The sequence below is a fragment of the Paenalcaligenes suwonensis genome, from assembly GCF_011290505.1.
Lineage (GTDB): Bacteria > Pseudomonadota > Gammaproteobacteria > Burkholderiales > Burkholderiaceae_B > Paenalcaligenes > Paenalcaligenes suwonensis.
Genome location: NZ_JAANPV010000007.1, coordinates 1 through 201,244 on the forward strand (window position 1 = coordinate 1; position 201,244 = coordinate 201,244).

At 49.6% G+C, this 201,244-nt stretch carries 203 protein-coding genes and 1 riboswitch; of the genes, 79 read left to right on the top strand and 124 right to left on the bottom strand.

What is annotated here, in order from left to right; all coding sequences use genetic code 11:
* The 3 genes from GY634_RS11525 to GY634_RS11535 form a co-directional block, all read right to left on the bottom strand.
* Positions 1-247 (bottom strand): 2Fe-2S iron-sulfur cluster-binding protein (locus GY634_RS11525; RefSeq protein WP_341352827.1); only part of this gene is annotated, 247 nt, incomplete at its 3' end.
* Positions 244-3,159, bottom strand: coding sequence for a xanthine dehydrogenase family protein molybdopterin-binding subunit (locus GY634_RS11530; protein WP_166408693.1), 2,916 nt, complete (start codon positions 3,157-3,159; stop codon positions 244-246). The genes GY634_RS11530 and GY634_RS11525, both read right to left, overlap by 4 nt.
* 76 nt (positions 3,160-3,235) lie before the next feature.
* A complete protein-coding gene (locus GY634_RS11535; protein ID WP_166408694.1) occupies positions 3,236-4,318 on the bottom strand; it encodes a porin in 1,083 nt (360 codons plus the stop codon).
* A 311-nt stretch (positions 4,319-4,629) separates the two neighbouring features.
* Here GY634_RS11535 and GY634_RS11540 point away from each other — a divergent pair, with 311 nt between their 5' ends.
* A complete protein-coding gene (locus GY634_RS11540) occupies positions 4,630-5,688 on the top strand; it encodes a DUF1176 domain-containing protein (protein WP_166408695.1) in 1,059 nt (352 codons plus the stop codon).
* An 84-nt stretch (positions 5,689-5,772) separates the two neighbouring features.
* Here GY634_RS11540 and GY634_RS11545 read toward each other — a convergent pair whose 3' ends face one another.
* Together GY634_RS11545 and GY634_RS11550 are read right to left on the bottom strand one after the other, a co-directional pair.
* Entirely contained in the window at positions 5,773-6,726 is a 954-nt protein-coding gene (locus GY634_RS11545; protein ID WP_166408696.1) for an NAD(P)-dependent oxidoreductase, read from the bottom strand.
* 324 nt (positions 6,727-7,050) lie between these two features.
* Positions 7,051-7,974, bottom strand: coding sequence for a YicC/YloC family endoribonuclease (locus GY634_RS11550; RefSeq protein ID WP_166408697.1), 924 nt, complete (start codon positions 7,972-7,974; stop codon positions 7,051-7,053).
* 90 nt (positions 7,975-8,064) lie between these two features.
* On the opposite strand from GY634_RS11550, the gene rph reads away from it, so the two are divergent.
* The 5 genes from rph to GY634_RS11575 all read left to right on the top strand — a co-directional run bounded on the left by rph (position 8,065) and on the right by GY634_RS11575 (position 13,153).
* Positions 8,065-8,796, top strand: a complete 732-nt coding sequence (gene rph, locus GY634_RS11555) for a ribonuclease PH (protein ID WP_423227303.1) — start codon at positions 8,065-8,067, stop codon at positions 8,794-8,796.
* A gap of 21 nt (positions 8,797-8,817) precedes the next feature.
* Positions 8,818-9,426, top strand: a complete 609-nt coding sequence (gene rdgB / locus GY634_RS11560) for an RdgB/HAM1 family non-canonical purine NTP pyrophosphatase (RefSeq protein WP_166408987.1) — start codon at positions 8,818-8,820, stop codon at positions 9,424-9,426.
* Positions 9,426-10,634, top strand: a complete 1,209-nt coding sequence (gene hemW, locus GY634_RS11565) for a radical SAM family heme chaperone HemW (protein WP_166408699.1) — start codon at positions 9,426-9,428, stop codon at positions 10,632-10,634. The genes rdgB and hemW overlap by 1 nt, the downstream gene beginning before the upstream one ends.
* A gap of 136 nt (positions 10,635-10,770) precedes the next feature.
* Positions 10,771-12,183, top strand: a complete 1,413-nt coding sequence (gene glnA / locus GY634_RS11570; protein ID WP_166408700.1) for a type I glutamate--ammonia ligase — start codon at positions 10,771-10,773, stop codon at positions 12,181-12,183.
* Positions 12,184-12,253: 70 nt separating this feature from the next.
* Entirely contained in the window at positions 12,254-13,153 is a 900-nt protein-coding gene (locus tag GY634_RS11575) for a dihydrodipicolinate synthase family protein (RefSeq protein WP_166408701.1), read from the top strand.
* 13 nt (positions 13,154-13,166) lie between these two features.
* Here the strand turns inward: GY634_RS11575 and GY634_RS11580 are convergent, their stop codons facing one another.
* The 3 genes from GY634_RS11580 to GY634_RS11590 form a co-directional block, all read right to left on the bottom strand.
* Complete coding sequence (locus GY634_RS11580; RefSeq protein ID WP_166408702.1) at positions 13,167-13,955, bottom strand: ABC transporter ATP-binding protein; 789 nt, start codon at positions 13,953-13,955, stop codon at positions 13,167-13,169.
* A 6-nt stretch (positions 13,956-13,961) separates the two neighbouring features.
* Positions 13,962-15,602 (bottom strand): ABC transporter permease, encoded by a 1,641-nt coding sequence (locus tag GY634_RS11585; protein WP_242683701.1) that lies wholly within the window; start codon positions 15,600-15,602, stop codon positions 13,962-13,964.
* Positions 15,603-15,681: 79 nt separating this feature from the next.
* On the bottom strand, positions 15,682-16,719 hold the full coding sequence (locus GY634_RS11590; protein ID WP_166408703.1) for a Fe(3+) ABC transporter substrate-binding protein: 1,038 nt from the start codon (positions 16,717-16,719) through the stop codon (positions 15,682-15,684).
* A gap of 341 nt (positions 16,720-17,060) precedes the next feature.
* On the opposite strand from GY634_RS11590, the gene GY634_RS11595 reads away from it, so the two are divergent.
* The 14 genes from GY634_RS11595 to GY634_RS11660 all read left to right on the top strand — a co-directional run bounded on the left by GY634_RS11595 (position 17,061) and on the right by GY634_RS11660 (position 30,974).
* The gene (locus GY634_RS11595) at positions 17,061-17,837 is read left to right on the top strand and encodes a ferredoxin--NADP reductase (RefSeq protein WP_166408704.1); all 777 of its coding nucleotides are present in this window, start codon (positions 17,061-17,063) and stop codon (positions 17,835-17,837) included.
* 87 nt (positions 17,838-17,924) lie between these two features.
* Positions 17,925-18,311, top strand: a complete 387-nt coding sequence (locus tag GY634_RS11600) for a Rid family detoxifying hydrolase (RefSeq protein ID WP_166408705.1) — start codon at positions 17,925-17,927, stop codon at positions 18,309-18,311.
* Between the two features lie 5 nt (positions 18,312-18,316).
* Positions 18,317-20,395, top strand: a complete 2,079-nt coding sequence (gene recG, locus GY634_RS11605; protein ID WP_166408706.1) for an ATP-dependent DNA helicase RecG — start codon at positions 18,317-18,319, stop codon at positions 20,393-20,395.
* Between the two features lie 34 nt (positions 20,396-20,429).
* The gene (locus GY634_RS11610) at positions 20,430-21,395 is read left to right on the top strand and encodes a LysR substrate-binding domain-containing protein (protein WP_166408707.1); all 966 of its coding nucleotides are present in this window, start codon (positions 20,430-20,432) and stop codon (positions 21,393-21,395) included.
* 62 nt (positions 21,396-21,457) lie between these two features.
* The gene (locus GY634_RS11615; protein WP_166408708.1) at positions 21,458-22,036 is read left to right on the top strand and encodes a Dps family protein; all 579 of its coding nucleotides are present in this window, start codon (positions 21,458-21,460) and stop codon (positions 22,034-22,036) included.
* A gap of 103 nt (positions 22,037-22,139) precedes the next feature.
* A complete protein-coding gene (locus tag GY634_RS11620) occupies positions 22,140-23,264 on the top strand; it encodes a high-affinity branched-chain amino acid ABC transporter substrate-binding protein (protein ID WP_166408709.1) in 1,125 nt (374 codons plus the stop codon).
* A 133-nt stretch (positions 23,265-23,397) separates the two neighbouring features.
* The gene (proC, locus tag GY634_RS11625; RefSeq protein WP_166408710.1) at positions 23,398-24,234 is read left to right on the top strand and encodes a pyrroline-5-carboxylate reductase; all 837 of its coding nucleotides are present in this window, start codon (positions 23,398-23,400) and stop codon (positions 24,232-24,234) included.
* A gap of 68 nt (positions 24,235-24,302) precedes the next feature.
* Entirely contained in the window at positions 24,303-24,791 is a 489-nt protein-coding gene (locus GY634_RS11630) for a VUT family protein (RefSeq protein ID WP_423227304.1), read from the top strand.
* A gap of 158 nt (positions 24,792-24,949) precedes the next feature.
* Positions 24,950-26,065 carry a high-affinity branched-chain amino acid ABC transporter substrate-binding protein gene (locus GY634_RS11635; protein ID WP_166408712.1) on the top strand — a complete coding sequence of 372 codons (1,116 nt, stop codon included), beginning with the start codon at positions 24,950-24,952 and terminating at the stop codon, positions 26,063-26,065.
* 106 nt (positions 26,066-26,171) lie between these two features.
* Complete coding sequence (livH, locus tag GY634_RS11640) at positions 26,172-27,098, top strand: high-affinity branched-chain amino acid ABC transporter permease LivH (protein WP_135861610.1); 927 nt, start codon at positions 26,172-26,174, stop codon at positions 27,096-27,098.
* Positions 27,098-28,324: a high-affinity branched-chain amino acid ABC transporter permease LivM gene (gene livM / locus GY634_RS11645; protein WP_166408713.1), complete on the top strand. Its 1,227-nt coding sequence runs from the start codon at positions 27,098-27,100 to the stop codon at positions 28,322-28,324. Before livH ends, livM begins: the two co-directional genes overlap by 1 nt.
* Complete coding sequence (livG, locus tag GY634_RS11650) at positions 28,321-29,094, top strand: high-affinity branched-chain amino acid ABC transporter ATP-binding protein LivG (protein ID WP_166408714.1); 774 nt, start codon at positions 28,321-28,323, stop codon at positions 29,092-29,094. The genes livM and livG overlap by 4 nt, the downstream gene beginning before the upstream one ends.
* A gap of 1 nt (position 29,095) precedes the next feature.
* The gene (locus GY634_RS11655; protein ID WP_166408715.1) at positions 29,096-29,797 is read left to right on the top strand and encodes an ABC transporter ATP-binding protein; all 702 of its coding nucleotides are present in this window, start codon (positions 29,096-29,098) and stop codon (positions 29,795-29,797) included.
* A 118-nt stretch (positions 29,798-29,915) separates the two neighbouring features.
* The gene (locus tag GY634_RS11660; protein ID WP_166408716.1) at positions 29,916-30,974 is read left to right on the top strand and encodes a site-specific integrase; all 1,059 of its coding nucleotides are present in this window, start codon (positions 29,916-29,918) and stop codon (positions 30,972-30,974) included.
* A 1-nt stretch (position 30,975) separates the two neighbouring features.
* On the opposite strand, the gene GY634_RS11665 is transcribed toward GY634_RS11660, so the two are convergent.
* Positions 30,976-31,584 (bottom strand): glutathione S-transferase family protein, encoded by a 609-nt coding sequence (locus GY634_RS11665; protein WP_166408717.1) that lies wholly within the window; start codon positions 31,582-31,584, stop codon positions 30,976-30,978.
* A gap of 172 nt (positions 31,585-31,756) precedes the next feature.
* Between GY634_RS11665 and GY634_RS11670 the strand changes: the two genes are divergently transcribed.
* Genes GY634_RS11670 through fumC form a run of 4 tightly spaced genes read left to right on the top strand, consistent with a single transcriptional unit; the run spans position 31,757 to position 36,008 of the window.
* Entirely contained in the window at positions 31,757-32,728 is a 972-nt protein-coding gene (locus GY634_RS11670; protein WP_166408718.1) for a D-2-hydroxyacid dehydrogenase, read from the top strand.
* 9 nt (positions 32,729-32,737) lie between these two features.
* Positions 32,738-33,511, top strand: a complete 774-nt coding sequence (locus tag GY634_RS11675) for an SDR family oxidoreductase (RefSeq protein WP_166408719.1) — start codon at positions 32,738-32,740, stop codon at positions 33,509-33,511.
* Positions 33,512-33,535: 24 nt separating this feature from the next.
* Positions 33,536-34,585: a type I glyceraldehyde-3-phosphate dehydrogenase gene (locus tag GY634_RS11680; RefSeq protein WP_242683695.1), complete on the top strand. Its 1,050-nt coding sequence runs from the start codon at positions 33,536-33,538 to the stop codon at positions 34,583-34,585.
* Positions 34,586-34,607: 22 nt separating this feature from the next.
* Positions 34,608-36,008, top strand: a complete 1,401-nt coding sequence (fumC, locus tag GY634_RS11685) for a class II fumarate hydratase (protein WP_166408721.1) — start codon at positions 34,608-34,610, stop codon at positions 36,006-36,008.
* Positions 36,009-36,052: 44 nt separating this feature from the next.
* On the opposite strand, the gene GY634_RS11690 is transcribed toward fumC, so the two are convergent.
* Entirely contained in the window at positions 36,053-36,478 is a 426-nt protein-coding gene (locus GY634_RS11690) for a universal stress protein (protein ID WP_166408722.1), read from the bottom strand.
* Positions 36,479-36,537: 59 nt separating this feature from the next.
* On the opposite strand from GY634_RS11690, the gene GY634_RS11695 reads away from it, so the two are divergent.
* Positions 36,538-36,876 (top strand): c-type cytochrome, encoded by a 339-nt coding sequence (locus tag GY634_RS11695; RefSeq protein WP_166408723.1) that lies wholly within the window; start codon positions 36,538-36,540, stop codon positions 36,874-36,876.
* A gap of 3 nt (positions 36,877-36,879) precedes the next feature.
* Here the strand turns inward: GY634_RS11695 and nadA are convergent, their stop codons facing one another.
* The gene (gene nadA / locus GY634_RS11700) at positions 36,880-37,989 is read right to left on the bottom strand and encodes a quinolinate synthase NadA (RefSeq protein WP_166408724.1); all 1,110 of its coding nucleotides are present in this window, start codon (positions 37,987-37,989) and stop codon (positions 36,880-36,882) included.
* A gap of 215 nt (positions 37,990-38,204) precedes the next feature.
* On the opposite strand from nadA, the gene purT reads away from it, so the two are divergent.
* A complete protein-coding gene (gene purT, locus GY634_RS11705) occupies positions 38,205-39,410 on the top strand; it encodes a formate-dependent phosphoribosylglycinamide formyltransferase (protein WP_166408725.1) in 1,206 nt (401 codons plus the stop codon).
* Between the two features lie 74 nt (positions 39,411-39,484).
* Here purT and GY634_RS11710 read toward each other — a convergent pair whose 3' ends face one another.
* The 3 genes from GY634_RS11710 to GY634_RS11720 all read right to left on the bottom strand — a co-directional run bounded on the left by GY634_RS11710 (position 39,485) and on the right by GY634_RS11720 (position 43,341).
* On the bottom strand, positions 39,485-40,396 hold the full coding sequence (locus GY634_RS11710; protein WP_166408726.1) for a c-type cytochrome: 912 nt from the start codon (positions 40,394-40,396) through the stop codon (positions 39,485-39,487).
* The gene (locus GY634_RS11715) at positions 40,389-41,747 is read right to left on the bottom strand and encodes a cytochrome c (protein ID WP_166408727.1); all 1,359 of its coding nucleotides are present in this window, start codon (positions 41,745-41,747) and stop codon (positions 40,389-40,391) included. The genes GY634_RS11710 and GY634_RS11715 overlap by 8 nt, the downstream gene beginning before the upstream one ends.
* A 403-nt stretch (positions 41,748-42,150) precedes the next feature.
* Positions 42,151-43,341: a tyrosine-type recombinase/integrase gene (locus GY634_RS11720; RefSeq protein ID WP_166408729.1), complete on the bottom strand. Its 1,191-nt coding sequence runs from the start codon at positions 43,339-43,341 to the stop codon at positions 42,151-42,153.
* A gap of 120 nt (positions 43,342-43,461) precedes the next feature.
* Between GY634_RS11720 and GY634_RS11725 the strand changes: the two genes are divergently transcribed.
* Positions 43,462-44,502 (top strand): DNA-binding protein, encoded by a 1,041-nt coding sequence (locus GY634_RS11725; protein WP_166408731.1) that lies wholly within the window; start codon positions 43,462-43,464, stop codon positions 44,500-44,502.
* A 50-nt stretch (positions 44,503-44,552) separates the two neighbouring features.
* A complete protein-coding gene (locus GY634_RS11730) occupies positions 44,553-45,149 on the top strand; it encodes a hypothetical protein (protein ID WP_166408733.1) in 597 nt (198 codons plus the stop codon).
* Between the two features lie 65 nt (positions 45,150-45,214).
* Here GY634_RS11730 and GY634_RS11735 read toward each other — a convergent pair whose 3' ends face one another.
* The 4 genes from GY634_RS11735 to GY634_RS11750 form a co-directional block, all read right to left on the bottom strand.
* Positions 45,215-46,321, bottom strand: a complete 1,107-nt coding sequence (locus tag GY634_RS11735; RefSeq protein WP_166408735.1) for a DUF4272 domain-containing protein — start codon at positions 46,319-46,321, stop codon at positions 45,215-45,217.
* Positions 46,322-46,506: 185 nt separating this feature from the next.
* The gene (locus GY634_RS11740) at positions 46,507-46,947 is read right to left on the bottom strand and encodes a YtoQ family protein (RefSeq protein ID WP_166408737.1); all 441 of its coding nucleotides are present in this window, start codon (positions 46,945-46,947) and stop codon (positions 46,507-46,509) included.
* A 114-nt stretch (positions 46,948-47,061) separates the two neighbouring features.
* Positions 47,062-47,568, bottom strand: coding sequence for a nucleoside deaminase (locus tag GY634_RS11745; protein ID WP_166408739.1), 507 nt, complete (start codon positions 47,566-47,568; stop codon positions 47,062-47,064).
* The gene (locus tag GY634_RS11750; protein ID WP_166408741.1) at positions 47,561-48,922 is read right to left on the bottom strand and encodes a nucleobase:cation symporter-2 family protein; all 1,362 of its coding nucleotides are present in this window, start codon (positions 48,920-48,922) and stop codon (positions 47,561-47,563) included. Before GY634_RS11750 ends, GY634_RS11745 begins: the two co-directional genes overlap by 8 nt.
* A gap of 124 nt (positions 48,923-49,046) precedes the next feature.
* Here GY634_RS11750 and GY634_RS11755 point away from each other — a divergent pair, with 124 nt between their 5' ends.
* The gene (locus GY634_RS11755; protein ID WP_166408743.1) at positions 49,047-49,961 is read left to right on the top strand and encodes a LysR family transcriptional regulator; all 915 of its coding nucleotides are present in this window, start codon (positions 49,047-49,049) and stop codon (positions 49,959-49,961) included.
* 101 nt (positions 49,962-50,062) lie between these two features.
* Here GY634_RS11755 and dbpA read toward each other — a convergent pair whose 3' ends face one another.
* A complete protein-coding gene (gene dbpA, locus GY634_RS11760) occupies positions 50,063-51,451 on the bottom strand; it encodes an ATP-dependent RNA helicase DbpA (RefSeq protein WP_166408745.1) in 1,389 nt (462 codons plus the stop codon).
* 495 nt (positions 51,452-51,946) lie between these two features.
* On the opposite strand from dbpA, the gene GY634_RS11765 reads away from it, so the two are divergent.
* From GY634_RS11765 to GY634_RS11785, 5 genes are all read left to right on the top strand, one after another.
* On the top strand, positions 51,947-53,284 hold the full coding sequence (locus tag GY634_RS11765) for a purine-cytosine permease family protein (RefSeq protein WP_207625593.1): 1,338 nt from the start codon (positions 51,947-51,949) through the stop codon (positions 53,282-53,284).
* A 46-nt stretch (positions 53,285-53,330) separates the two neighbouring features.
* Positions 53,331-53,801 (top strand): tetratricopeptide repeat protein, encoded by a 471-nt coding sequence (locus GY634_RS11770; protein WP_166408749.1) that lies wholly within the window; start codon positions 53,331-53,333, stop codon positions 53,799-53,801.
* Between the two features lie 411 nt (positions 53,802-54,212).
* A complete protein-coding gene (locus GY634_RS17165; protein ID WP_207625594.1) occupies positions 54,213-54,506 on the top strand; it encodes a hypothetical protein in 294 nt (97 codons plus the stop codon).
* 146 nt (positions 54,507-54,652) lie between these two features.
* Entirely contained in the window at positions 54,653-55,435 is a 783-nt protein-coding gene (locus GY634_RS11780) for a hypothetical protein (protein WP_166408751.1), read from the top strand.
* 234 nt (positions 55,436-55,669) lie between these two features.
* The gene (locus GY634_RS11785) at positions 55,670-55,996 is read left to right on the top strand and encodes a hypothetical protein (protein ID WP_207625595.1); all 327 of its coding nucleotides are present in this window, start codon (positions 55,670-55,672) and stop codon (positions 55,994-55,996) included.
* 16 nt (positions 55,997-56,012) lie between these two features.
* Here GY634_RS11785 and GY634_RS11790 read toward each other — a convergent pair whose 3' ends face one another.
* Complete coding sequence (locus GY634_RS11790) at positions 56,013-56,915, bottom strand: LysR family transcriptional regulator (RefSeq protein WP_166408753.1); 903 nt, start codon at positions 56,913-56,915, stop codon at positions 56,013-56,015.
* A gap of 97 nt (positions 56,916-57,012) precedes the next feature.
* Here GY634_RS11790 and GY634_RS11795 point away from each other — a divergent pair, with 97 nt between their 5' ends.
* Genes GY634_RS11795 through GY634_RS11805 form a run of 3 tightly spaced genes read left to right on the top strand, consistent with a single transcriptional unit; the run spans position 57,013 to position 58,714 of the window.
* Positions 57,013-57,555 carry a cytochrome b gene (locus tag GY634_RS11795; protein WP_166408755.1) on the top strand — a complete coding sequence of 181 codons (543 nt, stop codon included), beginning with the start codon at positions 57,013-57,015 and terminating at the stop codon, positions 57,553-57,555.
* Positions 57,556-57,559: 4 nt separating this feature from the next.
* The gene (locus tag GY634_RS11800; RefSeq protein WP_166408757.1) at positions 57,560-58,111 is read left to right on the top strand and encodes a YceI family protein; all 552 of its coding nucleotides are present in this window, start codon (positions 57,560-57,562) and stop codon (positions 58,109-58,111) included.
* Positions 58,112-58,132: 21 nt separating this feature from the next.
* Positions 58,133-58,714 (top strand): YceI family protein, encoded by a 582-nt coding sequence (locus tag GY634_RS11805; RefSeq protein ID WP_166408759.1) that lies wholly within the window; start codon positions 58,133-58,135, stop codon positions 58,712-58,714.
* Positions 58,715-58,779: 65 nt separating this feature from the next.
* Here GY634_RS11805 and arsC read toward each other — a convergent pair whose 3' ends face one another.
* Complete coding sequence (arsC, locus tag GY634_RS11810; RefSeq protein ID WP_166408761.1) at positions 58,780-59,118, bottom strand: arsenate reductase (glutaredoxin); 339 nt, start codon at positions 59,116-59,118, stop codon at positions 58,780-58,782.
* An 88-nt stretch (positions 59,119-59,206) separates the two neighbouring features.
* On the opposite strand from arsC, the gene GY634_RS11815 reads away from it, so the two are divergent.
* The 3 genes from GY634_RS11815 to GY634_RS11825 all read left to right on the top strand — a co-directional run bounded on the left by GY634_RS11815 (position 59,207) and on the right by GY634_RS11825 (position 62,169).
* Positions 59,207-59,851: a glutathione binding-like protein gene (locus tag GY634_RS11815; protein WP_166408763.1), complete on the top strand. Its 645-nt coding sequence runs from the start codon at positions 59,207-59,209 to the stop codon at positions 59,849-59,851.
* 48 nt (positions 59,852-59,899) lie between these two features.
* Positions 59,900-60,679 (top strand): RsiV family protein, encoded by a 780-nt coding sequence (locus tag GY634_RS11820; RefSeq protein WP_166408765.1) that lies wholly within the window; start codon positions 59,900-59,902, stop codon positions 60,677-60,679.
* Positions 60,680-60,954: 275 nt separating this feature from the next.
* Positions 60,955-62,169 carry a GGDEF domain-containing protein gene (locus GY634_RS11825; protein WP_207625596.1) on the top strand — a complete coding sequence of 405 codons (1,215 nt, stop codon included), beginning with the start codon at positions 60,955-60,957 and terminating at the stop codon, positions 62,167-62,169.
* Positions 62,170-62,192: 23 nt separating this feature from the next.
* Here GY634_RS11825 and GY634_RS11830 read toward each other — a convergent pair whose 3' ends face one another.
* Genes GY634_RS11830 through mltG form a run of 6 tightly spaced genes read right to left on the bottom strand, consistent with a single transcriptional unit; the run spans position 62,193 to position 67,737 of the window.
* Positions 62,193-63,491 (bottom strand): DUF4303 domain-containing protein, encoded by a 1,299-nt coding sequence (locus GY634_RS11830; RefSeq protein WP_166408767.1) that lies wholly within the window; start codon positions 63,489-63,491, stop codon positions 62,193-62,195.
* Positions 63,491-64,270, bottom strand: a complete 780-nt coding sequence (locus GY634_RS11835; RefSeq protein ID WP_242683696.1) for an ankyrin repeat domain-containing protein — start codon at positions 64,268-64,270, stop codon at positions 63,491-63,493. Before GY634_RS11835 ends, GY634_RS11830 begins: the two co-directional genes overlap by 1 nt.
* Before the next feature lie 16 nt (positions 64,271-64,286).
* Positions 64,287-65,066 (bottom strand): TatD family hydrolase, encoded by a 780-nt coding sequence (locus GY634_RS11840; protein WP_166408769.1) that lies wholly within the window; start codon positions 65,064-65,066, stop codon positions 64,287-64,289.
* A 10-nt stretch (positions 65,067-65,076) separates the two neighbouring features.
* Positions 65,077-66,096 (bottom strand): DNA polymerase III subunit delta', encoded by a 1,020-nt coding sequence (holB, locus tag GY634_RS11845; RefSeq protein WP_166408771.1) that lies wholly within the window; start codon positions 66,094-66,096, stop codon positions 65,077-65,079.
* Positions 66,093-66,725 carry a dTMP kinase gene (gene tmk / locus GY634_RS11850; protein WP_166408773.1) on the bottom strand — a complete coding sequence of 211 codons (633 nt, stop codon included), beginning with the start codon at positions 66,723-66,725 and terminating at the stop codon, positions 66,093-66,095. Before tmk ends, holB begins: the two co-directional genes overlap by 4 nt.
* A gap of 1 nt (position 66,726) precedes the next feature.
* Positions 66,727-67,737 (bottom strand): endolytic transglycosylase MltG, encoded by a 1,011-nt coding sequence (mltG, locus tag GY634_RS11855; protein ID WP_166408994.1) that lies wholly within the window; start codon positions 67,735-67,737, stop codon positions 66,727-66,729.
* A gap of 131 nt (positions 67,738-67,868) precedes the next feature.
* Here mltG and ygfZ point away from each other — a divergent pair, with 131 nt between their 5' ends.
* Positions 67,869-68,816 (top strand): CAF17-like 4Fe-4S cluster assembly/insertion protein YgfZ, encoded by a 948-nt coding sequence (ygfZ, locus tag GY634_RS11860; protein ID WP_166408775.1) that lies wholly within the window; start codon positions 67,869-67,871, stop codon positions 68,814-68,816.
* Positions 68,817-68,884: 68 nt separating this feature from the next.
* On the opposite strand, the gene GY634_RS11865 is transcribed toward ygfZ, so the two are convergent.
* From GY634_RS11865 to GY634_RS11875, 3 genes are read right to left on the bottom strand one after another with little or no spacing between them, the layout of a single operon-like run.
* Positions 68,885-69,991, bottom strand: a complete 1,107-nt coding sequence (locus GY634_RS11865; RefSeq protein WP_166408776.1) for an enoyl-CoA hydratase/isomerase family protein — start codon at positions 69,989-69,991, stop codon at positions 68,885-68,887.
* A gap of 1 nt (position 69,992) precedes the next feature.
* Positions 69,993-70,364, bottom strand: coding sequence for an RnfH family protein (locus GY634_RS11870; protein WP_166408778.1), 372 nt, complete (start codon positions 70,362-70,364; stop codon positions 69,993-69,995).
* On the bottom strand, positions 70,357-70,788 hold the full coding sequence (locus GY634_RS11875) for a type II toxin-antitoxin system RatA family toxin (protein WP_166408780.1): 432 nt from the start codon (positions 70,786-70,788) through the stop codon (positions 70,357-70,359). The genes GY634_RS11870 and GY634_RS11875 overlap by 8 nt, the downstream gene beginning before the upstream one ends.
* Before the next feature lie 61 nt (positions 70,789-70,849).
* Here GY634_RS11875 and smpB point away from each other — a divergent pair, with 61 nt between their 5' ends.
* Positions 70,850-71,320: an SsrA-binding protein SmpB gene (gene smpB / locus GY634_RS11880; RefSeq protein ID WP_166408782.1), complete on the top strand. Its 471-nt coding sequence runs from the start codon at positions 70,850-70,852 to the stop codon at positions 71,318-71,320.
* Positions 71,321-71,349: 29 nt separating this feature from the next.
* Here the strand turns inward: smpB and GY634_RS11885 are convergent, their stop codons facing one another.
* Positions 71,350-72,660: an NAD(P)/FAD-dependent oxidoreductase gene (locus GY634_RS11885; RefSeq protein WP_166408784.1), complete on the bottom strand. Its 1,311-nt coding sequence runs from the start codon at positions 72,658-72,660 to the stop codon at positions 71,350-71,352.
* A gap of 262 nt (positions 72,661-72,922) precedes the next feature.
* Positions 72,923-75,286 carry a phosphoenolpyruvate synthase gene (ppsA, locus tag GY634_RS11890; protein ID WP_166408786.1) on the bottom strand — a complete coding sequence of 788 codons (2,364 nt, stop codon included), beginning with the start codon at positions 75,284-75,286 and terminating at the stop codon, positions 72,923-72,925.
* A gap of 147 nt (positions 75,287-75,433) precedes the next feature.
* On the opposite strand from ppsA, the gene ppsR reads away from it, so the two are divergent.
* Positions 75,434-76,270 (top strand): posphoenolpyruvate synthetase regulatory kinase/phosphorylase PpsR, encoded by an 837-nt coding sequence (gene ppsR / locus GY634_RS11895; RefSeq protein ID WP_166408788.1) that lies wholly within the window; start codon positions 75,434-75,436, stop codon positions 76,268-76,270.
* A 3-nt stretch (positions 76,271-76,273) separates the two neighbouring features.
* Here ppsR and GY634_RS11900 read toward each other — a convergent pair whose 3' ends face one another.
* From GY634_RS11900 to rpsB, 16 genes are all read right to left on the bottom strand, one after another.
* A complete protein-coding gene (locus GY634_RS11900) occupies positions 76,274-77,062 on the bottom strand; it encodes a TrmH family RNA methyltransferase (RefSeq protein ID WP_166408790.1) in 789 nt (262 codons plus the stop codon).
* Entirely contained in the window at positions 77,059-77,673 is a 615-nt protein-coding gene (rnhB, locus tag GY634_RS11905) for a ribonuclease HII (protein ID WP_166408792.1), read from the bottom strand. Before rnhB ends, GY634_RS11900 begins: the two co-directional genes overlap by 4 nt.
* Positions 77,663-78,865 (bottom strand): lipid-A-disaccharide synthase, encoded by a 1,203-nt coding sequence (lpxB, locus tag GY634_RS11910; RefSeq protein ID WP_242683697.1) that lies wholly within the window; start codon positions 78,863-78,865, stop codon positions 77,663-77,665. Before lpxB ends, rnhB begins: the two co-directional genes overlap by 11 nt.
* Positions 78,862-79,638 carry an acyl-ACP--UDP-N-acetylglucosamine O-acyltransferase gene (gene lpxA, locus GY634_RS11915; protein WP_166408794.1) on the bottom strand — a complete coding sequence of 259 codons (777 nt, stop codon included), beginning with the start codon at positions 79,636-79,638 and terminating at the stop codon, positions 78,862-78,864. Before lpxA ends, lpxB begins: the two co-directional genes overlap by 4 nt.
* Entirely contained in the window at positions 79,635-80,096 is a 462-nt protein-coding gene (fabZ, locus tag GY634_RS11920) for a 3-hydroxyacyl-ACP dehydratase FabZ (RefSeq protein WP_135862957.1), read from the bottom strand. Before fabZ ends, lpxA begins: the two co-directional genes overlap by 4 nt.
* Positions 80,097-80,114: 18 nt before the next feature.
* Positions 80,115-81,206, bottom strand: a complete 1,092-nt coding sequence (gene lpxD / locus GY634_RS11925; RefSeq protein WP_166408796.1) for a UDP-3-O-(3-hydroxymyristoyl)glucosamine N-acyltransferase — start codon at positions 81,204-81,206, stop codon at positions 80,115-80,117.
* A gap of 6 nt (positions 81,207-81,212) precedes the next feature.
* Positions 81,213-81,767, bottom strand: coding sequence for an OmpH/Skp family outer membrane protein (locus GY634_RS11930; RefSeq protein ID WP_166408798.1), 555 nt, complete (start codon positions 81,765-81,767; stop codon positions 81,213-81,215).
* 60 nt (positions 81,768-81,827) lie between these two features.
* Positions 81,828-84,173, bottom strand: a complete 2,346-nt coding sequence (bamA, locus tag GY634_RS11935) for an outer membrane protein assembly factor BamA (RefSeq protein ID WP_166408800.1) — start codon at positions 84,171-84,173, stop codon at positions 81,828-81,830.
* 51 nt (positions 84,174-84,224) lie between these two features.
* Positions 84,225-85,553 (bottom strand): RIP metalloprotease RseP, encoded by a 1,329-nt coding sequence (gene rseP / locus GY634_RS11940; protein ID WP_166408802.1) that lies wholly within the window; start codon positions 85,551-85,553, stop codon positions 84,225-84,227.
* 28 nt (positions 85,554-85,581) lie between these two features.
* On the bottom strand, positions 85,582-86,787 hold the full coding sequence (ispC, locus tag GY634_RS11945) for a 1-deoxy-D-xylulose-5-phosphate reductoisomerase (RefSeq protein WP_166408804.1): 1,206 nt from the start codon (positions 86,785-86,787) through the stop codon (positions 85,582-85,584).
* Entirely contained in the window at positions 86,787-87,668 is an 882-nt protein-coding gene (locus tag GY634_RS11950; RefSeq protein WP_166408806.1) for a phosphatidate cytidylyltransferase, read from the bottom strand. The genes ispC and GY634_RS11950 overlap by 1 nt, the downstream gene beginning before the upstream one ends.
* Positions 87,669-87,689: 21 nt before the next feature.
* A complete protein-coding gene (uppS, locus tag GY634_RS11955) occupies positions 87,690-88,445 on the bottom strand; it encodes a polyprenyl diphosphate synthase (protein ID WP_166408808.1) in 756 nt (251 codons plus the stop codon).
* Between the two features lie 22 nt (positions 88,446-88,467).
* The gene (gene frr / locus GY634_RS11960) at positions 88,468-89,028 is read right to left on the bottom strand and encodes a ribosome recycling factor (protein WP_166408810.1); all 561 of its coding nucleotides are present in this window, start codon (positions 89,026-89,028) and stop codon (positions 88,468-88,470) included.
* Positions 89,029-89,043: 15 nt separating this feature from the next.
* Positions 89,044-89,760, bottom strand: coding sequence for a UMP kinase (gene pyrH, locus GY634_RS11965; protein ID WP_135865564.1), 717 nt, complete (start codon positions 89,758-89,760; stop codon positions 89,044-89,046).
* Positions 89,761-89,881: 121 nt separating this feature from the next.
* Entirely contained in the window at positions 89,882-90,757 is an 876-nt protein-coding gene (gene tsf, locus GY634_RS11970; protein WP_166408812.1) for a translation elongation factor Ts, read from the bottom strand.
* Between the two features lie 126 nt (positions 90,758-90,883).
* Positions 90,884-91,654: a 30S ribosomal protein S2 gene (gene rpsB, locus GY634_RS11975; protein WP_166408814.1), complete on the bottom strand. Its 771-nt coding sequence runs from the start codon at positions 91,652-91,654 to the stop codon at positions 90,884-90,886.
* Between the two features lie 239 nt (positions 91,655-91,893).
* Here rpsB and map point away from each other — a divergent pair, with 239 nt between their 5' ends.
* From map to GY634_RS12000, 5 genes are all read left to right on the top strand, one after another.
* Positions 91,894-92,706: a type I methionyl aminopeptidase gene (map, locus tag GY634_RS11980; protein WP_166408816.1), complete on the top strand. Its 813-nt coding sequence runs from the start codon at positions 91,894-91,896 to the stop codon at positions 92,704-92,706.
* A 7-nt stretch (positions 92,707-92,713) separates the two neighbouring features.
* Positions 92,714-95,272 carry a [protein-PII] uridylyltransferase gene (locus GY634_RS11985; protein ID WP_166408818.1) on the top strand — a complete coding sequence of 853 codons (2,559 nt, stop codon included), beginning with the start codon at positions 92,714-92,716 and terminating at the stop codon, positions 95,270-95,272.
* A gap of 16 nt (positions 95,273-95,288) precedes the next feature.
* On the top strand, positions 95,289-95,993 hold the full coding sequence (locus GY634_RS11990) for a MarC family protein (RefSeq protein WP_166408820.1): 705 nt from the start codon (positions 95,289-95,291) through the stop codon (positions 95,991-95,993).
* A 28-nt stretch (positions 95,994-96,021) separates the two neighbouring features.
* Positions 96,022-96,519, top strand: a complete 498-nt coding sequence (locus tag GY634_RS11995; RefSeq protein ID WP_166408822.1) for a disulfide bond formation protein B — start codon at positions 96,022-96,024, stop codon at positions 96,517-96,519.
* Between the two features lie 80 nt (positions 96,520-96,599).
* Complete coding sequence (locus GY634_RS12000; protein WP_278249036.1) at positions 96,600-97,289, top strand: MarC family NAAT transporter; 690 nt, start codon at positions 96,600-96,602, stop codon at positions 97,287-97,289.
* 265 nt (positions 97,290-97,554) lie between these two features.
* Here GY634_RS12000 and GY634_RS12005 read toward each other — a convergent pair whose 3' ends face one another.
* Positions 97,555-97,929: a hypothetical protein gene (locus tag GY634_RS12005; RefSeq protein WP_166408824.1), complete on the bottom strand. Its 375-nt coding sequence runs from the start codon at positions 97,927-97,929 to the stop codon at positions 97,555-97,557.
* A 171-nt stretch (positions 97,930-98,100) separates the two neighbouring features.
* Positions 98,101-98,730 carry a tetracycline resistance transcriptional repressor TetR gene (tetR, locus tag GY634_RS12010; RefSeq protein ID WP_166408827.1) on the bottom strand — a complete coding sequence of 210 codons (630 nt, stop codon included), beginning with the start codon at positions 98,728-98,730 and terminating at the stop codon, positions 98,101-98,103.
* A gap of 69 nt (positions 98,731-98,799) precedes the next feature.
* On the opposite strand from tetR, the gene tet reads away from it, so the two are divergent.
* On the top strand, positions 98,800-99,948 hold the full coding sequence (gene tet, locus GY634_RS12015) for a Tet(A)/Tet(B)/Tet(C) family tetracycline efflux MFS transporter (RefSeq protein ID WP_423227305.1): 1,149 nt from the start codon (positions 98,800-98,802) through the stop codon (positions 99,946-99,948).
* Between the two features lie 41 nt (positions 99,949-99,989).
* On the opposite strand, the gene GY634_RS12020 is transcribed toward tet, so the two are convergent.
* Positions 99,990-100,970, bottom strand: coding sequence for an MFS transporter (locus tag GY634_RS12020; RefSeq protein WP_166408831.1), 981 nt, complete (start codon positions 100,968-100,970; stop codon positions 99,990-99,992).
* Positions 100,971-101,135: 165 nt separating this feature from the next.
* Between GY634_RS12020 and GY634_RS12025 the strand changes: the two genes are divergently transcribed.
* On the top strand, positions 101,136-102,101 hold the full coding sequence (locus tag GY634_RS12025; protein ID WP_207625604.1) for a LysR family transcriptional regulator: 966 nt from the start codon (positions 101,136-101,138) through the stop codon (positions 102,099-102,101).
* Here GY634_RS12025 and GY634_RS12030 read toward each other — a convergent pair.
* Positions 102,033-102,659 carry a LysE family translocator gene (locus GY634_RS12030; RefSeq protein ID WP_166408835.1) on the bottom strand — a complete coding sequence of 209 codons (627 nt, stop codon included), beginning with the start codon at positions 102,657-102,659 and terminating at the stop codon, positions 102,033-102,035. The two genes, GY634_RS12025 and GY634_RS12030, sit on opposite strands and share 69 nt — an antisense overlap.
* Positions 102,660-102,775: 116 nt before the next feature.
* On the opposite strand from GY634_RS12030, the gene GY634_RS12035 reads away from it, so the two are divergent.
* On the top strand, positions 102,776-103,228 hold the full coding sequence (locus tag GY634_RS12035) for an Lrp/AsnC family transcriptional regulator (protein WP_135863419.1): 453 nt from the start codon (positions 102,776-102,778) through the stop codon (positions 103,226-103,228).
* 56 nt (positions 103,229-103,284) lie between these two features.
* Here GY634_RS12035 and GY634_RS12040 read toward each other — a convergent pair whose 3' ends face one another.
* From GY634_RS12040 to GY634_RS12105, 14 genes are read right to left on the bottom strand one after another with little or no spacing between them, the layout of a single operon-like run.
* Complete coding sequence (locus GY634_RS12040) at positions 103,285-104,037, bottom strand: aspartate/glutamate racemase family protein (RefSeq protein WP_166408837.1); 753 nt, start codon at positions 104,035-104,037, stop codon at positions 103,285-103,287.
* Between the two features lie 14 nt (positions 104,038-104,051).
* Complete coding sequence (locus GY634_RS12045) at positions 104,052-104,801, bottom strand: aspartate/glutamate racemase family protein (protein WP_166408839.1); 750 nt, start codon at positions 104,799-104,801, stop codon at positions 104,052-104,054.
* A 38-nt stretch (positions 104,802-104,839) separates the two neighbouring features.
* Complete coding sequence (locus GY634_RS12050) at positions 104,840-105,706, bottom strand: isocitrate lyase/PEP mutase family protein (RefSeq protein WP_166408841.1); 867 nt, start codon at positions 105,704-105,706, stop codon at positions 104,840-104,842.
* Between the two features lie 21 nt (positions 105,707-105,727).
* A complete protein-coding gene (locus tag GY634_RS12055; RefSeq protein ID WP_166408843.1) occupies positions 105,728-106,426 on the bottom strand; it encodes an ABC transporter ATP-binding protein in 699 nt (232 codons plus the stop codon).
* Positions 106,419-107,168, bottom strand: a complete 750-nt coding sequence (locus tag GY634_RS12060) for an ABC transporter ATP-binding protein (RefSeq protein WP_207625597.1) — start codon at positions 107,166-107,168, stop codon at positions 106,419-106,421. Before GY634_RS12060 ends, GY634_RS12055 begins: the two co-directional genes overlap by 8 nt.
* On the bottom strand, positions 107,165-108,142 hold the full coding sequence (locus GY634_RS12065; RefSeq protein ID WP_166408845.1) for a branched-chain amino acid ABC transporter permease: 978 nt from the start codon (positions 108,140-108,142) through the stop codon (positions 107,165-107,167). The genes GY634_RS12060 and GY634_RS12065 overlap by 4 nt, the downstream gene beginning before the upstream one ends.
* Positions 108,139-109,011, bottom strand: coding sequence for a branched-chain amino acid ABC transporter permease (locus GY634_RS12070; protein WP_166408847.1), 873 nt, complete (start codon positions 109,009-109,011; stop codon positions 108,139-108,141). The genes GY634_RS12065 and GY634_RS12070 overlap by 4 nt, the downstream gene beginning before the upstream one ends.
* Positions 109,012-109,062: 51 nt before the next feature.
* Complete coding sequence (locus GY634_RS12075; RefSeq protein WP_166408848.1) at positions 109,063-110,274, bottom strand: ABC transporter substrate-binding protein; 1,212 nt, start codon at positions 110,272-110,274, stop codon at positions 109,063-109,065.
* 46 nt (positions 110,275-110,320) lie between these two features.
* Positions 110,321-111,730, bottom strand: coding sequence for an FAD-dependent oxidoreductase (locus tag GY634_RS12080; RefSeq protein WP_166408849.1), 1,410 nt, complete (start codon positions 111,728-111,730; stop codon positions 110,321-110,323).
* A 59-nt stretch (positions 111,731-111,789) separates the two neighbouring features.
* Positions 111,790-112,401: a 3-isopropylmalate dehydratase small subunit gene (gene leuD, locus GY634_RS12085; RefSeq protein ID WP_166408850.1), complete on the bottom strand. Its 612-nt coding sequence runs from the start codon at positions 112,399-112,401 to the stop codon at positions 111,790-111,792.
* Entirely contained in the window at positions 112,398-113,831 is a 1,434-nt protein-coding gene (gene leuC / locus GY634_RS12090) for a 3-isopropylmalate dehydratase large subunit (RefSeq protein ID WP_166408851.1), read from the bottom strand. Before leuC ends, leuD begins: the two co-directional genes overlap by 4 nt.
* The gene (locus GY634_RS12095) at positions 113,831-114,772 is read right to left on the bottom strand and encodes a polysaccharide deacetylase family protein (RefSeq protein ID WP_166408853.1); all 942 of its coding nucleotides are present in this window, start codon (positions 114,770-114,772) and stop codon (positions 113,831-113,833) included. Before GY634_RS12095 ends, leuC begins: the two co-directional genes overlap by 1 nt.
* Positions 114,769-115,707: a polysaccharide deacetylase family protein gene (locus GY634_RS12100; protein WP_166408855.1), complete on the bottom strand. Its 939-nt coding sequence runs from the start codon at positions 115,705-115,707 to the stop codon at positions 114,769-114,771. Before GY634_RS12100 ends, GY634_RS12095 begins: the two co-directional genes overlap by 4 nt.
* Positions 115,708-115,710: 3 nt before the next feature.
* Entirely contained in the window at positions 115,711-116,379 is a 669-nt protein-coding gene (locus tag GY634_RS12105; RefSeq protein WP_166408857.1) for an isochorismatase family protein, read from the bottom strand.
* A 148-nt stretch (positions 116,380-116,527) separates the two neighbouring features.
* Between GY634_RS12105 and GY634_RS12110 the strand changes: the two genes are divergently transcribed.
* Complete coding sequence (locus GY634_RS12110) at positions 116,528-117,358, top strand: GntR family transcriptional regulator (RefSeq protein WP_166408859.1); 831 nt, start codon at positions 116,528-116,530, stop codon at positions 117,356-117,358.
* A gap of 66 nt (positions 117,359-117,424) precedes the next feature.
* Here the strand turns inward: GY634_RS12110 and GY634_RS12115 are convergent, their stop codons facing one another.
* A complete protein-coding gene (locus tag GY634_RS12115; RefSeq protein WP_166408861.1) occupies positions 117,425-118,426 on the bottom strand; it encodes a sodium:calcium antiporter in 1,002 nt (333 codons plus the stop codon).
* Between the two features lie 12 nt (positions 118,427-118,438).
* A riboswitch (yybP-ykoY riboswitch) is annotated at positions 118,439-118,629 on the bottom strand.
* Positions 118,630-118,784: 155 nt separating this feature from the next.
* Between GY634_RS12115 and GY634_RS12120 the strand changes: the two genes are divergently transcribed.
* The 3 genes from GY634_RS12120 to GY634_RS12130 all read left to right on the top strand — a co-directional run bounded on the left by GY634_RS12120 (position 118,785) and on the right by GY634_RS12130 (position 122,558).
* Positions 118,785-119,879, top strand: coding sequence for an acyltransferase family protein (locus GY634_RS12120; protein ID WP_166408863.1), 1,095 nt, complete (start codon positions 118,785-118,787; stop codon positions 119,877-119,879).
* A 167-nt stretch (positions 119,880-120,046) separates the two neighbouring features.
* Positions 120,047-121,609: a phospholipase D family protein gene (locus GY634_RS12125; protein WP_166408865.1), complete on the top strand. Its 1,563-nt coding sequence runs from the start codon at positions 120,047-120,049 to the stop codon at positions 121,607-121,609.
* Between the two features lie 286 nt (positions 121,610-121,895).
* Entirely contained in the window at positions 121,896-122,558 is a 663-nt protein-coding gene (locus tag GY634_RS12130) for an SDR family oxidoreductase (RefSeq protein ID WP_341352828.1), read from the top strand.
* Positions 122,559-122,629: 71 nt separating this feature from the next.
* On the opposite strand, the gene GY634_RS12135 is transcribed toward GY634_RS12130, so the two are convergent.
* The 7 genes from GY634_RS12135 to GY634_RS12165 all read right to left on the bottom strand — a co-directional run bounded on the left by GY634_RS12135 (position 122,630) and on the right by GY634_RS12165 (position 129,849).
* Positions 122,630-124,156, bottom strand: coding sequence for a tripartite tricarboxylate transporter permease (locus GY634_RS12135; protein ID WP_166408867.1), 1,527 nt, complete (start codon positions 124,154-124,156; stop codon positions 122,630-122,632).
* On the bottom strand, positions 124,153-124,599 hold the full coding sequence (locus tag GY634_RS12140; RefSeq protein WP_166408869.1) for a tripartite tricarboxylate transporter TctB family protein: 447 nt from the start codon (positions 124,597-124,599) through the stop codon (positions 124,153-124,155). The genes GY634_RS12135 and GY634_RS12140 overlap by 4 nt, the downstream gene beginning before the upstream one ends.
* 84 nt (positions 124,600-124,683) lie before the next feature.
* Positions 124,684-125,637 carry a Bug family tripartite tricarboxylate transporter substrate binding protein gene (locus GY634_RS12145; protein WP_242683702.1) on the bottom strand — a complete coding sequence of 318 codons (954 nt, stop codon included), beginning with the start codon at positions 125,635-125,637 and terminating at the stop codon, positions 124,684-124,686.
* A 153-nt stretch (positions 125,638-125,790) separates the two neighbouring features.
* The gene (locus GY634_RS12150; protein ID WP_166408873.1) at positions 125,791-127,203 is read right to left on the bottom strand and encodes a sensor histidine kinase; all 1,413 of its coding nucleotides are present in this window, start codon (positions 127,201-127,203) and stop codon (positions 125,791-125,793) included.
* 32 nt (positions 127,204-127,235) lie between these two features.
* Entirely contained in the window at positions 127,236-127,919 is a 684-nt protein-coding gene (locus tag GY634_RS12155) for a response regulator (RefSeq protein ID WP_166408875.1), read from the bottom strand.
* 224 nt (positions 127,920-128,143) lie between these two features.
* Positions 128,144-128,473, bottom strand: coding sequence for a DUF4387 domain-containing protein (locus GY634_RS12160; RefSeq protein ID WP_166408877.1), 330 nt, complete (start codon positions 128,471-128,473; stop codon positions 128,144-128,146).
* A 14-nt stretch (positions 128,474-128,487) separates the two neighbouring features.
* Entirely contained in the window at positions 128,488-129,849 is a 1,362-nt protein-coding gene (locus GY634_RS12165) for an acyclic terpene utilization AtuA family protein (protein WP_166408879.1), read from the bottom strand.
* A gap of 330 nt (positions 129,850-130,179) precedes the next feature.
* Here GY634_RS12165 and GY634_RS12170 point away from each other — a divergent pair, with 330 nt between their 5' ends.
* Positions 130,180-131,544, top strand: coding sequence for a TRAP transporter large permease subunit (locus tag GY634_RS12170; protein ID WP_166408880.1), 1,365 nt, complete (start codon positions 130,180-130,182; stop codon positions 131,542-131,544).
* 9 nt (positions 131,545-131,553) lie between these two features.
* Positions 131,554-131,814 carry a hypothetical protein gene (locus GY634_RS12175; protein ID WP_166408881.1) on the top strand — a complete coding sequence of 87 codons (261 nt, stop codon included), beginning with the start codon at positions 131,554-131,556 and terminating at the stop codon, positions 131,812-131,814.
* Positions 131,815-131,868: 54 nt separating this feature from the next.
* Here GY634_RS12175 and GY634_RS12180 read toward each other — a convergent pair whose 3' ends face one another.
* The gene (locus tag GY634_RS12180) at positions 131,869-132,624 is read right to left on the bottom strand and encodes a GntR family transcriptional regulator (protein ID WP_166408883.1); all 756 of its coding nucleotides are present in this window, start codon (positions 132,622-132,624) and stop codon (positions 131,869-131,871) included.
* 269 nt (positions 132,625-132,893) lie between these two features.
* On the opposite strand from GY634_RS12180, the gene GY634_RS12185 reads away from it, so the two are divergent.
* The 4 genes from GY634_RS12185 to GY634_RS12200 all read left to right on the top strand — a co-directional run bounded on the left by GY634_RS12185 (position 132,894) and on the right by GY634_RS12200 (position 139,933).
* Positions 132,894-134,612 (top strand): thiamine pyrophosphate-dependent enzyme, encoded by a 1,719-nt coding sequence (locus GY634_RS12185; RefSeq protein WP_166408884.1) that lies wholly within the window; start codon positions 132,894-132,896, stop codon positions 134,610-134,612.
* A 282-nt stretch (positions 134,613-134,894) separates the two neighbouring features.
* A complete protein-coding gene (locus GY634_RS12190) occupies positions 134,895-135,221 on the top strand; it encodes a hypothetical protein (RefSeq protein ID WP_166408886.1) in 327 nt (108 codons plus the stop codon).
* 42 nt (positions 135,222-135,263) lie between these two features.
* Positions 135,264-137,294: a TonB-dependent copper receptor gene (locus tag GY634_RS12195; protein ID WP_166408887.1), complete on the top strand. Its 2,031-nt coding sequence runs from the start codon at positions 135,264-135,266 to the stop codon at positions 137,292-137,294.
* A 143-nt stretch (positions 137,295-137,437) separates the two neighbouring features.
* Entirely contained in the window at positions 137,438-139,933 is a 2,496-nt protein-coding gene (locus GY634_RS12200) for a heavy metal translocating P-type ATPase (protein WP_166408888.1), read from the top strand.
* A gap of 164 nt (positions 139,934-140,097) precedes the next feature.
* On the opposite strand, the gene GY634_RS12205 is transcribed toward GY634_RS12200, so the two are convergent.
* The 5 genes from GY634_RS12205 to GY634_RS12225 all read right to left on the bottom strand — a co-directional run bounded on the left by GY634_RS12205 (position 140,098) and on the right by GY634_RS12225 (position 144,580).
* Positions 140,098-140,547 carry a GNAT family N-acetyltransferase gene (locus GY634_RS12205; protein ID WP_166408890.1) on the bottom strand — a complete coding sequence of 150 codons (450 nt, stop codon included), beginning with the start codon at positions 140,545-140,547 and terminating at the stop codon, positions 140,098-140,100.
* A gap of 99 nt (positions 140,548-140,646) precedes the next feature.
* Positions 140,647-140,841, bottom strand: a complete 195-nt coding sequence (locus tag GY634_RS12210; RefSeq protein ID WP_166408891.1) for a heavy-metal-associated domain-containing protein — start codon at positions 140,839-140,841, stop codon at positions 140,647-140,649.
* Positions 140,842-140,919: 78 nt separating this feature from the next.
* Positions 140,920-141,426, bottom strand: coding sequence for a DUF934 domain-containing protein (locus GY634_RS12215; RefSeq protein WP_166408892.1), 507 nt, complete (start codon positions 141,424-141,426; stop codon positions 140,920-140,922).
* Complete coding sequence (locus GY634_RS12220; protein ID WP_166408894.1) at positions 141,416-143,428, bottom strand: DUF2849 domain-containing protein; 2,013 nt, start codon at positions 143,426-143,428, stop codon at positions 141,416-141,418. The genes GY634_RS12215 and GY634_RS12220 overlap by 11 nt, the downstream gene beginning before the upstream one ends.
* A gap of 210 nt (positions 143,429-143,638) precedes the next feature.
* Positions 143,639-144,580, bottom strand: a complete 942-nt coding sequence (locus tag GY634_RS12225; protein ID WP_166408895.1) for a rhodanese-like domain-containing protein — start codon at positions 144,578-144,580, stop codon at positions 143,639-143,641.
* Positions 144,581-144,741: 161 nt separating this feature from the next.
* Here GY634_RS12225 and GY634_RS12230 point away from each other — a divergent pair, with 161 nt between their 5' ends.
* From GY634_RS12230 to GY634_RS12240, 3 genes are read left to right on the top strand one after another with little or no spacing between them, the layout of a single operon-like run.
* Complete coding sequence (locus tag GY634_RS12230) at positions 144,742-145,587, top strand: DMT family transporter (protein WP_166408897.1); 846 nt, start codon at positions 144,742-144,744, stop codon at positions 145,585-145,587.
* Positions 145,588-145,596: 9 nt separating this feature from the next.
* Positions 145,597-146,244 carry a TetR/AcrR family transcriptional regulator gene (locus tag GY634_RS12235; RefSeq protein ID WP_166408898.1) on the top strand — a complete coding sequence of 216 codons (648 nt, stop codon included), beginning with the start codon at positions 145,597-145,599 and terminating at the stop codon, positions 146,242-146,244.
* 26 nt (positions 146,245-146,270) lie between these two features.
* On the top strand, positions 146,271-147,074 hold the full coding sequence (locus GY634_RS12240) for an APH(3') family aminoglycoside O-phosphotransferase (protein WP_166408899.1): 804 nt from the start codon (positions 146,271-146,273) through the stop codon (positions 147,072-147,074).
* A gap of 14 nt (positions 147,075-147,088) precedes the next feature.
* Here the strand turns inward: GY634_RS12240 and GY634_RS17450 are convergent, their stop codons facing one another.
* Complete coding sequence (locus tag GY634_RS17450) at positions 147,089-147,385, bottom strand: helix-turn-helix transcriptional regulator (RefSeq protein WP_423227301.1); 297 nt, start codon at positions 147,383-147,385, stop codon at positions 147,089-147,091.
* Positions 147,292-147,756: a hypothetical protein gene (locus tag GY634_RS12250; RefSeq protein WP_166408902.1), complete on the bottom strand. Its 465-nt coding sequence runs from the start codon at positions 147,754-147,756 to the stop codon at positions 147,292-147,294. The genes GY634_RS17450 and GY634_RS12250 overlap by 94 nt, the downstream gene beginning before the upstream one ends.
* Positions 147,757-147,902: 146 nt before the next feature.
* On the opposite strand from GY634_RS12250, the gene GY634_RS12255 reads away from it, so the two are divergent.
* Positions 147,903-148,445, top strand: a complete 543-nt coding sequence (locus tag GY634_RS12255; protein WP_166408904.1) for a GNAT family N-acetyltransferase — start codon at positions 147,903-147,905, stop codon at positions 148,443-148,445.
* Here GY634_RS12255 and GY634_RS12260 read toward each other — a convergent pair.
* Positions 148,442-149,782, bottom strand: a complete 1,341-nt coding sequence (locus GY634_RS12260) for a sensor domain-containing diguanylate cyclase (RefSeq protein WP_242683698.1) — start codon at positions 149,780-149,782, stop codon at positions 148,442-148,444. The two genes, GY634_RS12255 and GY634_RS12260, sit on opposite strands and share 4 nt — an antisense overlap.
* A gap of 460 nt (positions 149,783-150,242) precedes the next feature.
* Here GY634_RS12260 and GY634_RS12265 point away from each other — a divergent pair, with 460 nt between their 5' ends.
* Complete coding sequence (locus tag GY634_RS12265) at positions 150,243-151,448, top strand: MFS transporter (protein ID WP_166408905.1); 1,206 nt, start codon at positions 150,243-150,245, stop codon at positions 151,446-151,448.
* Positions 151,445-151,567, top strand: a complete 123-nt coding sequence (locus GY634_RS17345; protein WP_278249037.1) for a hypothetical protein — start codon at positions 151,445-151,447, stop codon at positions 151,565-151,567. The genes GY634_RS12265 and GY634_RS17345 overlap by 4 nt, the downstream gene beginning before the upstream one ends.
* 12 nt (positions 151,568-151,579) lie before the next feature.
* On the opposite strand, the gene GY634_RS12270 is transcribed toward GY634_RS17345, so the two are convergent.
* The 3 genes from GY634_RS12270 to GY634_RS12280 all read right to left on the bottom strand — a co-directional run bounded on the left by GY634_RS12270 (position 151,580) and on the right by GY634_RS12280 (position 153,399).
* Positions 151,580-152,167: a TetR/AcrR family transcriptional regulator gene (locus tag GY634_RS12270; protein ID WP_166408906.1), complete on the bottom strand. Its 588-nt coding sequence runs from the start codon at positions 152,165-152,167 to the stop codon at positions 151,580-151,582.
* 48 nt (positions 152,168-152,215) lie between these two features.
* Positions 152,216-152,560 (bottom strand): hypothetical protein, encoded by a 345-nt coding sequence (locus GY634_RS12275; RefSeq protein WP_166408908.1) that lies wholly within the window; start codon positions 152,558-152,560, stop codon positions 152,216-152,218.
* 104 nt (positions 152,561-152,664) lie between these two features.
* Positions 152,665-153,399, bottom strand: a complete 735-nt coding sequence (locus GY634_RS12280) for a siderophore-interacting protein (protein WP_166408909.1) — start codon at positions 153,397-153,399, stop codon at positions 152,665-152,667.
* 97 nt (positions 153,400-153,496) lie between these two features.
* On the opposite strand from GY634_RS12280, the gene GY634_RS12285 reads away from it, so the two are divergent.
* On the top strand, positions 153,497-154,126 hold the full coding sequence (locus GY634_RS12285; RefSeq protein ID WP_166408911.1) for a TetR/AcrR family transcriptional regulator: 630 nt from the start codon (positions 153,497-153,499) through the stop codon (positions 154,124-154,126).
* A gap of 36 nt (positions 154,127-154,162) precedes the next feature.
* On the opposite strand, the gene GY634_RS12290 is transcribed toward GY634_RS12285, so the two are convergent.
* The 3 genes from GY634_RS12290 to GY634_RS12300 are packed head-to-tail and all read right to left on the bottom strand — an operon-like array spanning position 154,163 to position 158,022.
* Positions 154,163-155,059: a CobW family GTP-binding protein gene (locus GY634_RS12290; RefSeq protein ID WP_166408913.1), complete on the bottom strand. Its 897-nt coding sequence runs from the start codon at positions 155,057-155,059 to the stop codon at positions 154,163-154,165.
* Positions 155,040-156,671 (bottom strand): amidohydrolase, encoded by a 1,632-nt coding sequence (locus tag GY634_RS12295; protein ID WP_166408915.1) that lies wholly within the window; start codon positions 156,669-156,671, stop codon positions 155,040-155,042. The genes GY634_RS12290 and GY634_RS12295 overlap by 20 nt, the downstream gene beginning before the upstream one ends.
* A 7-nt stretch (positions 156,672-156,678) precedes the next feature.
* A complete protein-coding gene (locus GY634_RS12300) occupies positions 156,679-158,022 on the bottom strand; it encodes a sodium/glutamate symporter (RefSeq protein WP_207625598.1) in 1,344 nt (447 codons plus the stop codon).
* Positions 158,023-158,472: 450 nt separating this feature from the next.
* Here GY634_RS12300 and GY634_RS12305 point away from each other — a divergent pair, with 450 nt between their 5' ends.
* Positions 158,473-159,159 (top strand): O-methyltransferase, encoded by a 687-nt coding sequence (locus tag GY634_RS12305; protein ID WP_166408917.1) that lies wholly within the window; start codon positions 158,473-158,475, stop codon positions 159,157-159,159.
* 25 nt (positions 159,160-159,184) lie between these two features.
* Here GY634_RS12305 and GY634_RS12310 read toward each other — a convergent pair whose 3' ends face one another.
* Positions 159,185-160,360, bottom strand: coding sequence for a benzoate/H(+) symporter BenE family transporter (locus GY634_RS12310; RefSeq protein WP_166408919.1), 1,176 nt, complete (start codon positions 160,358-160,360; stop codon positions 159,185-159,187).
* Between the two features lie 104 nt (positions 160,361-160,464).
* On the opposite strand from GY634_RS12310, the gene GY634_RS12315 reads away from it, so the two are divergent.
* Complete coding sequence (locus tag GY634_RS12315) at positions 160,465-161,040, top strand: helix-turn-helix domain-containing protein (protein WP_166408921.1); 576 nt, start codon at positions 160,465-160,467, stop codon at positions 161,038-161,040.
* A 4-nt stretch (positions 161,041-161,044) separates the two neighbouring features.
* On the opposite strand, the gene GY634_RS12320 is transcribed toward GY634_RS12315, so the two are convergent.
* Complete coding sequence (locus GY634_RS12320) at positions 161,045-161,857, bottom strand: class I SAM-dependent methyltransferase (RefSeq protein ID WP_207625599.1); 813 nt, start codon at positions 161,855-161,857, stop codon at positions 161,045-161,047.
* A 229-nt stretch (positions 161,858-162,086) separates the two neighbouring features.
* Between GY634_RS12320 and GY634_RS12325 the strand changes: the two genes are divergently transcribed.
* Entirely contained in the window at positions 162,087-162,707 is a 621-nt protein-coding gene (locus GY634_RS12325; RefSeq protein WP_166408922.1) for an alpha-ketoglutarate-dependent dioxygenase AlkB family protein, read from the top strand.
* On the opposite strand, the gene GY634_RS12330 is transcribed toward GY634_RS12325, so the two are convergent.
* The 6 genes from GY634_RS12330 to GY634_RS12355 form a co-directional block, all read right to left on the bottom strand.
* Complete coding sequence (locus tag GY634_RS12330; RefSeq protein WP_207625600.1) at positions 162,699-163,883, bottom strand: multidrug effflux MFS transporter; 1,185 nt, start codon at positions 163,881-163,883, stop codon at positions 162,699-162,701. The two genes, GY634_RS12325 and GY634_RS12330, sit on opposite strands and share 9 nt — an antisense overlap.
* A gap of 16 nt (positions 163,884-163,899) precedes the next feature.
* Positions 163,900-164,334, bottom strand: coding sequence for a MarR family winged helix-turn-helix transcriptional regulator (locus GY634_RS12335; RefSeq protein WP_166408923.1), 435 nt, complete (start codon positions 164,332-164,334; stop codon positions 163,900-163,902).
* Positions 164,335-164,467: 133 nt separating this feature from the next.
* Positions 164,468-165,124 (bottom strand): hypothetical protein, encoded by a 657-nt coding sequence (locus GY634_RS12340; RefSeq protein ID WP_166408924.1) that lies wholly within the window; start codon positions 165,122-165,124, stop codon positions 164,468-164,470.
* A gap of 24 nt (positions 165,125-165,148) precedes the next feature.
* Positions 165,149-166,294, bottom strand: coding sequence for an MFS transporter (locus tag GY634_RS12345; protein ID WP_166408926.1), 1,146 nt, complete (start codon positions 166,292-166,294; stop codon positions 165,149-165,151).
* Positions 166,295-166,360: 66 nt separating this feature from the next.
* Positions 166,361-166,762, bottom strand: a complete 402-nt coding sequence (locus GY634_RS12350; protein WP_207625601.1) for a MerR family transcriptional regulator — start codon at positions 166,760-166,762, stop codon at positions 166,361-166,363.
* A 92-nt stretch (positions 166,763-166,854) separates the two neighbouring features.
* On the bottom strand, positions 166,855-167,319 hold the full coding sequence (locus GY634_RS12355) for a DMT family transporter (protein WP_166408928.1): 465 nt from the start codon (positions 167,317-167,319) through the stop codon (positions 166,855-166,857).
* 101 nt (positions 167,320-167,420) lie between these two features.
* Between GY634_RS12355 and GY634_RS12360 the strand changes: the two genes are divergently transcribed.
* Entirely contained in the window at positions 167,421-168,362 is a 942-nt protein-coding gene (locus GY634_RS12360) for a LysR family transcriptional regulator (protein ID WP_166408930.1), read from the top strand.
* Here the strand turns inward: GY634_RS12360 and GY634_RS12365 are convergent.
* Together GY634_RS12365 and GY634_RS12370 are read right to left on the bottom strand one after the other, a co-directional pair.
* Positions 168,333-169,265, bottom strand: a complete 933-nt coding sequence (locus GY634_RS12365; protein WP_166408932.1) for a bile acid:sodium symporter family protein — start codon at positions 169,263-169,265, stop codon at positions 168,333-168,335. The genes GY634_RS12360 and GY634_RS12365 overlap by 30 nt on opposite strands.
* A 41-nt stretch (positions 169,266-169,306) precedes the next feature.
* Positions 169,307-169,495 (bottom strand): hypothetical protein, encoded by a 189-nt coding sequence (locus GY634_RS12370; RefSeq protein WP_166408934.1) that lies wholly within the window; start codon positions 169,493-169,495, stop codon positions 169,307-169,309.
* Positions 169,496-169,662: 167 nt separating this feature from the next.
* On the opposite strand from GY634_RS12370, the gene GY634_RS12375 reads away from it, so the two are divergent.
* On the top strand, positions 169,663-169,956 hold the full coding sequence (locus tag GY634_RS12375; protein WP_166408936.1) for a hypothetical protein: 294 nt from the start codon (positions 169,663-169,665) through the stop codon (positions 169,954-169,956).
* 16 nt (positions 169,957-169,972) lie between these two features.
* On the opposite strand, the gene GY634_RS12380 is transcribed toward GY634_RS12375, so the two are convergent.
* Complete coding sequence (locus GY634_RS12380; protein WP_166408938.1) at positions 169,973-170,542, bottom strand: GNAT family N-acetyltransferase; 570 nt, start codon at positions 170,540-170,542, stop codon at positions 169,973-169,975.
* A gap of 174 nt (positions 170,543-170,716) precedes the next feature.
* On the opposite strand from GY634_RS12380, the gene GY634_RS12385 reads away from it, so the two are divergent.
* The 3 genes from GY634_RS12385 to GY634_RS12395 all read left to right on the top strand — a co-directional run bounded on the left by GY634_RS12385 (position 170,717) and on the right by GY634_RS12395 (position 174,258).
* On the top strand, positions 170,717-171,310 hold the full coding sequence (locus tag GY634_RS12385; protein ID WP_166408940.1) for a GNAT family N-acetyltransferase: 594 nt from the start codon (positions 170,717-170,719) through the stop codon (positions 171,308-171,310).
* A gap of 39 nt (positions 171,311-171,349) precedes the next feature.
* The gene (locus GY634_RS12390; RefSeq protein WP_166408942.1) at positions 171,350-172,138 is read left to right on the top strand and encodes a bestrophin-like domain; all 789 of its coding nucleotides are present in this window, start codon (positions 171,350-171,352) and stop codon (positions 172,136-172,138) included.
* A gap of 143 nt (positions 172,139-172,281) precedes the next feature.
* Positions 172,282-174,258 carry an FUSC family protein gene (locus GY634_RS12395; protein ID WP_166408944.1) on the top strand — a complete coding sequence of 659 codons (1,977 nt, stop codon included), beginning with the start codon at positions 172,282-172,284 and terminating at the stop codon, positions 174,256-174,258.
* Between the two features lie 19 nt (positions 174,259-174,277).
* Here the strand turns inward: GY634_RS12395 and GY634_RS12400 are convergent, their stop codons facing one another.
* From GY634_RS12400 to GY634_RS12435, 8 genes are all read right to left on the bottom strand, one after another.
* Positions 174,278-174,805, bottom strand: coding sequence for a GNAT family N-acetyltransferase (locus tag GY634_RS12400; RefSeq protein WP_166408946.1), 528 nt, complete (start codon positions 174,803-174,805; stop codon positions 174,278-174,280).
* A gap of 119 nt (positions 174,806-174,924) precedes the next feature.
* Positions 174,925-175,482: a putative Fe-S cluster assembly protein SufT gene (sufT, locus tag GY634_RS12405; protein WP_166408948.1), complete on the bottom strand. Its 558-nt coding sequence runs from the start codon at positions 175,480-175,482 to the stop codon at positions 174,925-174,927.
* Positions 175,483-175,491: 9 nt separating this feature from the next.
* The gene (sufU, locus tag GY634_RS12410; protein WP_166408950.1) at positions 175,492-175,947 is read right to left on the bottom strand and encodes a Fe-S cluster assembly sulfur transfer protein SufU; all 456 of its coding nucleotides are present in this window, start codon (positions 175,945-175,947) and stop codon (positions 175,492-175,494) included.
* Positions 175,940-177,190 carry a cysteine desulfurase gene (locus GY634_RS12415; protein ID WP_423227302.1) on the bottom strand — a complete coding sequence of 417 codons (1,251 nt, stop codon included), beginning with the start codon at positions 177,188-177,190 and terminating at the stop codon, positions 175,940-175,942. Before GY634_RS12415 ends, sufU begins: the two co-directional genes overlap by 8 nt.
* Positions 177,191-178,480 (bottom strand): Fe-S cluster assembly protein SufD, encoded by a 1,290-nt coding sequence (gene sufD, locus GY634_RS12420; RefSeq protein ID WP_166408952.1) that lies wholly within the window; start codon positions 178,478-178,480, stop codon positions 177,191-177,193.
* Entirely contained in the window at positions 178,477-179,253 is a 777-nt protein-coding gene (gene sufC, locus GY634_RS12425; RefSeq protein ID WP_166408954.1) for a Fe-S cluster assembly ATPase SufC, read from the bottom strand. Before sufC ends, sufD begins: the two co-directional genes overlap by 4 nt.
* A gap of 13 nt (positions 179,254-179,266) precedes the next feature.
* Complete coding sequence (gene sufB, locus GY634_RS12430; RefSeq protein ID WP_166408956.1) at positions 179,267-180,715, bottom strand: Fe-S cluster assembly protein SufB; 1,449 nt, start codon at positions 180,713-180,715, stop codon at positions 179,267-179,269.
* On the bottom strand, positions 180,716-181,153 hold the full coding sequence (locus tag GY634_RS12435; protein WP_242683699.1) for an SUF system Fe-S cluster assembly regulator: 438 nt from the start codon (positions 181,151-181,153) through the stop codon (positions 180,716-180,718). It abuts the gene before it with no gap.
* Positions 181,154-181,384: 231 nt separating this feature from the next.
* Here GY634_RS12435 and GY634_RS12440 point away from each other — a divergent pair, with 231 nt between their 5' ends.
* On the top strand, positions 181,385-182,974 hold the full coding sequence (locus GY634_RS12440) for an anti-sigma factor domain-containing protein (RefSeq protein ID WP_166408960.1): 1,590 nt from the start codon (positions 181,385-181,387) through the stop codon (positions 182,972-182,974).
* A 9-nt stretch (positions 182,975-182,983) separates the two neighbouring features.
* Here the strand turns inward: GY634_RS12440 and GY634_RS12445 are convergent, their stop codons facing one another.
* From GY634_RS12445 to thrS, 16 genes are all read right to left on the bottom strand, one after another.
* Positions 182,984-183,799 (bottom strand): ferritin-like domain-containing protein, encoded by an 816-nt coding sequence (locus tag GY634_RS12445; RefSeq protein ID WP_166408962.1) that lies wholly within the window; start codon positions 183,797-183,799, stop codon positions 182,984-182,986.
* 53 nt (positions 183,800-183,852) lie between these two features.
* Positions 183,853-184,251: a MerR family transcriptional regulator gene (locus GY634_RS12450; RefSeq protein ID WP_166408964.1), complete on the bottom strand. Its 399-nt coding sequence runs from the start codon at positions 184,249-184,251 to the stop codon at positions 183,853-183,855.
* A 46-nt stretch (positions 184,252-184,297) separates the two neighbouring features.
* Positions 184,298-184,612, bottom strand: coding sequence for an integration host factor subunit alpha (locus GY634_RS12455; protein ID WP_135866268.1), 315 nt, complete (start codon positions 184,610-184,612; stop codon positions 184,298-184,300).
* Between the two features lie 18 nt (positions 184,613-184,630).
* Positions 184,631-187,036: a phenylalanine--tRNA ligase subunit beta gene (pheT, locus tag GY634_RS12460; protein WP_166408966.1), complete on the bottom strand. Its 2,406-nt coding sequence runs from the start codon at positions 187,034-187,036 to the stop codon at positions 184,631-184,633.
* Between the two features lie 64 nt (positions 187,037-187,100).
* On the bottom strand, positions 187,101-188,120 hold the full coding sequence (gene pheS / locus GY634_RS12465; protein ID WP_166408968.1) for a phenylalanine--tRNA ligase subunit alpha: 1,020 nt from the start codon (positions 188,118-188,120) through the stop codon (positions 187,101-187,103).
* Between the two features lie 81 nt (positions 188,121-188,201).
* Entirely contained in the window at positions 188,202-188,561 is a 360-nt protein-coding gene (rplT, locus tag GY634_RS12470) for a 50S ribosomal protein L20 (protein ID WP_135864434.1), read from the bottom strand.
* An 18-nt stretch (positions 188,562-188,579) separates the two neighbouring features.
* The gene (rpmI, locus tag GY634_RS12475; protein WP_135864436.1) at positions 188,580-188,777 is read right to left on the bottom strand and encodes a 50S ribosomal protein L35; all 198 of its coding nucleotides are present in this window, start codon (positions 188,775-188,777) and stop codon (positions 188,580-188,582) included.
* Between the two features lie 179 nt (positions 188,778-188,956).
* Positions 188,957-190,471, bottom strand: a complete 1,515-nt coding sequence (locus tag GY634_RS12480) for a YifB family Mg chelatase-like AAA ATPase (protein ID WP_166408970.1) — start codon at positions 190,469-190,471, stop codon at positions 188,957-188,959.
* 102 nt (positions 190,472-190,573) lie between these two features.
* Complete coding sequence (locus tag GY634_RS12485) at positions 190,574-190,816, bottom strand: accessory factor UbiK family protein (RefSeq protein WP_166408972.1); 243 nt, start codon at positions 190,814-190,816, stop codon at positions 190,574-190,576.
* 92 nt (positions 190,817-190,908) lie between these two features.
* A complete protein-coding gene (locus tag GY634_RS12490) occupies positions 190,909-191,346 on the bottom strand; it encodes a hypothetical protein (RefSeq protein WP_166408974.1) in 438 nt (145 codons plus the stop codon).
* Positions 191,347-191,578: 232 nt separating this feature from the next.
* On the bottom strand, positions 191,579-193,333 hold the full coding sequence (ptsP, locus tag GY634_RS12495) for a phosphoenolpyruvate--protein phosphotransferase (protein ID WP_166408976.1): 1,755 nt from the start codon (positions 193,331-193,333) through the stop codon (positions 191,579-191,581).
* A gap of 19 nt (positions 193,334-193,352) precedes the next feature.
* Positions 193,353-193,622 carry an HPr family phosphocarrier protein gene (locus GY634_RS12500; protein WP_166408978.1) on the bottom strand — a complete coding sequence of 90 codons (270 nt, stop codon included), beginning with the start codon at positions 193,620-193,622 and terminating at the stop codon, positions 193,353-193,355.
* A gap of 19 nt (positions 193,623-193,641) precedes the next feature.
* Positions 193,642-194,070: a PTS sugar transporter subunit IIA gene (locus GY634_RS12505; RefSeq protein ID WP_166408980.1), complete on the bottom strand. Its 429-nt coding sequence runs from the start codon at positions 194,068-194,070 to the stop codon at positions 193,642-193,644.
* Positions 194,063-195,022, bottom strand: coding sequence for a glutathione synthase (gene gshB / locus GY634_RS12510; protein ID WP_166408982.1), 960 nt, complete (start codon positions 195,020-195,022; stop codon positions 194,063-194,065). The genes GY634_RS12505 and gshB overlap by 8 nt, the downstream gene beginning before the upstream one ends.
* 110 nt (positions 195,023-195,132) lie before the next feature.
* Positions 195,133-195,672 (bottom strand): translation initiation factor IF-3, encoded by a 540-nt coding sequence (gene infC, locus GY634_RS12515; protein ID WP_207625602.1) that lies wholly within the window; start codon positions 195,670-195,672, stop codon positions 195,133-195,135.
* 30 nt (positions 195,673-195,702) lie between these two features.
* On the bottom strand, positions 195,703-197,625 hold the full coding sequence (gene thrS, locus GY634_RS12520; protein ID WP_166408983.1) for a threonine--tRNA ligase: 1,923 nt from the start codon (positions 197,623-197,625) through the stop codon (positions 195,703-195,705).
* Positions 197,626-198,067: 442 nt separating this feature from the next.
* Here thrS and GY634_RS12525 point away from each other — a divergent pair, with 442 nt between their 5' ends.
* Both GY634_RS12525 and GY634_RS12530 read left to right on the top strand, forming a co-directional pair.
* A complete protein-coding gene (locus GY634_RS12525; RefSeq protein ID WP_166408985.1) occupies positions 198,068-201,001 on the top strand; it encodes a xanthine dehydrogenase family protein molybdopterin-binding subunit in 2,934 nt (977 codons plus the stop codon).
* Positions 200,998-201,244, top strand: a 247-nt coding sequence (locus GY634_RS12530) for a 2Fe-2S iron-sulfur cluster-binding protein (protein WP_341352827.1), incomplete at its 3' end; no start/stop codon positions are given. The genes GY634_RS12525 and GY634_RS12530, both read left to right, overlap by 4 nt.

A 201,244-nucleotide genomic window follows, 5' to 3' on the forward strand; every position in this document is an offset into this window, starting at 1 on the left:
TAATGGACTTGTTGTTGAAGTAGTGCGCGCTAAACACACAGGTACGGCTCTCAGTAGTAGAGCCGTCTGGGTGATTTTCTACGATGGTACAGGCGTGGCAAATACCTTGGCCGCAGCCAAAGCGGGTGCCTGTCAGGTTTAGGTGCTCATGCAGGAAGTCGATCATGGGCATATCGAGTGGCACGTCTACTGGGCCGATTTTGTTGCCGTTGATCGTGAGCGTCAGGGGTTGTTTTTCTAAGCTCATGCCAGCGCTTCCTTGATTTTTTTAGGGGTAATAGGGAACTCGTAAAAGCGTTTGTTTACGGCATGTGTAATGGCATTGCTGATGGCAGCTACTACAGGAATCATGCCAAGCTCTGCCATGCCTTTAGGTGGCGAGGTCTCGGATAAGGGGGGAAGGTAGTCGGCGGTTTGCTTCCATACGGCTACATCCTTAGCGCGGGGTAGGGTGTAACGGTTGAAGTTCCATGTACCGTTACCGGGGCCATCCTCGTAAAGCGGGAGCTCTTCCATCAGTGCATGGCCTATGCCCATAGCGGCGCCACCCTGTAATTGGCCAGATACCAATTCAGGAACAATCATGGTGCCTGGATCCATCAGTGAGTGATGGTTCATCACTTCTACTTGGCCTGTAAAGGTGTTCACGTTCAGCTCTACGATGTAGGCGGCAGGCGTATAAGTAGTTGGGCCTGCGCTACTGCGCTGGGTTGGTGGGTAGGTGGCGCTATTACGCTTGATAAAGTCGTATCCCGCCGTGGTCATGCGTTGCTTCAGCGTTTCTGGTGCGCCATCACCATAGCGTACCGCCAAGGCATCTATAGGTAGAGTACGCAGACCAACGCCAGGAATGTCAAACTCTGCGCGAGCCCATTCCCAACGACTGAAGGTATGTAGCGCCACACCCGTAATCAAGCCCATTTCATGTGCTTTCTTAGCAAGCTCTTCAAAAGGAATGGGTTTCATGCCACCACCACCCAAGCCATCAGGGCCTATGCGAAGGTCTGAAAATTGCACATTCAAACTGGAAATAGGGCCACCGCCTGCGCCTTGGCTCCAGATAGCACGTGCAGCAGGCCACAGCGTGAACTCGAGTAAAAAACGGGCGGCTTGGCGAGTCGCAAAACCAATGTAATACACACTGGAAGACGAGCTCATGTCTGGGATAATAGACGGTACCCAATACGGATCTTTTTTGGAGTATTCGTCCTGCAACTTTTGATCAGCCCAATTGCTGGTCAACGGTAGTTCAGGGAACTCCGTTACCCCAAATTCTACGTGGTCGGGTGCTTTGCCTAAGGCCTGCCACACCATCACTTGCTGTGCAGTGGTTGCGCCAGTACCGATCTCTTGGGCGCAATGCCGCATATTCAACGAGCCGTTACTGTCAAATTCCAGTACCAGAAGACTAGGGTCACCGCTAGAGCCATAAACCTGCTGAACTTGTGCAAAGCCCACGCCATAACGTTTGCCGGGGTTAGCAGCGTCAAATTCGGCTTTGGCTTTTTCACGATTAGCCCATAAGGGGTGTTTGGCGGCCAGATCCAGCATTTCCTCAATGCGAGGGTCGCCAGCTTGCACGCCGCCTTGGGTGTTTTGTGCGCCTTCACGTAGCGCGTTACGACGGCGTAGCTCTATGGGATCAATGCCTAATTCGTTGGCAAGTTCGTCCACCATCACTTCGGTGATGGACATGGATTGCAATGAACCAAAACCACGCATAGAACCCGCTTCTACCGCTTGGGTTGCCATAGCGACGGTGGCAAGGTCTGATTTGGGGAAGTAGTAAACCGACTGCGCACCACGAGCGGCAACGTGTGAAACCGCCACCGACAGGTTTTCTCTACCGCCGCCGTTACAGTTATAAAAGCCTTTTAGAATCTCAAACTTGCCAGTATTGCGATCAGCCGTAATGGTGACGTCCATGGCAATAGAGTGGCGCTTCATGCCCAACTGGAATTGCTCATAGCGATCGTTGGCCACCCGAACCGGTACGCCGCCGCTGTACAAACAGGCGACAATCGCATAGTACGGGAACACAGAATAGTCTTTAGAGCCGTAGCCTACTGTAGAGCCTGTGAGCAGAATGATGCGCTCAACAGGCACTTGTGTATTGTCTTTCACCATGGCAGCGGCGGCACTGGCGACACCGGCAGGCGACTGCGTTGCCGTCATAATATGCAGGCTACGCGTTTCTGCATCGTACCAAGCGGTACAGTTATCAGGTTCCATCGCACAGGGGTCAATAGACTGCGAAAACCCATGGCGCTCAAGCACGATTTTGTCTGGGTTGTTGCGGGCCTGTTCTATGTCCTCGGCAATGATCATAGCGGCATCCATGGCCTGTTCAGGCACGGTAGGATCCACTACATGTAAGGAGTCCTCAAACCCGCTACCACGCTTACGTTTAATGACCTCAGGAATGAATAGGTCTTGATCGGCTTGGAAGGGAGGCCAGACGACCTCGTTGCCATGAAAGCCACCTTTAAGGGAGCCGTTCTGGAAAGGTGCGAATGCAGGTGGGTCATACGGGGTTTCACCGCCTATGCGCACAAAGCGGCCCGCACCGTAGTTGGCTGGTGGTTTAGGGCCCGTGAATTCGCCGTATTTAACGACATTGGTGTCAAAACGCAATAACCGCTTAGCGGCTTGGAACCTGTCAAAGTCGTTGTAGAACAGTATAGCGACCGGATGCCCTAAAAGAGGGGCAGTTTCGCCTATGGGCAGCAGAATGTGCTCACCGTAAAAGCCTTTACCCATGCTTTTAGGTGCTTCCAAACCATGTTCAGCTAAGTCTTTTTGTAGCAGCAGTCTATCGGGTTGCAGGGCATCGCCCAGTATAGAAATGTCTACGCCTTCAAAGCGATGTTCTGCATCGGTGGCCTTCAACATAAAGGCATAGCCTTGTTGCTTAGGCCAACCGGGTAGGTCCAGTGCGCGGAAATCAAAAGAGAAGTTCTTTTGGCCCGTTACCTTGCGGATCGCATCCCAACGAAACTTGGCTTTACCGTCGCGGCCAATCCAGTCGGTAGAGCTAACGCCTGAGTTCACCTCTAGCGCATGTGCTGTAGGTAAACGCCCCAGAAGCAGGGTGATGCCGCCTACCGTACCTAATTTGATGAAGTCCCTACGGGAAAATCCAGTGTGATGTGTACTCATTACCGCCTACTCCTGAGCGTGAGGTAGGGCTACTTTGTTATGCATGTCAGCCCCTAAATACATGAAGTCATGACAATCAGAAGTTATGATCTAATCCCACGATGACTTGTTGACCTCTAACGTTTTGGAAAGCAAACCCGGTGGCGTAACCTGCTAAGGCATACAAGGTTGTGCGTTTGGATAAGTTGTAGGAATAGCCCGCGCTATAAATGTTCTGCTGTCGTTTATCTAAGTCGTAGGCGTTGTTGAAAGCGCTGCTGGCACGAGAAACGCTCCAACCAACCATGGCGCTTGAGGCAGGCGTAATGGGCACGGTGGCGTTAATGGTGAAGCTGGTGGTTTTGAAATCTTTGGTGTAGCCGGAATTCCAAAAAGTGAAGTCAGAAGAGGGGGCATAGGAGCCAAACCCAGACTGCCTACCATTAATATCCTGACCCACTGCTAGGCCAAGTTGCAAAGCACTAAAGTCATATCCAGCGATGGCGACCCATGAATGTACTTTTTTGGCCCAGTCTTTGGATTGCAAACGGTCATAGCCTACGGATAGGCTTAATGGGCCATTGGAATAGGCGATGGCAGAGGTGATGAGTTTGGTGTTCTCGCTGCTATTCCAGCTTTGTTGACCTTTAGTATTAAAGGAGTAACCAATAGAAAAGTCGACTCCACCAAAGGTAGGCGATTTATAGACAACAGTATTGTCCGCTTTATTAGAACCTGCAGCACTAAAGGTATTAGTAATATCAGACAGATTTTCTTCATCGTCTGGGCCAGCAATATAACTGGCGTAGTCTTGAATAGCGTTGCCAACACGACCGAAATTTAGGCTACCCCAATCATCACTGCTAAGCCCTAGTGTGGTGGTTTTAAATAAACGATCACTAGAAGATTCGCCGGTTAGCACATTGAAACCACTTTCTAGTTTGAAAATGGCACGTAAGCCATTACCCAGATTTTCACTGCCTTTTAATCCCCAGGAACTACTGGACCATACGCCATTAAAGAGGCCTGTTTGCGAGGCTTTGACGCCAGTGTCGCGGTTTTTAAAGGATTGGTAGCCTATACCAGTATCTATAGTGCCGTATAGCGTGACAGAGGTTTCTGCTTGTGCAACAGCCGAGGCACCCATGAGTAGTGTCATGGTGAGTAGTGTTTTTTTCACGAGTTTGTCCCTTTGTGTTTTGCTGAGTTTTAGTTGTAGTGTTTCATCTTTGGGTAATGAATGCGCTATTACACAGAATGAAAATAGTAGACGGAATACGATATCTTATGAGTCTGCCACTACTGAAATGTTTTAGAATCCTTTTTACACATTTTAATTATTGTGTTGATATTTGGCGACGCAAGATACAAGCACTGAATCGCAGTGTTTTCGTCGTATTCAGTCATGTCACGAAACTACATGGTTTTACGAATTTGGATAGAATGTTGCCCAACAGATTGAATAATGCTTAATCGTAGGGATAGTGGGAAATGAATTCACAGAAACAACATAGCCGCGCATTGTTTGCCATTCCAGCAGCCGTGATGGTGCTGGCACTTTCTGGTGGAGCGGTCGCAGCAGAGAGTGTCGCTGGGGGCTTTTCTCACAAAGACTGGGACCTCACGTGCGACAACACGCTAACCTGTAGAGCAGTAGGCTATGGTGCGATTGCTGAAGAAGAAGGGGCATCTGTGTTGCTCACTCGCAAGGCGGGTAGCAATGAACCCGTGACAAATAGGGTCATGTTGGCTCATTACGGTGATGATGAATGGCAAGAGGGTTCTACTCCCGAACTCATCATTGCTGGCCGTGCAGCCGGGGCGTTAAGCTTTGCCGGAGACGAATCTTGGCAGATGAGCGAGGCCCAGCTAGCTCAGTTCCTTACCGCGTTAAAACAAGATAAGCCTATTTCTTTTAGAGAAAATGACGACGACTACTCATTGTCTGGTGCAGGATCTAGCGCTGTGCTACTCAAGATGGACGATGTACAGGGACGAGTAAATACCCCTGGAGCCATTCTTCGCAAAGGTAAGAACAGCGAGTCCACTGTTAAAGCGCCCATAGCGATCCTTGTGATTGCTAAAGCACCAGTAATAGATAAATATCTACGTCAAATGAACACACAGGAAGAGGCTGTTTTTAGACCAGTAATTTTGCAGGCGCTTGGTGCCGATGCAGAGACCTTTTGTAGTGAAGAGAGATTGGCAGAGCCTTTGGAAATAGCGCGCTTAGACGAACAACGCTCGCTAGTGGTTGTGTCATGTTGGCTAGCCGCTTACAACAGTGGCGATGCCTATTTTGAAATCAACAACGATATGCAGTCAGCCCCAGTCTTGGTAAGCGATAGTGCAAACGGCTACGACAACGGCGTCATCTCATCCGGTATGAAAGGACGTGGCTTGGGCGACTGTTGGAGCTATGACGAATGGGTGTGGAATGGTACAGAGTTTGTGTCGAGCAAGAGGGGTGACACAGGCCGCTGCATGATGATGCGTGTGGGAGGGGCTTGGGATATCCCCTTGCATGTTACTGAGGTGGTAGAACAGTAACTTAAAAAGCACAGGCCATCATAGATGGCCTGTATTCATTTGGGTGCTGTATGGCACACTAGCACCGCTTGGTGTTGGCGTGCTTTAAAGAACGATATTTTCCTGCTCACCTTGTTCCCACTTACGAATGTTATTAACCGTAATTTGGGCTCTTCTGGTCATAGCCTCTTCGGTGGCAAAGCCAATATGGGGGACAAGAACCGTGTTGGGGGCAGAGAGGATAGGGTAGTCGGCGGGAACAGGAGGTTCCATATCGACTCTATCTAAACCAGCACCTGCAATGGTGCCGTTGTGCAGCGCTTCAGCCAATGCGGCATTATCAACAATAGGGCCTACAGCGGTGTTGATTAAAAAAGCGCTGTTCTTCATCAAGGCCAGCTTGCTTTGATCAATTAAGCCTTTGGTATCAGCAGTTAACGGCATGTGGATGGTCACAATGTCGCTCGCCTGTAGCACCTCATCTAAGGATTGATACGCTACGCCTTTGTTGATCAGCGCTGATTTTTCACTACGGTTGTACGCAATGACTTTACAGCCAAAAGCTAAGGCTAACTCAGCTACGGCACTACCAATATCGCCAGTACCTAGGATGCCTACTGTTTTACCTTTTAGGTCTATTTGTCTGTAGCCCTGCTTTGTGCCGCCTTCTCTGAGTTTTTTCTCCAGAGCCACAACATTACGCAGTAGTGCGATGATTAACCCAAACGTTAGTTCGGCAACAGAGTTAGTGCTGTAACCGGCAGCATTAGAGACTTGAATGCCTTTTTCTTTACATTTATCTAGATCAATATGATCGTAGCCAGTAAAGGCGACAGAAATATATTTTAATTTCTCTGCTGCATCAATGACCTCTGCACTAAGCGGCATATTAGCCAGCACGAGAATTTCTGCATCTTTCACTCTTGATTTCAGAGTTGCAATATCAGAATTTCCGTCTTTATAGACAGTTAAATCGTGGCCGCTATCTTTTAAAGGCTGTGATATAGCACTAAATTCGCTGTCACTAATTCCTAGAGATTCTAAGATTACAATTTTCATTTTTCCTCCATGTTTATGACTGCATTCATTGGCCTCTTTAATTAGAGACACGAACCGTCAATAATTGGAGTGCCAAGATGAGCTAAGCTAAAGGTAGCTGCAAGCTGTAAGTTAGGATACTAGGGCAGGATTGTACACCACGGCCGAAAAGGCTTCGGCTTGCAGTGGTGCGTACAAAAAGTACTTACTGTGGGTACTGTAAGGGCTAGACCTCAAAGATAAATATACCCACCTAAATAAAAATATTAGTGGTGGGTATATTTAAATATGTGAGGTCTCTAAGAATTTAAAAATCAGAGTATTGAGTTTTATTGTTAATGTAGTTCATTCAATATTCTGCGCCTGCTCACGCATCTGCTCAATAAGCAGTTTCAAATCAATCGCCGCTTCCGTCACGCTCAACGCACCGGCTTTAGAGCCCAGTGTATTGGCTTCGCGATTCATTTCTTGGAACAGGAAGTCCAAGCGCTTACCGCTACTGCCTTTACGCTGGCGTTTATTGCCTGTGTCTTTGCCTTGCAGAATGTGTTGCAGTTCTTTTAGATGTGAGCGCAGTCTAGTGAGTTCTTCTGCCACATCGGCGCGCAAGGAAAACAATGAGGCTTCTTGAGCGATACGGGCTGACAGTTCTTCACCAGAAATATGGCTAAAGCCTTCTGGGTGGGCTGCGCTAATGCTTTCTCGTAGGCGCTCGCTGATTTTGTTTTGCTGGTCTTGCAGCATTTGTGGAATGTGCTGCTCAACCTCTTCAACGATGCGTTGTATGTCTTCCGAGATGCTCAGCATGTCTTTAGCCAAGCGTTCGCCTTCACGCAAACGGGCTGCTTGGAAGTCTTGCAGGGCTTGCCCCAAGGCTTCTAAACAAGTCGCTTGCCACTGTTCGGCTTTTTCTTGGGTTTGTTCTTGCTGCTGCGACTGCATCAATTCTTGCAGTTTAGGGGCAGGAGTGTCGGGGATGAAGCTGCGGGCTAGAGCTAGTTCAGCGGCTAGTTTTTCTAGGTAGGCTGGGTCTAGGCGACTTTTTTGTATAAGCAGGTTCTTTTGGAAAGATAGGCGCAGTTCAATCTTTCCGCGCTGTAGGGATTCATTTAGGCGCTCACGTACCTGTGATTCCAGAAAGCGTAATTCTTCAGGAATACGTAGATTCAGGTCTAGGTAGCGGTTGTTGACGCTGCGCAGATCAATGGTGATACTGCCTAGTTCCGACTCGGCGCGCGCGCTGCCAAAAGCGGTCATACTGCTGATCATAGGATAAGGTACCGTGTGTGAGCTTGAATTAGGGTATTGTAGCCTGTTCTAATAGCGTCTTCGGGCGAAGTCGTCTAAATCAGTAGGAGAATCAAGTTGTCAGGTTTGCAGAATTACGAACGTCATGCCGCGCGGGCGCATGATGCATTGCGCAGCATAGAGTTTGAGGTGAATTTCAGCAAACACGCTGAGGGCTCGGTACTGATTAAAGCCGGCGATACGCATGTGTTGTGTACGGCCAGTTTAGTAGACAAAGTGCCCGGCTTTTTGAAAGGCAAAGAACAAGGCTGGGTAACGGCTGAATACGGCATGTTGCCTCGTTCTACGCATACTCGTATGGATAGAGAAGCGGCGCGGGGCAAACAAAGTGGCCGTACGCAAGAAATTCAACGTTTAATTGGTCGCAGTTTGCGCGCTGTGGTGGATTTGAAGGCGTTGGGCGAGCGCTCAGTGCATTTGGATTGCGATGTGTTGCAAGCAGATGGCGGTACGCGCTGTGCCAGTATTACTGGTGCGTGGGTGGCGTTGGCGATTGCATTAAAACGCGCGGGTCTAGAGCAGGCGCTAACAGGCCAAGTGGCAGCGGTCTCAGTAGGTAAGCTGGGCAGCAGTTTGCTGCTGGACCTAGACTACGAAGAAGACTCTGGTTGTGATGCAGACGTGAACGTGGTTATGACCGATGCGGATCAGTTGGTAGAGATTCAGGGTACAGCAGAAGGTAATACCTTTAGCCGCCAAGAGTTAAATGCGTTGATAGACAGTGCGCAAGCAGGTATTCAACAATTACACCGTGCACAACGTGCAGCGGTAGAGCGTGCATAAACGAGTAGGGTAAACATGGCACTGCATAAAGTGGTTTTGGCATCGAATAATGCCGGTAAATTGCGTGAGTTCTCAGCGATGCTGGAACCCGTTGGCTTGCAGATGATTGCTCAAGGTGAACTGGGTGTTCCTGAGGCAGATGAGCCTTTTCATACCTTCGTGGAAAATGCGCTGGCTAAGGCTAGGCATGCAAGTAAGTTAACGGGGCTACCAGCGTTGGCGGATGACTCGGGGTTATCGGTGCAGGCCTTAAACGGCGCGCCGGGAGTGTACTCGGCACGTTTTGCAAAAATGGCGGGTGGCGAGAAGTCGGATGCGGCGAATAATGCTCATCTAGTCTCTATGCTGCAAGGTGTGTCGCAGCGTGATGCCCGCTATGTGGCGTTGCTGGTGTTTGTACGTCATGCGGAAGATCCCTGTCCTATCATTTGTGAAGGTTTCTGGGAAGGCGAGATCGTGGATCAACCTCAAGGCGAAAACGGCTTTGGATACGACCCACACTTCTTTTTGCCAGATTTAGGCAAGACAGCCGCCCAACTCAGTGCAACTGAAAAAAACAGTGTGAGCCACCGTGCCATTGCGCTGAAGCAATTGCTGCAACGCCTACAGCATGAAGGGTGGACGAAGTAATGATCTCCATTCAGCCTTTGCAGCGCGTTCAACCACGCAAAGCGGATGAGTTCAGATTTAGCACGTTGCCACCGCTTGCGCTGTACGTGCATGTGCCGTGGTGCGTGCGTAAATGCCCGTACTGTGATTTCAATTCGCACAAAGCACCCCAGACGCTGCCTGAAGAACAGTATTTATCGGCATTGCGCGCAGATTTAGAGCAGGCGTTGCCTTTAATCTGGGGACGTCAGTTGATTTCTGTGTTTATCGGTGGTGGAACCCCTAGTTTGCTGTCCGAGCAAACGGTAGATGCCATGCTGTCGATGATTAGGGCGTATTTACCATTGTTGCCCGACGCAGAAATTACTTTGGAAGCCAACCCCGGCACGGCAGAGGCCTCACGCTTTAAAGCCTATGCGCAAAGCGGTGTGAACCGTATCTCGCTAGGTATACAAAGTTTTGATGATGCGGCGTTGAAGGCATTAGGCCGTATTCACGATGGTCAGCAAGCACGGCAAGCGATAGAGATGGCGCAGCAGGCCGTAGAGCGTGTCAACTTGGATGTGATGTTTGCTTTACCCGGGCAAACGCCCGAGCTAGCCATTAAGGATGTACAGCAAGCCCTTAGTTTCGGCACAGAGCATTTATCGCTGTACCACCTGACGCTAGAACCCAATACCGTCTTTGCAAAGTATCCGCCAACGCTGCCAGACGAAGATCAAAGTGCGGCAATGCAAGATGCGATGATCCAAACGGTGCAAGAGCACGGTTTTGAGCAATACGAAATCTCTGCCTATAGCAAACCTGGTCGTCGTAGCCGACACAATATGAACTATTGGGAGTTCGGGGATTATCTAGGCATAGGCCCTGGGGCGCACAGCAAACTGTCGTTTCCCGATAGGATTGTGCGTCGTGCCGTGTTACGTAACCCGCAGTCGTGGATGGAAGCGGCCGAAAAACGCGATGGTAGTCACTTAGCCGAAGATGTGAGCGTGGCTTTTCAGGACGTGCCGTTTGAGTTCATGTTGAATGCGTTACGTTTAAAACAAGGCGTGCCCGTTGGGCTCTACGAAGAGCATACTGGATTGCCACTAAACTCTGTGTTGCCGGCGTTGCGTCGCTGTCGCGATAAGGGCTTACTGGCAGACGATCCACTGCGTATTCGTGCCTCAGAAATGGGGTGGCGTTTCCTAAATGATCTGCAAGCGGAATTTTTACACGATCAGTAGTTGTTTTCCTGTTGTTGTTGCAGGTTTTTTTAACGGCTGCCTAGCCCTTGAATTACAATAAAACAGGCCCTTTGCAGCACGGGCGTGCTGTAAGGTGGTCTTTATCTCTGCTTTTTAGCCTTATTCTGGAGTCATAATGTCTACCCCCGAAGAGCTGGTCAAACTCATTGCTGAACGTAATGTTGCCTTCGTCGACTGCCGTTTCACGGATACGCTGGGCCGTGAACACCACCTGACTGTGCCAGCGCACAGCTTTGATGAAGAGCGCATAGAAGGGGGGGTAGCGTTCGATGCATCGTCTTTGCCTGGATGGAAAGGAGTGGAATGCTCCGACATGCTGTTGCTGCCAGACGCAAGTTCTGCCCGCTTAGATCCATTCCGCGAAGAAAGCACGCTGATTATCACGTGTGATGTAGCAGAACCTACCGATTTGAATGGTTACGATCGTGATCCACGTTCGTTGGCCAAACGCGCTGAAATTTACCTGCAAGCCAGTGGCTTGGGTGATACGGCTTACTTTGGCCCTGAACCAGAATTCTTCGTTTTCGACAACATTCGTTGGGACGATCAAATGAACGGCTGCATGGTGGAAATTGGTGCCGAACACGCACCATGGTCTACCTCGGCTGCATTGAATGGTCATAACTTAGGCCACCGCCTGCGCGTAAAAGGCGGCTATGCGCCAGTACCTCCTGTTGATAGTTTCCACGATCTGCGCTCTGAAATGTGCGTGTTGATGGAGCAGCAGGGTGTGCCAGTTGAAGTGCACCACCACGAAGTGGGCGGCGGCGGCCAGTTGGAAATTGGTACCCGTTTCTCTACTCTGGTGCAGCGTGCCGACTGGAACCAGATCATGAAGTACACCATCATGAACGTGGCACATGTGTACGGTAAAACAGCAACCTTTATGCCTAAGCCTATTTTGGGCGACAACGGTTCGGGTATGCACGTACACCAATCCATCTGGAAAGATGGCCAAAACCTGTTCGCAGGTAATGGTTACGGTGGTTTGTCTGATATGGCGTTGTTCTACATCGGCGGTATCATCAAGCATGCACGTGCACTGAACGCGATTACTAACCCAACGACTAACTCTTACAAACGCTTAGTACCTCACTACGAAGCCCCTGTGAAGTTGGCCTATTCGGCACGTAACCGTTCGGCATCTATTCGTATTCCTTACGTAAGCAGCCCTAAAGCTCGCCGCGTAGAAGTGCGTTTCCCAGACCCAATGGCTAACCCATATTTGGCATTCTCTGCCATGTTGATGGCTGGCTTAGACGGTATTCAGAACCGCATTCACCCAGGCGATGCTGCCGACAAAAACTTGTACGACTTGCCACCGGAAGAGGATGCAAAAATCCCAACCGTATGTAGTTCGTTGGAACAAGCGTTGGAAGCACTAGATAACGATCGCGAGTTCCTGACTCGTGGTGGCGTGTTCAGCAATGACATGCTGGATGCCTACATCGAGTTGAAACAAGCTGAAGTGAACCGCCTGCGCATGACACCTCACCCTGTTGAATTCGATATGTACTACAGCCTATAAGCTTCACTATGGCTACATAGCCCCTGTCTGCATGGCAGGGGCTTTTTTTCTTTGTGGGCAGGAGACTTTTATGTTTGACGGGCTGATTTCTTTTCCCTTAACACCGTTACTGAATGACAGTGCTATTGATGTTCTTGCTTTTGAGCGTTTGATTCAACGTCAGGTGCAGGCCAAGGTGAGCATGATTGCGGTGCTGGGCTCCACGGGCAGTTATGCCTACTTAAACAGGGAAGAACGAGCGCAGGTGGTCAAGCATGCGGTGGCGCAGGCAGCCTCGGTGCCCGTGATGGGTGGAATAGGTGCTGTACGCAGCCGTGATGTATTACGTCTTTCCGAAGACGCGCAACACGCTGGTGCGAAAGCGGTGTTGCTGGCACCAGTGTCGTATCAAAAACTGCAGCCCGATGAAGTGTATGGCTTGTTTGAACGGGTGACGCGAGAGCTGTCTGTGCCGTTGTGCGTGTACGATAATCCCGGTACAACGCAGTTTCACTTTAGTGATGAGTTATTAGTCGCCTTGTCTGCCTTGCCACATGTAGCTTCCATTAAAATCCCTGCCTTAACCGGTACGGTAGAAGAGGCTAGCGCACGTGTGGCCGCACTGAAAGCGCGTTTACCTGTTGGGTGCAGTTTAGGTGTGAGCGGGGATCATGCGGCAACCTTAGGGTTGCAAGCTGGCTGCGATGGTTGGTATTCGGTCTTGGGTGGGTTGCTGCCGCAGTTGTGTAAACGTTTGTTGGTAGAAAGTCAGCAGCCTAGCGATCAGGCAACTGTACTGTTTGCGGCGATGGAGCCCTTGTGGGCGCTGTTCAAACAGCATGGTAGTGTGCGAGTGGTTGCGGCCGTGGCTGAACTGCTGGGGCTAGCGCAAAGTCCGTGTTTGCCGTTGCCCTTGCATAGCTTACAAGGTGAAGAGCGAGCAAAAGTAGCGGCGTGGTTGGCCTCGCTACCTGAGGGGTGGGCTAGCTGATCGTGGTACGCAATTAATCGTCCGAAGGGCTGCCACGCAAGAAGGCTTGGGCTCGCTGATGCAGCAGCGCTTCGCGACGAATAAACTCCGACACAAAGTTGTTGGCAGGGTTATGGTGCAGGTTGTAAGCGGTATCCCATTGGGCGATACGGCCTTCGTGCATGACGCCAATACGGTCCGCAATCGCAAAGGCTTCGGCTTGGTTATGCGTCACTAACAACGCTGTTAAGCCAGCGGTTTTCAGAATATCGCGCACCTCAAAAGCTAAGCGTTCGCGCGTATCAATATCCAGATTAGAAAACGGCTCATCCAATAGCAATAAAGAAGGCTCTGGCGCTAAGGCCCTCGCCAATGCAACGCGCTGCTGTTGGCCGCCAGATAATTCGTGCGGGTAGCGTTTAGCGTGGGCGGGTAAATCCACCAGTTGCAGCATCTCCTCTACGCGCTGACGACGGTGGTTTTTCTCGGCTTTACGTAGGCCAAAAGCAATATTTTGCGCCACGGTTAAGTGGGGAAATAGGGCGTAGTCTTGAAACATCATGCCTACATTGCGATGCTCAGGGAGCACGATTTGCTCAGGCGTAGAGAGGCAGGTGTTACCCAAGTGTATGCTGCCCGTCTGCAAAGGCTCAAAGCCGGCTATGCTGCGTAATACCGTGGTTTTACCGCAGCCGGATGAGCCTAATAAACACCCTATATGTCCTTGGTTTAACGACAAGCTTAAGTCATCAACTACCGTTTTTCTCCCTTCGGGTGCGGGATAGCTAATGGACAGGTGTTCTAAACGCAGAAAAGCAGTCATGAGGAATTAATGGTTTTTGAATTGAGTGCGAGCAAGCAAAATCACGGGTAGCAAGCCTGCCACCACAATGGCTAATGCCGCAATAGCACCTTCTTCGTATGTGCCGCGGGCTGCTTCAGCATAAAGCCAAGTTGCCAGCGTATCAAAGTTCATGGGACGTAACAGCAAGGTAGCTGGTAGCTCTTTCATGGCATCCACAAACACCAATAACGCGGCCGCACCAATGGCTGGGCGAAGAAGGGGTAAGTGCACACGTCGCAAGGTACCGCTGGCGCTTTCGCCTAGCAGTCTAGAGGCTTGCTCTAGCGAAGGCGGAATGCGCGATAGACCTGCTTGCAAGCTTCCTGATGATATGGCCAGAAAACGAATGCTATAGGCAATGATAAGCGCTCCCATTGAGCCCATCAAAATTAATTGTTGTGGAGCACCCCACAGTTGCCCTATGCGGTTTAAGAGGCCATCTACAAAGACTAAGGGGCCTAGCAGACCAATGGCGAGTACCGTACCGGGGATGGCATAGCCTATAGACGCCACACCAGCCAAAATATTAGGCAATGCACGATGTCCGTGTTGATGGTGATTACCTCGTGCTGACCACGCTAGAATCAGCCCAGCAACAAGGGTGACGGCAGTAGCGATAAGCGCCAAACTTAAGGTGTTCCACGCGCTGTTTAACAACTGAGCCGATACTGTCCCATTCAGGTTTAGGTATTTAATACTGGCGTTGATTAGGTAGAGGGCGGGGGCAACAAAGCCTATGACAATAGGTGCCCAGCCCAGCGCACAGGCAATCACCGCTGACAGTCCCTTAAGGGCTTGCGGACGCACAGGGTGCGAGCGTTGGTTGCTGCTGTAGCGTTGATGGCGGCGTCCCATACGCTCAATCCAAATCAGGCTAACCACCATAACCAGCATGGTCAGTGCTATTTGTGCGGCACCAGCCAGATTGGAGCGAGTCACCCATGTGGAGTAGATGGAAACCGTTAGGGTTTGAATACCAAGGAATTCCGATGCGCCAATGTCGTTGAGTGTTTCCAGCAGTGTGAGGCTTAAGCCTACCGCAATAGCAGGTCTGGCCATGGGCAATGCCACGCGGAAAAACACCGATCGTCGGCTTTCGCCCAAAATACGCGCAGCCTCGATAAGGCTAGCTGCTTGGGTGGCAAACATGGCTCGGGTGCTCAAATACACGTAGGGGTAGAGCACAAAGCCTAATAAGAAGATAGCGCCTGGTAAGGAGCGCAAATCAGGTAAGCGGAACTGCCTAGGGCTGGTATAGCCCAATATGTCACGTATAAAGCCTTGTATAGGCCCTATAGGGTGAAGCAAATCCAGATAGGCAAACGCGACTATATAGGTGGGTACGGCCAGTGGCAGTAGTAGGGCCCACGACACCACGCGGCGGCCCGGAAATTCGTAGGCGGTAATTAACCATGCCGCCCCTACACCAAGGCAGCCAGCTAAGACGGCAACCCCCGCCAACAACAATACAGTGTTCAGAAATGCGCCGGGTAACACATAGTCGATCAGGTGTACCCAGTGGTCTACAGCGCCGAATGATTCCCAGAACAACATGCCTACGGGGGCAATCACGATGGCGGCGATAACTAGTGATACCAGTAACCAACCATTTTTCTGGAAAAACAGGCGTAGCGGGGAGCGCGACGCAACAACAGGCCATTGCTCTGCAGCAATGGCCTGTTGTGTGTGCTTGAGCTTTGTTGTTTTAGTTGTTGAATCCAACTTTATCTACCAGTTCACTTGCCTCTTTACGGTGCTTAGCGATTTCAGTTAATGGCAGTGGGTCAATGACCAGTTCGCCAAAGCTGGCTACTACTGGATCAAGTTCTACACCGGCTTTAACGGGGTATTCGTAATTCGCTTTTGCGTAAAGACTTTGTGCAGCATCAGACACCAAGTATTCCAGCAATTTCACAGCGTTGTCTTTATTGGGAGCATGCTTGGCTACTGCTGCGCCAGAGATATTAACATGAGTACCTTGGCTCTCCGAGTTTGCGAAAGTAGGGCGTATGACTTTAATGGCTTCACCCCATGCGTAATCATCGGTGCCAGGTGCTGCGTTTTTCATGCGACCTACATAGTAGGCGTTCGCAATACCTACATCACAAATACCACCCAAGATGTCGCGTGCTACGTCGCGGTCACCGCCAGCGGCTTTACGAGCCAAGTTGTCTTTGACGCCTTGCAACCATGTTTCAGTGGCTTCTAAACCATCGTGCGCAATTTTGGCGGCGATCAAAGCGGTGTTGTAAGGGTGTTGGCCGGAACGAATACACACTTTGCCTTTGAACTCTGGGTTAGCAAAGTCTTCATAGGTCAGCGAGGTGATGTTTTCCATGTCTTTGGCTACATAAGCCACGCGGTCGCGCAATGACAAGGTGAACCATTGATTGTCAGTGCCACGCAAATTGGCAGGAATAGCAGCTTGCAGCGTGCTGGACTCTACTGGCTGAGTAACGCCAGCCTCTACCAAGTCCAGCAGGTTACCGATGTCTACCGTCATCAACAAGTCAGCAGGGGATTTATCGCCCTCGGTACGTACTCGCTCAATTAGGCCGTCTTTAACAAAGACAGTATTGACCTTGATGTTGCTGTCATTCGTGAAGGCCTCGAGGATTGGGAGTATCAGTTGTGGCTCACGCGTGGTGTAAAGATTTACTTCTTCAGCCGCATAGGCATTCACTGCCATTGTGCCAAACACCAGACCAGCCAAAATGGAGAGGCGATTACGTGCAAAACTCATAGTGAGGCTCCTACTAGTTAGGAATTTTCATCAGAATGACAATCATTATTGATAGTCGCGAGAGCACCTTAGCAGACTACGGGCTGCCTAACAATAGTGTGGAGACGGAGGCTTACAGAATTGACGAAAACTTGACGAACTGGACATGTTTTGAAGGACAAATGTCATCGTCTTGATACAGATCAGGGAGAGATAAGCTTATATAAGAGATGATAAGTAAACCCAGTTTTGCATAAGGATATCAGGATTTACACTATAAAACGCGCTAAACTGGTGCCGTAAATACCATTTTCCTGTCCTGCTTAGGCTGGCAGATTCCTTACATACACTGAAACTGATACATGGCTGCTTTTAATACTGAAAAAGTCCTAAGCGTGCATCATTGGAATGACACGCTTTTTTCATTCACTACGACGCGCGACCAGGCACTACGCTTTACCAATGGACACTTTGTCATGATTGGTTTGGAAGTAGAAGGTAAGCCACTGATGCGTGCTTACAGTATCGCAAGTGCAAACTATGAGGAAAATCTGGAGTTTCTGAGCATTAAAGTGCCAGATGGTCCATTGACTTCGCGCTTGCAGCATTTGAAAGTGGGTGATTCCGTTCTGGTTAGTCGCAAACCAGTAGGTACGTTGGTGGTTGATGATTTGCGTGATGGTCGTAACTTGTACTTGTTGGGTACAGGTACCGGTTTAGCGCCGTTCATGAGCATTATCAAAGACCCTGACACCTACGAACGCTTTGAAAAAGTGATTCTGGTGCATGGTGTACGTTTTGTTAGCGAACTGGCTTACGCTGACTTTATCGAAAAAGAACTACCAGATAACGAGTTCTTCGGCGAGTTGGTGCGCGACAAACTGCTGTACTACCCAACGGTTACACGTGAACCTTATCGCAACGAAGGGCGTATCACCTCGGTCATCGAATCAGGCAAGATTTTTGCTGATTTGGGCATAGATGCCTTAGACCCAGAAAAAGATAGAGTCATGCTGTGCGGTAGTCCAGCGATGCTGGAAGACTTGAGCAACATGCTTGATGCACGTGGTTTCAAAGTATCTCCCGGCGTAGGTCAGCCCGGTGATTATGTGATTGAACGAGCGTTTGTAGAGAAGTAATACACCGTCTTCGTACGCAAAGGGCTTGTGCAGCCTTTTGCGGCACGATTAGAATGGTGCGGTTTTCGGCATTTATATAACGTTCTCATGATTAAAGATATTATCCAGACAAGTGCTGCGCCTGCAGCGGTAGGTCCTTATTCCCAAGCGGTAGCGGTGCAAGGCAGCAAAACTGTGTACCTGTCCGGTCAGATTGGCTTGAGCCCAACCACCGGTGAATTGGTGTCTGACAATTTTGAAGCGCAAGCTCGTCAGTGTTTTGCCAATATGGAAGCTGTGATTACCGAAGCGGGAGGCACTCTGGAGAATATTGCCAAACTGACTCTGTACCTGACAGATTTAAGTAAGTTTGCAACCGTGAATGCCATTATGGCTGATGTGATTCCTCAGCCGTTCCCAGCGCGTTCTACGTTGGGCGTAGCGAGCTTGCCTAAAGGCGCTCAGGTTGAAGTAGAGGCCATTCTGGTTCTCTAATCGCTATGGCATCTGCTTCATCAAAACGGCCCACCAAGGGCCGCGCAGATGCCGCGGCAAACACTCTGGCACGAAAATTCAGCCAATTAGGCTTAGAAACCGATGCCGACTTCGTCGTACATTTACCCTTACGCTACGAAGATGAAACCGCTGTTCACGCTATAGGCGATGCCAGATCTGGCTTGTCACAACAGTTTGAAGGCGAGGTGGTTGAGCAAATCATCACCCAGCGCCCCAGAAAGCAATTACAAGTTATCTTGCAAGACCATAGCGGCAGAATTACGCTGCGTTGGTTGCACTTTTACCCCTCGCAATTAAAACAGTTGGCAGAAGGCCAACGAGTACGCGTGCGCGGTGAGGTGCGACGAGGGTTTCATGGCCTAGAGCTGGTGCACCCCAAAGTGACGAAGCCGGATCAAGGCTTGTCGGATACGCTTACACCGGTGTATCCAGCAAGCGATGGTTTACGCCAACAGCAAATACAAAACCGTATCAACGAAGCTTTAGAGCGCTTGCCCTTGCAAGACACGCTGCCTGAAGCGCTGCGTGAACAGTTTGAATTACCAAATTTTGCCGAGTCGCTGAAACTACTGCATCACCCCCCACGGGATGTGGATGCTGAAGCCTTGATGCAGAAAACGCATCCAGCATGGCAGCGCATTAAGTTTGACGAGCTACTCGCACAACAACTGAGTTTAGCGGCCGCTAGGGCTTCACGTCGTAAGCAAAAATCATGGCCATTGATACAGAAGCACGGCGACTTAGAACAACAGCTGCGCAAGCGCTTGGGCTTCACACTGACGGCAGCGCAAGAGCGTGTGGTGGCTGAAATTGCCGAAGACCTAAGCTTATCGCATCCTATGCACCGTTTGCTGCAGGGTGATGTGGGCAGCGGTAAAACCGTAGTAGCAGCTATGGCTGCTGCGCAAGCTATAGATAGCGGTTTTCAAGTGGCGTTGATGGCACCTACAGAACTGCTCGCCGAGCAACACTATCAAAAGATGGTGCTGTGGTTTGAGCCGCTAGGTATTACGGTAGGCTGGTTAAGTGGTAGTCAAACAGCCAAACAACGAGCACCAGTATTAGAGGGAGTGCAAAACGGTCATTGTGCTCTTGTTGTAGGTACGCAGGCGCTTATTCAAGATGGCGTAGAGTTTCACCAACTGGGTTTGGTTATTCTCGATGAACAGCACCGTTTTGGCGTGGGGCAGCGTTTGAGCCTGAGCCGTAAAGGTGAACAAGGCGAGAAGCAAAAACGTACCATTCCTCACCAGTTAAACATGAGTGCTACGCCTATACCGCGTACATTAGCCATGAGCTTCTTGGCGGATCTAGACGTGTCGGTTATTGATGAGCTGCCAGCAGGCCGTACACCGGTGATTACTAAGCTGTTATCTGAGCACAGGCGCGAGGAAGTCATCGCCCATATTTATGCGCAGATACAAGAGGGTAGGCAGGTGTATTGGGTATGCCCTTTGGTAGAGGAAAGTGAGGCACTGCAATTACAAACAGCCGTAGACACCTATCATCATTTAGCTGAGCAGTTGGCGGGGGTGAAAGTAGGGTTGTTGCATGGCAAACTACCTACCCAAGAAAAAGCGCAAATCATGGAGGCGTTTAGGTCTGGCGAGGTACAGGTGCTGGTAGCCACTACCGTTATCGAGGTAGGGGTAGACGTACCTAATGCGAATTTAATGGTGATAGAACACGCTGAGCGTTTTGGATTGGCGCAGTTGCACCAGTTGCGGGGTCGAGTGGGGCGTGGTGCGCATCAGGCAGTGTGTGTATTGCTATATTCGCAACCCTTATCGGCGATTGCTCGCGAACGCCTAAAAGCCATGTATGAAACCACGGATGGTTTCGATATTGCTAGGCGTGATCTGGCATTACGCGGCCCAGGAGAGTTCTTGGGTGTGCGGCAATCTGGGCAGGCATTGCTGCGTTTTGCCAGTTTAGATAGCGATGAGTATATGATTGAACAAGCACAAGAGTGTGCTGTCCTGCTGCGTGAGCAGTATCCAGAGCATGCGCATGCGCATGTACAGCGCTGGCTTAAAGGACGTGAAGAATTTCTGCGTACCTGATATAACGGTATCGTACGCAAACTAAGGGCTGAACATGACACTGACTGAGTTGAAATACATAGTGGCGGTTGCGCGAGAACGCCACTTTGGCCGGGCGGCGGAAGCTTGTTTTGTAAGCCAGCCTACCTTGTCGGTAGCGATCAAAAAGCTAGAAGAAGAACTGGGCATAGTAATCTTCGAGCGTGGTGGTCCAGAAATAGGGATCACACCAATTGGATTGCGTATTATCGAGCAAGCACAACGCGTACTAGAGGAAGGCGCCAAAGTACAGGAAATTGCCCGCCAAGGTAATGACCCATTAGCGGGGCCATTACGGGTAGGCATTATCTATACCGTAGCGCCGTACTTATTGCCCAAACTGGTGCCCGAGCAAATACGCCAAACGCCGCAAATGCCGTTGCTGCTACAAGAAAATTTCACAGTGAAACTCATTGAGTTGTTGAAGCAGGGCGAGGTGGATTGTGCGATTGTGGCCTTACCCATTCCCGACTCTGGTTTCATGGTGCGTGAACTCTACGACGAGCCATTTGTGGTGGCAGTGCCCAGTACGCACGCGTGGGCGGATCGCGATGCTATAGACCCTGAAGCCTTAAAAAGTGAAACCATGCTGCTTTTAGGGGCTGGTCATTGTTTTAGAGATCAGGTGTTAGGTGTGTGCCCCGAACTTTCTAGATTTTCAGCTAGCAGCGAAGGCATTCAACGTACCTTCGAAGGTTCTTCATTGGAAACCATTAGGCACATGGTAGCCACCGGTATAGGGGTGACGGTGTTGCCGTCAAGCTCGTTAGCAGCGCCAGGCCAAGAAGGAGCCTTGCTGCGTTATATACCGTTTACTAAACCCGCTCCAGATAGACGCGTTGCGTTAATCTGGCGTAAAAGCTTTCCTCGTATTGAGGCGATTAATGCATTAACCAAGGCCATCATGAATTGTGGATTGGAAAATGTTAATTTTTTGTTAGATAAAAGTGTTATTTACAGTAATCTTGATGGATTACAGTAAACTATTTAACGTGAAATACAAGGTTCGTAGGTTTTATTTAGTCCAACCTCTAGGAGCGATGTATGGCTAAAGCGGTAAAAGCTGTGAAAAAAGTGGCAAGCAAAAAAGTTGCAACTAAAAAGGCTGCACCTAAAACGGTAGCACCAAAAACAGTCAAGGCAGCGCCAGGCATTTTGGCGGTAAATATCGGTATTAGTGATGCTGACCGTGCACGTATTGCCGAAGAGCTATCTAAGGTATTGGCTGATTCCTACACGGTGTACCTGATGACACACAATTTCCATTGGAACGTCACAGGCCCTATGTTCAATACATTACATGAGATGTTCATGGGGCAGTACACCGAAACATGGCAAGCGCTGGATGCCATTGCTGAGCGTATGCGTGCATTGGGGCATTATGCTCCAGGTACTTATGCACAATTTGCGGCACTAAGCTCTATTCAAGAGCCTAAAGGTGTGCCAGATGCACAGCAAATGATTGCTATGTTATTGTCTGCTAACGAGGCGTTGTCTCGCACTGCTAGACAAGCATTTGATTGTGCCGATGCGGCAGACGATCAGCCTACCGCTGATTTGCTGACACAGCGTTTGGATGTGCACGAGAAAAATGCGTGGATGCTGCGTAGCCTCTTACAATAAATACTATGAATAAAAGTTCAGATTATTGAGCTTTTATCTATGTGGATGACTGCCTGTGCCGGGTGGAACAGGCAGTCATGTCATTTATCAGGAGATCACATTTATGAAAATTCGTTTTACCCCTATTGCCGGTGCGCTGGCGTTGGCTACTGGCTTGATGATGGCTACTGCTGCCCAAGCTGAAACCATCAAAATCGCTGTGGCAGGCCCAACTACCGGCCCCGTGACACAATACGGTGATATGGTTCGTGAAGGTGTGTTTACCGCTATCGAACAAATCAATGCAGGCGGTGGTGTATTGGGTAAACAGTTGGAGCTAGTGGTCATTGATGATGGCTGTGAACCTAAACAAGGTCCTGTAGTTGCTAACCGTGTGATCAACGATGGTATTAACTACGTAGTAGGTCACGTGTGTTCAGGCGCAACGATCGCAGCAACAGACATCTACAACAGCGAAGGTATCGTGATGGTTAGCCCATCGGCGACAGCACCAGCTGTGACGGATGGCAAAGGCTACGACAGCATTTTCCGTACTATTGGTAGAGATGATCAGCAAGGCCCAGCGGCCGCTGCCTTTATCGCTGCCAACATTAAGCCTACTAAAGTGGCTGTGTTGCACGACAAACAGTCTTACGGCCAAGGTATTGCTACCGCTGTACGCGATAACTTGAAAGATGCAGGGTACGAAATCGTGATGTTTGAGGGTATCAATGCTGGCGATACCGATTACTCTGCTGTGATCACCAAACTGAAATCCTCTGGTACAGACTTCATTTACTACGGCGGCTACCACCCAGAAATGGGCTTGTTGCTGCGCCAAGGTGCAGAGCAAGGTCTGAACGTAACCATGATGGGCCCAGAAGGCTCCGGCAACCCAGACATTAACGCGATTGCAGGTGACGCCGTAGAAGGTATGTTGCTGACATTGCCAGCTGACTTTACTCAAGATGCTGAAAACGCTGAAATCGTTAAAGCCTTCCAAGCCAAAGGTCGCGATGCAGCGGGTGCTTTCCAAATGACGTCTTACTCGGCAACTAAAGCGATTGCTGATGGTATCGCTGGTGCTGGCGTAGATGACCCTGTGAAAGTTGCTGAATACTTGCACGCTAACGAAGTGAAAACACCTATTGGTGTGATCTCTTGGAACGAGCAAGGCGACTTGAACGAGTTTAAGTTCGACGTGTACGTTTGGCACAAAGACGGTTCCAAAACACTGTACGGCAAGTAATTCCGTATAGCAGTTTACGAAAAGAGGGCGGCTTTAAGCCGCCTTCTTTTATGTGTACGTAGGCTCTGCTACAGTGTGAAGTGCACGTCTATGAGCGTAGCAATAAAAATAGAAACTCTAGGAGTAAAAATAGATGGTGAACGAGGCTTACCAAATGACGCTGGCATTTATTGGTGGGGGCAATATGGCTTCTGCATTGTCGGCTGGCTTGATCGGTAAACGGTGCGCAGCATCCGACGTATTAGTGGTAGAACCTAATGCTGAGCTGCGCGATAAATGGTCAGAGCAAGGTGCTCTCACTCGCCCGCAAGCCGAAGAACAATTACGTCACCATCGTGTGTGGGTGTTTGCCGTAAAACCGCAAGTCATGAAAGAAGTAGTGCAACAATGCAAACCCTTCTTGCAACCAGATACGTTGATTATTAGTGTGGCTGCAGGTATTGCCGCTACAGACATTGCGCGTTGGCTGGGCGACGATACACCGTATGACCGTGTGATTCGCTGTATGCCTAACACGCCAGCCTTTATAGGTTGTGGCGCAACGGGTCTATTAGCATTGCCTGCAGTGCCTGAGCGCGATAAAAACATTGCCAATCAATTGCTGGGTACGGTGGGTGAAGTGGTATGGGTAGAAAGCGATGATCAACTGGATGCCGTCACAGCATTATCAGGTAGCGGTCCAGCGTATGTGTTTTTGTTCTTAGAAGCCTTAATTGCTGGCGGCACCGAATTAGGCTTAACGCCAGAGCAGTCACGTAAGCTGGCCTTGGCTACCTTGAACGGCGCTACGCAACTGGCTGCGTTATCACCTGAAACGCCTGAAACACTGCGCAAACGTGTGACATCACAAGGTGGCACGACGGCAGCTGCATTAGATGTTTTGTTTGCTGAAAACTTCGAGAAAACCGTAAAAAGTGCGATGGCGGCAGCAAAACGCCGAGCGGCTGAGTTGTCTGTGGAATTTGCATGAAAGTAGTAGGTGATACGGGCCGTCTCGATACGGTCCGGCCTATACATTATGCGGTGGCCATCGCGGCGATGATTATCATCGTGGTGGCCTCTAATGTATTGGTGCAGTACCCTATTAACCCGTGGTTAACATGGGGGGCATTAACGTACCCAGTTTCCTTTCTGGTCTCTGATCTCTTAAATAGGCGTTTTGGCCCTCTCACGGCCCGTAAAGTGGCCTTGTGGGGCTTTGTGTCTGCTTTAGTGGTATCGGCATGGCTAGCAACGCCTAGAATCGCTGTAGCCTCTGGTTTAGCGTTTTTGATTGCGCAATTGGCGGATATTTACGTATTTGATCGGTTACGACACGGCAAATGGTGGACAGCCCCGTTTGTAGGGGGGATAGCAGGTGCTGCGGTAGATACTTTCATTTTCTTCTGCATTGCCTTTGTGGGCACCGATATGCCATGGCAAACCTTAATGCTAGGTGATTTTACGATAAAAATTTTGTTGAACACCTTTATGCTGGCACCTTTCAGAGCATTAATGTGGAACCTTGCTAGACCAAAGGATAAGTAAAAAAACGAAAATTTCAGCTTCCGCTAGGGCTTTCACGTAGTGACAGCGCATGGGCACAAATAGACAATACATGAACTTTGTTCACTTTATTTCTACAAACATGTCCGTGGCAATCAAAGGCATTATCTGAAAGCTCGGCTCTTTTTGGGGTGGTAGCAATGAAATTAAAAGTTTTGGGTATTAGTCTGGCTGTGGCGATGGGGGCTGGTTTTGGGACTGCTTATGCGGCAGAAGAAACCATCAAAATTGGTATTGTTCAACCCATGACAGGGCCTTCCACGCAGTATGGCGACCAGATTCAAGCCGGAGCGCTAACCGCTATTGATGCCATCAACGCTAAGGGCGGGGTGAACAATCGTAAGTTAGAGGCAGTGCTGATTGATGATGCTTGCGAACCTAAGCAAGCCGTTGCATCGGCCAACCGAGTGATGACTGCCGGTGCTAACTATGCTGTTGCCCACGCATGTTCGGGCACCGCAGTACCTGCCGTGAACATTTATGAGCAAGAAGGAATAGTGGCCATTACTCCTGGGGCAACCTCACCAGCGGTAACGGATACTATCAAACCGCATTACTTCTTCCGCACCATTGGTAGGGATGACCAGCAAGGGCCTTTCGCCGCTACCTATATTCTGGAGCAGCTAAAGCCTGCTAGTATCGCCATTTTGCATGACAAACAAACCTATGGCTCTGGTGTGGCAAACCAAGTGCGAGATGCCTTAACCAAAGGTGGTGCCAATATTGTGTTTTATGAAGGTATCAACGTAGGGGATACCGATTACTCGGCAGTGATCACTAAATTACGCAGCATCAACCCTGATCTGATTTATTTCGGTGGTTATCACGCCGAATTGGGTTTGTTGTTGCGCCAAGCGCGTGAGCAGGGGGTAACGACCCAGTTTATGGGGCCTGAAGGTGTGGCTAACCAAGACTTGGTAGCAATTGGCGGTGATGCAGTAGAGGGCTTACTGGTTACGTTGCCGGCTGATTTCACCAAAATGGACAGCAACAAAGGCGTCATGGAAAACTTTAAAACCTATGGTCGCAGCCCTGATGGAGCCTTTACCTTCCCAGCCTATGCTGCAGTTCAAATCATTGCAGACACCTTAGGCGCAGTGGGTGACGACGCTAGCAAAGGAGCCGATCACATGCATGGCAATAGCTTCGACACAGCTATAGGAAATGTGTCTTACGACGATAAGGGCGACCTTAAACATTTCGAGTTTTCGGTCTACAAATGGGACAAAGAGAACGGTTTCTCTGAGGTCAAGTAAGCTTTAATCAGGTCTGGCGTTATTAAATTTAGTGACGCCAGACAGAATAAGCATCTAGCTACGGGTTACAATCCCTGCCAAAGCTTTATTCGGAATCCCAAATTCAATGTCTGATTTATTACCACAATTAATTCAGCAGCTGTTTAACGGGCTGTCGCTGGGTGCTATTTATGCGTTGATTGCCATTGGCTATACCATGGTTTATGGCATCATCGGAATGATCAACTTTGCGCATGGCGAGATCTATATGATCGGTGCTTATGCCGGGTTGGTAACGTTATCTATTATTGGTATGAACTCTGGGCTACCCGTTTTATTGATCGTGTTAATCATGATCTTGGTAGCAGTAGCCATTACGGCTGCATATGGGTTTGCTGTAGAAAAAGTGGCGTACGCGCCATTACGAGGAAGTCCACGTTTGGTGCCTTTGATTTCTGCGATTGGTATGTCCATCTTCTTGCAGAACTGGGTAGCCTTGGGTCAAGGCGCACGCGATATGGCTGTACCTGCGCTGGTAACAGGTGCTGTGCAAATTCCTATGGGCGATGATTTCACTGTTACGGCAGCGTATTCACGCATTTTGATTATTGTCGTGACGGTAGTGTTGATGGTGGCGCTAAGCTTCTACATCAAGTATTCCCGAATGGGGCGTGCCTCTCGCGCATGTTCACAAGACTTGCGCATGGCAAACTTGCTGGGCATTGACACGAACAAAGTCATTTCCTTTACCTTCGTTATTGGTGCAATGCTGGCTGCCGTAGGCGGTGTGTTAATTGCATTAGCCATCGGTAAATTGAACCCCTACATTGGGTTTATCGCGGGTATCAAGGCGTTTACGGCAGCTGTTCTGGGTGGTATCGGTAGCATTCCTGGTGCAATGCTAGGAGGGGTTCTGTTAGGTCTTGCAGAAACGTTTGCGGCCGCTTATATCTCATCGCAGTACAAGGACATCGTGGCATTCAGCTTGCTTGTGCTGATTTTGCTTTTCCGTCCTACAGGCCTGCTTGGTAAACCAGAAGTGGAAAAAGTTTAATGGCAAGTCGAATTAAACCCGCATTATTCGCCGCTTTTATTGCTGGCGTGATTGTTGCCCCTGTCTTTGGTTTTCAGATTTTGCGTTCCGGTATGAACACCACTGTTCAACCTGAATGGCCTCTGATTTTTTATGGCATGGCGGCTGTTTTTATCGTGCAGTTATTGCGTCCTGCATTGGCTGGTAAATTCGCTCAAAAAGGGGTGTCATTTAAGATTCCTCCCATGGGGGACCGCACTAGACAAGTGTTAATTGGCGCCTTAATTCTTTTGGCGCTAGTGTGGCCTTTTTTCTCGGGTAGATCACAAATTGATATTGCTACCTTGGTGCTCATCTATGTGATGTTAGCGTTAGGTTTGAATATCGTGGTGGGCTATGCTGGTCTGCTTGATCTGGGCTTTGTGGGTTTCTACGCGGTGGGTGCTTATACCTATGCGCTGATGTACCACTGGCTAGGCCTAGGCTTTTGGTGGGCACTGCCGTTCTCGGGCATCATGGCGGGTATTTTCGGTTACTTGCTAGGCTTCCCTGTATTGCGGCTGCGCGGCGACTACCTGGCGATCGTAACCTTAGGGTTTGGGGAAATTATTCGTTTGTTGCTGATCAACCTGTACGACTTTACAGGCGGTCCAGACGGTATTTCTGGTATTCCTAAGCCTACTGTATTCGGTTATCCCATGATGCGTCGTGCACCGGAAGGGGAAACCACTTTCCACGACTTGATGGGGTGGGCCTTTAATAACCAAGATATGACCACGTACTTGTATATCTTGGCGTTGGTGCTCGCCTTAATTACGTTCTTTGTGTCTAACCGTTTGCTACGTATGCCTATAGGTAGAGCGTGGGAAGCCTTACGTGAAGACGAAATTGCATGTCGTTCATTGGGTTTGAACCCTACAGGTATTAAGCTTTCTGCCTTTACTATTGGTGCTACGTTTGCAGGCTTTGGTGGTGCGTTTTTTGCCGCTAGACAAGGTATTGTGAACCCAGAGTCCTTTACCTTTATTGAGTCAGCTCTGATTTTAGCTATCGTGGTATTGGGTGGTATGGGCTCACAGATAGGGGTGATTTTGGCGGCGATACTATTGACTGTACTGCCTGAGTTCGCACGTCAATTTGCTGAGTACAGGATGTTAGTGTTTGGTTTGGTGATGGTGTTAATGATGATTTGGCGTCCACAAGGATTGTTGCCAGCTAAACGCCCGCATGTGGAGCTTAAACCATGACACAGACCAAAAAAATACTGGATGTAGATGGGCTGTGCATGCGTTTTGGCGGTTTGCTAGCCGTTGATAACGTTAAGTTCGATCTAGAACCCAAAGAAGTATTTGCGATCATTGGGCCTAACGGCGCAGGTAAAACCACTGTATTTAACTGCATTAGTGGCTTCTACAAACCCAGCGATGGCAATATCCGCTTAGACGGTGAATCCATTCAAGGCTTACCTAGCCACATGGTGGCGCGTAAAGGCATTGTGCGTACGTTCCAAAACGTACGGTTATTTAAAAACCTGACCGTGCTAGAAAACTTGATGGTTGCTCAGCACACGCGTATCCACACAGGCTTATTAGGTGGCTTGTTTAAGTTGCCCGTGCATAAGCGTTCTGAAGAGAAAGCCTTAGAACGTGCGGCTCACTGGTTAGATTACTTAGACTTACGTGAGTTTGCGAACCGCGAAGCGGGTAACTTAGCCTACGGCTTACAACGCCGTTTAGAAATTGCGAGGTGCATGATTACCGAACCGCGTATTTTGCTACTGGATGAGCCTGCTGCGGGTCTAAATCCTCAAGAAAAGCGTGACTTGCAGGTACTGATTAATGATTTGCGCGATAAACATAATGTCGCTGTCTTGTTAATCGAGCACGATATGAGCTTAGTAATGGGCATTTCTGATCGCGTGATGGTAATGGAATACGGTAGACCTATTGCTTCGGGCCTACCTACCGAAGTACAGAATGATCCGCGTGTAATCAAAGCGTATCTGGGGGAAGAATAGCGTGCTTAAGCTTGAGAATGTCAGTACATATTACGGTGCTATTCAGGCTCTGGATGACGTCACACTAGACGTAAACAAAGGGGAAATCGTCACCTTAATTGGTGCGAACGGTGCAGGTAAAACCACCACGCTAATGACAGTATGTGGTTCTCCACGGGCTAAAAGTGGTCGTATTACCTTTGAAGGCGAAGACATTAGCAATCTTCCTACGCATGAAATCATGCAACGTGGTATTGCTATATCGCCAGAAGGGCGTCGCGTTTTCCCGGACCTAACCGTGTCTGAAAACCTAAAAATGGGTGGTTTCTTTTTAAGTAAATCGCAAATAGCAGAAGGGGAGGAGCATGTGTACGAGCTGTTCCCTCGATTGCGTGAGCGGTCAGTACAGCGTGCAGGGACGATGTCAGGCGGTGAGCAGCAGATGCTGGCGATTGGCCGTGCGCTGATGAGTAAACCTAGGCTATTGCTGCTAGACGAGCCTACGCTAGGTTTGGCGCCACTGATCATTGCGCAAATCTTCGATATTATTCGTACTATTAGAGAAGAGGGTGTTACGGTCTTCCTGGTAGAGCAGAATGCGAATAAGGCCTTGCAGGTGGCTGATAGAGGCTATGTAATCGAAACAGGCAAGGTAGTCATGCAAGATACAGGTGCTAATCTGTTGGCCAACCCAGATGTACGTAAAGCCTATCTAGGTGTGTAAGCAATAAAAGAAACAAAAAGAATGCCGGTGCAATACCGGCTTCTTTAGTTATAATTAATGCAACTAACGGAAGATACAAATTTTTAGTTAAGCTAAGTTTCCAGCAAAGAGGGTGCAAATGGGACAATCCAAAGCATTACGACAAAAAGAGGCCATCATCCTGTTTGAAAAATGGATGGATAGCCAACATCCGCCCTTTAGATTGTCCAGCAAACGTATATACCAAGTATTGTGGCGCAGATTTTTAGAGTGGCTACCTACACAACGGCTTAACATCAACACCGTTAACGAAGTACATATCGCCAATTTTCTGAGCAGCTTAGAAGATACCAATAGGCAGCAACGCGAGCGCTATCAGTTAGTCATACTTCGTGCTTATGAAGCTCTTCAAGCACAAATTCCTGCACTGATTAATCCCACCGCCTCACAACAATTACAGGACATGCACGCCACGTCGTGGCGCGACTCTAGTAGTAATCAAAGCAAACAGTTTCTTACGCCAGAGCAGTGCCAAGAAATCATAGAAATGCTGGAAGCAGAGCAGCAAAGGCTAGCTTTGGAACACCATAGTCTTACTGCTGCGGCATTGTGGAAGGCACATAGAAATGCAGCAGTCATCGCCTTGTTATTGGGTTGTGGGCTTAAAGCCTTAGAAGTGCTTTCTTTACGCATTGATTCGCTGCATAACAATGAGGATGGCGAATACTGTTTGGATACGGGCTGTTTTATCAGTTTTACGCTGCAAGAACAGCTAGCGCTCAACCGTAGTGACCCTCAGGACTCTACCATCCATGCGTATATACAAGATTATGGTGGTAAACACCGCGTGCTCACTTTGCCTGAATGGGCTATACCAGTAGTGTTGAGCTGGAAACAGCGACTAGAACACGCCAGTGGCCACCAGCTTTTATTTCCTTCTAACCGAGTACCTTCTGAATTTCGCTCAAAAGAAACGATGAACCCAGCTACTTTGGCTAGAATCGTTGCAGGTTGGGGCAGTGAACATGGTGTTCCTGGTTTAACAGCGCAGAAACTACGTAATAGTTATGGCGGGCTATTACTAGAAGAGGGGGCAAGTTTGTCTGACTTAGACAGTCATATGGGATTCGTGGCGGCGGCCGCCGGAAGTTCCAGACTAGCCGCCGAGTGGCGTTCTTTCAAAAGCCACAATTGCTAGCTTAGGCTAGACCTTCACCTTTTAGTGCCGCTTGTACGCCTGCGTCTGCTTCCATGTTTTTGAAGAAACGCTGCAAATTAGATAGATCACTAAGGTCAATTTTTTGCAGTGGTGCCCAACGCATCACCACATACAGGTAAGGATCAGCAATGGAACGTGTGCAGGTGAGCCAATCTTTACCTTCTAATTGTTTGTCTAGCAGTTCAAAGTAGCCACGTAGTCGTTTGGCTGTGTTTTCTTTCACTTCTTGCTGTGCAGCTTCGTTTTGCGTGTAGCCTTGGATACCGAACATTACACCAAAGTTTTTGTGCACGTCTGAATTTAAAAATGACAAAGCACGACGAGTTTCAGCACGTTGTTGTGGTGTAGCACCCAATAGATTCTTTTCTGGCGCACTTTCAGCCAAATATTCCAAAATAGCGACGCTTTGCGTCAGCAGCATGTCGCCATCCATAAATGCAGGAACTGAACCCAATGGGTTAAGTGCTAGAAAAGCAGGCTCTTTAAGCTCTTTGCGGCTAACTGCTTGAGTTTGGAAAGGTTTACCAATCCACTCCAGCACGATATGCGATACCAAAGCGCAAGAACCAGCCATGTAATACAGTTTCATAAGAGCTCCTTCACAAGAAAAACAAAAAAACCTAGGCCTTTTATCACCTGCAATAACCCCGTTTTTAGTGCAGGGAACTGCAGTCTTATACATTACTACGGTAGACTATCCGACTATGATACGCGCAGTTATTCGCGTCATGTGCCATGTTTGATCTTACCTTGAGTGTCATATGTTAAATCAGCCTCTACGTATTGTTTTTCTCGATAGCGAAACATTAGGCCCGCATACACAATTGCAGGCATTTTCTTTTCCTCATGAACTGGTTTGCTATACGAAAAGCACCGAAGCCGAAGCCATAGAGCGCTGTAAAACGGCCGACATCATCATCAGTAATAAAGCGCCCGTTAGCGCTGCTGTTATTGCAGCCGCACCAAAGTTGCGCTTAGTTGCGGTCGCCGCTACGGGCTACAACAACGTTGATTTACACGCCTGTAAAACACGCGATATTGCTGTCTGCAATGTACGTAATTACGCTGAGCACACCGTACCAGAACATACGTTGGCGCTTATTTTTGCGTTACGCCGCAGTATCTTTGCCTATCACCAATCGGTAGCACGTGGCCGTTGGCAAGAAGCCCAGCAATTCTGCTATTTTGATTACCCCATACGCGACTTAGCTGGCAGTACATTAGGTATTGTGGGCTCTGGAGCACTAGGTCAATCGGTAGCCAAACTCGCTCGCGGCTTAGGAATGAAGGTGCAATTTGCTGCTCGTAAAGGTAGCAATGCCGCTGACGAGGGCAAAGTCAGCTTTGAAACCATGCTACGCACGTCAGACATTATCAGCTTGCATTGTCCATTAACGCCAGAAACCACCAACTTATTGACGGCTACCGAGTTTTCCATGATGGATAAACGTCCGTTGGTCATTAATACCGCCAGGGGCGGCTTAATTTGCGAAAATGACTTAGCTGATGCACTACGCAGTGGCCAAATTAGCGGTGCTGGTGTAGATGTAACGACCCCAGAGCCTCCACGCGACGACAACGTGCTGTTTAGCTTAATGGATCTGCCTAATTTTATCTTTACGCCTCATGTAGCGTGGGCGAGTCAAGAAGCTGTGCAGGCCTTGGCCGATCAAGTTGTAGGCAATGTAGACGCTTTTGTAGCGGGTAATGCTAGGAATTTGGTCACGGTGTAAGCAGCAATCATGCAGACTATAGAATCTTTTATCCCGTCTTTTGATTTACAGGGCAAAACAGCGCTAATCACGGGTTCCGCACAAGGGTTAGGCTGGGCAATTGCGGCGGCCTATGCAGGGCTAGGTGCGCACGTTATTTTAAATGGTAGAACGGCAGCACCTTTATTACAGGCTCAGCAACGCTTACAAGCGGCGGGCTACTCAGCGTCTGTCTGGTGCCAAGATATTTCTGATCTTGCTACGCTTGAAGCCGCTTATGCTGCATTACCCGTTAAACCCGATATTTTGGTGAATACCGTAGGCTCACGTTTACGTAGTCCGCTTAGCGAACTAAACGTGACGCAAATTACCCAGCATATTCAGGATAATTTAACGGCCACAGTGGTGTTATCAAAGCTAGCCGCCATGAGCATGGCCGCCAAAGGCTATGGTCGAATTATCACGCTAAGTTCTATTGCTGGTCGCATAGCCAGAGCAGGGGATGCAGTGTATCCTGTAGCTAAACAGGGCCTAGAAGCCATGGTGCGTTCCTTGGCAGTAGAGTTCGGCGCGCAAGGCGTTACCAGCAATGGCATAGCCCCGGGCACATTCGCGACCGAATCTAATCAAGTTTTGGCTAATGATCCCGTTAAAGGTGCTCATGTAATTGGCAGAAACCCACTTGCACGGTGGGCTCAATCTGCAGAAATTACACCTGCTGCCGTGTTTTTAGCGTCAACCTCTGCCAGTTATGTGAATGGCCACATCATTGTGGTGGATGGCGGTTTTTCTATTACTTTTTAATCAAGGATGGGCATGGAAACGCCTGTGACACGCATAGCAATCAATGGATACGGTCGCATAGGGCGATGTGTTTTACGTGCTATTTATGAACGTAAGCTGCAACACGTTTTGCAGGTAGTCGCTATCAATGAGCCAGCAGATATGGAAAGCATGGCGTATTTGACGCGGTTTGACTCCACACATGGGCCGTTTCCAGCAACTAGCATCAGTCATGATGAGCAATCATTGGTGATTGATGGGCAAACTATTGCTGTCACACATGCACAAAACCCTGAAGATGTAGACTGGAAAAGTCTACATCTAGATTTAGTGATTGAGTGTTCAGGTGTGTATGGCAAGCGCGAACAACTGCAACGCTTTATAGACAGTGGTTGCCCACGCGTTTTGGTGTCGCATCCCGCAGATGGTGCAGCGGATGTAGACTACACCGCCGTGCTGGATATTAATGATGATGGTTTAGCAGCCGAACACCGCATTGTCTCTAATGCGTCGTGTACCACTAATGCCATTATTCCCGTGCTGGCCGAACTTGATAAAGCTTTCGGCATTGAGCACTGTTTCTTAACCACCTTGCACTCGGTGATGAATGATCAGCCCATGATTGATGGCTACCATCACAAAGACTTGCGCCGCACTCGTTCCGCCATGCAGTCTATCGTGCCGGTAGCCACGGGTTTGGCACAAGGGGTAGAGCGTTTATTGCCACAATTGCAGGGTAAAGTACAAGCTAAAGCCATACGTGTACCTATTTTGAACGTATCCGCTATTGATTTGATGGTTAATTTACGTACAAGCACCCAGCCAGAGGCGATTAACCAGTTGTTTAAAGACGCCGCGACAAAATCCTGTACTACCATTGCGTTCACGAATCAGCCGCATGCTTCCGTGGATTTTAACCACGACCCGCATTCCGTCATCGTGGACGGTAGTCAAACACGTACTAATGATGAAGGCTTTGCCAACCTTTTTGTCTGGTTTGACAACGAGTGGGGCTTTGCCAATAGGTTGGTAGATATTGCACAAGTTTGGGTGCGCCGTTTGGCAGAAGCCAATGCGTTAGCCTGTACTAAATAATTTTTCTCTGTAGGAGCAAAGCATGTCTGATACACGTATAGAACAAGATTCGATGGGTGACATTGCTGTCCCGGCTAAACACTACTGGGGAGCACAAACACAGCGCTCCATTATCAATTTCCCTATTGGGGTAGAGCGCTTCGTCTGGCAAGCGCCCATGATCCAGGCATTGGGCTACCTGAAAAAAGCCGCTGCTATGGCCAACAAAGAGCTAGGCGAGTTGCCAGCCACTGTGGCTGATCCCATTGTGGCCGCTGCCCAGTTGGTAGTAGAAAATAAATTGGACGCGGAATTCCCGCTGGTGGTGTTCCAGACTGGTTCTGGCACACAAAGCAACATGAACGCTAACGAAGTCATTGCCAACAAAGCGATTGAGCTGGTGGGCGGTGTGATTGGTAGCAAAAGCCCCATCCACCCTAATGATCACGTGAATCGTGGGCAGTCGTCTAACGACACCTTCCCAACAGCTATGCATATCGCTGTGGCCCTGCAAGTGAAACATCGCTTGCTGCCTAGCGTTGCACAACTGCGTGACACCTTTAAAAGCTTGGCTTCACGCTACGAAACACTGGTAAAAACAGGTCGTACCCACCTGCAAGATGCAACGCCAGTCACCTTGGGCCAAGAAATTGGCAGCTGGGCGGCACAGTTAGACTTCGCTCTAGAACATGTAGAGGCTCAACTGCCAGGTATTTATGATTTGGCGATTGGCGGCACAGCAGTAGGTACAGGGCTAAATGCCCACCCTAAATTTGGCGACACTGTTGCGCGTCATTTAACAGAACTTACTGGCTTGCCATTCCGTAGTGCTGAAAACAAATTCTTTGCACTGTCTGCGCACGATGCGTTGGTCAACATGTCGGCCTCATTGCGTACCTTGGCGGGTGCGTTGATGAAAATTGCTAACGACGTGCGTTGGTTGGCCAGTGGCCCTCGTTGCGGTATTGGTGAGATCCAAATTCCAGAAAACGAACCAGGCTCTTCCATTATGCCCGGCAAAGTAAACCCCACACAGTGTGAGGCCATGACCATGGTATGTGTGCAGGTGTTTGGTAACGACGCCGCCGTTGCCTTTGCTGGTTCGCAAGGTAATTTCCAATTAAACGTCTACAAACCCGTTATGGTGCATAACGTGATGGAAAGTATTGCCTTGGTTAGCGATGCGTGTTTGTCCTTTGACGAGCATTGTGCTGTAGGCATTACACCGCACGAAGAGCGTATTCGTGAAAATCTGGATAAAAACCTGATGTTGGTAACCGCATTGAACAAGCATATTGGCTACGATAAAGCTGCCACTATTGCTAAAACGGCCCATAAAAAAGGACAAAGCCTGAAAGAAGCAGCGCTTGAATCAGGCTTTGTGACAGAAGCGCAATACGACAGTTGGATTGACCCATTGGCCATGACAAAACCGTCGCTATAACGCTCTAGCGGCGGGCAAGCAGCGTAAGTTGCTTGCCCGTTATTTTATTTGATCAGCGTTACTGGTACGCTAACCAAGCTTAGTACTTTGGTGGTTACAGAACCCAAGATCAAGCCTGGTACTGCCCCCAAACCACGGCTACCCATAATGATGTGATCACAATGATGTAGTTGCACGTACTCTTCAATGGTTTCTGCAACCGAACCTGTGAGTACACTGTGCTGAAATTTAACGCCAGACTGTGTAGCCAGCTCCATGGCAGGTGCTAGTGCAGCTTTACCTTCATCCTGATAATATTCGTTCAGTACCTCAGGCGCAAAAAAGCGCGATACATTGCGCGACACGATAGGAGCTTGCACAGTCACTATGTGCAGTTCGCCATCGGGAATAGATTTCAGGATCGAAATTGCCATTTGCACCGCACGACTAGACGCGTCGGAACCATCAACTGGTACTAAAATTTTGCGCATAACATATCCTCAGTGTAGGGGGAACATAATGACTATTGTAATGTGAGAGCACCTGCATAATGACACGACGATGCAGCTTTATTGCTATTTGTTTGATCCTTGCCCCTGTACACACCGTTTTGGCGGAACCCTCTACCCAAGACGTGCTAGATACGCTCAAACAGAACACATGTTTAGCCTGTCACCGCGTTGATAAAAAACTTTTAGGGCCTTCCTTTCAAAGCATTTACGATGCTGCGCCAGCTAGCCCTGAACGTGCTGAACTGCTGAAAACTCATATACGAGGCGGCAGCCAAGGGGTGTGGGGACCCGTTGCTATGCCCCCCAACAATAAAGTCAGTGATGCCGATATAGAGGCTATAGTGCGCTGGATTTTATCGGGTGCCCCTGCAGAATAATATTTATGCCGGTTGAAGTTGCTCTCGCAACTGCGCACGCAATACTGTATTTGCTGAAAAATCTAGCATGCGCTGCAAGCCCCTATGGGCCGCTATACGTATAGCATCATCTACTTGAATCTCGGGTGTGTTTCCACGCAAGCTGTTTAGTAGGGCAGGTAAGCTATTTAGGCTCATCCATGGGCAAAATGCACAGCTTTTGCAGGTGGCTCCTACACCCGCTGTGGGCGCTGGCATAAAACGCTTATGTGGCAATTGCTGCTTGAGTTTATGCTGCAAACGCTGGTCTGTAGCCACAATAAACATCTCCTGCGGAAACTGCGCAGCTGCAGTCAGTATTTGCGATGTGGAACCTATAAAATCAGCATGGGCCAATACATTGGCAGGAGCCTCAGGGTGCGCCAACACACAGGCTTCAGGATAACGTTTTTTCATTACTAGCAGCTCGTCGGCTTGGAATTCATCGTGCACTAAACATGAACCCTGCCACAGCACCATATCAGCGCTGGTAGTGTGCTGTATGTAGCCACCCAAATGTCTGTCAGGAGCCCACAGAATTTTTTTGCCTTGCTGGTGCAAGTGCATCACAATTTCTTGACCTACGGCAGAGGTTACTACCCAATCCGCTCTGGCTTTCACTGCCGCACTGGTATTGGCATAGACTACGACTTCACGATCGGGGTGTTGATCACAAAATGCCTCAAAAGCCACAATGTCACAGCCCAAGTCTAGGGAGCAGGTGGCTTCCATGTCTGCCATTAATACACGCTTTTCAGGGCTAAGAATCTTTGCGCTTTCCCCCATAAAGCGTACCCCTGCGACGAGTAGGGTAGAGCTATCGCAATCCCGGCCAAACCTTGCCATTTCTAAGGAATCGGCCACACAGCCACCCGTTTCTTCGGCCAAGTCCTGAATCACAGGGTCTACGTAATAGTGCGCAACCAAAGTGGCATCTTGTGCCTGCAATTGCTCACGTATAGCAGCTTTGTAAGACGCTATTTCACTATCTGCCACTGGTTCCGGTACATTGGCCCACGCGGTGGCTAAATGAATAGTCCCTGAGTGTGCATTGGGCTGATCAAAATAGATTGGTTGTAGGCTCTCCACCTTCATTTCTCCTTATATGCTCAAATTGAGCCTAATTAATGTAGAGCATGGGAGGTAAAAAAACAAGTAGGCTGAAGTTTCTACGAGCAGTTGAGCGCTTTTGCAGGCACTTATGCGACAAAAAAATGGCTAACCGGAATATTGTCTACTCCGCATAAGGTTGCGATTACAATGCTTATTTGTGAATTTATCGTATAGATCCTGTTATACCGGAGTCACTCATGAAGTCATTAGGTACACCGCTTAGTCCTGCTGCAACCCGCGTCATGCTCTTAGGCGCAGGGGAACTGGGTAAGGAAGTGATTATTGCCTTGCAACGTCTGGGCGTAGAAACCATTGCGGTTGATCGCTATGAAAATGCTCCTGGTCATCAGGTCGCACACCACGCTTTTGTTATTGACATGCGTGATGCCAAAGCGCTAACAGCTCTGATTGAGCAAGTTAAGCCGCACTTCATCGTGCCAGAAATTGAAGCCATTGCAACCGATGCGTTAGCGGCTGTTGAAGCGGCTGGCACAGCGCGTGTAGTTCCTATGGCGCGCGCCACACAATTGACGATGGACCGTGAAGGTATACGTAGATTAGCGGCTGAAACACTGGGTTTGCCCACTAGCCCTTATAAATTCTGCAACACTTTAGACGAGCTGAAAGCCGCCATCCAAGACCATATTGGCTACCCCTGCGTGATCAAACCCTTGATGAGCAGCTCGGGTAAAGGCCAAAGCAAAATCAGTGGCTCTGACGACATAGAAAAAGCGTGGCATTACGCTATGGAAGGTGGTCGTGTGAGCCAGCAGCGCGTCATTGTTGAAGGCTTTATTGATTTTGATTACGAAATTACTTTATTGACCGTCCGCAGTCTGGATGCAGAAGGTAAAGTACAAACCAGTTTCTGCGCACCCATTGGCCATAAACAAGTAGATGGCGATTACGTAGAAAGCTGGCAGCCACACCCCATGAGCCAAGCAGCGCTTGAATCAGCCCAACACATTGCAGCATCTATTACCCAAGATTTGGGTGGTCAAGGCATCTTTGGTGTTGAACTGTTCGTGAAAGGCGACCAAGTATGGTTCAGCGAAGTCAGCCCGCGCCCACACGATACCGGTATGGTCACTATGGTGACACAGCGTCAAAATGAATTTGAGCTGCATGCACGTGCTATTTTAGGTTTGCCTGTTTCCACAGCATTGTTGGCTCCTGGCGCTAGCGCTGTAATTTACGGTGGCGTAGATAGCAAAAACGTAAACTTTGATGGCGTAGCGGAAGCCTTAAGCATTCCTCAATCCGATCTGCGTTTGTTCGGCAAACCAGAAAGCTTCACTAAACGTCGCATGGGTGTAGCGCTGGCCTACGATGACACTGTTGAGGCTGCTCGTGAACGTGCTAAGAAAATCGCGGCAACAGTACGTGTAAGCGCTGCTGAATAAGCTGGATAAAAAAAAGGCTGCCTAGGGGAGGGCAGCCTTAAATCTGGCTTGAAAGGAGATTAATTTCTTATACGTTAGTAACGAGCATCCTTAGGTTTTTTACCATTAGGCCAATCGTTTACTTTTCCAGCAAAATCAGGTCTAGGCATATGTGTGAAGTATTCCGCAATGTCTACCGCGTCCTGATCATCCAGCACACCACCTTGACCCCACGCACCGTGATCTTCAACGCTCATGGGCATGTTGTACTTGATAAAAGCAGCAGCCTTGTAAGTACGTGCCATCCCCGCACCAATGTTGAAGGACTCATCGCCCCACAATGGTGGGAATACAATGTTGCCACGCTCATCTTTCAGGCCCTCACCATCAGCGCCGTGACAGGTTGCACATTGTGCCGCGTACAAGCTGCGACCACGCTCAGTATTAGGGACTAAGCTTTCATCCAACGGACCAGCAATAGGAATCTGTACTTTTTGACCTGGTTCCACACCTTGTGCCAACCATTTCATGTAGTCCAACATACCTACCATTTCAGCGGAATCCACGGGCAGAGGCTTACCGTTCATTGAGCGCATAAAACACCCGTTAATACGGCCTGCTAAGTCCACCATCTTGCCGGACCTAGGCATCACTTTAGGGTAGCTCACAAAACTGTTGATGTAGTGTGCGCCTAGTGGAGCTTTACCTTCCGCAATGTGACAGCTATTACAGTTCATCATTGCACCCACGTTATCGGGTAATAGACGACGGGTTTCATTCAACAAACGTTTGCCGTACAAAATAGACTCGGCATTAGGTTCGTCTTGAATCAGCAAATCAGACGGTACTTGGTACTGACCAACCACTTGCTTGGTTTCTACATCAATAATGGGGTAGCTTTTTTCAGTTGGGCCTGTAAGGGTAGGGCTAGCTAAGCTATACCACGACGCACCAGCAATACCAGCAATGGCCAAGGCTGCGACTGAAAGAATTTTGGCTTTACTCATGGCTGGCTCCTTCAGGAAGGATGTTAGGCGATTTTTTAGCGACGAACTGACGAATATGGGCTACGTCTTCGGCTTGAATCGTAGGCGCTTCGTTGGTCCAGCTGGTACGAATGTAGTTCACCACATCAGCCACCTCTTGATCACCTAAGTGACGGAATGCAGGCATAGTGAAGGTCATTTCATCCACATGGTTTTCAGGCATACGGCCACCTTCTAAGGTCACCTGAATAACTGATTGTGCGTTATTCGCAAACACCGCCGAGTTACCTGCGAGCGCGGGGAATATACGCGGTACACCTTTACCATCAGCACGGTGACACGTTACACAATGCTCCGCGTACAACCACGCACCGGGAGTGGTGTATTGGCCATCTAACTGCGCCTGTGTGGTGGTGTCTGTTTGATGCGGAATTTCTGGGTTACGGCCTTTTACTGGAGGCAAGGCCTTCAGGTATTGCGCCATGGCACGTTGGTCTTCAGGGGTCATGTATTGTGTGCTGTGTTCTACCACATCCGCCATGGCACCAAAAGCAGCAACTTTGTCGGTTCTGCCGGTTGCAAAGAAATCAACCAATTCGTCTTCAGTCCAGCTTGCTAAGCCACGGCCTTCGCCACGTAAGCTTTTAGCACGCCAACCGTCAATGACCGCACCTGACAAGAAGTCGTCGCCTTCATTGAGGCTCATGGCTAACTCTTGGTAAGCCAAGCCACGTGGGGTATGACAGGCGCCACAGTGGCCAGGGCCTTGAACTAGGTAAGCGCCACGGTTCTTAATGCTGTCAGTGGCATCATCAGCGATAAATTGCTGGTCTTTAGGTGCAAATAACCATTGCCACCATGCCACTGTCCAACGCATTTGGAACAATTTTGGCAAAGTAGGATCGGCGTTTTCTTGTTTAACAGCCGGCACGCCACGCATGAAGTACGCGTACAGCGCGTTCATATCGTCATCGCTCATGATGGCGTAAGAAGGGTAAGGCATAGCAGGGTACAAGGCCGCACCGTCTTTGCGTACACCGTGTTGTACTGCTGTTTTAAATTCGTCTAGTGTGTAGCTACCAATACCAGTGTCTACGTCAGGCGTAATGTTGGTGGAATAAATCGCCCCCAGCGGTGTTTGCATGGCCAAGCCGCCAGCATACTCTTTACCCCCCGGTACGGTATGACAGGCTACACAGTCGCCAGTGCGGGACACATAGGCTCCTTGCTTGATGAGTTTTTCATCATCCAGGTTCAAATTGCTGGCAGACGAGGAGGTTATGCTACGTTGCGAAAGAATAAGCTGTGATCCGCCATAACCGACCCCCAGCGCAACCAGTGCAACGATCAGGGTTTTAGACAAGGCTTTCATAAACGCTACCCATAATTAATAAAGAAATGCGGCAATAACGGTAATGTCACATTCAATACTCATGGTATAGAGAGCCCATATGGGTAGAAACCCTTATCGGATTCATGTTTGATCTAGCGCAAGACCTATATAGATAAGGATATAACGGCTCGAAAATCGTACGCTCAGGGCAACAAATACACTAAATCATCTATTGATTTAACACTTTGCTAGACTAAAGCGTGTAACGAAAAATTTACTGCAAAATACATACTAAGCAATTGATTATAAAGACAATAATTTACTTTAAGCTTAGATTATTCCGTGTAAATGTATGGAAATACACATCATAAAGCAGCGTGAGAATGACTGCTTTTCAAATCAAAAAGGTAATAAATTGCTGCACGACCACAATGATGCGTACTTACCACTGGATTTTATGATGTAGCTCGGTTTCAGTGTGTCTGGCATCATCAGCCGAATGCAGGTAAATATTCGTGGTACTTAATGACTCATGGCCCAAGTTATCGCGTACATGGCGTAAGTCCACCTGTTTATTCGCCATATGTGAACCCGCGGTGTGTCGCAGCCAATGCGCAGACGCTTGTTCTAGCTGTTGTGCCTGCCATGCATTCTCTGAATCCGTTGCCCGTAGTCGGTCGGCGGTAGCTGTAAACACCGATTTCACGATCGCATGCACCCCAGCACGTGTTAAACTACGCTGCTGATGGCCTATAGGTAGCAACAAAGGCGTAGTTTCAGTAGAAGTAGGGTAGGGAGACAAGCCTTTTTCTTTTCTATAACGCTGTAGTTCAGCCATTAACTCGCTAGTCGCCGGCACAATTCGGGTTTTATTCCCTTTGCCCGTAATTTCTAGCCACCAACGCTCAGTGCCATCATTTCCGCGGCGGCAAAAGAAACCTGCCATCGTATTGTCTATGACCTCAGAAATACGCAGCCCGCACACATATAACAGTGAAAACAACCAACGCAGCCTGGCGTAGTGTTCTCGTTCACGTTCAGATGCTTGCGGTAATTCCGTGATGGTGCGTTTTACTTCCAGCCAAATCTCATCGTCTAAGTAACGGCTCACCCTAGGTGCAGCCTGACGCGCGCGTTGTTTAGACAGCGATAACGGGTTACCGGCCAAATACCCCGCCGACACCAACCACGAAAACAGTGAGTTCAGAATAATTAATGCCTGACGCTGACTGGCTTGGGATAGCGGCCCAGCAAAGGGGCACCAACGCGGGTGAGACCTTGCTACCTTGCGACCAGCCGGCATTACCCACTGTGCTGCGGGTTGTGGGTCATTTAAAAAATACTGATAGAGCAGCAAGTCTTCGTGCGTGAGCGACGACACAGGCTTACGCATAGCGATAGTGGCCCATAACAACAGCCGTTCAGCTTCTTTGCGGTAATTAGCAAAGGTATTGGGCGAATCAATAAAACGCGCTAGCCACGCTTGTATCGCAGCGATGTCAGTAGTGGCAGAAATCTGTGTGCGGCCGCCTAGTACCCGGTTTGTGCCATTACTACCGTCCAACTGCGCAGAATGCAGCAGGTGTTCTAGTGGAGGGAAGCGCACAAGCGCCGTGGAATCGCTTTCCGACATAACTCATTCACTAAATTAGCAGAAATTTGACATTATAAGAGTAATGTCAAATTTCAATCAACAACGATTGTATTCTTAACGTATTACGTTGTATTATTAATTACCAACTAAGGAATAATAATGAATACAGACCATATCAACGAAATAAGCCTAAATGCCGAAGTTGAGGCGCTTAAAGAGCGTTTCTCAAACACTCAAGAGCTTTATAGGGAAGTCTGCGCGTTGTTATTCTTTAGATATGGCACTACACCCACGGCCAACAAGCTGTACCAACTGGTACGCAAAGGCAGCATGAGTGCACCATCACAAGCGTTAGCCACATTTTGGGAAGAGTTACGCGAAAAAAGCCGTACACGCATCGAGCATCCAGATTTGCCCGAAACACTTAGCTCGGCAGCAGGTGAGCTTATCGCCACGCTGTGGCGCCATGCCCAAGAGGCAGCGCACGAGTCATTGCGCAGTGTTGAGGCTGAAACCCAAGCCATTGCAGCAAAAGCTAGAGCAGATGTGGCGGCTTTTGAGCTGGAACGCGACCAGGCACTACAGCGAGAACAAGGCACACAACATGCTTTATCAGTAGCCCAACAAGAAATCATGAGCTACAGAGAAACGCTGGCTGCGGCTAAAGAGGCGAAACACGCCTTAAATACCCAATTAGCACAAGCTCAAGACGACATACTGTCGCTACAGCAACAACTGCATGACAGCCGCAAGGAATTCAGCGTAGAGCTAGAAAAACTGCACCTTTCTGCCCAATTAGCCGAGTCACGTTCACGTGATATGGAAAAACGCTTAATGGTAGATTTAGACCGGGAACGCCTAGCAGCCGCTAAAGCGATAAAAGAAGCCGACGCCATACGCAGCGCCGCACATACTGAAGCCCAACAGCAGCAAGTTGCTGCGCAGCAATTACAGCAACAACTGCAAGAAGCACTGCATGAAAACAGCAAGCTGGAAGGCGCTCTTAGCACGTTGAACCTAAACCTAGAACGCTCTGATGGCGAGCTTAGAACGTTGTATCAGCAAATAGCACAAACCAATGCCGAGATGGCGCTGTTGAAACAACAGCATAGTTCTGCCAATACACCAAAAACTACTAAACGCAAAAGTATGAAAGTGCTTGAGGGTAGGGCGCGTCGCATCACGCCTTCTGAATCATAAAATAGCGTTACTTCCCCATTTCTCCTACCTCTGCAACGGCATAGCCCCTTATGTTTACCGCTGACACTCTTCGCACATTACTCGCGCCTTTTGGGCAATTACGCTCTCAACCAGCATCTGACTGGACGGGCCAACAGGCGTTACCTACAGCACTACACGAGTTCTATCAGCAGGTGGGACCGTGGGGAAATACGTATCACGAAAAAGTTGGCCCCGTTGGTTGTACATTGACTGTGGGCGGTAACCCTGTGTGCATTCCACCCCTACACAAACTTGAATCGCTACACGCAGGTTATGCATGGTCAGCCAACCCCGACGACAAACTTGGCGACTGGAATCCTAATTGGTTGGTAATTGCAGAGCAAGGCGGCGACCCCTTTATCTATGACCGTGCTACAGGGCATGTACTTTTTGCTTTCCATGGCGCAGGCCTATGGGAGCCTGTGCTATTTGCTGAAGACCTTTACTCTGCTATTGGTGCTATTGCCTGCGTTGCCACCAGCTATTGCGAATTGGATGAAGATCAGTTTGAGGATGAGGCGTTAACGGAAACCGGCTATCAAACCATACGTACAGACTTAGCTACAGCATTGGGTAGCATAGAGGCGGCACAACACATGCTAGACGCCTGGGAATATAACCAATAAAGCCCCGACCATGGCATCCTAGGGTGATGTAAAAATGGCTACTGTATAACGCAGTAGCCATTTGTTTAGGTGGGTGTATCGATGCCGTCCCAGTCTGTATCGATGTCGTTCTGGAAATTGGTTAACCAATTCAATGCATAATGCCTTTCCATCACCACACCTGGGATTAAGCCCTCAACCGACTCATCAGCTTGTGCCGCTTGGCGAATTGCCCAGTGCTGACGCCACGTTAAATCGAGCAGATCTAAAATCTCGGCCGTTGGGCGCAATGCAAAATCATGCCCACTGTTGTTAAGCTCAATTACACGCATTGTTTTGTCAAATATGGTTTGAGCATCCACCACATCTGAGGCGGAAGACAGTGGTTCTGGATTTTTAGACAACGCCCACAGCAGTACATTCAGCGCCTCATGTCGCCAGCTCATCTGTATGGCAGTGTGTTCATCTGGCTCTTCGGCTGCAATAAAGGCTTTTTCTTGCTCGCTAAGCATCGCCAATCCCACAGCATTGTGTTCTTGCATAAACGGCAAGCTGCTGTCTGCCTTATCCAAAATCACGATTCCCTCTGACGCCACACAAAATAAGCTCAACACACGGTGCACAACGTCGGGCACCGAACGCAGATGAACTTCTGCCTCGGCTAGCACCGGCGGCATGGAAGCGGGTGGAGCAGGGCGCAGTTGTGCTAATTGGCTCAGGCTTTTTGCACGCCTAGCCAAGGCATCCGGCAGATAAGGTAAAGCCTCATGCTCAAAAAACTCACCCTCAGCCGTCATCAGTGTGGCAAGCGCTTGCGTGCGCACAGAACCATCAGGCAAAAAAAACACTGCATTGGCTCTAGCTGCCCACTCACTCATCGCGGGCAAGTCTTGTTGCTGAACTTCCAAGCTAATGTGATTTTGTACGCGCTGCAGATGGCGCCATAAGTGGTAACGCATCGCCGTCATTTGGCCATCGCCACGGCTCATCACATAACCGATGAATCCATCTAGATGTTCTGCTAAATCTGTATTAGAAATGTTGCGCTGGCCTAGTAGCTCATGAGGAAAATCCAATTCAGGAATCGCCGTAACCGTCGCATAAGCGTTGATTAATACCGGCTCATCATTAGTCTCTACATCGGCTTTTGCCACAGGTTCTCGTTTACCCAAAATCCGTTTTAGTAAGCTCACATGCTTCTCCCGTAGTGATGCAAAACTATACTACAGAGCATGTACATCTATTTGGTATTTGGGCAGAGGCATCACAAACGATTGTCAGGCGTATAGTGTGCAGCTATAGCGGATAAAAAAGCACTCTCAGCACTGTCAATATAGGCCATAAAAATGCCGCCCTACAAAGGCGGCATTTTTACAATCTAGGCTTTAAGCGTATAGCGCAGTATCTCTACGACTTGCTCAGGCGTGGTTGCCCAGGCTTGGGCATTAGCATCTACCTCTTTAAGCGGATGAATAATATCTTCCGCGTGTAGCGTAATGTAAGGTTTGCCTAAGGCTGCACAGAAACCTGCATCAAATGCCGCGTTCCATTGCTTATATTTATCACCGAAACGCACTACCACCAAATCCGCTTTTTCGATTAGCGTACGCGTACGAATAGCATTGACCTTGGATGATTTGTGGTCACGCCAGAACGATTCACTTTCAGGACCCAAATGGTCGCCAGCAGCATCGCTAGCATCGTGATCGGTTACGGGCGCGGTAAAAAGAATGTCCAATCCGGCTGCACGCGCACCATTAGCGATTTGCTCACGCCAATCTGTGTGAATCTCACCCGATAAATAGACGGTAAAGCTCATGTAAGTCTCCATAATAAAAGTCGGGCTAACTCTGTAAAGAGCCGCCCGACCTATTCAAGCAGACTACACCATAGCATGCTGCGCTATTTAGGTGTTTATGCCTCCCGTGATGCCTTAGGTCCAAAAACCATGGTGCGGTTTTGAGGCTTCATCTTCAATCAATGGGCCTATTACGGTAACTTTACGCTGGCCGCGTGCAAAAACCTCTCTACATGGAAGTGAGAAAGTAGGATTTTCTGGATGATCTCCAGTAAGTTCTAACAGTTTCTCTTCGGCTAGTGCATACACCACACGGCCAATACCACACCAATAAATCGCACCAGAACACATGCAACACGGCTCGGCGCTGGTGTACAGCGTGCACAATGCCAGTTCTTCAGGTGTTAGCAATTTGGCTGCTTCGGCCGCGGCGCGTAACTCGGCATGCTGCGTAGGGTCGCCCTCTGGGGGCATGGAGTTATTACCCGCCATGCAGACGATTTTTCCATTTGCATCCGCTACCAAGGCAGCAAAAGGGTGCCTGCCATCGTCTTTAGATTGCTCTGAGAGCACAATGGTTTGGCGCAGCAGCTTCATATCTCGAGGACTCAGCTCGGTATTGGTAATGGGTGAATTACTCATGACGGTCTCCTTGTTCGGATGTAAGGGTAGGGGACGCAGGCGTAGCAGGTGCCAGCGTCTCTTTGGAATTCAGTAAGATATTCAGTAGGATGGCGGTAATAGCCGCTAGGAAAATACCGCTCTCTACAAACAGTTTCAGAGGGCCTTCGACTCGCTGGAACAGCGCCGGGAATGACATAGGCAATACGCCCACACTGATGGAAACCGCCACAATCAAGCCATTTCGTGTGCCTTCAAACTTCACACGACTTAATTCTTGGATACCGGCAACGGTAGTCATGCCAAACATCACAATGGCACACCCACCCAATACCGGACGTGGAATAGTGGCAATTAGTGCACCAAGCTTAGGAAACAGCCCCATTAAGATCATGATCACGCCAGCAGCAGCCACTACATAACGGCTACGCACATTCGACATGGCGATCAAACCCGTGTTTTGAGTGAAAGCGTTATAGGGGAAGCTATTGAACACACCACCTAACATGGTAGACAAGCCGTCTGCACGGAATGCATCACCTAAGGTTGTTTGATTGGCAGGCTTGCCGGTGATTTTCCCGATGGCAAGTACGTTCCCGGTGGTTTCTGCCATGATGACCAGCATCGCCATCATCATGACTAAGGTAGGAGCTAAGGCAAACTCTGGCATTCCAAATGCAAAAGGAGGACTTAACTCAAACCATGCCGCTTCACCTACTCGGGTGAAATCCGTATAGCCCATTGCCATCGCCAATGCGGTACCAAACAGCAAACCTATTAATACCGATAAGTTGCCTACAAAACCTAAAGATTTGGCATGAATAAACAGAATAATGGCAATGGTCGCTAGGCATAATAGCAGATTACCTGGTGCGCCAAAGTCTGCAGCGTCAGGGTTTCCGCCTCCTAACCAAATAGCCGCGGCAGGCATCAATGAGATCCCAATCACACTAATTAAGCTACCAATCACTACCGGTGGGAAAAATTTAAGTAGCCGGCTAAATAACGGTGCAATCACGATGGTTAATGCACCAGCTGTAATCACAGCACCAAACACGGTGGTTAACCCATATTGCTGGCCAATCATAATCATGGGCGCGATAGCAATAAACGAGCACCCTTGGATTAACGGTAAACGCGCACCAAAGCGCCAAAACCCCAAGGTTTGAATTAAGGTAGCAACCCCGGATGTAAGCCAGTTGGCATTAATTAGGGTAATCATTTGCTCGGTAGTCAGCCCAAGTGCACTGCCTAGTATCAACGGCACAGCAACGGCACCGGCATACATCACCAATACGTGCTGTAGCCCAAAACTGGCTAATTGTCGTACTGGCAAAACCTCATCTACAGGGTGTACTGAAACGCTGTTTTTCATACTTGTCTCCTTTGCAGTGGATACCACATCATGCTCTTTGTCCTAGAGCTTGCTGCTATCATCAATCAGCTTTGCAATTGAACATAATTAATATTCATCGGAAAACCCGATAGATGAGCGAGACATGCAATTTTCAATAGACCAACTAGAAATGTTCAGCGCGGTCGCCAGACAAGGCTCTTTTTCAGCTGCTGCACGCACAATCAATAAAAGCCAATCGACGGTGAGTGCGGCCGTAGCCAACCTGGAAGTAGATTTGGGCGTAGAACTCTTTGATAGACAAGCCAAGCTACCCGTTCTAACTCCTGCTGGCGTACAACTGTTACGTCAAGCAGAGTTAGTCTTGGACAGATGCTCTACGCTGGAAATGCATGCGCGTCAGCTCATGGATACACCGCAATCCGAACTCTTGCTCGCCATCGAGATTCCCTATCCTGTACTGGTGCATCCCTTACAGGAGCTATCGCGACAATTTCCTTACCTTGATGTGACCATCCGGCACCCCATGGATGGCGATGTAGCGGTGTTAGTGCAAAAAGGAGAAGTAGATTTAGGTATTACGTTTTCGCAACCTGCCTACACGCGAGATATAGCATTTAGGCAAATGGGGAAGTTGATTTTGACGCATGTGGTGCACCGAGATCACCCTTTGGCGCACTACAACTCTATTAGCTTTGCTGAACTGCGAGAACATCGGAGGTTAGCGTTTTCCGCCTATGCACATAGGTTGCCATCTACCGAATACCTTACGGCCGGCAATAGCTGGCAAGCAGAAAGTTACTCAGCCCTACTAGAGATGACACGCGCAGGGTTAGGGTGGACTACCTTGCCCAGACAGTCCATTTTGCGTGAAATAGAATCTGGCGAATTAGTAGAACTGCCACTACAGGCCTACCCACATACCGATTGGGTAGTAGGTGTGGATTTGCTCTGGTCACACCAGGCACAGCTAGGCAAGGCTTCGGCATGGTTGCGCCAGTACCTGCAAGCATTCAAAGTGTTTGAGCTGGACAGAAATGGCAATAGAACCATTTTGTGATGGCTCTTCGCATGGCGCTTACCAGAAGAGCAGAGTGACACACATGAAAAAGAGCCCATGTCAGGGCTCTTTTTGTTTAGCGTATCTAGCACGTAGGCACGTTATCTATCTTCCAAAAAACGCATACGGAAGCGTCTACCTTTGATATTGCTGTTGGCGATTTTATCGAAGTAACGGCGTGCAACGCTGCGATCTAAAGCAACGTAGCTGCTGAATTCGGTAATCGCAATTTTACCTACCTGATCGCCAGTCAAACCCACGTCACGGGTTAGGGCACCTAACAAATCGCCTGGACGTAATTTATCTTTTTTGCCACCTTGAATTTGCAAGGTGATCATTGGCGCCAGCAAAGGCTCTTGGGATTTCGCACGCAAACCTTTTAAATGCCCCCATTTCACAGGGCTGCCTTGGTATTCTTCGATCAGCTTCACCCAGCGCATTTCACTGCCAGACACCAAGTTCAATGCCAAACCTTTTTGGTCGCCTCTACCACTACGGCCTATGCGGTGCACATGAACTTCGGCATCTTTGGTGACATCTACGTTGATTACCACTTCCAGATTTTGAATATCCAAGCCGCGCGAGGCCACATCAGTAGCCACTAACACGGCACAGCTTTTATTCGCAAACTGGATCAAGATTTCGTCTCTATCGCGCTGATCTAAATCGCCAGTTAAGGACTCAGCACTGATACCTTCAGAGCGCAGCTCTTCAACCACCTCTTGGCAACGCATTTTAGTATTGCAGAAAATCAGAGTAGAAGTAGGGCGGTAGTGTTTCAGCAAGGAAACCACTGCCCCTAAACGCTGCTCAAAGCTCACCTCGTAGAAGATTTGTTCAATCTGCTTGGCATTGTGCAGGGCTTCAACTTTGACCTCAACGGGGTTCTTTAAGAAGCGCGCACTAATCTTACGAATATTGTCGGGATAAGTAGCCGAAAACAGCAGCGTTTGGCGACGGGTAGGGCAGTGTGACGCAATAGCAATCATGTCGTCTTTAAAGCCCATGTCTACCATGCGATCAGCTTCGTCCAGCACCAAGGTTTTTAACGCCGTTAAATCCAGATTGCCTCTATCTAAGTGGTCTTGAATACGACCTGGCGTACCCACCACCACGTGCGCACCGTTGCGCAGTGCTTCTGTTTGCGGGCGCGAAGGTACGCCACCACATAAGGTCAGCATACGTACGTTAGGGATTTGACGTGCCAAACGACGCAGCTCTGTCGTTACTTGATCCGCCAACTCACGCGTGGGGCACACCACCAATGCTTGAGGCTCTAGCTTGCTGGGGTCTAGCGTTTGTAGCAGCCCTAAACCAAAAGCGGCGGTTTTACCGCTACCAGTTTTAGCTTGGGCGATTAAGTCCTTACCGTCCAGAATCAAAGGCAAGCTTTGCTCCTGAATAGCAGTCATGTTTTCAAAACCCAAACCTTGCAGGGTTTCAAGCAAAACAGGCAATAAAGGAAGCGTATTAAAAGAGGTAGTGGACATAAAAGCCGGATCAAAATAACTGCAAAATGAAAAGATACCTACAGTTTACCTTTAGCTGGCTGATCGCAGGGAATTAGCGTACGTAATTGCACTTTATTGAAGTTACCTCAACAACATAAAACACCACTAAAAGCCTGCGTTCCCTAGACATCAACACAGTTTTCTCCAGCTTAATAAGCTACCTCACAGAACCCAAAACAGCCTTTTAACTACTTGATTTCCCTAGTATTGCGCATGCCTTAAAGCTTTTGTGCGCTAGCTGAAAAGCTGGTGCTTGTAGAGCATTACCCTCGCTTTCTAGAATGAGGGAAATTTATAAGTACAACGAGTTCAGAGACAAAAACCTTCCTCTTAGAGTCGCTCATAAGCCTTCACCTATCCCTCCTGCAGAGCGTACAGGAAATAAGTATCAATTGTTAGCAGCATAGTAGTTCTTGCATTACGCATCGCCCATCATGGGCGCAACGTGTTTATAAAAAGACCAAGGAGACAATGATGACGCAACAAACTGGATCGAATTCACCATCTATGGCTGAAATGCTCGTCCCGGAGAGCGCTCGATTATCAAAAAATAACTTGATGATGGCATGGTGGGGCGTTTGTAGTGCCATGTTTTATTTAGTGGTTGCCGCAAGCCTAGCGTTGAGCTTTGGTGCCATCAACGCCATTATCGGTATGGCTTTGTCGGTGGTGGTGTATGGCTTGATTAATGCTGTCATTACTCGTTATGCCATTCAAACAGGCTTATCGGTAGCCTTATTTTCACAGATACTATTAGGTAGAACAGGGTCTGTCATCGCGACCTTAATCTTTTTTGCTACGGCGATGTATTACGCCATTTTCGAAGGATCGGTTATCGCTGTAGGTATCAATACAGTTTTTCCTAGTATTAGTTATCCCTTAGCCGCCTTCATTGTTGTCTTACTTAGCGTGCCGTTGATGTTCGGCAATGCCATGCGGTGGTTGGACAGGCTGAATGCCATCTTACTGCCCATTTACATTATTGGATTAGTCACTGCTATTGTCTTAGCCATCAGTTTGTACGGATATAACGAGCAGTGGCTAGCCTTAGGTCCCAAAGAGCCTAGCCGCTATGGTTGGTGGCACACCTTTGTGTATTACATGGGTATTTGGGTGTTGATGATGTATACCTTTGATTATGCGCGTTATGGCAGAAAAGCAGACAGTCGTTTTCATGCCCGCGTGAACTTCGGTATGCCGTTTTACTTCATTGCATTTTTCCTGAGCGGCTTAGCCGGTATCTTTTTAGTAGCCAGTGTGCCCTTGGATGGCGGACTAAGCGAAGTATCGGTTTTACTGGCACTACTTAAAATGATGGGCGTGTTTGGGCTGCTCTTTGTGTGGGCCACCCAAACACGTATTAATACAGCTAACTTCTATTTGGCTGCCACTAATATGCAGGCGTGTATGACTCAGCTTATTGGTGTAAGAGGGCACTATCTAGTGTGGGCTGTAGTGGTAGCTGCAATAGTCTACGTATTAATGCTCGCTGATGTATTTAGCTACTTGCTACAAGCCTTGGCTTATCAGGGTATCTTTGTGGTCGCATGGGTGGCCTTGGCGTTGACTCACATTGCGTTAACGCGCAAAAACACCTCGCAAGCCTACATAGAACAGCAGTTGGCGCAGGTGACCTTTCTGCGAGTTGGGGCTGTAATGGCGTGGTTACTTGCCGCCTTAGCCGGTATTACGATCATGCATTTGGGTGGTACCTACAGCAGTTTTTCTGCGCCAGTTACCATCGTGATAGCCTCAATGGTATATGCCATTTTCGCACGTGCCCCGATTGCTGTACCAGCCGTCACAGCTTGACCGCGTTACTATAGTGAGTCTCCAAAATAATCACCAAGGAGCTCACATGAAACTGCTTCACGGCTTAGCAATGCTGACTTTACCTGCCAGTGTCTTGGCTAATGACTGTATAAGCACCCAAGCTCCATTGGCCGTTTGTCAGGCAGAAGCCAAGGCCGGGCACGCCTTGGCCCAAGTCGCATTGGCCACAAAATATATGTATGGCGAAGAGATTGAGCGCAATGAAGAGCAAGCCTTTGCCTGGTATTTACAAGCAGCAGAGCAGGGTGTTGCACCAGGGTCGGTAGCCTATATGTACGCCACTGGCACAGGCGTGCAGCAAAATGATAATGAGGCGGCTAAATGGTACGCAGAAGGAGCTAAACAAGGCGATGCCGTGTCTCAAGTGAATCTAGGTAGGTACTACGAGCAGGGCACAGGTGTAGCAAAAGACATAGAAAAGGCAAAAACACTGTATAAAGCGGCGTGTGAGGGCGGTAATTACTCAGGCTGTGACGAGTATAAAAGGCTGCAATAGTGCTGCATTACGATTGCACACCGAAACATATAGGTAGCACGGTTCGTCGTCGCTTTCACTATAATTTCAGCGGTTAGGGCACTTCTCAGCCTACTTAATGCCATTTACTCACTAAGGAACCCCCATGTTCAAAAAGCTTTTCGGTAAGAAAAAAGCCAAAGCTACCCATTTTGTCACTGTCACCTTAAATGCACGCCTATAACCACAGCACCGCGGTGATCTTGAAGATGCACTGAGCAAAGTCTTAAAACGCTCTGATATAGCGTAGTCAGCGGTGGCGGCTCGCTGCTTACCGATGGGGGCGAGATTTCAGAATGCGATATAGAAATCGACGCTACCGACATCAGCGATGAAGCCATCAACAATATTCTGGGTTTTCTAAGCAAAGCGTTAGCGCCAAAAGGGTCTCGCTTGCGTGTTGAAGATCGTGTGATTCCTTTTGGCCATCAAGAAGGTTTGGCGCTATACCTAAACGGTACAGACTTGCCTGATGAGGTTTATCAAAACTGCGACGTGAATGTGGTGTGGAGCGAAGTCGATAAAGCGCTGGGCGACGAAGGCTCCATCCATAGTCACTATCAAGGCATGACAGAAACAGCGTTCTATATGTACGGCAATAGTTACGAGACCATGCGCGAACGCATACAGCCGTTCTTGGATGAATATCCATTGTGCCAACGTTGCAGAATCGTTCAAATTGCCTAATCGATTAGCCTAGTGGCGATTATTATAAACATCGCATAATGTATATTATGTAAAGTCGACAAGCAACCCACACATGTAGATACCCCTTTCCCAGACTGCTGCCAGTACACTGACGTGCAAAGCAGCACTTTGGGATTCTTATAGGCATGATTTCTTACTTAACAACCGGCAGTATCTACAGCCTCCAACAATTGGGCATTACCGCAGCCGCGGGCGGTATTTTCCTTGCCTATTACATGATGATGCTACTGGCCATCATACTGGGTGGAGGCCTTCTAATCTGGTGGTTGTGGCGCTATATCTGCGCTAAACAAGGTAAGCCTCGCAAACCTTTAGCAACTTGGGCACGTGTAGTTACTGCACTGGTCTCTATCTATCCCATTTGGTTTGGCGTAGGAACTCTGTCCATATGGTACTCAGGCTACCAAATCGATAAAGCGCGTGTCGCTGAAAATGTGCGTCGTTATGGGCCTTTAGAGCAAACAACGCAATTTGGCGAAATGCAGTTGGTCGCTGGCACGCTTATTAATAGAGGCGATCCCTGGCGCTTTAAAGATCGTCCACAACAAGACCCTTTGCTAGATTTAGAAGCTGTACGCTTTATTGAGCCAACTCCTGTAGCAGGTGTACTCGCGTATGCCATGTCTGTAGAAGGCTCTAGCCTTACCATTGAACTGGCACAAGAATATCAACTAGACACAGCAGAGCTGTCTAGGCATTGTCCCGTTGGCTACATTTTGATGTACACATTTCCTGATCGTAGGATTCTAGAGGAAAAACGTCTAGAACCACCCTATACATGGTTCACGCCTAGTCAATGGGAACCCACCAGCTGTTTTGACTCAACCACTGGCGTGATGGTGATGGATATGAATCAACACGGCATTTATTTTCCTAAAAAAGCGTCGCCGTATACGCCTAAAAAATAAGCACTGCTAACGGACGCCAACAGTATTGATCTACAGATGACTAACAGAAAGAACGTGCGCACCCCGTAATATGCCCTCTTCTTTCTGTGAACTTTTCTGTTTGTTGTTCTTTATTTCTTCCGTTAGTTGCATTATTTAGAACCTGTAAAACTATCAATCTATCTTTTTTACTCGTTCTTAGGCTATCTTTTATGCTTACTCAGTACGTTTAACTAAGCTTTTTACGTTAGCCTTATGGCGCTAGATCAACAACAAGATCCACCCGTAGCTGTGTGGGTGCATTGGAAATCCATCGCTGAAGGCGGTAAGAAAACGCTGCCTCTGGGTGGCCTGTACTACGTAGTGACTGAGGCGCTCCCCTCTTCTGCAACAGAAGACCTCTGCTCTTGGTCGTTGGTGCTGCATATCAACCAAAATGACAGCAACGAAGATGGCACACGTCTAGGGCTTGGTGAGGCCCATTTTTTAATGGATCATGCGCCTAGTGAACTACTCACGTCTGGCTTTACGGTTGCTATCTATGAAGGGCCAACCTGTGTAGGTCAGGTAAGCGTCCTGTAGCGGCACTGCCCTATTTCTATTGCCATCCACTTTTACGCTGAAAAGCCACTGGTAGGTTCTCTATCAGGTATTCCAGCAAAATACGTACACGCTGCGGAATGTAGTGATTGGTAGGCAAAACGGCATAAATACCTAAATTGCTTTGACAGTAGTCATCTAGCACCGGCAAAAGCGTGCCGTTTTCTAGGTATTCCCACGCAATAAAATCGGGCAACATGGTTAAACCCAAGCCGTGTACGGCCGCTTGCGCCAAGGCATCTCCATTATTTGCCTGTACCCGTCCAGACGTATTAATGCTGATGGTCTTACCTTCGACCTCAAATAACCATCTGCTATTTTGTCGGTACTGCAAACAGATGTGCTCACTTAACTCGGCTGGGTGCTTGGGCATTCCATATTGCTTTAGGTAGTCGGCTGACCCCACCATCATTAACCGGCACTCACCCAAACGCCGCACAATGTCATTAGGCGCAGGTTCTTGCGTAACGCGAATGGCAAGATCTAAACCCTGTTCGCTGGTATTCACCAAGTTATCGTCATACTCTAACTGCAAGTTTACTTCTGGATATTGCGCCACAAAACGCGCGAGCACCGGCGCTAAATGCCTGACACCAAAGCTCAATGGCAGACTGATGCGAATCATCCCTTTGGGCAATAAACGTTCTTCTTGTATCTCGCTTTCGGCGCTTTCCACTAGATCAACAATGGCTTTTGCACGCTCTAAATACAGTCTGCCAGCCGAAGTTAACGATTGTTTACGTGTGCTGCGAATAATAAGCTGCACCCCCAACTGCTTTTCTAACGCGGCAATTTGACGCGTCACCACAGAGCGGTCTACCCCTAGCTGCTCTGCCACCGCAGCAAAACTGCCTTGTTCCGCTACCTGTATAAAGAGAGTGATAAAGTCCAGTCGGCTCATTGTTGTAATAAATGCAATTGATAATTGTTGAACTAAACTGTTTTACATCAATCAAACAGGCTAAAGTAGATGTTTCACTAAATTTTACGAGGTTTACATGGTTCAACGCTATGCGTGGTCGTTGCGGCTATTGCATTGGCTCATGGCTGTATTGCTGATAGGCATGCTAGCACTGGGCTTGTATATGAAAGCATTACCGTTTTCCCCCACTAAGCTGCAACTGTACTCCTGGCACAAATGGATTGGTATCACTCTGATGGCTCTGGTAGTACTACGCTTAAGCGTACGCTTTCTTTCAGCAAAACCTCGTTACCCTTCCCACATGGGGCCTACCTCTAAAATGATGGCTCACTTGGGACACTGGCTATTGTACGTACTGATGCTCTGCATCCCGCTGTCCGGCTGGTTAATGAGTTCTGCCAAAGGCTTCCAAACCGTTTGGTTTGGTGTGTTGCCCTTGCCTGATCTTATTCAAAAAAACCTGCCACTTGGCGAACAGTTAGTGGTTGTACATGGCTGGTTGAACTGGTTGTTTATCGCTGTGCTAGCTGGGCATATTCTGGCCGCGCTTAAACACCAATTTATGGATCGTGATGCGATCTTCCACAGAATTTCCCTTACTCCCACTAAAAAGGACTAAAGCCATGAATAAAAAAATGCTTGGTGCCTGCTTGTTGGCTCTGACCCCGTTATGGGCCCACGCTGCCACCTTCGATAAATTCGTACCAGCAGACAGCAAAATCGGCTTCACCTACGAACAAATGGGTGTCAGCCTAGATGGTGAATTTAAAAAATTTGATGGCACATTGTCATTTGATCCCGCTAATGCCGAAGCCGCTAAAGTCACGTTGTCTGTACCGCTAGCCGACATAGATACCGGCAGTGCTGAAGGTAATGATGAAGTCGCTAATGCGGAATGGTTCAATACTGGTGCACACCCTACAGCAAGTTTTGAAAGTACCGCCATTCGAGTAGAAGGTGACGGCTATCAGGTTGATGGCTTGTTAACCATCAAAGGCATCAGCAAGCCTATTAGCTTCCCTGCCACCTTTGTAGAAAAAGGGGCTACAGGTACTTTTGAAGGCAGTTTTGTTGTACAGCGTGGCGACTTTAACGTTGGTGAAGGCGCCTGGTCTACCTTTGATATCGTGGCAAACGATGTCAACGTTAACTTTTCTATTGTGGCAGCACAGTAATCTCTCTTAGGAGTTCATTTCATGTTGAAAAAAACACTGCGTACTACCGCCCTCACTACTCTGGCTGCTTTGTTAAGCAGCGCAGCAATGGCTGCCCCAGTAACGTTTGGCATTGATGATTCCCATACTTTTTCTCGTATTTCTTACGACCACATGGGTTTCAGCACACAGTTAAACCGCTTTGACAAAACCAGCGGCACCGTTGTGCTGGATCAAGAAGCAAAAGATGGCCAAGTTGATATCACCATCGACACCCGTAGCATCAGCACAGGTCACGATGGCTTTAACCAACACATCCAAGGCCCTGATTTCTTGGATACAGCCAACTTCCCTACCGCTACATTCAAATCCACCAAAATCAACTTTGACGGCGACAAACCCGTATCCGTTGATGGTGATTTGACCATCAAAGGCGTGACCAAACCCGTCACACTGAACATCAAACGTTTCGTGCGCAAAGAGCACCCAATGATGAAAAAAGACACTATCGGTGCCGATGCTGAAGTGGTCATCAAACGCTCTGACTTTAACGCCGGCAAGTTTGCACCTGGCGTGGGCGACGAAGTCACTATCGGTGTTGCGCTGGAAGCGCTGGCTAAATAAAAGCTACGCATTACACACAAAAATGGGCCCTGTGAGGCCCATTTTTTATCGCTACGCTAAACGCGCTATAAAATTTCTTCCACCACTTCTTTAGGGCGACACAAGCGTGTCCCTTTTTCTGTGATCACAAAAGGTCGGTTCATCAAAATAGGATGAGCGGCCATCGCATCCAACAGTTGCTCGTCGCTCGCTGATTCAAGGTTTAATTCTGTAAACAGGCTTTCCTTGCTACGCACCGCCTCTTTTACCGATAAATTGGCATTCGTAATCAGTTGTCGTAGCCCTTCTTTATCTAGCGGATGCTTCAAATACTCGATGACCTCAACGGTATGCCCGGCTTCCTCTAGTCTAGCCAGTGTGTTACGCGACGTACCGCAACGCGGGTTATGGTAAATTGTGCTCATGTTCTGGTTATGTGTAGTGGTCTATGGATTAGCCATTGTAGCCAAATCCCCCACCACTGACCCCTGCATCTTTTTTTGAAGGTACATAATGATTGATCTGTATTATTGGACTACACCCAATGGCCATAAAATCACTCTTTTCTTAGAAGAGTGCGGTCTAGAGTATCAAATCAAGCCCATCAATATAGGTAAAGGCGATCAATTCGAACCTGACTTCCTAAAAATTGCCCCTAACAACCGTATTCCTGCCATTGTGGACCATCAACCTAGCGATGGTGGCGAAGCAATTTCCGTGTTTGAGTCCGGCGCTATTTTGCAATATTTGGCAGAAAAAACAGGCAAATTCATGCCTAGCGATTTGCGCAAGCGCACCCAAGTGATGGAGTGGTTGTTTTGGCAAATGGGTGGCCTAGGCCCTATGGCAGGTCAAAATCACCATTTCAACGTTTACGCCCCCGTTAAGTTGGAATACGCGATGGACCGATACGTGCGTGAAACGGCTCGTCTCTACAGTGTGCTAAACACCCGCCTTGAAGGCCGCGAGTTTATTGTAGATGAGTACTCTATTGCTGATATGGCTTGTTACCCTTGGGTGATCTACCATGCTCAACAGCAACAAGACCTAAACGACTTCCCACATCTTAAGGCATGGTTCGAACGCATTAGCCAACGCCCAGCAACGCAACGAGCCTTAGCGGTTGCTGATCGTATTAATCCCAGCAAACCTGCCTAATTCTGCGTAGCCATCGCGGTACGCCCCCATACCAAACGGATACCCTGCATGAGACTTTCCTCTACATCCCTGTTCAGCGTTCTGCTATTTAGCGCCGCCCTCGCGGGTTGTGCCAGCACCGATCAGCAAAGCCGTATACCGTCATTTACCGATGAGGTTACCAGCGCAGACGGCGTATTTAGTCAACCCGTTAAATGGTCTAAAAAACAACCTGACTGCAAAGGCCAATGCGCAAGCTTAAGCGTAGACAGCTTGGTATTCCCGGGTAACCGTGACCTAACAGAGCTTGTAGATACCGCCTTGGCAACCATGACTGGTATGGGAGACGGCCCCGTGCACCCATCTATTGATGACTTTGCTGACTACTACTGGAAGACGGCCGGCCCGCGCGATGAAGTATTGCTCGCCGCCAAGACACGCTACCGTAATAAGGACATCACAACGCTGGAGTTAGGTTCTTGGCAGTATTTCACAGGAGCCGCACATGGCATGTCAGCCACTCAATTCATTAACTGGGACAACCAACGCAAAGCCACTATTACGTTAGATCAGATGCTGCAACGCGGGGCCAAAGACGCATTTATTAGCGCCTTAAAGCAAGCCCATGCACAATGGCTCACCACTCAAGAAGATGCCATCGAGAACCCAGAGCGCTACCGACGCTTATGGCCTTTCCAACCTAGCGACAATGCCGGTATTACCGATAAAGGTATTGTCGTGAAGTACGACGCTTACGACATTGCCCCCTACTCGTCTGGTCAGCCTGAACTATTGATTCCCTACTCTGCATTGCGCGGTATTCTTCAGCCTGCTTACTTACCTGAATAAGCCACTCATTACCAACACCACATATAGCCACTAAGCGCAGTGATACAGACATAGTGGCTATATGCTCTGGTAAATTCCCTACAAATTAAGACGCTTCGTTGCTTAAGATCAATGTTTCATCAAGAAACATCATACTTCCAAGCGTAACCAAACTAGAATAGATCTCTATAATGTCCTACGTGGCCAATAGAGATTACTCGTAGATGGTGCCATACCAGTAAGCTCCCATAAAAAATGTAAAAAGAGCCTACTGCCTTTCCTCTTCTCTATACCCTATGGTTGCCTCCATTCTTGTTGCCATGCTCTGCGCGCACCTGTTGTGCTTCTCAGTCATGTTCTTGCTAATTAGTAGACGCCTACCTGGCAACAGAATGGGTATGGATTATTTCGCTGTCGGTAATCTCTTGCTGGCATCGGCGTATATTTTGCAGTTGGTAGAAGGTGGTCCCGCATGGAGCGTGATGAGTGTCATCAACCATAACCTTACTCTTGCCGCGCCTCTTACTTACTGGCTGGGCGCAATGCGTTTTTTTGGGCAACAAGTTAGCTTATGGCGTCCGCTATTAATCTTTTGCCTCGCTTACGGACTGCTGCAAGCTCTGGTGCAATGGTATATGGGTGCCACGGCCCGTTATGCAATGTTGGCTGCCATGGCTGCCCTACTTTTTTTCATCATGGTCCTCACAGTAGTCTATGGTGTACGCACTTTTGCCAAAGACCTCTATGGTGAAATGATCTTTTTCGCGATATTGATCACAGGAATCTGTGTGCTCAATGCGCTGAAGTTTATGAAAATTATTGACGGCGGTCTGGATGCGCTACACATGGATAGCAACTTCCAGATGGTGTTCTATATTTATATGTCCACCTTAGCGACCATCGTTCCGCCCTCTATTGTCTGGCTGGTATTACGACGGTTAACCGATGACTTGCGCAATATGGCCGCACGTGACCCCATGACAAGCTTATTAAATCGTAGGGGCTTACTAGAAGCAGTGCAGCGTTATTTCTCGACCAGAAACGCCAGCCCTACCTACGTATTGCTGATGGACATAGACCACTTTAAGCTCATCAATGATACGTATGGCCATCACGCAGGTGACGACGTCATACGGCATGTGGCAAAGGTATTACGCGCCACCATGCGACATCACGATCTCACTGGGCGTATAGGAGGGGAAGAGTTTGTGGCCATCTGCACCGATGCCAATGCCAGCGGAGTGATGCAACTGGCTGAACGTTTACGCTCTACCATAGCTAGCCAAAGCATTGCTGTGAGCAACATGGATCAACCACTGCATTGCACCGTCACTATTGGTGTGTCATTAGCTTTCTATAGCACACACGAATTAGAAGATGCCCTACGTGATGCGGATGCTGCCCTCTATACTGGTAAAGCTGGTGGGCGTAATCAGGTTGTACTTTCCGGCCAGTCTTTCACTACGCCACACAACTCCCTAGCCACTATCGCCGAGCACGTAGAAGTCTAATTAGACCGCCAACGTACTCCGTATTACCGCAAACGCCATTTTTTCATGGAAGATAGCGTAAGCCCTGCCAAGTAACGCACACTTTCATCTTCGTCGTTTTTTGCCAGCAAGGCCAACGTATCCCGTATAGGCGCTACAGCAGATAAGCCCATCGCTTCACCTACTGCCCTATCATCCAGTACACAAACAGCGTGACGACGGACCACAGCATGAATAGAGGCTAAGCCTCGCACCGCCTCGGGCACGTCTGACACCCCAATTTGGCAGTAACTAGAACCCGGCTCTAGAGTTTCTTCTGCTTCGCTGCGGCTATGGGGATAAGCCGTCAGCAACCGCTCTACTGGCGCATAATCTAATTTCACAGGCTTCGCGCTACGGTTTCTAAACGCCCGCAATGCCGCGCAACAACCGTCTACCGCATACTCAGTAAATTTAGGCGACTCAGCTAACGCCAACAGCCAGTCCACATCACCTAAATACCCTAGCGCTGATGCACTCCAACTGACGGCACTGGCTTCTTTAGCCGTCATCAGCACCTGACGTAATGCTGTAATCACTTCGGGCTCCGGCTCGCCAATCAGCCCTAGAATCATGGCTGCTTTCCATGCTAGCTGCCGCTGTGTTAACACCCCTAGCAACGCTGGTATGGCAGGTGCTCCGCAGGCAATCAGCCACCGCTCAGCTTCCTCACAACTGATGCCTTCGTAATAACTAAGCCGCTGGGTATAGCAAAGAGCTTGCTCTGCTATAGGCAAGGTAGCAATACGCCTGCGTTCTTGCTCGGTAGCATCTAGTTCAGGAAAAAGCTGTAGGAATAAGCGTTTAGGTATGCTTTTACTGGCCAGCTCATCGCCACCGTACTCGTCATGGAAAAACACCACAAAATCTTTAGCCACGCGTGGGTCTTTAGCAAAACGCTTACGTACGTCAGCAGCCACCTGTGCTACTACCGTCATAAATCGTTTTTCAGCATTGTCCCACATGGCTACGCTACCGCGATTGGCGTAGCGTTCTACTTCGATTTCATAGTCGGCTAACGGCTGACCACCGTATTCATCTACATCCCATGTCCAATGCCAATCTACGGGATTCCATTTCAGGCCATAGAAACACTCATCACCAGCCTTACGTTTGGGGTGATCTTCATCTAGGGCTGCTAGGCTATTCGCCGCGAAGGACGGCATACTAATGACGCTTTCTTGTTCACGATAGCTCGCGAAAAAAGCGGCCGCATAAAGCGGCTCCACCCCTGACGACAGCAAAGCCTCTAACTGTGCCGTCGCCGCATCAAACAGACACGCTTTAAGAGCATTCCAATCCATTACTCGTCAAAACGCCCTAAGTCGAAGTACTGGCTATTGCTGCTACCACCACTACTGCTACTTTGTGCGGCCGACGATGCTGGTGCGGTGCTACTTGCACTGCTAGACCCAGCCGCTTGAGCTGCCGTACTCGTTGCGCCCGCATTAGCACCCTGCTCTAAATAACTGGCTAACGCAGTATGGCCATTGCCACGAGCCCAATCAGCAGCGTTTAACTGCTGTAAATTGACGGCTTTAGGATCAGCACCGGCCTCTATCAAGATATTCACCATATCGCGGCTGCCTGAGCGTGCAGCCATCATCAAGGGGCTGGTACCATCAGACGAAGGCGAGTTAGGCATTGCGCCGGCTGCCAACAGCATTCTGGCCGTATCAGTTTGTCCAGTAGAGGCTGCATAATGCAGTGGTGTCCAGCCAAGTCGATTCACCTTGGCACCACGCTTAATAAGGTCTTCAGCACGCGCCGTTTCGCCCAACAACGCTAAGTACATCAAGGGTGTTTCATCGTACGCATTCGTACTATTCACATCTATTGCTCTGTGAGCACTTAACACGTCGTAGACATTCCAAGACTTGTTCTGGATGGCCAGCATAATCGTAGGCTGGCCTTGCTCGGTTTTTTGGTTTGGATCCGCCCCAGTAGCCAGCTCTTGCAGCACATCGCTATTACGGTTGTTCACCACATCATTCCACCACCCTTCACCTGCCCATACAGGTGACACCAGAGCGGAGCTTAATGCCATACCAGCCAGCAATGTGGACCACAACGATTTCTTCATCCTTATTTCCTTTTATTTAGGCTTGCACCCTAGGTGCTTTCTTAAACAAAGCATAAAAATTTTCACGCGTTGCTTCGGCAATCTCTGCACTACTGCACTGGCGTAACTCGGCCAGTTTTTCGGCTACATGCACCACCAGCGATGGATCGTTTTGCTTCCCACGATATGGCACAGGTGCCAAATAAGGGGAATCTGTTTCGATCAATAGTCTGTCTAACGGTACTTTAGCCGCTACCTCTTGGATATCTTTAGCGCTCTTAAACGTCACAATACCGGAAATAGAAATATAAAAACCCATTTCCATCGCGGCTTGCGCCATTTCCCAGGACTCGGTAAAACAATGCATCACACCGCCTACTTGATCCGCCCCCTCTTCTTGCATGAGTCGAATGGTATCGGCTGAAGCATTACGAGTATGGATAATCAGGGGCAAACCGCTTTCGCGCGCCGCACGTATATGTATGCGGAAACGTTCACGTTGCCAATCCAACGGTTCAGACTGGTAGTAATAATCCAACCCTGTTTCACCAATTGCGATCACTTTAGGATGTGCGGCACGTTCGCACAAATCTGCGACGGTGGGCTGCACAATATTATCGTAACCGGGGTGCACGCCTACTGACGCTTGCAAGTGTGGGTATTGCTCTACCAACGCCATCAGTCTGGGCCAGTCGTCTAGCGTTACGCTTACCACCAAGGCTTGCCCAACCTGATTTTGCTTCATGCGCGCCAAAATGCTCTCTAGGTTGACAGAGAGGTCAGGGAAGTCCAAGTGGCAATGTGAATCTATAAACATGGTAATGACATCAATTAAAACAGAGTGTGAGACGGTCTAGCAGGTGCTGCACAAACAACTTTGCATTCAACGGGTGCTGTGCCCAGCGCGACTGCTCGTTTAGCCATTTTAACAACTGTGCTAAGACTACGTGCTGCGCTCTAGCCGCCAGTTGCTCGTAAACCGCCTGTAAGCCAGGGTAGTAGCAAACAGGCTGTGCATGTTGCACCAGTTGTATATCTAGACAACTGCGCTGCAACATAGGCACCCAATGCGCCGCCCCTAACTTCTCTAAGTCATCCATCACGGCTAAGCACGCCTCAGGGTTGCGCGCTGATACGGACTGCCACAGCGTTCCCAACCAATCGGGGTATGGCGTGCGTTGCTGCTGCGACAACGCTAACGCGGCCACCGGACCACCACCCGCAGCGGCTAACCACTCTTGTGCATCACCCTCAACTTGGCTGCCTAGCCAGTCTAGAGCCACCTGTGTATCAGGCTTAGGCAATACTAAACGCCTGCAACGCGACACAATCGTCGGCAACAGCCTATCCGGAGCATCCGCCACCAGAATAAAAATGGTGGAGGCCGGAGGCTCTTCTAGTACTTTCAGTAAGGCATTCGCTGAAATCTGATTCAGACTTTCTGCTGGGTATAGCACCGCCACACGGTAGCCACCACGGTGAGTGGCCGTATTAAACCATGAGTGCAATTGGCGTAATTGCTCTACCCGTATTTCTTTGGATGGTGTCTGTTTGCTTTCTGACACCGTGCCATCTTCTTGCTGCGCAACCGCTTCAGGGCGTATCACACGTAAATCAGGATGGTTTCCATGCTGGCACCACAAGCAGGCATCACAGGTACCGCACGCGCGCGACTGTACGGGCTGTGTGCACAGCAACGATGCTGCCGCTGCCCTGGCAAACTGCGTTTTCCCTATACCTGGTACACCATGCAATAACCACGCATGCGCAAAGCGCTCTCGTTGGCTCAGCCATTCACTGGCACGTTCTTCCTGCCAAGGGTAAAAAGCCGTTATAGGTAAACTCATACCGTTTCCCTAAATGCGTGATGCAATTGCAGCAAGTCTGCCTCAAGTTCCAGACGAATTTCCGCAATGGTTTGACTGCTATCAATCACACAAAAACGCTGTGGATCCGCTTTAGCACGATGTAGATAGGCTGCGCGAGTACGCTCAAAGAAATCGCCCTGCTCTTGTTCAAATCGGTCTAAGTCGCGAGTACGCTCTAAGCGCTCTCGAGCAACTTCCAGTGGTAAATCAAACAACCAGGTTCTAGTAGGTTGCACGTTTGGATGCACCCAGCTTTCCAACTGCTCTATAGCTGCCCCACCCAATTGACGACCACCACCTTGGTACGCATACGAAGCATCGCTAAACCTATCGCACAGTACCCACTTGCCGGCCGATAACGCCGGCAGTATGACTTGTTCCAGATGCTCATTACGCGCGGCAAACATCAGCAAGGCTTCTGTTTTCAAGTGCATAGGCTCATGCAACAACAGTTCACGCAATCGCTCACCCAAAACGGTACCGCCAGGTTCGCGTGTCACCACCACCTCGTGGCCTAATTGCTCTACAGCGTCTTGCAACCACTCAATGTGACTGCTTTTACCAGCACCATCTACACCTTCTACCGTTAAAAACAGACCTTTTTGCATGTTAATTCCTGCGCAATATGTATTTTGATACGGCTCGGTTATGTTCGGCCAAGTTGCGGGAGAACTCACTGGTTCCATCCCCACGCGATACAAAATAGTAAAAATTATGTTGTTCGGGATGTAGCACCGCCTCTAACGAGGCCTTGCCTGCATTCGCAATAGGGGTTGGGGGCAAGCCACCACGTGTATAGGTATTCCAAGGGGTGTCAGTTTGCAGATCACGTTTACGAATTTTGCCATCGTACTTGTCACCCATACCGTAGATAACAGTAGGGTCAGTCTGCAGCAACATGCCTACTTTTAATCTATTAATAAACACCCCTGCCACTCTAAATCTATCGGCTCCGTGACCGGTTTCTTTTTCTACTATAGAAGCTAAAATCAATGCTTCATACGGAGTTTTCAACGGTAAATTCGGGTCGCGGTTATCCCACATTTCTTGCAATAAACTTTGCTGCGCCTGATACGCGCGTCGCAAAATATCAATATCGCTAGTCCCACGTGTAAACACATAGGTATCTGGATAAAAAAGCCCTTCAGGATGCGCGCTATCGCTACCTAGCAAGGCCAACAACTCGGCGTCACTCATATCACCCAAAGTTTGCTTAACGTTAGGATCGGCACGCAATGTGTCACGCAAACGCTTATAGGCCCACCCCTCTACAAAGGTAAGGCGTGTTTGTGTCATGTCGCCATTGGCCATGCGCTGTAGTATGCGCCATAAGGTATCGCCTTCATGCGCCTCATACGCCCCTGCTTGCAGCAATTTATCTTGCTTGCTAAAGCGGCTCACCGCCACAAACACATCGGGGTTGACCTCAATACCTGCTTCTCGCATGGTCAAAGCGATCTGTCTAGGGCCACTGCCTTGCTCGATAATGTAGTCCACCGTCGGCGCACTTAACACCACAGGGCGTTTCATCACCCACCACCACGCACCCGCTGCGGCCGCACCACCCACAATTATGAGCAGCACCAATAACCAAATAAGAAGAGAAAAGGCTTTTTTCATAGAGTCAGAGTGTAAACCGGAAGCTGTACTCACTGCTACGATTAGGATGAGCAGTGCGCGAATGGTCAAGGCTCGTTATCATAGTGTTATTCACTCTTATTTTGCAGAAATTCGTTGTTTCATTACGTACCATGAGTCTTCCTCCCTTTCGTAGCGTAGTTACGCTTCCCCACTATGTCGTGCTGGACGCCACCGGCCCTGATGCCTTGTCTTTTTTACAAGGCCAGTTCAGCAATGACCTACCCTCGTTGGGAACCACACACGCCAGCTTTGGTGTGTACTGTGCCGCTAATGGCCGTATGCTAGCCTCAGCCCTACTATGGCAACACGACTCTCAAACCGTTAGCCTATTAGTACACCATAGTGTGGCTGAGTTCCTACTGAAGCGCTTACGCATGTTTGTGCTACGCGCCAACGTCACCCTTAGCCAACGCGATGCTACCGTCTACGGTGCTTATGTGGAGGCGGGAAAAGCGGCCTCTGGCCGTTATGAGGTACTGCACCCCGATGAACAGGTAGAACTTATACAAGCCCCTTCTGCGGGTAACCCTGAGCGCTGGTGGATGATTAGCACCACCACACCATCGCTGGCCCCAGACGACTCTCTCTCTGCCGCAGAGCGCTGGGACGCCGAAACGCTACAACAAGGTATTGCCCATATAGAAAAAGCCACACAAGATGTTTTTATTCCGCAAACATTGAACATGGAACTGATTGATGCCATCAGTTTTAGCAAAGGCTGCTTCCCCGGCCAAGAAGTAGTGGCACGTAGCCATTACCGCGGCACCATACGTCGCCGCAGTGCACTATTTAGCATTGCTACGGACACTATTGATGCCAGTTTGCTGGCTCCCGGCAATGACCTGTATGGCACAGATCAGGAAAACCAACCTATAGGCCGCATTGTGAATAGCGCTAACCTAAACGGTCGCAGCTATGTACTGGTAGAAGTGTTGCTCGACGAGTGGAGCGCTGAACAATCGTATCATCTACAACAGAGCAATGGCCCTCAGCTTCAGCGTGAAGCATTGCCCTATGACATCACCCAACAGCGTGATAATAAGCGCCCTAAGCTATAACTCACCCTCACACTCAAAAAAACAGGCTGCTCAAGTATGGCAGCCTATTTTTTTACTCTATCGCGTTATTAGTCTGGCAGACTTAACGCCAACGCTGGCGACTCCCAGGCAGGCTGCCAATACTGACGTACATCCTGCTCTAAAGGCTGCCACTGCGGGTTCTTGTCTTTATCAATCAGCAGTGCACGCACCCCTTCTTTAAAGTCGCCATGCGCGCAGCACTGTATGGCCACCCACAAATCGCGCCCTAAGGTCTGGGCAATATTCTTGCTGCGGTTTTGCTGTACCAACGCCAAGCTAATGGTACGTGACAACATAGAACCTTTGCTGCCCAGCCCTAACCCTTGTTCAAACCACGGCGTTTTTTGCTGGGAAACCAAGTCTTCGGCTTGCTGAAAGAAACTCTCTACCGAAACAGGGTTCGCTAATTTACGTAGTACCTCGTAGTTTTGCCATACCGCAGACTCTTCAAATTGATACGGTGTACTCAAACTGCGTAATGCCGCGTTCAACGCTAAGGTTGGATTACCCAAATCAGCCGGCAGCAAACTAGGCAACATTTCTACGATGGTTTTGGCGTCTAGATCTTGTATATACCAATCTGCTAAGCCTAAGAAGCCACAGTCTTGCGCGTTGATGCTACTACCTGTCAGGGTTAAGAACTCGCCCACACCGCCAGCTAAGCGTCCCAACAAATACGTACCTGCCACATCAGGGAATAAGCCTATGCCCACTTCAGGCATGGCATAGCGTGTAGTAGGAAACACCACTCGGTGACTAGCCCCCATAAATAGCCCTACACCACCGCCCATCACTACACCCTGCCCTAAGGCTACGACCGGTTTAGTGTAGTAATGCAGCAAATGGTTCACACTGTATTCAGCACGGAAAAACTGATAAGCGTAGTGATCGCCATTTTGCGCCACATCAGGCTGTTCCGTTAACGAGCGGTAAATAGAAACAATATCGCCACCCGCACAAAATGCCCGCTCACCCTCGCCGCGCATCACGACAAATGCAATACGGTCATCGTGCTGCCAAGCCAATAACTGCTTGCTTAACAACTCGGCCATTTCTAGATTGGTACTGTTTAAAGCCTGTGGTCTGTTTAAAACCAACTCACCAAAAGCATGCTTGCCATCACCCAAGTCATGCGTAAACGTTAATAACGGCATATCAATTCTTTCTGGAACTATGCAGCAGCATGCTCGCTGCGGCACTCAATGATTTTTTACCTTGTTTCTCGGCCAAGCTACGCGCTTTATGTTCGGCGCGGCGGCGGCGAGAATCCGTGGGATCAAAACTAAGCTCGCGGTAGAACTCAACCCTATCGCCATCCTGCAACACTTGTGAGCTGGTAACCAGCTCGCCAAATACACCATACGGCAGGCCTTCTAACTGCGGGCATTCTTGTTGCCACGCCACCGTAGCTAATACGTCTGCAACCGTAGCACCTTGGGCTACCTGCACTGTTTTTTGCCAGCGTTGATCCGGTGCTAAATACAGCAGCTCTACGGTGATCAACGCAGAAGTGTTCGCCTCAGTCATACAACTCATGCGCCCTGCGAGTAAAGGAGTCAATAAAACTGTTGGCGACACGACTAAAAATTGGACCCACTACCATTTCCAGCGTACGACTGGAAAACGCGTAGTCCATCACAAAATTCACCTTACAGCCCTCATCGCCCAAGGCGATAAATTCCCACACACCCGTTAGATCGGAAAATGGTCCGTCTACTAAACTGAGTTGAATACGCTGCGGATAATCATGCGTGTTACGTGTGCTGAATGTATGCTTTAGCCCCGCAATGCTGATAGTGACCGAGGCCTCCATCCCTTGTTCATCTTGGTGTTTAACCGCTGAACCACCGCACCAGGGCATGAACTCTGGATAGCGTGCGACATCGGCCACCAAATCAAACATTTGCGAACAAGTGAAGGGAACCAAGACAGAACGTTTTACTGTATGCATCGAACAAGGGATAATAAGAGAATAATACTGATTAAATCATTCAAGGTTGGACCATAACTACATGAGCATCGTCGACAATCGTAAAGCAAGACACGATTACTTCATCGAAGAAACCTATGAAGCCGGACTCGTACTGCAGGGCTGGGAAGTCAAAGCCATTCGCGCCGGCCATATTCAGCTTGCAGAAAGCTACATTATCATCCGCAACGCAGAACTTTGGGTAATCGGCATGCATATTAGCCCCTTACCTACAGTGTCGACCCATATTGTCCCTGACGCTACCCGTACACGCAAACTTTTATTAAAAGCGGAAGAAATCAGCAAACTTATTGGGCGCGTTGAGCAGCGAGGCTATGCCTTAATTCCGCTGAATTTACACTTTTCACGTGGGCGCATCAAAATGGATTTGGGCCTAGGTAAAGGGAAAAAGCACCACGATAAACGTGATGCTTCGCGTGACAGAGACTGGGCACGAGAACAAGAGCGCTTAATGAAACACGACACCCGTCGTAGTAAACGCTCAGAGGACTGATAGCATCAGTCCTGCCCGCTTGAGTGACTTTAGTGCAGTTTGACGCGCGGCGCAGAGCGTTTTAACAACAAACGTCCTAACGCCATAGACGCCGTGCGTAGCACACCCAAAATCGCCATGTGATGCATCAAGTGCAAGCTCATATACATGGTTCGTGCCACTAAACCTTCGACGAACCAACTGCGGCCTTGCAACACCCCCATCAAGCTACCTACGCCCTTGCTGTGCCCGACGGACACCAGTGAGCCGTAATCCTTGTATTCAAATGCCTCTATGTGTGTTGGCAACCCTTTTAATTTTTTCGCCAATACGTTGACCAAGTAATTAGCTTGTTGGTGTGCCACCTGTGCCCGCGCAGGCAAATACTGCCCCTGCTCACCGCCCCACGGTGCTTGCGCGCAATCGCCCAACGCATAAATATGAGGGTCTGCGGTTTGTAGGTGATCATTCACCACCAGTTGGTTAATGCGGTTTACCTCTAATCCTAACTCAGTCAAAAAAGCTGGCGCTTTAATACCGGCTGCCCATACGCACAAATCGGCGGGATACTGCGCACCATTGGTGTCTTTTAATACCCCTTTGCTCACTTCACTTACCCGAACACCCGCATGCACCGTTACACCGCGCTTTTGCAGCAGCTGTGTGGCACGCAACGACACTTTAGAGGGTAACGCTGCCAAAATACGATCCGCGCCTTCTATCAGCGTAATATGCAGCGATCTGGCTTGGTCTAAGGTGTTGGTACCATACGCTTGCAGACTGGCATCGGCTTCCATTAATTCGGCGGCTAACTCCACACCAGTTGCCCCACCACCCACAATGGCAATTTCCAACGGGCCTACATCGCCCTCGGCACTTTTCACTCGTGATGAACGGGTAAGCTCGTACAACAAGCGCATACGAAAACGTTCAGCTTGATGTGTGGAATCCAAGGCAATCGCATGCTCTTCGGCCCCTGGCGTATTAAAGAAGTTAGATTTACTGCCTACCGCCAACACCAGCACGCCATACTCTAAGGTACGCGCAGGCAACACCTCTTCACCTTCAGCATTACAAACCGCTTCTAAAGACAGAGTTTTATGTTCTCTGTCTAAGGCATGTAAACGCCCTGGCACAAAGGTAAAGCCGTTATCACGCGCCAGCATGAAATACGATAAGCCTTCGCGGTGAATATCTAGCGTACCTGCCGCAACCTCGTGTAACGAGGGCTTCCAAATATGCTCATCCATCTTATCGATTAAGTACACTTTTTCTGGACCAAAGCGACGGCCTAGTTTTGCTGCCAACTCCAGACCACCTGCTCCACCACCTACAACCACTACTGGCGCGACCTTATTCATCGTTCACCCTTTAAAAGTACACCACATCTATCGTATTTCACTGCCTAAACACTAGCATAATCTATCTTGTCTACCCAGCGATGACAGGCAAACACAATATCACTCATATGTTTTCTTCTTATTGCTATGTGCAGCGTTTTGTCTTTCTGTCTTCACCCTACTGCGCTAGCCCCCGCTTTTTGGCACAAGAGCAGGTATAAAAAAAGAGCCTCACTAAGAGGCTCTTTTTAATGGGATCGACACCCAGCAACCGCTGTGCTAATTACTTAGCCAAACGCTGCCATGTATCGATCACTGTGTCTGGGTTCAAGGACAAGGATTGGATACCTTCGTCACGTAACCACTCAGCCAAATCTGGGTGATCGCTAGGACCTTGACCACAAATACCTACGTATTTGCCTGCTTTGTTACACGCTTGGATAGCGCGGCTCAGCATGAATTTCACAGCAGCATCACGCTCGTCAAAATCAGCAGCCAACAATTCCATACCAGAGTCACGATCCAGACCCAGAGTCAACTGAGTCATGTCGTTAGAACCGATGGAGAAACCGTCGAAGTATTGCAGGAACTCATCAGCCAAAATCGCGTTGGAAGGCACTTCACACATCATGATGACGCGCAAACCGTTCTTACCACGCTCTAGACCATTCGCTGCCAGCAAGTCGATAACACGGGAGGCTTGAGACAAGGTACGCACGAATGGCACCATGATCTCAACGTTAGTCAGACCCATTTCATCACGTACTTTCTTCAGCGCTTCGCACTCCATGCGGAAACATTCTTCGAAGTCTTCAGACACGTAACGTGCAGCACCACGGAAGCCCAACATTGGGTTCTCTTCCTCGGGCTCGTAACGGGAACCACCAACCAATTTACGGTATTCGTTGGATTTAAAGTCGGACAAACGTACGATCACAGGTTTTGGATAGAAGGCCGCACCCAATGTTGCCACGCCTTCAGCCAGTTTTTCCACGAAGAAAGCACGTGGGCTAGCGTAACCGCGCGCTGCAGATTCAACGGCTTTTTTCAGCTCGCTGTCTACATTGGGGTAGTCCAATACCGCTTTAGGGTGGATCGCGATGTTGTTATTGATGATGAACTCTAGACGAGCCAGACCAATACCGGCATTAGGGATCTGAGCGAAGTCGAAAGCCAACTGTGGGTTACCCACGTTCATCATGACTTTCAAGCCCACTTCAGGCATTTCGCCCCAGCGTACTTCTTCAATGTGAGTTTCCAGCAAACCGTCGTAAATACGGCCTTCATCGCCTTCTGCACACGATACAGTCACTTCTTGACCTGCTTTCAGCACGTCAGTAGCGTTACCACAACCCACTACCGCAGGAATACCCAACTCACGCGCAATAATCGCTGCGTGACATGTACGGCCACCACGGTTAGTAACGATAGCAGAAGCCAATTTCATCACAGGTTCCCAGTTAGGGTCTGTCATGTCAGTAACCAAGATATCGCCGGCTTTAACTTGATCCATTTCGCTGGCATCGCCAACCAAACGTACGGTACCTGAACCAATTTTCTGACCAATAGCACGGCCTGTAACCAGCACATCGCCAGTAGCTTTCAGGCTGTAGCGTTCTTGTACGTCGTTTGCGCTTTGCTGAGATTTAACGGTTTCAGGACGCGCTTGCAGAATGTAGATTTTGCCGTCTATACCATCACGACCCCACTCAACGTCCATTGGGCGTTGGTAGTGTTTTTCAATGATGGTGGCGTATTTTGCCAACTCGATCACTTCGTCGTCGCTCAGCGAGTAACGATTGCGCTCGTTAACAGGCACATCTACGGTACGTACAGACTCACCGCTTTCACGCAGTGGATCGAATTCCATTTTCAACAGTTTGGAACCGATACGACGGCTGATGATGGGGTAATGACCAGCGGCCAAGGAGGGTTTGAATACGTAGAATTCGTCAGGGTTCACCGCACCCTGTACCACGGTTTCGCCCAAGCCGTAGGATGAAGTGATGAACACTACATCTTGGAAGCCCGATTCGGTATCAATGGTAAACATCACACCGGCGCTGCCCTTGTCAGAGCGCACCATGCGTTGAATACCGGCAGACAATGCCACTTCAGCGTGAGCAAAGCCTTTGTGTACACGGTAAGAAATCGCACGGTCGTTGTACAAGGAAGCAAATACCAAATGGATTTTTTCCAGTACATCGTCCATACCAACCACGTTCAGGTAGCTTTCTTGCTGACCAGCGAACGAAGCATCTGGCAAATCTTCAGCCGTAGCAGAAGAACGCACCGCAAAAGAACCTTTACCGTCGGCATCCAATTTCGCGAATGCTTCACGGATTTGTTGCTCCAGTTCTGCTGGGAACGGTGTTTCGATAATCCATTTACGGATTTCTGCACCAGCCACAGCCAACTCACGTACGTCATCGGCATCCAGCTTGCTTAGACGATCAGCAATACGCTGATCCAAGCCGTCGGCTTTCAGGAACACACGGAAAGCTTCCGCTGTCGTTGCAAAACCACCAGGCACGCGCACACCGGCACCGGCCAACTGGCTAATCATTTCCCCTAGGGAGGCGTTTTTGCCCCCTACGGTGTCCACGTCCGTCATGCGGAGCGTTTCAAATGGCAAAACATAAGACATAAAAGTCACCTTAATAGTAAAAAAGCGTGTTTGCTTAATGTGCTGCAGCGCAGCGCGCACTAAGCAAACTTGCCTTGCTCGGATTTCGGGCCACTGTTAATCTCTGGAATTGTACCTTTTAATAGGCTTTTGTGTGCCCTTTTAGTTATGACTTCCACACTGATTAAACGTACCGTTTTTATAGTTTCAGATAGCACTGGAATTACTGCCGAAACCTTCGGACATTCCGTCCTTTCCCAGTTCGAGCAGTTCAACTTCGAGGCGGTGCGCATGCCTTTCATCGACACCATCGAAAAAGCGCAGGATGTCGCTGAACGCATTAATCGCTGTGCCGAAGAGAAGAACGCAAAGCCATTGGTTTTCAGCACGCTGGTAGACCCCAAAATGGCCAAAATCGTAGGTGCAGCCAACTGCACTTTCTTGGATTTATTCGGCTCATTTTTGCGTCATATAGAGCGTGCTCTAGGGGTGAAATCCAGCCGTTCAGTAGGCCGCTCACACAGCAACGGACTGTCTAAACAATACAACAACCGCATCGAAGCCATTAATTTCACCTTGGCCCACGACGATGGTCAATACGTACAAGGTTTAGAGCAGGCTGATGTGATTTTGGTTGGTGTGTCGCGTTGCGGTAAAACCCCTACCAGCCTGTATTTAGCCATGCAATATGCGGTGAAAGCTGCCAACTACCCGTTAATCCCTGAGGATTTTGAACGCGGTACATTGCCTGCCACCTTAGCGCCCTACCGACACAAGCTGTTTGGCCTGTCCATTCAACCAGAACGTCTTTCAGAAGTGCGAAACGAGCGTAGACCTGACAGTAAATATGCCTCATTACAGCAATGTATTAATGAAGTGGCCGACGCTGAACGCATGATGCGTATGGAAGCCATTCCTTGGCTCTCTACCACCAGCCGTTCTATTGAAGAGATTTCCAGCAAAATTCTGGAAGAAATAGGCTTAAATCGCCGCCTGTTGTACTAAGGCCTAGCCTACTAGGTGCTGGCGGCGTTGTTCAAATAAACAAATTGCCGCCGCCACTGCTACATTCAGCGACTCCACAGCGGCTTCTTGTGGGATAAACACTTGATGGCGCGACTGTTCTAACAAGTCTGGATGTACTCCCCGCCCTTCATTGCCAAACAACCACGCTCCATCTTTGGCAATTTCCAATGCAAATAACGACTGCGCTCTATCACTTAAGGTAGTGGTGTACACCGGCACTTCTGCCTGTTGCAACAACGCCTGTAAGTCTTGGTTCTCGTGTATTGCTAAGGCAAAGTGTGCACCTTGCCCACTACGTAAGCTTTTTTGTGACCACGCATCGGCACAACCCACAGACAAAAATACCTCGGTGATACCTGCTGCGGCTGCTGTACGTAACAACGTACCCAAATTACCAGGGTCTTGAACCCTATCTAGCAACAAGGCCGCTTTTTTCAAGACAGGTTGAGCCGGAATCACTGGCCGCTGCACCACAAATGCTACGCCCTGCCCTTGTTCTACACTAGACAGTGCCTTCATGAGATTGCCGCCCAGCATCACCTGCTGTCTGGCTGGAACCGTGTCTAATAGCTGCTGCACGACCTCAGGCAATGGCTCGCGGTCAGCATCCACCACCACCAACTCAGGCGCGCCATAGTGCTGCAACCAACTCTGGCACAGGTTAGGCCCTTCTAACCATAGAGCGGGCTGATCCCCCTCTATGGAGCGCTTACCTTCCACGATACGTTGTAAACGTTTATAGGTTGTGTTTTGACGCGAGGCAATAATCATTGTGAGGCTTTGTCCTGTAAGGCACGCTGTACGGGTGCGAAACTGCGTCTGTGCTCAGGACATGGCCCGAATTCGCGCAAACGCTCGCTATGCAATGCTGTACCATAACCTTTGTGCTGATCAAACGCATACTCAGGGTATAACTCATGCATCTGCAGGCATGCCGCATCACGTGCCGTTTTGGCCAAAATAGATGCAGCTGAAATGGCTTGAACTTGGCTATCGCCTTTCACTACCGCACGCGCAGGAGAGCACAAGCCCTCTGGCACCCGATTACCATCAATCAGTATCAGCTCAGGCTTGGCCGGGAGCGCTTCGCACGCACGCCGCATTGCCAGCATGGTGGCCTGAAGAATATTGATGTCATCAATTTCTTCGCGACTGGCACTGCTAATGCTCCACGCCAAGGCTTGCGCTCGAATCAGTTCTGCTAATTGATCGCGCTTTTTAGGCGTTAACTTTTTGGAGTCTGTTAAGCCTTCAATGGGGCGATTGGGGTCTAGAATAACGGCCGCAGCAAATACAGGGCCTGCTAAAGGCCCCCTTCCCGCTTCATCCACACCTGCCACCAAATCACTAGACTGCAACAGCTGTGATAAATCAGCGTTCACGTGCCACCTGCATAATTACTTCTGCCGCTAACTTGGGCGTGTCTAAACGCAATACTTCGTGCAACTGCTGAAAGCGTTGCTCTACACCTTGACGCCATGAATTGTCATGTAGAGCTTTCTCACACGCTTTAGCCAGTTTCTCTGGCTCAGCATCGTCTTGCAGCAGCTCGGGCACCACAAAGTCTTGACTGAGAATATTGGGCAACCCTATCCAATCCAACAAGGGTTTTTCTTGGCCAGACTGCCACGCCATGAACTTTTTCATCATGGGAGTCAGTACATAGGAAATCACCATAGGCTTTTTGTACAACGCTGCCTCTAAGGTGGCCGTGCCGCTGGCTACCAATAATGCATCACTGGCTTCCATCACATCCCACGCCACCGGCTTTTTACCACCATCTTCCAAGAACACAGGTGCCTGCGTGTCGTTGGTGATGATACGTAAATTTTCTACCGGGTTGTCGCGTAAGATCTCCAAGAACTGCTGGTGGCGAGCCTCGTTGACCACCGGTACGACCACATGCAGTGCAGGATCGTCCTTTTGCAGTCGTTGCACCGTTTGTAGAAAGCGCGGTGCTAACTGCATAATTTCTGATTTTCTACTTCCAGGCAATACGCCCAGAATTTTTACATCCTCAGGAATATTCAAGCGCAGGCGAGCCGCTTTTTGATCGGGCACCAACGGAATATTTTGCGCTAAAGGATGACCCACATAAGTAACCGGTATGCCTTCTTTTTGGTAGATGTCCACTTCAAAGGGGAACAACACCAACATATGGGATACCGCTTTGCGGATAGTATGGATACGTTCGTAGCGCCATGCCCAAATCGATGGGCTCACAAATTGCACCGTCGCAATACCAGACTTGCGTAAATCGGCTTCCATGCGCAGATTAAAATCTGGTGCATCTATCCCAACAAACACATCTGGACGCTGCTTCAACCAACGTCGTCGCGCACCATAATAGGTGTTTAACAAACGGGGAAGACTTTTCAATGCATCCACATAGCCAAACACAGACAAAGCATCCATGGGATACCATGCATTAAAGCCAGCAGATGTCATTTCTGGGCCGCCAATGCCATTAAATACGGCGTTGGGGTCTTGTTGTTGCAATCCACGTTGAATACGCGAGGCCAGCAGGTCGCCCGAAGGCTCACCTGCCACCATACCTATATTCAAGCCACTCATGGGCGAACAATACCTCGGTGCGACTGCTCCAGAAACTCAACCATAATGGCTTTTTCTGGTGTATCAGGCAGTGCTTTCATTTGCTCTAACGCTTCTTCTACCTTCAGCTCACGACGGTAGAGCAGCTTGTAGAGATTTTTAACGTTAGAAACCGCTTCGGCATCAAAACCACGGCGGCTTAACCCTTCCGAGTTCACACCTACTGGGCGGAATGGATCACCCGCACCAATCACAAAAGGAGGCACATCTTGACGAATAGAACTGGTGCCACCAATCATACAGTGCGCACCAATACGCACGAACTGGTGCATGGCTGTTAAGCCACCAATAATGGCCCAATCACCCACATGGATATGACCAGCAAACTGTACACCGTTGGCAATCACCGTGTGGCTACCCACTTGGCAATCGTGCGCAATGTGCACGTAGGCCATAATCCAGTTATCATCCCCTACGCGCGTTACACCTACGTCTTGTGTGGTACCGGTGTTGATCGTCACGTACTCGCGCACGGTATTCCCATCACCAATTTCCAGACGCGTAGGTTCACCCGCGTATTTTTTGTCTTGAGGCATCCCACCAATGGAGCAAAAACGGTAAAAATTATTATTTTTACCGATAGTGGTATGACCGTCGATAACGCAGTGCGAGCCCACAACGGTGCCGGCACCAATTTCTACGTGTTCACCAATAATGCTGTATGCACCTACTTGCACGTCATCAGCTAGACGAGCGCCGGGTGCAATGATTGCGGTAGGATGTAATAGACTCATTGATCGTCTTTTTCCAAAATACGGATAGCACACATCAGCTTAGCTTCAGCCACAACTTGGCCTTCTACTAAGGTTCTTGCTGTGTATTTACACATGGTGCGGCTGATACGATCAGCAGTCACTTCCAAGCGCAACTGGTCACCTGGTACTACAGGTTTGCGGAAACGTGCACCGTCTACACCCACCAAGTAGTAAGCAATTTTCTGGCTAGCAGGGTTAATTTCAGGATGTCCTTCAAAGGAGAACAACGCTGCTGCTTGTGCCATTGCTTCGATAATCAACACGCCGGGCATCACTGGATGATGGGGGAAATGGCCAGTAAAGAAAGGCTCGTTCAAAGTGACGTTTTTGATGGCCACAATGCTCTTACCAGGCACCATTTCCAAGACACGGTCTACCAACAACATCGGGTAACGATGCGGTAGACGTTCCATAATTTGTTTAATATCCAGTTCCATGACTTATCCTATTATTTGCTATTCGTTATTGTTTTCACGTTCCAACGCACGTAAGCGGCGGCGTAATGTCGCAAGTTGCGTCAGTACGGCGGCATTGCGTTGCCAGTGTTGGTGGTCCGCAAATGGGAACACACCCGTGTAATGACCAGGTTCTTTGATATCAGCCGTAATAGCCGTACCGCCTGAAATCTGTACCTCGTCGGTAATATGTAAGTGGCCAGAGAACATGGCCGCGCCACCAATAATGCAGCGCTCACCTATATGCGTAGAACCGGCAATGCCTGTACATGCAGCAATAGCAGTATGCTCACCAATGTGCACGTTATGACCCACCATAATCTGGTTGTCTAACTTCACACCATTGGCAATAACGGTGTTATCCAACGCACCACGGTCTACCGTCGTGTTGGCACCAATCTCTACATCATTACCCAGTTGCACCGCACCTATTTGCGAGATTTTTGCCCATGCACCTGCCTGTCTAGGATCAGGCGCAAAACCAAAACCATCAGCACCTAGCACGGCACCAGAATGAAGTATGCAACGATCACCCATGCTGACTTGGTGGTACAACACCACGCGCGCATGCAACAAACAATACTCGCCAATAACGCTGTCAGCACCAATGCTGCAACCCGCGCCAATACGAGAGCCTTTACCTATTTGCACACCGGCTTCCACCACGGTATACGCACCAATGGTGACCTGTTCGCCTATGACCGCAGAAGGATCAACAATGGCGGTTGGATGAATACCTGTGGGGAGATTGCTCAATCTATGCTCATCAAACCATTGCGCTAATAGCGCATACATAGCATAAGGCTGCTCACAGAGCACCACAGCAAATGTTGGTTCAAAATCTAAAGACTGGTAATCCGCTTCGCTCAAAATCACCGCGGCCGCTTCAGTGCTAGTCAGTTGCGCTTTCAACTTCTGGTTAGACAAGAAGCTTAATTCGCTAGACCCTGCATGAAGCAAAGAGCCCAATCCCTGTATACGTGGAACGGGCTCTTTGCGGGGAGCCAAACTACAAGGTAGTCCGGCTTTTTGTACAATGCCCAGTAGCTGATCCAATGAAGGCGCCCTATCGGGCGCTAACAATACTGGCATTATGTATTAGTTACCCAATGCGGTCAGCACTTCTTCAGTGATGTCTACACGTGGGTTCACTGTCACAGCGTCCTGAATGATCAGGTCGTAGCCTTGAGTTTCAGCAATGCGTTGAATAGCAGCATCTGCTTTTTCAACGATAGCGGAGAACTCTTCGTTACGACGACGATTGAAATCTTCTTGGAATTCACGACGTTTGCGCTGCAGATCAGCATCCATGTCGGTCAGCTGACGCTCACGACGGATACGGTCTGTTTCGGACATAACGGGTGCATCCTTGTCGAACTTCACAGCGTCATCACGCAGTTGGTTCGCCAAGCGCTGCAACTCGTCGTCGCGACGTTTGAATTCAGATTCGATTTTCTGTTGGGCAGCCAAGGCTGGCTTGGAGTCACGCAGAATACGCTCTGTGCTCACAAAACCAATTTTGGTTTGCGCTTGCACTACAGGTGTAGCGACTACAGCTGACACGCCCAATACAGCAGCCATAAGCGCAGTACGATTGCGGCGAACCAATTGGCTGCCAACTGCTGAAAGTTTAAACGCGAATTTAGACGACATGTAAATCTACCTTGCTAATAACGCTGCTAAAAAGTTAATTGTGCCATTAATTACAGGAATTTAAAACGCGGTACCAATCTGGAACTGGAACGACTGTTTATCATCACCTGGTTTAGAGTTCAGAGCCCTACCATAGGACAGTTGCAATGGGCCCATTGGAGACTGCCACGACAAACCAATACCGGCTGAGTATTTCCAACCGCATGGATCTTCTGCTCTATGATCCGTAGGCCCTTTCATGCATGAACCGTCGGAGTTGTCTACCCTACCCACGTCACCGAAGATAAACCAACGCAATGTACGATCGCGTGACGCACCGGGGAATGGCAGATACAACTGTACGTTACCGATAATACGACGTGAACCACCTAGGTAGTCATTAGTCAGACTATCGCGTGGACCCAACGATGCCCCTTCGTAACCACGCACCGATCCAATACCACCACCGTACATGGATTTAATAATTGGGAAGGCTTTGCTACCGTAGGACCTACCGTAATCCACAATACCATTAAAGGCCAGTGTAGTAGAACGACTTAATGGCAGGAAGTACTGTTGCTGTGCACTTAACAAATAATAACGCAAGTCCAACGTAGAGAAGTCCGCCGATAAACGGGTATAACTACCACGTGTTGGAGCCAATGCGCTATCACGTGTATCTTTGGACCATCCTAAGTTCAAGATCAGTGCGTTAGTGCCTTTGCCATACTCTTTTACAAAGTCTTGGTAGGCCTGTGGCATGTATCTTTCATCATAGCGACCAATTTTGTTGTGCTCAAAGTTAGCACCCACAAAAATACGGTCGTATTCGGAAATAGGCACGCCAAAGTTCATCCCCAAACCGTAGGCTGTCACTTGGTAATCACCATCACTGTAGCCACGTGTGTCGTACGGTGTAGTACGGCGGTAGTACAGCGATGTGGTTTTACTAACACCGTCTTGTGTCCAGTAAGGGTCCGTGTGCGAAATAATCGCTGAGCGGTTAGTTTTGCTGGTGTTCATCTGCAAAGACAAGCTGTTACCGCTACCAAAAATATTATCTTGGCTAATACCCGCAGACAACATCACTTTATCGGTAGAGCCGTAACCCACACCCAGGTTAATCATCCCGGTTGGTTTTTCTTTAACGTTAACGTTAACGTCTACTTGGTCAGGAGAGCCTGGTACCGGAGTCGTCGTCACATCAACTTCGTTAAAGTAGCCTAAACGGTCAATACGGTCACGTGATGCACTGATGCTATCAGAGTCGTACCACGCTGCTTCGCTTTGACGCATTTCACGTCGAATAACTTGGTCACGCGTACGTACGTTACCCCCCACCTGAATACGGCGCACATACACACGGCGGCCTGGATCCACGTAGAAGGTTAAATCGGTAGTGTGATTTTCGCGATCCAACACAGGGTGTGGGTTCACGTTAGCAAACGCGTAACCCAATGTTCCTAGGTAATCGCTAATGGCTTTCGCCGTTTCGTTGGTTTTTTCGGCCGAGAAGCGTTCGTTCGCTTTCACGGTGACCAGTTTCTGGATGTCCTCATCCATACCCAATAAGTCACCCGCTAGCTTCACATCATTGATGGTGTAAGGCTCGCCCTCGCTAACCGTTAAGGTCACGAAAATTCCTTCGCGATCAGGGGAAATGGATACTTGTGGCGGCTCGGAAGTAAATTCCAAGTAACCTTCATCCAAGTAGTAGGAGCGGATACGCTCCATATCACCTTCCAGTTTTTCTCTGGAGTACTTATCACTGCCGGTATACCACGTCATCATGCCGGGTGTAGTCAGATCCATCAGATCTAACAACGTACCCGTGCTAACAGCTTTATTACCAACAATATTAATTTCTTGGATTTTTGCCAGATCGCCTTCAAACACGTCGAAGCTCACGCCTACGCGGTTTCGTGGCAATGGCGTAATAATAGGCGTAATTTCTACGCTGTACTTACCTTTGCTCAGATATTGCTGCTTCAGTTCGAACTCAGCACGTTCCAACATGGATTTGTCAAAAATCCTACCTTCACCAAACCCCACTTGCGCCAAAGACTGTGTAATGCCCTTAGCATCAAACTCGCGCATGCCATTAAAGGTTACTGAGGCAATAGTCGGGCGCTCGGCAACCGTAATCACCAGCACGTCGCCGGAGGTATCCACTTTCACATCGCTAAAGAAACCCGACGCATACAAACGCTGAATAGCTTCGCTTGCCTTGGCTTCATCGAACTCTTCGCCCACCTTGACCGGCAGATAGCCAAACACCGCACCGGGGTCCACCCGTTGAATACCTTCCACCTGAATGTCACGCACGACAAACGGAGTAAAAGCATTTGCCAAAGCGGGAGCCAGCAGCGAGGCCACCAAAAAAGGCAAAGTACGCAAGGTAAATTTTGGTTTACGGCGTAACGACATCCTGTGAATCCTTGGTTGATCTAATGGGGTTGAATTTTAAGCTATGGATGGCTAACTGAAAAGGCGCGTAAAGTCATTTGTAAACGCCAATACCATAAAGAACGCAAGTATACCCAATCCAATGGCTCTTCCGCGAGCTTGCCATGCTTCTGACAACGGTCGCCCTTGTAGAGCTTCGATCGCATAATACAGCAAATGCCCACCATCCAGCATAGGTATGGGTAAAAGATTTAACAATCCTATACTAATACTGATCAAAGCTAGGAAATTCAGGTAAGCAATTACGCCAATACTGGCACTTTGCCCTGCATAATCTGCAATAGAGACTGGACCGCTGAGGTTCTTAACTGAAACCTCGCCTATAAGCATGCGGCCTATCATCTTAAGCGACATCCACAAGGTGTCTATAGTACGCGTAAATCCCTGCTGGATGCTATCTAGCACTCCGTAGCGCACCGTTACCATCGGCAACGCATTGCCAACCTTTATACCTACACGGCCAATCTCTTTGCCAGCGCTTTCCGCCGCCGCCACTGCCACAGGTATAGTCAGCTGTGTGCCCTCTCGCTCTACCCGCAACACGGCGGTTTGGTTGGCCAGCGGCAAAATCGCTTGCACAAACTGATCTGCTGTTTGCAAAGACTGGCCATTCACGCTTAGCAACAAGTCATTCACTTGCACTCCAGCCTGCCCGGCCACACTACCTTCCACCAGTTCTTTAACCACCGGCGTTCCTGGCATGAGCACAAAGCCCGCCTCAGCCAACACATCTGGCTTATCGGGATCCATGTGTACTTTAGGTAATGCAATATCGTATTGAATCGCCACACCTGATGGATCGGTAGTAGCCAGCTGTATGTCACGCCCTGATGCTAAAGCATCCATCATGTTCCAACGGAACTGATTCCACGAGGCTACGTCACGACCATCTACAGCAGTAACAATGCTGCCCGCAGGAATATGCGCCGAGGCCGCCACGCTGTTTTCGGGGGCTGGCCCTATGATAGGTGCAGGCTCTTGCGTACCCACCGCCCCTATCAGCGCGTATAACAGCACCGCCAACACTAAGTTCGCGACTGGCCCAGCCACAGTAATCGCTGAGCGTTGCCATAGCGTTTTAGCGTTATAGGCAGATGCCACCTCAGCGGCTGTAGCATTCTCAGGTGGCTCATTACGCATCATGACGTACCCACCTAACGGCAGGGCCGAAAATGCCCACTCACACCCACGTTTGTCGGTACGTTTGAATAGCACTTTACCGAAGCCAAACGAAAAACGCTCTACATGCACGCCACACCAGCGCGCCACCGAATAGTGACCCAATTCATGAATAGTCACTAACAGGCCAAGGGCAACGATAAAGGCAATAACAGTTAACACTCAGTACTACTCTCGTACGTAAACTTGCTTACACTGTCACGGCGCATAAACTGCGCGCCTGCTCACGTGCTTGTTGATCCAGATGCAAAACAGCCTCTAGAGAATTCAACACCACGCTGGGTAATGCGGTAATTTTTTCTATGCTTTCAGCAATCACTTTCACAATATCGGTATACGCGATTTTGCGATTCAGAAAATGCTCTACCGCCACTTCGTTAGCGGCATTCAGCGTAATACACGCTGCTTGAGAACTGCGCAACGCATCAAAGGCCAGTTTCAAACAGGGAAAACGTTGAAAGTCTGGCTCTTCAAAATCCAAGCGCCCTAAGCTAGTAAGCTCTAGCAACCCTACCCCGCTTTGTATGCGCTCTGCACACCCTAAACCATAGGCAATAGGTGTACGCATGTCAGGCTGCCCCAATTGCGCCAGAATGGAACCATCCACATACTCCACCATAGAATGGATCATGCTTTGTGGGTGCACCAACACTTGTATTTGATCAGCAGGCATACCAAAAAGCCAATGCGCCTCGATGACTTCTAAGCCCTTATTGACCATCGTGGCCGAATCCACCGAGATTTTCTTGCCCATGCTCCAATTAGGATGGGCGCACGCCTGTTCTGGCGTCACAGCAGACAGCAACTCGGGAGCCCACGTTCTAAAAGGGCCGCCCGAAGCGGTAATCAACAATCTGCGAATGGTGCTATCGGCGGGAGATGGAACATCGCGACGAATTCGTTCCGGCAAACACTGGTAAATCGCACTGTGTTCACTATCGATGGGGATGAGTTCTGCATTGCCAGCTTTTACGGCATCAATAAACACCTGCCCTGCCGTAATCAACGCTTCTTTGTTTGCCAACAGAATACGCTTACCTGCTGACGCTGCCGCCAAGGCAGGCTCTAGACATGCCGCCCCTACAATCGCCGCCATCACGGTCGTGACTTCAGTATCCGCTGCCGTTTGTGCCAGCGCATGGCTACCCACACGCACCTCAGGCTTAGCAACGCCTTGCCCCAAATACGTCAAAAACTCTGTAGCCGCTTGCTCTGTTGGTACCACAACCACTGTGGGTTGATGCACACGCACCTGCTCAGCCAACTGCTGCATGCTGCGATGCGCCGTTAGCGCATACACATTCATTTTCTCAGGATGCCTAGCAATCACATCCAGTGTGCTACAACCTATAGAGCCTGTTGAGCCCAGCACACAAACACGTTGAAATTCCATCATTAATGCACCAACTTCGCCACTTCCAAAAATGGCCCACCTAGCAACAAAGCTACCGGCGCCACTGGAATCAACGCATCAATACGATCAAACACACCACCATGACCTGGCAACAGATTACTGGAGTCTTTTACTCCTGCACGTCGTTTTAAGAGTGACTCAAACAAATCACCCATCACAGACAATGCCGCCAGCCCTGCCGCAATAATCACCACCAAAGGCCAAGACCAACGCACAGTGAGCGCGTGTGCATAGCTACCCTCAAATTGAGCGGTCAGCACGATGTAGAGCACCACACCTACAACCCCGCCCACAAAACCTGCCCAGGTTTTACCGGGGCTGATACGTGCAGCCAGTTTTGCTTTACCAAAGGCACGGCCACAAAAATACGCCGCAATATCCGCCACCCACACAATAGCCATCATGGATAACAAATACCATGCGTTACGGTACTGCAGCATTTCGTTTAATGATGCCCATGCCACCAACACCGCCACGACGCCAAACACACTTAGCGCAGGCTTCGCCGAGGGGTGATCCACTTGAGCAAAGCCCAGCATCAAACTTACCCCTAGCACCCAATACAGCACCACCAACGGCAGTAAAATCATGAAAAACTGCGCACGTATAGCGTCAGCCCAAGGCTGCAGCTCAGCAGGCTGCCAGCCCACCAATAGCGCTAACATCGCAAGAAAAGACAGAAAGCCCACGCCTGGCGCTAACCAGCTAGCGTTTTCGGGCCAAGATAGGCGCAACCACTCCCATACCGCTGCTGCGGCAATAATGGTCAACAGCAAGGCTAATGGCCATTTGGAAGGTAAGATCATGGCCACCAACAGTACAGCAATCAGCACGACAGCTGTTATCACCCGCTGCTTCAACATAATCTCAACACCTTTTAAAGATTAACGCCCCGCCAGCTGGGCACTAGTGCGACCGAAGCGACGCTCTCTACCGGCATACCATTCAAAGGCATGGGTTAACGCATCGGCATCAAAATCTGGCCAATAACTATCTGTAAAGTACAGCTCGGTATAAGCCAACTGCCAGATTAGAAAGTTTGAAATACGTTGCTCACCACCTGTGCGGACAAATAAATCCGGCTCGGGAGCAAACGCCATAGATAGATAAGGAGTCAGCATATCCTCATCCAGTTGCTCTGGCGCGGATGCCAGCTCTGGATGCTCTGCCAAAAGACGGCGAGTCGCTTGAAGAATATCCCAACGGCCACCATAGTTGGCAGCGATAGTAAGATGCAAGGCGGTATTGTGCTGTGTGCTTTCTTCAGCTTGACGTATGAGCTCTTGCAAACGTGGCTCGAAGGCGGATAAGTCACCTATCACCCGTAGACGCACACCTTGACGACTCAGTTTGCCCACCTCTTTTTCTAACGTTTGCACAAAAAGACGCATCAATAGCGATACTTCTTCTTGTGGCCTACGCCAGTTTTCTGAGCTAAACGCAAACAGTGTCAGGTATTGCACACCCGCTTTGCCACAGGCTTCAACCGCACGGCGCACGGCTTGCATACCGCGTATATGCCCTGCTGTGCGGGGAAGCATGCGACGGGTGGCCCATCTACCGTTACCGTCCATAATAATCGCCAGATGGCGTGGAACAGCACTGTAGTCCGGTATGGATTGTGTAGAACTCTTAGACATGGGCCACACCTGTATAACGGCGTTAAACCGTCATGACTTCTTGTTCTTTTGCTGCGATCAGTTTGTCGATTTCAGCAATGAACTTATCCGTCAATTTTTGAATTTCATCTTGGAAACGACGATCATCGTCTTCAGAGATTTCTTTATCTTTCAGAAGACGCTTTGCCGTATCGTTCGCTTCACGACGCAAATTACGTACAGCCACTTTGGAGTCTTCACCATCGGCACGTACGATTTTTGTCAGGTCACGACGACGCTCTTCTGTCAGTGCTGGCAGTGGTACACGAATGGTTTCACCCAACAAAATTGGATTCAAACCCAAATCGGATTCGCGTATGGCTTTATCCACGGCGGGTGCCATGTGTTTTTCCCATACTTGCAAGTTCAGCGTACGTGCATCCGCAACGCTAACGTTAGCAACCTGACCTACGGGCACATCCGAACCGTAGTACTCAACCATCACATGATCCAACAAACCGGCGTGTGCACGACCTGTACGGATTTTACCTAAACTAACTTGCAGCGCTTCCAAAGAGCGCTTCATGCGGCTCTCGGCTGAACTACGAATTTCAGACAAACTCATTGTTGAATTCCTGTATCAAACGTGTACCAAAGTACCCTCGTCTTCACCACATACTGCGCGGGTCAGCGCGCCAAGTTTGTTGATGGAGAACACTTTGATAGGAAGTTTTCGATCACGGCACAACGCAAAAGCTGTAGCATCCATGACTTCAAGACGACGAACAATAGCTTCATCAAAGCTAATGCGGGCATAACGTGTAGCACCTGGGTCTTTGTTTGGGTCTGCGCTGTAAATACCATCTACTTTGGTTGCTTTCAGCACGATCTCCGCACCCACTTCTGCACCACGCAACGCTGCGGCAGTGTCCGTTGTAAAAAACGGGTTACCTGTACCAGCAGCAAACACCACTACCTTGCCTTCTTCGAGGTAACGCAAGGCTTTGGGACGGATATAAGGCTCTACTACCTGCTCGATATTTAACGCAGATTGTACGCGTGCATCCAGGCCTCGGTTTTTCAATGCATCTTGCAGTGCAAGCGCATTCATCACGGTGGCCATCATTCCCATGTAATCGGCAGTGGCACGGTCCATACCTTGCGCACCTGCAGCAATACCTCGGAAGATATTACCGCCACCAATTACGATACCAACCTGAACACCCATCGCAACGACTTCGGAGATTTCCTCTGTCATGCGCATGATTGTGGCGCGGTTAATGCCAAAGGCATCTTCCCCCATTAGCGCTTCACCAGATAATTTAAGCAGAATACGTTTATAGAGAGGGGTATTCATGGCAGGGCTTCCAGACATAGGTACTGACGAAATTTAATGCAGTAAAACACAATGGCAGACGCCAGTCTATGGCGTCTGCCGAAAAAAACGAAACAGAATTAAAATCTGTCACTGTTTCGTATTAGTTGCCAGCTTGAGCAGCAGCAACTTCAGCAGCGAAGTCTTCAGTGCGACGTTCGATACCTTCACCTACTACAAACAAAGCGTAGCCGTTGATTTGAGCGCCCTGCTCTTTCAACATTTGCTCAACTGTCAGCTTGTCGTTTTTAACGAAAGGCTGGGACAAAAGAGTCACTTCTTTCAAGAATTTGGCAACAGAACCTTCCACCATTTTCTTAACGATTTCTTCTGGCTTGCCGGATTCAGCAGCTTTTTGAGTCGCAACAGAACGCTCTGTTTCGATATCAGCAGCGTCAACACCGGATGCATCCAATGCTTTAGGACGTGTAGCAGCGATGTGCATAGCCAAGTCTTTACCAACTTCGTCGTCACCGGCGAACTCAACCAGAGTAGCGATACGGCCACCGTGCACGTACTGAGCCAGTTTGTTAGCTGTCTCGAAACGTTTGAAGCGACGGATAGTCATGTTTTCGCCAATACGGCCGATCAATTCAGCGCGCACGCTTTCAACTGTACCGCCATTCAGAGGCAATGCAGCCAACGCTTCTACGTCTGCTGGGTTGTTTTCTGCAACCAGTTTAGCTACTTCGTTCACGAAGTTGATGAAATCATCGTTTTTGGCAACAAAGTCGGTTTCGCAGTTCACTTCAACTACGGCACCTTTTTTAGCGTCTTCAGCAATGAATACAGTTACCAAGCCTTCGGCTGTTACACGCGATGCGGCTTTGCTTGCTTTGCTGCCCAGTTTCACACGTAGCAGCTCTTCAGCTTTGGCCATATCGCCATCAGTTTCAACCAGCGCTTTTTTGCACTCCATCATTGGCGCGTCAGTTTTTTCGCGCAGTTCTTTAACCATCGATGCTGAGATTTGAGCCACGATATTCTCCAATTCGGTAAACACGGGCCCTGGCGAACCAGGGCCGAGAAATTCTAAGCGGCGACTATTCAGGGATCATGGCACGAACAGTCGCCACCTGCACAAGGCAGGGTTTAAGAGAAGAGATTACTCTTCGCTGTCGGTTTCTTCGACAACTTCAACTTCTTCCACTTCAACGAATTCTTCGTTTTCGCGGATGCCTTCAACCAAACCGCTCAGAGCTTGGTTACGGCCTTCCAGAACGGCATCAGCCATGCCACGTGCGTACAACGCAATAGCTTTAGCCGAGTCATCGTTACCTGGGATAACTTTAGTCAAACCATCTGGGGAGTGGTTAGTATCAACAACTGCTACTACTGGAATGCCCAATGTACGAGCCTCAGCAACAGCAATTTTGTGGTAACCAACGTCGATCACGAACAGTGCGTCTGGCAGCTTGTTCATGTCTTTGATACCGCCGATGGATTTGTGCAGTTTTTCCAGCTCACGCTCAAACAGCAGACCTTCTTTCTTAGTCATGCGCTCCAGTGCACCTTCGGCCACTTGAGCTTCCATGTCTTTCAGACGTTTGATAGAAGTTTTAACTGTTTTGAAGTTGGTCATCATACCGCCCAGCCAACGGCTGTCTACGTATGGCATACCGCAACGTTCGGCTTCAGCAGCTACCAATTCACGCGCAGCGCGTTTAGTACCTACGAACAAAACATTACCACCACGAGCCACTAGCTGAGTGATGAACTTTTGAGAGTCGATGAAGTTGACAACCGTTTTTTCCAGGTTGATGATGTGGATACGGTTACGTTGACCAAAAATGTACTGAGCCATTTTTGGGTTCCAGAAACGGGTTTGGTGGCCGAAGTGTACGCCGGCTTCCAACATTTCACGCATTAAAGACATGCTGTTCTCACAAGGGTTAGGTCTTGTACCCATTCAGTATCCGGTAGGGATCTTGCACTAAAAACTAGGCAATCTTCCAGACACCCCGAGACAAATGGGCACGCGATTTACATAAATAAAAGTCTTACCCATGCCGCCGCAAGACTCTCTCAAAAGCTATACAATGAAGTAAAGACTAGTGGCGAAATACGGGTAAGTCCGTAATTTTACTATTTTTAAACGCTTTAATTCAAGTCATCATGAGTATTATTGTTTCCGATCCCGCTGATTTAGATAAAATGCGCGCTGCCTGCCAGGCTGCTGCAGCCACCCTGGACTTCCTAGGTACGCATGTACGTGCTGGCATTACTACGGCTGAATTGGACGAGCTCTGCAAAGACTTCATCACCAACACATTGCATGTAGAGTCTGCCACTGTAGGCTACGCCCCTCCTGGCTATCCGCCATTTCCGGGCGCTATTTGCACCTCCGTTAATCACGTTATTTGCCATGGTATTCCTGGCGACAAAGCATTGAAAAACGGCGACATCCTGAACATCGACGTCACCGTAATCAAAGACGGTTGGTTTGGTGACACAAGTCGTATGTATTTTGTGGGCGAGCCGTCTATTTTGGCTAAACGTTTGGTAGAAACCACCTACGAATGTATGTGGCTAGGCATTGATATGGTCAAGCCTGGCGCACGTTTGGGCGATATCGGCCACGTGATTCAACAACACGCCGAATCCAAAAACTACTCCGTCGTACGTGAATATTGCGGTCACGGTATTGGTCAAAAGTTCCACCAAGACCCACAAGTGTTGCATTACGGCAAACCCGGCACCGGTGTAGAGCTAAAACCCGGCATGATTTTCACGATTGAGCCCATGATCAACGCTGGCCGTCGTGATATTCGTACCTTGCCAGACCAATGGACTGTCGTGACTCGCGACCGTAGTTTGTCTGCACAATGGGAGCACAGCATTCTGGTTACCGAAACAGGCTACGAAGTGCTTACCATCTCTCCGGATATGCCTGCACCACCTGCGTTTGTAAAAGGCTATAAGGCCTAGCCCCAACGTGGCAATCGCCGCCATACGCTCGCGTCACGAACTGCGACGACGCAAAGCCATAGAACGGTTCCAGCGCAACCATCGCGCGGAACCGTTGTTGCGCAGACTCAGCCAAATATCCGATCAAACACTCAAAAAACTCTTTGCGCTGTCCAAACTACCCACTGAGTGCGCTCTGTGCGCCGTAGGTGGATATGGGCGTAAAGAGCTATACCCTGAGTCTGATCTGGATATCTTGATCCTTTTGCCCACTGCGCCTACTCCTACCATTGCAGCACAAGTAGAGGCCTTTATTGCCTCGCTGTGGGATACCGGACTAAAAGCGGCACACGCCGTACGCACGGTCACACAATGTGTCAGCGAAGCACGCACAGACATCACCACACAGACGTCACTCTTAGACGCCCGTTGGGTTTGTGGCTCTTCTGCCTTAGTCAAAGAGCTACAAATCCAACTGCATGATGCCTTAAACCCTCAGGCTTTTTTCTTGGCTAAACGCGCTGAAATGCGCCAGCGACATCTGCGCTATCAAGGCACAGCCTACGCACTAGAACCTAACTGCAAAGAATCCCCAGGCGCGCTACGCGACCTGCAAGTCTTGTTTTGGGTAGCCAAAGCCGCCGGCTTAGGTGACACCTGGTCTGATATTGCCGCCACCGGCTTATTGGACGAAGCCGAATTACGTGCCATTAAACGCGTCAGCACAGCCTTTATGCGTTTACGGGTTGAGTTGCACTTACTGTGCGAACGACGTGAAGACAGGCTGCTCTTTGATGTACAGCCACGCCTAGCAAAGCTCTATGGCTTTCAAGATAGTGATGGGCGTTTAGCCAGTGAAGTGCTGATGCAGCGTTATTATTGGGCCGCACGCGTTGTTTCCCAATTAAACCTGATTTTCATGCAGGAACTGGAAGAGCATCTACTGCCTGCTTCTGACCCATTACCCGTGCCGCTAGACGATGATTTTGAAATTCTGAATCACCGCTTGCATCTACGCGCACCAGAGCAATTACCGCAAAACCCTGCACTGTTATTTCGTAGTTTTCTACACCTACAGCAGCAGCCGCAACTGCAAGGCATGAATGCCTCTACGTTGCGCGCCATTTGGCATCATCGCCGCCTAATAGACGAACGTTTTCGTAGCACGCCAGAAAACAGGCAATTATTTATACAGATTTTGCAGCAGCCACGAGGCGTCTTGCACGCGTTGCGTCTGATGACCATGCTGAACATTTTGCCTCGCTACTTGCCGCCGTTTAGACGCATTGTTGGCCAGATGCAGCACGATTTATTCCATACCTACACGGTGGATCAACACACCCTGATGGTGATACGTAATCTGCGCCGGTTCTGCATGGCTGACCATGCTAACGAACACCCCCTAGCCGCAGAACTTGCTACTGATTTCACCGATTACTGGGTGTTATATATTGCCGCCTTGTTTCACGATATTGCGAAGGGCCGTGGTGGCAACCACTCGGAACTTGGTGCTATTGATGCGCAACAGTTTTGTGCAGAGCACGGTTTAAGCGATGAGCAAACCACGCTGGTGGTGTTCTTAGTACGTGAGCACCTGCAAATGTCATTGGTTGCCCAAAAGCGCGACATTTACGACCCTGCTGTAGTGAAAGAGTTTGCAAGTCAGCTACCCAACATGCATACCCTAGATGCACTTTACATGCTGACTATTGCCGATATTAAGGGCACCAACCCCAATATCTGGAATACGTGGAAAGCCAAGCTGTTGGATGATTTGTATCACCTTGCCCATAAGGCGCTACGCCACCAAAACACTTTACCTACAGGCAGTTTTTTGGCACAGCGCAAACAGGCTGCCCAACAGCAACTGCTTGAACGAGGCTTAACGCTGGATGCTATACAGAAGTTTTGGGGCATCTTAGATACCGACTACTTCTTACGCCACGACAGCGAAGACATCATTTGGCACAGCCATGAGCTATGCCCTATTTGGGAACAGGCTAACTTTGCCTACGCCTCGGTACACGCCTTGGGCAATGATCACTTGCATCAAGTCATGGTCTACGCGCCCGACCGATCCGACCTCTTCATGCATTTGTGCCAGTTTTTTGATCAAAACGGTTTGGGCATTCAAGATGCCCGTATCTACACCACTCAAAATCACTGGGCGCTGGACACCTTTGTGGTAGAGGTTCCCCCGGAAACGGCTCAACAACCATCGTTTGCTAAGCGATTAAAGCTCAGCCTAGAGCATTGGCTGCAACAAAGCACCACTGCAGACGACCCCGAGCCCACAGACTATATCGCGCCTTACGAAGCCCAAGCTCGTGCCTTCCCCATTACTCCTACGTTTGAACTTAGCTTGCACGGTACGCACCTCTGGAAACTCACAATAGTCACCAGCGATCGCAAAGGACTGTTGTATAGTCTCGCTAAAGTTTTTGTCAGCAATGGTATCAATCTAAAATCTGCCAAAATCATGACGCTAGGCCAACGGGTAGAAGATAGCTTTTTGCTTTACAGCGAACACTTGCAGCACCAAACCCATTTCAAACATTTCGAGCGACAACTCGCTGACACGCTTTAATCTCTGGATTATGTAAATGACAGATTCAGTCTTATGGTTGGATTTTGGTAGAAGTTTTCTATTTACCATCGCCACCCTGCTTCCCATGCTTAACCCACCGGCTGCCGCCCCTATCTTTCTAACGCTCACAGAAGGGGCCTCGGTATCTGCACGAAATGAGCTCGCCAAACGCGTCTGCATCAACATCTTTATTATGTTGGGCATCGCCTTGGTAGCGGGTAATTTGGTGTTGGACTTCCTGGGTATTTCCTTACCTATTATTCGTATAGGTGGCGGCTTATTAGTCATTGCTACCGCATGGAATTTAGTGGTTGCCACCGACCCTGACACCAGCCATGCACAAGACATAGTAGAACAATACTCGTTTGAGAAAGTACGCTCAAAAGCCTTCTACCCCTTAACATTTCCTATGCTTTGTGGGCCAGGTTCTATCTCCGCAGCCTTAACGGTTGGGGTAACCTTACACGACACCACCACAACGCTTACCGCCAGTAAGCTAACTGGCTCTGTGACCGCCATTGCAGCAGCCGCCTTAGTGGTATACATGTGCTTACGTTTTGCATCGCAGTTTCTTTATAAGCTAGGCACTACTGGTACCGCCGTGCTGATGCGCTTATCCGCATTTATCTTGCTGTGCCTAGGCGTACAAATTGTGTGGGATGGCGTGCATGACTTAGTTTTGAACCTACTGATCGAAGCCGCTAACGCCACACGCACCTAAACCCTTAGCCCTTTTTATTGCATCCACAATGAATTCTACCTCCACGAGATTGCTGTTCCTGCTATCTGGACTGTGCTTTATCGCATTGGCTATAGCACTGGTTTCCCAACACATGTTTGGCATGCGCCCTTGCGCATGGTGCGTACTACAACGCTTAATGCTTATTGCTGTGGGTGTGGGATGTTTATTCGCCGGTGTCGCACTAAAACTGAATCTAAACCTCTTAGGTAAACTGCTCACACTGTTAAGTGCCCTGCTATCAGCTAGCGGTATTTGGGCCGCGTGGCACCAGTACAGCGTGGCATCACTCAGCTTCTCGTGTGACCAAACATTGGCCGACCGCATCATGACCCAGTCAGGCTTAGAAAGCCAATTCCCATCGTTATTTGGCATCTATGCCACCTGCATGGATGCGCGCGTCGAACTGCTGGGTATTGAGTATGCACTGTGGGGGATGGGCTTATTTGCCGTATGCTTACTCGCGCTGTTATACGTTCTGTTTACCAAACCAGCACATCACGCTTAACACCGTAACATCGCTACACATTGTGGCCTACACTGGAGGCCTCTTGCCGCTGGCATCCACATACCATCACACCTGAGTTTATGGATCAAATCATCGAGCTGTTTACCGCAGTTGGTCTGGGGCTAACCTTAATGCTCCCACTGGCCAACCCACTGACTTCCATGACGTTGCTGCTGTCATTGGGCCGTCATATCCCTCTGCAAGAACGCAACAAACAAATTAATCAGGCTGCTGTGTATGTGGTGCTGATTATGTTGGTCACCTACTTTGCCGGCCAATGGGTAATGCATTCCTTTGGAATATCTATTCCTGGCCTGCGCATTGCGGGTGGACTTATTGTGGCCTTCATTGGCTTCACCATGCTGTTCCCCACACAAGATAACCAGTCTATGCCAGAGGCCGATGCAAACGCCGATGCGCTGGCACAGCGCAAGGCGGTCAATATCGCTTTTGTGCCATTGGCACTACCTGGCACCGCAGGCCCCGGTACTATCGCGTTCATTATTAGTGCGACGGCCACCATGCAATCTGATGCCGTGCATTACTCCACGCTCACCATCATTCTGGCCCCTATTCTGGTTTTCCTACTGTTAGGCGTTATATTCTGGATCTGCCTACGTAGCGCAAACACTATCAACAAATTTCTGGGTGAAGGTGGTGTACAAGCCATCGCCCGCGTAATGGGGTTCTTGCTGGTGTGTATGGGTATTCAGTTCGTGATTAACGGCATACTGGAAATCATCACGCAACATGGCGCGCCAGTCATCTAAATAGCAACGCTGCAGTATGCTGACGCATTATGCAGCACAGTGATGCAGTGCTTACCCTGCTGGCATAACGAATGCAGCCGTAGTAAGCGTGGCACCATCAATGCCACGAGCACAGGCTAAAGTAGTTTTTGCATTTTATTAACTAAATTTATTATTATCTCAATAATCAGTTAATGATTTTAAATTAATAGCTATTTAATTATTTTTACTTTAAAAAAATCGCATAAATCCAATAAAGATTTATGCGCCATGACCGCTTGTTCTATTATTTTTTCATGCCTTTGATACCGTTAATCAGCAAGCCCAAACCCAGCGCTAGCGACAACCCCATCAAGAACATGTAAATCATGTGGCCACCAAAATCACCTTGGTTAGCTGAGCTGATTGCTTGAGCTACATCACGTGCAGAACCTGCACCACCTGATTGAGCTTGCATCATCGCCACAAAACCTACACTGGTTTTACACTGACCAATTAATGCATCAGCACTATTACCGTAGTTAGCAAGCACTTGCTTTTCACACGCTGCTTGCTCAGCAGAGCTAATACCTGGGTCTTGGCTTTTCCAGTAAATCAGTGCACTCAGCACTAGCAGGACTACCCCGATGATTAGCGAATTTTTAGGACTTAATTTTTTCACTCTAGCTTCCCGATTTATATATAATTTTTTAACCCACATAAAACAAAATTCTGCTTTTACAAAATTTTGAGCAGGGATTATAAACCACGGATGAAAAAACAATAATCCAATACATTGTTAAATTTGAAAAACTTATTTCCGAATAAAACAAAAAGTACAGCGATGTTCAACTCAAGCTCCTGCATCCTTGTGTAACAACACCGTAAAACCATTAATCATCGCCGCTAAGCCATAGTCAAATGCAGGCTCTGCATCCATCAAAGATTGATCCGAAAACAAATGCTGCAAAAACTCTGGTGCTTCAGCCCCACACAGCAGCTCTCTGCCCCTATTTATAGCCGCTGCCTGTGTATTTTGCTGCTCTAGCACTGCCCCCACGGTGTAATGACTAATCGTCATTAAAACCCTTAGCGCATCAGCCCCGCTAAACCCTGCAGCACACAATAAACGCACTTGTGCTTCTATCGCTGCATACTGTGGACTTGAGGGCCCAGTGCCGGCATGGATGCGTGCCCCATCTCTATACGCCAGCAATGCCGCTCTAAAACTACGGGCATTATTAGTCAAAAACTCTTGCCAACTTTCACCCTGCGCAGGAAAACAGTGCGTGTGCCGCTCTGCTAGCATGGCCTCAGCTAACGCCGACAACAAGGCTTCTTTGTTTTGAAAGTGCCAATATAGCGCTGGCTGCTGTACCTGTAGCTTCTCTGCCAATTTGCGTGTAGTCAGCGCGTCAACGCCCACTTCATTAAGTAGCTCTAACGCTGCACGAATCACTTTATCTCTGTCTAGTTTTGCCATCCAACGTTATCCTTGTGTCGATAATTTATCAATGATAAATTTATCACAATTATGCCTCTATTTCCTCACATCAACAAAACCCTAGCGCTAGTACTGTTCGTCGTCACTCTGGATGCCATGGGCCTTGGGCTCATCATGCCTGTACTGCCCGCTTTACTACGCGAGTTTCTACCCACTCATCACATTGCTACTCACTATGGCATTTTGCTTTCACTGTATGCCTTTATGCAGGTGATTTTCGCACCGGTATTGGGCCGTCTTTCAGACCGCTATGGTAGACGCCCTATTCTGCTCGCATCCTTAGCAGGCGCCACTATAGACTACGCGATCATGGCAGCCACACCCACCTTTTGGGTGTTATACCTAGGTAGATTACTGGCGGGTATTACGGGTGCCACAGGTGCTGTAGCGGCCTCTACGATTGCGGACTGCACCCGTAGCAGTGATCGCGCAAAATGGTTTGACTACATGGGAGCCTGCTATGGCGCGGGCCTGATTACAGGACCCGCTCTTGGGGGAGCACTAGGCGCCATATCCGTACAGGGCCCATTTGCAGCCGCTGCGCTACTCAACGGGTTAGCCTTAGTCTTAACCTATTTCGCTCTTAAAGAAAGCCATGCCACACCACGCGCCTCAACCACCAACAAACCGCCACATACAGCAATAGCCCCCAAACCTATATTCGCTGGCCTCACAGCATTACTAGTAGTGTTTTTTATTTTGCAGCTTATAGGCCAAGTCCCTGCTTCTCTCTGGGTCATCTATGGCGAAGATCGCTTCCACTGGAATACCGCAATGGTAGGTATTTCTTTGACTGCTTTTGGTGCTATCCATGCCATCTTCCAAGCGTTTCTTATCGGGCCATTAACGCAAAAAATCGGGGCAAAACACACCATCGTAATAGGCACGATGACCGATGCTATTGGTCTACTATGCTTAGCTTTTGCCACCCAAAGCTGGATGGTGTTTCCTATATTAGGGTTACTTGCTACAGGTGGCATCGCCCTACCAGCTCTACAAGCTTGGCTCGCAAACACTGCTAACGCACAAGCACAAGGCACCTTACAAGGAACGCTCACCAGCCTCACTAACCTTAGCGCCATCATTGGCCCTCTAGGTTTTACAGCGTTGTATTCAGCCACATCATGGAATGGCTGGCCCTGGGTAGTGGGCGCTTCTCTGTATCTGGTTTGTTTACTGGTATTAAAAAAACGTTAGCGACTGGAAAATTATTCCAGTCGCTAACGTCCTTACACTGCTCATGCAGCAGCTCGTGCCTCGTACGTAATACCACCCTGCCTACGCAATAACATAAACACGACTACGGCTATCACCATCGCCAGCCCTGCCAACGCATACAGTACGTGCACAAAAGACTGCGCATAGCTTTGCGCTAACTGGGACTCTAGCCCTGGTAGCAACGTCGTCGCCGCACGTAACTCGCCCAACGCTGCTAATCCAGCACCTTTCATCACATCATCGGCGGCTAATAGCCCTAAATCTTGAAGTAGGTCTTGCTGTATTAACGTGGCCAACAACACACTGACTACGGCAATAGCAACACCATCCGCTGATACACGCACCGTATTAAAAATACCCGTTGCCATCCCTACTCTATCAGGGCTAACCACACTCACCGCCATCGCATCCATCAGACCCCATGGCAACCCTATCCCAACCCCTATTATCAACAACGGTAATTGCACCGCTTGACCACCACCCGTGACATAGAACACGCCTTGCCAGCTACTCATCTCTACTACCCAGCCAGCCACCCATGGCCCGAATGACAACCCCAACCCAAAGGTAGTGCCGAGCAAGCTAAAAGCCCTAGCACGCGCCGCCCCCTCGAACAGAGGAGCTAACGAGGTCATCGCTGCTGCAAAAGCGGCTGCGCCACCCAATCCCTGTAGCAACCGTAGGATATCGACCCACACAACAGAAGGCATGAAGGGGATCGCGAAGGTAACCGCGCAAAACCACGCTAGTCCCAACAACCAAATACGTCGACGCCCATAAATATCGGTCAAACTGCCTGACACCATCACGGCACCGCCATAACTCAGGATATACGCATTCATAATCCAACTAAGCTGTGTGGCAGTCCCTCCTAACTCGGCACTGATAGCAGGTAGCACTACCGCTGGACCAGTAAAGCACAACGGAATCAGCAGCCCTGTTAAACAAGCTGCAAGCAACTGAAGCCATCGCATAGCGGATGGCTGTGAAGAGTAATGCATGGTTTCTCTACTGTAAAAATCATTGGTAGCCAGCACCTACTCCACAACGAGAAAATGCGTGACCACACAAACAAAGCAGTAGCTTAGGGCTTAAATTAGATAAGAAAAATATGCTAGAGTAATCAACACTTCGGACATTTTTGTCTTAAAAAGAGCCGCTTTATGATTGATAACTTGGGCAGTATTGGCGTATTTGTGCGCGTAGCAGAAAAGCTGGGATTTTCTACCGTAGCACGTGAGTTAGGGTTGTCGCCGTCAGCAGTAGGTAAAGCCATATGCCGCTTAGAAGACCGCTTAGGCGTACGCTTATTTCATCGCAGCACACGAACCTTGGCGTTAACAGCGGATGGCGAACGCTTTCTTGAGCGATGCTTGCGCATTATGGCGGAAGTAGAAGCTGCCGAGCTAGAAATGACCAATGCCAGCGAAACGCCACACGGCAAATTACGAGTAAGCCTGCCCAAATACAGCAGCTTATTTCAACCGGCTATTGCCCGTTTTATGCAACGCTATCCCGACGTGGAACTGGATCTGGACTTCTCTGACCACATTGTCGATGTCATTGGTGATGGCTTTGACGCGGCCATACGCACGGGTACACTCACAGACTCCAGTTTAAAACGACGTAAAATTGGCGAACTACGTCGTGTGCTTGTGGGTTCCCCCCTTTATTTAGCCCAGCATGGACGCCCCCAACACCCAGCAGACTTGCTCGCGCACACCTGTTTGCACTACCGTTTTCCCACCAATGGCCGTCTAGAACCTTGGCCCTTACCCCCTGACGCCGATGGCAACGCTTTAGAGCTACCCCGATCTTTTGTCTGCAATAGCATAGAGATGCGCACACACTTGGTATTAAATGGCCAAGGACTTGCCTGCTTGCCAGACTTTAGCGTGGCCGACTATGTACAAACAGGGCAACTACACACCATCTTAGAAGACAGTATTCACGACACCCCTATTGCGATCTGGATAGTGTGGCCCTCTAGCCGTGATTTATCCCCAAAACTACGGGCGTTTATTGACAGCATCAGTGAAACAGCCTTGGGGATCAGCGGCGCATTAGCTGTGCTGTATGATGAGCTCGGCCAGCAGACCCGCAGCAATCGCCATCATACAAAAACCAGATAACTGACTAACCTTATGTGCCATTTCAGGCCTGGTTTGCAACACCGCTTGCGAGCTATAGCCCACCAACAAATACACCGCACCACAACTGACCAAATGTATACCGCCTAAGGTCAGCATTTGTACAGACAAGGGCCAGTTGCTGGCAGGATCTGCAAACTGTGGGAACAAGGCTAGAAACAATAAAAACACTTTAGGGTTTAAACCGCTCACCCCTATGCCTTTAACGATCCACTGCAAACGGCGATCAGGCGCATTACTGAACTCTGCCAGTGGCGACACAGGGTGGCGAATCATCCCCACACCTAACCACAGCAAATACATCGCCCCCACAATGGTTACCGTATCTAGCGCATAGGGAATATCCGCTACCAATGCCCCTACCCCGGCGGCTACCAACCCTGTAACAGCCAAGTGCCCCAACAACATACCACTCACCGCAGGGGCCACCACCGTCTTACCCCGAATACCGGCTGAAATCGCATAGGCCCAGTCCATACCAGGCACAATCACCAACAAAAAAGACACCAGCCAAAACGACGCCAAAATGCTGAACGACACACTAACCTCTATTGATTAAACACACTCAAAAATTAATAGGAAGAATATCCCCAATCCATTAGAATGTGCTTTCAAATAAAGACTAAATACAGCATATTTTTAGAAGAAAATTGCAAATGGATGACTTTGACAAGAAGATTCTTGCTGAACTTCAATCCGATGGCCGTTTAACCATCACCGAACTGGCAGAACGGGTAGGTTTAAGCCTGTCCCCCTGCCACCGTCGCTTAAAGGCATTAGAGCAATCTGGCGCCATACGTGACTACCGTGCACAGTTGAATCCACTCGCCCTAGGTTTAGGATTTTCAGCTGTAGTATTTGTGACCATGCGTGATGGTAACCAAGAAAACATCAACCGTTTTGAAGCCGCCGTCATCGATATTCCGCAGATCATCGAAGCTAAGCGTTTGTTTGGTGACCCAGACTACATGCTGCAAATTGTCGTTAAAGATTTAGAAGCCTACCAAGTACTGTATGACCGACAGCTATCTGCCATGCCGGGGGTGCAGCGCTTAACATCTACGTTGGTGATGAAGAATTTGGTGCAGAATCGGGAACTGCCGTTGTAAGCACCATAAGAAATGGCCCACATTTGTGAGCCATTTCATACCTGCTACCATACATCTTATACAGCGGCATCCACCAACGCATGCACTAACTCATCTTTACGCACCTGCGGTGAGGGATAAGCATGCCTACTGTGAGTCAGTTTTAAGCTTAGCAACGTTTCCGCCAACTTATAACTGAATGGCCCTGGGTTAATCAGTGGTACAGGCAAATGCTCGGCCAAATACTTTGCGGCTAAGTGCATGGTAGTAGAACCCAAACAAATTACCTCTGCACCATCTTCTTCCACGCAACGCATTGCTGTTTCTAGCATACGTGGAAATACCGTATCTTCTTTGCCCTCAGTAAGATTGACAAAGTCAGGCTCAATATCAAAGGAACGTACAGAAGCACATTGGCGTTCTAAGCCATACTCTCTGATTACTTTCTTATAACGTGGCAAGGCGGGTTTCCATTGAGCCAATACGGAAAAACTATTACCTAAGGTCAAGGCATACAACATAGACGCTTTACCTGGGCCTATGACAGGAATACTCAACACAGAGCGTAGCGCCGCCATACCCGAATCACTCATGGTATCGATCACTACCGCATCAAAACCTTCTTTCTCTGCATCCACAGCGGCTTCATAAATACCTATATCCGCCAATAGCCAATCGTGATGCGACATAAAGGAGGTAGAACCTACACGTACAGGCCTATAGACCAATTCTGTACTAGGATCTAGCTCTACGTGCTGACCTTGTGCTGCACGACGCGCGACGCCTTCCTCATCTAAAGGAAAGGGGTTAATTACCAATATTCTGGACATAATCTGCTCCTGCGTTATAGCGCTAGGCCCATGGCCTTATAGGTGTCTAAGCGCGGTGCCAGTGGTTCAGGGTATGTGGCACGACTGTGTGACAACCCTAGCTGCAGCGCATTCTGCGCTAAGCGATAGGACAAAGGCCCTGGGTTAATCACAGGCACTGGCAACTGCTGAGCTAAGTAGGCGTGGGCCTCATGCATAGTCGTCGAGCCCAGCACAATTACGTCCGCACCATCCTCTTCTATACAGCGTAAGGCCACATCGCGTAGTACCGGAAACACTTCAGCTTCCCTACCGCCCAATAACACCTGATTGTTAGGCACTAGATTCGCGGCGCGCATGGATGCACATTTATGCGCCAAGCCTAACTCAGCCAGTATTTTGCGATACAGCGGATTCCATCTGTCCCACATAGAGAGGATAGAAAAGCTATCCCCTAACATTAGGGCTGTAAGCATGGCGTGGCGCCCTGCACCGATCACAGGAATTGTGAGTACCGAACGTAATACGGCCATACCAGCATCACTAACCGTATCAATGCACAGCGCATCATAGCCAGCTTCTTCGGCTGCCAACCCTGCTTCCATCATGCCTATATCAGCCAACAAAGCATCTTGCTGGCTCACATAGTTGGCAGGTGCAATACGTACTGCGTTGAATTCAAACTGTATGCCCGGCCCCAAACTCACCGCTTGCAGCTGTTGCTCACGTTTACGCAAGTTTGTTTCATCCATCGGAAATGGCACTAATACCAGAACTTTATACATGGTTGTCTCCATTATTATGGTGCTGCTATCTGTATCTGTTATTGCGCATTTGCCTCGAAACGCTTACCGTGCTCCAACATTTCAGGCGTGCCTATCAAGGCATTCAAACCATTCAAGTCCAACATGCGGTCTTTAAAAGGCATGTTGCTTAAATTCAAGTGTAGTGAGTCATAATATTGATCGGCTGTTTTGGCGAGCGCCCTAGCAATGCCACCCGGGAAAATCACGATTTGAAAGCCCAGCTCACCCAGCTCAGGCGCCGTATACATAGGCGTTGAGCCGCCCTCTACCATGTTGGCTAACAAGGGCAACCTCGTACCAAAACGCTGGCAAATAGCTTGCAATTGTTCTTGATTCGCTGGCGCCTCTACAAATAACACATCGGCACCCGCTTCCACGTAGCGCTCTGCGCGGTCTAGTGCAGCCTCAAAACCCTCTACCGCGATGGCATCAGTGCGCGCAATAATAAGGGTCTGATCACTATGACGCGCATCGACAGCCGCTTTGATTTTCCCAACCATCTCGGCTGCACTGACTACCGCTTTCCCAGCCAAATGCCCGCAACGTTTGGGTAAACTTTGGTCTTCTAGCTGTAGTGCATTCGCACCCGCCCTTTCATACATGCGTACTGTACGCTGCACATTCAACGCGTTACCGTGACCATTATCAGCATCTACAATTAAGGGGCTACTCACACGGTCGCGTATCAACTCTATGGTCGACACTACTTCGGTCATGGTGACTAAGCCTATGTCAGGCCTCCCCAACTTACTGTAGGCAATACCTGCACCAGACAGGTACAAGGCTTTAAAGCCGTAGCGCTCAGCGATCAAAGCCGTCAACGCATCGTACACACCCGGCGCAATGATTTGCTCGCCACGTTGCAAAATCTGTTTTAGTGTCATGATTCTTCCTTTTTTGTGGTCTTACAAACCAAGATAAGTACGTCTAAGCTCAGGGTCCATTGCTACGGACTCGGCATCACCCGACAATGCCACGCGCCCATTCTCGATAATGTAAGCACGATGCGCTAACTCTAATGACTGCACCACATTTTGCTCTACCAGCATGATGGTCAGCCCTTCCTGATTCAAGCGCTGTATAAGGGCAAACATTTCTTCCACCAATAAAGGGGAAAGCCCCAATGACGGCTCATCCAGTATGAGAAAATCTGGCTCGGCCATCATGCCCCTACCTATGGCCAACATCTGCTGCTCACCACCTGATAACGTGCCTGCTTTCTGGTTAATACGTTCACGCAACCGAGGAAATAAGTCATAGATGCGCTCAAGATTGCGCTGCTTATTGGCTTGCCCACGCAAGTAAGCACCCAGCTCTAAGTTTTCATGTACCGCCAGATTAGGGAATATCTTTCTACCCTCAGGCACATGAATCAAACCCGCTTTAACAATGTGCTCACTGTTTTTGGGTAATGCTGCACCTTTGAAATCAATGCTCCCTGCATTCACCTTCAACATTCCAGACAGCACCATGTTTAGTGTGGTTTTGCCTACGCCGTTTGCTCCCAAAACCGCCACTATTTCGCCGGCCTTTACGTGCAAATCGATTCCGCGCAGTACTTCCACGGCGCCATACCCCGCTTTGAGCGCTTTAATCTCAAGCATGCTGTTGCTCCTGCTTCGCCAATCGGTTTGCAGCACCGTGGCCTAAATACGCCTCTATCACCAAGGGGTCACTCACCACCGCACGTGGCTCACCTTGTGACACGATTTTCCCTTGTGCCAGTACATACAGGTAGTCACACAAACTCATCACTGCTTGCATGACATGCTCAATCATCAAAACAGAGATACCCTCTGCCCTAATGCCTTCAATGACCGGAATGATGTCGCGAATTTCTGAAGGATTTAAACCCGCCAACACTTCATCTAGCAGCAATAACTTAGGTTCTGTAGCCAGTGCCTTAGCCAACTCCAAGCGCTTACGACCCGCCACTGTTAACCCTGCTGCAGGACGATGCAGTGCATGCTCCAGCCCTACTCTATGCGCCACATCACGTGCGACGGCTTCGGCTTCATCTCTATCTTTATGACGAAGAAAAGCGCCCACCACAATATTTTCTAAGGTGCTTAAACCAGCAAAAGGCTGCACGATCTGAAAAGTACGCCCCATTCCCATCTCGGCACGACGATGTGGCGGCATAGCAGTAATATCCACCCCGTCGTACATAACTCGACCGGTTGAGCACTTTAAAAATCCAGAAGCAACCGAAAACAGCGTTGTTTTACCCGCTCCATTAGGGCCAATTAAGCCAGTGATAGAGCCCTTCTTAACCTCTAGCGATGCATCATTAATAGCAACTAAACCGCCAAATCGCATCGTGATTGATTGTGCTTGCAAAATCATGTGCGTTGCTCCTGTTCAGCTTTAGCAGAACGAATACGCCACTTACGCCCCAAGCCCAATAAGCCTTGCGGCAAAAAGCACACCGCCACAATCAATACGCCACCGTAAATCGCCATATCCACACCTGGGATTTCGCCGGTAAAGCTTTTGACACCCTCACCCAACAGATGCAATCCCAACACTCCTACTAATGGGCCAAACACCGTACCTAAGCCGCCAACCATACTGGCGAGCAGCACCTCTACCGATACCTTAGGCCCAAACGCCAAACTCGCATCTATATAGAGGAAATACTGCACATACAAACACCCAGCTGCCGCAGCTAAACCACCTGAAAGCGTGATCGCTTTTAATTTAACCTTCAGTACATTGATACCCAGAGCTTTTGCCGCATCTTCGTTCTCACGCACCGCTGCCAATTGCGCACCAAAGCGGGAGAATGAAATTTTGCGCACCACAATCAAACCTACACTTAACACCGCAACCGTTAACCAGTAAAAATACGTGCGATTAGAAAACTGCAAATGTTCAAAACCATAGTTAATCGGCAGCAATAGACCTGACGCACCACCCATTAACGGTGAAGCATTGGTGAGCACTCTAAACACCTCGGCAAACGCCAATGTCACCAGCGCAAAATAAGAACCTCGTAACCCAGCACGGAACGATAAGAAACCCACCAGCCAGCCTACTAAGGCACCCGCTGCGATCCCCACCAACAGACCACTCCACGCCCCTAAGCCCAAATTCAATTGCCACAAACTAATGACATAAGCGCCTGTGCCAAAAAATGCCGCATGACCAAACGAAATTTGCCCTGCCATCCCACCCAGCACGTTCCAGCCCTGAGCAGCAATAGCAATAATCAGGGTGTAAATCATGAAGCTGATCACTACGTTTGAGGAGGAAAACCACGGTAGTGCGATCAACAACACAATCACGGCGGCGATAGAGGAATACGCACTCAATTTCATGCTTTAGCTCCAAAAAAACCGGTGGGCTTAAACAGTAGAACCAGGATAAATGTGATGAAAATCCCAATCTGACCTAGGCTTTCACCTAAAAACAGGCCACATAAGCTTTCTACAATGCCAATAAAAATACCGCCTACCAGAGCCCCCACAATGGAGCCCATACCACCCAGTACCACCACCGTGAATGCGACTAATACAAAGGCACTACCAATGCTGGGGTACACATAAAACGTAGGGAGCAATAACGATGCCGACACTGCCAAACATGCGCACCCAATACCAAAGGTGACAGCATAAATATGCTTCACATTAATCCCAACCAAACTCGCGCCTAGCTTCTCTTTAGAAACAGCACGTATGGCTTTGCCTGTATTGGTTTTTGCCAAGAACACCCACAACAAGGCAGCCGTCAGCACCGAGGCAAACAACCCAAACACACGAGCTTGCGAGAAAATAAAGGGGCCAAACTCAAATACATCAAAGGAGTAATCCGATGACAACGAACGCACATCTGATCTAAAAATCGCCAGCAACACGTTTTCAATCACGATGGATAAACCCAAGGTGATAATCAGAATATTTTCATCCCTGCCATGACTGCCTGGGCCAATTAGAAAGCGCTGAATCACATAACCCACGATGAACAACGCGGGTACAATGATAGGAAGCTGTATATACGGGTCTAAATTGAAATGCTGGTTCAACGATAGAACCAAGAACATGGATGCCGCTAACATGGCACCATGCGAAAAATTGATGATGTGCAACACGCCATACACCAGCGTTAAGCCCAAGGCGATCAAAGCATAAATAGAGCCAGTCAGCACACCATTTAAAATTGCCTCGATTACGATACTCATTGAGTACATAATTTTTATCTCTCATTGATGGGTATCCGTAGATACCCAGACCACTCTCACTTACAACGGATAATTAGGTTTAGCATCCGCAAATTCCGACGGATAAATCACCTTGATATCACCTTGCTGAACCTGCGTCACAACGGGTGCACCACCCATATTTTGGCCATCCACAAAGCGTGTTGGGCCATATGGCATGATGTGACCATCAAACTGAGACGTCTGCAGTGCTTCAATCACCGCGATGCGATCCGCCTTGCCTGCACGCTCCAATGCGTCAGCCAGCAGCAAAACGTTGGAGTAATTCAGTGCAATGTTGTATGTCCACGTAGTGCCACTGTCTTCCACTTGCTTACGTAGCGCTTGAGCTTGCTCGTTACGTGGATCGCTCCAGTGGTTGCAGTCCATAATGTTCTCGGCTGCTTGTGGGAACTCTTTCACAAACCTGAAATTAGACGCAGCACCATTCAACACCGCATAAATCCCTTTGGCGCGTACTCGCTGTTGCTGTAACGTACGCATCAACAATACGGTTTCACCGTAGTATGACGATGGGATAATCAGATCCGGGCGTAAGGATCGAATGCGCAATGCCACGTTAGACATGTCTCTGGCGGGTGTTGGGTGCGCGATCACATCTAAGATTTCAAAACCGTGTTTAGGCAACTCTGTTTGCATCAACTTAGCCAAACCTGAGCCAAACAAACCGTCTTCGTGCACCAACACCACCGTTTTGGCGGGGTTGCCAGCATACTCGTTCATGTTGACTAAGCTATCTATTGCTGACTGCGAACAAATGCCAAAGCCCGGTGCAAACCTAAAGGTGTTTTTTAAGCCCCGTTGTACGATTTGGTCTGACACCCCCACATCCACCAAATAAGGAATGTCGTAGCGTGAAGCTGCTTGTGTAGCTGCCAAGCAAATGGGGCTAGCAAAACCACCCACGATGGCCACTACACCTTGATTATGCAGTTGCTCTACCTCTTGTACCGCAACCTCGGGGTTAGAGCGCGCATCGGCAAATACCATTTCCAATGGCGCACCACCCAACGCCTTAATACCACCCTGCGCATTAATGTGTGCGATGGCGAGCTCTGCGCCTAAGCGGCCCAAACCACCATCTTGCGCAAATGTGCCTGTGACGGGCTGTAGAATACCTACCTTAATGGGCTGTACAGACTGCGCTCTAGACAAACCTGGAACGCCTAACATCACGGCGCTGGCCATACCATACTTCAACACTTGTCTGCGTTTTTGATCAAATGTATTCATTGTCTTATCTCCTGATTGGGTGCTCGGTAGCGCACACCCAGCTTTTTTAATTGTCGTCACGTTGTTGTAGCTGGCTGCAGGCGCTTAAACCTGCCAATCGCCCTAACACCACGGCTGTCAACAAACCATTACCCGATAAATAACCATCGGCTCCCGGCCCACAAAACCCACGTGCAGCGCCACCTCCAGCATAAAGATTAGGCAAGACCTCACCATTTGGCTTCAATACACGGGCATGACTATCCACCGTCAGCCCACCCTGGGTATGAAACAGTGCACCACTTACTTTGGCTGCTCTATAGGGTGCTTGCAGCGCCTGCTCTGGCGTAAAGCTTCTACCCAGAGGATCGTGTTGCTTGCCTTGGGTATAGCTATGCACCTGCTCTAATTGCTCACGTAGTGCCTCTAACGGCAGACCAGTAACCGCCGCCAGTTCTTCTATGCTGTCTGCGTGACGTATACCACCCAAAGCCTGCACTTCTTTGTAATCATGAAAAGCTAAGGCAGGCTGTTCGCAGCGGGCATCATAAATGCTCCATGCGTATTGTCCGGGCTGTTTCAGGACTTCTTCGGCATGCTCAGAGTAACCACGCATTTCGTTGGCGAAACGTTTACCCAGTTGATTAACCTGAATGCCCCCTAGTGACACCACCGCCCATGTCAATGGCGACCCATGCGGCACCGACACCGAACCATGCCCTTGATAGGAGCCTAAATCTTCCGCGTGCGCACCCAACGCCAGCCCCCAGTCCAACGCATCACCTGTGTTAGATGTATGGCCGCAGTACTCGGCATCAACCATCTCGGGAATAAAGTGCGCTATTTTTTCTGGATTGCCGCCAAAACCGTTACACGCCAAAATCAGAGCTTCGCACCCTACTGTCTCTACCAATCCATCCGGACGTTTAAATGAAACCGCTACGACTTCGCCTAGCTCGGTGGCGTATAAATCCTCCACTGAAGCACTGGTCATAATGTCTACCTGTGCCTGTGAGGCCGCAGCCAGCAACATACTTTCTAAATCCGCCCCCGATTGAGAACGCGGCCCGTGCATGCGGTACTGTGAATGGCCGGGATAGCGAAATCCCTCTACCAAGTGCAAATCCAGCTTGTGTTCACGCATTAACCAATCAATAGTCTTCCCCGAAGCAGTTGCTACGGCGTTAACGACTACTGCATCATTTCTGTAATGCGCTTTAGCCATTAAGTCTGCTGCAAACTGCTCCGCCGTATCCGCTATGCCCTTTTCTTTTTGCAGTTGCGTACCTGCTGCCGGAATCAACCCCGCTGATAACGACGTGCTACCACTAGGGTGCTCATCGCGCTCCAGCACCAGCACCTCTACACCCTGTTCGGCCACGGACAATGCCGCTGTCAGCCCACAGGCTCCAGCACCCACAATGACTACGGGCACACTAAACTCAAACTCTGCCTCTATGGCTGGCTTTATCGCCATATTCTGTCTCCCCAAACCCATTCACCACCTTGACCAGCCAGTAGCTGGGCACGCCTGTACTACAGCTTTGCCCAAGGGTAGCGTTGGTAATAGTTGTCTTCGAAATTGCTAATACTGTCTTGGTGGCTTAAGGTAAGCTCCAACTCATCCATACCCTGAAGCAAACAGGTTCGCCAAAATGCATCCACATGAAAGGGGTAATTGGTACCGTCGGGTAACCTCACCTGTTGATTTTCCAGATCCACTACCACGCTGCGGTATTGCTGGGTACGCAATGCCTCACCGATTAGGGAAACAACGTGCTCAGGTAAACACACCGGCAAAATCCCGTTTTTCAGGCAGTTATTATGGAAAATGTCCCCAAAACTGGGGGCGATCACAGCGCGTATACCGTAGTCGGCTAAAGCATAAACGGCGGCCTCTCGCGAGGAGCCACAACCAAAGTTTTCACCAGTGACTAAAATTGTGGCGTCACGATACGCGGGCTGGTTTAGCACAAACTCTGCAATCTCATCGCCCAGCTCGGTGAAACGCAGGTCATGAAATAGCACGGCGCCATACCCCAGTGCGCGATCTCGTTTCAGAAAGCGCCCCGGCACAATTTGGTCTGTATCCACATTGCGTTGTTCAAAGGGTACCGCTACGCCTTCTACACATATAAAAGCTTTCATGCCTGCACCTCGGTTGAAAGGTGGCGCACATCGGTCAACTTACCGTATAGCGCTGCTGCAGCCGCCATCGCGGGGCTTAACAAGTGCGTACGAGCCCCTTTACCTTGGCGACCCACAAAATTACGATTAGACGTAGAGGCACAGCGCTTACCTGCCGGTACCACATCACCATTCATGGCTGCACAACTAGAACAACCTGGCTCCAACCACTGCGCTCCTGCCTCTTGAAACACACGCCCCAAGCCCTCTGCTTCTGCTGCTTTTTTCACTAAGCCAGAACCTGGAACCACAATGGTAGGCACGCGTACCTTTTTGCCACGTAATACGTTTGCTGCTTCGCGTAAGTCTTCCAAACGGCTATTGGTACAGGAGCCTATAAACACCATGTCTATCGCTATCGCCTCCAACGCCATGCCGGGTTGTAAATCCATGTACTGCAACGCAGCTTCTACGGCTTGTTGACGCGATACATCGTCAAAGGACAATGGGTCCGGCACCTGCGCTGCAATTGAACTGACATCTTCAGGGCTGGTCCCCCAACTCACCATCGGCGTGATGGCATTGCCGTCTATGAGTACTTCTTGATCAAAAACCGCCTCGGCATCACTGGCTAGATTGCGCCAATCCTCTACAGCTTGCTCCCACAATGCACCAGCAGGTGCGTATGCTCGGCCTTTTACATAAGCAAAGGTAGTGTCATCTGGCGCCACCATACCGCACCGCGCCCCCGCCTCTATAGACATGTTGCAGACAGTCAGACGCTCCTCAATACTCATGTCGCGTATGACAGACCCTGCATATTCAATGGCATAACCTGTGGCACCGGATGCCCCTATACGGGCAATGATGGCTAACACCACATCTTTGGCTGACACCCCTTGAGCACGTACCCCGTCTACCGTAATACGCATGACTTTAGGACGCGATTGCCACAGAGTCTGCGTTGCCATCACATGCGCGTTTTCAGACTGACCTATACCAAAAGCAATGGCTCCCAATGCCCCGTTGGTAGAGGTATGGCTATCACTACACACTACCAAAAGCCCAGGCAACGTAATTCCCTGCTCGGGCGCCACCACATGCACAATGCCTTGCCGTGGATCTTGCAACGAGAAATGGTTCACACCGCTCCACTGCATGTTGCGATCAAACTGCTGAATCATGTGCGTGAGCTCTATGGTTGCCGCGCCTTCTGCCGTGCGCGAACGTGTAGGCACATAATGGTCTGGCACCCCAAATACTTGTTTGGGCTTACGAACAGTTAAACCACGACGCTGTAGATCAGCAAAAGCATGGAAAGAGCCTTCATGAATAAGGTCCCTGTCCACGTATAGCAAATCCGGCCCATCCGGTTGGGACAAGATCACGTGCCTGTCCCAAATCTTGTCAAACATAGTGCGCGCCACAACGGCCTTCTTGTTGCTGGACATTACCGCTCTCCAGCCTTCGCGACTGAAGCGCAATACGCATCTAAAATGTCTGTTCCCGTCGCCGCCCACACACCGCTGTGTCCCAACATGTACTCCAACGCCTCTCGTACTTTAGCGATACGAAATGGCACGCCAGACACCCACGCATGCAGCGGTACACTCATCACGCGTCCGCCGTACTGCTGTGACTCGCGATACAACACATCAAAACGATCTTTGATTTGTGTGAGCCACTCATCTTCGTTTTGATGAAACTCTTGGAAAATAACTCGGTCGTCTGTTTCAAATGCCAAAGGCATGGCGTAGTGCTCGCCACTGGTTACCTTCATGGCATAAGGCAAATCATCGTTTGCCCAGTCGCAGGAATAACGCACGCCTTGCGCTGCTAACAAGTCCATCGTATTGGCAGACTGACTACGTGCAGGCGACAGCCAACCCGTAACAGCTTGACCACTCATACGGCGCAACAGCTCTACGCTAGAAGCTATAAGCTGTGCTTCGTCTTGCTCACTCAGTTCAGCATGATGCACATGCCCCATGTCTTTACCATGCGCCATGAGTTCCACATCCTGTTTGAGCAAGCTTTGTACTAAGGCAGGATATCGCTCCGCCACTGCCGCATTCAGCGCCACAGATGCCGGTATACCCAATTCCTTTAGCACTCGCATAATGCGGAATATGCCAACTCTGTTGCCATAGTCACGGCTAGAGTAATGGCGAAAATCGGGATAAGGCATGGTCAAACCACCCGGTGCACGGAATGGTTTAGCGGGTGCATTTAACGGAAACCATTGCAATATAGGCGTCACCCATAGCGCTACTCGTGCCTGATTAGGCCATTGCACTGGAGCTCGCTCAAACAGATCAGACCACTCGTACCGGTCGTGATCCATGCCGTAGTGCCTATGGGGATAGCTCAAATACGTAGCATCAATCGTCATTTTGTCACCTCTGCAGCCTGTTTGATGCCCGCAATCTGGGCCGATACGTCGTCGTAATAATGCGCTAAGTAATGATGGGCTATCTCGCGCCCTGTGGTTTGCCACACACCTTCATGCCCAGCGATGTAGGCGAGCGCTTCAGCAAAAGCATCGATACGATGTGGCTGCCCTACAAGATAAGGGTGTAAGGGAATACACATCACCGTGCCGGACTCGGCACCCTCTGCATACAACTGATCGAACTGGCGCTTAATCATTTCCCCATAGTGACGCGGTGTGAACTGATTGCCGTTATAGACAATCACATCATTCATTTCTAACGAATACGGCATGCTAATCATGCGTCCATTCGCGACATTCACCGGTGTAGGCTGATCGTCGTGAAATAAATCGCAGGTATAGAGCACCCCTTCCTCGGCCAGTACATCTAGACTCCAAGGGTTATTCGACAAAGCAGGTGATAGCCACCCATCCAACGATTGCCCTGTCCACTTGTGAATGGTCTGCCGTGAATCGCGGATAATTGCACGCTCTTGCTCTTTATCCATGCCATACACATAGCGCGTGTTATAGATACCATGCGAGAAAAACTCCCATCCACGATCGGCACACGCTTTAATAATTTCTGGATGGTGGTCACACAAGGCCACATTTAACGACACCGAACCTTTAAAGTTGGTTTCATCCATAGCACGCATCATGCGCTGCCATCCGGCACGATTCCCGTAATCCCTGTGTGAGTAGCCTTGCACATCAGGATGTGGGCGTGGCCACGCCGCTCTGGAGGCATTCGCCGCAGGGTTTAATTCATAGAATTCAATATTGGGGGCAATCCATACGGCAATACGCGATTCGTCAGGCCACACGAGTTTAGGGCGTTGGTCATAAGGCAAATAATCGTAGAGCTGAAGGTCACTGACTTGTGTATGGCTCATGCCTTACCCCTTCATGCTCTGTACGTGAGCCAGTACCTCTGCGGTAGGCACAACGTCACCGTACTTAATTGCAATGTCGTACAGATTGGCAAAGTGAGGGCTTTCATGTTTATCAGCCACGCACTCCTCGGCCACAATCATGCGATACCCGTTGGATATGCCATCCACCACTGTTGCTCGCACACAGCCTGATGTAGACCCGCCCGTCAAGATGACGCTATCGCAACCGTGCCACGTCATCAATGAACGCAAATTGGTCTCAAAAAATGCTGACGCCATACGTTTGTTGATAATGATGTCTTTCACATGATCAATCTTCAATCTGTCGTCAAATTCAGCACGTCTTGACCCCACTTTGATGTTCTGTAATGAGTCTGGCGTATCACTACGGGTACCCCATACACCACAATCTTCACCCGATTCCATGTACGCAACATAAGTCCAGACTACAGGTAAGCCTGCGGCACGAAACGCATCCGCCAAACCATTTACATGCTCCATCTGCTTTGGGTCGGTTTCGTAAGCCGTCGCAAACTCCCCCACGTTGGTGTACGACTTCTGCAAATCGATGTTCACCAAAATAGGTTTTTTGCCAAAACCAAAACGTGGACGAACAGGTTTAGCTTTGATTTGTTCGTATAGTTCGCGCGCTGTTTTCCCAGATGCTTCCATGTCTAGACCCTCGTTACATTTCTAAAGTATTAATGTTATATTAATAATACATTTAAAAAAATAACTATCAGCACTAGGGGTTTCCCTTAGGTGAAAACAGAAGTAGATTCGTTATCTTGCTGATTACCAAGACACCTTTTAGGATGCTATGACTTCCAACACATCGCTTCTTAACAAGACGCCCGAAGGCCTCTTAAACACACTGGATGACAAGTCACCGCTACCGCTTTACCACCGCTTGTATGTCTTGCTGCGTGAGCAAATTATTAGCGGCAGTTACCGTAACGGTGAAAGTTTGCCGCCTGAAAATGATTTAGTACAAAATTTTGGTGTCAGCCGCATCACAGTACGACGCGCCTTAAACGACTTAGCTGCAGAAGGCTTAATTACCCGTGCTCGTGGGCGCGGTACACAAGTAACCTATAGCGAAAATACAGCTATTATGGGGCGTCCAGTCATTGCCAGCATTGATGGCTTAATGGCGAATCTCTCTATTATTGGCCACAACACCTCAGTAGAGGTAAAAACGCTGGATTACACACCCGCCATCGCCCCAATTGCCGAACAATTAAATGTAGAGCCTGGCACCATCATTCAACACGTCACACGTGTGCGCTACTTAAAAAATGAGCCATTCTCACATTCGCAAAGTTACTTATTAGAAGATATAGGCCGCTCATTTACACGTGACGACTTGATCAATCATGCGCTGGTAGACCTCATTCAAAAAGCTGGTATTACGATAGAACATGTTCAACAGGCCATCACCTGCACGCTAGCAGATGAACAAGCTGCCCGCTTGCTGAAAACATCTATAGGTGCACCGCTACTGAAGTTGCGCCGACTCTTCATAGACTCTGATGAACGCCCTATCAACTACTCTGAAATTCTCTACACACCAGACCGCTTTGAGTACCGTATGAACTGGTCCAGAGGCACCAGCAATAACTTGGAACTTGCCCAAGATTTTCAGCGCTAACTAGACAACACACAAGAAAAAAGCCCACTGATGTGGGCCTTTTTATTACACGCCTCACCCAACAATTTAGCTCAGGCTATAAAACACCAACACCGCAAACAGCGCATAGCCACTACTAACCAGCAGCAACTCACGCCCTTGCACAGCGCCACGTCTGAACAACCACCATAAGTACACGATTGCTACCGCTGTGATCACACCCGACAGTAAAAGCGGGCCATCAAACAACCACGGAGTGAAGAAAATACCCAATGCACTAGGAATAGTCGCTTGGATCATCATGGCTCCCGAAATATTTGCCAAGGCTAAACGCTCCTTACCTTGGCGCACCCAAATTAACACATTCATGGCTTCGGGTAGTTCGGTCGCTACAGGGCTAAGTAACAACGCCACCAATTGCGGCGACCACTGCAACGCTACTGCGATATTTTCCAATTGCGCTACAAAGGTATGCGATGCTACACCGATCACAGTCAGTGCAAGTACCGCTTGCGTACAGGCCCAACCTAATGATGGATTGGTGTCAGAGGGGCGTATTTTTAAAGGTTCTAAATGCTCTTCTTCAGGGGCGGTATCGGCTTCTTTAATCTCTCGCCACACATACACACCATAAGCAGCCAGAAACAATACACCCAACCACGGCTTAATGCTAAACACCACCACACCCAAGGCCACTTTCACCACAAAGATCAGTAAAAAAGCCGCCTGATCTCGACTTAGTCGCACAGAGTCTGCCCGTACTTCAGATGAGGAACGAGCCAACTTTTTGCGATTGAACAGTAACGCTGCGCCAACAACGGCATACACCAACGTCGCTAGCACTAAAGGGCCACCCATCGCCGCCCCTACTCCCAGTGCTTTTTGTTCAGGGGTAGAACCAAATACAACCGCCATGAAGGTGACAGCGCTTTCTGGCAGTGCAGTTCCAAATGCCGCCAGCACAGAGCCTACAGCCGTTGCTCCTAAATTTAACCGCTTACCGCACCATTCAATACCGTTAACAAAGTATTCGCAGGCGATGTAAATCGCGACAGCCGATAGAAGAAAAAGGATCAAGGTGAGAAACATGGGATCACAATGGCCGGGCAAGCAGAAAACCAATGGCTCACACGCGAGCTCGGCCGGCAGGCTGAACGCATGTGGCCAAAGGTCTCGCCTGGCTAACGTTGCTGGTGCAACGGCTGACCACGCCATGAAGCAAGCGCTTCAAGTTTGTTGACGTGGACTTCCTAGTACAAGGCTAGGAATGGCTACTCCCCAATGACAATGGGCCAAAGTTTAGCAGCCCAGAGCAAAAGCTGTCATCCGAAAAATCCCAAGCTGTACGCACTACAACACCAAGAAATTGTCACAAGCCTTTGAATAATGTTACTTAGTAGCGGCCCGTCTTTCTTGTTACCGTGTCATAACGAAAGCAGCAAAAAAGGTGAGTCAGTTGTCGGGACCGGAAGTAAAAAGCAGTGATTCGTTGATGTTGGACTATGTCAAAGCGCTGGGCATTATTAGCGTTGTGATTGGTCACTATCCGGGCGACCCCTTTTTGTTCTTCAAGCCCTATGTCTACCACATGCCGCTGTTTTTCTTTTTGGGCGGAGTGCTGTTGAACACGCGTAGAAGCCTACTGTCGCACTCGGCTAACCTCATCAAAAAACACCTCTCGTACATTGTGATGGTGTACCTGCTGTTAGCCCTGATCTTTGCGATTTTGCACCAGCTTTATCCTATTGCTTACACCAGCTTATGGCGTGGCAATGTGTTGGATTCGGTGCTCTACCCTATAGAGCAAAGCTTTCATGGCGGCAGCTACTTCTTTGTAGGCTGGTTTTTGTTTGCCTACGCCATTGTGTCGCTACTGTGCTTTATCGTGGTGAATGTGCTGGTCAAAGCACTAAGCTCGCCTACACAGGTGCAAGCGGCCGTATTGATGGTTGCCTTACTGCTGGGCTATGCCGGTATGGATTATGTGGCAGATCTTTACCAAGCCTCCAAGCTTTTTTACCTCAACCTGCTCGCGCAAGTGCTGGTGGGGTCTTCTTTTTTCTTACTAGGCTACGCAGGCAAACACCTCATCATGAAACACAGCGGCTTCTACAGCTTTATTGCTGCCTTTGTGTTGATTTACCTGATGTCGCAATACGATGTGCTAGAGCCCTTAGTCATTGCCTGGAGCAAATACCAAGTGAGCTTTGTGTTTCAAACCTTAACGGCCTTAGCAGGTATTGTGGCAGTGTTTTCTATTGCAAAAATCATTGCCCATTACCAGCACATCCCCCTGTTAAAGCACATAGGCCAGCAATCTAAACCCATTATGTCGTATCACATACTGGCTTTTGTGCTGCTAGATATTATATTCTCGTGGTTTGGGCTATGGGATTTGCATAACACCAAGGCCCTCAACCACTATTACAGCGAATTCACATGGCCCATCTACATAGGGCTGGGTGTTGCCATTCCCATGTGTCTGCACGCCGCATACCAGCACACCAAGCACAAACTCCCGCTGCTAACACCTAAGGCTTAAGATTTGGCACTACCGGATCCTACGACGGGCACGTAACATTTTCTCTCTGCCTGCGCGTCCACCGGTAATTTTTAGTAGACTAAGGCGGCGCTACCATTCTGGTAAACGCCGTCTTAGGCCAAACGTTATGCCGGCCACCACGCCACGCTTGCAGACTGCCTCACCACATGATCAGACAGGGATACTTCACACCACGCAATGCTCTGTTGCTTCTAACAGCCGGAATCCTGTCTGCCTGCCACTTACCAGCGACGGAGAACAAAACGGTTTCACACGCGTTTTTACAACAAGAGACTCACGACACCCTATTGGGCAGAGGGCTGCAGCCTCAAATCGCTGCGCACCCTAATTTATCAGGTGTAGTGCCACTACCAGACCCTATAGATGCGTTTGCCTCTCGCATTTTGCTCATTGCCTCCGCCCAACGTAGCGTGGATGTGCAGTACTACATTTGGCGTGACGACATTACAGGCAACTTACTGCTTTATGCGCTACACGAGGCAGCCAAACGTAATGTACGTATACGTCTGCTCATTGACGATAATGGCACCAGTGGTTTAGACGAAAAACTGGCCTTACTCAATGCCGAACCCAACGTCGAAGTCCGGCTATTTAATCCTTTTCCGTTTCGCACCTTTAAACAACTGGGCTTCCTGACGGACTTTAGTCGTCTCAATCGGCGTATGCACAATAAGTCGCTCACCGTAGATGGCCAAGCCACTATTGTTGGCGGACGCAATATTGGCGATGAGTATTTCGGCGCTACCCAAGGCGTGGCCTTTGCTGACCTTGATGTCATGGTGGTAGGCCCGGTAGTAGATGATGTTTCTACCGACTTTGACCGCTACTGGAATCACCAAGCCGCCTATCCCATAGAGCAGTTGGTGGATACACCCAATCAGAAAACTGCCGACATGCTACTTTCTGAGGAAAGTAATACGGCACGCATACCGCAAGCCCAAGCATACGTGGAACGCATTGCGCACTCCTCTTTTGTAGAAAGTATGCTGGCTGGAACACTCGCGTTTCAGTGGGTACCCGTCACCATGGTTAGCGATGACCCCGATAAAGTGCAGGGCAACGCACAGCACGAAACCATGTTGATGCCTAGGTTGTTAGAAATACTAGGTGAGCCCACAACATCCATAGACTTGGTATCACCCTACTTCGTCCCCACAGAGCACGGCGTAGAAGCCTTTGCCGCCTTAGCCAAACAAGGCGTACGATTACGCATACTCACTAACGCTATGGAAGCCACCGATGTATTGCCTGTACACGCTGGCTATGCCAAATACCGTCTACCGTTGTTGCAACAAGGCGTAGCCTTGTATGAAATGCGGCGTGAAGGCGGCAAAGACGAAGATAGAGCTAAAGAAAAAGCAGGCCCATTTGGTAGCTCTGGCTCTAGCTTGCACGCTAAAACCTTTGCTGTCGATGGTAAACGTGCATTTGTAGGCTCGTTTAATTTTGACCCTCGCTCGGCTGTACTCAATACAGAGCTAGGTTTTGTGATCGAAAGCGAAAGTATGGCTCACGCGATTACGGATGCTTTTGATCACAGCATTCCCTACTACGCCTACGAGCTTGCTGTAGAAAAAAATAACGATTTAGTGTGGATCAGCCAAACCGCTGAAGGCCCCCAAACCCAAACCACCGAACCGTCGTCCACATTCTTCAAACGCTTGTACATAGGCTTTCTGTCGTTGTTACCCATAGAGTCACTGCTATAAAAAAAGCCTAGACAGCAGCATCTCTAGGCCTTTTTTGTTGCGCATACCTCACCTAGCCCTCAATAGATACGAATCGCAAGAACCGGAGTGTTGAACAAAAACCTACCGTCTATGCTTTCGTTTAGGTCACCTACCGATTTGGTGGCCTTAACTACACTATCTTTGAGGTGTTCCACATGATCGAAAAAGACGGCAACTGGATGGGGTTGAAAAACAAATCCATCATCATCACTGCAGCAAGCAGCGGTATAGGTGCAGCGGCAGTGCGGCTGAAGGTGCCAATGTAATGCTCGGCGCACGTCGCTCAGCAGAGCTAGAGACCCTTGCGAATACCATTAATAATGGCCCAGGCCGCGCTATTTTTTTAGCGGGCGACGTCAAAGACGAAGGCTATGCTGAGGCTCTGGTCCAGCTCGCCACTCAGGAGTTCGGTGGATTGGATGGTGCTTTCAACAATGCCGGGATCATGGGGACGATGGAGTCTGCTCAACACATGGAACTCGACAACTGGCACGATGTCATTGCTGTCAATCTCACTGCTGCATTCCTTGCCGCAAAAGCGCAAATACCTGCATTACGAAAGCGAGGTGGCGGCTCCCTTGTTTTCACGTCATCCTTTGTGGGCTACAGCAATGGCGGCATGCCAGGCATGGGCGCCTATGCGGCATCCAAAGCTGGCCTGATAGGATTAGCGCAGTCCCTTGCATCTGATCACGCAGCGGAAGGTATTAGAATCAATACACTATTACCCGGAGGAACGATCACATCGATGGGAAACGAAGGCGGCTCGGACGCCATGGATTTTATTGCGAAACTCCACCCCATGAAGCGGATGGCGAGCGCACAAGAAATCGCTCAGGCCGCCCTTTTTCTCCTTTCCTACAGATCAAGCTTTATGACGGGTAGCCCCATGATCGTCGATGGCGGTATGTCGGTCCGACTGACCTAGCCCCGAGTCACTGCTATAAAAAAAGCCTAGACAGCAGCACCGTCTAGGCTTTTCTCTCTTGCCAATACTGTTTAGTCTTCTGTAGTAATCGCTGCCTTGCGTTTCGCAAAATAGCGCAGCAACATAGGGCCAACACTCACTAATACCGCGGCAATCCATAGCCCAATAGACACTGGGCTACTAAACAAGATACCAATTTCACCGTCAGTGATAGACAGCGCACGACGTAAGTTTTGCTCCATCATATTGCCTAACACTACGCCAAGCACCATAGGCGCCATCGGTACATCCAGCTTGCGCAAGAAGTAACCAATCACCCCAATTCCCACCACCATCATCAAATCAAAGGTAGTGCCATTTAGCGCATACACCCCGATGTAACTAATCGCCAATACACCCGGTACCAACAAACGGGGCGGTATAGCCAGCATGGCCGCAAATACTCGTACCATCGGCACGTTCATCATAAACAGCATGACGTTAGCGACCATCAACGAGGCAATTAAGCCCCATACAATTTGCGGCTGTGCCTCAAACAAAACAGGCCCAGGAGTAATGTTGTAGAGCGTTAGCGCCCCCATCATTACGGCAGTAGTACCTGAGCCCGGTACACCCAGCGTCAGCATAGGGATAAAAGAACCGGTTGCCGCACTGTTGTTAGCAGATTCTGGAGCGGCCAACCCACGCATATCCCCCTTACCAAAACACGCATCAGGGTCTTTACCTTCTATGTATTTCTTCTCGTTAGCGTACGCTACGGCTGACGCTACGCTAGCTCCTGCGCCGGGCAAAATACCAATAAAAAAGCCCATCAAACCGCCACGTACTGTACTCCACCAGGTAAAGGCCAACTCTTTAATGTTAAACAGCTTGCGCTTACTTTTAGGCACTTCAATGGATACACCACCCAACAGGTTTTCCAGCATTTGCAACATCTCGGCAACCGCAAACAAACCAATCACTACGACGACAAAATCAATGCCATCCGCCAGATTAGGAATATCAAAACTGTAGCGGTACACACCCGAGTTGGCATCCACACCTACCGTGGAGATAAACAGCCCCAGCATTGCGGCCAAAATACCTTTAACCGGCTCATCCCCCAGCAAACTGGTTAGCGCACAAAAGGCAAATACCATCAGCACAAAATACTCTGCGGGGCCAAACGCCACCGCCCAATTGGCTAATAACGGTGCCAGCAGCACTATCCCAAAAATCGCAATTGCTGATCCAATAAACGACGCAAACGCCGACAATGACAACGCTACGCTGGCTAAGCCTTTACGTGCTAAGGGGTAGCCGTCCAGTGTGGTCATGACCGCCGCCGCTTCACCTGGCACGTTGATCAAAATAGAGGTAATACGTCCACCGTATTCAGCCCCCACATACACAGCAGCCAGCAAAATCAGGGCAGATTCCGGTGGCAGCTTCATGGCAAAAGCGATAGGCACTAACATTGCCACACCGTTAATAGGCCCCAAACCAGGCAACACGCCAACAATAGTACCGATGAACGAGCCTATAGCTGCCACCAATAGGTTTATGCCCGAAAACGCGACGCCAAAACCTATGCCCAAATACGTTAAGGTATCACTCATAGCCATTCTCCTAAGATGCCATGCGGCAAGACTACGTCTAAGGCCAAGTCAAACAACAAGAACAAGCCCACACCCATACCTACACCACCTATTACGGCTTGCTTCCATGAAGCGCCAAATAAGCGCCCCACTACAATGGCCATCAACGCCGTTGCGACAATAAAGCCTAGCCATTGAAACAGCCATGCATACGCTGCCAACACACCCACCATCGCCACAATACGTGCTGTAGCACCTGGGGGATTAGCCGCCACTTCGCCACCACCTTTCACAATCAATCTCAACCCACAGAGGGCAATAATGAATGCCAAAAGTAACGGGAAAGCCTTAGGCCCTACAGGCTCGTACGAAAATGGCGGCTCTAAGTCATAACCGAAAGCCGTAATTAAGGCGGCAAAAACCAGCGCGCTCACACCTAGCACGCGATTATTTAGCGTTATCATGAAGATCTCCTGATCCTCCCGCCCTCGTGTGGCAGGATAAAAAGAGGCCCGGCAATAGCGATACCGGGCCCAAGGGGGTCAGAGTTATTTTTTGATCAGACCAAAAGAGTCGGCCAACTCACGATACTCCACCACTTGGTCTTTCACGTAAGTGTCCAGCTCTGCGCCTGTCATATTGAATGGGAACAGCCCTTGTTGTTGCTGTAATTGTGCAAATTCGGGGCTTTGCATCAATGTATCGAAAGCTGCCACCCACCACTGATATTGCTCGTCAGAGACTTTTGGCCCCACGTAAAAGCCGCGGATAATTGGCCATTCAATATCAAAGCCCTGCTCTTTTGCCGTTGGCACAGCGGCCAACGCACCATCTAAGCGTTTATCGTTAAAAACGGCCAGTACTCGTATAGGAGCACCACCTTCTAACATGGTATAGGCTTCGGCTGCATCACCCATATAGGCTTGGATATGACCACCGCGCAAAGCAGTCATCGCCTCACCACCACCTTCAAACGCCACAAAACGCATTCTGCGGAAGTCCACATCGGCTGCGCGTGCCGTTAAGGCCGCCTTCATCCAATCTTGTCCACCCACAGAACCGCCTGCCCCTAATACAATTTTGGTTGGGTCGGCTTTAAATGCAGCCATCAACGAACCCAAATCTTGGAATGGCGAATCATCACGCACAATCGCCACGCCGTAGTCACTACCAATAGAAGCCACCCAACGCACATCGTTTTCAGAGTACTTACCAAACTTGCCTTGAGCCAAGTTCAATAAGGAGCCACCCGAAAAAGCGGTAATAGCATTAGGATCGCTCGCGCGCTGCGCCACAATGTGGTTATAGGCTACAGCCCCTACACCACCTGGCATATAAATCGTGCGCATGGGGTTTTCCAACCCACCAGTTTCTAGAAATCCATTCACTGCCACACGACACGTTAGGTCAAAACCACCACCCGGTTGTGCCGGAGCAATACATTCAGGCTTAGACGGTTGTTGAGCCTGTACCGCCATCGCCAGACCACTTAAGCCAATCATGCTGCTTACCAGCAGCGTACGAAGCGTAGTGCGTGTTGCCATGTCATCTCCAGATAGTCCATCGTTGTTGTAGTACACGCACCTTAACGTAGCGAAGCTTTCACTCACCTTTCAGTTTATGCAGTATTTGCTACCAACAAGGGTATTCCCCAATCATTTAAGTAATAAAGGTGCAGGGTAAAAGCGCAACTCAATCACTAAACCCTTTTCATCTTTTCCCATTGAAAGGTGCATGCTAGCGTGGTGTAGATGTGCTGTGGCCTGCACAATCGCCAAGCCTAATCCTGAACCTTGTTGTGCTTTACCAGCTTCGCCGCGCCTAAATCTATGGCCTGCTTTAGCCCTATCGGCTTCACTCATACCCGGCCCATCGTCCTCAACACGCAGCACACACAGGCCGCCACTCATAACCACGGCTACTGTAATCGTGGCTCCTTTAGGGCAATACTTGATGGCGTTACTCACCATGTTGGTTAACGCTTGCAGTAATAACCAATGCACCCCTGCTACGCGTACCGGCGCGTCGGGTAGCTCTAAGCCTAAGTCTTGTTTTTTAGAGCGCGCTAGACTCCATAGATCATCCACCACTTCTGCCGCCACTTGGCATATATCTACAGTGCCCAACGCCGCTTTGGTACGTAATTGATCAGCCGCATCGTGCACGCGCGACAACGCCACTAACTGGTGCGTCATTTGCACAGTGTTGTTCAGCCGCGTTTGTATGGCGTCTAGCACCTCTTTCATTTCGTCGGTTTTAGCCAGGGTGTGCGCATAGTCCACCTGCGTGAGCAACACGGCTAAGGGCGTTTTCAGCTGGTGTGAGGCGTCATCTAAAAACTGCTGCTGTTCACGAGACTTCAGGGCATAACGTTCCATATGCAGGTTAATTGTCTGCACCAATGGTCTTACCTCTAACGGCAATCTGCTTTCATCTATAGGCTGCAGGTTGTCAGAAGCACGTAAACGCACCGCTTCGCTCGTTTTACGTAAGGGGCGTAACGCTAACAAGGTACCGCCCAAAATCAATAAAACAAACAAACTTAAGGTAGCCACATCTTGGATGAGATTCTGTAGCAGCACCTTATTGATAAAGGCATTGCGATCGCTCACATTCTCGCCAGCTTGAATAATGATGCGACTATCTTGATAGGTGTTTAAGCGCCCACCCGATGGGATAATCACCGTCGCTATACGCAAAGGTTCGCCCAAGTAGTGGGCGTTATAAAACACCGGTTTATTGTTTTGCAGTGGCTCTGCTGGTAAGGGGATGCCAGTAAAACCAATTTCAGACAGCCCATCCTCCGTTGCCACACGGAAATACACTTGGCTGCTAATGGTGTATTCCATGAATTCCATCATGTAGTAGGACTGCTCCATCGCCAAGCCACCACTAATGGTACGCACATTAGCTTCCATGGACTTCAACGCGCCTGCTAAGGCTCTATCAAAGGCAGTGTTCACCTGCTCGCTTAGCTCTACGCTAGACACCACCACAGACACGCCAGAAATCACTACCGCTGCAGGTATTAATATAGACAGCAGCGTAGAACGTAAGCTACTAAACATGGGTATGCGCTCCGGCATCAGCGACGGCTTTCTTACAAGACGGCTTCATCTGCGGGCTCTAAACAGTAGCCTACGCCACGTAACGTACTGATCTGTACATCCGAATGCTGCAGCTTCTTACGCAACCTATGGATCAGCACTTCTATAGCTTCAATATTAATTTCCTCTACATCCTGATCGTTTAAGCGATCCAGAATATATTTTTTATTAACCGGCTCGCCGCTACGCTGCACCAAGATACGCAGCACTTCAGCTTCACGCGGTGATACGGACAACGTTGCACCCTCTAAGGTAAAACGTTTCGATGAAAGGTCATACGCCAATCCAGCACAGGCCATGCGAGGCTTATCTTTACCCCGGCTACGCCGTATTAATGCATTAACACGCGCCACCAACTCTTCTATTTGAAATGGTTTAGGTAAGAAGTCATCGGCGCCGCACTCTAGGCTTTCCACCCGTTCTTGCAACGAGTCGCGTGCTGTCAGTATGAGCACCGGCGTACGGTTATCGTTAGAACGCAAACGTTCCAACACCGTACGCCCGTCTAAACCCGGCAAACCCAAATCCAGTACTAGCGCATCAAACTCTTCTACTTGTAAACGATGATGCGCCACCAACCCGTCGTTTGCCCACTCTACCGCGAAGCCTTTTTTCTCTAGGCTACGGGTAAGCCATAGCGCCAGATCTGGCTCATCTTCTATAAGTAAGATACGCATGATGCTGTCCCAACACCCATTTAAAAGTACGTTATTGTCGACACTATCATAGCCAACCTATGAAATGCACTCGTACTTTTACAGAAATTTCGCTGCCATGGCTGTTTCTAATGCTTCAATTCGTGACATAGTGTGTGCTTTGCTAAAACCCCATACAGCCTGCGCAAAATAAAAGGGCCGCTGTCATAGCGGCCCTTTTTTACCTACACTCGCTCATCAAGGTACTAGCCATTCAGAGCAGGCACTTCTATATCTAAAAATGGCGCATATTGTTGCGCACCAAAGATATCGCCATCCCCTGCACTACCGCTAGGTTTTTTGCGCAAAATACTAAACTTAATCGCATACGCAGGATCATACTCAACGAAATCCGACACCTGCTCCACCGGTATATTCAGAATTGTTGCCACATGCGCTTTACTCAGCACTTGTGCTTTTTTTACGTGCTCGTAAGTGCGTGCCTCACGGAAAATAATGTCGAACGTAATCTTGTCTGTCCCTGCATTCTTACTACGTATTGTTTTTGCCAGCTCTGAAATTTTTACAGTTTTCATAGTTTCACCTTAATTTAGTCAACCATCTCAGTAAATGTAGGGAACAACTCCAATGGATCATCCACGGCCATTGTGTGATTTAAGGTCCATTCGTACGCGGCGCTCGCTTGCATTACCTCATCAAAAATAAAGGAAACGCCCCCGGCTGTGCCTTTAACCTCAGGCAAACGCGCATAGAACAATTGGCGAGTACCCGTCAATGCCACCTCTTCAGCCATTTCTTTAGTCGCGGCAACACCTTGCACCACTACCATCAGTTCATGCGATGGCTGGTCTTTTAAAGGCTCCATCTCACCCATAATGCCGTTACGACCAAAAACGTTGTAATGCAATGACCAACCGCTATCACCAAATTTCTCACGCACTTGCTCACGCGCCCACTCAATCACCTTGTCTACATTGGCAATAGTGTAAGGATCACGTATACCTGCCATACCCACAAAGCGCTCACCTATCTTTCCTGAACCCTCTAGTTTGACCCTGAACTCCTGTGCTGGCGTAAACATCATCCCGGTCACCCCAGTCGTTTTTTCGCTGAGCTGTTCATAGCGGCAATTTGTCATGTCCAATAGACCACCAGCCACATACTCATGAAAAGGGTTGGCGCGTTCGTACATGGCATGCCCGGCTACCGACGCAACAGTACAGCGCTGCTCTGGAAGCATGGCTGTCACGGTTACACGATCCTGAGTGATCTCACCAATGACCGTTTCTTTGGCTCCGTATGGTTCCGCACAAAACGAAGCACACTCCAGTACCTTGCCTAAATAGTAAGACTCAGCTTCAGGAAAACCATGCAATAACGCGGGAGCCGCAAAAATGGCACTGTCTGAACTGCGGCCGCCAATCACCACATCACAACCTTGCTTCAGTAGCTCCATGAAGGGATGCACACCAGCTACCGCTACAATGCGCTCTGTGGAGTCTAAGATCTCTTCTGTTAAGGCGTCCCTAGCATCCAAGCCAGCCACAACAGAACCCGAGCGTATCTTGCCACGCACCACTTCTTTATCAACTTCCGAATAAAACCACCCCAGCTTAAACGCTGGCAACTGGTGTTTTTTGGCCAGATTACGAATGATTTCTACATACATGTCTACTCTGCTGTTGCTACCCGTATCACCAGCAGAACCAATAATCATCGGTTTATTATTTTTTCTGGCGGCCAACAGCATAATTTCCAGATCATGCTCTTGCCATGCCCGTGGGCTTGCACACGTATCCGAGCCCAATGGCCCTGGACCTATATCATCACTGCCTGAATCTGCCGCGATAATGTCTGGGTTTTCCGCCACACCCAACGCAAAGCTTCCCGGCTTAAGTGGTGCGAAACCCAAGTGCCCATTTGGGCAAGCGATAGTTAATGATTTTTTCATGACAAGTACCCTCCTAATAAAGTGGTTATAACCACTATAGAATAATAAGGATACCAAAGCAAGTCAACCATACGACCCTATGCTAGACAGCGCATATCCACTTCACAAAACAAAATAAAAAATAACACTCAATAAAATCAATGAATTAATAACAAAACCCACCGATAACAATGCGTCTATTCATAAAAAACCTCCTTTTTTGTGTGTATTTATCTTCACAAGTGGATATAACATGTTCTAACATACGTACATCACCACAGTAGTGATACCACAAAAAATCTGCATCACTGACGTGATTGATACAGAAATAATGACGGAGATACCTTTTTTATGATCCCAACAGCCTTGCTGCTCATCGTAGCGCTGCTTGCTTTTGTGTCAGTGCTTTTTCTCTTTGCTAAACGCCCCATGTACGAAATCATGGCGTTGTCCTTAGTGGCCATTGTTGCCGCTACCGGGCAATGGCACGCCTTCACGGACTATCTGCTGTTCCCGGCACAAAGCACGCTATTTTTTACCATTTTTGCTTTTTTAGTGCTTGCTGAAGTCTTTGACTCCACAAATGCTGTCGCTAAGATTGTTAAAATTCTCTTGCCTATTATTGGTAGGCTACCTGGCGGTGCAGGTTACGTAGCCCTAGTTTCCAGCACGTTTATGGCCACGCTCTCGGGAAGTGGCCCTGGTAACGTTGCCGCTGTAGGTGTTTTCACTATTCCATTAATGAAACGCACGGGCTTTAGCCCTCACCTCGCCGCAACCACAGAAATGTCTGCGGGTATGCTAGGCAACATCATTCCCCCCGCTGGTATCATTTTTTTGTCTTTTGGTATTTATGATGCCTTTGCCCCCAACAGCATCACCATAGGAAGTTGGCTATTAGCCTCGTATGCGATTGGAGGGTGGTTTATTTTGCAACGCATTTTGACACTGGCGGCGCTTTGCAAAATATACCGCATGCAACCCATACCCAAAGCAGAACTGCCCGACCTCAAGGTAGCCTTAAAAGAGGGCTGGCATGCACTGCTACTACCAGTCTTTATCCTCGTCCCTATCTTAAGCTCAGCGCTATTTAAAGACTTTTTAATCCTGCGCTTAGGCGTAGAGGGTGAGAAGGCATTCTCTGCCGCCGCCCTGATGTTTACTCCTGGTATTGCCGCTGCCTACACTCTTTTTATTAGTCGTCATAACACAGACGCAAGCCGACTGACATTGGCAAACCTCAGTCACTACCTAGGCAAAGCCCTTAGCAAGATTGTGCCCGTAGCGGCAACCATTTATTTTGCCTATGCACTGTCTCAAGCGTTTTTGGGCATGGGCGCTAATGATGAAATCCAAGCATGGTTTGTATCACTTAACTTAAACACCACGGCGCTCGCCATTATTTTGCCGCTTTTCTTTTGCTTATTGGGCATGATTTTGCCTGGCTCTGCACAAATCGCCATTTTAGGTAGCGCCATGATTGGTGCTGTGGCCGCCATAGGTGGTGAGGCCAAACTACTGGCTTTGTTGCTACCTGCGATGACAGGAGCCCTAGAGGGGATGACCCCCCCCTTAGCATTGGGCTTGTTTATCGCTATGGGTATAGCAGGCTCGGATTTTCTGAAAACCGTACAACTGGCGTTAGTGTGGATTGCCTTGCATCTACTCACCTCGATGCTACTACTTGCTGGACTTCTTCCTATCTACTTTGCTTAAGGTGCTGCGATGACCACGATTACACAACGTATTTTTGGCGTACTTGCGACGCTTACCCTACTGGCATCGCTTGTCATGGGACTGCTCTTTGCTATCGCCTTGCTGGTAGGAGGTGAGTTGGCTGCCACACTGGCACTACGAGCCCAGCAACTATCAGGCCTTAGCATGTATCTGGCTACCCTTGCCGTTGCTGTAGGCATACTGTATTTGTATCTTGCCCGTAAACACGAACTCACCTTTAGTATGCCCAGCAAAAACACCACCCCCTAGCGATAGATCACTCTCGGCATACTGCGTTTTCGCGTGTGCCGAGTTACATAGAGATTATGTGAAGCTGCTGTAGACCGTTCGCTCTGTAGAGAACTTGTACTTGTCGCCCAAATAATAGGCCAACCTGTACTCAATCGCCTGCTCACTGTGATACAGAATAGAGGTTATTTTTAATACTGGATGCCCTGTCTCTACCTCTAGTAGCGCAGACATTTCTTGATCTGCCACAATGGCCTCAAAGGTTTGCTTAATACGTAAAGACTGCTGATGTAAACGTATATGCTGCAACTCCACGGTAGAAAAGGCTCGCTTTTCTTTTTCTGCTTGCTTCGCTAACGCGACAATCGTTTCACCGATATTTTCAGCAAAGTAACTGTCATAAAACACAATAGGGGTACCATTGGCTTCCCCTATTAATTGCACATTCAATACCGCTTCATCGGGCCCAGTATGCAACATACTTTCCATCAGTAGGCCAGCAGTAGTACGTTCTATACGATGAATGCGTGTTGATCCGGTAGCGCCTAATGCCGACAAGGTCTTTTCAAAACTCACCACTTTTTTCAGGGCTTGGTTGTACTTTTTGTCCATGACATAGGTACCAGACCCACGCACTCGCTTGATCAACTGAGCTTGCTCAGCCATTTCCACGGCACGTCTTACCGTGATGCGACTCACATCATAGCGCTCACAGAGCTCTCGCTCTGACGGCATTTTCTCTCCTGGCTGCCACAAGCCTGTTTCTATATTGGCCTTAATGAGAGCGAAAATCTTCTCATAAAGCGGAACAGCCGAAGCAAAGGTATCCATGCAATAGAATCGTCAAAAATTAATTAAAGCGAAGACATACATCGTTAAGCAGCAAGCGTCCCTATTCTAGCAAAGTAACGATTCCACTGCTGTAGCAATGGCCCGTAGCATGTCTTTCATAAACGCTCTATCACGATCTCAATTAACAATCCTTTAGTCTGTATCAAGGATAATCAAAATCATTTCCAGAACAATCTGTCTACAATACAAAAAGTAACTCAGCAGGAAAATTACCAAGACGTTTTTAACTGATTACACAGGAGTCACGCATGTCTCAATCCGTAGCACAAATCATTGTCGACACACTGGAGCAGGCTGGCGTAAAACGCTGGTACGGCGTTCCAGGTGACACCTTAAACTACATTACCGACGCCATTCGCACCAATAAGAATATGCGTTGGATACATGTACGACACGAAGAAGTAGGCGGCTTTGCAGCAGGCGCAGACTCTATGCTGACGGGTGAGCTCACCGCCTGCGCAGGTTCGTGTGGCCCGGGCAGTTTGCACTTCATCAATGGCTTGATGGAAAGCCACCGCAACCGTGCTCCCGTGATCTTAATTGCCAGCCAAATCGTACGCGATGAACTGGGTTTTGATTTCCCACAAGAAGTAGACTTCAAATCGGTGTACGAAAGCTGCTCGGTATTTTGTGAAGAAATCCGTACACCCGAACAAGCTCAGCGCCTAACGGTAATGGCAGCTCAAGCCGCCCTCGCCAAACGTGGCGTTGCGGTATTAATTGTGCCTGCTGATGTCTCCATGGCTAGCGCACCTAAAACACCGTATCACTACACCGTACACCATGCGCAACCACGTGTTTTGCCTTCAGAATCTGAAGTGCAGCGCATTGCCGACTTGCTGAATGCCGGTAAAAAAATTGCTATTTACGGTGGTTCTGGCTGCGAACTTGCCCACGACCATGTAGTAGCACTGGCTGAAAAACTGCGTGCTCCTATCGTACATACTTCTAGAGCCACTGACTTCTTGGCCCACGACAACCCCTACGATGTAGGCATGGCAGGTATGTTGGGCTACTACGCTGGCGTGCATACACTGGCACATTGTGACACCCTACTGCTGCTGGGTTGCGACTTTGCTTGGCGTCAGTTCTACCCCGAAAATGCCAAGATTATTCAGGTAGACATTGATAACACCCATATTGGTAGACGCCACCCTGTGGATGTAGGCGTTGTGGGGAATATTCCCGATACCGTGCAAGCCTTACTGCCTTTAGTGAATGCACGCCAAGACGATAGCTTCCTAACCGAAGCCTTAGCGCTTTACGCCAAGGACAAAGCCAAAGAAAACAAGCACAATCTGGATCAGCCGGGCCACCCTATTCACCCACAATACTTGGTAGAAACTATCGCTAAGTATGCCGACGAAGACGCCATCTATACCGCCGATGGTGGTACCGCCATGTTGTGGTGCTTACGTCATGTGCCTTCTACAGGTAAAAACCGTCGTGTGATTTCGCTGACACACGGCACCATGGCAGGGGCAATGCCACAAGCCCTTGGTGCCAAAGCTGCTTTCCCTAAACGCCAAGTCATCTCGCTATCGGGTGATGGTGGTTTAGCCATGCTAATGGGCGATTTGTTAACCGCAATCCAAGAACGCCTACCCATTAAAGTCTGCATTATCAATAACGGTGCTTTAGGCTTTGTAGACTTGGAGCAAAAAGTAGAAGGGTTGATCAGTGCCTTTACCGATCTGCATAATCCCGACTTCTCTAAAGTGGCAGAGGCGATTGGTTTCTGGTCACGTCGCGTAGAGAAAAGTGCCGATGTAGACCAAGCCGTTCAAGACTGGATTAACGAGCCTGGTCCAGCGCTACTGGATGTAGTGACCGACAGATTTGAACTCATCATGCCACCTACCATTAGCGCTGATCAGGTGTTTGGTACGGCCTTGTACTCCACCAAAGCCATTTTGGCGGGCGAAGGTAAAGATGTGATTGCCATGGCCCGCAACCTACTCACCTAAGTCAAACAGGTTAGAACAGCGGAAGCGTTTTGGGGTATGAGAAGCCCCCTCAACACAGCGCTTCCGCGCCTAACAACCACCTTGTTTTAGCGGCAACGCCACAACCGTCTTTTGTAGTGTCTAGTAACATTCTATACTGCTACCCTACGACATTTTGTCACACACAAAAATAACAACGGTTTGACGTTCTCCCGCTCTCTACACCTTCTTTGTAGCCGTTTTATCTGGCTGCCTGCATTATTCTGCGCACTGCTGTTGCGTAGCATCATGCCTGTGGGCTATATGCCCAACGCAGAAGCGTGGAGCAACGGTACCTTAGAGCTTACTTTTTGTACGGCGGATGGCAGCTATAGCTCACAACGCATAGATCAGCTTTTTTCCACTAACCACTCGCCAGAAGACACTCACCAAACACCTGGACATGCCACATGTCCGGCGTTTCTAGTCCATCTACAGCTATTACCTGACAGCCTTGATACAGCGCTCACCGTCGTCGCTAACGCATGGTATAGCTACCCCCTGCTGCCTAGCCATAACGACACACTACAGTGTGCCTATGGCATTTGTGGCCCCCCACTTGGCGCTAGAGCGCCCCCTGACTGGACGTAATCGCACTTTTTTGTACGTTTAACGTTTATTTCAGGATATCTAATGTCTACCCTTTTCTCTCTGCGACCATGTGCCGCAGCGGTGGCGCTATGCTGCGCCTACTCTTACGCGCACGCTGATGGAGCCCCTGTCACCAAAGTATTTGATCCACTCGTCGTCACCAGTGTGAGGCCCGATCAAACTCCTCTGCGCTTTGTGACGGACCCCAAACAACCTAGACAGCCACTACCCGCCAGCGACGGCTCCGATTACTTATCTACCATTGCAGGCTTTAGTGCAGTGCGTAATGGCGGCAGTAATGGGGACCCCGTTTTACGCGGTATGTTTGGCTCGCGTTTAGCCATTCTGACCAATAATAGCTACATGCCCGGTGCGTGCCCCGGCCGCATGGACAACCCTACTTCCTATATTTCACCGCAGAACTTTGATGAACTCGAGGTGATTAAAGGTCCACAAACCGTGCTATGGGGCCCCGGAGCCTCGGCCGGTACCATTCGTTTTGACCGCAAAGCACCCACCTTCACCGAAGGCCAACCTGTGCAATTTGATGGCAGCTTGACGGGGGGATCGTGGGGCCGCAATGATCAATCTGCCGATATCGCCATTGGCAACACCAGCTACTACGCTCGCATCACCGCTAACAACGCTCATTCTCAAGACTACAAAGACGGGAATGGTGATAAGGTGCCGTCCAAATGGCATAAGTGGAATACGGATGTAGCGATTGGCCTCACACCGGATGACAACACGCGTATTGAGCTTTCTGCAGGTACGGGGGATGGCGAGGCCCGCTATGCAGGACGCGGAATGGATGGCGTGAAATTCAAACGTCAAAGCCTAGGCTTACGCTTTGAAAAAGAAAACATCAGCGATACATGGCGCAAACTGGAAACCCAGCTTTACTACAACTACGCTGACCACGATATGGATAATTTTAGCCTACGTGACTTTAGCCCCGCAGGTGGCATGAAAATGCCTATGACCTCTAACGTAGATCGTGCCACCTGGGGCGGCAGGTTAGCCTCACAGTTTGTGTTGGCCCAAGACTGGACACTAGATGTAGGCCTTGATACCCAACAAAGCCGTCACCGTGTACGCAAAGGCATGCTCAAAACGCATAGAGATAAGCCACGCGAAAAAGATGCTGAGTTTTCTAACACAGGCATTTTCTCGGAATTAGGCTGGCAAGCCACGGACGATCACAAAGTGGTTGCCGGTATGCGCATAGACTTTGCCAGCATCAAAGACTTCCGTGCTCTTAGCCCTACTAGCGGTGACCGACGTTCACGCACTTTGTACAGTGGCTTTGTACGCTTAGAGCAACGCTTAAGCGAAAACACCAGCTTCTATGCCGGCTTAGGTCATGTACAACGTATGCCAGACTATTGGGAACTGTTCTCGCCTAACATGGGGACCAACAGCCACCAAAACGCCTTTGCTAGCATTAAGCCTGAAAAAACCACTCAGTTAGACATTGGTGTGCAGTACCAGACCACAGACGTAAACCTCTGGGCATCCGCCTACGCGGGTCATGTACAGGACTTCATCTTATTTACCTACCATCGTGGCGGCATGATGGGCATGATGAGCCAAGTGTCTAATGTGAACGCCCGTATTTTTGGTGGTGAGCTAGGCGCAGATTATGCCTTAACACCCAACTGGAAAGTGGGCGGCACCTTGGCCTACGCCTGGGGTAAAAATACCAGCGACCATCGTGCTTTACCGCAAATCCCACCGTTAGAAGCAAGGTTAAGCCTAGGCTATGAAACGGACAAATGGTCTGCTGGTGCACTGTGGCGCATCGTCTCACGACAAGGTCGCTATGCGTTAGATCAGGGTAATGTGGTGGGTAAAGACTTTGGCCCTAGTAGCGGCTTTAGCACCCTAGCCCTGCACACGGCTTACAAAGCCACCAACAACCTCACCTTTAGTGTTGGTGTAGATAATCTGTTTAACCGCACCTACAGCGAACACCTCAACCTCGCGGGTAACGCCGGTTTTGGTTACGCCTCTAACCAATCCATCAACAATCCTGGCCGTACCTTCTGGGCCACGATGACGATTAATTACTAATCCTGCTGCACTCCCCAATGGTTATCATGTCGCATAGCCATTGGGGCTAACCTGCACGCTTTTCACAGCCCCTGCTTGACCTTAACCTTATGGCAATGTTTATGCTTCAGGTTATGCGTTACTAAAACTAGTGGGAGCCACAGATGAGTGAGTCCAAAATTCAGCATAATTCCGCCCCTACCGCTACCATCAGTCTGCCTATTGAGGGCATGACGTGTGCGAGTTGTGTAGGCCGCGTTGAAGCAGCGCTATCTAAAGTAGAAGGTGTGAATACCGTATCGGTAAACCTTGCTACTGAACGCGCTGATATACAAGCCTCAGGGCAAATCGATAGACAAGCCTTAGTACAAGCCGTTGAAAAATCCGGCTACACCGTCGCCGCCGGCAGTGTAGAACTGTCGGTTGAGGGCATGACATGCGCCTCGTGCGTAGGCAGAGTGGAGCGCGCCTTAAAGGCCGTGCCCGGTGTCAATGAAGCCGTCGTTAACTTAGCCACTGAGCGAGCCACCATACGGGGTGTGGCCAGCACAGATGATCTGATTGCGGCCGTTGCCAAAGCGGGTTACGACGCTAAGCTTATAGATACCTCGCAGCAAAACGACGATGAAAATGCCGAAAAGAAAGATGCAGAACGCGCTGCCTTAAAGCGCGATCTGATGGTAGCCACCGTGTTGGCACTACCCGTCTTTGTTCTGGAAATGGGCTCGCACCTCATTCCCGGCATGCACGAATGGGTAGCCCGTACCATTGGTATACAAGAAAGCTGGTACCTGCAATTTGTGCTGACGGCCTTAGTGCTGCTAATTCCTGGTCGTCGCTTTTACACCAAAGGTTTTCCGGCCCTGTTCCGCTTAGCCCCAGACATGAACTCACTGGTGGCCGTAGGTACTGCTGCGGCCTTTGCTTACTCGGTAGTGGCCACTTTTATGCCATCGGTACTGCCTACAGGCACGGTTAACGTGTACTACGAAGCAGCCGCCGTCATTGTGGCACTGATCCTATTGGGTCGTTATCTTGAAGCCCGTGCTAAAGGTCGTACATCGGAAGCCATTAAACGCCTAGTAGGCTTACAAGCCAAGGTGGCCCACGTAGTACGTGACGGTACAATAGTAGACATTCCTATCGCCGACGTCGTCACAGGCGACGTGGTAGAAGTTCGCCCCGGTGAGCGCGTTCCAGTAGACGGTGAAGTCACCCAAGGCAATAGCTATGTTGATGAGTCCATGATTACCGGTGAGCCCATTCCGGTAGAAAAAACGGCTGGCAGCACAGTGGTAGGCGGTACCGTTAACCAAACCGGTGCGTTTACGCTGCGTGCTACTGCCGTGGGTGGGCAAACGATGCTGGCACAAATCATTAGGTTGGTAGAGCAAGCACAAGGTTCCAAACTACCTATACAAGCTGTGGTAGACAAAGTCACGCTGTGGTTTGTGCCTGCCGTCATGGTAGCGGCCTTGCTGACCTTCGTAGTCTGGTTAGTGTTTGGCCCATCACCCGCTCTTACCTTCGCTTTGGTAAATGCTGTAGCGGTACTGATTATTGCTTGCCCTTGCGCCATGGGTTTGGCTACCCCCACCTCCATTATGGTGGGGACCGGTCGCGGCGCTGAAATGGGTGTGCTGTTCCGCAAAGGCGAGGCTCTGCAACTGCTTAAAGATGCCGCTGTGGTCGCCGTCGACAAAACCGGTACGTTAACAGAAGGCCACCCATCGTTAACCGACTTAGAAGTTGCCGAAGGCTTTGATCGCCCTACTGTTCTTGCCCAAGTGGCTGCCGTAGAAGCGCGTTCTGAGCACCCTATTGCTCGTGCCATCGTAGACGCCGCCAATGCCGAGGGTCTAACCCTGCCTGAACTGGATGACTTTAACTCGGTTACTGGCATGGGGGTACGCGCCATTGTGGGTGACAACGTACGCGTTGAAATCGGTGCTGATCGCTATATGCGTGAACTGGGCTTAGACGTTAGCAACTTTAGCCTGACGGCCCAACGTTTGGGTAACGAAGGTAAGTCACCTCTCTATGCCGCGATTAACGGTAGATTGGCAGCCATTATCGCTGTGGCTGACCCCATCAAAGCCTCCACGCCAGCAGCCATCAAAGCCTTGCATCAGTTAGGGTTAAAAGTGGCGATGATCACAGGTGACAACGAACATACCGCTCGTGCTATTGCTAAGCAACTAGGCATTGATGATGTCGTTGCCGAGGTATTGCCCGAAGGCAAAGTGGATGCGGTACGCCGACTAAAAGCCACCTACGGTAAAGTAGCTTTTGTAGGCGATGGTATTAACGATGCTCCAGCTTTAGCTGAGGCGGATGTAGGCCTAGCTATTGGTACGGGCACCGATGTGGCAGTAGAGTCTGCCGATGTTGTGCTGATGTCAGGTAGCTTGCAAGGTGTGCCTAATGCTATCGCTTTATCTAAGGCCACTATTGGCAACATACGCCAAAACTTGTTCTGGGCCTTTGCTTACAACACGGCCTTGATTCCAGTTGCTGCGGGTGCACTGTATCCTGCATGGGGTGTGTTGCTGTCACCTATTTTTGCTGCGGGGGCGATGGCCTTGTCTAGCGTGTTTGTGTTGGGTAATGCGCTGCGTTTACGAGGGTTTCAACCGCCGTTGCAAGACGGTAGTCACTGATAGCGCACGGCCGTATTCATCGCACACGCTGGGGAGCTGCGGAACAACTTTTTGTGATTTGAGACACCAAATCAAAAAAGTTTTCCTCCGCCTCCCCTGATGTATCGCAATTGATAGGTTTACTGCCCTTTCTGTCGCCGCCTAAGGCTTATGCTGCCCAGTCGTTACTGATTGGGCAGCAGCAAGTGCAACAGAGGATAAGGTTTACCGGCAGCATCTAGCTCGCTGCGCCCTACTTGGCTGCAACCGTAGTGCAAATAAAAGCCTACTGCTTGGCTATTTTGCTCATTCACATCCAGTTTAGTCGCCGATAACTGTTGCACCGCGAAATTCAGTAAGGCCTTACCCACGCCTTGGCCCCGTGCGCTGGCATCGATAAATAACATCTCTACACAGCCATCCAGTACGCCTAGAAAGCCCAGAATAGTCTGGTCGCTATGGCTCGTGGCTTTGTACAGCGTTACAGCAGGAAAGTACGCGGGTATTAATTGCTGCTTAATTTCTTCGTAGTCGCTAGACGTTAAGAAATCATGCGTTGCCAATACCGACGATGACCAAATCTCTACCAATCCGGGGTAATCGGCAATGGCTACGGGTTCTATATGTACTGTCATGTATTAGTTATTCACGAGAAATGAGACTGTTGCGCAAAAAAATTACGCCCCACACATTTTACTGTGTGGGGCGTAATGTTGAGCAGATGTGTTGGCAGCTTACAGTGCTTTAGGTGGGTAACCCGCCTCGGTAAGCGCTGCCACAATTTGTGCTTCAGGTGCTGCGCTTTGTATCGTGACTACCTTCGCAGGCACATCAGTCTCTACTGTCGCCGCTGGATCCAACGCGTGTACTGTTTTAGTCACGCGCGTTGCACAACCACCGCAGGTCATATCTTGAATGTGGAATTTCATCGTTTACTCCTTAGAAGAACCTAACTACATACTAAGGATTACCACAGTTGTAAGGTCAACCCTTTTGCTAATAGCTATTTAACTCGTCGATGAAACAGCTTCCTGCGCAGGGGCCGAACGTAACCTATGCAATAAGGTTAAGGGGCTACTTTGTTGATGCGTATAGGTTTGTGCGGCTTCAGCCCAGCGCTCCGCAGGGAATGTAGTACTACTGGCTACACTGCTAATCCCACACTGCAACAACATCACAAACTGATCAGGTAGCAATGGTCCTACCGCACGTATATCACCCGTAAAACCATGCCGTTCACGCAATAGCTTAGCCAAGGTAAAACCGCGCCCATCACGGGTTTGCGCAAAACCTATAGCGACTATCTTCACCTTATCCAACACGGGCAATAGCTCAGTGATGTTGTGATAACTGTTTACCCATACCCCAGCAGCATACTCACCCGTTTCCGCATAATGTGACTCCCAATTTTCTAAGGCCACAATACGCTGTGACGAAGGCTGCTCTGCCGCCCCCTCCTGTTCTGGGTACCACCAGATTTCAGTTTTTACTTGGCCAGTTGCATCAAACAGCATGAGTCAGTGCCTCCTTAAATACGCTAATCCCTACACGGTTGTACGTGTCTATAAAGCGTTCAGACCCTTCACGCTCTTTAAGATAAATGTCCACCAACGCCTCGATGACTTCTGGTACTTCATCGTAAGACACGGATGGCCCCAAAATTTTGCCTAATGCCGCCTCTTGGTCAGAACGGCCACCCAGCGTAATTTGGTAGCTTTCTTGTCCACCCTTGTCTAAGCCCAGAATCCCAATATGGGCCACATGATGGTGCGCACAGGCATTAATACAGCCAGACACGTTAATGCTTAACGGCCCTACTTCGCGCTGTTTTTCTTCCGAGAAACGCAAAGCAATGCGCTGTGCTACCGGCACTGAACGCGCGGTAGCCAGGCTGCAATAATCCATGCCAGGACACGCAATGGAATCGGACAACAAACCTTTATTAGCAGTAGCTAACCCTGCTTTGCATAGTGCTTGCCATACGGTGTACACATCGTCTTGCTTCACGTGCGGCAGTACCAAGTTCTGCCTGTGTGACACACGCACCTCGTTCAGTGAGTAACGCTCTGCCAAACTTGCAATCAATTCCATCTGTTCAGCACTGGCATCACCCGGAATCCCACCACTGGGTTTAAGAGAAACCACCACACTGATGTAGCCCGGCTGTTTGTGCGGGTGCGAGTTATTGTCTACCCAGCTTGCAAATGCCGAGTTCTCTGCCTTAGCCGCTGTAAAGCTAGACGATTGTGCTGGTAGATTTTGCTCTAGCGCCGGTGCTACAAAGCGCGCTTGAACCGCCTCTACAATAGCCGGATCCAGCGGTGGCCTCTCAGCCAACAACGCCGCAAACTCGGTGTTAATCATCTCTATAAAGGTTTCGGGCTTGAGCTCTCGTACCAGAATCTTGATACGTGCTTTATAGATGTTGTCACGTCGTCCCAACGCATTGTAAACACGCAAAATCGCTTCTATATAACGCAGTAAATCGTGTTCAGGCAGCCATTCGCGCACTAAGGTACCCACCACTGGCGTACGACCTAAACCACCACCTGCATAGATGTGGAAGGCGATATCACCTGCCTCGGTGGTATCAGCAATAATGCCAATATCGTGAAAACGTATAGCGGCACGATCATTCGCACTACCCGTAATAGCAATCTTGAATTTACGTGGTAAGTAGGTGAATTCTGGATGTTCTGTGGACCATTGGCGCATGATCTCGGCATACACACGCGGATCTACGCGTTCGTCGGCGGCTGCCCCGGCAAATTCATCCGTCGTGACGTTACGTATACAGTTACCACTGGTTTGAATGCAATGCAGATCCGCATCGGCCAGTACCGATAAAATTTCTGCCGATTCAGATAATTTGGGCCAGTTATATTGCAGGTTTTGGCGTGTAGTGAAGTGCCCATAACCTTTATCAAACTTACGTGCTACATACGCTAACTGCGATAACTGTATAGCACTTAAGGTGCCATACGGAATGGCCACACGCAGCATGTAACCATGTAATTGCAAGTACAAACCATTCATCAACCTATACACCTTGAACTGCTCTTCGGTCAGTTCACCCGATAGGCGACGTTGTACTTGTTCGGAAAAATGCTGAGCGCGTTCCTTTAGAAACGTACGCTCACTATCGTCATAACGGTAAATTCCAGCGTGAGGAGCATCGACTCCTGCCGCAGGGGCTGCTTGTAAAGCATAGTCTACTGTTTCCGCACCAGCTTGCTTGCCTAAATCGGCACGCACAGACGGGCCACGTGCACGCAATTGCTCCCTAAAGGTTGTAGGCACAATACCGCGATCAGTTGCTTCGGCGGCCTGGGGCACAGGGTCTACAATTTCGTTATTGGCGACTGCTGCTTGCGCGGCGTGTTGTGCAGCCTCTAAGGCATCATCGGAAAACACATGGGCATGCTCTAGGGCCTCAACCCATTGATAGCGGCTATCCAGCCATACCACTGCACCATCGTGCAAACGATTAGCAGAAATTAAATGGTAGTCACTCATCGTATACCTGTAGGATTGAAGGCAACGTCAATCACGACGTAGCCCCATCCCGGCTACAGCGCGTTACCTAGTCATAAACACACCCTGCCACCGGCAGGGCATCGCTATCATGCTGTTTATTGTGACCAGACTCGCTATAGCTGACAAAGTATAAAAAGGCATATGCAAATTCACGATGACTTGCCTACGCCGTGCGCTAGGGCTTCGGTGTTACTGGGCGACCTCTACCAACTCTAGCGGATGGCCCGCCGCCACCCATGCATCAATACCACCGTGTAATGGCCGAACATGTGTGTAGCCCAGTAGTTTTAAGCGCTGAACCACCCTCGCTGCAGAGGCATCGTTAGGGCAAGAACAATACACCACTACCTCGTGACTTAGCTCGATACTTAAGGCCTGTGGGCATTGCAGGTTTTTTTCATCAAGCAGCACCGAACCGGGAATACTGCCATCCGTTCGATAAAACTCACTGCGCACATCCAAAATTAAGGGTTGAGCCCCATCTTGGATCAAGCAATACAACTCATCTGCACTAATGCGTATGCGACGGATCATCTTCAAAAAAGCATGACGCTGCCATGCCTTACGTGCAATAAACAACGCCAACAGCACAGCCAGTATCACCAGTCCCCAGCGGCCTAACGCGTCTAAGGTAGCCAACAACTCGCCAATGGTAGCGCTAAACAAGCTGCCCAATAACAATGCCGAACCTACCCAGACAGCAGCACCCAGCATGTCGTACCACATAAAACGTCGCACATCAGTCCCTAGCGCACCCGCCATGGCACTGGCTACGGATGCAAAACCAGGAATAAATTTTGCGACTAATAGCGACTTAGGGCCCCAACGCAAATACACGTCTTCAGTTTGACGCACACACGAATCGGGCGACAGTGACACACGGCACAGCGTGGCCATAACTTGTCGGCCATAACGACGTCCTGCATAGAACCACAATACGTCAGCAATCAACGCGGCCACCACCGCTAAGGCTAATAGTGCAGGTATAGAAAACCGTCCAGCCTGCGCCAACGCACTGGTCACCACTAACGTGGGATACGCCGGTATAGGAGCACCTAACTGCTCAATTAATACATTCAGAAAAACCAGCCCCAAACCGTGCTGTTCAATGACATTCATGAGCCACTGCATGCTCTAGTTCCTTTGTTCTACCAACATCCTGACTACTTCAGCCCTATTATCCCCCGCTACGCGATGGCTGTGAATCACTGACCACACCCTTATTTAGTCCTATGCTTTATTCATAAACAATATGATACGATACCGTATCGTATTAATCCATGAGAACTGTCATGAATCCAAAAGCTGCCGCAGCCCTTGCTACCGTACTTTGGGGCTTTACCTACGTTGTCACCACACTGATGTTGCCTCCGCACCCTTTCTTGATTTCAGCGGTTAGGGCCATGGGTGGTGCCATTATCCTGTTGCTGATTGCGAGGCAACTGCCAGCACCTGGCTGGTTAGGTCGTCTGGTTATCTTGGGTACACTCAACACTTGCCTGTTCTTCTCGCTGTTGTTTGTCTCTGCACTGCGTTTACCCGGTGGTGTTGCCGCTATTTTTCAAGCACTAGGCCCGTTATTCGTTATTTTGCTGGGCTGGGCTATCTTAGGTGCTAAACCTACTACGCTGAAAATTCTCAGTGTCATCATCGGTGTTATTGGTGTCGCTCTCGTGGTACTTAAAGGCGATGCACAGGTGGATTTTCTAGGTGTATTAGCCGCCTTAGGTAGTACCTTGTCTTTAGCCTTAGGTGGCGTACTGATGAACCGCTGGGGCAAACCACCTATGGGCATGATCAACTTTACGGGCTGGCAACTCTTCATCGCTGGTATAGAGCTAAGTTTGCTGACTGCCTTGATGGGCGACTTCCCCAGCGAACTCACTAGCACACACTTGCTGGGCTTCTTTATACTGGCACTTGCTCTAACCGCTATTCCTTTTGTGCTATGGTTTAGAGCTATTGCTCATGCAGGTGCTGTAACCATTGCGCCCTTCTTTTTACTTGTACCCATTACCGCTTTTGCCTTAGACGCCATCATTAAATCCGTTGTACCCACCCCTTTCCAATTGCTGGGTATAGCCATCGTGATTGCTGGATTGCTACTCAGCCAAAAGAAAATACCTTCAGCTACCTAAACTCTCGTTATGACAGATCAGACCACTACCACCTCTGGCACCGGCAGCCGCCTCACTTACCGAGGGGCTGCCAGACGCTTACAGATACTGGAGGTAGCGTCTGAACGCTTTTTGGAAGACGGTTACGCAGGCGTCAGCGTGGACCAAATTGTGGCCCAAGTTGGTGGCTCTAAAACCAACGTCTATAAGCAATTTGGGGGTAAAGAAGGCTTATTTCTGGCCGTGGTACAAAGCCTGTCGAACGCCTTTATACACGACCTAGAAAATATAGATTTGCGCGACCAAGCCCCTGAACAGGGCTTACGCACACTAGCCAATGCCTTACTTAATATCTTGCTGCAAGACAGGCACTTAGCGTTTCAGCGCTTGATCATTGCAGAATCAAATCGCTTCCCCGAAATGGGACGGGTCTGGATAGAAAGCGGGCCAGAACAATCGCGTAAGGTGGTAGCCCGCTATTTAGAGCAGCAACAAGAACAAGGGCGGCTGCAGGTACCAAACCCACTACGTGCCGCCCTATTTTTTCATGACATGATTACCTTTAACCCCGTGCACTTAGCCATGCTAGGCATAGGCTACGATGCAGCAGCGCTAGAGGTATTTATCTCCGATGCTATTGCCACCTTCTTAGGTGGGCACTTACCTAGAGATTGCTAGCTTTTTACCCCCTACGCATGATTCCTATGCCAGAACCACAGCCACTCGCTTCTCTGCCAGTTTCATTACCTACAGACTGGCAAGCCCTGCTGGCTCCTTATCGCTGGCGCGCTCAAACTGAAGGTTGTTCAGACGCTGCCGTCTTTCGTTTAGAGGCCATAGGCCAAAACACGCTCTTCCTGAAAACAGAACGTATGCATGCACACGCCGAGTTAGCGGATGAAGAAACACGCCTACGTTGGTTAGCTGCGCAGGGACTTGCTTGCCCTGCGGTGATGGCCAGCCATTTCCAATCTGAACGAGGCTGGTTGTTGCTGAGTGCGGTAGCAGGCAACAATATCTACTCCAGCGCACTGCCCGCCGCACAGGCTGTGCCGCTCATCGCGCACGCTCTTAAAGCCCTACATCAGGTTACCGCCGCGAACTGCCCTTTTGATCATTCAGCAGCCGTACGTATCACCCATGCACAAGCAAGATTACAAGCTGGGCTTGTTTTGTTAGACGATGTGGATGAAGAAAACCAAGGCTTAACTGCCGAGCAACTTTTTCAAAAACTCGTTAGCCTACAACCCAAAAGCGAAGACATGGTCGTCACCCACGGTGATGCCTGTTTACCCAACTTCATGGCCGAAAACGGCACATTTACGGGTTATATAGATTGTGGACGTTTAGGTGTGGCTGATCGGTACCAAGATATTGCACTTGCGCTACGCGACATCCATGCTGACTTTGGCAGCGCATACGTCCCCCTTTTCATGGAGCACTACGGTCTTGCCACGCTAGATGAGCAACGTATAGCCTTCTACACGTTGTTAGACGAATTCTTTTAACACCCAGGCCTGAGCTACGACAGGCTGCTGCGGTACTCAGTAGGCCCCATTCCGGTGTGCTTACTGAAATACTTACTCAGGTAGGACGGGTCTACGAAACCCAAGGTATCCGCAATATGCTGAATGCTCTGATGCGATTTCCTAAGCTCTTTTTTGATTTCTAAAATGACCTGTCTATCTATCAGCGTTTTAGGTGCGTCATTAAAAAACCGTCGCGTCAGCTGCGATAAGTAATACGGTGTAATGTGCAACGCCTTGGCATAAAAGGCGACCTCCCTATGCTGCCTACACGCTGTAGATGCTGCTCCCACACCGATACAAATGCCGTCAGCTCTTCAGACGCAGCAATATAAGGCGACGTGTTTAAGTATGAAAACAAATGATTGGGTAAAGCGTAAGCCACCTCGGCGGCCAGAGAACGCTGCAACACATAATACGAACAACGAAACTGCCTAGAACGCTGTTTCATCACGACGATAGAGTCTTCAGCCAATACCAACAAATCATGCGGTTTGACACTATAGGGCTGAAAGTTCACCTCTAGCTCTGCCTCACCACCTTGGCACACTAGCACCACTACATAGGCCAATTCCAAGGGATGTGCTGGCACGTTACTAAAGCAAATAGTGCCACAATCAACTTCTGCTGAGCCACACGCTAATAGCGTCGCGTCTGTTTCCATTACTACCGCACTATTTTCCATAAAAGCGTAAAAATAACTATTTTGTTTTCAAAATTACCTTTTTTACTCAAGCTTCTACCTTAGCATAGGCTGCTGTTTTTTCTACACTGTTCTCTGTTCATCGACTACAAAAACAGGAGCACACCGTGCTGAACACTACACGTTTACTTCTTAGACCATGGCAAGCTAGCGATGCGGCAAGCCTATACCACTACGCCAAAGACGAGCGCGTAGGGCCTATCGCTGGATGGCCTGCGCACCAAAGCGAAGCAGAAAGCTTAGACATTATTCAAACTATTTTTGCGCAAGACGAGGTGTATGCGGTGGCCCTTGCCAGCGATGACGTCGCCATCGGCATGATTGGTTTATTACGAGGCAAAGATAGCAATTTCAGCTTGCCGGACACCGAAGCAGAAGTTGCTTACTGGATAGGCGTCCCGTTTTGGGGGCAAGGGCTTATCCCCGAGGCTCTGCGCGCCGTCATGCGCCACGCCTTCCAAACCCTAAACGTAGAGGCATTGTGGTGCGGTTATTTTGCTGACAACGTGCAGTCATTCAAAGCACAGGCTAAATGCGGATTCATCCATCACCATACGGAAGAACAACAATTTAACCCGTTCATGAACGACTACCGCACCGAACATATTAGCCGTATTACTAAAGCGCAATGGCTGCAAACTCAAGCCTAAGCTTCCACCCTATTTCTGCCGTTATGCTTAGCCTCATAGAGCTTTTCATCGGCTTGCTTAAGCACAACGGCAGAATCCGTCATCTCAGCAGGCGACATCGCTACGCCTAGAGAAATCGTAATCTGCCCCACGATTGGCATGGCTGTCGCGGCAACTTGAGCACGTAAACGTTCGGCCACTTCTACAGCGACCTCTAAGGGTGTGTCCGGTAATAGAATCAAGAACTCTTCGCCACCTATGCGGCATGCTAAATCCTCGCTGCGCACACAGGCCAACATTTGTACGCCTAGCTCTTTAAGTACCAAATCCCCCACGTCATGCCCATGCGTGTCATTCACTTTCTTAAAGAAGTCTATATCGACGGAAATCACCGAGAACAAGCGATGTGTATGTTCATACACACGCAACTCCTGCTCCAAGCCACGACGGTTCAGCAAACCCGTTAAGGGGTCCGTACGGTTATCTTTGTCTAGCCGCTCAATGTTGCGCTTTAAAAAGCCCATCCCCATGAGCAATGCTTTCTTTAACTCGTGCGCTTCAAAATACCAAGAACGCACATGGCTGATTTCACTTTCAGTCCCTGATGAATGCATCACGCGGGCATTCTCTGCTAATTGACGCAATGGCTTGGCGATTTTTCGTGCGCCCCACCATACCAACAGCAACGAAATCACGGCTACGGGCAACGTTTTATGAATCACTTGGTGCATTAAGCCCTCTAAGGGTTCTAGCGTAGCAACCTCGGGACGCTGCGCCACAATTCCCCAACCACTCAACGGCACTGGCGCATAACCCGCCAACATCGTAATGCCTTGGCTATTTTGCAGTGACAAGCTTCCCGCTTGCGATTGCACCACCTTATCAATTGCCTGATTCCCCTCTACCACGCTGCCCACTCGCGTTGTATCGGGGTGGTAAATCAATTCTTTTTCCGCCGACACCACGTACAGGTAAGAGCCGTCTCTATAAGGATGACTGCCCAACAAGCGGTTCAAAATACTTTCTTTTTTGAGGTAAAGACTGCCGCCCACCAAGCCTCTATAGGTGCCCGCCTTGTCATAAATGGGGTGTGAAATAAAGACGATGAAATTACCCACCGTCGACAGATAAGGGGCGCTGATATTGGGCTCTTGTAGTGACAAAGCCTCTTGCACTCCAGGGGTATCCAGATTCATACCCGTTAGCTGCAAGCTTTCTGGAGAAGCGGCCTGCACCTCACCCGCCTGATTAATAATCACTACCGAATTAAAGCTATCTGTTTGCAAGCGTAGCCGTTCAGCTTCTAGAAATAAACGCTCATCGTCGTCCAGCACATCCACTAACACTGAAGCACTCACATTGAGCTGTTGCAATGCTGAGCGTAAGAACTCATTGGTGCTGCTAGCAAGCTTTTGTGCGTAGTTAAAATTGCTTTCCAGTGTGTTTTTGCACCAACTGCTGTCGTTGTACCTTGTAACCTGCGTAAAAAGTGTTTACAAGCGTGACCAAGCAACTGAGAATAGTCACCAGCAGGATGAGCCGCAATAAATCTATTTTTTTAAACAATTCTACAAACCATTAATCAGAGATTGCACCGCATTCTGGCGACATTGTATTTTGCCATTAGCGGAGTCAATTACATAATAAACCGCTAAAACTAGGCTTTACACCACACCACTGCATAGTCGTTGACCCGAAAATAGAGTTCACTTATCATCTATTTCCTATAACAGTTGACCTGTCCCTGCGTCATGGCCAACGTGTATGGTTCAGCTTACATGCCAATACCAATTATTACGGGCAACAAGAGGATAGGTCATGACATCTGTATGGCGTAAAAGCACCTGGATTATGCTGGGTGCATCACTGGTTTTATTCTTATCTCTAGGGATTCGACACGGTTTTGGACTGTTCCTCACCCCCATGAGTACGGAGTTCGGTTGGGGCCGTGAAGTATTTGCTTTTGCCATGGCATTGCAAAACTTAGTCTGGGGCCTAACCCAACCCTTTACCGGTGCGTTAGCAGACCGTTTTGGTGCCAAAAGCACGGTGATCGTGGGTGGCGTACTCTATACCATAGGGTTGATTCTTATGGGGTATGCCGACTCCAGCTTATCACTGTCATTAAGTGCCGGTGTGCTGATTGGCATAGGCTTATCGGGCACGTCTTTTTCTGTGATCTTGGGCGTGGTGGGCCGTGCCGTACCGCCTGAACAACGCAGTATGGCAATGGGTATTGCCGCTGCTGCAGGGTCCTTTGGTCAATTTGCCATGTTGCCTGGCTCACTAGGCTTAATTCAATGGCTGGGCTGGTCTGCAGCGCTGATTGCCTTAGGCATGATGGTGGCATTGATCATTCCACTTGCCACCATGATTAAAGATACCCCGCCTGTGGCACAAGGCCCGCAACAAACCATGCTAGAAGCCTTACGTGAGGCCTGTGGTAACGCAGACTTTAGACTCTTGGCATTAGGCTTTTTTGTCTGCGGTTTCCAAGTGCTGTTCATTGGTGTGCACCTACCCAGCTACTTGGTAGATAAAGGCTTACCGGTAGTAGTAGGTACCACTGTCTTGGCCTTAGTAGGCTTGTTTAATGTGTTTGGTACCTACTTTGCGGGCTGGCTGGGCGCTACGCGCTCTAAACCGCACATCTTATGTGTGTTGTACTTGGTGCGTGCCGTTGTCATTAGCCTGTTTATTCTGTTGCCCCTGTCTACGTGGACAGCCTACGCATTTGGTATTTTGATGGGATTATTATGGCTATCTACCGTACCACTGACTAATGGCACCATTGCCACCATGTTTGGCGTGCGCAATTTATCCATGCTAGGTGGCGTCGTCTTCTTACTGCACCAATTAGGCTCGTTCTTGGGCGGGTGGTTAGGTGGCTACATGTTCGACAAAACGGGCAGCTACGATATGGTCTGGTATATTTCTATAGTACTAAGCCTAGTCGCCGCTGCATTAAACTGGCCTATTAAAGAAAAACCTGTAGCACGTTTATCCAAGGTGGCCCACGCATGAAGCGTACCCTCTGGTGGATTGTGGCAGCAATAGCTGCCACTACCATTGCTCTATTACTGCTCTATAGTTGGCGTCAGGCCGGTTTTGCCCTGATGCCCATTCAATTGCCCATGTGCTAAAGGCGACTGCGCTTATCGTGGCTGCAACAACTGCTGGCGTGCTGCCTCAAGTAAAGCATCTGACAGCTCTGTGCCTTCTGTCGCACGCGACAACACCATCGCCCCCACCAACGTAGAGAGCTGCTCCAGCGCTTGCTGACGTGCACGCTCTGCATCCACCGCGTCTGGCTGCAAAGCACTTAATACCTCGAGCAACTGCTCCACCCCTTGGTGAAACGCATCACGCACCGGCTTGCTGCTGTCTTCACGCCCCACATCCACCACCAACGTGGCTAATGGGCAACCCGTGCTAGGTGCCACACGGTGCTTAGGGTTCAAGTAGCTCTCTATCAAGGCTTGCCTAGCTTGCTTCGCATCGCCTATGTCAGCCGCGCGTTGCTTCCACTTTGCAGCAGAACTTTCAAACGCCTTGGCACACGCAATAGCGGCTAATTCATCCTTAGATTTGAAATGCCCATAAAACCCACCATGCGTCAGGCCTGCCGCACGCATCACATCGGCGACGCTCACGCTCAGCCCACGCTCTCTAAATAATTTAGAAGAGGCCTCTTCAATCGCTAGACGATTTTTTTCAGTTTCAGCTCTGGAGACTCGTGGCATAACAGATCAATAGATGAAGAAAAAGCACCTTGGCAATACGTCGCGTCATCACACTCGGGTAAGAACAAAGCCCAGTACTATTGCCAGCCCTAGGCCCACATGTACTAACCGCGCCGTACACGCTAAGTATCTTAACTGCTGGTAGTTTGGAAACGCTTGCGCCACCTCAAGAGGTGGTTGAACGGTTCTCTGCAGTGCACGCACCGGGTCGTAATTCATTTGTATAAATGACACTGGAAAATACCAATCAGGTATGGCTTTAGACAACCCAAAAGCAGGAAGGTTCTGATTCATTGCTTCTAGTAACGCCCCCAGTTTGTGCTGCACAAACAGCAAAAACACAAACATCAGCACAGCATAAGTCAGTACCACATAGCCCAATACAGTCGCCATTCATGCATCCAGAGTCAGATCGTTATCGCGGTCATTGCGAAGCCGCGCCCTATGCGTAGTGTACTGTAGCGCACTACGCACGGCGTACCCGGCTCCTATTTTTATTAACCTTCGCGGTGATCTGCTTTACCCACTTTCCAATAGCCTTCGGTAGTCACGCGATGGCGTTCTAAATAGCGTTCACGTAAATAATGGGCTCGTAATTCTTTGGCAATGCGAGACTCGCCCGCTACCCATACATAACCAGGCCCCAATGGAAAAGGCCTATATAGCACCCGCTGCTCTAATGCCAAACCGGGCCGTTCACGTGGTTCTAACCACACTACACTTAAGACCGCTGGACTGCGAATTTCTTGCTGGTCCTCATGCGTAGGAATTTCCACGTACACGCGCGCCCGTATAGTAGGCGGCAAATTCGCAGCGATATTTTGTATCGCTGGCAACGCTGTCACATCCCCTGCCAAAATCACCCATGCAGCATCTTCGGGCAAAGCAAAGCTTCCTGCGCGTGGCCCAGCCAAGGTAATACGCTCACCTTTCTGTGCCTGAAAAGCCCAACTCGATGCTGGACTGTATGACTCTTCTTTGTGATGCAACACAAAGTCTAAATCTAGCGTTTGCTGTTCTTTGTTGATCTGTCTAATGGTGTACGCACGGCCTTCTCCGCTAGGAAGAAACACCTTCACCCAAGCAGCCGGGGTTTCTACCCCATCAGTACGTAAAAAACTTTCTAACGCCGCACCACCCACGGTAATGCGTTGCATATGAGGGGTGACATGCTTAATGGCGACCACCTCAGCCTCAACGCGAGCAATGATGGCTCTACCCGTTTCATCCATCGCTCACTCCTTCATAAAAACAAATATGAGTAATTGCTCAAGCCCCTCTATAATATAAGCCTTTACTCGCATTTGATACTCGCATTCCCGTGGTGCCATGAAACCCCAATTACTGCCTAGAAAATCCCCCAGACAAGCGCGTTCTAAAGCACTGGTTACGGCCATTTTGGATGCAACCGCTCAGGTTTTGGTTGAGCGGGGCTATGCGGGTAGTAGCACCAACCTTATCGCGTCACGCGCCGGGGTCAGCATTGGCTCTGTTTACCAATACTTTCCGAATAAAGACTCGTTGATTGCCGCCCTGCGTGAACGTCATGCCACCGACTTATACGACACACTGGATGCCGTACTAACGCGCCGCAATCCGCAAAGCCTAGAAGAAAAATTGTCGGCCATTGTGCATGGCTGGATGCTGGCTCATCAGCTAGAACCCGACTTACATCGCGTGGTAGAGCAAGAGTTTCCTTTTTTTGAGCGCGCCCATCAGGATCAAATCCCCATTTATCGCACTATCGTTGAGCGCGTACGGCAGTTGCTGGAGGAACACCGTGAACAGTTGCTACCCGACAACCTAGACTTAGCGACATGGATGGTGCTGCAAACTATTGAGTCACTCATACATGCTGCAACCACCACAACGCCACTGCCGGTACACCAACCTGCTGCCATCGAACAGCAAATAGTAGAGATGCTGACTCGCTACTTGCAGGTCGTAAACCCACGCTAGCGCGCATCCCTACTTTTGTCAGGTACGTCGATACGACTACTTGGTAACGCCAGACCTGTGCACTTGTTGCTGTATGACTTGCAGCGCCCGTTCAGACGATGCAATAAACACCAACTGTGTCATAGCAGGTGGCGGATCGCACGGCGTAAGCCTGCATTGCCCACCGGTATAGTGCAGCACGTAGGCATTGCCGTCTTGCTCGTCTATCAGCTTTCCTTTGACTCTATACACCACCGTTGCCCATTCCTCTAGGCACTGCATCAGTGACTTCAACGAAATAGGCGTGCGGCTTTCTACGGTGCAACTGTGCCACCCTCCCACCTGCAACGCTGCTGTTGACTGAGGGCTAGCCATAGGCACAGCTTCTGGCATGCACGTAGTATCGTAATGCAACACGGCACCGCTGGTTTTCAGCACCGTTTCAAGTGCTTGCGGTAAGTGCTCGCCCCTGTTATAGCGGTTTAGCACCAGTTGAGTCGCACTTTGAATTTGCTGACGCCACACGGTATTTACCAGCGGATCTTCGCTGTAGCGCTGCGCTTGTGACACATCTACAAAACACCAGATATCTTGCAGTTGTAAACGCGACGACACACGCACCATGTCGGCCACCCTACCCGCATTCGCAACCCCGCTAACCTCCATATACAGAGCACCCGGTGCCGGCTGCATACGGCTAATTTCCGCCAGCTTTTCTGCCATGCTACCGCCTAAGGTGCAACATACGCAGCCGTTATTCAGGCGCACAATCTTATCGTCTTGATAGGCTATTAACGACGCATCAATATTGATTTGCCCAAAATCATTCACTAACACCACACTGTTGGCAGGCACACCGTCGTGCAATAGACGGTTTAACCACGTTGTTTTACCTGCCCCCAAGAAACCCGTCAGGATAATGGTAGGAATACGGTCATGCAGCGGTGTTGGCATGTACACGCCCCCCTACTACCGTGGCACTCACCTGCATAGTGGGTAGGGCATCGGCCTCTACCGCAAATAAGTCATGGTCCAGCACCACCATATCAGCATATTTACCCACTTCTAAGCTACCCACCTTGTCATCCATACGTAAGGTATAAGCCGCCCCTAAGGTAGCGGCGTACAGGGCTTGCTCCATACTTAAGCCTTCATGCTCGCCTAATTGATGCCCACTTGCGGTATGCCTACGAATCGCACACCACATGGAAAATAGTGGCCCTAACGGCGTAACTGGTGCATCAGAATGCATGGCGACTGGAATCCCTAAATCAAGGGCTGATCGCAGCGGTTGCATACGTCGGCTACGGCTATAACCCAAGGTTTTAGTGCGATGCACATCACCCCAGTAGTAAATGTGATTCACAAACATGTTTAAGCACACGCCTAACTTAGCGGCACGGCGCATTTGCGCTTGGCTGATGAACTGACAATGCTGCAATGTGTGCCGGTGGTCGGCCCTGTACCAGAGGGTTTGCGCTTCTTCGATGGCATCCAAAATCAGCTCTACTGCTTCGTCGCCATTTGTATGGATGTGTAGCTGCAAGCCTGACTGGTGATAGTCCAACACCATTTGCTTTAGGCTTTCTGGCGGCGCATTCCAAATACCGTTCTCATGACCATTGTGATAGCCCGGCCACAGCATACGCGCTGAGAAACCTTGAATGGAGCCATCGGTCATAATCTTGACCAAGCCAAAATGCAATTTGTCGTTATTATCACGTTGGCAAGCCTGAACCCTGGCAATGCCTTGCGCATTCTCCCACTCTAATGCGGCCATTGCAGGCACTAAACGTACGGCGTAGTCCGCTTCTGCGGAGGCATCGCGCAGCACTTGAACGCCCGCATCACTAAGCGGGTTGTACAAATCTGTGATGGTGGTAATGCCTGTACGTTGTGCAGCTCGTGCATAGCGCTGCAAGGTTTGTGGGCTATCTACTTCGGAAAACAAACTGCTGCCCAGTGCCTCGAACACAGCGAACATGGCAGCCATTTCACGTAGTTCGCCATTAGGCCTGCCATCCTTACCCAGCATTACTCCTTCAATCGCCGTGTTTTGCGCCAAGGTAGTTTTTGCCAACATCGCACTGTTCACTGTCATCAGGTGCAAATTGGCATGCATGATCACCACGGGTCTGTCGCTAACGACGGCATCAATAATCTGCCTATCCAAGCGATCACCCTCAAAATACACCGGGTCAAACCCCCAGGCCACCAAGGGCTCACCTTCTGGTAATAGCTCAGCATACTGCGCTAAGGTTTCTTGTATCTGTGCCAAACTTTGGCAACCCGGCCAACGCTTACCTTCAGGATCGTGCCGTGGAAAGTGCCCTAAATACAGGTACTTCCACATAGCACCTTCCAACGCATGGCTATGACCTTCGACAAACCCCGGATACAGGTACTGCTCTGCAAAGCGTGTATCTACTGTTGCCTCACCCAGATCGCGCAGCTCCTCTAACGGCCCTACTCCCAGTACCTTGCCATCTTTTACAGCAATGTGGGTAGCCTCGGGCAACGAGGGATCCATGGTGATAATACGTTTGGCGGCAAAAATAGTTAGCATGGGCTTCTTACTCTCCTACAACAACATTAGATTTGGCAAAACCGGTTGAAGGCTGTTTTTTCTTCAACATCAACAAGGGCATCAATGCCAAGGGAATAAAGGTGGTGGCGGCAAATACCAGCAAATAGGTACTGGCACTTAAGCTAGGCGCAATAGGGGTCACGATGTAAAGCACTGGCAAGTTAATTAGTACGATGGCTAAGTTAAAGAAAGCCAGCTCTTTACCTACCGAGGTACTGAAATCGGCATCCACTAATCGCAGCAGTAACAGCCCTGTACCGGTAGAGCCCGTGCAACAACCAAACGAGGTAATGGCACGCTCTGGCCCTAGCTTGCCGCTCAGTTTTCCGCAGTACCAACACAGGATAAATGTCGCAATAGTGACGGCAACTGACACCAACAAAATAGGCACCAGTAAGGAGTACAGCACAGCAAAAGCAATGCTCATGATGGTGCCTACCACCATGAAATCCACTGAGGCTCCCGTGATGCGCTTCATGGTTTCATCATCCACAAAGTGGGACCAACCGGCCTTATCTATCAGCATGCGCATCAACACACACACAATCATGCCGTGCACAAAAAACATGTTATGGCTAAACAGTACGCTTAAGCTCAAGCCAAACGGTGCTTTACCTGCCACTACACCCTGCATGACATGCAACCACACATAGGTAATGCCATAGGCCACGCCCAACAGCCCTAAATGCCAGCCAAAACTATCCATATTGGCGCTATGGCTCACTTCCCTAGAGGTAGTGTGCCCCGACTCTTTTTGATGAAAACCCTGCAAAAAAGTCTGATCAATGGAGGACTTTTTGTTTAGGTTCAAACCATTGCGTATGATGCGCTGTGCAGCTGGCACCCCCACCACAAACGCAGCCAAAAAACCCAGTGAGGCGTAAATTAGCCCGACTTGAGCCGCATTGGTAATACCGTATTCTTGTTCCCAAATAGTGCCGTAGGTCAGCGCTTGCCCTGGGCCTTGCGTAAAGCCGTGCGTAATTAATGCGCCCAGCATAGGCCCAACTTGGCTACCGGTAAATTGGTCATACAGCACAATCATGCCGTAACCAATCAACACCTGTAAGCCTAAGCTAGAGGTCCAAATCAGGCTAAGCCACATCCCACCCTTGGCAATACTACCGCCGGATAACGACTTGTCTTTGCTGCTGCCTGTTAAGCACAGCGACATAAAACTGAGCGTAAAAAAGTGGAAGGTTAAGCTATTAAAGTCAGACGGTGTGTAGCCGGGAATCCAGTCCAAACTGAGTAAAACAAAGCCTATTACCCCACCCAAAATACTGGCGGGGATCAGCGTCTTTTGCAGTATGGGAATATGCCTGCGCAATATCCCCCCCCAAGGCCAACATTCCCGCCAAAAGCGCAAATGCAATAATGCCGTGAAATGAGTCTCCCATCACCGTCTCCTTATTACTTATCGAGATATTTTGTTTTGTTATTTTGTTTTCCAGCCCATTATGAGTAGTAAGTTAGCAGAGTTACACACGTAATAACCCAAACTTTTCTCACTAAGCAGAACAAAAAGTCTCTATATATGAGAATTATTTTTTAAAACAGTGGCAACTACTAATGGGCGCTTCTGCGCATCTACCTGAAACCACAGTTCTTTTTTGTCTCGCTACGCTGCCCATCTAGCACGCTCTACAACCAGCACCACGGCTGGTTAATTTGTATCTAAATATGTATATAGCTATCTCTACAGCGTAATCCGCTATTGTCACAGCAGAGACTACGCTTTTTTTCTTGCCTACCACTGCTGCTTTAAAAGGTTTCTGTTATGCGTGCACACGATTACCCCACTCCCACTATTGAAGAATGCACAGCGGTTGATCACTATTTTGCTGCTAGGCTAGCCCCTACCGACCAGGTGTTAGAACACGTGCTGGCAGCCAATGCAGAAGCAGGCATGCCGCCACACGATGTAGCCCCTGTACAAGGTAAATTTTTAGCGGTCATGGTGCAGATCAGCCAAGCCAAACGTGTATTAGAAATAGGGACTTTAGGCGGCTATAGCACCATCTGCATGGCCAGAGCGCTGCCCGAAGGTGGCCGTATTACGACCATTGATAACAATGCCGATTTTGCGAAGGTAGCGGCCCAAAACTTTGCTCGAGCACACGTTACCGAGCGCATAGATCAGCACGTGGGCACCGCCTTAGAGGTACTGGCTACCTTAGAGGGGCCCTTTGATTTGATCTTTATTGATGCCGATAAACCCAATAACCCCGCCTACTTAGATGCCGTTCTGAAACTGAGCCGTGTGGGCACCACCATTATTGGCGACAACGTTGTACGCGGTGGCGCCGTCTCTAACCCCAACAGCGCAGATCCTAATGTACTGGGTGTACAGCGCTTTTTACAGAAGCTGGCCGGCAACCCCAACCTGAGCAGTACCGCTTTACAAACCGTAGGAGAGAAAGGCTGGGATGGCTTTTCGCTTACGGTGGTCAACGCTTTGCCTTAACGCAGCCCGCCTCCTTCACGCACTTTTAGGCGTGGCGGCGACGCATGATGTAATACGTTAGTCCGCCACCCACCATGCCCCAAAAGGCAGAACTAATTCCCCAAAGGCTAAGGCCTGACGCGGTAATTAAAAACGTCATCGCCGCGGCATCTCGCCGCTCTTCATCTTCCATCGCCAGCGTCATGCTGCTGGTAAAGGTACCCAACAACGCCAACCCGGCAATGCTCTTGATAAAGGCTTCTGGCAACGCGCTAAAGAGCACGCCAATAGAGGCACCAAACAAGCCTGCTAATAAATAGAACACCCCCGCACAAGCGGCTGCCATATAACGACGTGACTGGTCTGCATGGGCTTCAGGTCCCAAACAAAAGGCGGCTGAAATAGCAGCAATACACACCGTAAAGCCACCTAATGGTGACAGCACCAAAGACATCAGCGCGGTAATGGTAATCAGAGGGGAAATACGCGGCGTGTAGCCAAAGGCTTGTAAGGTCGCAATACCTGGTGCATTTTGTGAGCCCATACTCACAATAAAGAAAGGAATGCCTACCCCCAACAACGAGGCCCATTCAAAGGTTGGCGTCACCCAGCTAGGCCAGCTAATCACAGCATGCTGGCTAAAATCCATGCCCTGCATTTTGCCCGCTGCTAACGCTACCCCCACGACTAAGGTCAACACAATGGCGTAACGTGGAGCTAAACGTCGGGCCACCAAAAACACCAAACACATCACTCCGCTAATCAGCAAATCCAGCTCAAACGCTAAAAAAGCTTCCAAACAAAAGCGCAGCAAAATCCCCGCTAACATCGCTGCAGCAAGCGATTGCGGAATACGCTGCATGATGCGCGCAAAAATCCCGGTGGCACCACATAACAGCATTAAGCCTGATGCAAAGATAAAAACGCCCACCACTTCGCTTAAGGGCACACCCACCGCACTGGTTGCCAATACCGCCATACCAGGCGTAGACCACGCCGTTAGAATAGGGATACGGTAGTACAGCGATAAGCCTAGCGAGCTTACCCCCATCGCCAACCCCAACATGGTCAGCCAGCCCCCTATTTCAGACGCAGGAACACTGGCCGCATTTAACGCCTGCACCACAATAGCAATAGACCCGGTATAGCCCACTAATACCGATACCAATCCTGCTACCACAGCAGAGAACGACAGATGACGCAAAGAAAGAGGTGGACGCATGCTTAACCTTAATTGGACGTTATAACGCACGAATCAAAGTATATAACACTGTGCGTTATAACGTACAATGCTGTGTAGTCCCCACTACACAAGGAGCTGTAGTCATGCAAAACATGGCGCATCATTTAGCTCAAACCTTGAAATCACTACGACAAGATAGACAATGGAGCTTAAGCCAAGCCGCCGAATTCACCGGCGTCAGCAAAGCGATGCTGGGTCAAATTGAACGTGGTGAGTCCAGCCCTACCGTCGCCACATTGTGGAAAATCGCCACGGGCTTTAATGTGCCCTTTTCTACCTTTTTAGAGGCTGAACAATCACGCCAACCGCTGCTGTTGCACCGACAAGGCGCCTTGCCCGTTTACGATCAGGCCAATGCGGATATGCGGGTCACCCCGTTGTTTCCCTTTGATCCACAGTTGGGTTTTGATATTTTCCGAATCGAACTGGCTGCCGGTGCGTATAGCGAATCGTCTGCTCACGAGGCTGGCGTGGTCGAGCATGTCATCGTGCTAGAAGGCGAATTAGAGCTTTATGCCGAAGGCGTATGGCATAGTCTAAAAACTGGCGAAGCCGTGCGTTTTCAAGCCGATCAACCTCACTCTTACCGTAACAGCAGTCGCAGCGCAGTGGTGTTGCACGACCTTATACATTACCCACTGCGCCAACCTGCTTGTTAAGGGCTTAGGCTAGTTTTTGCGAACATGTAGCCATAAAAGTAGGCAAGAAACGGTCTACGAGGAACCTAGGATTAGGCTGCTTATCTTCGTAAAAACCCGTTAACACCAAGCCCGCCTGTAACTGCCCGCCTATTTGATCACTCAAGCTATGACCAAAGACCAAAGGACTACCTTGCTCCACTTTTTGCTGTAGGCTGGCGGCATCTAAATCGCTAACATCCGCATACGGCACACTGTATAGCGGGCGAATTAACCCTTCTTGCATCAGCGTGGGGTCTCTATCCCCAATAAATACTACAGGGTTATAAAAACTGGAGAGCAATTTGCCGCCTGGTTTGAGTACGCGGTAGCACTCTTTCCATACTGGTAACACGCTGGGTACGTACAGATTAGAGATAGGATGCACAATCACATCGAAGCTGTTATCAGCAAACGCCGACAAATCGGCCATATCGCTGCGAACCAGATTGAGCGTGAGATTATCGCGCTTGGCCACTAACCTATCTTGCTCTAACTGCCCTTCAGAAATATCAACTACCGTCACCTCTGCGCCTGCGGCCGCTAACACAGGAGCCTGCTGCCCACCACCCGATGCCAAGCACAGAATTTTTAGCCCAACCACCGACGCTGGCAACCAACCGGCTGGCATCGCTTGCGGGGTGATATACACCTGCCATTGCCCTTGTTTAGCTTGTTCAATGACCTCGGACGATACCGGCTGCGACCACGGACATTGCTGCTCTACCAACTTATTCCATGCATCACGATTATGTTCACCCAGCTCATGCTGACCCATGAATTTATTATTATCAGTCATCTATTTTTTATCCTTACAACACAGGGTTACAGGCATACGCAAACATCTTTGCGATTTCCCCCATCATACGCTTACAACTTTGTAATCTATATCCCGCCATTTTCTCAGTATAGTTTTCACGGCTATGTCCACATAGCAAGAAACGGAGTGTGCGCGCACACCCGCATACGCTATAAGCTATTGGTACACTACCTAACCAGCCACTGCACTGCCTAAAGCCTAAGCACCCGTGAACCTAGACCTTTTTGATACACCCTTACAAAGCACCAACCTGCTGCCCTATGACGGTGAGGTGCACTATCACGGCGTGGTGCTAACTACCGCGCAGGCAGACACGTATTTCCAAACTCTGTTTGACACCATCGCCTGGAAGCAAGATGAGGCTGTGATCATGGGCAAAACGCTACTCACCAAGCGTAAAGTCGCTTGGTACGCCGATGAGCCTTTCCAATACACCTATTCTAAAAAAACCAAAACAGCGTTGCCTTGGCTACCTGTACTGCAAGAACTTAAACACATTGCACAAACACACAGTGGAGTAAGCTATAACGCGTGCTTACTAAACCTGTATCACACTGGCGAAGAAGGTATGGCTTGGCACAGCGACGCTGAACGCGATCTGAAGAAAAATGGAGCAATTGCTTCGTTAAGCTTGGGGGCACAGCGTAAGTTCAGCTTTAAACATAAACGCACCGCAGAAACCCAGTCTGTGCTGTTAGAGCATGGCAGTTTGTTGGTGATGAAAGGCACCACGCAAAGCCACTGGCTACACCGCTTACCCCCTACTCGCACCGTGGCCTTGCCGCGTATTAGCTTAACGTTCAGAACCATTCAACCCGCATTAGGCTAAGGCGCGCCTAAATGCATACTGCCCAACCACACTAGCTACCAGTAACGTTAACGCTGCTAATAATGCGTGGTCAGCCCCTAAACCACTGATCACCGTACACACCGCACCAATCATCATCTGCCCAAAGCCATACAAACCGGATGCCGCCCCCGATAGCTCGGGTTGTACACTAATCACTTGGGTCGCAGCCGCTGGGCTGGTTAAGCCGGCCGCAATAGAAAACACAATCGCTGGCCCTATAAAGATGCCTACAGAAAGTTCCATACTTAGGCAGGCCACGAACATACATGCCGCGCTCACAATGCTCAAGGCATTCGCCCCTAACAACACCTGACGTAACGGCAGCCTACGCAGCAAAAAGCGGGCGAGTAAATTGCCTAACGCCATCGCCCCAATCACTAGCGACAAGTACAGCCCCACCTCAGAGGCTGGTCTGTGCAACTGCTCCATAAATACAAAAGGTGCAGCCGCCACCACCGCGTAAATAGAGGTAGTCGCTAATCCACCACCAACGGCATAGCCCAAAAACACGGGTGAACGTAGTAGGCTTATGTAGTCGCGTACCACCGATCTAGCCCGTACCGATGGTTGCCGGGTTTCGGGTAGCAAGAAAATGGTATATGCCATATTCGCAATGCCCAGCAAACACAAAAAGATGAATACCGAGCGCCACCCTAAATGGTGCACCAACACACCGCCTAACAGCGGTGCCAAGCCTGGCCCTATGACCACCATGACATTCATCAGCGCTAAACGGCTGGCCACATCTTGAGCGACGCGGGTGGTATCACGCACAATCACCCGTCCCAACACCATCCCCGCACAACCACCAAACGCCGCCATCAAGCGTAATGCAATGAGGTTATGTACGCCGTCCACAAATAACGCGGCAAAACTGGCGATGATATACAGTAGCAGCCCCGCCAATAAGGGCTTGCGTCTGCCGTAGCGATCCGACAAAGGACCATAAATTAACTGCCCTACCGCCAGCCCCACAATGTAAAAGCTGATGGTCATCTGCATTTGTGCAGGCGTAGCCGCTAAGCTAGCACCGGCGTCAGGTAATGCCGGCACAAAAATATGCATGGCTAACGTGCCACTAAACGTCAACATGGCCAGCCCCCACAAGGGCGGCATCTGAGTATCAGGAATCAACCACTGTTTAAGCGAACGCATGACGATAGTCCTTTGCTTAACGTGGTTGCCCTAGTAACTGCAAAATCTGCTGCAAACCTGATTGCGTGCTAGACAACAAATCGTCTGGAATCGCATCAAACACTTGCTGCAATACATGCTGTGACGCCTGTTTGACCTGTAAGGCCACCTCGGTACCCGCTGACGTTAACTGTAAGCGCTTAATACGCCTATCTTGCGCATCTTCTTGTCGGGTGACATACCCCGCTTTTTGTAAGACATCCAGTAAGCGTACAACGGACGAACGGTCTAAGCCCATCAGCTCAGCCAGATCGTTTTGCGACAATGGTTCTGTTGCTCTAAACAAATAAATCAATGGTCGCCACGTGCCTTCGGTCAACCCAAACTCAGACAAACTTTCGTTCATCGCTTTGCGCCACACTCGGCTCACTTGCCCTAATAGTGAACCAAAGGCTTCATATTCTTGGATCATACTCACGGTGCATACCAACTGTTGTTACACAAACAGTTTATATTACAACAAATAAAATTGTAGAATGCAACGTAGATAACCTATATCCACGTTGCACGCTTATCGATCCGAAACACGATATAGATGGCTGTATTTACTTGCTTGCCTGCTCTTTGAGCCAGCTATCATGCAACCATTTTTCCGTTTGGCGATGCCCCGGAAACGTGATCCACACAATGTCCCGCTCAAATATCATCGGTTTTTCATCACTACCGACGATGACCCAAAACCACAGTCCATCAGCTAAATTGCGAGCCTTGACTTTCATGCCGGTCAGCGCAACGGTCTCGTAACGGCCATCACGTTGCACACGAATCGGTTCATCGTGTGTATCTATCCAACTGATTTCCATTCGTGGTAGTAAGTCTGGCGCGATTTCCTGTAGGAACTCACGGGCAATCTGTTCACTGCGTTCGCGCGAGGGTAACGGTTTACCTACTAAATCAGCAGTGATATTGGCAAAACCCTTAAGCGTTCCGTCTGCCGCAACTATGGTGCTGAAGTGCTCCCCTTCCAGACCAGCATTGCGTTCGTCACGACGTTCATAGCGAGTCAGGATCGCGGCTACTCCATCGACTTTCACGTTACTCTGGCTGATTTCCATATGCGTTTCAGGAACGAACTGAAAAACGTCTTGTTGTACGGTCATAGTGAGATTCTCCTGGATAAACCCTGTTGATTGGGCGGATGACGCTGCACCTACGCCAAACAGAAAGGCGATAGACAGAGCGGTTGAAGATAAACGAAGCATGGTTAGACTCCTTTATGTACGCAGTTAGCAACGAGAGCGTGCTATTGGCAGACCGTTCACGATGAAAGCAGCGCATGTCAGCGCAGCACTAGGAACAAGCAACAAGGCCAACCAACCATGCAGCGCTAAGACGTGCGCAATCGGGGGCGCCACACTGGCCCCCATAAACAGCGCAAAGGTGTAAAGCGACATAGCACGCGCTCGAATAGTGGGTATCGCTCTAACAGCCAGGGTGCCTATTAATCCGGGGACGGCAAGTGCAATTCCCGCCGATAACAAAACACTGGCAACAAGCAATAGCCAGAAATTCCCCGATAGCCCGACCAGAAGCCCCGCAGCAGCAATACCAAAACCTATGCGTGCCGTTGCCACCGGGCCTACCCTACGTATCAATTCAGCAGCAGCAATGCTAAGCAGCAACGGCGGCAAACCCACTAGGCGCAATGTCTGCATATCAGTAATGGACAGCCCCATGTTCTGTGCTCCGGTATGAAAGATGACAAATGCGAAGAGCACTGTGGTGGCAGCTAGCCACACTCCCATTAACTCGGGCTGTAGCCAAGAATGGCTGGCTTCCTGCGGCGGCATCGCTGTATGTCCAGACACTGGGGTGCCTAGTGTCTGCGGTAATGTCCATGCCAGTCCTGTAGCCAGCAACACATACGCAATAGCCACACCCACCATCATGGACGGTAAGCCCAAGTCAGAAAATTGCGCTGCCATGAACTGCGTCACTGGTGCCGCCGCTAGGAAAGCAAAACTCAGCAACGAAATACCCAGCGGCCGCCGTGCAGGCGTAAAAACTTCCGTCACAAATGCCAAGGCGGCGGGGGCAAATGTGGCCGCCAACAATCCTTGCAACACTCTGGCGCCCAGTAGCATGGGGAAGCTGATTGAACAGGCAACTACCACGCTGCTCACCGCAGTGGCGAGCAAGCCTATCAGCAGAACGCGTCGGCGGCCGTGGCGATCTGACAGACGTCCTAACAGTAGAAGCCCAACGGCATAGGCAAAACCAAAAACGCTGCCCACCCAGCTGGCTTGTCCCAGCGTGACCTGCCAGCGAACAGCTAATGCCTCTACCAAGGGAAGCGTCACATAGAGCTGACCGACGACCAAAAGAGCACCAACCATCAAAAGCAACAGTAGAACAATGGGGTTATGTTTCATTAAATATAAACCTAACGTCAAGTGTAGATTGTAGATAAAAAAGAGACGACTAACAGTCGTCCCCTTTTAACGTTGCTTATACGCTTCTGCGAGCAACGTTTTTATTCTAGCGATGCCAGCTTCCAGATCGTGTTCGAAAGCATGCAAGTCACCCAACTTCGCACGTGTGCTCAGCAAATGGGCCTCTAGGATTTTCAGTACTTCCTCTTTACCTTTAATGCCACTTGGGTCCTCAAAGTACAGGTCTATCACCTCACCTATTTCATCCAAACTAAGACCCAAACTCTTTAAGGCAGCAATTTTCTCCAACCGCTGTACCGCTTGCTCGTCATAGTAGCGATAACCGACTCCTTCACGCTCAGCCGGACGCAATAGTCCTATACGCTCGTAATAGTGGATGGTACGGTGGCTAACGCCAGCACGCTGAGCGAGCTCACCAATCTGCAATAAGGCGAGGGAAGCTGTCATCAAAGTTAAACCTTACGTTTAGTGTAGATTGAAGTATAGGAGTAGGTGCTCGTACCGTCAAGCTCTGTTCAGTACAGGCATCATGGTGGGTATTAGGGTGTGAACTTTTGTACCACCATCACACCGCCGAAAATCATCATCACACCCAATACCCTGCCCAGATTCACTTCTTTCACAGGCAGCCCCATCAGGCCAAAGTGATCAATTAACATCGCCACTAATATTTGCCCAGCAATGGCACTGATCATAAAACCGGTCGCCCCCAATCTAGGGGTAATCAACAACGCCGCTGTAATAAAGATCACACCCGATAACCCACCAGTCCATACCCACCAAGGTGCTTGTAAAGCGTGCTCTAACTTAGGTAACGGGGCTCTAAACAAAAACAACAGCGGAATCACTGCTAATAAACTCACACTTAACGACGTCACTGTCGCCCATAAGGGATGCCCTAACATACGCCCCAGCATGGCATTACTGCCCGACTGAAACGGCACCACCGCGCCAGCAATTAACGCGGCTCCTAGTAACAAGACGTGGTAAAGAGATGCACTCATGTTGTTCTAAGCCCTTACACAATTCCTAAGTAATGAACACAGTCTACGTTATATATAATATGAATTGAAATTCCAAATATTACACATCTATTATTCTTTATATGAATAATCTAAGACGTATAGATCTGAATCTGTTGCTGTGCTTGCATGTGTTGCTAGAGGAAAAACATGTCTCTAGGGCCGCGACTAGACTGCACAAAAGCCAACCAGCCATGAGTCACGCCTTGGCCCATTTACGACGTATTTTTAATGATCCGTTGTTGGTGCGTCGCGCAGGTAAGCTCAGCCTAACCAGCAAAGCGACAGAGTTATTGCCGTTACTGGGACAATCTCTGCAGCAACTGGAAACCTTGTTTCAAGCCCCTACATTTGACCCTAAACACGAAACACGTAGCTTTAGGTTAGCCATGTCAGATTATGGAGCGAGCATCATTTTGCCTACGCTGGTGCGCACACTGCGACAGCAGGCTCCCAATATCGAATTATTTATCAGCCAAGGTAGCCGTGAAGCCATGCTAGCGCAGGTAATGGATGCCGAAGTTGATATCGCCTTTGGCGTCTTTCCATCCGGCATTACACCTGCGCTAAAGCAGCAAATACTGTTTGAGGAAAACTTCGTCTGCGTGGCCGATGCCTCTACCGTCGACCACACCGGTACGCTTAGCCTAGATCAATGGTTAGCACGCCCACACGTAACGGTGGCAATGCAACCGCATTTAAACAATGAAATAGACCTTGCACTGCACGCCGTAGGCGCCAAACGCCATGTGCTCGTATCCTTACCGCATTGGGGGGTTGCCACTACGCTCATCGCAGGTACAGATTTACTCCTCACTGTTGCCAAACGCACTATAGGGCCAGAAGGCTTAGCACCTACCCTGCACTGTTTTGCGCCACCGTTAGCGATTGCATCGTTTAATTTTGTACAGGTCTGGCATACCCGTCGCGATGCCGACCCCGCCCATCACTGGCTGCGCCAACACATCGCCCTTATTGCGCAAACACAGCACTCCCTAAGCCCTAGCCGCGTGACGGGTCAGTAAACGCGCCACCAACGGTGAGGTGAGCATTTGCACAATCGCAAAAAACACGGCAGGTATGGCTACCTCGGCCGGCAAGCCTGATGCAGCCACAAAGGCAGCCGCAATACTGAATTCTTTTTTGCTCACCGTGAACAGATACGCAATCATATCTTTCCGATCGGCTATCCATAATTTGGCGCACAACCCCACTGCATAACCCGCCATATTTAAGCATAAAGCAGCAGCGGCAATCACCCACGCGTACCAACCATACCCCACAATCGTATGAGCGTTAGGGGCGATAACAGCCAGCAAAATAAGTAGGTATAACAGCGACCCCGCACCAGCATAGACACTGTCATAACGTGCGACTGCAGCAGTAAATCGCGTGCGCAACCACACCCCTAACAAGGTAGGTAGCAGCACAATCGCAATAAGCTCAGCGACAATCGTCCATAACGGAACATCCAGCTCTACACCGGTCATCGCTAAGAACAAAAAAGGAATAATAAAGGGCGCTAACGCTGTATTCACCGCATTCAGTACGGCTGCTAGTGCAACGTTACCTTTAGCCATCAGCACCAGCAGTGGTGCAGACACATCCGTAGGTAGCATGCCCAATAGTGTTTGGCCATCAGCCAATGCCCCTTGTCCAAAAAACCATCGCCCTGTTAACCATCCCAAGAGCGTCATAGGGACGTATACCAAAAATAGGGCTAACACTTGTTTAGAGGGATTTTTCAGTACGAACTGTACGGCTCTGGCATCAAAGGTAAGGCTGATCACCAACATGAGCAGAGCCAACAACACACTAATACTAGATGCTAGCCATGCACCCAGCACGGGCCAGACCAGCCCGCTAGCAGCTACCACTACCACCCACACCACAAGGCGAGACTCTATGCTGTGCAAGAGCTTACGCATACGGCAACCAGGTCACACTCGCCTCACCTACAGGCCACCACTTAAGCGCCAGTGTTAGGCATTTGTTGCAAGTTGTCGGGACCGCAATCGTCCAAGCCATTGGTCGCGTTTACATCGCAGGTTACGCCAGGCATGTCTTCTAATTCTTTGATGATTTTCTTTTCTTGCGTCGTACAGCCAGCCAACGCCACGCCACACACTAACGACACGCCTATAAACAGATTTTTCATGATGCTGTAAGCTAAAAGATTGCGATGGCGCATTATACATGCATTGCCGCATGCGCTCGCTGCACCCTGTTCAGGCATCCACGCCACAGGCACGACACAAGCCATAAAAAAAGCTTGCTCTCTCTTTTTAATATACTGTATAAATACACAGCATCAAGGAGATGATCATGCTATATATTATCCGCTTAGAAGATGCCCCTAAAGACTTAGCTGAACGCAATAAGCGCGATGCCGAATCACGTTTTCAACGTACGCTTGAACGCAAACTGGGCGGGCCAGATGCGGTGATACAAGCCTACCAAGCATGGCGTAATGCTGAAGAAACGTCAGAATACGAACTTAGCGACTCGCAAATTGGTTTAGTCAAGCAATGGCTATCTGCTGCATCACAAGCGCAAACCGAAGGCTTCAGAGAACTAGGCGAAAGCGAAGCCTACTTCGATATACGATTGCAATGCTAACATAATCACGCACCCACTACTGTGTTTTCAACCAGTCCTCGTAAGCGAAACGATACAACACATGATGACGCAACGGGTGATCTGATGGCAATGCCGGATGCATAAAGTCCTCGCCTTCGGCATAGCGCATGCCTATGCGCTGCATAACCGCCTGAGAACGTTGATTTGTGAGCGTCGTGAACGCCACGACTTCCGGTAGTTGTAGCGCAGTGAAAGCGTGTGCCAGCACCACACGCGCCGCCTCACTCGCATACCCACTGCCCCACGCTTGTTGGCACAAGCGCCACCCTATTTCTACTGTAGGCATAAACGGTAAGCCGCTGTGCCCAGGCACTGACAGCCCTACAAAACCGGCAAAAGGCAGCACTCCCGGTATCTCTAACGCCCAAAAGCCAAAACCATTTTTCTCAAAGCCCGCTTGAATGCGCTGGGCGAAGTCATCGCTTTGCTCTGCCGTCAGCACAGCAGGAAAATACTCCATCACGGCTGGGTCAGCATTCAGTGCGGCAAATGCGGGGAGATCATCACTGCACCACGGACGTAAACGTACACGCTCGCCAGTTAACACCACAGGGGGTTGCATCATACTTTCCTTAAAACTGTAGCTTTCTAGTATAGAACGAGGCACCTGCTCAGCTACAGCACTGATTGTGGTTTTATACTACGCCACATCACCTTCTAAACGCTGTCATGCATGGCCTTGCTTTGCGCGCTTGGCGTGTAAAACAGCACTATCACCGGTATTCGTACGGAGACACTCATGGCTGCACCCACTTGGTTAACCCCTGTCACGCTTCAAGGCACTACTGTTACCTTACGCCCCCTGCAGACTAACGATAGAGAGGCCTTGTTGGCAGCGGCAAGAGACGGAGAACTGTGGAAACTATGGTTTACCAGTGTACCTAGCGTAGACAGCATTGATGCCTACTTAAGCAAAGCGTTTGCTGACCGCGACGCTGGTGTGGCACTACCGTTTGCCGTCATAGATAACGCAACGGGTGAACTCGTAGGCAGCACCCGTTTCTGTAATGCCGACGTGCTCAACCAACGCGTAGAAATTGGCTATACCTGGTATGCCAAACGCTGCCAGCGAACAGCCATCAATACAGAAAGCAAACTACTGCTGTTAACCCACGCCTTTGAGAACCGTGCTGCCATCGCCGTTGAACTACGTACCAATTGGCACAATCATGCCTCTAGACAAGCGATTGCCCGCCTTGGCGCTAAGCAAGATGGCGTATTACGTAACCATCAAAAAATGCCCAATGGCGGTTACCGCGACACGGTGGTCTTTTCCATCCTGAACCACGAATGGCCCTCGGTAAAACAAGCTCTTGCCAGCCGATTACTGTAATTTTCCCTTTAACCTCTAGCTCTAGTCTTTCATACCCTTATGGAATTCCTTTTGGCGGGCAACTATGCCCACTACGTGTTGATGCTGTCTACCCTGATGTTGCTCATGGGAGCTGCTTTTCTAGGCAAACGCATTGGTAAACGCCGTCAAGCACAAGACCAACCCGTTGATGACGAGTTAAAAATCGTGCTGGGCGCTATTTTGTCGCTCTTTGGGTTGTTGGTGGGTTTTACCTTCTCCTTTGCGATTAACGGGTATCAAGCTCGCATACAAGCAGAAGAAAACGAAGCCATTGCCATTGGCAATGCATTTCAACGCATCTCGGTGCTAGAAGACAAATACCAGCCGCGTGCTGAAGAGATGCTGAACCAATACCTTGCTCTGCGCGTCCATTTCTTTGAGACTACGGATGAAACCGATAGAGCCGAAACACGCATTGCAGCCATACAGTTGCAAACGCATATGTGGAAGCTGATTAGCCAACTGGCAAAACAAAACCCTAGCGCAGTGATGGTCAGCGCATTAAACGCTAGCAATGAGCTCTACACCGCACAGCAAAAAACCATGTCCAGTTGGCAGCGTCAAGTGCCTGGTGCGGCATGGATACTGCTGCTGTTCTTTGCTGTGTGCTCTAACTTTTTGTTGGGCCACAACATACGCGGCATTCATGGCAACAACACCATCATCATGTTATTGCCAGCGCTGATCACGCTCGCTCTCTTGATGATTTCAGAAATTGACTCGCCCGGAGCAGGTCTTATTTACGTCACGCCCGAAAACCTTAATGCGTTACGCCACACCTTAGAAGTAGGCGGTTTAGCCCCCTAGCGCCCTGCCATACCCGGCTACGCTTTTGCACAGTTATGCTTAGTTGTTACTAAAGCCTACAAACATTGCGTAGCCCAAAAACTCGATTACCCTGTTCAATAGTACGTTAACTGTGACAGGGGCTAGCGCCTCTGCTTTGCCTCATGCAGCCCAACCAACCCCACCCTGCCTCCTTTGCTCACCCCGTGGCGTGGCTGCGGCAGCTCACACGCCTACAACCTGCCAAATGGAACTGGCCTCGTTCCACTCGAGCTGCACTGGGCATGGGGTTGCCTTTGGCAATAGGCACACTGTCGGGCAATCTAGGCGTATACCTTTGGGTAGCCATGGGGTTTCTGCTGCAAATGGGCGGTGAGCGCGATAACCCCTACCATATTTTGTTTCAGCGCATGCTGATCACCACGCCCCTCAGTTTGCTGGGGCTATTGTTAGGCTACTTAAGCTATTTGCCGTGGGAAGTGGTGATCCTCTGCTTTACCGTTTTAGCCTTTATTTCTGCTATTTTAAGTAGCTATAACTCGGCACTGTCTATAGGCACTATGCAGATGCTGATGATGGGTACAGTCGCGGTAGGCAACCCAGCCATTACCCAGTACTGGCACGTGGCATTACTGGCCTTTTCAGGGGTGGTTTTTTACGCCGCCTTATTGGGTATTGAGGCTTTGCTGCTCAAGCACAGACCCGAGGACCAAGCCTCAGAAAACCTACTACGGGCCTTGGCGCAGTTAGCGTTACACCGCGCCCAGAAGCAACCCACAGAACAAGATGAACAACAAATCACCAATAACTTAAACACGCTATATACGCTGATGTTTCATACCCGTTCGCTGTCACAAGGCAGGAACTTAGGTTCGGAACATACCGCCGCTGTGCTGCAGCGCTTTGATAGTTTATTTGCCTCTATTGTGGGATGTAATGATAGCGACCAGTTACATGCCATGGCGACCACACTGCAACAAGCTGCCACCGCCTATGCATCGCGTTCAAAGCACGTTCCAATAGCAGACAATACATCGGGCTGTAACCACAACCTCAGCAAAGACGCCAACGAGCTATTCCAAACCTTATGGCAGCGCTCTAGCACCTTGCCCGATAACAGCATTAATGCCCCACAGCCAGCCGCTAAACGTAAGCAATTGGCTGCTATTTTGGGTGAGTTAAGCCCCGGTAGAGAAGTACTCTTAGCGGCTGCAGCCTTAGCGGTCTGCACCTTTATTGCTTATGCTCTGCGCTGGAAAGATGACTACAGTCATTGGTATTGGATACCCATGACCGTGATTCTGGTGATGAAGCCCGATATGGGCTCGGTCTTTTCACGCAGTATGTTACGCAGTATAGGCACTAGCTTTGGCGTCATCATTGGTGGCTTTATTCTGTACTTTGTGAGCCCTGGGCCGTTATTTGTCATTATTATGGCGGCGTTGGCCTTTGTATTGCCTTGGGCGTCACAACGTTCGTACGCCATGATGTCGCTGATTATCACACCACTGGTGCTCGTACTAATAGACTATGTGAGCCCAGAAAAAAACGGGGTTAATTATGCGCTGCTACGCTTTGAAGACACCTTACTCGGTGGTGCTATTGCCCTCGTTTTTGGCTATTTATTGTGGCCCAAAACCAATCACCGTCAACTGTATCAAAACTTCCAACAAATACGGCAAGCCTTAGCACACTACCTACTCGCCACACTACCGCAAGCTACTGGGCCAGCCGAACAAGCCCCATTGCACAGCGCACGCCATGCAGCCTATGGCCAAATAGCCAATATACGTACCAACCTGCAAAAACAGCTATCAGACCCCCCCCCTGCCAGCCAAGAAGCATTATCGTGGTTTCCGCTTATTTCCAGTGCTGCCCGTATGGCCAATTGCATTACGGCTTACTCTATTAACAACACCGGCACGCTGAGCACACACGACTTACAGTACATACAAAAGCTTGCCGATCTGATCGCGCATGGTACACCGGCTGACTTTCCCAAAGAGGCCTGGCAAAGCGATACACCCGGCTCTGCTGAGGATCAGTTGTTACGTGCAGCCATGAACGAACTACAACATGTGAATGGCATGGTGGATGTACGCCCTGCTACCACCGCTACTCATGAAGCCACTACCACCTAAGGGCATAGTGGCTGCTACGCTAGTAAAACCAATGCGCCAAATGTATATCGTCGGGCTCTTTTTCGTAGAGCTCACGATCAGGGGGTAAGCTCAGTTCTGCACCACGGCTAAGGTAAAACTCCACCGTGCGCTGTGTAGAGGTCGCAGAAATATAAAATCCCACAATGCCCATCACTTCGGCTTCGGCTCTGGTGCGAGCATACAGCTCAGAAGCTAACCCTTGGCCTCGCCAGCCATGACTGACATGCAGAAACGCTAACTGGTGCAGCTTAGGATAGTCGGTGACTGGACGGCTATCCATCACACTCACTGCCGCTAACTCATCCCCCTCAAAAGCCCCCAAGAAAAGGCCACCACGCTCAAAGCAAGCTCGCAGAACCGGACCATATTCGGCCTCTTCACCCTCGGGCCAGCCACGTGTATCGTAAAACTGCTCGCGCAATTGCAAACGGTCATTCACCATTACGTAGACATGTTGAACAATTTCACGGCGTTCAATTTTCCATACTTTATCTACTTCTTGCTCTGTTAACCGTCTGTACTGCATTCACACCCCTTCATTCTCTACACCTAATCATTCAGCACGCATCACCCACCTCTTTGAAGACGAGCGCTACGGTCTGCCTCTGGCAATAAAAAACCGAGTCAGAGACTCGGTTTTTAGTATTACAACATACCTAGCTGTAATCTGGCAGATTCGCTCATCATGTCGCGACTCCATGGTGGATCCCACACCAGATCCACATCCACCTGCTCCACGCCTTGTATGGATTGCAACTTGAAGCGCGCTTCATCGGCAATCATCGTACCCATGCCACAACCTGGTGCTGTCAGCGTCATTTCCATACGGATCGCATACTTATCAGCCTCTAACTGGCTAACGGCGCAGGTATACACCAACCCCAAATTCACGATATCAACGGGAATTTCCGGGTCAAACACCTGCGTCAATACAATCCACGCGGCGTCTTCAATGGTTTTCTCGCTGAGTGGCTGCTCCGGCACAAACACTTCGCGCTCTACCACCTCTTGGCCTAATGCATCCGCATCAGAGCCTTCCACTCGGTACAGGTTGCCCTCTACCAATACAGTAAAGCTACCACCCAAACGTTGCGTGATGGTTGCCATGCAACCTGCTTCAATAGTGACCGGTGAGCCATAAGGAATGGTTACTGCCGGACAATCACGACTAATTACTACATCTTCACGGTCGAAGTAACTCAAGGTCTGCCCCTATTCTGTCTTCGCGGTTTCTTGTGCTTTTGCAATCGCATTATGCAACGTGTGCCATGCTAAAGAGGCACACTTCACACGTGCAGGGAACTCTTTCACACCAGACAAGACTTCCAGCTTGCCTAGGTCTCGATCTGGATGCTCATGCGTCAGCATGGCATGTACATCTTCAAACAGTTGCTCTACTTCCGCTTTGCTTTTGCCTTTACACGCTTCCGTCATCAATGACGCAGACGCTTTAGAAATTGCACAGCCATGACCAATAAAGCTCACTTCTTCCACGATTCCTGCGTCATTTAAACGCGCATATACCGTTAACTGATCACCGCACAATGGGTTGTGCCCATCGGCTTGGTGGGTTGCCGGATCCAAGGCCTTAAAGTTACGCGGATTACGATTATGGTCAAAAATTACTTCTTGATAGAGTTCGCGCAATCCATCGAATGCATTACTCATCACCTACTCCAAAGAGTTTCTGTGCTTTTTTCAAACTAGCCACCAAGGCATCCACATCCGCAAAAGTGTTGTACACACCAAATGACGCACGTGCCGTGCCAGGAATACCCAACTCGGTCATGAGTGGCATCGCGCAATGGTGGCCCGCACGAATGGCTACGCCATCCATGTCCAAAATAGTCCCTAAATCATGGGGATGTATGCCATCCACCAAGAACGACACCACACCCGCTTTATGCGGTGCAGTACCTACAATTTTAATCCCTGTCAGAGCTTGCAACTGTTCGGTTGCGTACGCCAACAGCGCTTGTTCGTGTTCGGTAATGGCGTCAAAGCCTAACTTTTGCACGTACTTCAACGCTTCAGCCAACACCACCACACCAGCAATATTAGGCGTACCCGCCTCAAAGCGTTGTGGCGCAGGCGCAAACGTACTGCCCGAGAAGCTAACGGTATGGATCATGTCACCACCGCCCTTCCAAGGTGGCATCGCATCCAACAGCGCATATTTACCGTACAACACACCCACACCGGTAGGGCCGTAGATTTTGTGACCTGAGAATGCGTAGAAATCACAATCTAAGTCTTGTACATCAACGACTTGGTGCGCAACCGCTTGGGCGCCATCCAGCAACACCACCGCACCCACAGCGTGAGCCTCGGCAATCATTTCCTTAACTGGATTCACCGTACCCAATGCATTGGATACGTGCACCAAACCGACGAACTTGGTACGTGGGCTTAGCAAACGTTTGTACTCAGCTTGATCCAGCGTGCCATCTTCCAACATAGGCACAACCTTAATCACCGCCCCCTTTTCATCGGCCAACAACTGCCATGGCACGATATTGGAGTGATGCTCAAGCATGGTCAGCAGAATCTCGTCGCCAGCTTTGATATTGGCACGTCCCCATGTGGCAGCAACCAAGTTGATGCTATCCGTAGTGCCACTGGTAAAAACGATTTCTTCAGTGCGTGCAGCGTGCAAGAACGCACGCGTGCACTCGCGGCTACGGTCGTATAAGTCCGTAGCATGTTGCGATAGCCAATGCACACCACGGTGTATATTGGCATTCTCGCGTTCATAGAATTCGCGCTCGGCCTGAATGACGCACTCTGGTTTTTGCGTCGTTGCACCATTATCCAAATACACCAGTCGTTGGTCGCGGATTGGGTGCTGCAAAATGGGGAAATCCCCTTGTACATCCAGTTTGATTTCAGTAATGGCAGAAGCGCTCATCATTTATTCCCCAGCCAAGGCCAAACCACCTGGCAGCAAAGCAGAAATACTAGCGATAGCACGAGCACGTAATGCATCGTGACGAATACGATCCAGGCTGGCAGCAGCAAAGGCGTAAATCAACAGATTACGTGCCTCTTCCATGCTCAAACCACGCGAACGCAGGTAGAACAGGCTTTCCTCATCCAACTGGCCTACTGTCGCACCGTGCGCGCACTTTACGTCATCGGCGTAAATTTCCAGCTCGGGGCGGGCATCGCTACGCGCCAACTTAGACAGCAATAAGCTGTCAGAGCGTTGGATTGCATCGGTACCATCAGCACCTTTACCCACCACAATACGGCCACTAAACACACCACGTGCCATATCGGTCAAAATACCGCGGTAGTACTCGTGGCTAATGCAGTTAGGCACAGCATGATCAATCACCGTGTTGTGATCCACATGACGTTTACCGTCTACGTAGTACAAACCGTTGAACAAGGTTTCACAACGCTCGCCCAAGAACTGGGTACGGATATTGTGACGAGAAAGCTTCGCGCCAAAAGACAACGAGTGCGACTCGAAGCGCGAGGATTTTTGCTGTGTCACACTGATATCTGCCAAGTGCAACGCTTGTGTGTTTTCCTGTTGGAACTTCACATGCGTGAGGTTGGCGTCAGCGTCTATAACAACTTGCGTAGACACGTTATTCAACGAGGCCACATCATCGCTAGCACTTACGTGATACTCAACCACCGTTGCTACAGCACCCGCGTCCAGACGAATCACGTTACGTGGAAAGCTGCCGCCTTGAGCACAGGTGTTCATGAACACCACTTGCACAGGCTCCTCTAGCGCCACACCACGTGCTACGTGCACGTAAGCACCGTCTTCAGCCAGCGCCAAGTTCAAGGCAGCAACGCTAGTGCCAGCATCCGCTTGACCATAAACAGCGTCCAAATCGGCGTCGTTCAGATGATCCGCCAATGCGCCCACAGTGACGCCCGCTGGCATATTACCGACGTTAGATAACTGTGCTGAGTAACGACCATCCACAAACACCAACCAGTGGCCTGCTTCGTTTTGCTTCACAGCCTTAACTTGTGCCGCTACATCGGCAGACACAGGGCGTGTGTACGTAACCTGCTCTAAAAATGCCAACGAAGTGTGGTGCCAGTCTTCCAGTTTAGTGGTAGGCCAACCTTCTGCTGCAAAACGTTCTAAAGCTTGCTGTCGTCGGCTAGCTAGCCAAGCGGGTGCATCTGCCAGTGTCTGCGCATACTCCGTGACCCATGCAGGGAGCTTGCTCATACGGCGGCTCCTTTAGCAGCCTGTTCTGCAGCCAACTCTTTCACCCAGCCGTAACCACGTTTTTCCAATTCCAACGCCAAGCTAGCGTCGCCAGACTTAATGATCTGACCATTCGCCAACACGTGTACGTGATCAGGAACGATGTAATCCAACAGACGCTGGTAGTGCGTAATCACGATCATGGCGCGATCTGGTGCACGCAAACGGTTTACACCATCCGCCACTACACGCAAAGCATCAATATCCAGACCGGAGTCGGTTTCGTCCAGAATCGCCAATTTAGGTTCCAACAGACTCATCTGCAGAACTTCATTGCGTTTTTTCTCACCGCCAGAGAAGCCTTCGTTCACAGAGCGGTACAAGAACTCTTCACGCATACCTACGGTTTTCATTTCAGCTTTAACCAGCTTCAAGAAATCCATAGCATCCAGCTCGGGCTCGCCACGTTGACGACGAATAGCGTTTAGTGAAGCGCGCAAGAAATACGCGTTAGACACGCCTGGAATTTCGATGGGGTATTGGAAGGCCAAAAACACGCCATTGCGGGCACGCTCTTCAATCGCCATATCCAACAAGTCTTGGCCATCAAACTCTACAGAACCACCGTTAATGGTGTAGTCATCACGGCCTGCCAACACTTGCGACAAGGTACTTTTACCTGAGCCGTTAGGGCCCATGATGGCGTGGACTTCACCCGCTTTAACTTCCAGATTCAGACCGCGCAAAATTTGTTTGTCTTCAATAGAAGCACGTAAATCTTTAATACTCAACATGATGAAGCTCTCCTTAACCTACACTGCCTTCCAAACTTACGCCGAGCAGGTTTTGGGCCTCGACTGCAAATTCCATTGGCAACTCTTTAATGACATCCTTGCAAAAACCGTTCACGATCATGGACACGGCATCTTCAGCTGAAATCCCACGCTGCATGGCGTAAAACAACTGATCCTCACCAATGCGGGATGCGGTTGCTTCGTGCTCTACGCTAGCCGTAGGATTTTGCACTTCCATGGTTGGGAAGGTGTGTGCCGAACAGCGTTTGCCAATCAGCAAGGAGTCACACTGGGTAAAATTCCGGGCATTTTCTGCTTTAGGGGTGATACGTACCAAACCACGGTACGTGTTCATGCCCTCACCTGCCGAAATACCTTTGGATATGATGGTGCTACGGGTATTTTTACCCATATGTATCATTTTGGTGCCGGTATCCGCTTGCTGACGATGGTTACTCAAGGCGACAGAGTAAAACTCACCCACCGAGTCATCGCCACGCAATACCACACTTGGGTATTTCCACGTGATGGCCGAACCTGTTTCTACCTGCGTCCAAGAAATACGTGAACGTGCGCCACGGCACTCACCACGCTTGGTCACAAAGTTGTAAATACCACCTACCCCGTCTTTATCGCCTGGGTACCAGTTTTGCACGGTGGAGTATTTAATATTGGCGTCATCCAGCGCGACCAGTTCAACCACTGCCGCATGCAACTGGTTTTCATCTCGCATGGGCGCCGTACAGCCTTCTAGGTAGCTAACAGAAGCACCTTCTTCGGCAATGATCAACGTACGCTCGAACTGCCCTGTGTTAGCCGCATTAATACGGAAGTACGTGGAAAGCTCCATTGGGCAACGCACGCCTTTAGGAACAAACACAAACGAACCGTCTGAAAACACCGCGGAGTTCAACGCCGCATAGAAGTTATCAGCTGGTGGAACCACCGTACCCAAATACTGACGAATCAGCTCGGGGTATTTATGCACGGCTTCCGAGAAAGCACAGAAAATCACGCCCACGTCTTCTAGCTGCTTTTTAAAGGTGGTAGCCACTGATACGGAGTCAAATACCGCATCTACTGCCACACCCGCCAAGCGAGCACGCTCATGCAGTGGCACACCTAGTTTTTCGTAGGTACGCAGCAGCTCTGGATCGACTTCATCCAAACTTTTGGGGCCATCATCTTTGCTTTTAGGGGCCGCGTAATAACTGATGTCTTGGAAATCTATAGGCGCATAATTCACCACCGACCATGTCGGCGACTTCATTTCCAGCCATTGCCTATAAGCAGCCAAACGCCATTCGAGCATAAACTCGGGCTCCTGCTTTTTAGCAGAAATCAGGCGGATGGTATCTTCATTTAGCCCTTTAGGGATGATGACAGATTCAATATCCGTCACAAAACCTGCTTCGTATTCTCTATCGAGAAACGTATCGAGGTGTTCGTTGACAGTACTCATTCAAGAAAGCTCCACTTTGGAAGTGCGTGCTGTGAAAGGTGTTTGGTCTTGCAAGACCGTGCGTTTAAGAGGAAATTCCGAGGGCGAAGGCCGAATCATATCTGCAACGCTGACATCTTCCAGCGTTCGACGTACAATATCGTTGATTCGTTGCCAGTTGCTACGAATGTGGCAATCTGATTCCACATTACAGGCACCCGGAGTCGCCACACATTCGGTAATACCGAAAGGCTGGTCATCCAGGGCATCAATAATCTGAGCAACGCTAATCTCATTAGCTGGCCGCGCGAGCGTATAACCACCACGCGCACCACGTGTACTGATGACCAGCTCATCCTGACTTAGCAGCTTCAACACTTTGCTGACTGTAGGTTGCCCCAACCCCAGCTGTGTAGCGAGCTCCGATGCACTGAATACACGGCTGGGATCTCCCGCCATGTGGGTCAGAACAAGGGTTCCATAGTCTATAATTTTGCTGATTCGCAGCATGACGCGATCTCTTGCAAGCCTCAAATAAGAATATAGTACCGCTTTGGTACTATATGCGTCAAATCACCAAGACAGACTGATCACTGTTACGCCCACCTCTTGTAATATTTAGCACTTTTAAACAACAGTTTCCCCTACAATAGATGCTTCGTTTACATTTTCTGGCACGCAGCATCTTTCATGGTTTCCCGTCACGTCGATCTCAACACCGCCTTACAGCTTTGTGCCAAAGGCGACCAACGCGCTTTTGCTGATCTTTATGCTCAGGAGATGCCGCGCATTATGGCCTACTCCCTGTCCATGCTAGGCAGCCCCTCCGCAGCTGAGAATCTGGCTTGCGAGACCTTCGTGCTGGCATGGAAAAACTCTTTAGGCTTTGACCCATCGCTAGGTAGCGCCCAAGCGTGGATTTACAGCATTTTGCGTTACCGCGCCCGAGCACACCAACAGCGCGGTACCAGCCCCAGCTCGCTGCCTAATTTCACCAACATAGGTCACCGCTATAGCAGCGGCCTACTGGCGTACTTCCCCCGTTTAGATCAAACCTCTAAACAAGTACTGCTGATGTCCTACCTACAAGGCAAAAATTACGCCCAGATTGCCCAAAGCGAAAACACCACCGTTACCCAATTACGCCGACGCGTACGCTTAGGCCTCGCCCTGCTGCGTAAGTTATTGCACGGTCAAAGTACATCGTTAGACGAACAACAACTGCAAGTTGCCGAATACACTCTGGGCTTATTGTCTGACACTGAACAGCAGTCCATACAATCACTGCTGCAACACGACGACCAAGCCGCCTTTGACGCCTTAAGCTGGGAACAAGACCTCATTGCTCTGTGCGACTTGTTGCCACAACAGCAACCGCCGTCTGAAGCCTTGTTCACACGCATACAAGAAATGCTGGGCCTAACCCCTATCGCGCTAGGCCCCATTGAGCATAACGATCAAAACTTCCAACCCAAGCTCTATCGCGCTGATGCGGCATCTACCTTCGCCATTCCAGCCAAAGAACAAGAGCCTGAGGTCGCGATCGCCATAGCAGAAGAAAGCCTACCTGCAGAAGCCGAGCAAAACGACGACCACGAGCTGCATCACATTAGCTTTTCAGCCAACGACGATGCGCCAGAAGCACAGCCTTACTACGCGGCCCCCAGCACAGAAAACACCGCTCACGACGATTTTTCACCCACGCCCACAGAAAGCTTTAGCGCGATCAAAAGCGAAACACGTACCGAGCAGCGAAAACCCGCTAAGACGCTGTCACCACAGCAGAAAAAAATCGCACGTATCGCTGCCATTGTGCTTGCTGTAATCGCCTTGATTATTGTGGTGATCAGCCTACTTCCCACAAAGCCGCCTATTACCGTGATAGAAATGGCTCCTCGTTATGGCGCAATCCTAATGGCACCAGGCCAATCCTCCACGCCAGGCTGGGTGATGACCTCGGACCCTGAAGGCAACTTATTGCTAGAACCGAAGGTACACACACAGCTGGATGCCAACCAAAGTGCTCAACTTTGGACACAACGCCCCTTCGATCCCAAGCCCACCTCATTAGGCCTAATCGACCCTAATCAGCCGGTTGCCTTGCCTGTCTCTCTGATAGGCACCATCGAAAACGATCAGGTGTTTGAAATCACCCTAGAAAACGCCCAAGGCGCAGCCAGTGGCCAACCCCAAGGCCCTGTGCTGTTCATTGGACGTATCGTGCGCTTTGGTGAAGTACCAGCCATGCAAGCGCCCACTACCAATAGCGAAGCGTCCTAATCGCCTCGCTTAGCGCTTACGAGCAGCAGCGTCTTGCTGCTCCAACCAGTCTAGTTCCACTTGCTCAAAACCCGCCTCAAGTCTAGCGGGGATATTAAATGGCCCTTTTAGCGTAGGGGCACGAAATTTCTCAGCCATCTCGGGGTACATCGCCACGGGATCTACCTTTTGCTGCGAACATTGCCAGCGATACCAGTAATTCCCCAATGCCACGTGCCCTACCTCATCGCGCAAAATAATATCCAAAATGGCCGCACCCTTTGCATCACCCACTTGAGCTAAGCGATTACGTACCAGTGGGCACGCATCTAGACCTCGAGCCTCTAAGGTTCTGGGCACTAACGCCAAACGCGCCAGCAAGTCTTCTTGTGTGCGCTCAGCCATATCCCACAACCCATCGTGAGCAGGAAAAGCACCATAATCAAAACCCAGCTCTTGCAAATAATCACGCAATAAATTGAAGTGATAGACCTCTTCGGCTGCCACATTTAGCCAGCCGCCATAAAAAGCCTCTGGCATGCCCGCGAAGCGCCACATAATATCCAAGGCCAAATTAATCGCGTTGAATTCAATGTGCGCCAGCGCATGCAATAAGCCCGCCCTTCCCTCAACAGAACCCAAACCACGGTGCGGCACTTTTTGAGGCGGCACAATAACCGGTGCGCTAGGCCTACCCGGCACACCCGTAGGTTCCTTGTAGATGGCAACTGTATCTATCACTGGTGTAGTAATAGCCTGCATCGCACGCACGAGTTCTGATTTTCGCTGCGGATCAGTTGCTAGTAACGCTGTCAGCGCTTGTTGTCGTATACACGTTTTTTGCATAGAAAAAAGTCCGGCTAATTGCCGGACCCTTTTTGGTACGTAGTCAGTTCATCTTACTGCACGACTGCTGTTCTGGTCAGTACATCATCCAACGCATTAGCGACGTTTTCCAACTCTTGACGCAAACCTTGCAACTCTACAGCACTAAGGCGAACCGCTGCTTCGCTGTCGTAAGGCACTTCCACACCATCACCCAGACGGTTGCGAGCACCGCTAATCGTAAAGCCCTCTTCGTATAACAGCTTACGAATACGACGAATCAGCAATACTTCGTGGTGCTGGTAGTAGCGTCGGTTGCCACGGCGCTTTACCGGCTTAAGTTGCATGAACTCTTGTTCCCAATACCGCAATACATGCGGTTTTACGCAACATAAGTCACTTACCTCACCAATGGTGAAATAACGCTTAGCGGGAATTGGAGGCAGATTTGCCGTATTTTCTACATTCGTCATGATGAGTTCTTAATCAATGCGAGAAACAAAAAGCATAGACCTGCGATTAGGCTTCAACCACCTGCTCTACATCTTCCACTACCGCTTTCAATTTCTGGCTAGCATGGAAAGTCACAACTCGGCGAGCCGAAATGGGAATCACCTCGCCTGTTTTGGGGTTACGACCAGGACGCGGCGGTTTATTGCGCACCTGAAAGTTCCCAAACCCAGACAGTTTAACTTCATCACCCTGCTCCAGCGTATTGCGGATCTCGGCAAAAAACGTATCAACAATGTCTTTGGCTTCCCGCTTATTCAACCCTACGTGGTCAAATAACAATTCGGTCAGTTCTGCTTTAGTAAGCGTGCTGCTGACATTCATGAATAGCTCTCCCCTTTCTTATGCGCGCTGACGTACTTGGTGATTATCTACCAACGCTTTTAACAACTGTTGCATTGCCTGCTCAACCGTAGCGTCATCCAAGGTGCTATCTGGTGACTGTAACCAGAAACGCATGGCCAAACTCTGCTCTGCAGGGTCGGCTGGATCACGCCAAATATCGAACAAACGAATATCCTTAACGATAGCAAGATTTTCATGCTGGCGCACGGTTTCTTGCAAGGTATCCAGCAAGCTTTGGTAATTCACTTGGCTATTTACCCAGAATGCCAAGTCACGCTGTACCACAGGCTGTCTGGACAAGGCTTTTGCCACAGGCAACTCTTTGTGCGACAAGGCCTCTACATCGACTTCGAACACCACCGGTGCAGTCGCCAGATCTAAGTCTGACAACCATGCGGGATGCACTTCGCCAATCATACCGATGACCTTACCGTCTAGCTCAATACGCGCGCTACGCCCAGGATGCAGCGCTGGGTGCTCGGCCGCTACAAAACGCAATTCTTGCGCTGTATTGCCAAACAAGGTTTCCACGTCTTTTTTCACATCGAAAAAATCAACGTTACGTTTCGCCATGCCCCATTGCTCAGGGAAAGCTTGCCCCCAAGCTGCACCTGCCAAATAGGTAGGCTGTGCAATGCCACCCACCGTCAAATCGCCACTTTGTACCGATGCATCGCGGCTAAACACGCGACCCAGCTCAAAGACACGCACACGTGGCTGACGGTGCTTGGCGTTGTAAGCAATATTCGCCAACAAGCCACCAATCAGCGAAGAACGCATGACTGCCAAGTGACTAGCAATAGGGTTCAGCAAACGGATTGGATCTTGGTTGCCGTGGTAATTCTTTTCCCATACTTCTTCAACGAAGGAGTAATTAATGACCTCTTGGAAGTCCAAAGCCGCCATGCTGGCACGCAACGCATGCGGACCACGCAATGACTCAGGCTCTTCGTACATGGCGGCACGCGCCACAGGAGGTACATCGGGCAGGTTTTCAAAACCGTAAATACGCGCTACTTCTTCGATCAGATCCTCTTCGATCTGCATATCAAAGCGGTAGCTAGGAGGCACTACCGTGAACACCTGATCTTTGCAGTCAAACTCAAAGCCCAGACGCTGAAAAATACGCGCCACATCGGCTTCAGTCACCGGCACACCCAACACTTTATGGCAACGCGCCAAACGCATGGATACGGGGTCACGTGTAGGCAGTTTGCGTTGAATATCGTCTACTGGGCCCGCTTGGCCACCGCAGATTTCCAGAATCAAACGCGTAATACGCTCTACGTGTTCGGTGATGTGATCGAAGTCTACACCACGCTCAAAACGGTGGCTGGCGTCTGACGAGAATTTGTACTCGCGCGCACGGCCCATAATGGCTTCAGGCCACCAGAAAGCCGACTCCAAATACACGTCCGTCGTGTCTAGTGTCACGGCAGTATCTTCACCGCCCATGATTCCAGCCAAGCTTTCAATCTTGCCGTTGCAAGCAATAATGCCCACTTTTTCGTTCAGATCAATAACTTTACCGCTGAGCAGCTCTAGCTTTTCACCCTCTTTAGCCCAACGTACTTCCAAACCGCCTTGCAGTTTAGCCAAATCAAATACGTGAGAGGGACGACCCAGCTCTAACATGACATAGTTAGAGATATCCACCAAAGCGGATACTGGGCGCTGACCAGCGCGCTCCAAACGGCGTTTCATCCATTCAGGCGTAGTCGCACGAGCATTCACACCTTTGATGACACGGCCCACAAAACGGCCACATAAATCAGGGGACTGCACATCCACGGCAACGCGATCGGCAATGCTTACATCAACAGGCTCAAAGCTAGGCACTGTCATGGACAAATCATTCAACGCCGCCACTTCACGCGCCACACCCAACACCGACAAGCAGTCAGCGCGGTTAGGCGTCATTTTCAGTTCGAAAACGGTGTCATCTAAGTCCAAGTACTCACGAATATCAGTACCCACTGGTGCATCGGCAGGCAGCTCCATCAGGCCTTCGTGGTCAGTAGATAAGCCCAGCTCACGCGCCGAACACAACATGCCAGCAGATGGCACACCGCGCATTTTTACCGCACCAATAGTCATACCGCCAGGCAGTTCTGCACCAATACGCGCTACTGGCACGTGCAAACCTACCGCCGCATTCGGTGCGCCACATACGATTTGCAGCAACTCACCTGAGCCATCGTCCACTTTGCACACGCGTAAGCGGTCGGCATCAGGGTGAGGAGTAACCTCAACAATATGTCCCACCACTACCTGCGTAAACGCTGGAGCAGCTGTAAAAACGTCTTCTACCTCTAGCCCAGCCATGGTCAACTGATGAGCCAGCGCATCGGCATCCAAAGTAGGATTAACAAAAGAACGAAGCCAGGATTCTGAAATTAACATGATGAATACGTAAGCGTAAAAAGTTGCAGTAGCGTTTGGAGGGACAGAGCCTTCAGCGTTTTAATTAGGCAAATTGACGCAGGAAGCGCAAATCACCTTCATAGAACAGACGCAAGTCGTTAACACCATAACGTAACATCGTTAGGCGTTCCAAGCCGGAGCCAAAAGCAAAACCAATGTATTGCTCAGGGTCCAGTCCAAAATTACGCACTACGTTGGGGTGCACCTGCCCACAACCGGAAATCTCTAGCCATTTACCTTGGTTAGGACCACTGGTAAACATCATGTCGATTTCGGCAGAAGGTTCCGTGAAGGGGAAGAAGGAAGGACGGAACCGCACCACCAAATCATCACTTTCAAAGAATGTGCGCAGGAAGTCGGTATACACGCCTTTCAGATCCGCAAAAGAAATATCTTCAGCGATCCACAAACCTTCCACTTGGTGGAACATGGGCGAGTGCGTTGCATCGCTGTCTACACGGTATGTGCGGCCAGGAGCAATCACTTTAATGGGGGGTTTATGCATGCGCGCATAACGCACTTGCATAGGACTAGTATGTGTACGCAGCAGCAACGGCAAACCTTTGTCATCGTTCATGTCGATGTAAAAGGTGTCGTGCATGGAACGGGCCGGATGGTTTTCAGGGCTGTTCAGCGCGGTAAAGTTAGTCCAGTCGTTTTCAATCTCGGGGCCATTGGCCACACCAAAACCAATGGAACCAAAAATCTGCTCAACACGCTGCCATGTTTGAATCACGGGGTGAATGCCACCCATTGCACGGCCACGGCCAGGTAACGTGACATCAATAGCTTCTGCTGTCAGCTTTTTGGTGAGCTCAGCCTGTGCCATTTCAGCACGACGAGCATTCAATAAATCTTCAACCTGACGTTTTAACTGATTAATTCTTGCCCCTTCTTCTTTTTTTTCTTCGGGAGACAAGCTTGCTAGCCCTTTCAGCAATGCTGTAATTTCGCCTTGCTTACCCAAAAATCGGGCTTTGGCATTTTCTAGCGATGCAGCATCCTGAGCCTCAGCAAATTGAGACTGAGCACGCGCAATAAAATCTTCTACAGAGAATGTCATGGTGTGTTTTGCCTTTACCAAAAACAAACGGAGCCCATGCAGAGCTCCGTTTGCCATCTAAACTAAACGACTATAAGCCGATTAAGCTGCCAGAGCGGTTTTAGCCTGAGCTACCACAGCGGCAAAGCCTGCTTTGTCATTTACAGCCATATCAGCCAGAACTTTACGATCCAACTCGATATTAGCTTTATTCATGCCGGCGATAAACTGGCTGTATGTTACACCCAACTCACGGCATGCTGCGTTGATACGAGCAATCCACAATGCGCGGAATACACGTTTGCGATTACGACGGTCACGGTATGCGTATTGACCGGCTTTCATCACAGCCTGTTTGGCTACGCGATAAGACGTACCGCGGCGACCACGGAAACCTTTGGCTTCAGCCAAAACTTTTTTATGACGAGCGTGGGCTGTTACACCACCTTTAACACGTGACATAGTAGTAGTTCTCCGTTATCAGGCGAAAGGAAGCATCGCTTTTACAGCGGACACATCAGATTTATGAACTTCAACTGCACCACGCAATTGACGTTTGTTTTTAGTAGTTTTCTTGGTAAGGATGTGACGCTTGAACGCCTGACCCCGTTTAATGGAGCCACTACCACGAACAATAAAGCGCTTGGAAGCACTTTTTTTCGTTTTCATTTTAGGCATGATGACACTCTAGTAAAGTTGTGACTGGCGGTGACAGAGCCAAACTGATAGCGCTGCACTTGATAACCGACATGACACTTATTGTTTTTTCTAGGGTAAACCGCACTGGCAAAAGCCAAACCCTTGAAAAGCTAATAATTATAGAAAGAGACGGAAAAAATGTCTAGCCAAATCCCTTCTTAGCTACGATATTGTATAGCTTGTGCTAAATGCTCTACCTGTATTTGCTCTTCAGAAGCCAAATCGGCAATGGTACGCGCCACTTTTCGTAACCGCTGCACACTACGGCCAGACCATCCCCAGCGCTGCACACACTGACGCAAAAGCCGTTTAGCTTCAGGCTCCAGCACGGTATGCTCCGCCAATGCTACCCCCTCAAGCCTGCCATTTAAGCAACCTTGACGCTGATACTGCCGTTGCTGAGCAGCTATGACGCGTTGACGTATGTGCGTTGACGGCTCAGAGACCGTCTGCGCCTCATCCACCACCTGAGTTTCCACCTTCAGGTTGACACACACATCCAACCTATCCATAAACGGCCCAGACAGCTTTGCTCTGTATCGATCCACACGCTCAGGCGTACACACGCAGGGCTGTACTGCATGCCCCATCCACCCACAAGGACAGGGGTTCATTGCTGCCACTAGCTGAAAATCAGCCGGAAACCATATGCTACGCCCTGCTCTGGCAATCGTGATACCTCCCGTTTCCAGCGGCTCACGCAATGCCTCTAACGCACTTCTGGAAAATTCGGCCACTTCATCCAAAAATAGCACCCCGTGATGCGCTAGGGATATTTCACCAGGCTTAGGCCTAGACCCACCACCCACTAGCGCCACCATTGATGCTGAATGGTGTGGCGACCTAAAAGGTGCTGCACCGTGCAAAGGTTCTGCCCTACCCGCCACACCTGCCAGCACAGCCACTTCTAATCGTTGTGCCTCAGATAACACGGGCAGCAGCGTTCCCAATCGATGCGCCAGCATACTTTTACCTACGCCTGGCGTGCCACGAAACAGCACGTTATGCCTACCAGCAGCCGCCACTTCAAGCGCATGTTTGGCTTGCGCCTGCCCTTTTACCTCTGACATACATAACGTGACCGATAACGGCGCGCACGGCAGTGGCTCATCTGGCGCGGTACAACTTAACTCGTGCTCCATCAGCGCATCCACCAACTGACGCAAACTCGCTACGCCATAGATCTGCATGCCCGCTAGCTGCGCCACTGACGATGCTGACATCAGCGGCATAATGACCTGAGTAAAACCCAACCGCGAGGCTCCCCACACCACAGCGATGGGCGCAGCAAGGCGCAACAATGCCCCGGTCAGTGATAACTCACCCGCAAATATGTATTGATCTATGCATAATGGCACCGCAGAGGCCTGCTCACTGACCAATGCCAGCTGCCCCGATGCCTGCAAAATACCCATCGCAATGGGTAAATCGAAATGCGCCGCGTCCTTAGGTAAATCAGCGGGCGCTAAATTCACGGTGATACGCGCAACAGGAAAACTAAAGCCACTGCTTTGCAACGCCGAACGCACGCGCTCTCGACTTTCTCGCACGCCCGCGTCGGGTAACCCCACCACCGTAAAAGCAGGTAAACCTGCACCTATGTGCACTTCTACCTGCACTGCATAAGGCTGCATCCCTATTAAGACACAGCTATTGACTACCGCTAGCGACATAGCACACCTCTAAGTGGAAGCCTCAAGTGTGCCCTTATGTCGCTTTATACTTTACTGATGAACATGAGCATATCCATCAGCCATACTACCTAACCTACAGGCTTATTGCTTTGCAGCGTCTTCCAGCTCTTGCACACGCGCCTCTAGCGCCGCAATACGTTGCAAGGCACGATCCAACAAGGCACTTTGTGTGTCGAACTCTTCACGGGTCAATAAATCCATACGCGAAAAAGCTTGAGTCATCATGGCGCGTACATTTTTTTCTATGTCAGCTGCGGGGCTTTTGGCGATCAAATCAGACACATTTTTCTGTAGATCATTCAACCAATCGGTACGTGGATTCATGCTTATTCCTTTGAGTCATAGTTCAATGGCTCCAGTGTATAAAAAAATGGCTGCCTAGGGCAGCCATTTTCTACACCTGTGAAAATACAGGATTATTTTTTGTCGCCGTTACCAATAGCATTTTGGATAGCTTGGTCAGCTTTAGCGGTGCCGCTTTCAATGGCGTCGCCTACGTCTTTAGCTGCCTCAGCAGTAGCGTCTTTCAGCTCGTCAGCTTTTTTGCTAACAGCATCAACCGCTTCGTCTACTTTGCTTTTGGTAGCATCGGCTTCGCCTTCAGCAGCCTGAGTCGTTTCTTCAGCTTTCACTTCGGCTTTATCAGCCTCTTGTTTCACCGTTTCTGCTGCGTTATCAGCAGACTCTTTAACTACCTCAACGGATTCTTCAACTACAACCTCTGCTTGCTGCGCAGTAGGAGCAGCTGCAGGAGTTGGAGCAGCTTTTTTATCCTCACCTTCCGAGCACGCGGCCAGCAAGCTCAGAGAAGCAACAGCGGCAAAAACGGCAAGATGCGAACGAGTCTTTTTCATAACTATCCTTACATGATCCATGTCGTGTAACAACGTACATCAAACTGACGCGACAAACAGGTTTGATGCGAAAACAATTCTCATTCTACTGGTGAGTCTGGCTATAAACCAGTATTAAGTTAGCAACAAAATTTAAAAATAGTAAAAAGTTACGTAAGACTTTTTACTATTTACCTTAAGCCGCCCTGCTACAGACATTACGGTAATAACACACCGCAAGAACCTGCTTTTCTTAATGCAAGATCGCCAAGTCTAAACGCTCTGCTCGATTCAGCGCCCCAGCCACTTTAGTACGCAAGGCATTAGAGTGCGCCGTCACAATTTCACGCTTCACATCCAACAGTTGCGCAGCATGCATAGAGAAACGGGTTAAGCCCAGGCCCAACAGTAAACGCGTGAGAGTAGGATCGCCTGCCATTTCACCGCATACGGACACAGGAGTATTAAAACGCTCGCCTGCATTAATGGTCTGCGCAATAACACGCAGCACGGCTGGGTGTTGAGGATCGTACAGATCAGCCACCTCAGAATCCCCCCTATCTACCGCCATAATGTACTGAATCAAGTCATTCGTACCAATAGACAGGAAGTCTAAGGTTTCAGCAAAAGGCTCTATCGCAATCGCAATCGCAGGCACTTCCACCATCGCACCCAACTGAATGTTGCTCGCCACGGTGATTCCTTGAGCAGCCAAAGACTGCTTGGCCTCACTAATCGCTTGGCGCACAGCAATCACTTCTTTGATGCTGGAAATCATGGGCACCAAAATACGCAACGTGCCATGCGCAGACGCACGCAACAACGCACGTAATTGGGTTTGAAATAAATCTGGATTCGCTAAGCAATAACGCACAGCGCGCAAACCCAATGCAGGGTTCGTAGCCACCGTTTGTTCGCCATCCAACACCTTATCCGCACCAATATCCAAGGTACGAATCGTGACCGGCTTGCCTTGCATGGCTTCCAGCACCGCCTTGTAGGCATGGAATTGTTCCTCTTCATCAGGCAGCGTGCTGCGCCCCATGAACAAAAACTCGCTCCTAAATAACCCTATACCCTGCGCACCCGCCGCTAAAGCATGCTCTGCCTCTTCAGGCAGTTCTATATTGGCCTCTAAATGCACAGCGATGCCGTCCAACGTGACCGATGGAGCATCACGCAACGAAGCCAGACTCGCTCTTGCTTGCGCAAACTCCGCCTGTTTCTGGCGGTATTCTTCTAACACCAGGGCTGACGGATTCACCATCACCGCGCCCGTAAAACCATCCACGATCAGCATATCGCCATCGCGCACTAACGAGCGAAAGTTACCTAGTCCCACAACAGCAGGCACAGCCATGCTACGCGCCACAATGGCTGTATGCGAGGTTGGACCACCCAAGTCGGTTAAAAACGCCGCAAACTTTGCCTCACGCAGCCCCATCATGTCAGCAGGCGCTATATCACGCGCCACCACAATCAACGGCTCATCACCGGCTTGATCCAAAGCATTCAGAGTTAACGGCTGCCCACCCGACAACAGCAGCAGCACCCGCTCTATCACTTGCCTAATATCGGCACCACGCTCACGCAAATACTCGTCTTCCATCGCGGAAAACTGTTCTTGTAGTAATTGCCCTTGAGTCGTCAGCGCCCATTCGGCGTTATAAAAACGCTCTCGTATCAAGGCCATCGTTTGGGCACGCAACTGCGGATCATCCAGCAGCAACACATGCACCCCCAACAACGATGCCATTTCTTTAGGAGCATCTAGCGGCAACCCAGAGGCTAATGCCGTGACCTCGTCACGCGCCTTATCCATCGCGGCACAGAGCCGCACACACTCTTGTTCCACCACCTCTACCGCTACGCGGTAATGAGGCACTTCCAGTGCCGCAGCCCCCATCACCACAGCTCGGCCTATGGCGTAGCCACGCACCACGCCTTGGCCTTGCGCACAGAGCATGGCGGATGGTGTAGTACAGATGCGTTGTGTTGCCTCTTGCATCCCATTGCTCCTTGTTTGACTACTGCTCTTCGCCAAACTTCTGTTCAAACAACTGCTTAATTTCCACCAATGCTTGTTCAGCATCTTCGCCTTCAGCATCAATAGTTACTGCCACACCCAAACCTGCCGCCAACATCATGACCCCCATGATGCTTTTGGCATTCACGCGATGAGTCTGACGAGAAATAAATATTTCACTGCGAAAACGTGACGCCAATTGCGTCAGCTTAGCCGCTGCTCGGGCATGCAAACCCAGTTTATTGGTGATCACTACTTCTATAGATGGCATAACTATCTACCTTTTCTTTCTATTTATCTTTGTCTTTATCTAGGTCGGCTTTGAACACTGCAATCGCTTTACCCGCGCTTTGCACAATAGTCTCTACAAAGCATTCTGGTGCTGTTTGACGGTCGCACACCGACTTCAACACCATCCCTAAATTGGCGCCTACGATGACATCAGCCTGCCCACCCTCTTGGGCAATAGCTGTTTGAGCCAATCTAGAAATATTAAAAGGCGTGGCACCCACCACATCGCACAGCAACAATACCGGGCTATCAGGCTCTTGATGATAAAAATCCACTACCTTTTGCACCCAATCAGGTACATCGTCGTCGGCATGTATATCAAAAACCTGAAATGCAGCACCAGCAGACAGCACGTGCTCTACACACGCCTGAAATGCTTGCCCCAATGGCGCATGCATAACCAGCGCCAAACGGGGGTACTTAGCCACTGATCGCCTCTTCTAAGGCTTCAGCAAAACGTTCAGCAACGTTATAGCCTGTTTGCTCGGTGATTTCCACAAAGCAGGTGGGACTCGTGACGTTAATTTCTGTTAGGTAACTTCCAATCACATCCAAGCCCACCAGCATCAAGCCACGCTTCACTAGCTCGGGGCCAATCGCTTCAGCAATACGTCTGTCGTTATCGGTTAAGGGCTGCGCCACACCACGGCCACCCGCCGCCAAGTTACCACGCGTTTCGCCCGCCAATGGGATACGAGCCAAACAATAAGGCACAGGCTCGCCATTAATCAGCAAAATACGTTTATCGCCATCCACAATTTCTGGAATATAGCGCTGCGCCATGATGGTTTGCGTACCCATCTGCGTTAAGGCTTCTAGGATAGAACCCACGTTAGGATCGTCTGACTTGATGCGGAAAATACCACTGCCGCCCATACCATCCAAGGGCTTGACGATCACATCGCTGTACTGAGCATGAAAGGCGCGCAACTGCGCCATATTACGGCTTACCAAGGTTGGTACCGTAAATTGCGAGAACTCAGTAATGGCCAGTTTCTCTGGATGGTTGCGCAGCGCACTACCACTGTTAAACACCTTAGCACCTTGTTGCTCGGCATAGCTGAGCAAATGCGTCGTGTAGTTAAATTCCATATCAAAAGGTGGGTCTTTGCGCATCACCACTGCGTCAAAGTGGTTGAGTTCCACATCAAAAGACTCCCCCTCTTCTTGCCACCATTTGTCAGCGCGCAAATCAGCATCTTGCGCAATAGTAATGGCTTGAGCCTTGCAGCGGACGCGGCCCTCGATTATGTATAAGTCGGGTTGCAAGACCACACTCACCTGATGGCCACGCGCCAACAAGGCACGCATCATGGCAACGGAAGTATCCTTGTACGCTGACAAGGCTGGCAATGGATCGATGATAAATAAACTATGCATAATCAACTCTGAAACAAAGCCCCTCATGAAGCAAAGTCATGAAGGGCTTATTGCCGCGACTCAGGCCGCAAAAATCAGCATTAGGCTGATAGACAGTTAAGCAATAACGCTTACACTGCCTTCTTTTTAGGTGCCAAGACCATGATCATCTGACGACCTTCCAGCTTAGGCATGGATTCAACTTGGCAGATTTCCTCTACCTCGTCACGCACGCGTTCAAGCACGCGCATACCCAGTTCTTGGTGAGCCATTTCTCGACCACGGAATCGCAAAGAAACCTTGACCTTGTCCCCATCTTCAATAAAGCGTCGAACGTTACGCAGCTTGACGTTAAAGTCGCCATCATCCGTACCGGGGCGGAATTTTACTTCCTTGATCTGGATTATCTTTTGTTTGGAACGCGCTTCCTGCTGGCGTTTCTGTTCCTGATAACGGAACTTACCATAATCCATCAACCGGCATACGGGCGGCTCAGCCTGCGGAGCGATCTCGACCAAATCAACATCGTGTTCCTCGGCCATATCCAGCGCGTCGGCTACTTTAACAACCCCTAATTGTTCACCCTCAATTCCAATGAGTCGCACCTCAGGGATACGGATTTCTCCGTTGATGCGATGTTTTCTTTCGGTTGCGATATCTAGAACTCCCAAAAAATTAAGTATAAATAGCCTCAGTAACGATTACTGACGGCTTTCGATTTCATCTTGTAAGCGTTGGGCAAAATCGTCTAATGCCATTACGCCTAGGTCCACACCACCGCGACCACGCACGGCGACTGCACCAGCTTCCGCTTCTTTGTCCCCTACTACAAGTATATAAGGGACTTTCTGCATACTGTGTTCTCGGATTTTACGAGTGATTTTTTCACCACGCAAATCGGCAGTAACACGCATGCCCAGTTTAACCAGCTTTTGTGCAACAGCTTGCGCATAATCTGCTGAAGACTCGGCAATACAACACACAACGGCTTGTTGTGGCGATAACCATGCTGGCAATGCTCCTGCATAGTTTTCGATCAACATTCCGATAAAACGTTCAAAAGAACCCAAAATAGCACGGTGCAACATCACAGGTGTGCGACGTTGATCTTGTGCATCCACGTATTCTGCACCCAAACGCTGAGGCATGGAGAAGTCTACTTGGATCGTGCCACACTGCCAGTGACGACCAATAGCGTCTTTCAGTGTGTACTCAATTTTAGGACCATAGAATGCACCGTCGCCTTCGGCAACGATAAATTCACACCCAGTACGACGCAGACTTTCCATCAAAGCTGCTTCGGACTTGTCCCATACTTCGTCGCTACCAATACGTTTTTCAGGGCGAGTCGCTACTTTGTACAAAATTTCAGTAAAACCGAACTCTTTGTACACCTGTTGCAGCAACGCGGTGAAGTTGGCGCATTCTTCTTGCAGTTGGTCTTCGGTACAGAAAATGTGACCATCATCTTGCGTAAAGCCGCGCACGCGCATCATGCCGTGCAACGCGCCAGACGGTTCATTACGGTGACACTGACCAAACTCACCATAACGGATTGGCAACTCGCGGTACGAGTGCAAGTTAGCGTTAAAAATCTGTACGTGACCAGGACAATTCATGGGCTTCAAACCGTACATACGGTTTTCAGACTCGGTGGTGAACATATTGTCGCTGTAGTTATCCCAGTGACCTGTTTTCTTCCACATGGACAAGTCTAGAATTTGCGGCGCTTTGACTTCTTGGTAACCGTTATCTAGGTACACCTTGCGCATAAATTGTTCGACTTGCTGCCAAATCACCCAGCCTTTGGGGTGCCAGAAAATCAGACCAGGTGCTTCGTCTTGGAAATGGAACAAATCCAATTCACGACCCAAACGACGGTGATCACGTTTCTCGGCCTCTTCCAGCATATGCAGGTAAGCGGCTTGTTCGTCTTTAGTTGCCCACGCTGTACCGTAAATACGCTGCAGCATTTCGTTTTTGCTATCACCACGCCAGTATGCCCCAGCCACTTTCATCAGCTTGAACACTTTCAGCTTACCAGTGGAAGGCACGTGAGGGCCGCGACACAAGTCTACGAACTTACCTTCGCGGTACAACGAAATTTTTTGCTCGGCAGGAATAGAGGCAATGATCTCGGCTTTATATTCTTCGCCAATGCCACGGAAGAACTTCACCGCTTCATCACGGTCCCATTCTTCACGTACAACTTGCTCATCCTGTTTAGCCAACTCGGCCATTTTCTTTTCAATGGCTTGCAAGTCTTCAGGCGTAAAGGGGCGTTTGTACGAAAAGTCGTAGTAGAAGCCATTATCGATAACCGGCCCAATAGTGACCTGCGCATCAGGAAACAGCTCTTTGACCGCATAGGCCAACAAGTGAGCTGTAGAGTGACGCAATACGTCTAGACCATCAGCATCTTTGGCTGTCACGATAGCCAGTTTGGCGTCGCGATCAATCACAAAACTGGTATCAACCAGTTCAGGTTCTGTACCTTCAAACGTCACCTTACCGGCTAGTGCAGCGCGCCCCAGTCCCGTGCCAATAGAGTAGGCAATATCATTAATAGAAACCGGATTCTCGAACTCGCGTTGCGAACCATCAGGTAAGGTGATTTGAATCATAAATGCTTCCTAAAACAAAAAACGCGGCATACAAGCCGCGTTTCGGTATTTGGTCTGATGTTATCAGCGTTTGAACACAATGCGGCTACGGCTAGTTGGGCCAGGTAGTAGTTCGCGTTGTGGTCATAATGTTTTTCCAATAACTAATCATCAATAAGAATACGGTTTGATTTTAGCACCAAGTTTACCAAGCATGAAAGCGATTGCTGGCTACGGCACGTTTTATAGGCTGCATTTCCTCACGCCGTCGAACGATGCTGCATAAACACAACAGCCTCTGTCACGTCTTAAAATTTTTAGTAAAGCTTTGCAAGCAACAGCCCAATAACCGCATTTTTGAAAAGCATTGCCTATATGATAGGGCTGAAAGTGAGATGAGCAGCGCTTTCACAATTACAAAAACATGACAGCAAATCAACACTCTACACACAGGGAGAACCCTATGGCATCAGGATTTACCCGTCGTGATTTCATCAAACTTGGTACGTTTGCTGGTATTACGGTGACGTTAGCACGCCTGCCTTTTGCGCATGCAATAGAAGTTCACTCAGGCCTTGGCGCATCTGGCTGGATGAATAGCGATGGGCAAGCTCGCTATCGCTGGGATGCTATACGCAAAGTCACAGGTCAAAAAGTATTTGCGCGCGATTTTCGTGCTATGAACCTACCCGGCTGGCCCAAACAGCAAGCCCATGCATTTTTTGTCAAAGCCACACAAGCCGATAAAACCTTTGAAGGTTTGGCGCTAGACAGGCTTAGCGATGACCTACAACCGGACCGATTGCTGTTTCATGAAGACCTTGAACGCGATGGCATACAAGTACCTAAACCTGCTGATTTAGGGCCTGACTTTTACGGCCAAAGTTTCCTGACACCTAAAGGCACCACCCCCACCATGCTGGGCCACCCTGTTGCCCTATTGGTGTATCACGACTTTGATAAATTCGAGGCGGCTAAACGCCAACTGCGTTTTGATACCGAATTTGTGTTGTACGGTAAAACTACCGGGCCTAATCCTCCGGCCAACTTTGGTGCTGCACGCTATGTGCGCATAGGCGGCGACTCGCCCACAGGTGAGCCCGAGTTTTCCCCCATACAAGATGCCGTGATCTGGGGCAGTTTCGACGGTGCAACCCCGGTATGGCCCCCTGCTGACCCCGACGGTATTTTTGTACCGCAATCGGTCATGCATAAACATCGTGGCGGCGGTACAGGTAACCGTGACCCACAACAGGTGGCACAAGAAACCTACAAACCCATGCAACGCGGCATGGAAGCAGCCGCATTAATCGCCGCTGACATAGAGGCTGCCAAGCAAGATCCGAACAAAATTGTGATTGAGCGCCACGGTTATTCGCAATCCATTGACCCGTCGGCGATGGAACCCGATAACGGTAATGCATGGTACGACGCCGACACTCGCACCCTGCATATTCTCGCTGCCGCACAATCCCCCTACGAAGTCGCCCGTGTTGCCGCCTTCATGGTGAAAGACAACAAGCGCTTTCCCGTAGAGCATATTGAAATACTCACCGGAACCACGGTGGGCTATGGTTCTAAAGACCACTCCATCTTCCCCTTTTACGTAATTGCCGCCTGTTTTTATGGTGACGGCCTGCCTGTACGTTTGGCCAATGATCGCTATGAACAGTTCCAAATGGGGATTAAACGTCACGCGTTTGATATGAACGTGAGCATTACAGCCGATAGAAAAACCGGGCAATTTGAGATTCTTAAAGGTGACTACACCTGTGATGGCGGTGGTCGAGCCAACTTCTCGTTCTCTGTGGCTCAGGTAGGTGCTACGGCCGCCCAGTCAATTTACTATTTCCCCAAATCTGACTTAGCCAGCACAGCCTTATCCAGCCGTGCGGTAGAAGCCGGTTCTATGCGTGGTTATGGCACCATCCAAACCATGACCATGACCGAGCTACTGGTAGACGAGTTGGCGTCTGAGCTAAACATTGATGCAATTGAGCTACGTCGCCGTAACGCCCTACTGCCTAACTACCCCAATACTCAAGGGGCGGTGCAATTAGGCGAGCCGCGTCTGGTAGAAATGCTGGATCTCGCGATCAAACACCCTATGTGGGTGAACAAAGATAAAGCCAAAGCCGAATTTGACGCCGCCAACCCCGGGAAAAGCTATGGCGTAGGGTTTGCGCAAGTTCAAAAGGACTACGGTACGGGTGCCGACACTAGCGCCTTAGTGCTTGAGTTTGATGCCGATGGCAACATCACTATGCGTCACTGTTTGCAAGAGATTGGCACCGGCGCCACTACCGCCCAACAAGTGATGATCCAGCAAATGCTGGGACAAGCACCTGAAACGGTAGAGTTTGGTGTAACCGAATTTGCGCAGTTGCCCTTAGTGAGCAACTGGTCGCCCTACACCACCACACAAGAAGAGCAAGACAAGCTAGCGGCCAATCCTTTCTGGGTGCCGTTTATGCTGCCTGCCATGAGCGCATCCAACAGTGTGTACTTCATTGGCTTCGGGACACGCCAAGCCGCTAACTTCTTGTTAGAGCACAGCTTATGGCCAGCTGCCAAAGCCATCTGGAGCGAGGGCCCTGCTGGTGGTGAAATAGCCCCTGGCGATGTAGCGCTCTCTGACTTGCGTGCTTACCCCGGTGGTATAGGCGGTGCGGGCATGACCCCTATTCCCTTTGCTCAGCTTGCTAAAAAAGCACATGAAATGGGCTTAATTACGGGTGTGGCCTTGCATTGCTTTAGCCGTTGGGAATGGGCCAGAGGCAGCTTTGACATCCCCGGTTCTGGCGAGCGTACCCTACCCATAGATGCCTTAGCGGTACGTTACGGTGATGGTGCCCCTGAGGCACTGAAAAGCCGCATGACAACAGGTGGCTACGACTACCTAAAACGCAGCAAAATCGACTACCCGCCTGTACAGCGCAATAACGCGGGCGTCACCACCTACACCCCTGCCGCCTGCCTGGTAGAACTTAACGTCAATACCTTTACAGGTGACGTAGAAATCATGCGCCTGCATAACTTGCTTGATCCTGGCAAAGTGGTTGTGCCAGCACTGGTATCCGGCCAACAACAAGGCGGCCTTGCTATGGGTATAGGCCATGCTCTGATGGAAGAACTCCCCCTTTACGAGGACGGCCCCGGTAACGGTACATGGAACTTCAACCGTTACACCCTACCCCGCGCTAAAAACGTCGCTGTCTGGAACCAGACCGTGGATTATCTCCCCCCACTGTCTGAAACCTCGCCACCTAAAGGCATGGCAGAAGTGGTCATGATCCCCGTGGTGTCAGCCATTGGTAACGCCGTAGCCCACGCTACCGGTAAACGTTTTTACGAACTCCCCATCACTGCAGAAAAAATCAAGGAAGCCTTAGCATGAGCTTAGAAAAACAACCCCTGACGCTCACGATCAACGGCAACAAAATCGGCCCAGTAGACGTGCCACTCGATATGCCCATGATCGACTTCCTGCATGAGCACCTAAACCTGACAGGCACCCGCTTTGGCTGCGGCCAAGGTATTTGCCACGCCTGTACCATCGTAGAAAATCACCCAGACGGCTCTACTACTGAGAGCCGTACCTGTGTGTTTAGCGCGCACTACTTCAACAACAAGTCCATTA

Coding starts and splice junctions, on each gene's coding strand:
- GY634_RS11530 (WP_166408693.1), bottom strand. CDS start 3,159: ATGAGTACACATCACACTGGATTTTCCCGTAGGGACTTCATCAAATTA.
- GY634_RS11540 (WP_166408695.1), top strand. CDS start 4,630: ATGAATTCACAGAAACAACATAGCCGCGCATTGTTTGCCATTCCAGCA.
- GY634_RS11545 (WP_166408696.1), bottom strand. CDS start 6,726: ATGAAAATTGTAATCTTAGAATCTCTAGGAATTAGTGACAGCGAATTT.
- GY634_RS11550 (WP_166408697.1), bottom strand. CDS start 7,974: ATGATCAGCAGTATGACCGCTTTTGGCAGCGCGCGCGCCGAGTCGGAA.
- hemW (WP_166408699.1), top strand. CDS start 9,426: ATGATCTCCATTCAGCCTTTGCAGCGCGTTCAACCACGCAAAGCGGAT.
- glnA (WP_166408700.1), top strand. CDS start 10,771: ATGTCTACCCCCGAAGAGCTGGTCAAACTCATTGCTGAACGTAATGTT.
- GY634_RS11575 (WP_166408701.1), top strand. CDS start 12,254: ATGTTTGACGGGCTGATTTCTTTTCCCTTAACACCGTTACTGAATGAC.
- GY634_RS11580 (WP_166408702.1), bottom strand. CDS start 13,955: ATGACTGCTTTTCTGCGTTTAGAACACCTGTCCATTAGCTATCCCGCA.
- GY634_RS11590 (WP_166408703.1), bottom strand. CDS start 16,719: ATGAGTTTTGCACGTAATCGCCTCTCCATTTTGGCTGGTCTGGTGTTT.
- GY634_RS11595 (WP_166408704.1), top strand. CDS start 17,061: ATGGCTGCTTTTAATACTGAAAAAGTCCTAAGCGTGCATCATTGGAAT.
- GY634_RS11600 (WP_166408705.1), top strand. CDS start 17,925: ATGATTAAAGATATTATCCAGACAAGTGCTGCGCCTGCAGCGGTAGGT.
- recG (WP_166408706.1), top strand. CDS start 18,317: ATGGCATCTGCTTCATCAAAACGGCCCACCAAGGGCCGCGCAGATGCC.
- GY634_RS11610 (WP_166408707.1), top strand. CDS start 20,430: ATGACACTGACTGAGTTGAAATACATAGTGGCGGTTGCGCGAGAACGC.
- GY634_RS11615 (WP_166408708.1), top strand. CDS start 21,458: ATGGCTAAAGCGGTAAAAGCTGTGAAAAAAGTGGCAAGCAAAAAAGTT.
- GY634_RS11620 (WP_166408709.1), top strand. CDS start 22,140: ATGAAAATTCGTTTTACCCCTATTGCCGGTGCGCTGGCGTTGGCTACT.
- proC (WP_166408710.1), top strand. CDS start 23,398: ATGGTGAACGAGGCTTACCAAATGACGCTGGCATTTATTGGTGGGGGC.
- GY634_RS11630 (WP_423227304.1), top strand. CDS start 24,303: ATGATTATCATCGTGGTGGCCTCTAATGTATTGGTGCAGTACCCTATT.
- GY634_RS11635 (WP_166408712.1), top strand. CDS start 24,950: ATGAAATTAAAAGTTTTGGGTATTAGTCTGGCTGTGGCGATGGGGGCT.
- livH (WP_135861610.1), top strand. CDS start 26,172: ATGTCTGATTTATTACCACAATTAATTCAGCAGCTGTTTAACGGGCTG.
- livM (WP_166408713.1), top strand. CDS start 27,098: ATGGCAAGTCGAATTAAACCCGCATTATTCGCCGCTTTTATTGCTGGC.
- livG (WP_166408714.1), top strand. CDS start 28,321: ATGACACAGACCAAAAAAATACTGGATGTAGATGGGCTGTGCATGCGT.
- GY634_RS11660 (WP_166408716.1), top strand. CDS start 29,916: ATGGGACAATCCAAAGCATTACGACAAAAAGAGGCCATCATCCTGTTT.
- GY634_RS11665 (WP_166408717.1), bottom strand. CDS start 31,584: ATGAAACTGTATTACATGGCTGGTTCTTGCGCTTTGGTATCGCATATC.
- GY634_RS11670 (WP_166408718.1), top strand. CDS start 31,757: ATGTTAAATCAGCCTCTACGTATTGTTTTTCTCGATAGCGAAACATTA.
- GY634_RS11675 (WP_166408719.1), top strand. CDS start 32,738: ATGCAGACTATAGAATCTTTTATCCCGTCTTTTGATTTACAGGGCAAA.
- fumC (WP_166408721.1), top strand. CDS start 34,608: ATGTCTGATACACGTATAGAACAAGATTCGATGGGTGACATTGCTGTC.
- GY634_RS11690 (WP_166408722.1), bottom strand. CDS start 36,478: ATGCGCAAAATTTTAGTACCAGTTGATGGTTCCGACGCGTCTAGTCGT.
- GY634_RS11695 (WP_166408723.1), top strand. CDS start 36,538: ATGACACGACGATGCAGCTTTATTGCTATTTGTTTGATCCTTGCCCCT.
- nadA (WP_166408724.1), bottom strand. CDS start 37,989: ATGAAGGTGGAGAGCCTACAACCAATCTATTTTGATCAGCCCAATGCA.
- purT (WP_166408725.1), top strand. CDS start 38,205: ATGAAGTCATTAGGTACACCGCTTAGTCCTGCTGCAACCCGCGTCATG.
- GY634_RS11710 (WP_166408726.1), bottom strand. CDS start 40,396: ATGAGTAAAGCCAAAATTCTTTCAGTCGCAGCCTTGGCCATTGCTGGT.
- GY634_RS11715 (WP_166408727.1), bottom strand. CDS start 41,747: ATGAAAGCCTTGTCTAAAACCCTGATCGTTGCACTGGTTGCGCTGGGG.
- GY634_RS11720 (WP_166408729.1), bottom strand. CDS start 43,341: ATGTCGGAAAGCGATTCCACGGCGCTTGTGCGCTTCCCTCCACTAGAA.
- GY634_RS11725 (WP_166408731.1), top strand. CDS start 43,462: ATGAATACAGACCATATCAACGAAATAAGCCTAAATGCCGAAGTTGAG.
- GY634_RS11730 (WP_166408733.1), top strand. CDS start 44,553: ATGTTTACCGCTGACACTCTTCGCACATTACTCGCGCCTTTTGGGCAA.
- GY634_RS11740 (WP_166408737.1), bottom strand. CDS start 46,947: ATGAGCTTTACCGTCTATTTATCGGGTGAGATTCACACAGATTGGCGT.
- GY634_RS11745 (WP_166408739.1), bottom strand. CDS start 47,568: ATGAGTAATTCACCCATTACCAATACCGAGCTGAGTCCTCGAGATATG.
- GY634_RS11750 (WP_166408741.1), bottom strand. CDS start 48,922: ATGAAAAACAGCGTTTCAGTACACCCTGTAGATGAGGTTTTGCCAGTA.
- GY634_RS11755 (WP_166408743.1), top strand. CDS start 49,047: ATGCAATTTTCAATAGACCAACTAGAAATGTTCAGCGCGGTCGCCAGA.
- dbpA (WP_166408745.1), bottom strand. CDS start 51,451: ATGTCCACTACCTCTTTTAATACGCTTCCTTTATTGCCTGTTTTGCTT.
- GY634_RS11765 (WP_207625593.1), top strand. CDS start 51,947: ATGACGCAACAAACTGGATCGAATTCACCATCTATGGCTGAAATGCTC.
- GY634_RS11770 (WP_166408749.1), top strand. CDS start 53,331: ATGAAACTGCTTCACGGCTTAGCAATGCTGACTTTACCTGCCAGTGTC.
- GY634_RS11780 (WP_166408751.1), top strand. CDS start 54,653: ATGATTTCTTACTTAACAACCGGCAGTATCTACAGCCTCCAACAATTG.
- GY634_RS11785 (WP_207625595.1), top strand. CDS start 55,670: ATGGCGCTAGATCAACAACAAGATCCACCCGTAGCTGTGTGGGTGCAT.
- GY634_RS11790 (WP_166408753.1), bottom strand. CDS start 56,915: ATGAGCCGACTGGACTTTATCACTCTCTTTATACAGGTAGCGGAACAA.
- GY634_RS11795 (WP_166408755.1), top strand. CDS start 57,013: ATGGTTCAACGCTATGCGTGGTCGTTGCGGCTATTGCATTGGCTCATG.
- GY634_RS11800 (WP_166408757.1), top strand. CDS start 57,560: ATGAATAAAAAAATGCTTGGTGCCTGCTTGTTGGCTCTGACCCCGTTA.
- GY634_RS11805 (WP_166408759.1), top strand. CDS start 58,133: ATGTTGAAAAAAACACTGCGTACTACCGCCCTCACTACTCTGGCTGCT.
- arsC (WP_166408761.1), bottom strand. CDS start 59,118: ATGAGCACAATTTACCATAACCCGCGTTGCGGTACGTCGCGTAACACA.
- GY634_RS11815 (WP_166408763.1), top strand. CDS start 59,207: ATGATTGATCTGTATTATTGGACTACACCCAATGGCCATAAAATCACT.
- GY634_RS11820 (WP_166408765.1), top strand. CDS start 59,900: ATGAGACTTTCCTCTACATCCCTGTTCAGCGTTCTGCTATTTAGCGCC.
- GY634_RS11825 (WP_207625596.1), top strand. CDS start 60,955: ATGGTTGCCTCCATTCTTGTTGCCATGCTCTGCGCGCACCTGTTGTGC.
- GY634_RS11830 (WP_166408767.1), bottom strand. CDS start 63,491: ATGGATTGGAATGCTCTTAAAGCGTGTCTGTTTGATGCGGCGACGGCA.
- GY634_RS11835 (WP_242683696.1), bottom strand. CDS start 64,270: ATGAAGAAATCGTTGTGGTCCACATTGCTGGCTGGTATGGCATTAAGC.
- GY634_RS11840 (WP_166408769.1), bottom strand. CDS start 65,066: ATGTTTATAGATTCACATTGCCACTTGGACTTCCCTGACCTCTCTGTC.
- holB (WP_166408771.1), bottom strand. CDS start 66,096: ATGAGTTTACCTATAACGGCTTTTTACCCTTGGCAGGAAGAACGTGCC.
- tmk (WP_166408773.1), bottom strand. CDS start 66,725: ATGCAAAAAGGTCTGTTTTTAACGGTAGAAGGTGTAGATGGTGCTGGT.
- mltG (WP_166408994.1), bottom strand. CDS start 67,737: ATGAAAAAAGCCTTTTCTCTTCTTATTTGGTTATTGGTGCTGCTCATA.
- ygfZ (WP_166408775.1), top strand. CDS start 67,869: ATGAGTCTTCCTCCCTTTCGTAGCGTAGTTACGCTTCCCCACTATGTC.
- GY634_RS11865 (WP_166408776.1), bottom strand. CDS start 69,991: ATGCCGTTATTAACGTTTACGCATGACTTGGGTGATGGCAAGCATGCT.
- GY634_RS11870 (WP_166408778.1), bottom strand. CDS start 70,364: ATGACTGAGGCGAACACTTCTGCGTTGATCACCGTAGAGCTGCTGTAT.
- GY634_RS11875 (WP_166408780.1), bottom strand. CDS start 70,788: ATGCATACAGTAAAACGTTCTGTCTTGGTTCCCTTCACTTGTTCGCAA.
- smpB (WP_166408782.1), top strand. CDS start 70,850: ATGAGCATCGTCGACAATCGTAAAGCAAGACACGATTACTTCATCGAA.
- GY634_RS11885 (WP_166408784.1), bottom strand. CDS start 72,660: ATGAATAAGGTCGCGCCAGTAGTGGTTGTAGGTGGTGGAGCAGGTGGT.
- ppsA (WP_166408786.1), bottom strand. CDS start 75,286: ATGTCTTATGTTTTGCCATTTGAAACGCTCCGCATGACGGACGTGGAC.
- ppsR (WP_166408788.1), top strand. CDS start 75,434: ATGACTTCCACACTGATTAAACGTACCGTTTTTATAGTTTCAGATAGC.
- GY634_RS11900 (WP_166408790.1), bottom strand. CDS start 77,062: ATGATTATTGCCTCGCGTCAAAACACAACCTATAAACGTTTACAACGT.
- lpxB (WP_242683697.1), bottom strand. CDS start 78,865: ATGAGTGGCTTGAATATAGGTATGGTGGCAGGTGAGCCTTCGGGCGAC.
- lpxA (WP_166408794.1), bottom strand. CDS start 79,638: ATGAGTCTATTACATCCTACCGCAATCATTGCACCCGGCGCTCGTCTA.
- fabZ (WP_135862957.1), bottom strand. CDS start 80,096: ATGGAACTGGATATTAAACAAATTATGGAACGTCTACCGCATCGTTAC.
- lpxD (WP_166408796.1), bottom strand. CDS start 81,206: ATGCCAGTATTGTTAGCGCCCGATAGGGCGCCTTCATTGGATCAGCTA.
- GY634_RS11930 (WP_166408798.1), bottom strand. CDS start 81,767: ATGTCGTCTAAATTCGCGTTTAAACTTTCAGCAGTTGGCAGCCAATTG.
- bamA (WP_166408800.1), bottom strand. CDS start 84,173: ATGTCGTTACGCCGTAAACCAAAATTTACCTTGCGTACTTTGCCTTTT.
- ispC (WP_166408804.1), bottom strand. CDS start 86,787: ATGATGGAATTTCAACGTGTTTGTGTGCTGGGCTCAACAGGCTCTATA.
- GY634_RS11950 (WP_166408806.1), bottom strand. CDS start 87,668: ATGTTGAAGCAGCGGGTGATAACAGCTGTCGTGCTGATTGCTGTACTG.
- uppS (WP_166408808.1), bottom strand. CDS start 88,445: ATGTCTAAGAGTTCTACACAATCCATACCGGACTACAGTGCTGTTCCA.
- frr (WP_166408810.1), bottom strand. CDS start 89,028: ATGAGTTTGTCTGAAATTCGTAGTTCAGCCGAGAGCCGCATGAAGCGC.
- pyrH (WP_135865564.1), bottom strand. CDS start 89,760: ATGAATACCCCTCTCTATAAACGTATTCTGCTTAAATTATCTGGTGAA.
- rpsB (WP_166408814.1), bottom strand. CDS start 91,654: ATGTCTTTAATGCGTGAAATGTTGGAAGCCGGCGTACACTTCGGCCAC.
- map (WP_166408816.1), top strand. CDS start 91,894: ATGAGTATTATTGTTTCCGATCCCGCTGATTTAGATAAAATGCGCGCT.
- GY634_RS11990 (WP_166408820.1), top strand. CDS start 95,289: ATGACAGATTCAGTCTTATGGTTGGATTTTGGTAGAAGTTTTCTATTT.
- GY634_RS11995 (WP_166408822.1), top strand. CDS start 96,022: ATGAATTCTACCTCCACGAGATTGCTGTTCCTGCTATCTGGACTGTGC.
- GY634_RS12000 (WP_278249036.1), top strand. CDS start 96,600: ATGGATCAAATCATCGAGCTGTTTACCGCAGTTGGTCTGGGGCTAACC.
- tetR (WP_166408827.1), bottom strand. CDS start 98,730: ATGGCAAAACTAGACAGAGATAAAGTGATTCGTGCAGCGTTAGAGCTA.
- GY634_RS12020 (WP_166408831.1), bottom strand. CDS start 100,970: ATGCATTACTCTTCACAGCCATCCGCTATGCGATGGCTTCAGTTGCTT.
- GY634_RS12035 (WP_135863419.1), top strand. CDS start 102,776: ATGGATGACTTTGACAAGAAGATTCTTGCTGAACTTCAATCCGATGGC.
- GY634_RS12040 (WP_166408837.1), bottom strand. CDS start 104,037: ATGTCCAGAATATTGGTAATTAACCCCTTTCCTTTAGATGAGGAAGGC.
- GY634_RS12045 (WP_166408839.1), bottom strand. CDS start 104,801: ATGTATAAAGTTCTGGTATTAGTGCCATTTCCGATGGATGAAACAAAC.
- GY634_RS12050 (WP_166408841.1), bottom strand. CDS start 105,706: ATGACACTAAAACAGATTTTGCAACGTGGCGAGCAAATCATTGCGCCG.
- GY634_RS12055 (WP_166408843.1), bottom strand. CDS start 106,426: ATGCTTGAGATTAAAGCGCTCAAAGCGGGGTATGGCGCCGTGGAAGTA.
- GY634_RS12060 (WP_207625597.1), bottom strand. CDS start 107,168: ATGATTTTGCAAGCACAATCAATCACGATGCGATTTGGCGGTTTAGTT.
- GY634_RS12065 (WP_166408845.1), bottom strand. CDS start 108,142: ATGAAATTGAGTGCGTATTCCTCTATCGCCGCCGTGATTGTGTTGTTG.
- GY634_RS12070 (WP_166408847.1), bottom strand. CDS start 109,011: ATGTACTCAATGAGTATCGTAATCGAGGCAATTTTAAATGGTGTGCTG.
- GY634_RS12075 (WP_166408848.1), bottom strand. CDS start 110,274: ATGAATACATTTGATCAAAAACGCAGACAAGTGTTGAAGTATGGTATG.
- GY634_RS12080 (WP_166408849.1), bottom strand. CDS start 111,730: ATGGCGATAAAGCCAGCCATAGAGGCAGAGTTTGAGTTTAGTGTGCCC.
- leuD (WP_166408850.1), bottom strand. CDS start 112,401: ATGAAAGCTTTTATATGTGTAGAAGGCGTAGCGGTACCCTTTGAACAA.
- leuC (WP_166408851.1), bottom strand. CDS start 113,831: ATGTCCAGCAACAAGAAGGCCGTTGTGGCGCGCACTATGTTTGACAAG.
- GY634_RS12095 (WP_166408853.1), bottom strand. CDS start 114,772: ATGACGATTGATGCTACGTATTTGAGCTATCCCCATAGGCACTACGGC.
- GY634_RS12100 (WP_166408855.1), bottom strand. CDS start 115,707: ATGAGCCATACACAAGTCAGTGACCTTCAGCTCTACGATTATTTGCCT.
- GY634_RS12105 (WP_166408857.1), bottom strand. CDS start 116,379: ATGGAAGCATCTGGGAAAACAGCGCGCGAACTATACGAACAAATCAAA.
- GY634_RS12110 (WP_166408859.1), top strand. CDS start 116,528: ATGACTTCCAACACATCGCTTCTTAACAAGACGCCCGAAGGCCTCTTA.
- GY634_RS12115 (WP_166408861.1), bottom strand. CDS start 118,426: ATGTTTCTCACCTTGATCCTTTTTCTTCTATCGGCTGTCGCGATTTAC.
- GY634_RS12125 (WP_166408865.1), top strand. CDS start 120,047: ATGATCAGACAGGGATACTTCACACCACGCAATGCTCTGTTGCTTCTA.
- GY634_RS12130 (WP_341352828.1), top strand. CDS start 121,896: ATGCTCGGCGCACGTCGCTCAGCAGAGCTAGAGACCCTTGCGAATACC.
- GY634_RS12135 (WP_166408867.1), bottom strand. CDS start 124,156: ATGAGTGATACCTTAACGTATTTGGGCATAGGTTTTGGCGTCGCGTTT.
- GY634_RS12140 (WP_166408869.1), bottom strand. CDS start 124,599: ATGATAACGCTAAATAATCGCGTGCTAGGTGTGAGCGCGCTGGTTTTT.
- GY634_RS12145 (WP_242683702.1), bottom strand. CDS start 125,637: ATGATTGGCTTAAGTGGTCTGGCGATGGCGGTACAGGCTCAACAACCG.
- GY634_RS12150 (WP_166408873.1), bottom strand. CDS start 127,203: ATGTTTAGTAGCTTACGTTCTACGCTGCTGTCTATATTAATACCTGCA.
- GY634_RS12155 (WP_166408875.1), bottom strand. CDS start 127,919: ATGCGTATCTTACTTATAGAAGATGAGCCAGATCTGGCGCTATGGCTT.
- GY634_RS12160 (WP_166408877.1), bottom strand. CDS start 128,473: ATGAAAACTGTAAAAATTTCAGAGCTGGCAAAAACAATACGTAGTAAG.
- GY634_RS12165 (WP_166408879.1), bottom strand. CDS start 129,849: ATGAAAAAATCATTAACTATCGCTTGCCCAAATGGGCACTTGGGTTTC.
- GY634_RS12170 (WP_166408880.1), top strand. CDS start 130,180: ATGATCCCAACAGCCTTGCTGCTCATCGTAGCGCTGCTTGCTTTTGTG.
- GY634_RS12175 (WP_166408881.1), top strand. CDS start 131,554: ATGACCACGATTACACAACGTATTTTTGGCGTACTTGCGACGCTTACC.
- GY634_RS12180 (WP_166408883.1), bottom strand. CDS start 132,624: ATGGATACCTTTGCTTCGGCTGTTCCGCTTTATGAGAAGATTTTCGCT.
- GY634_RS12185 (WP_166408884.1), top strand. CDS start 132,894: ATGTCTCAATCCGTAGCACAAATCATTGTCGACACACTGGAGCAGGCT.
- GY634_RS12190 (WP_166408886.1), top strand. CDS start 134,895: ATGCCCAACGCAGAAGCGTGGAGCAACGGTACCTTAGAGCTTACTTTT.
- GY634_RS12195 (WP_166408887.1), top strand. CDS start 135,264: ATGTCTACCCTTTTCTCTCTGCGACCATGTGCCGCAGCGGTGGCGCTA.
- GY634_RS12200 (WP_166408888.1), top strand. CDS start 137,438: ATGAGTGAGTCCAAAATTCAGCATAATTCCGCCCCTACCGCTACCATC.
- GY634_RS12205 (WP_166408890.1), bottom strand. CDS start 140,547: ATGACAGTACATATAGAACCCGTAGCCATTGCCGATTACCCCGGATTG.
- GY634_RS12210 (WP_166408891.1), bottom strand. CDS start 140,841: ATGAAATTCCACATTCAAGATATGACCTGCGGTGGTTGTGCAACGCGC.
- GY634_RS12215 (WP_166408892.1), bottom strand. CDS start 141,426: ATGCTGTTTGATGCAACTGGCCAAGTAAAAACTGAAATCTGGTGGTAC.
- GY634_RS12220 (WP_166408894.1), bottom strand. CDS start 143,428: ATGAGTGACTACCATTTAATTTCTGCTAATCGTTTGCACGATGGTGCA.
- GY634_RS12225 (WP_166408895.1), bottom strand. CDS start 144,580: ATGCAGTGGCTCATGAATGTCATTGAACAGCACGGTTTGGGGCTGGTT.
- GY634_RS12230 (WP_166408897.1), top strand. CDS start 144,742: ATGAATCCAAAAGCTGCCGCAGCCCTTGCTACCGTACTTTGGGGCTTT.
- GY634_RS12235 (WP_166408898.1), top strand. CDS start 145,597: ATGACAGATCAGACCACTACCACCTCTGGCACCGGCAGCCGCCTCACT.
- GY634_RS12240 (WP_166408899.1), top strand. CDS start 146,271: ATGCCAGAACCACAGCCACTCGCTTCTCTGCCAGTTTCATTACCTACA.
- GY634_RS12250 (WP_166408902.1), bottom strand. CDS start 147,756: ATGGAAACAGACGCGACGCTATTAGCGTGTGGCTCAGCAGAAGTTGAT.
- GY634_RS12265 (WP_166408905.1), top strand. CDS start 150,243: ATGACATCTGTATGGCGTAAAAGCACCTGGATTATGCTGGGTGCATCA.
- GY634_RS17345 (WP_278249037.1), top strand. CDS start 151,445: ATGAAGCGTACCCTCTGGTGGATTGTGGCAGCAATAGCTGCCACTACC.
- GY634_RS12270 (WP_166408906.1), bottom strand. CDS start 152,167: ATGCCACGAGTCTCCAGAGCTGAAACTGAAAAAAATCGTCTAGCGATT.
- GY634_RS12275 (WP_166408908.1), bottom strand. CDS start 152,560: ATGGCGACTGTATTGGGCTATGTGGTACTGACTTATGCTGTGCTGATG.
- GY634_RS12280 (WP_166408909.1), bottom strand. CDS start 153,399: ATGGATGAAACGGGTAGAGCCATCATTGCTCGCGTTGAGGCTGAGGTG.
- GY634_RS12285 (WP_166408911.1), top strand. CDS start 153,497: ATGAAACCCCAATTACTGCCTAGAAAATCCCCCAGACAAGCGCGTTCT.
- GY634_RS12290 (WP_166408913.1), bottom strand. CDS start 155,059: ATGCCAACACCGCTGCATGACCGTATTCCTACCATTATCCTGACGGGT.
- GY634_RS12295 (WP_166408915.1), bottom strand. CDS start 156,671: ATGCTAACTATTTTTGCCGCCAAACGTATTATCACCATGGATCCCTCG.
- GY634_RS12305 (WP_166408917.1), top strand. CDS start 158,473: ATGCGTGCACACGATTACCCCACTCCCACTATTGAAGAATGCACAGCG.
- GY634_RS12310 (WP_166408919.1), bottom strand. CDS start 160,360: ATGCGTCCACCTCTTTCTTTGCGTCATCTGTCGTTCTCTGCTGTGGTA.
- GY634_RS12315 (WP_166408921.1), top strand. CDS start 160,465: ATGCAAAACATGGCGCATCATTTAGCTCAAACCTTGAAATCACTACGA.
- GY634_RS12320 (WP_207625599.1), bottom strand. CDS start 161,857: ATGACTGATAATAATAAATTCATGGGTCAGCATGAGCTGGGTGAACAT.
- GY634_RS12330 (WP_207625600.1), bottom strand. CDS start 163,883: ATGCGTTCGCTTAAACAGTGGTTGATTCCTGATACTCAGATGCCGCCC.
- GY634_RS12335 (WP_166408923.1), bottom strand. CDS start 164,334: ATGATCCAAGAATATGAAGCCTTTGGTTCACTATTAGGGCAAGTGAGC.
- GY634_RS12340 (WP_166408924.1), bottom strand. CDS start 165,124: ATGCTTCGTTTATCTTCAACCGCTCTGTCTATCGCCTTTCTGTTTGGC.
- GY634_RS12345 (WP_166408926.1), bottom strand. CDS start 166,294: ATGAAACATAACCCCATTGTTCTACTGTTGCTTTTGATGGTTGGTGCT.
- GY634_RS12350 (WP_207625601.1), bottom strand. CDS start 166,762: ATGACAGCTTCCCTCGCCTTATTGCAGATTGGTGAGCTCGCTCAGCGT.
- GY634_RS12355 (WP_166408928.1), bottom strand. CDS start 167,319: ATGAGTGCATCTCTTTACCACGTCTTGTTACTAGGAGCCGCGTTAATT.
- GY634_RS12360 (WP_166408930.1), top strand. CDS start 167,421: ATGAATAATCTAAGACGTATAGATCTGAATCTGTTGCTGTGCTTGCAT.
- GY634_RS12365 (WP_166408932.1), bottom strand. CDS start 169,265: ATGCGTAAGCTCTTGCACAGCATAGAGTCTCGCCTTGTGGTGTGGGTG.
- GY634_RS12370 (WP_166408934.1), bottom strand. CDS start 169,495: ATGAAAAATCTGTTTATAGGCGTGTCGTTAGTGTGTGGCGTGGCGTTG.
- GY634_RS12375 (WP_166408936.1), top strand. CDS start 169,663: ATGCTATATATTATCCGCTTAGAAGATGCCCCTAAAGACTTAGCTGAA.
- GY634_RS12380 (WP_166408938.1), bottom strand. CDS start 170,542: ATGATGCAACCCCCTGTGGTGTTAACTGGCGAGCGTGTACGTTTACGT.
- GY634_RS12385 (WP_166408940.1), top strand. CDS start 170,717: ATGGCTGCACCCACTTGGTTAACCCCTGTCACGCTTCAAGGCACTACT.
- GY634_RS12390 (WP_166408942.1), top strand. CDS start 171,350: ATGGAATTCCTTTTGGCGGGCAACTATGCCCACTACGTGTTGATGCTG.
- GY634_RS12395 (WP_166408944.1), top strand. CDS start 172,282: ATGCAGCCCAACCAACCCCACCCTGCCTCCTTTGCTCACCCCGTGGCG.
- GY634_RS12400 (WP_166408946.1), bottom strand. CDS start 174,805: ATGCAGTACAGACGGTTAACAGAGCAAGAAGTAGATAAAGTATGGAAA.
- sufU (WP_166408950.1), bottom strand. CDS start 175,947: ATGAGTAATGCATTCGATGGATTGCGCGAACTCTATCAAGAAGTAATT.
- GY634_RS12415 (WP_423227302.1), bottom strand. CDS start 177,190: ATGATGAGCGCTTCTGCCATTACTGAAATCAAACTGGATGTACAAGGG.
- sufD (WP_166408952.1), bottom strand. CDS start 178,480: ATGAGCAAGCTCCCTGCATGGGTCACGGAGTATGCGCAGACACTGGCA.
- sufC (WP_166408954.1), bottom strand. CDS start 179,253: ATGTTGAGTATTAAAGATTTACGTGCTTCTATTGAAGACAAACAAATT.
- sufB (WP_166408956.1), bottom strand. CDS start 180,715: ATGAGTACTGTCAACGAACACCTCGATACGTTTCTCGATAGAGAATAC.
- GY634_RS12435 (WP_242683699.1), bottom strand. CDS start 181,153: ATGGCGGGAGATCCCAGCCGTGTATTCAGTGCATCGGAGCTCGCTACA.
- GY634_RS12440 (WP_166408960.1), top strand. CDS start 181,385: ATGGTTTCCCGTCACGTCGATCTCAACACCGCCTTACAGCTTTGTGCC.
- GY634_RS12445 (WP_166408962.1), bottom strand. CDS start 183,799: ATGCAAAAAACGTGTATACGACAACAAGCGCTGACAGCGTTACTAGCA.
- GY634_RS12450 (WP_166408964.1), bottom strand. CDS start 184,251: ATGACGAATGTAGAAAATACGGCAAATCTGCCTCCAATTCCCGCTAAG.
- GY634_RS12455 (WP_135866268.1), bottom strand. CDS start 184,612: ATGAATGTCAGCAGCACGCTTACTAAAGCAGAACTGACCGAATTGTTA.
- pheT (WP_166408966.1), bottom strand. CDS start 187,036: ATGTTAATTTCAGAATCCTGGCTTCGTTCTTTTGTTAATCCTACTTTG.
- pheS (WP_166408968.1), bottom strand. CDS start 188,120: ATGACATTCTCTGTAGAAGATTTTATTGCGCGTGCTCAGTCTCAATTT.
- rplT (WP_135864434.1), bottom strand. CDS start 188,561: ATGTCACGTGTTAAAGGTGGTGTAACAGCCCACGCTCGTCATAAAAAA.
- rpmI (WP_135864436.1), bottom strand. CDS start 188,777: ATGCCTAAAATGAAAACGAAAAAAAGTGCTTCCAAGCGCTTTATTGTT.
- GY634_RS12480 (WP_166408970.1), bottom strand. CDS start 190,471: ATGTCGCTAGCGGTAGTCAATAGCTGTGTCTTAATAGGGATGCAGCCT.
- GY634_RS12485 (WP_166408972.1), bottom strand. CDS start 190,816: ATGAATCCACGTACCGATTGGTTGAATGATCTACAGAAAAATGTGTCT.
- GY634_RS12490 (WP_166408974.1), bottom strand. CDS start 191,346: ATGAAAAAGACTCGTTCGCATCTTGCCGTTTTTGCCGCTGTTGCTTCT.
- ptsP (WP_166408976.1), bottom strand. CDS start 193,333: ATGCAAGAGGCAACACAACGCATCTGTACTACACCATCCGCCATGCTC.
- GY634_RS12500 (WP_166408978.1), bottom strand. CDS start 193,622: ATGCCATCTATAGAAGTAGTGATCACCAATAAACTGGGTTTGCATGCC.
- gshB (WP_166408982.1), bottom strand. CDS start 195,022: ATGCATAGTTTATTTATCATCGATCCATTGCCAGCCTTGTCAGCGTAC.
- thrS (WP_166408983.1), bottom strand. CDS start 197,625: ATGATTCAAATCACCTTACCTGATGGTTCGCAACGCGAGTTCGAGAAT.
- GY634_RS12525 (WP_166408985.1), top strand. CDS start 198,068: ATGGCATCAGGATTTACCCGTCGTGATTTCATCAAACTTGGTACGTTT.